The sequence below is a fragment of the Pseudofrankia coriaricola genome, from assembly GCF_032027725.1.
Taxonomy (GTDB): domain Bacteria; phylum Actinomycetota; class Actinomycetes; order Frankiales; family Frankiaceae; genus Pseudofrankia.
Genome location: NZ_JASNFO010000001.1, coordinates 173,014 through 403,699, shown reverse-complemented (window position 1 = coordinate 403,699; position 230,686 = coordinate 173,014). Strand labels below are relative to the sequence as shown.

The 230,686-nt window shown below is 72.6% G+C and carries 181 protein-coding genes, 1 tRNA gene and 2 pseudogenes (1 of these 184 cut by a window edge); 74 read left to right on the top strand and 110 right to left on the bottom strand.

What is annotated here, in order from left to right; translation table 11 throughout:
• Positions 1-131 carry the 5' end (the start) of a dephospho-CoA kinase gene (gene coaE / locus QOZ89_RS01640; RefSeq protein ID WP_071052365.1) on the bottom strand. The gene continues 463 nt to the left of window position 1, outside the view, so only the first 131 of its 594 coding nucleotides appear in the window; it begins with the start codon at positions 129-131; its stop codon lies off the left edge, out of view.
• Between the two features lie 84 nt (positions 132-215).
• Between coaE and QOZ89_RS01635 the strand changes: the two genes are divergently transcribed.
• Complete coding sequence (locus tag QOZ89_RS01635) at positions 216-932, top strand: hypothetical protein (RefSeq protein ID WP_083419575.1); 717 nt, start codon at positions 216-218, stop codon at positions 930-932.
• A 136-nt stretch (positions 933-1,068) separates the two neighbouring features.
• Here QOZ89_RS01635 and QOZ89_RS01630 read toward each other — a convergent pair whose 3' ends face one another.
• Entirely contained in the window at positions 1,069-2,136 is a 1,068-nt protein-coding gene (locus QOZ89_RS01630) for a TerC family protein (RefSeq protein ID WP_083419574.1), read from the bottom strand.
• A gap of 296 nt (positions 2,137-2,432) precedes the next feature.
• On the opposite strand from QOZ89_RS01630, the gene QOZ89_RS01625 reads away from it, so the two are divergent.
• Positions 2,433-3,836, top strand: coding sequence for a PucR family transcriptional regulator (locus QOZ89_RS01625; RefSeq protein WP_312622781.1), 1,404 nt, complete (start codon positions 2,433-2,435; stop codon positions 3,834-3,836).
• A 205-nt stretch (positions 3,837-4,041) separates the two neighbouring features.
• Here the strand turns inward: QOZ89_RS01625 and rpsA are convergent, their stop codons facing one another.
• The 4 genes from rpsA to QOZ89_RS01605 all read right to left on the bottom strand — a co-directional run bounded on the left by rpsA (position 4,042) and on the right by QOZ89_RS01605 (position 9,929).
• A complete protein-coding gene (gene rpsA, locus QOZ89_RS01620; protein ID WP_071052330.1) occupies positions 4,042-5,520 on the bottom strand; it encodes a 30S ribosomal protein S1 in 1,479 nt (492 codons plus the stop codon).
• A gap of 349 nt (positions 5,521-5,869) precedes the next feature.
• Positions 5,870-7,477 carry an acyltransferase family protein gene (locus tag QOZ89_RS01615; protein WP_071052329.1) on the bottom strand — a complete coding sequence of 536 codons (1,608 nt, stop codon included), beginning with the start codon at positions 7,475-7,477 and terminating at the stop codon, positions 5,870-5,872.
• A 136-nt stretch (positions 7,478-7,613) separates the two neighbouring features.
• Positions 7,614-9,068 (bottom strand): glycosyltransferase family 39 protein, encoded by a 1,455-nt coding sequence (locus QOZ89_RS01610; protein ID WP_241842191.1) that lies wholly within the window; start codon positions 9,066-9,068, stop codon positions 7,614-7,616.
• Between the two features lie 246 nt (positions 9,069-9,314).
• Positions 9,315-9,929, bottom strand: coding sequence for a hypothetical protein (locus tag QOZ89_RS01605; protein WP_312622780.1), 615 nt, complete (start codon positions 9,927-9,929; stop codon positions 9,315-9,317).
• 174 nt (positions 9,930-10,103) lie between these two features.
• On the opposite strand from QOZ89_RS01605, the gene QOZ89_RS01600 reads away from it, so the two are divergent.
• The 6 genes from QOZ89_RS01600 to QOZ89_RS01575 all read left to right on the top strand — a co-directional run bounded on the left by QOZ89_RS01600 (position 10,104) and on the right by QOZ89_RS01575 (position 25,463).
• Positions 10,104-12,377 carry a DUF459 domain-containing protein gene (locus QOZ89_RS01600; RefSeq protein WP_312622779.1) on the top strand — a complete coding sequence of 758 codons (2,274 nt, stop codon included), beginning with the start codon at positions 10,104-10,106 and terminating at the stop codon, positions 12,375-12,377.
• Positions 12,378-12,444: 67 nt separating this feature from the next.
• Positions 12,445-13,446, top strand: a complete 1,002-nt coding sequence (locus QOZ89_RS01595; protein WP_071052361.1) for a GDP-mannose 4,6-dehydratase — start codon at positions 12,445-12,447, stop codon at positions 13,444-13,446.
• Positions 13,447-13,592: 146 nt separating this feature from the next.
• Positions 13,593-15,218 (top strand): hypothetical protein, encoded by a 1,626-nt coding sequence (locus QOZ89_RS01590; RefSeq protein ID WP_241842186.1) that lies wholly within the window; start codon positions 13,593-13,595, stop codon positions 15,216-15,218.
• A complete protein-coding gene (locus QOZ89_RS01585; protein ID WP_312622778.1) occupies positions 15,215-16,627 on the top strand; it encodes a glycosyltransferase family 4 protein in 1,413 nt (470 codons plus the stop codon). Before QOZ89_RS01590 ends, QOZ89_RS01585 begins: the two co-directional genes overlap by 4 nt.
• A complete protein-coding gene (locus tag QOZ89_RS01580; RefSeq protein ID WP_312622777.1) occupies positions 16,624-21,507 on the top strand; it encodes an alpha-(1->3)-arabinofuranosyltransferase domain-containing protein in 4,884 nt (1,627 codons plus the stop codon). The genes QOZ89_RS01585 and QOZ89_RS01580 overlap by 4 nt, the downstream gene beginning before the upstream one ends.
• Positions 21,508-22,031: 524 nt before the next feature.
• The gene (locus tag QOZ89_RS01575; RefSeq protein WP_312622776.1) at positions 22,032-25,463 is read left to right on the top strand and encodes an EAL domain-containing protein; all 3,432 of its coding nucleotides are present in this window, start codon (positions 22,032-22,034) and stop codon (positions 25,461-25,463) included.
• Here the strand turns inward: QOZ89_RS01575 and QOZ89_RS01570 are convergent.
• Positions 25,460-25,975, bottom strand: a complete 516-nt coding sequence (locus QOZ89_RS01570; protein ID WP_312622775.1) for a PaaI family thioesterase — start codon at positions 25,973-25,975, stop codon at positions 25,460-25,462. The genes QOZ89_RS01575 and QOZ89_RS01570 overlap by 4 nt on opposite strands.
• Positions 25,976-26,316: 341 nt before the next feature.
• Between QOZ89_RS01570 and polA the strand changes: the two genes are divergently transcribed.
• Complete coding sequence (gene polA, locus QOZ89_RS01565; RefSeq protein ID WP_312622848.1) at positions 26,317-28,989, top strand: DNA polymerase I; 2,673 nt, start codon at positions 26,317-26,319, stop codon at positions 28,987-28,989.
• Positions 28,990-29,514: 525 nt separating this feature from the next.
• On the opposite strand, the gene QOZ89_RS01560 is transcribed toward polA, so the two are convergent.
• The 6 genes from QOZ89_RS01560 to QOZ89_RS01535 all read right to left on the bottom strand — a co-directional run bounded on the left by QOZ89_RS01560 (position 29,515) and on the right by QOZ89_RS01535 (position 37,464).
• Positions 29,515-30,597, bottom strand: a complete 1,083-nt coding sequence (locus QOZ89_RS01560; RefSeq protein WP_071052326.1) for an ABC transporter ATP-binding protein — start codon at positions 30,595-30,597, stop codon at positions 29,515-29,517.
• Positions 30,594-32,387 (bottom strand): branched-chain amino acid ABC transporter permease, encoded by a 1,794-nt coding sequence (locus tag QOZ89_RS01555; protein ID WP_312622773.1) that lies wholly within the window; start codon positions 32,385-32,387, stop codon positions 30,594-30,596. Before QOZ89_RS01555 ends, QOZ89_RS01560 begins: the two co-directional genes overlap by 4 nt.
• Positions 32,384-33,325: a branched-chain amino acid ABC transporter permease gene (locus QOZ89_RS01550; protein ID WP_071052324.1), complete on the bottom strand. Its 942-nt coding sequence runs from the start codon at positions 33,323-33,325 to the stop codon at positions 32,384-32,386. Before QOZ89_RS01550 ends, QOZ89_RS01555 begins: the two co-directional genes overlap by 4 nt.
• A gap of 243 nt (positions 33,326-33,568) precedes the next feature.
• Positions 33,569-34,747, bottom strand: a complete 1,179-nt coding sequence (locus tag QOZ89_RS01545; protein WP_312622772.1) for a branched-chain amino acid ABC transporter substrate-binding protein — start codon at positions 34,745-34,747, stop codon at positions 33,569-33,571.
• 309 nt (positions 34,748-35,056) lie between these two features.
• Positions 35,057-36,865: a branched-chain amino acid ABC transporter substrate-binding protein gene (locus QOZ89_RS01540; protein ID WP_312622771.1), complete on the bottom strand. Its 1,809-nt coding sequence runs from the start codon at positions 36,863-36,865 to the stop codon at positions 35,057-35,059.
• Complete coding sequence (locus tag QOZ89_RS01535) at positions 36,862-37,464, bottom strand: ANTAR domain-containing response regulator (protein ID WP_071052321.1); 603 nt, start codon at positions 37,462-37,464, stop codon at positions 36,862-36,864. The genes QOZ89_RS01540 and QOZ89_RS01535 overlap by 4 nt, the downstream gene beginning before the upstream one ends.
• A gap of 427 nt (positions 37,465-37,891) precedes the next feature.
• Between QOZ89_RS01535 and QOZ89_RS01530 the strand changes: the two genes are divergently transcribed.
• Positions 37,892-37,967, top strand: a tRNA-Leu gene (locus QOZ89_RS01530).
• Between the two features lie 55 nt (positions 37,968-38,022).
• On the top strand, positions 38,023-38,325 hold the full coding sequence (locus QOZ89_RS01525) for a hypothetical protein (RefSeq protein WP_312622769.1): 303 nt from the start codon (positions 38,023-38,025) through the stop codon (positions 38,323-38,325).
• A 282-nt stretch (positions 38,326-38,607) separates the two neighbouring features.
• On the opposite strand, the pseudogene QOZ89_RS47120 reads toward QOZ89_RS01525, so the two are convergent.
• The 10 genes and pseudogenes from QOZ89_RS47120 to QOZ89_RS01470 all read right to left on the bottom strand — a co-directional run.
• Positions 38,608-39,654 (bottom strand): annotated as a pseudogene (locus QOZ89_RS47120) (recombinase family protein); the annotation flags it as partial.
• On the bottom strand, positions 39,651-40,103 hold the full coding sequence (locus QOZ89_RS01510; protein ID WP_312622766.1) for a recombinase family protein: 453 nt from the start codon (positions 40,101-40,103) through the stop codon (positions 39,651-39,653). The gene QOZ89_RS01510 and the pseudogene QOZ89_RS47120, both read right to left, overlap by 4 nt.
• Positions 40,104-40,314: 211 nt before the next feature.
• The gene (locus QOZ89_RS01505; protein WP_312622765.1) at positions 40,315-40,659 is read right to left on the bottom strand and encodes a hypothetical protein; all 345 of its coding nucleotides are present in this window, start codon (positions 40,657-40,659) and stop codon (positions 40,315-40,317) included.
• Between the two features lie 41 nt (positions 40,660-40,700).
• Entirely contained in the window at positions 40,701-41,741 is a 1,041-nt protein-coding gene (locus QOZ89_RS01500) for a DNA-methyltransferase (RefSeq protein ID WP_312622764.1), read from the bottom strand.
• Complete coding sequence (locus QOZ89_RS01495) at positions 41,738-42,490, bottom strand: replication-relaxation family protein (RefSeq protein WP_312622763.1); 753 nt, start codon at positions 42,488-42,490, stop codon at positions 41,738-41,740. Before QOZ89_RS01495 ends, QOZ89_RS01500 begins: the two co-directional genes overlap by 4 nt.
• A gap of 151 nt (positions 42,491-42,641) precedes the next feature.
• The gene (locus tag QOZ89_RS01490; protein ID WP_312622762.1) at positions 42,642-44,927 is read right to left on the bottom strand and encodes a type IV secretion system DNA-binding domain-containing protein; all 2,286 of its coding nucleotides are present in this window, start codon (positions 44,925-44,927) and stop codon (positions 42,642-42,644) included.
• Positions 44,917-45,078 (bottom strand): hypothetical protein, encoded by a 162-nt coding sequence (locus QOZ89_RS01485; RefSeq protein WP_312622761.1) that lies wholly within the window; start codon positions 45,076-45,078, stop codon positions 44,917-44,919. Before QOZ89_RS01485 ends, QOZ89_RS01490 begins: the two co-directional genes overlap by 11 nt.
• 180 nt (positions 45,079-45,258) lie before the next feature.
• Positions 45,259-45,420, bottom strand: coding sequence for a hypothetical protein (locus tag QOZ89_RS01480; protein ID WP_312622760.1), 162 nt, complete (start codon positions 45,418-45,420; stop codon positions 45,259-45,261).
• 225 nt (positions 45,421-45,645) lie between these two features.
• The gene (locus QOZ89_RS01475) at positions 45,646-45,885 is read right to left on the bottom strand and encodes a hypothetical protein (protein ID WP_312622759.1); all 240 of its coding nucleotides are present in this window, start codon (positions 45,883-45,885) and stop codon (positions 45,646-45,648) included.
• A 305-nt stretch (positions 45,886-46,190) separates the two neighbouring features.
• On the bottom strand, positions 46,191-46,529 hold the full coding sequence (locus tag QOZ89_RS01470) for a hypothetical protein (RefSeq protein ID WP_312622758.1): 339 nt from the start codon (positions 46,527-46,529) through the stop codon (positions 46,191-46,193).
• 122 nt (positions 46,530-46,651) lie between these two features.
• Here QOZ89_RS01470 and QOZ89_RS01465 point away from each other — a divergent pair, with 122 nt between their 5' ends.
• The gene (locus QOZ89_RS01465; RefSeq protein WP_312622757.1) at positions 46,652-47,758 is read left to right on the top strand and encodes a hypothetical protein; all 1,107 of its coding nucleotides are present in this window, start codon (positions 46,652-46,654) and stop codon (positions 47,756-47,758) included.
• Between the two features lie 32 nt (positions 47,759-47,790).
• Here QOZ89_RS01465 and QOZ89_RS01460 read toward each other — a convergent pair whose 3' ends face one another.
• A complete protein-coding gene (locus tag QOZ89_RS01460) occupies positions 47,791-48,684 on the bottom strand; it encodes a helix-turn-helix domain-containing protein (protein WP_312622756.1) in 894 nt (297 codons plus the stop codon).
• A gap of 273 nt (positions 48,685-48,957) precedes the next feature.
• Here QOZ89_RS01460 and QOZ89_RS01455 point away from each other — a divergent pair, with 273 nt between their 5' ends.
• The gene (locus QOZ89_RS01455) at positions 48,958-50,166 is read left to right on the top strand and encodes a hypothetical protein (RefSeq protein ID WP_312622755.1); all 1,209 of its coding nucleotides are present in this window, start codon (positions 48,958-48,960) and stop codon (positions 50,164-50,166) included.
• A gap of 99 nt (positions 50,167-50,265) precedes the next feature.
• The gene (locus tag QOZ89_RS01450) at positions 50,266-51,033 is read left to right on the top strand and encodes an alanine--tRNA ligase-related protein (protein WP_312622754.1); all 768 of its coding nucleotides are present in this window, start codon (positions 50,266-50,268) and stop codon (positions 51,031-51,033) included.
• A gap of 3 nt (positions 51,034-51,036) precedes the next feature.
• Here QOZ89_RS01450 and QOZ89_RS01445 read toward each other — a convergent pair whose 3' ends face one another.
• Positions 51,037-52,170: a hypothetical protein gene (locus tag QOZ89_RS01445; protein ID WP_312622753.1), complete on the bottom strand. Its 1,134-nt coding sequence runs from the start codon at positions 52,168-52,170 to the stop codon at positions 51,037-51,039.
• 251 nt (positions 52,171-52,421) lie between these two features.
• Here QOZ89_RS01445 and QOZ89_RS01440 point away from each other — a divergent pair, with 251 nt between their 5' ends.
• Entirely contained in the window at positions 52,422-52,637 is a 216-nt protein-coding gene (locus tag QOZ89_RS01440; RefSeq protein WP_312622752.1) for a helix-turn-helix domain-containing protein, read from the top strand.
• A 17-nt stretch (positions 52,638-52,654) separates the two neighbouring features.
• On the opposite strand, the gene QOZ89_RS01435 is transcribed toward QOZ89_RS01440, so the two are convergent.
• Complete coding sequence (locus tag QOZ89_RS01435) at positions 52,655-53,176, bottom strand: hypothetical protein (protein WP_312622751.1); 522 nt, start codon at positions 53,174-53,176, stop codon at positions 52,655-52,657.
• Positions 53,160-53,516 carry a hypothetical protein gene (locus tag QOZ89_RS01430; RefSeq protein WP_312622750.1) on the bottom strand — a complete coding sequence of 119 codons (357 nt, stop codon included), beginning with the start codon at positions 53,514-53,516 and terminating at the stop codon, positions 53,160-53,162. The genes QOZ89_RS01435 and QOZ89_RS01430 overlap by 17 nt, the downstream gene beginning before the upstream one ends.
• Before the next feature lie 353 nt (positions 53,517-53,869).
• Here QOZ89_RS01430 and QOZ89_RS01425 point away from each other — a divergent pair, with 353 nt between their 5' ends.
• The 4 genes from QOZ89_RS01425 (at position 53,870) to QOZ89_RS01410 (ending at position 57,162) form a co-directional block, all read left to right on the top strand.
• Complete coding sequence (locus QOZ89_RS01425; protein ID WP_312622749.1) at positions 53,870-55,285, top strand: helix-turn-helix domain-containing protein; 1,416 nt, start codon at positions 53,870-53,872, stop codon at positions 55,283-55,285.
• A 10-nt stretch (positions 55,286-55,295) separates the two neighbouring features.
• Positions 55,296-55,760 carry a GNAT family N-acetyltransferase gene (locus QOZ89_RS01420; protein WP_312622748.1) on the top strand — a complete coding sequence of 155 codons (465 nt, stop codon included), beginning with the start codon at positions 55,296-55,298 and terminating at the stop codon, positions 55,758-55,760.
• Positions 55,761-55,765: 5 nt separating this feature from the next.
• Positions 55,766-56,611, top strand: coding sequence for a TIR domain-containing protein (locus QOZ89_RS01415; protein WP_312622747.1), 846 nt, complete (start codon positions 55,766-55,768; stop codon positions 56,609-56,611).
• Positions 56,612-56,862: 251 nt separating this feature from the next.
• Positions 56,863-57,162: a hypothetical protein gene (locus tag QOZ89_RS01410; RefSeq protein WP_312622746.1), complete on the top strand. Its 300-nt coding sequence runs from the start codon at positions 56,863-56,865 to the stop codon at positions 57,160-57,162.
• 121 nt (positions 57,163-57,283) lie between these two features.
• Here the strand turns inward: QOZ89_RS01410 and QOZ89_RS01405 are convergent, their stop codons facing one another.
• The 3 genes from QOZ89_RS01405 to QOZ89_RS01395 form a co-directional block, all read right to left on the bottom strand.
• Entirely contained in the window at positions 57,284-57,670 is a 387-nt protein-coding gene (locus QOZ89_RS01405; protein WP_312622745.1) for a hypothetical protein, read from the bottom strand.
• Between the two features lie 61 nt (positions 57,671-57,731).
• The gene (locus QOZ89_RS01400; RefSeq protein ID WP_312622744.1) at positions 57,732-58,277 is read right to left on the bottom strand and encodes an ImmA/IrrE family metallo-endopeptidase; all 546 of its coding nucleotides are present in this window, start codon (positions 58,275-58,277) and stop codon (positions 57,732-57,734) included.
• Complete coding sequence (locus QOZ89_RS01395) at positions 58,274-58,576, bottom strand: helix-turn-helix domain-containing protein (RefSeq protein ID WP_312622743.1); 303 nt, start codon at positions 58,574-58,576, stop codon at positions 58,274-58,276. Before QOZ89_RS01395 ends, QOZ89_RS01400 begins: the two co-directional genes overlap by 4 nt.
• Positions 58,577-58,783: 207 nt before the next feature.
• On the opposite strand from QOZ89_RS01395, the gene QOZ89_RS01390 reads away from it, so the two are divergent.
• The 3 genes from QOZ89_RS01390 to nhaA all read left to right on the top strand — a co-directional run bounded on the left by QOZ89_RS01390 (position 58,784) and on the right by nhaA (position 61,591).
• Positions 58,784-59,008 carry a DUF2188 domain-containing protein gene (locus tag QOZ89_RS01390; protein WP_312622742.1) on the top strand — a complete coding sequence of 75 codons (225 nt, stop codon included), beginning with the start codon at positions 58,784-58,786 and terminating at the stop codon, positions 59,006-59,008.
• Positions 59,009-59,041: 33 nt separating this feature from the next.
• Positions 59,042-59,314: a CRISPR-associated protein Cas2 gene (locus QOZ89_RS01385; protein ID WP_312622741.1), complete on the top strand. Its 273-nt coding sequence runs from the start codon at positions 59,042-59,044 to the stop codon at positions 59,312-59,314.
• A gap of 885 nt (positions 59,315-60,199) precedes the next feature.
• Entirely contained in the window at positions 60,200-61,591 is a 1,392-nt protein-coding gene (nhaA, locus tag QOZ89_RS01380) for a Na+/H+ antiporter NhaA (RefSeq protein WP_071052320.1), read from the top strand.
• A 44-nt stretch (positions 61,592-61,635) separates the two neighbouring features.
• On the opposite strand, the gene QOZ89_RS01375 is transcribed toward nhaA, so the two are convergent.
• Positions 61,636-62,526 (bottom strand): DsbA family protein, encoded by an 891-nt coding sequence (locus QOZ89_RS01375; RefSeq protein ID WP_312622740.1) that lies wholly within the window; start codon positions 62,524-62,526, stop codon positions 61,636-61,638.
• 172 nt (positions 62,527-62,698) lie between these two features.
• Here QOZ89_RS01375 and QOZ89_RS01370 point away from each other — a divergent pair, with 172 nt between their 5' ends.
• Both QOZ89_RS01370 and QOZ89_RS01365 read left to right on the top strand, forming a co-directional pair.
• A complete protein-coding gene (locus QOZ89_RS01370; protein WP_312622739.1) occupies positions 62,699-64,198 on the top strand; it encodes a PP2C family protein-serine/threonine phosphatase in 1,500 nt (499 codons plus the stop codon).
• A 636-nt stretch (positions 64,199-64,834) separates the two neighbouring features.
• Entirely contained in the window at positions 64,835-65,008 is a 174-nt protein-coding gene (locus QOZ89_RS01365; protein WP_157910596.1) for a hypothetical protein, read from the top strand.
• 131 nt (positions 65,009-65,139) lie between these two features.
• On the opposite strand, the gene QOZ89_RS01360 is transcribed toward QOZ89_RS01365, so the two are convergent.
• Positions 65,140-66,150 carry a hypothetical protein gene (locus QOZ89_RS01360; protein ID WP_071052357.1) on the bottom strand — a complete coding sequence of 337 codons (1,011 nt, stop codon included), beginning with the start codon at positions 66,148-66,150 and terminating at the stop codon, positions 65,140-65,142.
• A gap of 343 nt (positions 66,151-66,493) precedes the next feature.
• Between QOZ89_RS01360 and QOZ89_RS01355 the strand changes: the two genes are divergently transcribed.
• The 3 genes from QOZ89_RS01355 to QOZ89_RS01345 all read left to right on the top strand — a co-directional run bounded on the left by QOZ89_RS01355 (position 66,494) and on the right by QOZ89_RS01345 (position 69,826).
• The gene (locus QOZ89_RS01355) at positions 66,494-67,489 is read left to right on the top strand and encodes a hypothetical protein (RefSeq protein WP_071052318.1); all 996 of its coding nucleotides are present in this window, start codon (positions 66,494-66,496) and stop codon (positions 67,487-67,489) included.
• The gene (locus tag QOZ89_RS01350; RefSeq protein WP_312622738.1) at positions 67,486-68,688 is read left to right on the top strand and encodes a tetratricopeptide repeat-containing protein; all 1,203 of its coding nucleotides are present in this window, start codon (positions 67,486-67,488) and stop codon (positions 68,686-68,688) included. Before QOZ89_RS01355 ends, QOZ89_RS01350 begins: the two co-directional genes overlap by 4 nt.
• A 175-nt stretch (positions 68,689-68,863) precedes the next feature.
• Positions 68,864-69,826: an acyl-CoA thioesterase gene (locus QOZ89_RS01345; protein ID WP_071052316.1), complete on the top strand. Its 963-nt coding sequence runs from the start codon at positions 68,864-68,866 to the stop codon at positions 69,824-69,826.
• A 120-nt stretch (positions 69,827-69,946) separates the two neighbouring features.
• Here the strand turns inward: QOZ89_RS01345 and QOZ89_RS01340 are convergent, their stop codons facing one another.
• Positions 69,947-71,482, bottom strand: a complete 1,536-nt coding sequence (locus QOZ89_RS01340; RefSeq protein ID WP_071052315.1) for an NAD(P)/FAD-dependent oxidoreductase — start codon at positions 71,480-71,482, stop codon at positions 69,947-69,949.
• Positions 71,483-72,167: 685 nt separating this feature from the next.
• Positions 72,168-74,495, bottom strand: a complete 2,328-nt coding sequence (locus QOZ89_RS01335) for a glycosyltransferase (RefSeq protein WP_312622737.1) — start codon at positions 74,493-74,495, stop codon at positions 72,168-72,170.
• A gap of 555 nt (positions 74,496-75,050) precedes the next feature.
• Here QOZ89_RS01335 and QOZ89_RS01330 point away from each other — a divergent pair.
• From QOZ89_RS01330 to QOZ89_RS01310, 5 genes are all read left to right on the top strand, one after another.
• Positions 75,051-76,694, top strand: a complete 1,644-nt coding sequence (locus QOZ89_RS01330) for a CNNM domain-containing protein (protein ID WP_071052312.1) — start codon at positions 75,051-75,053, stop codon at positions 76,692-76,694.
• Positions 76,691-77,773 carry a hemolysin family protein gene (locus tag QOZ89_RS01325; RefSeq protein WP_071052311.1) on the top strand — a complete coding sequence of 361 codons (1,083 nt, stop codon included), beginning with the start codon at positions 76,691-76,693 and terminating at the stop codon, positions 77,771-77,773. The genes QOZ89_RS01330 and QOZ89_RS01325 overlap by 4 nt, the downstream gene beginning before the upstream one ends.
• A 280-nt stretch (positions 77,774-78,053) precedes the next feature.
• A complete protein-coding gene (locus QOZ89_RS01320) occupies positions 78,054-80,909 on the top strand; it encodes a WD40 repeat domain-containing serine/threonine protein kinase (protein ID WP_312622734.1) in 2,856 nt (951 codons plus the stop codon).
• A 250-nt stretch (positions 80,910-81,159) separates the two neighbouring features.
• The gene (locus QOZ89_RS01315) at positions 81,160-83,757 is read left to right on the top strand and encodes an Hsp70 family protein (RefSeq protein ID WP_312622733.1); all 2,598 of its coding nucleotides are present in this window, start codon (positions 81,160-81,162) and stop codon (positions 83,755-83,757) included.
• A 20-nt stretch (positions 83,758-83,777) separates the two neighbouring features.
• Positions 83,778-84,257: a DUF5990 family protein gene (locus QOZ89_RS01310; protein ID WP_312622731.1), complete on the top strand. Its 480-nt coding sequence runs from the start codon at positions 83,778-83,780 to the stop codon at positions 84,255-84,257.
• A gap of 126 nt (positions 84,258-84,383) precedes the next feature.
• Here QOZ89_RS01310 and QOZ89_RS01305 read toward each other — a convergent pair whose 3' ends face one another.
• The 6 genes from QOZ89_RS01305 to QOZ89_RS01280 form a co-directional block, all read right to left on the bottom strand.
• Positions 84,384-85,244, bottom strand: a complete 861-nt coding sequence (locus QOZ89_RS01305) for a class I SAM-dependent methyltransferase (protein WP_312622729.1) — start codon at positions 85,242-85,244, stop codon at positions 84,384-84,386.
• Positions 85,245-85,483: 239 nt separating this feature from the next.
• Positions 85,484-86,524, bottom strand: coding sequence for a methylmalonyl Co-A mutase-associated GTPase MeaB (gene meaB / locus QOZ89_RS01300; protein WP_071052309.1), 1,041 nt, complete (start codon positions 86,522-86,524; stop codon positions 85,484-85,486).
• Positions 86,525-86,549: 25 nt separating this feature from the next.
• Positions 86,550-88,862, bottom strand: a complete 2,313-nt coding sequence (gene scpA / locus QOZ89_RS01295; protein ID WP_071052299.1) for a methylmalonyl-CoA mutase — start codon at positions 88,860-88,862, stop codon at positions 86,550-86,552.
• Positions 88,862-90,796 carry a methylmalonyl-CoA mutase subunit beta gene (locus QOZ89_RS01290; RefSeq protein WP_071052298.1) on the bottom strand — a complete coding sequence of 645 codons (1,935 nt, stop codon included), beginning with the start codon at positions 90,794-90,796 and terminating at the stop codon, positions 88,862-88,864. The genes scpA and QOZ89_RS01290 overlap by 1 nt, the downstream gene beginning before the upstream one ends.
• Before the next feature lie 97 nt (positions 90,797-90,893).
• Complete coding sequence (locus QOZ89_RS01285; RefSeq protein WP_071052308.1) at positions 90,894-91,667, bottom strand: class I SAM-dependent DNA methyltransferase; 774 nt, start codon at positions 91,665-91,667, stop codon at positions 90,894-90,896.
• Positions 91,668-91,759: 92 nt separating this feature from the next.
• Entirely contained in the window at positions 91,760-93,283 is a 1,524-nt protein-coding gene (locus QOZ89_RS01280; protein WP_312622726.1) for a phytoene desaturase family protein, read from the bottom strand.
• Positions 93,284-93,472: 189 nt separating this feature from the next.
• On the opposite strand from QOZ89_RS01280, the gene QOZ89_RS01275 reads away from it, so the two are divergent.
• Together QOZ89_RS01275 and QOZ89_RS01270 are read left to right on the top strand one after the other, a co-directional pair.
• The gene (locus tag QOZ89_RS01275) at positions 93,473-94,162 is read left to right on the top strand and encodes a response regulator transcription factor (protein WP_071052297.1); all 690 of its coding nucleotides are present in this window, start codon (positions 93,473-93,475) and stop codon (positions 94,160-94,162) included.
• Positions 94,163-94,273: 111 nt separating this feature from the next.
• A complete protein-coding gene (locus tag QOZ89_RS01270; protein WP_071052296.1) occupies positions 94,274-94,696 on the top strand; it encodes a response regulator in 423 nt (140 codons plus the stop codon).
• Positions 94,697-94,707: 11 nt separating this feature from the next.
• Here QOZ89_RS01270 and QOZ89_RS01265 read toward each other — a convergent pair whose 3' ends face one another.
• The 5 genes from QOZ89_RS01265 to QOZ89_RS01245 all read right to left on the bottom strand — a co-directional run bounded on the left by QOZ89_RS01265 (position 94,708) and on the right by QOZ89_RS01245 (position 104,429).
• A complete protein-coding gene (locus QOZ89_RS01265; RefSeq protein ID WP_071052295.1) occupies positions 94,708-96,978 on the bottom strand; it encodes a sensor histidine kinase in 2,271 nt (756 codons plus the stop codon).
• Positions 96,979-96,985: 7 nt separating this feature from the next.
• Positions 96,986-99,460 carry an ABC transporter permease gene (locus QOZ89_RS01260; RefSeq protein ID WP_312622724.1) on the bottom strand — a complete coding sequence of 825 codons (2,475 nt, stop codon included), beginning with the start codon at positions 99,458-99,460 and terminating at the stop codon, positions 96,986-96,988.
• A 6-nt stretch (positions 99,461-99,466) separates the two neighbouring features.
• Positions 99,467-101,971, bottom strand: a complete 2,505-nt coding sequence (locus QOZ89_RS01255) for an ABC transporter permease (protein ID WP_312622723.1) — start codon at positions 101,969-101,971, stop codon at positions 99,467-99,469.
• Between the two features lie 7 nt (positions 101,972-101,978).
• Positions 101,979-102,743, bottom strand: a complete 765-nt coding sequence (locus tag QOZ89_RS01250) for an ABC transporter ATP-binding protein (protein WP_083419565.1) — start codon at positions 102,741-102,743, stop codon at positions 101,979-101,981.
• Positions 102,744-102,887: 144 nt separating this feature from the next.
• Positions 102,888-104,429: an adenylate/guanylate cyclase domain-containing protein gene (locus tag QOZ89_RS01245; RefSeq protein WP_241842179.1), complete on the bottom strand. Its 1,542-nt coding sequence runs from the start codon at positions 104,427-104,429 to the stop codon at positions 102,888-102,890.
• A gap of 337 nt (positions 104,430-104,766) precedes the next feature.
• On the opposite strand from QOZ89_RS01245, the gene QOZ89_RS01240 reads away from it, so the two are divergent.
• On the top strand, positions 104,767-105,855 hold the full coding sequence (locus QOZ89_RS01240) for a cyclic nucleotide-binding domain-containing protein (RefSeq protein ID WP_071052291.1): 1,089 nt from the start codon (positions 104,767-104,769) through the stop codon (positions 105,853-105,855).
• Positions 105,852-106,718, top strand: coding sequence for an MBL fold metallo-hydrolase (locus tag QOZ89_RS01235; protein ID WP_312622722.1), 867 nt, complete (start codon positions 105,852-105,854; stop codon positions 106,716-106,718). The genes QOZ89_RS01240 and QOZ89_RS01235 overlap by 4 nt, the downstream gene beginning before the upstream one ends.
• A 45-nt stretch (positions 106,719-106,763) precedes the next feature.
• On the opposite strand, the gene QOZ89_RS01230 is transcribed toward QOZ89_RS01235, so the two are convergent.
• The 5 genes from QOZ89_RS01230 to QOZ89_RS01210 form a co-directional block, all read right to left on the bottom strand.
• Positions 106,764-107,435 carry an O-methyltransferase gene (locus QOZ89_RS01230; protein WP_312622721.1) on the bottom strand — a complete coding sequence of 224 codons (672 nt, stop codon included), beginning with the start codon at positions 107,433-107,435 and terminating at the stop codon, positions 106,764-106,766.
• A gap of 139 nt (positions 107,436-107,574) precedes the next feature.
• Positions 107,575-107,778 (bottom strand): hypothetical protein, encoded by a 204-nt coding sequence (locus tag QOZ89_RS01225; protein WP_312622720.1) that lies wholly within the window; start codon positions 107,776-107,778, stop codon positions 107,575-107,577.
• A gap of 182 nt (positions 107,779-107,960) precedes the next feature.
• On the bottom strand, positions 107,961-108,722 hold the full coding sequence (locus QOZ89_RS01220) for a ferredoxin reductase (protein ID WP_491677189.1): 762 nt from the start codon (positions 108,720-108,722) through the stop codon (positions 107,961-107,963).
• A 12-nt stretch (positions 108,723-108,734) separates the two neighbouring features.
• Complete coding sequence (locus QOZ89_RS01215; RefSeq protein WP_071052287.1) at positions 108,735-109,331, bottom strand: sulfite oxidase-like oxidoreductase; 597 nt, start codon at positions 109,329-109,331, stop codon at positions 108,735-108,737.
• Positions 109,332-109,487: 156 nt separating this feature from the next.
• Positions 109,488-110,798: a sigma-54-dependent transcriptional regulator family protein gene (locus QOZ89_RS01210; protein ID WP_312622719.1), complete on the bottom strand. Its 1,311-nt coding sequence runs from the start codon at positions 110,796-110,798 to the stop codon at positions 109,488-109,490.
• A 192-nt stretch (positions 110,799-110,990) separates the two neighbouring features.
• Between QOZ89_RS01210 and adh the strand changes: the two genes are divergently transcribed.
• Positions 110,991-112,514: an aldehyde dehydrogenase gene (adh, locus tag QOZ89_RS01205; protein WP_071052285.1), complete on the top strand. Its 1,524-nt coding sequence runs from the start codon at positions 110,991-110,993 to the stop codon at positions 112,512-112,514.
• 123 nt (positions 112,515-112,637) lie between these two features.
• Entirely contained in the window at positions 112,638-113,153 is a 516-nt protein-coding gene (locus QOZ89_RS01200) for a DUF779 domain-containing protein (RefSeq protein WP_071052284.1), read from the top strand.
• 24 nt (positions 113,154-113,177) lie between these two features.
• Here the strand turns inward: QOZ89_RS01200 and QOZ89_RS01195 are convergent, their stop codons facing one another.
• The 4 genes from QOZ89_RS01195 to QOZ89_RS01180 form a co-directional block, all read right to left on the bottom strand.
• The gene (locus QOZ89_RS01195) at positions 113,178-114,125 is read right to left on the bottom strand and encodes a sulfite exporter TauE/SafE family protein (RefSeq protein WP_071052283.1); all 948 of its coding nucleotides are present in this window, start codon (positions 114,123-114,125) and stop codon (positions 113,178-113,180) included.
• 67 nt (positions 114,126-114,192) lie between these two features.
• Positions 114,193-115,347, bottom strand: coding sequence for a lysylphosphatidylglycerol synthase transmembrane domain-containing protein (locus QOZ89_RS01190; RefSeq protein WP_312622718.1), 1,155 nt, complete (start codon positions 115,345-115,347; stop codon positions 114,193-114,195).
• Positions 115,344-116,579, bottom strand: a complete 1,236-nt coding sequence (locus tag QOZ89_RS01185) for a glycosyltransferase family 4 protein (protein WP_071052304.1) — start codon at positions 116,577-116,579, stop codon at positions 115,344-115,346. The genes QOZ89_RS01190 and QOZ89_RS01185 overlap by 4 nt, the downstream gene beginning before the upstream one ends.
• A 270-nt stretch (positions 116,580-116,849) precedes the next feature.
• On the bottom strand, positions 116,850-117,491 hold the full coding sequence (locus QOZ89_RS01180; protein ID WP_071052281.1) for a GntR family transcriptional regulator: 642 nt from the start codon (positions 117,489-117,491) through the stop codon (positions 116,850-116,852).
• 460 nt (positions 117,492-117,951) lie between these two features.
• Between QOZ89_RS01180 and QOZ89_RS01175 the strand changes: the two genes are divergently transcribed.
• The 12 genes from QOZ89_RS01175 (at position 117,952) to QOZ89_RS01120 (ending at position 130,148) form a co-directional block, all read left to right on the top strand.
• Entirely contained in the window at positions 117,952-120,441 is a 2,490-nt protein-coding gene (locus QOZ89_RS01175; protein WP_312622717.1) for a xanthine dehydrogenase family protein molybdopterin-binding subunit, read from the top strand.
• Between the two features lies 1 nt (position 120,442).
• Positions 120,443-121,246 (top strand): FAD binding domain-containing protein, encoded by an 804-nt coding sequence (locus tag QOZ89_RS01170; protein WP_071052279.1) that lies wholly within the window; start codon positions 120,443-120,445, stop codon positions 121,244-121,246.
• Entirely contained in the window at positions 121,239-121,817 is a 579-nt protein-coding gene (locus QOZ89_RS01165) for a (2Fe-2S)-binding protein (RefSeq protein ID WP_157910594.1), read from the top strand. Before QOZ89_RS01170 ends, QOZ89_RS01165 begins: the two co-directional genes overlap by 8 nt.
• A gap of 159 nt (positions 121,818-121,976) precedes the next feature.
• Positions 121,977-122,459, top strand: coding sequence for a VOC family protein (locus tag QOZ89_RS01160; protein WP_312622716.1), 483 nt, complete (start codon positions 121,977-121,979; stop codon positions 122,457-122,459).
• Positions 122,456-123,976: a gamma-glutamyltransferase gene (locus QOZ89_RS01155; protein WP_312622715.1), complete on the top strand. Its 1,521-nt coding sequence runs from the start codon at positions 122,456-122,458 to the stop codon at positions 123,974-123,976. Before QOZ89_RS01160 ends, QOZ89_RS01155 begins: the two co-directional genes overlap by 4 nt.
• 1 nt (position 123,977) lies before the next feature.
• Positions 123,978-124,850 carry an aspartate dehydrogenase domain-containing protein gene (locus QOZ89_RS01150; protein ID WP_116271740.1) on the top strand — a complete coding sequence of 291 codons (873 nt, stop codon included), beginning with the start codon at positions 123,978-123,980 and terminating at the stop codon, positions 124,848-124,850.
• Between the two features lie 13 nt (positions 124,851-124,863).
• Positions 124,864-125,688 carry an ATP-binding cassette domain-containing protein gene (locus tag QOZ89_RS01145; RefSeq protein ID WP_312622714.1) on the top strand — a complete coding sequence of 275 codons (825 nt, stop codon included), beginning with the start codon at positions 124,864-124,866 and terminating at the stop codon, positions 125,686-125,688.
• Positions 125,685-126,617: an ABC transporter permease gene (locus tag QOZ89_RS01140; RefSeq protein ID WP_071052269.1), complete on the top strand. Its 933-nt coding sequence runs from the start codon at positions 125,685-125,687 to the stop codon at positions 126,615-126,617. Before QOZ89_RS01145 ends, QOZ89_RS01140 begins: the two co-directional genes overlap by 4 nt.
• Before the next feature lie 85 nt (positions 126,618-126,702).
• Positions 126,703-127,842 carry a substrate-binding domain-containing protein gene (locus QOZ89_RS01135; RefSeq protein ID WP_312622713.1) on the top strand — a complete coding sequence of 380 codons (1,140 nt, stop codon included), beginning with the start codon at positions 126,703-126,705 and terminating at the stop codon, positions 127,840-127,842.
• A 129-nt stretch (positions 127,843-127,971) separates the two neighbouring features.
• Positions 127,972-129,294 (top strand): aromatic ring-hydroxylating oxygenase subunit alpha, encoded by a 1,323-nt coding sequence (locus QOZ89_RS01130; protein ID WP_312622712.1) that lies wholly within the window; start codon positions 127,972-127,974, stop codon positions 129,292-129,294.
• Positions 129,287-129,793, top strand: coding sequence for a nuclear transport factor 2 family protein (locus tag QOZ89_RS01125; RefSeq protein WP_312622711.1), 507 nt, complete (start codon positions 129,287-129,289; stop codon positions 129,791-129,793). The genes QOZ89_RS01130 and QOZ89_RS01125 overlap by 8 nt, the downstream gene beginning before the upstream one ends.
• A 40-nt stretch (positions 129,794-129,833) precedes the next feature.
• Positions 129,834-130,148: a hypothetical protein gene (locus tag QOZ89_RS01120; protein WP_071052265.1), complete on the top strand. Its 315-nt coding sequence runs from the start codon at positions 129,834-129,836 to the stop codon at positions 130,146-130,148.
• A 564-nt stretch (positions 130,149-130,712) separates the two neighbouring features.
• Here the strand turns inward: QOZ89_RS01120 and QOZ89_RS01115 are convergent.
• Positions 130,713-131,447: a DUF7873 family protein gene (locus QOZ89_RS01115; protein ID WP_312622710.1), complete on the bottom strand. Its 735-nt coding sequence runs from the start codon at positions 131,445-131,447 to the stop codon at positions 130,713-130,715.
• 243 nt (positions 131,448-131,690) lie between these two features.
• Between QOZ89_RS01115 and QOZ89_RS01110 the strand changes: the two genes are divergently transcribed.
• On the top strand, positions 131,691-133,997 hold the full coding sequence (locus QOZ89_RS01110) for a phosphoinositide-specific phospholipase C-related protein (RefSeq protein ID WP_397428650.1): 2,307 nt from the start codon (positions 131,691-131,693) through the stop codon (positions 133,995-133,997).
• 164 nt (positions 133,998-134,161) lie between these two features.
• On the opposite strand, the gene QOZ89_RS01105 is transcribed toward QOZ89_RS01110, so the two are convergent.
• The 12 genes from QOZ89_RS01105 to QOZ89_RS01050 all read right to left on the bottom strand — a co-directional run bounded on the left by QOZ89_RS01105 (position 134,162) and on the right by QOZ89_RS01050 (position 146,488).
• Positions 134,162-135,562 carry a zinc metalloprotease gene (locus tag QOZ89_RS01105; RefSeq protein ID WP_312622709.1) on the bottom strand — a complete coding sequence of 467 codons (1,401 nt, stop codon included), beginning with the start codon at positions 135,560-135,562 and terminating at the stop codon, positions 134,162-134,164.
• A gap of 70 nt (positions 135,563-135,632) precedes the next feature.
• Positions 135,633-136,148 (bottom strand): hypothetical protein, encoded by a 516-nt coding sequence (locus QOZ89_RS01100; RefSeq protein WP_083419555.1) that lies wholly within the window; start codon positions 136,146-136,148, stop codon positions 135,633-135,635.
• 304 nt (positions 136,149-136,452) lie between these two features.
• Positions 136,453-136,731 (bottom strand): hypothetical protein, encoded by a 279-nt coding sequence (locus QOZ89_RS01095; RefSeq protein WP_083419554.1) that lies wholly within the window; start codon positions 136,729-136,731, stop codon positions 136,453-136,455.
• Positions 136,732-136,972: 241 nt separating this feature from the next.
• Positions 136,973-137,758 (bottom strand): glucosamine-6-phosphate deaminase, encoded by a 786-nt coding sequence (nagB, locus tag QOZ89_RS01090; RefSeq protein WP_312622708.1) that lies wholly within the window; start codon positions 137,756-137,758, stop codon positions 136,973-136,975.
• The gene (locus QOZ89_RS01085) at positions 137,758-138,960 is read right to left on the bottom strand and encodes an N-acetylglucosamine-6-phosphate deacetylase (protein ID WP_312622707.1); all 1,203 of its coding nucleotides are present in this window, start codon (positions 138,958-138,960) and stop codon (positions 137,758-137,760) included. The genes nagB and QOZ89_RS01085 overlap by 1 nt, the downstream gene beginning before the upstream one ends.
• A gap of 67 nt (positions 138,961-139,027) precedes the next feature.
• A complete protein-coding gene (locus QOZ89_RS01080; protein WP_241842176.1) occupies positions 139,028-139,957 on the bottom strand; it encodes an ROK family protein in 930 nt (309 codons plus the stop codon).
• A gap of 215 nt (positions 139,958-140,172) precedes the next feature.
• Positions 140,173-141,303, bottom strand: coding sequence for an ROK family transcriptional regulator (locus tag QOZ89_RS01075; protein ID WP_083419552.1), 1,131 nt, complete (start codon positions 141,301-141,303; stop codon positions 140,173-140,175).
• The gene (locus tag QOZ89_RS01070; RefSeq protein ID WP_071052257.1) at positions 141,300-142,127 is read right to left on the bottom strand and encodes a carbohydrate ABC transporter permease; all 828 of its coding nucleotides are present in this window, start codon (positions 142,125-142,127) and stop codon (positions 141,300-141,302) included. Before QOZ89_RS01070 ends, QOZ89_RS01075 begins: the two co-directional genes overlap by 4 nt.
• Positions 142,124-143,011 (bottom strand): carbohydrate ABC transporter permease, encoded by an 888-nt coding sequence (locus QOZ89_RS01065; protein WP_312622703.1) that lies wholly within the window; start codon positions 143,009-143,011, stop codon positions 142,124-142,126. Before QOZ89_RS01065 ends, QOZ89_RS01070 begins: the two co-directional genes overlap by 4 nt.
• A 225-nt stretch (positions 143,012-143,236) precedes the next feature.
• Positions 143,237-144,484, bottom strand: coding sequence for an extracellular solute-binding protein (locus tag QOZ89_RS01060; protein WP_071052256.1), 1,248 nt, complete (start codon positions 144,482-144,484; stop codon positions 143,237-143,239).
• 241 nt (positions 144,485-144,725) lie between these two features.
• Entirely contained in the window at positions 144,726-145,832 is a 1,107-nt protein-coding gene (locus tag QOZ89_RS01055) for an ABC transporter ATP-binding protein (RefSeq protein WP_312622702.1), read from the bottom strand.
• A gap of 176 nt (positions 145,833-146,008) precedes the next feature.
• Positions 146,009-146,488: a PPOX class F420-dependent oxidoreductase gene (locus QOZ89_RS01050; RefSeq protein ID WP_312622701.1), complete on the bottom strand. Its 480-nt coding sequence runs from the start codon at positions 146,486-146,488 to the stop codon at positions 146,009-146,011.
• Positions 146,489-146,689: 201 nt separating this feature from the next.
• Here QOZ89_RS01050 and QOZ89_RS01045 point away from each other — a divergent pair, with 201 nt between their 5' ends.
• Both QOZ89_RS01045 and QOZ89_RS01040 read left to right on the top strand, forming a co-directional pair.
• The gene (locus QOZ89_RS01045) at positions 146,690-147,145 is read left to right on the top strand and encodes a tellurite resistance TerB family protein (protein ID WP_071052253.1); all 456 of its coding nucleotides are present in this window, start codon (positions 146,690-146,692) and stop codon (positions 147,143-147,145) included.
• 254 nt (positions 147,146-147,399) lie between these two features.
• On the top strand, positions 147,400-148,533 hold the full coding sequence (locus QOZ89_RS01040; protein ID WP_071052252.1) for an epoxide hydrolase family protein: 1,134 nt from the start codon (positions 147,400-147,402) through the stop codon (positions 148,531-148,533).
• A gap of 169 nt (positions 148,534-148,702) precedes the next feature.
• Here the strand turns inward: QOZ89_RS01040 and QOZ89_RS01035 are convergent, their stop codons facing one another.
• Both QOZ89_RS01035 and QOZ89_RS01030 read right to left on the bottom strand, forming a co-directional pair.
• The gene (locus QOZ89_RS01035; RefSeq protein WP_312622700.1) at positions 148,703-150,253 is read right to left on the bottom strand and encodes an HNH endonuclease signature motif containing protein; all 1,551 of its coding nucleotides are present in this window, start codon (positions 150,251-150,253) and stop codon (positions 148,703-148,705) included.
• Positions 150,254-151,151: 898 nt separating this feature from the next.
• On the bottom strand, positions 151,152-151,397 hold the full coding sequence (locus QOZ89_RS01030; RefSeq protein WP_312622699.1) for a hypothetical protein: 246 nt from the start codon (positions 151,395-151,397) through the stop codon (positions 151,152-151,154).
• 230 nt (positions 151,398-151,627) lie between these two features.
• On the opposite strand from QOZ89_RS01030, the gene QOZ89_RS01025 reads away from it, so the two are divergent.
• Positions 151,628-151,828 (top strand): hypothetical protein, encoded by a 201-nt coding sequence (locus QOZ89_RS01025; protein WP_312622698.1) that lies wholly within the window; start codon positions 151,628-151,630, stop codon positions 151,826-151,828.
• Between the two features lie 196 nt (positions 151,829-152,024).
• Here QOZ89_RS01025 and QOZ89_RS01020 read toward each other — a convergent pair whose 3' ends face one another.
• From QOZ89_RS01020 to QOZ89_RS00935, 18 genes are all read right to left on the bottom strand, one after another.
• The gene (locus QOZ89_RS01020; protein ID WP_312622697.1) at positions 152,025-152,501 is read right to left on the bottom strand and encodes a hypothetical protein; all 477 of its coding nucleotides are present in this window, start codon (positions 152,499-152,501) and stop codon (positions 152,025-152,027) included.
• Complete coding sequence (locus QOZ89_RS01015) at positions 152,498-157,435, bottom strand: DUF6531 domain-containing protein (RefSeq protein ID WP_312622696.1); 4,938 nt, start codon at positions 157,433-157,435, stop codon at positions 152,498-152,500. Before QOZ89_RS01015 ends, QOZ89_RS01020 begins: the two co-directional genes overlap by 4 nt.
• A 389-nt stretch (positions 157,436-157,824) precedes the next feature.
• Entirely contained in the window at positions 157,825-159,024 is a 1,200-nt protein-coding gene (locus tag QOZ89_RS01010) for a cytochrome P450 (RefSeq protein ID WP_071049445.1), read from the bottom strand.
• Positions 159,025-159,267: 243 nt separating this feature from the next.
• A complete protein-coding gene (locus QOZ89_RS01005; protein WP_312622695.1) occupies positions 159,268-160,002 on the bottom strand; it encodes an adenylate kinase family protein in 735 nt (244 codons plus the stop codon).
• Between the two features lie 439 nt (positions 160,003-160,441).
• Positions 160,442-161,887, bottom strand: coding sequence for a glutamate synthase subunit beta (locus QOZ89_RS01000; protein ID WP_071049443.1), 1,446 nt, complete (start codon positions 161,885-161,887; stop codon positions 160,442-160,444).
• Between the two features lie 470 nt (positions 161,888-162,357).
• Positions 162,358-166,917: a glutamate synthase large subunit gene (gltB, locus tag QOZ89_RS00995; RefSeq protein WP_312622694.1), complete on the bottom strand. Its 4,560-nt coding sequence runs from the start codon at positions 166,915-166,917 to the stop codon at positions 162,358-162,360.
• Between the two features lie 405 nt (positions 166,918-167,322).
• The gene (locus tag QOZ89_RS00990) at positions 167,323-168,135 is read right to left on the bottom strand and encodes a VIT1/CCC1 transporter family protein (protein WP_312622693.1); all 813 of its coding nucleotides are present in this window, start codon (positions 168,133-168,135) and stop codon (positions 167,323-167,325) included.
• Positions 168,128-169,378: a prolipoprotein diacylglyceryl transferase gene (gene lgt, locus QOZ89_RS00985; RefSeq protein WP_312622692.1), complete on the bottom strand. Its 1,251-nt coding sequence runs from the start codon at positions 169,376-169,378 to the stop codon at positions 168,128-168,130. The genes QOZ89_RS00990 and lgt overlap by 8 nt, the downstream gene beginning before the upstream one ends.
• 200 nt (positions 169,379-169,578) lie before the next feature.
• Positions 169,579-170,409, bottom strand: a complete 831-nt coding sequence (trpA, locus tag QOZ89_RS00980) for a tryptophan synthase subunit alpha (RefSeq protein WP_312622846.1) — start codon at positions 170,407-170,409, stop codon at positions 169,579-169,581.
• Between the two features lie 267 nt (positions 170,410-170,676).
• A complete protein-coding gene (trpB, locus tag QOZ89_RS00975; RefSeq protein WP_071049441.1) occupies positions 170,677-171,975 on the bottom strand; it encodes a tryptophan synthase subunit beta in 1,299 nt (432 codons plus the stop codon).
• Positions 171,976-172,281: 306 nt separating this feature from the next.
• The gene (gene trpC / locus QOZ89_RS00970) at positions 172,282-173,088 is read right to left on the bottom strand and encodes an indole-3-glycerol phosphate synthase TrpC (RefSeq protein ID WP_071049440.1); all 807 of its coding nucleotides are present in this window, start codon (positions 173,086-173,088) and stop codon (positions 172,282-172,284) included.
• A 484-nt stretch (positions 173,089-173,572) separates the two neighbouring features.
• On the bottom strand, positions 173,573-174,301 hold the full coding sequence (locus QOZ89_RS00965) for a Trp biosynthesis-associated membrane protein (RefSeq protein WP_083418783.1): 729 nt from the start codon (positions 174,299-174,301) through the stop codon (positions 173,573-173,575).
• 61 nt (positions 174,302-174,362) lie between these two features.
• Positions 174,363-175,940 (bottom strand): anthranilate synthase component I, encoded by a 1,578-nt coding sequence (locus QOZ89_RS00960; protein WP_312622691.1) that lies wholly within the window; start codon positions 175,938-175,940, stop codon positions 174,363-174,365.
• Positions 175,927-176,346 (bottom strand): phosphoribosyl-AMP cyclohydrolase, encoded by a 420-nt coding sequence (hisI, locus tag QOZ89_RS00955; RefSeq protein ID WP_397428656.1) that lies wholly within the window; start codon positions 176,344-176,346, stop codon positions 175,927-175,929. The genes QOZ89_RS00960 and hisI overlap by 14 nt, the downstream gene beginning before the upstream one ends.
• Positions 176,347-176,569: 223 nt before the next feature.
• Entirely contained in the window at positions 176,570-177,469 is a 900-nt protein-coding gene (locus QOZ89_RS00950) for an MBL fold metallo-hydrolase (RefSeq protein ID WP_312622690.1), read from the bottom strand.
• The gene (locus QOZ89_RS00945) at positions 177,469-177,945 is read right to left on the bottom strand and encodes a cupin domain-containing protein (RefSeq protein ID WP_312622689.1); all 477 of its coding nucleotides are present in this window, start codon (positions 177,943-177,945) and stop codon (positions 177,469-177,471) included. The genes QOZ89_RS00950 and QOZ89_RS00945 overlap by 1 nt, the downstream gene beginning before the upstream one ends.
• Entirely contained in the window at positions 177,942-178,739 is a 798-nt protein-coding gene (locus QOZ89_RS00940) for a cysteine hydrolase family protein (protein ID WP_241841806.1), read from the bottom strand. Before QOZ89_RS00940 ends, QOZ89_RS00945 begins: the two co-directional genes overlap by 4 nt.
• A 100-nt stretch (positions 178,740-178,839) precedes the next feature.
• Positions 178,840-180,096, bottom strand: coding sequence for an LLM class flavin-dependent oxidoreductase (locus QOZ89_RS00935; RefSeq protein WP_071049436.1), 1,257 nt, complete (start codon positions 180,094-180,096; stop codon positions 178,840-178,842).
• A gap of 230 nt (positions 180,097-180,326) precedes the next feature.
• On the opposite strand from QOZ89_RS00935, the gene QOZ89_RS00930 reads away from it, so the two are divergent.
• Both QOZ89_RS00930 and QOZ89_RS00925 read left to right on the top strand, forming a co-directional pair.
• On the top strand, positions 180,327-182,057 hold the full coding sequence (locus QOZ89_RS00930; RefSeq protein WP_083418782.1) for an amidase: 1,731 nt from the start codon (positions 180,327-180,329) through the stop codon (positions 182,055-182,057).
• 126 nt (positions 182,058-182,183) lie between these two features.
• Complete coding sequence (locus tag QOZ89_RS00925; protein ID WP_071049435.1) at positions 182,184-182,825, top strand: helix-turn-helix domain-containing protein; 642 nt, start codon at positions 182,184-182,186, stop codon at positions 182,823-182,825.
• Positions 182,826-182,844: 19 nt separating this feature from the next.
• On the opposite strand, the gene QOZ89_RS00920 is transcribed toward QOZ89_RS00925, so the two are convergent.
• From QOZ89_RS00920 to priA, 4 genes and pseudogenes are all read right to left on the bottom strand, one after another.
• Positions 182,845-184,827 carry an ABC transporter ATP-binding protein gene (locus tag QOZ89_RS00920; protein WP_312622688.1) on the bottom strand — a complete coding sequence of 661 codons (1,983 nt, stop codon included), beginning with the start codon at positions 184,825-184,827 and terminating at the stop codon, positions 182,845-182,847.
• Positions 184,824-186,958 (bottom strand): annotated as a pseudogene (locus tag QOZ89_RS00915) (ABC transporter ATP-binding protein). The gene QOZ89_RS00920 and the pseudogene QOZ89_RS00915 overlap by 4 nt, the downstream one beginning before the upstream one ends.
• A gap of 110 nt (positions 186,959-187,068) precedes the next feature.
• Positions 187,069-187,833: an imidazole glycerol phosphate synthase subunit HisF gene (gene hisF / locus QOZ89_RS00910; RefSeq protein WP_312622687.1), complete on the bottom strand. Its 765-nt coding sequence runs from the start codon at positions 187,831-187,833 to the stop codon at positions 187,069-187,071.
• Positions 187,830-188,570 carry a bifunctional 1-(5-phosphoribosyl)-5-((5-phosphoribosylamino)methylideneamino)imidazole-4-carboxamide isomerase/phosphoribosylanthranilate isomerase PriA gene (gene priA, locus QOZ89_RS00905; protein ID WP_071049433.1) on the bottom strand — a complete coding sequence of 247 codons (741 nt, stop codon included), beginning with the start codon at positions 188,568-188,570 and terminating at the stop codon, positions 187,830-187,832. The genes hisF and priA overlap by 4 nt, the downstream gene beginning before the upstream one ends.
• 47 nt (positions 188,571-188,617) lie before the next feature.
• On the opposite strand from priA, the gene QOZ89_RS00900 reads away from it, so the two are divergent.
• Complete coding sequence (locus QOZ89_RS00900) at positions 188,618-188,773, top strand: hypothetical protein (RefSeq protein WP_312622686.1); 156 nt, start codon at positions 188,618-188,620, stop codon at positions 188,771-188,773.
• Here QOZ89_RS00900 and hisH read toward each other — a convergent pair.
• The 4 genes from hisH to hisD form a co-directional block, all read right to left on the bottom strand.
• Positions 188,745-189,365: an imidazole glycerol phosphate synthase subunit HisH gene (hisH, locus tag QOZ89_RS00895; RefSeq protein WP_071049432.1), complete on the bottom strand. Its 621-nt coding sequence runs from the start codon at positions 189,363-189,365 to the stop codon at positions 188,745-188,747. The two genes, QOZ89_RS00900 and hisH, sit on opposite strands and share 29 nt — an antisense overlap.
• Positions 189,366-189,959 carry an imidazoleglycerol-phosphate dehydratase HisB gene (gene hisB / locus QOZ89_RS00890; protein WP_071049431.1) on the bottom strand — a complete coding sequence of 198 codons (594 nt, stop codon included), beginning with the start codon at positions 189,957-189,959 and terminating at the stop codon, positions 189,366-189,368.
• Between the two features lie 51 nt (positions 189,960-190,010).
• The gene (locus tag QOZ89_RS00885; RefSeq protein WP_083418779.1) at positions 190,011-191,315 is read right to left on the bottom strand and encodes a histidinol-phosphate transaminase; all 1,305 of its coding nucleotides are present in this window, start codon (positions 191,313-191,315) and stop codon (positions 190,011-190,013) included.
• 97 nt (positions 191,316-191,412) lie between these two features.
• Entirely contained in the window at positions 191,413-192,774 is a 1,362-nt protein-coding gene (hisD, locus tag QOZ89_RS00880; protein ID WP_071049430.1) for a histidinol dehydrogenase, read from the bottom strand.
• A 341-nt stretch (positions 192,775-193,115) separates the two neighbouring features.
• Between hisD and QOZ89_RS00875 the strand changes: the two genes are divergently transcribed.
• Genes QOZ89_RS00875 through QOZ89_RS00865 form a run of 3 tightly spaced genes read left to right on the top strand, consistent with a single transcriptional unit; the run spans position 193,116 to position 197,835 of the window.
• Positions 193,116-195,209: a bis-aminopropyl spermidine synthase family protein gene (locus tag QOZ89_RS00875; RefSeq protein ID WP_071049429.1), complete on the top strand. Its 2,094-nt coding sequence runs from the start codon at positions 193,116-193,118 to the stop codon at positions 195,207-195,209.
• Positions 195,206-196,144 (top strand): response regulator transcription factor, encoded by a 939-nt coding sequence (locus QOZ89_RS00870; protein WP_083418778.1) that lies wholly within the window; start codon positions 195,206-195,208, stop codon positions 196,142-196,144. Before QOZ89_RS00875 ends, QOZ89_RS00870 begins: the two co-directional genes overlap by 4 nt.
• Positions 196,141-197,835 (top strand): sensor histidine kinase, encoded by a 1,695-nt coding sequence (locus tag QOZ89_RS00865; RefSeq protein ID WP_312622685.1) that lies wholly within the window; start codon positions 196,141-196,143, stop codon positions 197,833-197,835. The genes QOZ89_RS00870 and QOZ89_RS00865 overlap by 4 nt, the downstream gene beginning before the upstream one ends.
• Positions 197,836-197,967: 132 nt before the next feature.
• On the opposite strand, the gene QOZ89_RS00860 is transcribed toward QOZ89_RS00865, so the two are convergent.
• The 4 genes from QOZ89_RS00860 to QOZ89_RS00845 form a co-directional block, all read right to left on the bottom strand.
• Positions 197,968-198,822, bottom strand: a complete 855-nt coding sequence (locus QOZ89_RS00860) for a DUF5336 domain-containing protein (RefSeq protein WP_131804022.1) — start codon at positions 198,820-198,822, stop codon at positions 197,968-197,970.
• Between the two features lie 420 nt (positions 198,823-199,242).
• Entirely contained in the window at positions 199,243-200,691 is a 1,449-nt protein-coding gene (locus QOZ89_RS00855) for an MFS transporter (RefSeq protein ID WP_312622684.1), read from the bottom strand.
• Positions 200,684-201,226 carry a GNAT family N-acetyltransferase gene (locus QOZ89_RS00850; RefSeq protein WP_083418777.1) on the bottom strand — a complete coding sequence of 181 codons (543 nt, stop codon included), beginning with the start codon at positions 201,224-201,226 and terminating at the stop codon, positions 200,684-200,686. The genes QOZ89_RS00855 and QOZ89_RS00850 overlap by 8 nt, the downstream gene beginning before the upstream one ends.
• Positions 201,223-201,504 (bottom strand): type II toxin-antitoxin system TacA family antitoxin, encoded by a 282-nt coding sequence (locus tag QOZ89_RS00845; protein WP_241841804.1) that lies wholly within the window; start codon positions 201,502-201,504, stop codon positions 201,223-201,225. The genes QOZ89_RS00850 and QOZ89_RS00845 overlap by 4 nt, the downstream gene beginning before the upstream one ends.
• Positions 201,505-201,730: 226 nt before the next feature.
• Here QOZ89_RS00845 and QOZ89_RS00840 point away from each other — a divergent pair, with 226 nt between their 5' ends.
• Entirely contained in the window at positions 201,731-202,819 is a 1,089-nt protein-coding gene (locus QOZ89_RS00840) for a DUF3710 domain-containing protein (RefSeq protein WP_071049426.1), read from the top strand.
• Between the two features lie 44 nt (positions 202,820-202,863).
• Here QOZ89_RS00840 and QOZ89_RS00835 read toward each other — a convergent pair whose 3' ends face one another.
• Positions 202,864-204,351 carry an amidohydrolase family protein gene (locus QOZ89_RS00835; protein WP_312622683.1) on the bottom strand — a complete coding sequence of 496 codons (1,488 nt, stop codon included), beginning with the start codon at positions 204,349-204,351 and terminating at the stop codon, positions 202,864-202,866.
• A gap of 154 nt (positions 204,352-204,505) precedes the next feature.
• Here QOZ89_RS00835 and QOZ89_RS00830 point away from each other — a divergent pair, with 154 nt between their 5' ends.
• Together QOZ89_RS00830 and QOZ89_RS00825 are read left to right on the top strand one after the other, a co-directional pair.
• On the top strand, positions 204,506-204,715 hold the full coding sequence (locus QOZ89_RS00830; RefSeq protein WP_312622682.1) for a hypothetical protein: 210 nt from the start codon (positions 204,506-204,508) through the stop codon (positions 204,713-204,715).
• A 277-nt stretch (positions 204,716-204,992) separates the two neighbouring features.
• The gene (locus tag QOZ89_RS00825) at positions 204,993-207,071 is read left to right on the top strand and encodes a molybdopterin-containing oxidoreductase family protein (protein WP_083418774.1); all 2,079 of its coding nucleotides are present in this window, start codon (positions 204,993-204,995) and stop codon (positions 207,069-207,071) included.
• A 165-nt stretch (positions 207,072-207,236) separates the two neighbouring features.
• Here the strand turns inward: QOZ89_RS00825 and QOZ89_RS00820 are convergent, their stop codons facing one another.
• Both QOZ89_RS00820 and QOZ89_RS00815 read right to left on the bottom strand, forming a co-directional pair.
• Entirely contained in the window at positions 207,237-207,932 is a 696-nt protein-coding gene (locus tag QOZ89_RS00820; RefSeq protein WP_312622681.1) for a response regulator, read from the bottom strand.
• Complete coding sequence (locus QOZ89_RS00815; protein ID WP_198543282.1) at positions 207,929-209,230, bottom strand: sensor histidine kinase; 1,302 nt, start codon at positions 209,228-209,230, stop codon at positions 207,929-207,931. Before QOZ89_RS00815 ends, QOZ89_RS00820 begins: the two co-directional genes overlap by 4 nt.
• 142 nt (positions 209,231-209,372) lie before the next feature.
• Here QOZ89_RS00815 and QOZ89_RS00810 point away from each other — a divergent pair, with 142 nt between their 5' ends.
• The 4 genes from QOZ89_RS00810 to QOZ89_RS00795 all read left to right on the top strand — a co-directional run bounded on the left by QOZ89_RS00810 (position 209,373) and on the right by QOZ89_RS00795 (position 213,629).
• Complete coding sequence (locus QOZ89_RS00810) at positions 209,373-210,314, top strand: ABC transporter ATP-binding protein (RefSeq protein WP_071049423.1); 942 nt, start codon at positions 209,373-209,375, stop codon at positions 210,312-210,314.
• Positions 210,311-211,933, top strand: coding sequence for a DUF1349 domain-containing protein (locus QOZ89_RS00805; protein WP_071049422.1), 1,623 nt, complete (start codon positions 210,311-210,313; stop codon positions 211,931-211,933). Before QOZ89_RS00810 ends, QOZ89_RS00805 begins: the two co-directional genes overlap by 4 nt.
• On the top strand, positions 211,930-212,727 hold the full coding sequence (locus QOZ89_RS00800) for a hypothetical protein (protein WP_071049465.1): 798 nt from the start codon (positions 211,930-211,932) through the stop codon (positions 212,725-212,727). Before QOZ89_RS00805 ends, QOZ89_RS00800 begins: the two co-directional genes overlap by 4 nt.
• Before the next feature lie 131 nt (positions 212,728-212,858).
• Complete coding sequence (locus QOZ89_RS00795) at positions 212,859-213,629, top strand: 3-keto-5-aminohexanoate cleavage protein (protein ID WP_071049421.1); 771 nt, start codon at positions 212,859-212,861, stop codon at positions 213,627-213,629.
• Positions 213,630-213,907: 278 nt separating this feature from the next.
• Here the strand turns inward: QOZ89_RS00795 and QOZ89_RS00790 are convergent, their stop codons facing one another.
• Entirely contained in the window at positions 213,908-214,759 is an 852-nt protein-coding gene (locus tag QOZ89_RS00790; RefSeq protein WP_397428649.1) for an SDR family oxidoreductase, read from the bottom strand.
• Positions 214,760-214,972: 213 nt separating this feature from the next.
• Between QOZ89_RS00790 and QOZ89_RS00785 the strand changes: the two genes are divergently transcribed.
• From QOZ89_RS00785 to QOZ89_RS00770, 4 genes are all read left to right on the top strand, one after another.
• Entirely contained in the window at positions 214,973-216,325 is a 1,353-nt protein-coding gene (locus tag QOZ89_RS00785; protein ID WP_312622679.1) for a sensor domain-containing protein, read from the top strand.
• Positions 216,326-216,710: 385 nt separating this feature from the next.
• Positions 216,711-218,072, top strand: coding sequence for an MATE family efflux transporter (locus tag QOZ89_RS00780; RefSeq protein WP_312622678.1), 1,362 nt, complete (start codon positions 216,711-216,713; stop codon positions 218,070-218,072).
• Positions 218,073-218,483: 411 nt separating this feature from the next.
• Entirely contained in the window at positions 218,484-219,440 is a 957-nt protein-coding gene (locus QOZ89_RS00775; protein ID WP_312622677.1) for an esterase/lipase family protein, read from the top strand.
• Positions 219,441-219,677: 237 nt separating this feature from the next.
• Positions 219,678-220,130: a nuclear transport factor 2 family protein gene (locus QOZ89_RS00770; RefSeq protein ID WP_071049416.1), complete on the top strand. Its 453-nt coding sequence runs from the start codon at positions 219,678-219,680 to the stop codon at positions 220,128-220,130.
• Between the two features lie 92 nt (positions 220,131-220,222).
• On the opposite strand, the gene QOZ89_RS00765 is transcribed toward QOZ89_RS00770, so the two are convergent.
• Positions 220,223-221,020 (bottom strand): ArsR/SmtB family transcription factor, encoded by a 798-nt coding sequence (locus tag QOZ89_RS00765; protein ID WP_071049415.1) that lies wholly within the window; start codon positions 221,018-221,020, stop codon positions 220,223-220,225.
• A gap of 199 nt (positions 221,021-221,219) precedes the next feature.
• On the opposite strand from QOZ89_RS00765, the gene QOZ89_RS00760 reads away from it, so the two are divergent.
• Positions 221,220-222,467: an aminoglycoside phosphotransferase family protein gene (locus QOZ89_RS00760; RefSeq protein ID WP_312622676.1), complete on the top strand. Its 1,248-nt coding sequence runs from the start codon at positions 221,220-221,222 to the stop codon at positions 222,465-222,467.
• Positions 222,464-222,793: a hypothetical protein gene (locus QOZ89_RS00755; RefSeq protein ID WP_312622675.1), complete on the top strand. Its 330-nt coding sequence runs from the start codon at positions 222,464-222,466 to the stop codon at positions 222,791-222,793. The genes QOZ89_RS00760 and QOZ89_RS00755 overlap by 4 nt, the downstream gene beginning before the upstream one ends.
• Before the next feature lie 84 nt (positions 222,794-222,877).
• Here QOZ89_RS00755 and QOZ89_RS00750 read toward each other — a convergent pair whose 3' ends face one another.
• The 6 genes from QOZ89_RS00750 to QOZ89_RS00725 all read right to left on the bottom strand — a co-directional run bounded on the left by QOZ89_RS00750 (position 222,878) and on the right by QOZ89_RS00725 (position 229,731).
• Positions 222,878-224,008 carry a TFIIB-type zinc ribbon-containing protein gene (locus QOZ89_RS00750; protein ID WP_071049412.1) on the bottom strand — a complete coding sequence of 377 codons (1,131 nt, stop codon included), beginning with the start codon at positions 224,006-224,008 and terminating at the stop codon, positions 222,878-222,880.
• Positions 224,009-224,033: 25 nt separating this feature from the next.
• The gene (locus QOZ89_RS00745; protein ID WP_241841801.1) at positions 224,034-225,167 is read right to left on the bottom strand and encodes an SPFH domain-containing protein; all 1,134 of its coding nucleotides are present in this window, start codon (positions 225,165-225,167) and stop codon (positions 224,034-224,036) included.
• Positions 225,168-225,489: 322 nt separating this feature from the next.
• The gene (locus QOZ89_RS00740; RefSeq protein ID WP_071049410.1) at positions 225,490-226,002 is read right to left on the bottom strand and encodes an NADPH-dependent FMN reductase; all 513 of its coding nucleotides are present in this window, start codon (positions 226,000-226,002) and stop codon (positions 225,490-225,492) included.
• 128 nt (positions 226,003-226,130) lie between these two features.
• A complete protein-coding gene (gene helR, locus QOZ89_RS00735; protein ID WP_071049409.1) occupies positions 226,131-228,299 on the bottom strand; it encodes an RNA polymerase recycling motor ATPase HelR in 2,169 nt (722 codons plus the stop codon).
• 534 nt (positions 228,300-228,833) lie between these two features.
• Complete coding sequence (locus QOZ89_RS00730; RefSeq protein ID WP_071049408.1) at positions 228,834-229,265, bottom strand: VOC family protein; 432 nt, start codon at positions 229,263-229,265, stop codon at positions 228,834-228,836.
• 52 nt (positions 229,266-229,317) lie between these two features.
• Positions 229,318-229,731, bottom strand: a complete 414-nt coding sequence (locus QOZ89_RS00725; protein ID WP_241841800.1) for a helix-turn-helix transcriptional regulator — start codon at positions 229,729-229,731, stop codon at positions 229,318-229,320.
• Positions 229,732-230,011: 280 nt separating this feature from the next.
• Here QOZ89_RS00725 and QOZ89_RS00720 point away from each other — a divergent pair, with 280 nt between their 5' ends.
• Positions 230,012-230,650 (top strand): TetR/AcrR family transcriptional regulator, encoded by a 639-nt coding sequence (locus QOZ89_RS00720; protein WP_312622674.1) that lies wholly within the window; start codon positions 230,012-230,014, stop codon positions 230,648-230,650.
• Positions 230,651-230,686 lie beyond the last annotated feature (36 nt).

The window sequence follows — 230,686 nt, the reverse complement described above, 5'->3', positions numbered from 1 at the left end:
GTGAGCCCGGGGGTGCCGGGCGCGACCACATCCCTCGCGAGCTTGTCCGCGTCGACCACCACCGCGCCGTGCTCCGCCAGCCGGGCCGACACGGCGCTCTTGCCCGACCCGATTCCACCGGTAAGTCCCACCGTCAGCACGCCGCCGAGTCTGCCCTACCCACCAGCGGGGAGCACGGGGACGGGCGGAGGTCACCGGACGGGCATGCTGGACCGGTGGAGGAGCAGCCGGCACCGATCAGGACCCGGCCGGGCCCACCGCCGGCACCGGCGGCCCGGCCCGGTCCGCGGGCGGCCAGGGTGTGGGCGGCCAGGGTGTGGCCGGCCGTGCTGCTGGCCGTGCTCATCGGCGGCGGTGTGCTGGGGCTGGCGCTGTCCACCCGGCTGGCGTCGAGCGCGCCGCTGCTGCTCGTCGCGCTGCGTCCGACGCCGTCAATCCTGCTCCTGGTCGGTGGCTCCGCCCCGGTCCTGCCGACCCTGCTGATCGCGGTACCGCTGCGGGCGCTGGTCGACGTCGCCTACTTCGGCGTCGCCAGGGCGAACCTGCGCTCGCTGATGACGCTGCGTCCCGGCGGCCAGCGCCTCGCGAACGCCCTGTCGCGCCGCTCGACCGAGCGGGCCCTGCTGTACTTCTGCCTGGTCAACACCAATGCGGCCGTCGACGCGGCCCTAGGCGGCGGCGACGTCCCCTGGCGGCGCTTCCTGCGCTTCCTCATCCCGGGAACGGTCGTCTCGACGACGGCCTACCTGCTGGCGGCCCGCGCCGTCGCCCCCTGGGCCCGCGGCCTGGTCACCTGGCTGGACAGCCACGCCACCGAGGGCCTGCTGCTCCTGCTCGCCGTCGGCGCGCTGCGCCTGGCCGCCCAGGCCGTCCGGTCCCGGCTTCGCCGGCGTGCGGGCCGGCCCGGGGCGGCGCCCGGCGAGCCCGGATAACACGCGGCTCCGTCGGCACCGGCCCAGCGATTCGGGTGTCCGTACGCCTCGGTGCCCGGCACGTCGTGTGCCGGGCACCGGGGCGTTCCACGCCGGGGCGGGAGACCTCGTCGTCGTCTCGTCCCGGCGGCGTCTCCTAGCGGTCGGGCCGTGACGGGCCGCTCATGGCGTCGGCGTCCCGCGGCGCGGCGTGGTCCTCCGACGGAACCGAGGCGTCCTGGCCGCCCCCCGTGGCCGCACCCACCGCGGCCACGGGGGGCAGGTCCGCGGCGCCCGGGTCCTCCTCGTCGGAGTCGGCCGGCGGGGGCGTCACCAGCGACCAGATGACCGAGGCCACCAGCACCACGCCGATGACGCCGAGCGAGACGGCGATCGGGATGTGCACGAGGTCGGAAAGCAGCATCTTCGTCCCGATGAAGGCGAGGATGACCGCCAGGCCCGTGCCGAGGTGATGGAACCGGTCCAGCGCCCCGGAGAGCAGGAAGAACAGGGACCGCAGCCCGAGGATGGCCAGCGCGTTCGCCGTGTAGACGAGGAAGGTCTGATCGGTCACGCCCAGCGCCGCCGGCACCGAATCGAACGCGAACAGAACGTCAGCGGTCTCGACCGCGACCAGGACGGCGAGCAGCGGCGTCGCGACGAGCCGGCCGGCCCGGCGCAGCAGGAAGTGCTGGCCCTCGTACTGGTCGGTCACCGGGATGACGCGGCGCAGCAGCCGCACCGCTCGGCTCTGCCCCGGGTCGACGTTGACGCCGGAGTCCCGGACCATCTTCACCGCGGTGTAGACCAGGAACGCGCCGAACAGGTAGATCACGACGTGGAAGGCGTTCAGCAGCGCCATCCCGCCCGCGATGAAGGCGAACCGCAGCACCAGCGCGCCGAGCACCCCGTAGAACAGCACCCGGTGCTGGAACTCCCGCGGCACCCGGAAGTAACCGAAGATCAGGGCGAACACGAAGAGGTTGTCGACCGACAGGCTTTTCTCCAGCAGCCAGGCGGCGGTGTACTCGCCGGCCGCCTCCGGCCCCTGCCAGGCCCAGATGACGAAGGCGAACCCGATTCCCAGGCTCACCCAGAGGGCGCTCCACAGCGCCGCCTCGCGGAGCCTGATCACGTGAGCCCGCCGGTGCGCGAGCAGGTCGATGGCGAGAAGGGCGACAAGGGCGGCGACGAAGGCTGCCCAGGCCCAGAAGGGGACGTGCACGGTTGTGTCTCCTAGAGAGTCCGGGTAGTCGGCGGATGGATGCGGGTAGTGGACGGCGGATCCGGCCGTCGGGCCGGATCCGGCTCGCGATCCCGGTCCGCGCCGGGCTCCGTCGAGGCGTCAACCTGACCTGCTTCTAGTTGAACGTCTGGTTGCCTTCGAGGTCCCGGCAGCGCGTGACCGAAGAAGGTGGGGTTTGCTGGTTCCAGGTTGCCGAGAGTCGGCAAGAAGAAGAGCGGGCGGCGCTGGGCCTCACCCGCCCGCGTGGCCTTCGGGCCGGGAGCGGAGGACGACGGGTGTCGGTCGACGACGAGCTCATCGAGTCGGCGGGCCTGCCCGGGACCAGCCTGACCCGGCTGCCGCGCGCCGCGGTGCTCGCCGCCCAGGACGCCCGGCTGCCCGCCGGCCTGCTGGGCGACTACCTCCCGGCGCTCGCCTCGGCCGCCGAGACCGGCCGCCGGCTCACCCAGGCGGAACTGGACCGGTCCCGCGAGCTCGGCCAGGCCGCGGCCGAGTCAGGCGCGTCGCTGCGGGCGCTCGTCGACCTCTACCTGTCCGCGACCTGGCGGGCCTGGCCGTCGCTGCCCGCCGTCGGGGACACGACGCCGCGCCCGGGTGGGCCCGAGGCGCCGGGCGCGGCCGAGCGGACGCGCGCCGCCGCCGCGGCGGTGCTGCGGGCGAGCGACGACGCGGTCGCGGCGGTGTGCGAGGGCTACGAGGCGGCCCGCGCCGCCCGGGCCAGGGCCGAGGAGGCGCTGCGCCGGGAGCTCGTCGACGACCTGCTCACCGGCACCGCCACCGACCCGGGCCTCGTGCTCGAGCGGGCCGCGGCGTTCGGGCTGCGGCTGGAGGCTCCGCACCTCGTCCTGGTCGCCGCCGGGGAGCGCCGGTTCGTGGACGGGCGCGGGACCAGCCGCGCGGTCGACGCCGCGCTGGGGGTGATCTGCCCGACCCCGCCGCTCGTGGTGGCCAAGAGCGGGCAGTTGGTGTGCGTCGTCCCGCAGGAGGCCGAACCCGACGGCGCCGCCGGCGCCCTGGGGGAACCGGGCCAAGCCGGGCCGGGCCAAGCCGGGCCGGGCCGGGCCGCGATGCCCCAGCCGGACGGCCGGGGCGGCCCGGCGGGCGACGGAGGCGTCTCGGCGGCCGATCGGCGCGCCTCGGGCTTCACCCCGTTGCCCGCCGTCGCGGCCACCGCCGCCCCGGGCGCGCCGCGCGCGGTGGCGGCCGTCACGGCGGCGCTGGCCGGCGTGACGGGGTGGCGGGTGGGTGTGAGCAGGGCCCGCACCGGCGTGACGGGTGTTCGGATCGGGTTCGGCGAGGCGTCGGCGGCGGTCGAGCTCGCCGGCCGGCTGGGCCTGCACGGCCGCGCCCTCCACACCGACGACCTGCTCATCTACAAGGTGCTGCTGCGCGACCGGGAGCCGCTCACCGAACTGGTGGAGACCGTGCTCGGCCCCCTGCGGGGCGCCCGCGGCGGCGCCGGCCCGCTGCTGGACACCCTGGACGCCTACTTCGCCACCGGCGCGGTGGCGCTCGCCACCGCCCGCCGCCTGCACCTCTCGGTCCGCGCCCTCACCTACCGCCTGGCCCGCATCCACCAGCTCACCAGGCACGACCCAGCATCACCCGCGGACCGCTACGTCCTCCAGACAGCCCTAATCGGCGCCCGCCTCCTGGCCTGGGACCAGCCAGCGCCCTGAGGACGAAGACGAAAACGCCCCCGCCGGCAAAACCGGCGAGGGCGTTTTACGCCTAGCTAGACCCCAGAGTTACCCCTCGGGGGTGTCGGGGGGCGAAGCCCCCCGACCGTGGGGTCCGGGGCTCGGCCCCGGAGCAGCATCACGCGGGAGCCTGGGAGCACGCATCAGCGTGCGAACAGGCCACCCCCGATCGCGCCGCCCTCGATCAGCCTCTTCCGAACTGCTCGCGCAGGCGGCGCAGGGCTTCCTCGTCGATCGCCGAGGCCGGCTGCTGCGACTCGGAGGTGTAGGAGCTCGGCGCGACCGCGGCGGCCTCGGCCTCGCGGGCGGCGCGGATCTGCGCCTGGTGCGCCTCGAAGCGGGACTGGGCCTCGGCGTACTGCCGCTCCCACTCGGCCTGCTGCTCCTCGAAGCCCGGCAGCCACTCGCCCGTCTCGGGGTCGAAGCCCTCGGGGTAGACGTAGTTGCCCTGCTCGTCGTACTTGGCTTCCATGCCGTACTGGCTCGGGTCGAACGTCTCGCCGTCGCCCGCGAGCGCGGCGGCCTCGTTCGCCTGCTTGAGCGAGAGGCTGATCCGGCGCCGGTCGAGGTCGATGTCGATGACCTTGACCAGGATCTCGTCGCCGACGTTGACGACCTGCTCCGGGATCTCCACGTGGCGCTCGGCCAGCTCGGAGATGTGGACCAGGCCCTCGATGCCCTCGTCGACACGGACGAACGCGCCGAACGGCACGAGCTTGGTGACCTTGCCGGGGACGACCTGGCCGATGGCGTGCGTCCGGGCGAACTGGCGCCACGGGTCCTCCTGCGTCGCCTTCAGCGACAGCGAGACCCGCTCGCGGTCCAGGTCGACGTCGAGCACCTCGACGGTGACCTCCTGGCCGACCTCGACCACCTCGGACGGGTGGTCGATGTGCTTCCAGGACAGCTCGGAGACGTGCACCAGACCGTCGACCCCACCGAGGTCGACGAAGGCGCCGAAGTTGACGATGGAGCTGACGACACCCTTGCGGATCTGGCCCTTGGCCAGCTGCGACAGGAACTCCGAGCGGACCTCGCTCTGCGTCTGCTCCAGCCAGGCCCGGCGGGACAGGACCACGTTGTTGCGGTTCTTGTCCAGCTCGATGATCTTGGCTTCGAGCTCGCGGCCCACGTAGGGCTGGAGGTCGCGGACCCTGCGCATCTCCACCAGCGAGGCGGGGAGGAAGCCCCGCAGCCCGATGTCGAGGATCAGACCACCCTTGACGACCTCGATGACGGTGCCGGTGACGACGCCGTCCTCCTCCTTGAGCTTCTCGATCGTGCCCCAGGCGCGCTCGTACTGAGCGCGCTTCTTGGACAGGATCAGCCGGCCCTCCTTGTCCTCCTTCTGGAGGACGAGAGCCTCGACGTGGTCACCGACCGACACGACCTCGTGCGGGTCCACGTCGTGCTTGATCGATAGCTCACGGGACGGGATGACACCCTCGGTCTTGTAACCGATGTCCAGCAGCACCTCGTCGCGATCCACCTTGACGATGGTGCCGTCGACGATGTCACCGTCGTTGAAAAACTTGATCGTCTTGTCGACGGCGGCGAGGAAGTCCTCGGCCGAGCCGATGTCGTTGACCGCGACCTGTGGGGTGGTCGGGCTTTGCGGGCTGGTCACGGTCTCCACGGGTCGAACGTCGGTGGTGCTCGTCAAGGGGTCGGCTCCGACTAGGGGTTGACGTCAGCGCGAGAGCCGGGTCGAACCGCCGGGACGGAGGGACAGAGAACGCGCTACAACGACATTGCGCTGACAACGACACTGTCAGAACCGATAACGACTGCTCGAGTGGATCTGCTCGGTCCGAGACCCACAGACCCTCGCGCTGACTCCCAGTCTAGGGAAGCCTCTCCGGCGAGGTCAACGGGAGGCTGTCGCAGGCCCACGTCGGACGAACCCCGCGACTTCGCAGGCCGGGCGAAGCCCGACATCGGGGGCCCGGAGGACGACCCTCCGAGGCGGCATCACGGCCCTGGGAAACGCGGCCACAGGGCGGCGGCGACGGTCAGTCGCTCGAGGCGAAATGGCCGCCCGTGTCCTCCCGCCACCCGACTCTATCCGGTTGGTGCGGCTCGGGGAGGGGAGGGATGGTTGTCTCGTCCGGCACGCTCGCGACCGCGACATCACCCGCCGGCCCCACCACCGGGGCCACCGCGGGTGCCGGCGCCGCCGACGCCGGGAAGGCGGGCACCGGGAGAGCCGGCGCGGCCGTCCCCAGCGCGCCGGCCGCGGCCGGGCGGCCGGCCGCCGTGGGGCCGTGCCTGGCCGAGGAGCCGGCCGCGCTCAACGCGCGGCCGCGGCGGGGGCGGTTCTTCCAGCGCCGGGCCCAGTCGCGAGCGAGGTTCTGGCATGGCCGTTCGACCAGGTAGTAGGTCAGCGTCGCCAGCGCCACGGTGATCACCAGGACCACCGCGAAGAACGGGGCGAACGAGACCTGCCACATCTTCCAGCCGCCGCGCACCATCACCACGTCGATGACGGTCTGGTGCCACAGGTAGATGCCGTAGGAGATCGAGCCGAGGAAGGTCATCACCCGGCTGGACAGGAACCGGCGCACGAACCCGCGCCGCTGCGGGCCGAACACCGCCGGCAGCAGCAGGAAGAAGCCGAACAGCCCGTAGAACAGGTGCTTGCCCATGTCCGTCCGGGCGGTGACGTCGTAGATCGGCCACAGCGGCAGCCCGATCTTCCTGCTGGCCACCCAGTAGCAGACGGCCGCGAGCAGCCAGCAGACCGTGCCGGAGAACGGCAGCGTCGACCAGCGCGGATGACGCCCCTGCCGGCCGTACCAGGCCGAGACGACCGCGAGGAACATGCCCATGGAGAACAGGTCCCACCACACCGGCAGCCACACCGACCAGCCGTCGGCCGGCCCGATGTCGGTGCCGATCATCCGCCAGTGCACCAGGGTGCCCACCAGATAGAGCGCGGCGACGCCGGTCAGCTCGAGCCACAGCTGGGTACGCGGCGTGCGCACCCGCCGGCCGAGCAGCCACGCGTAGAGCGGGACGAACAGGTAGAACGCGACCTCGATGTCGAGCGTCCAGGCCTGGGTGAGGCCCTGCAGCGCCCATGACTGCCGGTAGCCCTGCACGAACAGCAGGCACTCGATCAGGCCCCAGATGTTCGCGACGATCATCTTGTCGGTGATGACGACCAGGCTGATCACGAACACCAGCCAGTACAGCGGGACGATCCGCATGAACCGGCGCAGCAGGAAGCCCCCGGCGTCGGGGACGTCCCGGCCGCCGCCCTGGTCGGCCAGCGCGAGGTGGCGCGCCACGAACGGCCGGTAGAGCAGGAAGCCGGAGATCAGGAAGAAGACCGCGACGCCGATCTCGGCCCGCGCGGCGTACGGCCCGAGCGAGGTCCGCAGCGTCAGGTTGGTCACGAAACCGGCGTGGACGACGATCACGAGCAGCGCCGCGATGGCCCGCAGCCCGTCGAACCCGGGAAAGATCGTCGCGTCCCGGCGCGGGGCGGCCGCCGCGGTGGCCGGGGCCGCGTCCGCGGGAGCCAGCGGCGCCTCGGACACGATGGTGGTGCCGGCGTCGACCGCGACCGTCGTCGGGTCGTCCGGGCGCCCGAGCTGGCGAAGCCCGGCCCCGGTCATGGCGCGGGCCGGGGGTGGCTGCGGTCCGGCACGGTCGCAAGGTACCAGCCGGCACCGTCCTTGCCTCGCGGGCGGCGGCGTGGATAACCACTCAGGACCACGGGTGGACCGACGGTGATCAGCGGATCGGCCGGGCTCACACGGCCGGGGTCTCGGCCCGTGGCCGGGTCGGAGCCTGGCCCGCCTGCCCGGCGCGCGCCGTCACCCGGGAGTCGCTGTGGCGGCCGCGGGGGACGAAGCGGGCGCGGATGGAGGCGAACGCGACGGCGGCGAGCAGCACCACCGCCGGCTCCGCGACGGCGCGGAAACGGCTGGTCCCGTAGACCATCGTCGAGGCGACGGTCAGCGCCCCCGGCAGCGCGAGCAGCGGCAGCAGCAACGCGCGGCGTCGGCGCAGCAGCACCGCGCCGACGGCGCCCGCGGCCAGCAGCACCCACAGCGAGAACAGCGCCGCCTTGCTGAGCCCCGCCGGCCGTGACTCGATCGTGTCGAACCGGACCTGCTGGAACGGCCGGAACACCCCCCAGGTCCGCCCGGCCCTGGCCAGCGCGACCTTCGGCAGTTCGGCCTTGTGGTCGCCGATGTACCGGTAGGCGGCGTCGCGATAGAAGACATCGCGCTCGGAGCGTTCGGTCGGCTCGTTCTGGATCTTCAGGATGCACTTGAAGTCCCACCAGCCGAGGAATGTGCCGTGGTAGGTCGTGTCGCAGTGCGTGACCGCGAGCGTCGTGCCGAGCCCCGTGGACAGGTACTCGGGCTCGTTGAACCGGCTCAGGTTGTAGCCGGCCCACGGCGCGATCGCCAGGACGCAGGCCGCCCCGGCGGCCGCGAGCATCCCCGCCCTGCGCGCCCATGACGCCCTGGCCGCCGGGAGCGCTTCGGTGTTCCGAGGATGAGGGGCCGCCGGAGGTGCGAAGGAGGCCCATTTTCGCACCTCCTTTGGCCCTCCAGGCGCGCGGGCCAGCAGAACCAGCGGCGTCACCAGGAAGACCGAGAGCAGGAGCAGTTCGGCCCGCGCCAGCGCCGCCGCGGCGGTGGCGAGCCCCAGCAGGGCGGCGTCCAGGTAGCCGCGCCGGTCCCAGAACCGGTAGGCGAGCCAGAGCACCGCCGAGCAGGCCAGGATCCCGGTCGTCTCCGACATCAGCAGCGGGTCATTGATCCACATGCCGGGGTAGACGGCGGCGAGCCCGGCCGCGACCAGCCCGGCCGTGGGCCCGGCGGCGCGCCTCCCGGTCAGCGCGACGACCAGGATGGTCAGCGTTCCGAGCAGGCAGTCGAACACCTGGTGCTCGAGGAACGTGGTGAGGCCGACGAGGGACGGCAGCGCGAGCAGCGCGCTGGTCAGCGGCGGGTGCTGCGCGTCCGGCACATACCGGTGGTTCAGTCTGAGCTCGTACGGGTCGGGCCAGCCTCGCCCGTCGGCGAACAGGTTGGCCGCATCGTGGTAGTAGAGCGGGTCGCCCTGCACAACCGCCGGGTGCATCCAGCCGAACAGATACCACAGCCGGACACCGAGACCGACAGCCATGATCAGGACCAACAGCAGCCACCAGCGCCGGTTCCGCGGCCCTGGGCCGCCGGTCTCGGGCATCTCCGCCGGAACCGGCGCGATAGCGGTCTTGGTCACGGCCGGAAAGTACCAAGGCGCCTCCAGTCATCTGAGCGCGATAGGTGTGACGATTGGCCTCGGGGCGAGGCCTCGCGCGGCCGGAGGTTCACCGTGCGGTACCAGCCAAAGGCCGCGCGACGATGGCGAAGCCTCGCGCGGCCGGCGGTTCACCGTGCGATACCAGCCAAAGGCCGCGCGACGATGGCGAAGCCTCGCGCGGCCGGCGGTTCACCGTGCGATATAGCCGAGGACGCGCGCGCGGGACCACGCCGGGGCTACCGCATACTTCGCAGAGCGGTCAGCTGGAGGCGGGCCGCCGATCACGACTGGCGGACGAGCGGGAGGAGGCCCCGGCTGAGCGGCAAAGACGCTGACACCGTCCGGATCTCCGACACCGCCCGCTTCCGCGATCATTCGCCCGCCCGAGCCGGCCGCCCCGACGACGACCAGCACGACGGTCGCGGACGCGAGGACGACAGCCGCGGCGGTGACGCCCACGGTGGCGACGAGCACCGGGACGACGGCTACGACGACGAACGCGGCGACGCGGGCGCCGGCCGCGGCGACGGCTCCCGCGCGGGAGCGGGCCGAGGGGACCACTGGCACCGGGTCGGCTCGTACGGCGACGGGCGCGAGGGCGGCCGACGCGATGGCCGCGGCCGCGATGCCGCCGGCCTGGACGGCTCCGGGCGCGACCACGGCGGGCGCGACGCGACGCGCGCGCCCGCAGGCCCATACCGCGGGGTCACCGGCGAGCGCGCCGCGCGAGGACGCGGCGCCGCGGGCGACCCGGACCCCCCGACAGAGCCCCCGACAGACCTCCCAGCAGATCGGCTTCGCCAATCGGGCAGGGACCCCGGATCCGACAGGGATCCCGGGCTTCGCCGACCCGACAGGAGCCCCCGCGGCGGCGACCGGCCCACGCGCGTCGGCGGCGGACGCCCCGGCGACGCGCGGCGCGATGACGCCGCGCGCGGGGACACGCGCCGTCAGGGGGCGCGTCCGGACGGCCGGCGCGTGCGCGATGATGAGGACGCCGGCCAGCACACCATCGCGCTCGCACGCGGCGCCATCGAGCGCGGCGCCCGCGGGCGCGGCCCAGCTCCCACGCGCGCGCCGGACCCGACCTACACCCGGCGCCCGCCGGGGCGGCGCGCTGACGATGGCGACGACGAGTTCGACCCGGAGGAGCCCAAGACCACAGGGCTGATGCTCCTGGACCCGACGGCCGCGCCGGCGAGCACCGCGATCGGCCCGGGGGACTCCGACACCACCGGGACCTTCCTCGCGCCGATCGTCCACTCCCCCGGGCTGGACGGGCTGCGCGCGCTCGCGGTACTCGCGGTGATCTGCTATCACGCGGGACTGTCCTGGGTTCCCGGCGGACTGCTGGGCGTGGACACGTTCTTCGTGCTTTCCGGGTTCCTGATCACTGGCCTGCTGATCGCCGAGTACCGGGCCACCCGGCGCATCGACCTCAAGGACTTCTGGACGCGGCGGGCCCGCCGGCTGCTACCCGCCTTCCTGCTCCTGCTGCTGGCGATCTCCGCCTATGCGCGGTTCTTCGCCGCGCCGGGTGACATCACGAAGATCCGCCTGGACATGCTGGCGTCGCTGTTCTACGTCGCCAACTGGCGGTTCGCGCTGTCGAACCAGAGCTACTTCGACCACTTCTCGGCGCCGTCGCCGCTGCTGCACACCTGGTCGCTGGCGGTCGAGGAGCAGTTCTACGTGCTCTGGCCGCTGATCGTGTTCCTGCTGATGCGGCACAGCGCGCGCACGGTCGACAAGTGGAAGGGCCAGCGGCGCAAGGCGCAGTCGGCGGCGCTGGCGGTCGCGGTGCTGGGCGCCGAGATGAGCGCACTGATCGGCATCGTGCTGCTGCTCGTCGGCGTCGACGCGTCGCGGATCTACTACGGCACCGAGGTTCGCGTCCAGGCGCTGCTGATCGGCGCGGCGCTGGCGGTGTGGCGGGCGCAGCGCCGGGCCGGCTTCACGGCACGTGGCAAGAAGGTGCTCGGGTACGCCGGCGGAGTGGCGTTGGTGGCACTGGTGGCGCTGTGGGCGACGGTCGACGGCCAGTCGCGCGGGCTGTACGCCGGCGGGTTCCTCGGCGTCGCGATCATCGTCGCGGTGCTGGTCGCGTCGATCGTCGAGGTGCCGGGCTCGGCCGTCGCGAAGGTGCTGTCGATCCCGCCGCTGACCTACATCGGAAAGATCTCCTACGGTCTGTACCTGTGGCACTGGCCGGTCCTGCTGACGCTCACCGCGGGGCGGACGGGCCTGCACGGCCCCGCCCTGCTGGGCGCCAGGATCGCCGCGACCATGGCCTGCACGCTCCTGTCGTTCTACCTGATCGAGAACCCGATCCGGCGCCGGTCGATCCGCATCCCGATGCCGGTGGTCACCACGCCGGCGGTGATGGCCGGCGTCGTCGCGGTGGCCGTGTTGGCGACGAGCACCCAGGCGTCCAGCGCCCGCAGCCCCGCGGACCTGGAGAAGCTCGCGGCGAGGGTCCAGGCGGGTGGGGCCCTGCCCACGGCGGCGCCGGACGCGCAGGGCAACCGGCCGCTGCGGATGCTCATCGCCGGGGACTCGCTGGCGACGACGCTGATCGGCAGCCAGTTCGGCGACGTGGCCGCGTCGATGAACGTGCAGCTCGCGGACGCCTCCATGCTCGGCTGCGGGGTGGCGCGGCTGCCGGCCAGGAAACTGGACGGCAAGCCCGGGCTGACGACGATCGGCTGCGACCAGTGGCCGGCGCGGTTCACCAAACGTGTGAACGAGGTCAATCCGGACATCGCGGCGCTGCTGGTCGGCCGCTGGGAGGTCACCGACCAGCTTATGGACGGCGAATGGACCCATGTCGGCGAGCCGAAGTTCGACACCTACCTCGCGTCCCAGCTGGACCTGGCGATCACGACGCTGTCCGCGCGCGGGGCGAAGGTAGTGTTGTTCACCACACCCGCGGTCGCCGCCCGCGAGGGGCCGGACGGGACGCAGTACCCGGAGACAAAGTCAGAGCGGGTGGCGCGGTTCAACCAGCTGCTGCGAGCGGCGGCCGGCCGGCACCGGGACGTGGCGACCATCGCGGATCTCAACGGGGTACTCACGCCGGGCAACCGGTACATGGACCACGTGAACGGCATCCTCACCCGGGACGACGGCGTGCATATTACTGCCCCTGGTGGGCGCATAGTTGGCCAGGCGTTGCTTCCCGCGATTGTTGGGCTGGTTCGTCCGACAGATGCGGATCGTCCCTCCGTGGGGACGACCACGTCCCCCGGCTGACCTGCGTGCTTTACCGAACGCTAACCTTTTCGACGGCAGCGTGCCGCACTCAGACAGGAGGGTGATCGTGCCTCGCGCGCTCATTACAGGGATCACCGGCCAGGATGGTCTGTACCTGGGAGAGCTGCTCACGGCCAAGGGCTACGAGGTGTTTGGACTGGTCAGGGGCCAGTCCAACCCCAAGGTGGCCACCGTCGAGCGGATCATCCCAGGCGTCCAGCTGCTGGAGGGCGACCTTACCGACCTGTCCTCACTGATCGGCGCTGTGGAGATCTCACAGCCGGACGAGGTGTACAACCTCGGCGCCATCTCCTTCGTCGGACTGTCCTGGAAACAGGCCGAGCTGACGGGCGAGACGACCGGGATGGGTGTGTTGCGTATCCTTGAGGCGCTGCGGATCACCGCCGGCAGCGATGTCTCCCGGATGCGCTTCTACCAGGCGAGCTCGTCCGAGATGTTCGGCAAGGTCCGAGAGACGCCGCAGCGGGAGACGACGCCGTTCCACCCGCGTTCGCCCTATGGTGTCGCGAAGACCTTCGGGCATTACCTCACGGTTAACTACCGCGAGTCGTACGACATGTTCGCCTGCTCCGGGATGCTGTTCAACCACGAGTCGCCGCGCCGCGGAATCGAGTTCGTCACCCGGAAGGTCACCCGCGCCGTCGCCCGGATCGCGCTCGGGCTGCAGGACTCGATCACCCTGGGTAACCTGGAGTCCCGCCGGGACTGGGGTTTCGCCGGCGACTACGTCGACGCGATGTGGCGGATGCTCCAGCAGGACGAGCCGGACGACTACGTCATCGCCACCGGGGAGACGCACTCCATCCGCGAGCTGCTGCAGGCCTCGTTCGCCCGGGTCGGCATCGATGACTGGGAGCCCTACGTCAAGCAGGACCCGCGGTTCTTCCGCCCGGCCGAGGTCGACCTGCTGGTCGGTGACCCGTCGAAGGCCATGGACAAGCTGGGCTGGAAGCCGACGGTCACCTTCACCGCCCTCATCGACATGATGGTGGACGCGGACCTCGCGCTGGAGCGGGAGGCCGCGGGACAGGCGCTGACGATTCGGTGACCGGTCCTCGGTTCGGCGCGACCACCCCGGCCCGCGGCAGTGCCTGGGTGGGACGCCGTGCACCGACGGCAGCATCGGCGGCAGCGCCGGCCACGCCACCGGCGACACCGGGAGCGCGGCCGGCTACACCGCGTGACAGTAACAGTATGTCACGGCGCCCCTACGTCCCCCCGCGCGCGACACCGGCGAACCGGGGCGGCAACCCCGGCGGCCTGTTCGCGGCCGTCCGGGCCGCGGGGGGCCCAGTGGACTGGGCCAAGCCGGCAACGGATGCGCCCGGCCCGGCCGGACCGGCCGAGGGCCCGGCCGTGCCGGGCGCCGAACCCAGGTGCGCCCCAGCCCCGGCCACCGCCCCTCTGGGCACCGCTCCCCCAGTCGTCGTGCCCGCGACCGCGACGCCCGCGGCCGCCAGGCCCGCGGCCGGTGGCGGCCGGCTGCGCGGCGCGGTGCGCGGGGCGACGCCGCTGGCGCTCGCCGGTCTGCTCGCCAACGTCGCGAACCTGGGCGTCACCCTCGTCATCGCTCGCGCGATGAGCACCCGCTCCTACGGAGCGACCGCCCAGCTGTTCGCCCTCTTCATGATCGTTTCCATGCCGGGCAGCGCGCTGCTGGTCGGCGTCGTCCGCCGGGTGACCACCTGGACCCGCACCGGCCGGGCCGACCTGGTCGCCGGCTGGGCGGCGCGGGTGCGGCGTGCGGGGCTGCGGGGCGTGGTCGCGGTCGCGGTGCTCGCGCTGGTGGCCCGCGGGCCACTCGCCCACGAGCTGTCGCTGCCGGGGCCGGGCGGGGTCGCCGAGACACTCACCGCCGGCGCGGCCTGGTGCCTGCTGTGCGTCGACCGCGGGCTGCTCCAGGCGGCCCACCGCTACCGCGAGCTCGCCGCGAACCTGCTGGTCGACGCGGCGGTGAAGGGCGCGGCGACGGCCGGCCTGGTGCTCGCGGGGCTGGCGCAGACGGGCGCCGCCACGGCGGTGCTCCTGGGCGTGCTGGCCGCGCTCGCACACGCCCGCCGCTCTCTCGGACCGACGGCCCGCGCCGGCTCGGCCCAGGCCGCCGAAGGAGCCGAGGCCGCCGAGACACTCCCCGCGCCGGCCTGGGGGGCCGCGGCCGCGGCCGGCGGGCGGGAGCGCCGGCTGGCGGCGGAGCTGGGCACCGCGCTTACGGCGCTGGCATTCCTCGCCCTGTTGCAGAACGTCGACGTCCTGATCCAGGGCCGGCTGTCCCCCGGCGAGTCGGGCCAGTACGCGGCCGTGTCCGTCACCTGCAAGGTGCTGATGTTCGGGGCCGTGGTGCTCGCCGGCTTCCTGCTGCCGGAGGCGGCCGACCGCCGCCACCTGGGCGAGCATGCCCTCCACCAGCTCGGCGCGACGCTGGCGATCCTCGCGCTGCCAGCCGCCGTACTCCTCGTGGCCGCGTCCGCCGCGCCCGCGGCCCTTCTGTCCCTGGCCTTCGGGCCACGTTTCACCGACGCCTCCGGCGCTCTCCTCCCCCTGGCCGCAGCGATGACCTGTCTCGGAGCAACTGTGCTGTTCACCCACTACCTGCTGGCCCTGGGCTCGCGCGCCGTGCTGGTCGCGCTCGGGCTCACGGCCGCGGCCGCCGCCGGGCTGATCGCCCTGGCCGGCGGCTCGCCGGTCACCACCGCCCGGATGGACCTCGCGGTCCAGGCCGTGCTGGCGGCGGTCACCGGGCTGCTCGTCGCCCGCGCGGCCCGCCGGACGATGTCCGCCCCTGGCGCGGGCCGCGCCGCCACGAAGGTGGCGCACGCATGAGCACGCTCGACGAGGGCGCTGGCCGTCCGAGCGCCGCCGCGCGGCCGGGTGGCGCTGAGAGGCTGAGCGGCGCTGAGAGGCTGAGCGGCGCTGAGAGGCTGGGCAGCCCCGCGGGCCTCGGCAGGGCCATCCCCGGTCAGCAGCCGGCGCGCGGCGGGCGGCCGGGCTCGGCCGTGCGGCTCGCCGAGCCGCGCCAGGCGCCGTGGATCGAGGCGCGCGAGCCCACCCTCGCGGAGCTGGTCGAGCGTTCGGGCGTGCGCCGCGTGCACATGCTCGCCTGGCGCGACCTGGACGACCCGGAGGCCGGCGGCTCCGAGCTGCACGCCGACCAGGTCGCCGCGGCCTGGGCCGCGGCCGGCGTCGACGTGAGCATGCGCACCGCGCACGCCCCTGGCCACCTGGAGACGGCGACCCGCAACGGCTACTCCGTCGTGCGCAAGGCCGGCCGGTACATGGTGTTCCCGCGCTCGGCGATCTCCGGCGCGCTCGGCCACGGCGGCCCCTGGGACGGCCTGGTGGAGATCTGGAACGGCATGCCGTTCTTCTCCCCGGTGTGGGCGCCCTGCCCCCGGGTCGTGTTCCTGCACCATGTCCATGGCGAGATGTGGCGGATGGTGCTGAAGCCGCCGCTGGCGAAGATCGGCGAGACGCTGGAGAGCACCATCGCGCCGCCGCTGTACCGGCGCACCCGGATGCTGACGCTGTCCGAGTCGTCCCGCCACGAGATCATCGAAATGCTCGGGCTGCCACCGGCGAACATCTCCGTCATCCCGCCGGGCATCGACGAGCGCTACGCCCCGCTCGGAGAACGCTCGCCGCACCCGCTGGTCCTGGCGGTCGGCCGGCTGGTGCCGGTGAAGCGGTTCGACATCCTCGTCGACGCGCTGGTCCGGCTGCGCCAGCAGCACCCGACGATGGAGGCGATCATCGTCGGCGAGGGCTACGAGCGCCCGGCGCTGGAGGCCCAGATCCGCGCCGCGCGCGCCGCCGACTGGCTGAAGCTGCCGGGCCGGGTCGACGACGACGGCCTGCTCGCGCTCTACCGGCGGGCCTGGGTGCTAACCAGCGCCTCGGCCCGCGAGGGCTGGGGCATGACGATCACCGAGGCGGCGGCCTGCGGGACCCCGTCCGTCGCGACCAACATCGCCGGCCACACCGACGCCGTCGCCGACGGGCTGTCCGGCCTGCTGGTCGAGCCGCGTGACCTCGCCGGCGCGCTCGGCCGGGTGCTGGGCGACCAGGGGCTGCGCGACCGGCTCGTCGCGGGCGCGCTGGCGCACGCCGCGACGTTCACCTGGGCCAACACCGCCCGCCAGACGTACGCGGCGCTCGTCCAGGAGGCCGCCAAGCACAGCCGCCGCGCGCCCCGACCCGGCGGTCTCGACCGGCTGCACGGGCCGCTGCGGTGACCTTGACAGCGCAGGACCCGGGCGGCCTCCCCGGGCCCAGCGGCCCCGGCGGTGACGCGGCCGGTGCCGGCGATAGCGCCGGTACCACGGCGACCGCTGGCACCGCGACCGTCACGGCCGATGACGCCGCCGAGCCGGCGGCGGAGCCGGCCGGCGCCGACGCGCCCGGTACGGACGACCGCCGCGGGTGGCGCGCCTGGCGGCCACCACGGCCGTCCTGGGCGACGCTGCTGCTCGCCGCCGTCGCCTACCTGCCGCTGCTGCGCACGTCGCCCGGCCGGATCGGCGCCGACACGAAGGCGTACCTCTACCTCGACCCGGGCCGGCTGCTGCGCCGCGCGGTGTCGATGTGGGACCCGGACGTCGGCATGGGCACCGTCACCCACCAGAACATCGGGTACCTGTTCCCGCAGGGCCTCTGGTACTACGTGCTGGACCTCGTCGGCCTGCCGGACTGGGTCGCCCAGCGGCTGTGGACCGGCACCATCCTGTTCGTCGCCGGCGCCGGCGTGCTGTTCCTGCTGCGCTCGTTCGGCTGGCCCGACCGGTACTCGGTCGTCGCCGCGTTCGGCTACATGCTCACGCCGTACTCGCTGGAGTACGAGGCGCGGATCTCGGCGATCCTGCTGCCCTACGCCGGTCTTGGCTGGTTCATCGGGATCACGGTGCGCGGCCTGCGCGAGGCCCGCGAGGGCAAGGGCAGCTGGCGCGGCGCGGACGCGTGGCGCTGGCCGGCCGCGTTCGCGCTGGTGGTCACCTCGGTCGGCAGCATCAACGCCTCCAGCCTGATCCTGATCATGCTCGCGCCGCTGCTCTGGCTGCCGTTCGCGGTGTGGGGCACCCGGGAGGCGACGCTCCGCGCCACCGGCGGCCTGATCAGCCGCGCCGTCATCATGACGATCCTGGCGAACGCCTGGTGGGTGGCCGGGCTCTACACGCAGGCCGGCTACGGCCTGAACGTGCTCGCGTTCACCGAGACGGTCAAGACGGTGGCCAGCAGCTCGCAGGCCTCCGAGGTGCTGCGGGGCCTGGGCAACTGGTTCTTCTACGGCGAGGACGCGCTCGGCCCCTGGGTCACCCCCGCGGTCGGCTACACCCAGGCGCTGTGGCTGCTGATGGTGAGCTTCGCCGTGCCGCTGCTGGGGCTCGCGGCCGCTTCGCTGATCCGCTGGGGCCACCGCGCCTACTTCGTCGGCCTGGTCGTGCTGGGCACGACGGTCGCCGTCGGCGTGTACCCGTACGACAACCCGTCGCCGCTCGGCCGGTTCTTCCGCGACTTCGCCGAGGGGTCGACGGCGGGGCTCGCGCTGCGCTCGCTGCCGCGCGCGGCGCCACTGGTCGTGCTGGGCCTGTCGGTGCTGCTGGCGGGCGCGATCGCCGCGTTCACCGAGCGGTCGATGGCACAGGCCGCCGCCCGCCGATCGTCGGCCGGCGGGGCGGGCCGCGCCGCGCGAGGCCGTCGGCGCCGGCGGCGGATGGTCTTCCGGGCGCGCCCCGGCTCCGTGCTGCCGACCGCCGTGACGGTGGTCGTGCTGGCGCTGCTCGCGCTGGACATGGCACCGCTGTTCCGCGGCCAGTTCCTGGAGCCGGGCCTGCAGCGGCCCGAGGACGTCCCGGACTACGAGCTGGCGCTCGCGGACGCGCTGAACGCCAAGGGCAACGCCACCCGGGTGCTGGAGCTGCCCGGCGCCGACTTCGCCCACTATCGGTGGGGCTCGACGCTCGACACCGTGACCTACGGTCTGATGGACCGCCCGACCGTCCAGCGCGAGCTCATCCCCTACGGCGAGGCCGGCAGCACCGACCTCGTCCGTTCCCTAGACCGCCGGCTGCAGGAGGGCGTCTTCGAGACGTCCTCGCTCTACGACGTCGCCCGGCTGATGGGCGTCGGCGACGTCGTGCTGCGCGGCAACAACCAGTATGAGCGCTTCCGCGGCCCGCGGCCGCGGGCCGACTGGGACCTGTTCACCTCGCGGCCGCCGAACGGCCTGGAGAAGCCGACGGTGTACGGCCCGCTGGTGAGCGAGACGACGACGATCCCCTACCTCGACGAGATCACTCTCGGCACCGACCCGGCCGTGCCCGACCCGCCGACGCTCGCCGACTTCGCGGTCAAGGACCCGACGCCGATCGTCCGCACCGCCACCACCGGCCGCCCGCTGCTCGTCAGCGGCAACGGCGAGGCGCTGGTCGACGCGGCGGCCTCCGGCCTGCTGACCGACGTCGTGGACAACAACCGGACCGTGCTCTACACGGGGGCGCTCGCGGGCGACCGGGACGGGATGCGCCAGGCCCTCGCCGACGGCGCCGAGCTGCTCCTGAGCGACTCGAACCGGCTGCGGGCGGAGCGCTGGACCGGCATCCGGGAGAACTTCGGCTACGTCGAGCAGCCCGGCGTCACGCCGCTGGCGAAGGACCCGGACGACAACCGGCTGCCGCTGTTCCCGGCGCAGGACACGTCGGACCAGACGGTCGCCGTGCTCGCCGCCCCGGGTGAGCAGGCTCAGGTCGCGGCGGTGACCGCGTCGAGCTATGGCAACACGTTCGCCTACGGCCCGGCCGACCGGCCGGTGCACGCCATCGACGCCGACCCGACGACGGCGTGGCGGGTCGGCGCGTTCACCGACCCGGCGGGCGAGCGCTGGCAGACGACGCTCGCCGCGCCCACCACCACCGACCACATCCGGCTGGTGCAGCCCCTCACCGGCCCGCGCAACCGGTGGATCACGAAGGTCACGCTGACGTTCGACGGCGGCTCGCCGGTGACGGCCGACCTCATCGACGGTTCCAGGACCGGCCAGGGCCAGGTCATCACCTTCCCGGAGCGGACCTTCAAGACCCTGACGATCCGCGTCGACGCGACCAACTACGGCAAGCAGAAGAGCTACGACGGCCTGTCCGCGGTGGGGCTGGCCGAGGTGGAGATCCCGAAGGCGGATGCCAAGCCGGCCGTCGCGCAGGACCTGCTGCGGATGCCGACCGACCTGCTCACCACCGCCGGCCAGGGCTCGCTCGACCACCCGCTGGTGCTGACGATGACGCGGGACCGGGCGAACCCGGCCGAGCCGTTCAAGGAGGACACCGAGTCGACGATCGCCCGTGTGTTCTCGCTGCCGACCGACCGCGCGTTCAGCCTGACCGGCACCGCGAGGCTCTCCTCCTACGCGTCGGACGACGTGATCGACAAGCTGCTCGGCCGGCCGGACGGCCCGCCGCTGGTGGTGTCCTCGGGCCGGCTGCCCGGTGACATCGACGCCCGCGGCTCGGCCGCCTTCGACGGCGACACCGCCACGGCATGGTCGCCCGGCTTCGGCGACCAGAGCGGCAACTGGCTGCAGCTGACGTCGCTGGACGACGTCACCCTGTCGACGGCGGAGCTCACCCTGGTGACCGACGGGCGGCACTCGGTGCCGACGAAGCTCGGCGTCGAGGTCGACGGCCAGCGGGCCGGCACGGTCGACGTGCCGCCGCTCGCCGACGCGGCGGGCAAGCGGGGAGCCACCACCACGGTGACGGTGCCGCTGCCGGTGGGCAGCGGACACCAGATCCGCTTCGTCGTCGACGCGGTCCGCCCGGTGACGACGAAGGACACGATCTCCGGCGCGATCATGACGACGCCGGTCGGCATCGCGGAGATCGAGCTGCCGGGCGTGAAGGGCACCGGCCAGACGGCGTCGACGGCGCAGCCGCCGGCCGACCTCTCCGTGGGCTGCCGGACCGACCTCCTGACCGTCGACGGCCAGCCGGTCGGCGTGCGGATCAACGGCACGACCAAGGACGCGTCCGGCCGGCTCGGCCTGGATGTGCGCACCTGCGGCACCCCGGTGCGGCTCTCGGCCGGTGACCACGTGGTACGCACCGCGAACGGGGCGAAGACCGGGATCGACCTGGACCGGCTGGTCTTCGCCTCGGACGCGGGCGGCACGACCTGGCCGGACGCGACGTCGATCAACGCCCTGGACACCTCCCGCGAGCAGCGGACGGCCGACCTCGCGGCCCAGTCCGGGAACGTGGCCGGCACCGCCGCCACCACGCCAGCCACGCCGACCGTCAAGGTGGACGTCGCGGGGCCGACGACGTTCGTCCTCACGGTCACCGGGGCCAAGCCGGGCACGCCGTTCTGGCTGGTGCTGGGGCAGAGCCTCTCCCCCGGCTGGCACGGCAAGATCGACGAGAACACCGACATCGGCTCGCCCCAGCTCGTCGACGGCTATGCCGACGGCTGGCGGATCGACCCGGAGTCGGAGACCTTCAAGGTCCAGCTCACCTGGACGCCGCAGCGGGTGGTCTTCGCCGCGTTGACCGTCTCCGTCGTGACGGTGGTGCTGTGCCTGGCCCTGCTCGGTGTGACGGGCCGGCGGCGGCGCAAGGCCGGCTGGCCGGCCGCGCCCGTCCGCGACCTGCCGAGACTGGACCGGCCGTTCGCCGCCACGCCGCGGCTGCCGCTGCGCCAAGTGGCGCCGCTGGTCCTGGGGACGGCGGCCATCGGGGCGTTCATCGTCAGTCCGGCCGCCGGCGCGGCCACGGCCGCGGTGACGCTGGTGGCGGCGTTGGCGCCTCGCGGGCGGGTGCTGCTGCGGGCCGGCTCGGTGGCCGCGCTCGCCGCGGCCGCGGCCTATGTCATCGAGGTGCAGGTCCGCTACAACCTGTCAGTCAACGGCTCGTGGGTGTCGGAGTTCGACAAGGTCGCGACCGTGTCGTGGCTCGCGGTGCTCTTCCTCGGCGCCGACGCCGCGCTCGCGCTCCTGCATGGCCACGCCAGCCGGCGAGCGGCCGAGGCCGAGGGCAGGGACGGGGCCCAGGACGAGGACGAGGCCGGCGGGACCGTGCCGCCACCGGACGCGGCGGCCGGCGCCGAGACTGAGCCCTCCGCCAGGTAGGCCAGCCGCCTCGGTGGGCCCGGCCCGCCGGGCCGCGCCCCCCCGCCGCGCCGGCCCGACCCACCCCCCCCCGCCCCGGGGGCGCCCCGCGCCGGGGGGGCGGGGCCCCCGGGCGCCGCCCCCCCGCGGCGGCTCGGCCCTGACGAGCCCGCCCGGGTCATGGCGGGCGATGCGGGCCATGCCATCACACTCCCGTGCTAACCGATGGCGACCGATGACGCCGGGTTTGCCCTTGAGTCAGCACGGAGCGTCATCACCCGCACACGATGCGTGGGCAGATCATGCTGCTCGCGGCCGGGAAAGGGAGCAGGCCGGGTTACCCTGTGCCGCGCGCTGGACATGGTGTGACTGACTGAGAACGGGCCGTGCTGCCGGGGGGCGGTCCCGCCCAGCCGACCCGGTCGGGCCGTTCGCTCCTGCCGTCGCACGGGCACGTCCTTAGGCCGGCACCACGCCGAAGGCGGCGCGCAGACACCCATCCTCCGCGCTGTCCGAGGCGTCCCGGGACGAGGAGGGCTAGTCGGATGCTTGGGAGTGGCCCGGTCCGGGAGCGCGGGTTCCTCGCCGTGCTCCCGCTGGTCGGCACGCTGTTCCTGCTGCTCATGCTCGTTCTGCCCATGTCGCAGTCGTACCTGCGCCCGGAGACCTTCGCGGCCTTCCTGATCTCCCTGGCCACACTCTGCTACATCCTGCGCGCCGGCCGCGGCCACCCCGGGCGCAGGGCACTGGTCGTCACGGTCGCGATGACCGCCGCGATGACGACGGCGGTGCTCGGCAGTCCGTCCCGCACGCCGCTCGCCTTCCTGGCCTGGTACCCATGGGCTGGCGGCTATGCCGGCCTGGTGTCGCGCCACGTCGGCCGGGTGGCCGCCCTGACCGGCGCGGTCTGCCTCACCTTCACGGGCGCGCTGATCGCGCGCGGCGACCTGGACGTCTTTCCGCTGACCTACGTGGCCGCCCTGCTCAGCATCGTCGCGTCGGCGATGCTCACCTACGGGTTCTTCAGCTGGGGCCGCGGCCGGGCGTTCGCCGACCCGCTGACCGGGTTGACCAACCGGGCGGGGCTCATGCACGCCGGCGAGCCGGCCATCACCGAGGCGCTGGTCGCCGGCCGCGCCCAGGCGGTGATGGTGCTGGACATCAGCCGGTTCCGGGAGATCAACTCGGCGCTCGGGCACCAGGCCGGCGACGAGGCGCTGCGCGAGTATGCCGACCTGCTGCGCGAGGTGCACCCGAGGCCGGCGTTCGCCGGCCGGCTCGGCGGCGACGAGTTCGTCCTCGTGCTGCCCGGTGAGGACCAGGTCAGCGACCGGGCCGACCCGCACGGCGAATGGCTCGCGCGGCTCGGCGAGAAGGTCCTCGAGCAGCTCGACGGGCCGGTGCGCATCCGCGGCATCAACATCGAGCTGGAGTCGACGGCGGGCATCGCCTCGGCGCCGCGCGACGGCGACCGGCTGTCAAGGGTGCTGCCGTGCGCGGACGCGGCGCTGGCGAACGCCAAGCGCGACGGCGCGCGCGTCGGGGTCTGGAACGCCGGGATGGCGGGGACGGTCGGGGTGCGCTCCTGGGAGCTGGCCCTGCATGCCCAGCTACGCACCGCGATCGCGAAGGGCGAGCTCGTGCTGTACTACCAGCCGGTGCAGGAGGCTGCGACGGGCCGGATCGCCGGCGCCGAGGCGTTGATGCGCTGGTGTCACCCCGAGCGCGGGCTGCTTCCGCCCAGCTCGTTCCTGCCGATGGCCGAGCGCTCCTCGCTGATCATCGGCCTGACCTGGTGGGAGCTGGAGGAGGTTCTCGCCCAGAGTGCCCGGTGGACCAGGGCCGGTCTGCACCTGCCGGTCTCGGCCAATCTGTCCGCGCGGATGCTCGTCATCGACGACCTGCCCGGCAAGGTCGCCCGCCGGCTGGAACACCACGGCCTGCCGCCGGAGATGCTCACTCTGGAGATCACCGAGAGCGCGTTGGTGTCCCAGCCGGCGCGCGCCGCCGCCATGCTCGGCGAGCTGCGGGCCGCCGGCGTGAAGCTCTCGCTCGACGACTTCGGCACCGGCTACAGCTCGATGGAGAACCTCAAGGCACTCCCGTTCGACGAGATGAAGATCGACAAAAGCTTCGTCGCGGACGCCCGCGGCAGCCTGCCGGACGTCGCGATCGTGCGGTCGGTGGTCGACCTCGGCCACCGGCTGGGCCTGCGGGTCGTCGGGGAGGGCGTCGAGGACGAGCAGTCGGCCAGGATGCTCACCGAGCTCGGGTGCGACCTCCTGCAGGGCAACGTGCTCTCGCCCCCGTTGCCGCCCGAGGAGCTGGAGGCGTTGCTGGCCGTCCGCCAGGCCTGCGTCGGCGCCTGGCGGACGAGCGGCTCGGGCCCGCAGTCCGCCGCCTCGGGCGAGCCCAGCCCGACCCGCCCGGACACGGCCAGGGCGGACACGGCCAGGGCGGACACGGGGCGGGCGGACACGGCACGCCTGGCGGGGCTCGCGAAGGCCGGCGTGACCCCGTCCAGCAACGGGCACCGGGCCGGCGAGCAGGCTTCGCCCGCGGGGGCCGCCCGGTCTTCCGACCCCGCCGGGCCCACGGGCCCCACGGGGCCCACCACGCCTTCCAGGCGCGGTGGGGCCGGCGAGGACCTCGGGCGCGCGGGCCGGGCACGGGAAGCGGGCACACACGGGCCGCGGCCGACGGTCCCGGAGGAGACGATCAGGACCTCGGAGCGGACCGGGGTGGTCGCGCCCGAGCCGCCCGACGAGTCGAGCCGGCTCGCCGCGCTGCGCCAGTACCGGATCCTCGACACCCCGCCCGAGCCGGAGTTCGACGCCCTTGCCACTCTCGCCGCCCAGATCACCGATTGCGACTTCAGCCACCTGGTGTTCATCAATAGTAACCGGGAGTGGCCTAAGGCCTGCCATGGCGTCCAGGCGTCGGAGCTTCGGGCCTGGGTCGGCCCCGGGTCGTTCATCGTCGCCGACGGCCACTATCTGGAGATCCAGGACTGCTCCCGCGACCTGCGCTACGCGCACCTGACCAGGGCGGAGCCGAAACATGTGATCTTCTTCGCCGGCGCGCCGCTGCGCACGGCCGAAGGCCACGTGCTCGGCGCGCTGTGTGTCTCCGACCGGGTGCCGCGGCGGCTCACCACCGGCCAACGGACCGCGCTCGACACCCTTGCCAGCCACGCCGTACGCCTGCTCGACGCCCGGCTGCACCGGCTGCTGCTCGCGGAGGCCACCGCCGGCCTGGAACGGCTCGAGACATTCTGGCACCGCCATGACCTGCCAGCCGCGGCCACACTGTGCGCGGACGTCGTGCGCGGGCTGGCCCATGCCGACGCCGTCGCCGTGATGCTGCCCGAGCTGCCCGGCTCGACCGTCTTCCGGGCCGCCGGCGTGTCCGTCGTCGAGGGGGTGCTACCGCTGACGGAGCTGGGAGTGCGCACGACCAGCGACGACCAGAAGGCGATCAGCGAGCTTGCGGCCGCGACCGGGCCGGTGTTCATCCCGGACGCGGCGGCGCACCCGCTGATCCCGAACGAGATGGTGCGCCGGCTGGGGATCGCGTCCGCGCTGATGATGCCGCTGCATGGCGAGGGAGGAGTCCAGGGAATGATCACCGTCCGCTGGACCCAGCACCTGGCCCGGCTCGACCCGGCGGTGCGGTGCGCGGTAACGCTGTTCTGCGGCCAGGCCCGCTTCACCCTCGCCAAGCTGCGCGCCGCGCAGGGCCAAGTGGCCGTCCCCGGCCTCGGTTCTCACGACGAGGCCGGGTGCGCCGCCGGCGATGTGCCCGGCAGGGCCTTGTCCGGCTGGGGCGCCCCCGGCGCGGGCGGCCGGGCCGGCGGGATCCCGAACAGCCCCCCGGCGGGCGGCGGCGCGCCAGGCGGCGGCCCGGAGGGCCAGGCGGCGGCCCAGGCCGACTCCTTGGGCCGGCGCCGGTCCCGCCCGGCGACCAGCCGCTACTAGCGACCGGGGTCATCCGTGGCCACGGGCTGCCCGCGGCCGGGGATGACCCCGCCAGCGGGCGGCTTGGACCGGAGCATGCAGGTCAGCCGGCAGGTGCAGACCGGCCGGCCCTCGTCATCCGCAATCCTGATCTCGAACGTCGCCACCGAGCGGCCGGCGTGCAGGCGGGTCGCGACCGCCGTGACCGAGCCGGAGGTGACCACCCGGTGGTGGGAGGCGCTGATCTCCAGGCCGACGGCCGCGTTCTCGGGGCCGGCGGTGAGCATCGCCGCCATCGAGCCGACCGTCTCCGCCAGCACCACCGACGCACCGCCGTGCAGCAGCCCGTACGGCTGCCGGTTGCCCTCCACCGGCATCCGGCCGACCACCCGCTCCGGCGTGGCCTCCAGCAGCTCGACGCCCATGCGCTCGTTCAGCTCACCGCGGTTCAGGTTGAGGGCGGCGACCAGCTCGGCCTCGTCGGCCGGCTGCCCGCCCCGGATGGCACCGTCCACGCCCGTCTCGGCAGTCACCAGCCGACAATATGGCGCCCGCCGGGCACCTACGGGACCACGGTGGCACCGGCCGGACGGCCGGCGCGGTCGGTGGACTGTCATACCGGCGGCCTAGACTTCGCCGGGTGCCCGGTTCGACGACGCAGCCCGACCTGAGTAGCCCGTCCGACGTCCCGGCGGACGCCGCCCCACCGGCCGCCCAGGACGCCCCCGGCGACGCTCCCGCGAAGGCGCCGGCCAGACGTGCCTCAAGATCCGCCGGCGGCGGGTCATCGACCAAGGCACCGGCCAAGGCGGCCGGGAGGTCCGCGGCGCCGGCCGCGGCGCGCGGCGCGCCCGCTCCCGGAACGGGGCGGCTGCTGCTGCTGGACGGGAACTCGCTGGCCTACCGGGCGTTCTTCGCGCTGCCGGTGGAGAACTTCTCCACCACCACCGGGCAGCCGACGAACGCCGTCTACGGCTTCACGTCCATGCTGATCAACGCACTGCGCGACGAGAAGCCTACGCACGTCGCCGTCGCCTGGGACCTGCCGGCGCCGACCTTCCGGCACGCCCAGTACGCCGAGTACAAGGCCGGCAGGTCCGAGACCCCGTCGGACTTCGTCGGCCAGATCAGCCTGATCCACCAGGTCTGCGACGCGCTCGCCGTGCCGAGCATGTCCGCCGCCAGCTACGAGGCGGACGACATCATCGCGACGCTGGCCACCCAGGGCGAGGCCGTCGGTATGGACGTCCTCATCGTCACCGGCGACCGCGACGCGCTGCAGCTCGTCACCGACCGGATCACCGTGCTGATGACCCGCAAGGGCATCAGCGACATGATCCGCTACACGCCGGCGGAGGTGGAGGCCAAGTACGGCCTCACCCCGACGCAGTACCCGGACTTCGCCGCGCTGCGCGGCGACCCGTCGGACAACCTGCCCTCGATCCCCGGCGTCGGCGAGAAGACCGCGACCAAGTGGATCCAGCAGTTCGGCGGCCTGGCGGACCTGGTCGACCGGGCCGACGAGGTCACCGGGAAGGCCGGCGCGGCGCTGCGGGAGAACCTGGCCAACGTGATCCGCAACCGGGCGCTCACCGAGCTCGCCCGCGACGTGCCGCTGGAGCGCGGCCCCGCCGACCTTCGCCTGGTCCCGTGGGACCGGGAGGCGGTGCACACCCTGTTCGACACCCTGCAGTTCCGGGTGCTGCGGGAGCGGCTCTACCAGGCGCTCGCGATCGTGGAGCCGGCGGCGGGCGACGGCGGCTTCGCGGTCGAGTACACGATCCTCGGCCCGGGTGACGTCACCGAGTGGCTCGGCGAGCACACGGTCGGCGGCGCCCGCACGGGCCTGCACCTGCGCGGCACCTGGGGCCGCGGCACCGGGACGGTCGCCGGGATCGCGCTGGCCGCCGCCGACGGCACCGCCGCCTGGATCGACCCGTCCCAGCTCGTCCCCGCCGACGAGAACGCGCTGGCCGCCTGGCTCGCCGACGAGACTCGGCCGAAGGCCGTACACGACGCCAAGGGCCCGATGCTCGCGCTCGCCGAGCTGGGTCTCACCCTGGACGGCGTCACCAGCGACACCGCGCTCGCCGCCTATCTCGCCCTGCCGGGCCAGCGCTCGTTCGACCTCGCCGACCTGGTGCTGCGCTACCTGCACCGAGAGCTGAAGGCCGAGGAGGGCCCGTCGGACGGCCAGTTGACCCTCGAGGTCGAGGTCGAGGGCATCGCCGAGGCGGACGAGGCCGAGGTGGACGCCGTGCGCGCCCGCGCGGTCGCCGAGCTCGCCGACGCCCTCGACGGCGATCTGGAGCGCCGCTCGGCCGCGCGCCTGCTGCACGAGATCGAGCTGCCGCTGCTGACCGTGCTCGCCGGGATGGAACGCGCCGGCATCGCCGCCGACGCCGACTACCTGACCGACCTGCAGTCCCAGTACGGCGCCGAGGTCACCAAGGTCGTCGAGGCCGCCCACCAGATCGTCGGCCGGCCGTTCAACCTCGGCTCGCCCAAGCAGCTGCAGCAGATCCTGTTCGACGAGCTGAACCTGCCGAAGACCAAGAAGATCAAGACGGGCTACACCACGGACGCGGACGCGCTCACGTGGCTGGCCGTCCAGACCGACCACCCGCTGATCCCGACGCTGCTGCGCCACCGCGACGTGGCCCGGCTCAAGACCGTCGTCGAGTCGCTGCTGCCGATGATCGACGATGCCGGCCGCATCCACACCACGTTCAACCAGATGATCGCCGCGACCGGCCGGCTGTCGTCGACCGACCCGAACCTGCAGAACATCCCGATCCGCACGGCCGAGGGCCGCCAGATCCGCCGCGCCTTCGTCGTCGGCCCGGGCTACGAGACGCTGCTGACCGCGGACTACTCGCAGATCGAGATGCGGATCATGGCGCATCTGTCCGGCGACGCGGGACTGATCGAGGCGTTCTCCTCCGGCGAGGACCTGCACTCGTTCGTCGCCGCGCAGGCGTTCAACCTCCCGGTCGCCGACGTCGACCCGGAGCTGCGGCGGCGGATCAAGGCGATGTCCTACGGCCTTGCCTACGGCCTGTCGGCCTACGGGCTGGCTTCCCAGCTCGGCATCGCCCCGGACGAGGCCCGCGAGCAGATGGAGGCCTACTTCGCCCGTTTCGGCGGGGTGCGGGACTTCCTGCGCGGCGTCGTCGACCGCGCCCGCACGGACGGCTACACCGAGACCATCCTCGGCCGCCGCCGCTACCTGCCCGACCTGACCAGCGACAACTCCCAGCGCCGGCAGATGGCGGAGCGGATGGCCCTCAACGCCCCGATCCAGGGCTCCGCCGCCGACATCATCAAGATCGCCATGCTGGGGGTGGAGCGCGGCCTGCGCGAGCGCGGCCTGCGCTCCCGCCTGCTCCTGCAGGTCCACGACGAACTCGTCCTCGAGATCGCCCCCGGCGAGCGCGAGGACGTCGAGGCACTCGTCCGCTCCGAGATGAGCGGCGCGTACACCATGTCCGTCCCGCTCGACGTCTCCGTCGGCGCGGGCCGCACCTGGGACGACGCGGGACACTAGGCCGTATCTGACGGCCTCCGGCCACGCGAGGCTCCGCCATCATCGCGTGGCCTTTGGCCTGGCCGTATCTGACGGCCTCCGGCCACGCGAGGCTCCGCCATCATCGCGTGGCCTTTGGCCTGGCCGTATCTGACGGCCTCCGGCCACGCGAGGCTCCGCCATCATCGCCGCAGGGGTCCCCGGAAGATCGGCGCCAGCCGATCTTCCGGGGGAGCGACTTTGGCCTAGCCGCGCGGTTCCCCGGCGCGCGCGGACGCGACGAGCGGCGATCCGGGGGCGAGCTTTGGCGCCGTCCGGGCCTTCCCCAAGCCAGGACGTTTTCTACTCGCCCGCCCCCGGTCCCCACACTGCGGGTGAGACGCTAGGAGCGTTCGGTAACCGCGTCAACGTGGCCCGCGCGGCGGCCGGCTGTTGTGCGTTCCCGGACGCGGGCACGCCGTATCCGCCAACTCATCTCCCTGTTTGCCACGCTCACCGCCTCCTCCACCGATTGGCCAGCTGACATCTCGGCGCCAATCAGTGGGTTCAGGTCTCCACCGTGCCTGGCGGGCGGTAGGCGCCCATGGCGGCGAGGCTGGCGCCGACCTCGGCGGGCGTGCCGGTCGCGACCACCGCGCCGGCCTCGAGGACGACGACCGCGTCGGCGACCGCCAGGGCCAGGCGCGGGTCGTGCTCGGCGAGCAGGACGCTCACGCCGCGGGCCTGGAGCCGGCCGACCAGCTCGGCGAACCAGGCCCGGTCGGCGGCGGTGACGCCGGCGGCCGGCTCGTCCAGCAGCAGCAGGGACGGGCGGGTGCCCAGCGCCCTGGCGACCTCCAGCCGCCGCCGTGCGCCGTGCGGCAGGCTGGCCGCCCGTTCGCCCGCCCGGTCGGCGAGCCCGACGAACTCCAGCAGGTCCCACGCCGCGGACCTGGCCGCGCGGATCTCCCGGCGCCCGCGCGACCTCGGGAGCAGCACCCGCCAGGTGTCGCCGCGGGCCTTCGCCTCGACGCCGACCCGGATGTTGTCCAGCGCGGTGAGCTGGTCGAACAGCCTGGTCTCCTGGAACGTACGGGCTATACCCAGCCGGGCCACCGCCGGCGCCGAGCGCCCGAACAGCTCGACCGGCCTGCGCGCCGCCTCGACGCCGGGGCCCTCCGCCCCGCCCGCTCCCGCGGACGCCCGCGCCCTGGCCGGCGGCTCGTGGGCCGGCGGCTCGTGGGCCGGCGGCTCGTGGGCCGGCGGCTCGGCGGGCTGCTGCCCGGGCGCCGGAGGGGCGGACCACGGCGTCCGGTCCAGCCCGTCGTCTCCGCGGGTCGGCCAGAAGTGGGCGCTGCCGCGGCTCGGCCGCCGGATTCCGGTCAGGCAGTCGAGCAGCGACGTCTTGCCCGCGCCGTTCGGGCCGACCACGGCCAGCACCGTGCCCCGCTGCTGCCGCAGCGAGACGTCCGCGAGGCTCGTCAGGCCGCCTAGGCGCAGCGTCAGCCCCGCGAGGTCCAGAATCGGCCGCGGCGGCGGCGCCGCGCTCGGCGCGGGCACCGTCGGCGCGTCCGGCTTCCAGCCGACGCGCGGGCCCGGGCGCGCCGGCACCACCGCCGGGGGCCGGCGGCGCGGCTCGGGTAGGATCATGGCCCTCCCTCGCTGGGGCCGCCGAGCCGGAGGCGCGCGGGCAGCAGGCGCCGCGGGCGAAGTGCCGTCATGATCATGACCAGGGCGCCGAAGTAGAGGAACCGGTCCGCGGCCGGCACGTGGTCGCGCAGGAGGAAGGCCAGGCCCTGCAGGACGACGGCGCCGAGGACGGCGCCGAGGCGTGAGCCCGCCCCACCGGCGACGACGACTGTGAGCACGAGCATCGAGGCCTGTGGGCTGAACGTCTGCGGGTTGAAGAACTGCTTGGTCGCGAGCACCGCGCCGGCGAGGCCGGCGACCGCCGCGCCGGCCGTGAAGGCCAGCAGCCTCATCCTCGCGGCGCGGACACCGAGGACCCCGGCGGCCACCTCGTCCTGGCGCAGCGCGGCGCAGGCCCGCGCGGCGCGTGACCGGTCCCAGCCGGCGAGCGCGGCCATGACCAGCACGACCAGGCCGAGCAGCAGGTAGTAGTACGGCAGCGGGTCCAGCCCGAAGGCGTAGTGGAAGCCACCGATCCGCACCGACGGCGGCGGCACCCCGAACACGCCGCCGGCGCCGCCGGTGATCCCGTCGGCGTTGTTCGCGACCAGTTGGACGACCCCTCCGAAGGCAAGGGTTACGATCGCCAGAAGGTCGGCGTGCCGTCGCAGGAGCGGCGCCCCCAGCGCGAGGCCGACGAGTGCCGCCGCGGCCATCGCCGCTGGCATCGCGACCAGCGGCGAGACGGTGACCGGCGCGTGCCAGGGCATCGCCCCCGGGGCGCACAGATATGCCGCTGTGTAGGCACCGATCGCGCAGAAGGCGACGCAGCCGAGATCGAGCATGCCGGCACGCCCGACGACGATGCTCAGCCCCAGCGAGAGCAGCGCGTACAGCCCGATGTCGTTGACCATCACCTGCCGCACCGTGGTCGAGACGACCAGCGGCGCGCCCGCCGCGGCCCCCAGCGCCAGCGCGTATCCCGCGCCCCGCGCCCAGGGGCGCCGGTACCAGCGCCGCCGGCCCGGCGTCCCCGTCTCTCCCGCCGCCGCGCCCATGGCAAGCCCGGCCGCGAGCCGGCCGGAGGTGGGCGCCGGCGGCTCGGTGGGCACCGACGGCTCGGTGGGCACCGGCGGTGCCGGCCAGATCACCCAGTTCGACCGGACCGCCCAGGTCCGGTCCGTGGGTGGCACGAGGTGGGCGCTTTCCCCGCGCTGGCCCGGCGGCCTCGGCCCGACGCGGGGCGGCGGCTGGGGCTGAGCCTCGGCGATCATCCGGCTGCGCCGCGAGGCCGCGTCATCCAGCGACGGGCGCCGCCGGCCGCGTGATCCCGACCGGTCCCGGACGTCCTCCGCCCATTCGGCGGCGACGCCCGTCAGGTACGCGGCCGGGCGCCCGAGCAGGCCGCGCAGCCGCGGCCAGCCGGTCAGCCCCGCCCAGGCCAGCAGCCCGGCGGCGAGGAAGAGGACGCCGCGCTCCCCCGCGAGCGACCCGCTGGCCCCGGCGAGCGGCCGGTCCGCGTTCCCGGACGGCCCGGTCACGAGCGCGGCGAGCGCCGCGAGCACCAGGCACCCGCCGAGCCGGCGCCACCACCGGCCCGGCCCGGCCTCGTCCCCGACACCCTCGGCATCCCCGCCATGTCCGGCGTTCCCGGTATCCGCGGCAGCCACGGCAGCCGCCGTGCCCGTCGTCGCCGCGGCGCCCGCCCAGCCGTCCGGCGGCCGGCCCGCGGCGCGCAGCTGGGCCATCCGCTCGGCGACAGACGGCATTCCCGCCGGCGGGCTCGCCGGCTCGTCCGGACCGCCGCTCATGCCGGGCGTCCGAGGCGGGCGCCGAGCAGGCCCGACGGGCGCAGGAGGAGGACAGCGATCAGCACGGCGAAGGCGATGACGTCCTGATAGCCCGCGTCGAGCAGGTAGTAGCCGCCGAAGCTCTCGACCAGGCCCAGCAGCAGGCCGCCGGCCAGCGCCCCACGCACATTGCCGAGGCCACCGAGGACGGCGGCCGTGAACGCCTTGATCCCGGGGACGTAGCCCATGGTGTAGGACGCGTGGAAGGTCATCGCGTAGAGGAAGCCGCCGGCGCCGGCGAGCACCCCGCCTAGCACGAACGTCGCGACGATCACCCGTTCCAGGCTGACTCCCAGCAGGACCGCGCATTCGGCGTCCTGCGCCACCGCCCGGATCGACCGGCCGAGCCTGGACCAGGCGACCAGGCGGTCGGCGGCGAGCAGCAGGCCGAGCGCGGCGGTGACGACCGCCAGCGTCTCCGCGGAGACGGGGGCGCCGGCGACGCGTAGCACGGTCTGGTCGGTGAACAGGCCCGGCACGGGAACGTCGCGCCGGCCGAACTCCTTGCCTGCGAGGCTCACGGCGAACATCGACGCGCCGACGGCGCTGACCAGGTACGCGAGCCGCGGCGCGCCCCGGCGTCGCAGCGGCCGGTAGGCGGCCCGCTCGAGGCCGAGCGCGGCCACCGCGCCGGCGAGGCCGCCGGCGACGGTCCCGGCCGCCACCAGCCCGATGCAGGCCAGGACGCCGGGGCCGGCGCCGGCAGCCCCGGCGGGCAGCGCGGCGCGAGCCGCGTAGAGGCCGCCGAACGCGCCGAGCATGAACACCTCGCCATGCGCGAGGCTGACCAGCCGCAGCACGCCGTAGACGAGGGTGTAGCCGAGCGCGATCAGCGCGTAGACCGCACCGGCCGCGAGCCCGTCGATGGCCAGCCGCGCGATCTGCCCCCCGCTAGCCACGCGCGGATCGCGCTCCCCATTTCGCCGTGCGCACCCGGCGGTCCCAGGTGCCCGCAAGATCGGTCAGGCGGGTGCCGTCCCCCGCGGCGGCCGTCGACCCGGCAGGCGACCCGGCGGGTGGCGGCGCGGCGGGCTCTGACGCGGACTCAGCCTCGACCGCGGACGCGGCTGGCGCCCCCAGCGATGCGGGGGCGCCAGCGGCGTCGCCAGCCGGCCTGACCGGCGCGGCGTCGTCGGCAGGGGTCACGGCTTGAGCAGCGCGGTCGTCGGGCCGAGGACGACCCGCTTGCCGCCCCGGACCTCGTACACGTACACCGTCGAGCCCTGGACCTCGCCGTGGCCGTCGAACTTGATCTGCTTGGTGACGCCAGGCATGTCGACGGCGCGGAAGCCGCTGAGGACCGAGGCGCGGGTGGCGCCCGTGCCCTCCTTGGTGAGCACCGAGATGATCGCCTGGGTGGCGTCGTAGGCCTCGCCGGAGTAGGTACCGGGCTTGGTGCCGCTGTTCACCCGCTTGAACTCGGCGACGAAGGACGCCGCCTTCGGGTCGGAGTTCGCGTCGCCGCAGGCGCAGGTGAGCAGCGCGCCCTCGGCCGTGTCGGCGCCGGCCTGCTCGATGAGCTGGTCGTCGTTGGAGCCGTCGCCCGCGAGGATCCTGCCCTCGTAGCCCTTGCCGCGCAGCGCCTTCACCAGCAGCGCGAACTCGGCGTAGTACCCCGAGTAGTAGACCGCGTCGGGACCGGCCGCGGTGATCTTCGTCGCCTCGGAGGTGTAGTCCTTGGTCGGGTTGACGCTGTCATGGGTGACGGTGACGTTGTGGGCCTTCAGCGCCTTCTCGAGCGCGGTGGAGAGGCCGGCGCCGTAGTCGCTGCGGTCATCGAGCGAGAACACCCGCTTGGCCTTCAGCGCCTTGGCGATGTAGTCCGCGGCGGCGGCACCCTGGATGGTGTCCGGCGCGATCACCCGGAAGAAGCTGCCGAACCCGAGGCTGGTGAGCTGGGGGTTGGTCGCGGACGGGCTCACCGACAGCAGGTCGGCCTGGCTGTACAGCGGCTCGCTGGACTTTGTCGCGCCGGAGAAGATCGGGCCGACGACGGCGATGACCCGCGAGTTGTCGACGAGCTTCTGCGCGGCGGTCGGGCCCTGCTCGGGGGAGCCCTGGTCGTCGGAGGCGACGATACGCAGCGTGAACGGCAGCGTACCGCTCCGGTTGGCCGAGTCGACGGCCGTCAGCATGCCGTTGTACGCGTTGATGCCCAGCTGCTGGTTCTCGCCGGACAGGGGACCCTGGAAGCCGATCGCGAACTCCTTCTTCGCCTCGGCCTTGTCGCCGCCCCCGCCGCATCCGGCCGCCGCCACCGCTACCGCGGCCACCGCCGCGACAGCTCCCAGCAGCCGAAGCCGCCGACCCAGACCATCCATGGTCTGTCCCTTCGCCCAGCCATGCCGACCGTGTGGGCGTTGCATCCCCACCGACCCGCTCGCGCGGACCGGTGGGGGCCCGGCACCCGGGAGGCGCCCACGCGGGCCCGACGATCGCCGGACGGCCGGCAAACTAACGGCCGATCAGGCCAAACCAAAAGCTAAATGTAAGCGTGTCGTCACTTTTTGTAGTCTCGCCGGGCCAGCACCGTGTCCGGCCAGACAGAAGATCACCAATCGGGCGCGCGCAGCCGAGGTCGCGGCGGCCGCTGCGGCCGGCGCGGCCGGCGAGGATCCAGGAGCGGCGGACTACCTGGCCGGAATGACCGTGGGGACAAAGCGGCCGTTGACGATGGCGTAGATCACGGCGGCTGGGTCTCGACGGTCACCGAAGGCGTCGAACGCGACCTGGCCGGTGACGCCGGCGAACGAGCCCCGGGCGATCTGGGCGGCGATCGCCGCCCTGGTCGCGTCGTCGACCGCCACCCGGCCGGGGAGCACGACGGCGGCGGCGCGCAGCAGGGCCCGAGCGGAGTCATAGGCGTAGGCGGCCAGCGCGGGGATCATGTCCGCCTCCTGCCCAGTCACCGCCAGCGGCTCGTCGCCGCGGCCCGAGCCATCCTCACCCGAGACCCTCGCGCCCGGCGCACTCGATCCGGACCCGCCGGGCGTGTTCATGCCCTGCCCGTCCCGGTCCTGGCCGTCGCTCCCGCCCGGGCGAGCGGAACCGGCGCCCGGCGGGGCCGCCGAACCAGCCGCGCCGGCCGACGGCGTCGGCGTCGGCGAGCCGGTCTTCTTGTCGGGAACGGCGGGCTGCTCCGGGCCGCCGACGACCGGTCCCCAGCGCTTCAGGTACTCGTCGGCAAAGGCGCCGGCGGCGGGCAGGCGGGACAGCGGCACGGCGAGGTCGGTGGCCAGGTCACCCTCGGCCGCCTCGCCGGCGGAGTCGAGGTAGCGGGCGCTGAGCATGGCGTCGGTTCCGAGAATCTGGACCGAGATCGCCTCGTCGGCCATCCGCTGGCGCAGCGCGCTGGCGAACAGGTAGCCGGTGGAGGTGTACACGAGGTCCGGGTTGAACTCCTGGATGCCCTCGGCGACCTCCTGGACCTCTTTCCCGTCGGCGCCGTCGCCCTTCACCTGGTAGGTGGTCAGCACCTCGGCGCCGGCCGCGATGGCGTAGCTGGCGAAGCGCCCGGCGAGCGTGTCTCCGTAGAAGGGCCCGCCGTCGACGACGATGATCTTCGTCCGGTGCCGGACGTGCACGGCATAGTCGGCGCCCGCCTTGGCCTGCACCGCGTCGCTGCCGCTGAGCCGGAAGTAGCGGTCGTAGGGGCGCTTGCGGACGTAGGGCGGCTCATCCTGCGCGGTGAGCTCTGGCTCGCCGTTGGACGGCGAGACGACCGGGATGCCGCCGGCGTCCAGCACCGGCACCGCGATCCGGGCGACGTTGGAGCTGAGCGGCCCGACGACCCCCACCAGCGCCGAGTCCTCGGCGAACGCCTCGGCGGCGGCGGCTCCCCCGTCGGGCCGGGAAAGGTCGTCCTTGGCGACCAGCTCGGCCTTCCAGCCGGGAATCGCCTCGGACTTGTTGGACTCGTCGACGGCGAGCGCCACCGCGTCGCGCACCGACCCGCCGATGTTGCCGAGGTCGCCGGACAGCGGAGCCATCACCCCGATCCGCATCACCTGCGGCCCTCGCGAGCCACCCGGCCCGCCGCCGGCCCGCCCGTCGCGCAGCGTGAGCAGGCCGAGCGTCAGGCCCGTCGGGAGCGCGACCAGCAGGGCGAGCAGCCCCGCCAGCAGCGCCCGCCCGCGCCGCGTCCGGCGCCGCCGCCCCGCCCAGGCCGCCGTCGTCCGGGCCGAGTGCCGTATCCACCGGGCCGCCACCACGAGCCACACCTTGGCGACCTGCCAGCCCGGTACCAGCGGCCCGTCCGGATCGACCCCGCCGCCGACCACCGGGTCGGTGGCGACTATCTCGCTCCCCCGCGCGCTCCCGGCTAGCCACCGCACCAGCCGTCGCAGCGGCGACCCGGCCCCGCCCGCGCGCGCGGCGTCCCGGCCATCGCCGTCGCGGTCGCCGTCGTCCGCGTCGCCAGGCCTGTCTTCGCGGGTCACTGGCCGGGAAGGGCCTCCCCGGAAAGGACCGCCTCGGCGACCGCGCGCATCGTGCGGCGCTGGTTCATCGAGGTCCGCTGAATCCAGCGGAACGCGTCCGGCTCGGTCATCTTGTGCTCGGTCTGCAGCACACCCTTGGCCCGCTCGATGATCTTCCGGGCCTCCAGCCGGCCCTGCAGGTCCTCGACCTCGGCCTCCAGGCTCACGATCTCCGTGAACCGGCTCATCGCCATCTCGATCGTCGGCAGCAGGTCCTTCTTCTGGAACGGCTTCACGACGTACGCCATCGCGCCAGCCTCCCGCGCCCGTTCGACCAGCTCCCGCTGGCTGAACGCGGTGAGGATGACAACCGGGGCGATCCGCTCCTTGGCGATCTTCGCGCCGGCCTCGATGCCGTCCATCTTCGGCATCTTCACATCGAGGATGCACAGGTCCGGGCGCAGCTTGCCGGCCAGGGCGACGGCCATCTCGCCGTCACCGGCCTCGCCGACGACCTCGTAGCCCTCCTCCTGCAGCATCTCGCGCAGGTCGAGACGAATCAGCGCCTCGTCTTCGGCGATCAGCACCCGGCGCGGCGTCGAGGATGGCTGGCTGCTCATCGAGACGTTCTCCTGAGGTCGGCGTCGATGGGGATCGGTCGGCGTCGTCACCATTCTGCCGGCACCGGGCGCACGTGGATGCACCCAGCGTCCGGTTGGCGGCAGCTCACCGTCATGGTTTGGCGGCGACGCCCCGGGAACCGGGTAGGTCCCACCGGGCGCCAGCCACCGCCTGGCACGCGGCGACGTCACGCTCCACCCGACGTGGCGACGGCGGAGCCGGGAGCACATCCACCGCGGCCAGTGCCTGACACCGACACCGCGGCCCGATCCCGGGATACCGCCCGAGCCCCGACGGGCGGGGCGAGAGGTCGAAACGCACCCTACCCGGCTAGAGTCATCAAGGGGAGCACCTCCCGAGGCACATCAACGCACGACCGGCACGCCGCGTTCACCCCGGCGACCTCCCACGTACCTCCCCCAGCCAGGCCCGGTACTCCAACGGCAGAGAGACGGTGCTCAAACCACCGACAGTGTGGGTTCGAATCCCACCCGGGCTACCAAATTGATCTCTTTCGAACCTCGCCCACGCTCAAGATCCCTTCCGGGAACAAGATCGTGGCCGAGGTTCGCTGCGTTTGGGGCCGGTGTGCGGTCGATGGTCGCACGCTGGAAGGCAGTGCCGGCCAGGCTGGTGTAGGGCTCCCTGAGGACGACACCCGTGACCACGGGGCCATCGTCGTCTGGCTCCACGAGGAGCTTCTTGAAGATCGCCTGGTTGCTCAGGCGGCGGATGCGGGCGTCGGCTGCCTGGTAGACGTCGCCGCAGCGGCCAACCCAGGACAGGGCCAGCTGCAGGGTCTCCTCGACGCTTTCGTAGACCGTCTCGGCGGCAACGAGGAGGTTCTGGGCACCCCGTAGCTCCCTGGCGATCCGCGCTTGCTCTTCGTGTGCCAGATCCTCCGGGATGCTGCCAGTCACGACACCCCGGGCGAGTCGCCGCCGCTCTTCGGTCAACTCCGCGACCCGACGCTTGGCCCACTGAAGCTCCGGGTCGGACTGGGCGTGCTGACGATCAAGTTCGGCGCGGAGCTGGGCGCGGATCTGGTCCTGCTCGGCTTCGGTGAAGCGGACGCTGGCGTAGTAGCGCTCCACAGCCTGCTCGACGGCCTCCAGGCTGAGGTAGGGCATGGTGCAGTCGGTGCGGCGCTGGTGACGGCCCAGACAGAAGAGGTAGAAGTACTGCTTGGCCCTCGTGATGCACAGGCGGCTGCCGCACTGGGCGCAGACGACGGTGCCCTTGAGGTAGTGGTTGTGGACGCGCTGCTTCTCACCGGCCACGTCGTGGGCCTTGAGGACCTCCTGGACACGCTCGAAGAGGCTGTCGAGGATGAGAGGCTCGTGGCGGCCCTCGTACTCGGCTCCGTTGAAGAGGACTTTGCCGATGTAGTAGCGGTTACGTAGGACTCGGGAGACGTGGGAGGGAGCCAGCGGCCCCGGGATCTTTGGCCCGTGGGGCAGTGTCTTTAGGCCCTTCTCGGCCAAGGCTTCGGTGATGGTGCGGATGGTCCACTCCCCGGTGGCGTAGGCCTCGAAGGCCCAGCGCACGAGGGGCGCCCGTTCCGGGTCGATGATGACGATGGCGACTTCTCGACCCTCGATGCGCTGGCGGGTATTCAGGTAGCCAACCGGCGCCCGCCCTGGCGTCCCGCCAAATTTTGCCTTCTGGGTCATGCCTTTGAGCGCCTCGGTCGCCAGGTTGCGCGAGTAGAACTCGGCGATCCCGGCCATGATCGCGTGCAACAACTGGCCGCCGGGGGTCTCGTCGATGTTTTCTTTGACGCTCACGAGCGTTGTACCCGCGGACTTCAGCTCGAACATGATGTTGGCGTCGTCCCGCCGGTTGCGGGCGAAGCGGTCCACCTTGTCCAGGATCACGTAGTCGATGTTGCCCTGCTGCTTGACGAAGGCCAGCATCTTTTGAAACTCGTGCCGGTCCGCCGTCTTGGCCGATTCGCCCCGGTCGACGAACTCGGCAACCACCTCGGCATCGAGGCTTTCGGCTTTATGCTCACAGGCGTCACGCTGGGCGGGTAGCGAGTAGCCCTCCGGATCATCATCTTTGCTGGCCTGCTTGACGGTGGATACGCGCAGGTAGATCACAGCCCGCTTGCTGCGCTGCGGCTCAGCTGGTGCCAGGGCGGCCAGTGGTGGCGGAGGCAGTGCAGCTCCGGCTGCTGCCGCCTTCATCGGGTGCTCCGGCGGTGGTACAGCTCGGCCACGGTGCTGTGAACCTGCGCCGTGAAGCGGTCCGCCGCAGTTGGTCCATTACTTGGCATGCCTTCGGCGGTGCTCACCAGCCGCACCCCGAGTCCGTCCAGCGCGAGACGGACGCCCCGGTTGTCGGCAGCGTTCCGGCCCAGCTTGTCGCGGGAGGACACGAGGAGCCAGGACACGTCGCGGCTTCGCCCAAGGTCGCCCAGCAGCTTCCGCAGGCCTGGTCGGTCCTGGAACCTGCCGGAGCCTCCGTGGTCGGCGTAGACGCCGGTGACACGGGCTCCCAGCTGGCGGGCGAGTTCCTCGCACTCTTGGCGCTGGCGGTCGATGGCAGCCTCCCACCCCGGCGTGCGTCCCACCCGCAGGTAGATGATGACCTTCTTATTCGAGGCCTGTTCGATATCCGATGATTGCTCTTCCATAAGAGACCTCCATTTCTTCGCGTTATTTTGCGACCCGACCCATTCTATTGCATTTCCGGCCCAAAATACCCGTCATTCTTCCAGGAATTTGAACCCACATGAACGCCCGTTTTTCAGCTTTGCACAGCCAAAAACATGCAAGGTGGTGGGCCGGAGGGATGCGAATCTTCGCATCCCTCCGGCCATGTGACGATGGAGCCGTATGGCTACATCACTTCGTGCCCCGGGTTCCGGGCTTGGCCGGGCTGTCGGCTCCGGAGACCGGTCGCAGCAGCGCCTCAACGGCCTGGCGGGCTGCAGCGGCCTGGGCTTCGGCTTCGGCAATCACGCCCTGCGCCTTCTCGGCGAAGTCCGGCGCGGCGCGCTTGGCCTCGACGTAGAACTCCACAGCCCAGAGCAGTTCCGAACCCAGGGTGGACTCATCCACTCTGGCGATCAGCTCCAGCTGGGCGTGCAGGGCGGCGGGCAACTTCACGGCCAGGGTCTTGTGACCCCCGACAGACTTTGCAGGTTCCGTCATGACGGAGACCTCCTCGGTGCGGGTGCGGCCGCTCATCCCTGCTGGATGAGGACTTCGGCCGCACGACACCGGCGAGGTCAGGCCGCGCAGGCTGCAACTTCTTCCGGCGGGCCGCAGGCGGTCCGGAGGCGATCTTCGGCCAGCTTCACGTACTCCGGGTTCAGCTCCACCCCAAGCCAGTCCCGGCGGTTCTCGCAGGCCACCGCACCCACAGTCCCGGTGCCGAAGAAGGGGTCCGCCACAATTCCCGGCACGGTTGGGGCCTCGCAGCCGCAGCGGATGAAGTCCCCCGGCTCCCGAACCGTCCTCATCTCCTGATCTTTGGCGGACCACATCTGCCGCACGGTGTAGCGCCGTTTCCAGCTCTGGCCGCAGGCCGTACAGACCGCCTCTGGACAGGTTGCGAGGAGCGGACGGCGGACCAGACCCGGCGGGAACGTTGCGAAGTGCGATCCCCGGAAGTTGGCCGCTGCCAGCTGCCAAACGTCCCCAGGGTTCTTTCCGAGCGGATGGCCCGGTTGCCCCGGCGGACGCTCCCGTCGCAGGCCCTCGTTGGAGGCGGCCAGCGGCCCCCGGTACGTCGGCCGGGCGTAGTCCGCCTTCGCGGCCGCCTTGCCACCGCCGGAGCGGTGCGGCTCCCGGATGGCGTCCAGGTCGAAGAAGTACCGAGGACTGCGGGCTAGGAAGTAGACCACCTCATACGTCAACGTCAGGCGATCTTGGATGGAGCTGGGCATCGGGTTGGTCTTGGCCCAGATGACCTTGTTTCGCACGATCCACCCGTCAGCGGACAGAGCCAAGATCAGGCGCTCCGGCGCCAGGAGCAGGCTCTTGGGCGGCGCGCCGTACTTGGCGTGCCTGCTGAAGCTGTCCCCGAGGTTGAGCCACACGGAGCCGGTGGGCTTGATGACCGGGGACAGCTCCCGGAAGACCGGCAGCAGGCCTGTGACCCAGTCGTCCACGGTGGCCTCAAGGCCAAGTTGGTCATCGTGGCCGTAGTTCCTGAGGGCGTAGTACGGGGGCGAGGTGATCACGCAGTCCACGGAAGCCCTTGGCAGCTCCCGCAGCCGGGTGGCGGCGTCGCCCACCAAGATGATGTTGCGCGGTAGCTCCGTCATTCGGCTGCCCCCTGGATCAGGCGGGGCACGGCGTCGCCGAAGAGGGCGACGGTAAACAGGGGCCAGGCGTCTTCGGGCAGGCGTGCCAGGAGATCAACAAGCTGGTCATACCGCCGCTGATCAGGCACCAGCCACAGCACCCGGGGGAAGACCTCGCCTTCCCGTCCGGACTGCCAGTAGCGGATGTAGGTCTCGCACTTGCGCCGGATTGTGGGGAGCGACTCCGTGGCCCGGTCCACCTCCACCATCCAGGTGTCTTCGTACCGGCCCAGCCGCAGACGCACTCTGGCGTCGGGCTTGAGCACCATCCGGCCGCCGCCGACGCCGGGGAAGCCGCGCCAGCTGGCCGGTTCCGCCTGGAAGCCCGCCACCACCATGAGCCCGGCGGCCTCGGCTTCGCGCAAGGAGATGTACAACTCCGTCACGGCCAGGGAGTGCGCCAGGAAGGGCGTACCCACCGGCCAGGGCCGCTGCCAGCGCTGCCGCTCCGGGTCCAAGATGCGCAGGCCCGCCACATCGAGGGTGTAGACGAAGCCCGCCGACCCGGCCCGCACACCGCCGATCCGCCGGGGCAGCCGTCCAAGGAGCCGCTGGGCCACCATCGAGGCCAGGACCCCACGGGCCCGCCGCGCCGAGACGTCACCCAGATGTAGCCGCACCAGCTGCGCCCCGGTGGCCACGCGCACGCTTGCCACGGTGGAGAGGATCTCCCGCTCCCGAGGCGTGATGGTCGCGGCCAGGGCCGCCACCTGCCGGGAGGTGACATACGCCCGGCTCATGAGTGCGCCTCACGGAAGAGCTGGGGAGTCGTCTGCACTTTTGCCGCAGATACCGCGTCCAGCCACCGCAAACGTGGGAGCCAGCTCGACGCGACCGGCACAGCGGCCGGAAGTCCCCGGCTCATTCGGAGACCTCCCGGCGGCCGACTCGTCCGGCAGGGCGACGGCCTTCATGCCGAGCCCGGATGGCCGCCTCAACCTCGCCCCGGTCCTGGCCCCAGCGCTGCCGCGAGGCTGCCCGCACCAGGGCGGCTTGGCCTATAGCAGGAGGCGGCGGCAACGTCACGCCCGTAGCGGGCGGAGCCACCCGGGAACCTGCGGACAGGCTCACGACCACCTCATACGCACCCAGCCCTTGCAGGTCCGAAGCCCCCAGGTGCGGCGCAAGCTCCTTGGCCAGCCGCCCAGCATCCGTCGCCGAGGTCTGGAAGATCACGCGAGAGCGGGCATTGGCCAGCACCGCTTCTCGGAGATCGGATGGAAGCTGTCCCAGATGTTGGTGGGCCAGGGTCATACCCAGTCCCAGGCCGCGAGCCTGCGCCAGGACGTCGCCGAAGTTCTGCGGCATGTTCACGAAGTCCTGGAACTCGTCGGCGTACAGGAAGGTGGTGGGCCGCTCTCCTACCGCAATCGCGCTCCGGCCGAGCGTGGCCTGCCAGACGCGGGCGACCACCAAGGATCCGACGAGGGCCGCCGCCTCCTCTCCGAGGACGCCCTTGGTCAGGGGCACAAGCACGATGCGGCGGTGGGCCAGGGCTTCGGCTAGATCCAGTCGAGGCGCGGCCTGGCCCAGGACGTTGCGCACCCGGCGGCGTAGGAGGAAGGCCCGCAACTTGTTCATGACGGGGCCAATGGCTTGGGCACGCTCCGCGTCGCTCATCCCCTCGTACCAGGCCCAGAACGGGCCGAGGGCTACGGGGTCATCAACCTTCGCCACGAGCCGCCGCCGGAAGCCCGCATCCGTGAGGATCAGCGGCACCTCGGTCAGCGTCATGCCGGGTTCGGTGGCCAAGGTGAGTAAGGCGGCCCGGAGGATGTCATCGGTCCTGGGTCCCCAAAACGCCTTGTACAGCTGGTGGAAGATCCCCACCACTTGATCCGCTACCAACTCCGGGGCATGGTGGCTACCTGAGAGCAGGTTCAGCCCCACCGGCCGCGCCTCGTCGGCCGGGTCCAAGATCACCACCTCATTCCGGCGATTCTGGGGCACCCGGTCGAGGACATCGGCCACAAGGTCGCCCTTGGGATCGAGGACGACGACGCCACGCCCGGCCGCTATGTCCTGCGTGATGAGCCCAAGCAACAAGGTGGACTTGCCGACGCCCGTGGGCCCGATGACGTGGAGATGCCGGAGGCTGTCTGTGACCGACAATCCCAAGGGCCGCTCCGCGCCGGGGAAGGTGGACCGGGCCACCGTCCGCGGCCCCATGGGAATGTCGGCGGACGGAGCCAGCTGTCGGGTTCCACCGAGCCTGAGGCCCGGCAGCATGACGGAGCCCAAGGGGAAGGCTGCGAGCGCCGCCAGTTCCGAGGTGTTCAGTACCAGCGGGAACGTCACCACCGGCAAGCGGCGGGCGGCTAGATCTGCGGCTACCCGACTCCGGCCGATCCGGCGGCGGTAGAAGCTGACCCCCGGGGCGTGGGCGGTGTGCATGGCCGCGTTCATGCGTCCAACGAGCTGCCCCGCCCGCTCCCGTGTCCGGGCCGTAGCCCCGATCCGCCCGGCGGCCACAAACATGGCGCCGGACTGCTTAGCCCGCAGGTCCTTGGCGGCGGCCGCTTCGAGCCGGGGCCCGAAGACAAGGCGTTCCACCATCTGCCCGATGAACCCGGCGGACCCCGGCCCCGCGCTCTCGACCACCGGGCGTGTGGGGCGGGCAGGCATCAGGGCCCACTGCATAACCAGCCGCTCTCCGGCGGCCAGCGGCTGAAGGCTGGCCAGCATCGCCGTCGAGACGACTTCGGGGCGGCCTGTGTCCAGGGGGCGACGCAGCGTGGACAGGCCCAGGCTCACCGCTGAGGTTGGACGCGGCGGCTCGTACCCGCCATCTGGCGTCACCGCCACATCCGGCATCGCAGCCCGGATCGCGGCCAGCACTACCGCTGCATCCACCCGCCGCACGAGCAGGTGGTGGGCGATGCCTGCCGCCGTGGCCGATACCTCGATCACCACGCCCCGCACTGTCCAGGCCCGCCGCCACCAGGGCGCGGCCAACCCTGACAGGCCGGTGAGCATGGCGACCACCGCCAACGGCTCCACGCCTCGGGGGAAACGCAAGGCGTAGATCGCCAGGTCCCGATGCCAGCGGGCCTCTTCCCGCATCCGCAGGGCGAGGATGCCCGCCATGGCCGAGGTCATGAGGCCGCAGATGATGACGCTGATCCAGAAGAGAAGATCACCGCTCATCGGGCACCGCCTTCCTGGTCGCAGCTGTGGACTCCTGGCGGTCCTTCGCCTGCTCCTGCTGTTGCCGGGCCAGTTCTATGAGCGCCAGCACGTACAGTCCGATATTTGGTTTCTCGCGGGGCACCCCCGTGATGCGGATTCGACGACTCATACACACCCTCCTTGCATGATTACTTGCTCACTGACCCAAATTTTGGCCGCACGAAAGACACCTCCCGACAATTTGGGTTGCGGCTGCGCTACGCAAATAGTTATAGCCTGAAACGGCCAGCACTTTACTAGGTAAAGCGCTGAAAATTGGAGCGAACGAAATGCGAACACCTGGAACAACTCACAGGTGAGAGCGCCAACGCATGATCACGATGGCGACCAAGACCATGATGAAGACGGGGATGAGGGCGGGCAGGGCGGCCGAGACAAGCCCGGCCGCTACCTTCACCCCGACGCAGACCACGAAGAGCAGGATCAGCGTCTCGCTCAGCTTCTTGCTCATAGGTCCGGCTCCGCCGGTGGGCGCTTCCGGCGACGGCCGGAGCGCGCTCCGCACGAGGGGCACCGTGACGGCGAAACATGCAGGCAGAAGCCTCCCCCACAGTTCCGACAGCACCAGCCCGCCCGTACGGCGTGGGCCAGGGCCGAGCCCACGAACCGCGGGGCTTCCGGCTCCTCCATGGCGCTCGCGGCGGGATGATCTTCGGCCTCATGCGGACGGGGAGCCTCAGCCACGATGCCCCCGCCTGGCCTCCGTCTGCGCATGAAGCACCCGGGCCCGGGCCTTGGCCACGGCGGTGTAGAGCTTCACCACGGCGTGGCCGATGACGAAGGCGAGCAGCACCGGCTGCATGGGCGAAAGCACCCACCAGGCCAGCTTGATGACCAGGAGCACCCCAGCGGCTCCGGCCAGGCCAGCCGCCACCCCCTTAGCGGCTATGCCGCCGGGAATCTTTACGGATTTCATGGGCCACCTCCAGTTTCAGGAGTCGGGAAAGAGCGAGGATGAGGAGGAGATGAAGGCGGTACGACACCGCCTCACGTACGCGAATCCGCAGCCGGGGTAGCTCCTCCACGAGCAGGAGCCACGCCAGCGTAAGGATGAAAGCGGCGCCGAAACTCGCGAGCGTGAGGATGAGATAGCCGGGCCAGGAATCGAGAAGATAGTGGATCACGGCTTGCGCCGCCGGATCTCGCGCCAGGCCTTGGGAGCCATCCAGGCCGCCAAGCCGAGGAAGTAGCCAAGGGCCAGGATGTCTGCGATGGTCTCGGTCACTGGCGAGTGACGTGGTTGACGGCGACGTCACCAGTTGCCAGCTGGATGCGGCGCTCTATCTCGCGGGCCGCGAGTTCCAAGGCCGGGTTGTCCCGCGTGCGGACGTGGATGAAGGCGTCGTTCTGCGCGAACTCGTCAACCGCCGCACGCAGCAGTCGACCACCGTCCCGTATCCGCAGCTGCGCCTCAAGCATGTCCAGTTGTTCCCGCCGGAGCACAGCCCTGGCGCGGACGACGGCCTCGCCTTCGACCTCGCGCAGGCGACGGGCGACGGTGCGGCCCTGGGCGGTGATGCGGTCCAGGCCGGTGGGGCGGTAGGGCTCTAGATCTGTCATCGGCGGCTCCTCGGTCTGCGAGGCGGCTCCTTGCCGCTTGCTTGATCCGAGATTCCGTCCATCGGGCTGCGCTGAGGAGGGCGTCAGGTGGCAGCCGGGTGGCAACGCGCACCATAGGCGCTATGCCGCAGTCAGATCAGCTCGACCAGCTCACCGCCGAGCTGGCGCTTGTCCGCGAGGCTGGGGACTCGGCGCTCGACGTCGAAGCCCTCCTGAACGGGGAGACGAACCAGCTCCCGGCCTTCACCGGCTTGTCCGTAGTGGCCGCCCGCACGCGCGTGGACAACACCCTGGGCACCGCCGAGGCCATCGTGGAACTCGTACGGGAGGCCGCCGAACGCCTCGGTGACGCCGCTGAAGAGGTCCAGGCCCAGCTGCTCTTTCGCGTGCACTACCGCACGGCGAAGCTTGATCCGGCGGAGGCCCGGCGCAAGGCCCAGGAGGAAAGCGGCGTCGAGATGCGGCAGTTCCGCGGCCGCCGCGAGGAACGCCTGCGGCGACTCGTTGCCCAGCAGATCCTGGAACTTGCACGGGAGCAGGACCTACGGGCCGATGTCCAGCGGATGATGGTCGGGGCGGAGGTACCCCAGAGCGTCGCCCTGTACTGGCTGGGCCTCTTCCGTGACCACTACTTCCGGATGGAGACGGCCGGGTACGCCCTCCAGGCAGACCTCACCACGGCCCTGGTGCAGCGCCGAGACGGCCTGGCGAGCTGGACGAAGTACCTCGATCTCGTCCTCTGGTGGACCGTCGAGTTCTCCTATGAGCGCGACCGCTTCTTCCGGCTCCACGGGCCACTGTGGTTCGCCCCCACCGACCCTGGCTGCGAAGCCCTCAACGACGCTGCGCAGCGGATCGAGTACCACGATGCCTTCCCGGAGGAGTACATCTCGCGGCTGCGTCTCATCCGCAGTCGCCTCGAAGCTCCCGAGCCTCACGTCTTCGAGGAGGCCGTGCGGGCCGCAGGAGAGTGGGACTTTGCCCAGGACAAGCTTCGGCAGTGGCTGTCGCTCTGCGCGTGCGACCTCGACGCGCCCACTGACCGGTGCGAGATCCACCTGGTCATGAGCAACGCCGACACTTTCGGGCAGACCGTCGAGACCGAGTTCGAGCTGATTCAGAACTGGTACCGGACGGAGCGGTACGCGGCAGATCCGGCCATCCGGGATTTGGTGATGAGCTTCAGGCGGCCAGGTGGGGAGCGGCCGTATGTGGCAGAGGAGGCCTAAGCGCCCCTTGCAAAATTACACCCAGCCTTTTGCTAGACCCTGACGCAAGTCGTGCTGAACGACGCAGAAGACGTCGCTCCGCGAGTAAGTTTCACGGTCGCGTAGACACACACGTGGTCTGCGTGAAGCATGCCGCCATAGGCTGGCTGTCCATCATTTGTAACATGAAATAGGGCGGCGCCATTATCGGCTGGTCTATGAACGTCAACCTCGATTGTCACGGGTGGTGACGTGCCCAAGGCTGCAGTAGGAACAAAGCGCCCCCAGGCCGTTCCGCATTTCGTCGACGTCCGAAGCTGCAAGGTGCCGGCCAAGTGCTGAGCAGGAAAGAACACGTCCATCGAAGTTGATTGATCAAGATCGTCTGCCTTCTTGGCGCAACCTGTTACCACTGGGTCGCTGCCGTCGGGAACCGCCACGGTGCTCTTTCCGCGGCCGAGCGTCAGCCCAAGGCTGAGTCCTGCGGCAGCTATGAGCACAAGAGCGACCGCACACACTGTGAGGAGGCGACGGCTTGGGCGCCTTCGATCCGGCTTCGCTTCGTCGAAAGGTGCGGCCGCCGGGCCATCAGTACTAGCTGGATCCGCGCTTTCACCTTCCGACTGCACCGCCTGAAGCGGTACATGGACACGTCGTTTTGGCCATGCGTCTCCGTGACGTTCAATCCGTGCCTCTTCGAGCACAGACACGAGAGAGCCGGACGGAAGTTTCAGAACTCGCTCGTAGGCCTCGACCACCTCGTCCGTCGGCATCGTGGCACCGCGCTCGAAGCCTGACAGCGTGGTGTGGGAGTTGTAGCCAAGCTCTTTGGCCATCATGCGGAGCGAGACACCGGCATCTTCACGCGCCTGGCGCAGAGCCGCACCTACCCGCTGTTCCGGCAGTACCGGGCCAGGCATCTCTGCCGGAGCGTCATCCAAGGTCACGGCTTCCCCCGTCGTAGGCCTGCCACCAAGTGTGACCGACCTTGGTCGTCTTGGGAAGGGTGGCTGGTCGGTGGTCGGTCGGTTGAGAGTGGTGGTCGGTCGTCGGGCAGACCACCGCAAGTGAATCCTACTTTTCTGCATGCCAGACGCTCACAAGCACCCGCGACAAGGCGGCCTGTTGCTTGAGCGTGACAAATCGTCTGCCGCTCGGGCTTGAAGAGCGGCGCCAGCCATTTCGTCATTTTCCACCCGCGCCTGGAGGCGAGGTTTTCAATGAATGATGACCCGCGAGCCGCTGTCCTTGATGGGCTCAGCATCCTTGTCAAAGAGAAGCTTCCGCTATGCAATACCGACTGCCGCGACGGCAAGATTTCCTTGGAGAAGTGGATTTCCGAGATTCGCCCTATTATTACTCAAATAGCCACACTAATTCATCGCAAGCCAGAGCCCGACATGCAAATCCTTCAAATTCTTGGATTGATTTTGACGTCCGGAGAACGAAATGCTCAGACGTCCGGGAAGCAGCCAGGTTGGATCGTTACACAGCTGCCCAGGATCGAAGAGGCGCTAATAATTTCGGCGGCTGGACAGCGTGCCCCTGTTTTGACCGCAGATCTCTACTGGGAGGAGAACATTGGCCAGCCACCGTTGAGCTTCACCGCGGAACCCTACGAATTCTTTTTCATCTCCGCAGTGCGCCGTCAAACCGAACTTCGGCGTCAGGTTAACCGGGATATTCGAGCTCTGCTGCGAGGGCATGTTAGCCTCGCCACAGCGGAGGGTGCCAGTGTCTTGCGCGCAGCAACGCACGCAATGAGTCTGGCTCGTACAGAGTATATCGGATTCCACAACGGAAACTCGGTCGGAGGCGAGCGGAGGCCGCTGATGTCCCCCGCCGAATTTAACACCATGCGTTCTTGGCTAGTCCCGACGGTCATCAACGGCGAGGAATACTCTGGCCCTAACGCCGCCTACATAGGAGAAATGGCGGTAACCGACTACCTAATTGGAACGGCCGATGAAGAGTACGATCAATACGTGAGAGGGTTCGAACGCTACCAATCCCAGCCAGAAATAAGCCAGACCGGCAAGGATCGGGACTGTACCCCACTAGTCACGATTTTCATCGAAAGTCTCGGCCTTGATCCCGCTGTGCCAGAGAAGTTTGAAGTCGACGAGCTCGCCAGGAGGCTTGCGCTTGCACCACCAAGCCTTATTTCATCAGCGAAAGAATTTGCAAACTTTCTAGGCCAATTTGTGGGATCATCTGGCGCTCATATTGGATTGATCCGAGTGTACCTGGAAAGATATGTGGAGGAAGCTCCGTCAAACTGTGCCGAGCAGGCCCCAATTAAAGCAAGCACTGGGGTCGGAGGCCATTCACACGCACATACTCGCCGGCTACACGAAATGCGCCGAGCGTCTCCGCTGATAAGAAACTTCGTGGCGGCCACTAAGAAACTGCAGGCCAGAGGTTTCTGACGTCAGAAGCGTACCCTATCGTCCTGCAAGCAGACTTTTAAAATAGGCACCAGGGTGATACACTGGAAATCCTAATACCGAATGGGACGGTCTAGCTTCATGCACACGAGTGGTTCAACAGGTGGATCCGACCTAGACAAACAGCTACTTTACCTTGATAATCAGTTTCAGCTTCAAGCCAACTGCCTCATTCTCGGCTATGCAGAAGACGATGGTAGGCAATTTCTTGTTCTTGACAGGACCCCTTATTACCCGAAACGTGGAGGGCAGCCTTCAGATACCGGCAAGCTCGAAGGTGAAGGGTTTATTTTTGATATTGAAAGTGTAGTTATAAAAGACGCTCAGGTGCTCCATTTCGGGCGACTAGAGGGTAGGTTGCCAAATGTCGGCGAAACGGTGAAAGCGGTGGTCGATCGGCGAGTTCGAGAGTTGCATTCCCGCTGGCACTCCGCTGGTGAGGCTGTAATCGTAGCCGCAAAGATGGCCGGCTTCGACGAGGAGATTATCGCCGCTATTCACTACGGTCCGAACCAGAACAGGATAGAGTACCGGAAGAGGCTCACGACAGATGAAGCCGCGAACCTTCAACTCGCCATCCAAGAAAACCTAGATACTATCGGGCGAGACGATACCAGTGTTGAGATTCTCAATCTGTCTCGCGTTGAGGACGTCGAGAGGAATTGCGGATTCATCCCCGACTATATTCCGAGTGGAGCCTCGGTTAGAGTCGTCAAGATCCGTCCAGACTTCACAGGGCGACCTTGCACAGGTACTCATCTTGCAAAGACTTCCTCCTTGGGAACTGTCGCGATAGAAAAGGTACGAAACAAGGGCGACAGGTTGATTATCAGTTATGACTGCAGATAGCAGTTACTTGTTATTATGCACATGCTGCGCCAGCTCCCAGGCTAGTACAACCCCCGACCTCGGCAACACCCACCCATCAAACTCCGCCCGGATCATCCGCTCCGGCAGCGTTTCCGGCGCCTCGCTGATGCGGGCACGGTTGCTGCTGGCGAAGAAGTCGAGGAGCCGCACGTCCCGGACGTGCGCGTCGCGGTAGTCAAGCTGGACCGTCAACCCTCGGGTCGGCTGTTCCACGTCGATCTTGATGAGCCGGCCCTCCTGCCTCACGAGCGTCCGGTAGGTGTACGAGATCACCACCGGCTGGCCGGCCTCGACGGCCGCCTTGCCCACGGAGACGCTGTACGTCTGGCTGCCGTCACGCGCGCTGCGCCGGATGCGCCGCTCCTGGCCATCCACCGTGAACTGGACTAGCTCGAAGGCTTCCGGGGAGCCGCCGTCCAGATCGTCCACGGCTCGAAACCACCATGCCGACGTTGGTCCCGCCTCTTGGCTGAGATCCCGGTACTCCTGGCGGTCTGAGACGCAGACGAAGCGGCGGACGGGCTCGGCCGGGATGGTGGTGTACTCCCACCGGGCCGTCAGGGCGAACATTGGGGTACGGCTAGCGGACGAGGCACTTCCGGCGGAAGTGCCTCTAACCATGGTTAGAGGCGACAGCGTCAGTTCCACCCGGGCGTCACGCCACCGCTCCGTCGAGGCAATGGCCTGGTCCCGGATGTCGTCGTACAGCTCGCGGGCCAAGGTCGCGTCTCCCACGCGCAGCGCCAGGGTGTTGCGCAAGACCTCGTCCAGCATCTCCGGCGTTGCCACCCGCGCCAGATCGGCGTGGTCAAAGGCGAACCCGCTGATGACGGCATCCCGCAGGGCAGGCGCTTCCTCGGTGATGACCTGGCGCAGCTGCTCTGATTGGAGGCGGCTGGCGCTGCGCCGCTGGATGTAGTCGAGGCCGATGCCCAAGAGTCCGAAGGAAAAGAGCAAGCCGCCGATCTCGCTCACGGGGAAGAACGACATCCAAGCTAGCTGCGGAAACAGATGCAGGTTTTTGGCGAGCACGAGCAACCCGAGCCCGGCCACGGCAACCACGAGCCCGATGAAGGCGGTTTGGAGCTTGTCGTAGTCTTCGTGAAGATTTGCCATGGCGTTTCGTCATTATTGTATCACTTTATGATCATGTTGGCCCGACACCACACAGCACAAAGCTCCGGCACCGTTGGCCTGTAGCCCTGGTGTCCGGAGCTTTGTGGGGCACTCATGCCCTCGTACTTCAGCTACCCTCGCCGCCGGTCATCTGCCACCTCCAGCCTGTAAATCGCTTTCGCCTGGCCGCTCCGATGCTACTCATAAGTCTGTAGACCTACAAGTAGCAGACCGGCAGCGTCGGGTCTGTCATGGAGGGAGACCTGCAGCGCATCGTGGGGCGCAACCTGCGCCGTTACCGCGAGGGGCGCGGTCTCAGCCAAGAAGCCTTCGCCGATGTCGTTGGCGTCCACCGCACCTACATGGGCGGCCTGGAGCGGGGCGAACGCAACCTGACGTTGCGGTCCTTGGAGCGGCTCGCGGCCACCCTCCGCCTCGACCCGTTGGAGCTGCTCACGGAGTCCTGATCTTGGGGCGGGCCCGGTCAAAGGCCGGTCATGGATGGCCTCGGCGCCAGGCTGGCGTGCCAGTCCGGGAGCCGCCGCTCATTGGAGACCTCCCAGACAACCCGGTACTGGGCACTCCCCCGGGTGAAGACTGTGACCGGATGCGGCACGATCACCCCGCTGCCCTCCCAGCCGCAGCGTGGCCGGACACCGCAGGTGACCACAGGTCTGGGGCCCGCACCCCGCGCCTCCCGCTGATCAGCCAGGACACGCCCGACGGCCAGCGCCAGCCTGGTCTGCGCAGGGGAGACCAGGGACGGGCAGGCCACTAGCACCCGGGCCGGGTTGTCCTTCGCAAGCCAGGTGGCCACGCAGTCCGGCGGATCTTGGCGGGCCAGGACGAACTCGGGCTCCGGCCAGGTATCTACCAGGACTCCCGGTCGGCGGGAGAGCCGCACCGGAGGAACCGGCACCGCTACGGGGAAGCTCCCGTCCCCGTCGAGTTCGATCATCAGGCTCGCGGCCCCGGTTGGCCCGCAGGAGTCAACGACTGGCGTCATGCGGCCCGTGATCTTCCGGCCCGAGGGACGCGACGACGGCCCGCAGGGCAGACAGGCGGCCTGTTTCAACATCCGCGGGGCCGAATATCAGTACGGAGCTGACGTCGCCGAAGGCTTCCACGAAGGCGGCCGTCGACGGAACCTTCACCAGTTGATCGATAAGGTCCTCCGGCGCCTGGCCCGGCCAGACGGTGACGGTGTGGACGTCTCCGCCGACCGTTTCCGCAAGGCGGCAGGGCTCCGGCTCCGTCGGGACGGCCACCCCCTCGGGACGGAGGAAGGTTCGGACTTCGCGCGAGAAGACCGGGCCATAGCCATGATCGACGAGAGCTACCGTCACCGGCCCGAGCCTCCGCCGCTTACGGCGGGTTACAGGCAGCCTGTTTTCGTACGTCGGCAAGCTCCGCGAGCGCACGCCGCGCGTCCATCTGCCCACAGTGACCTCCTCCTGCAACGGCTTGTGGTGGTGGGCACCCGGAGCCGGGCGGATATGCCAGGCGACGGTTTTTCGCACCCGGCCCCGGGGCCACCGGGACCATGGCGCGACGGCCCAGAACGGGCCAAGGGGCCGAAAGAATACGGATCATGCACCGGATGTATGGGGCCTCGCCACCACGCACCGTGACGAATACACTCCGGGGTCAGGATGATCCACCTGGGATGATCATCTGGTGCCGATGGAACGGGGGTCCCATGGACGCGGGCGAACCCTCCCGTCGCTACTGCCGCTGCGGCACCCGCCTGGCCCGCGACAACGCCGGTTCTCAGTGCGCCGCCTGCACCCGCCGGGCCCGGGCCCTCGTGGCTGCCGCCCCCGAAGTGCCCGCGGACTTCTGGCAGACCGACCAACTCCGGGACGCCCTCGAGGCCTGGCACATGGGCCGGGTCATCACCGCTTACCGCGTTCACGCGTTCCACAGCCCACCGCTTTCCCAGGCCGTCATCGCCGGGTGGATGGGTCTCACCCAGGCCCAGCTATCCCGCATCGAGGCCGGGGAGCCCATCACCGACCTAACGAAGCTGATCCGGTGGGCCAGGGCCCTGCGCATCCCCGAAGAGCTCTTGTGGTTCCGGCTCCCTCCACGATCCGGCGAGGTCATGCCAAATCGTCCTGACAGCTTCGGACCCGCCGATCCCCTCCTGCATCTGGAGAGTTTGCGCCGCCGAGCCGAAGGCCACCTCACGACCGGGGCTCCCACCGCGGCCACCATCGAGGACTGGCAGCGTGTCGTTTCAGATCATGGCCGGGCGACGCGCTACCTGCCCGCTTCCGTGCAGCTGGAGGACCTGGCGGCCGACTTCTCCGCCGTCCAGCACGCCTTGGCGACCCGCCAGCCGTCCAGCACCACGAGGCAGCTGACCCACATCACCGCGCAGTTGGCTGGCCTCATCAGCCTGTCGCTCATCAAGATGGGACACCGAAGCCCGGCCCGGGCCTGGGGTCGGACCGCCCGTCTGGCCGCCGATGAATCCGGGGACGCGGCCCTGTCTTCGTGGGTGCGCGCCCAGGACGCCTACACCTATTACTACGGCGGCGCTGTGCGCGAGGCCGTCGCGGCTGCCCAGGAAGCCCAGGCCATCGCCGGACGCACGCCGTGCGTGGGCGCGGTCTTGGCCGCCGCCCTCCAGGCCCGCGCGCATGCAGTGCTCGGGCAGAAAGTCGAGACTGATGCGGCCCTGCGGAAGGCCGAAGCCATCCTGGCCGCCCTTCAGCCCGATGACGTGACGGAGTCGGCCTTCGGCTACAACGAAGCCCAGCTGCGCTTCCACGAAGGCAACGCCCTCACGCACCTTCATGACCGCCGCCGGGTCTGGGAGGCCACCGACCGGGCGCTGACCCTGTATCCGTCCAGCAACTACCTCGACCGCACCCTCATCGAGCTGGACAGGGCCGACTGCCTCATCCACGACGGCGAGGTCGCCGAGGGCGTAGCCCACGTGGCCCGGACGCTGATGGAGCTCCCGCCCCAGCGCCGTGACGGCCTCATCCTCCAGCGGGCGCGAGGGCTAGCCAAGGCCACCAGCCCCGGGCACCACGCGCTGCCCACCGTCCGGCAGCTCTACGACGTGCTGGAACTGCCGGCGCGGAATGTCGGAGGCGGGGCCTAGACTTTCGCGGGTGACGATCTCGGTACAGGCGGCCACACCCGGCAACGCCGAAGACCTCGCCGACCTCATGGTGGAGCTGGACACCTTCTACGGCGCGCCGCCTGCCGAGAACCCGGCGGATCGTCTGGCCCAGATCCGGCGGCTGCTCTTCGGGCCGGTGCCCGCGGCCCAGGTCCTGTTGGCCCGGGACGGCGAGCGGCTCGTGGGGATGGCGTCGTACTCCTACCTGTGGCCCGCCGCCGGCGTCACCCACTCCCTATTTCTCAAGGAGTTGTACGTCCGTGAGGACGCCCGGCGGCACGGCGTCGGGCGGCTCCTCATGGAGCACCTTCAGGCTGTCGCCGCCGAGCAAGGCTGTAGCCGGGTGGAGTGGATGACCGAGGCGGACAACATCCGGGCGCGGGCCTTCTATGAGGCCATTGGCGGACCGATCCATGAGGGCAAGGTGTTTTATCGAATGGAAGGCATAGCGTAGTTCACATGGCGGACGCGAGCAGCCAGTCGGAGACAGATCGACCCCGCATCTTCCTGAGCTATGCGCATCAGGACCACGATTGGGCGTTGCATGTCGCTGGCGCATTGGCAAAATGCGGCGAGAACGTGTGGCTCGACAATCTCAGCGCCGCGCACGGGAGAAACTGGCAAGAACAGATACTCGATGCGATTAGTGTTCGTGATGCGGTTGTCATCCTACTCACGAATCACACAGTGCAAACCTCGTGGGTCGAGGCCCTTGATCGGCGAGAGGTCGATGTTATTCCGGCCCTGCTTGCGCCCGTCGAAATTCCGGCACGACTTGCTGGCCGTACCGCCGTAGACATGACGGTAGGTATTGAGCCAACCGTTCAAGAGCTCGTGGACCGTGTTGAACGGGGCGCGTCCCTCGATCTCCGAAATCTTGGACCCGAAGTCTTTGAGCGGTTGGTCGCCGATCTGCTTCAACGGTATGGGTATGCAGTGGCTGATACTTCAACCGGGCCAGACCGTGGCTACGATTTTCGCATCAACTACGACGACCGGCTCGGCCTTTTGGAGCCGGTCACGTATATTGTCGAAGTAAAAGCCTACCGAAAAGGTCGTCCGTCCGTCGAGGTAGTTCACCGTCTAGCGGCCAAGCTGGACAGCTTTCCCGACGATGTTCGGGGCCTTCTCGTTGCCAATACCCAGCTCACATCTGTCGCCCGTGACCGCCTCGAAGTGGAAAGCGCTCGCCGCGGTGGAAGGATCCGGCTTCTAGATGGCCCAAGGATCCGGTCTCTCCTGCTCGAACACCCGGACCTTATGGCGAAGTACCGAAATGCTCCCGAAGAGGCGGGCCCGCAGTGATGGCAGCTTCAGCTGACGGTAATGATCTGCGAAGGCGGCTGACAGGTTGCCCTCCAGGATTCACTGGATGGCGGGACTTTGAGCAGGCGGCGCTCAATATGCTGACTTACCTATTCGTGCCGCCCCTCCGGCCACCGGCAATTCAGCCACGGACCTATTCGGGAGTCGAACGACGCGACGCCGTCTTCCCCAACCGAAACCACAACCCTGATACCGCATGGGGGCTGCTACAGAAAGAGCACGACGCACGCATGGTCGCTGTCGAGTTCAAGAACTACGACGACACCGAGATCGGGCGGGAAGAGGTTGACCAGACCAGCAATTACCTGCGCCCGACCTGGGGGCGCCTGGCTATTCTCTGCACCAACAAGCCCCCGAACGAATCGGCGCATCGCCGCCGCAACACCATCTATTCGACCGAAGACAAGAAATTGATCTTGTTCATCACTACGGCCGACCTGTTGGAGATGCTGGATATCAAAGAGCGTGGCGAGGATCCAGCGGACTTCATCCTCGACAGCATCGAGGACTTTTATCTCCAGCATGAGTAGTCGTTTCAGGGTTGAAGTGAGGCTCGTTTCTACTGCCGGTTCTACCTCGATGAATACCTGCGCATGCTTGGATCATCCGCCTCGCCGTGAGCTGATTTAGCCGGTCGACTTGGGCACGGGCTCATAACTGCATCTGATCCGGAGAATCGTCGGCGACGTCGCCTGGCCAATTTGGATTCTTTGAAGGAGTGGCCTCCTCGCGTTGATCCTCATGCCCCACCCAGGCGGGGCAGTTCTCCTTGCTGCCATCACAAATCTCCAGATGCAGATCCTTCAGCATGGCGTGAAGCTCGCCGAGCGCCGCCCGCTGCGTGTCCTTCAAACGCCAACCGCCTTCGTGCCAAATCACTGCTAGCTGTGTATGACCCCAGCCAATCAGCCAGTGCGGTACGTCGAAGGCGTATACCCCGTCGCGGCCATGCTGGGGCCAGCTTTTCGCTTCGCGGCTGAGTGGTCGGCGTTTTGCTTCCATGCAAATAGTATCGAGCACCGGCTTGGTCGCCGCCAAGCCTTGTAATTTCAATTTTTTGGCTTGCGGTAGCCATTTTCACAGTATGGGAATCGCACGGCTAGCCAGGCGTCAAGAACCCTAGGTTCATCAGACGATACTCCATCGCCTGACGGGAAACGTCGAAGGTTCTCGCCAGATTCTGAACAATGGCGGTGTCGGAGCGTTCCCGTCCTTGCGCAAGCTTGGACAGACTGCCTGCCACCGCCTCGTCGGGCATCAACAAAGCCGCGGCAAAGGCATTCGCTTCGCGCTCCTGCCTATCTGTGGCAGTCGATGATACTGCGTCTCGGAAGTTGACCCGCACCAGGCGATCCAGTATCAACCGTTTTCCCTCATGTAGCTTCAGGTGTCCGACCTCGTGGGCGATAGTGAACCGCTGGCGTACACGCGCGTTCGCACTATTTACCCCGATGACGGCAGGGGCATCCTCTTCGCGAAGGAGAAGTCCTGAAACGTCATCAGCTTCGAAGGGCTGATAGCGGATTACCGCTCCCGAGAAACCTGCTACGTCTTCGACAGGGACGGGAATGCGACCCGACCATCCTGACTGGATCAAAAGATTGACTGCTTGAGTCTCTATCGATGACCTGCGAACTGATGTCATGTCGATACTCCGGTGGCGGAGGAACTCGGCGCGTTAGCGTCTGTGTCTGACGTGATTGCAAGAGAGTCCACCCATTGTTGGTACTTGCCTAGCTCGCCGCCCGATTCCTCTTGTCCGGACAGGACTTCCCGCAACAGTTCGGCGGCATCGACGTCCAACTGTTCGGCGAGCTGCACGAAGGTCAACAGCGTCACGCCTTGGGTGCAGTGCTCGATGTTGGTGATCGTGGTCCGGCTCACGCCCAGACAATCCGCCAGCGCGGCCTGGCTGAGCCCCTGCTGGCGGCGGTACTTCCTCACCGCTCGCGCTAGCCCCTGTTGCAGCTCGGTGTCCCTCACCCCAGGGAGTCTGCCGGCTCGGCCTCGGAGTGTCAAGCTGACTGACATGTCAGTCAGCTTGACATTTTTGGTCTCCAGTCGAGCTTGACAGACGGCTCGTCCGAGGAGCAGGCTCTGGCCTGTCGGCCGGGACGGTCCCGGCCGACAGGCCAGAGGAGATCGATCTTCATGAGCGCGAAGGCCGTACGGGTTGTCCCCCACGGGGACGGCTGGGCCGTCCGTCGGGACGGCAACCAGCGCGTCACGAGCACCCACGCGACCCAGGCCGAGGCCGCCCGCGCCGGTCGGGAGACAGCGCGCCGCGTCGAGGCGGAGTTCTTCCTGCAGGGCCGCGACGGCCGGATTCGGGAGCGCAGCAGCTACGGCAGCGACCCGTTCCCGCCCCGCGGTTAGTCAACGATCTTCTAGGAAGGAGATCCCGAGGCAGTGTCGACGATGATGATCGGCTACGACCTCACCATGCCGGGCCAGAACTACGATGGCTTGATCACCGCCATCAAGGGCTATGGCGCCTGGTGGCACCACCTCGACAGCACCTGGCTGGTGAAGTCCGACAAGACCCCCACTCAGATCCGGGATGACCTCGCCAAGCACATCGACGAGGGCGACGAACTGCTGGTGGTCGACGTGTCCGGCGACGCCAGGGCCTGGCACGGGTTCAACCAGTCAGGCAGCGACTGGCTAAGGAAGCACGTCTAGCTCGGCAGCAAGGCTGTGAGGGTGCGGCCCCCTCCTCGCACCCGCATCCGACAGTTCACGACGTGCCCGGTGCATCCCACCGGGCACGTCGGGGCGTCGCATCCTTGGCACCATCACCCGCTGGCCCCCAGAGCTGCCTAGACTCTTGATCTTCGGAAGTTCCGGCCCTCCTGGGCTTGGAGCCATACCGTCTGATGGGTCTGATTCACGAACTGGCGCGGGGCGATGGCCGCACGACCGCAACCACAGCGGCAGGTCTGCACCCCGAGCCGCTCCGCCCGTGGATCGTGAGACTGGCCACATGCCCCTGCCGTCAGGTTCACCAAACGATCTAGCTCCTCGCGGAAACGATCACTGGAAAGGCGCTCCACGAGGTCTACCGCCGATCCTGCTCGCCGCCTTTGGGCGGCTTCGCCGATGTCGCGATATTGCCCCGGGGGGCGACCCCCGGACCCCCGGTGTCGCGCTACGCGCGACCTCCTTTCGGGGCGGACGCATGGTCCAACACAGCGGACACCTACAGCCGGCCACCACCCCATGGAGCAGCCTCGCCGCTGTGACGATGTTGCCTGGGGGTCGACGGTCTTCTCCGCCCTCCTGGCCGCCGCCTAAGCCCCGCCTCCTATTCCATCTCGCGTGGATCCTCGCCAGCCAGGCAGAGAAGCCCGATCCGCACACCTGATCGGCGATCCTCGCCGAGGTGCTCGGCGGCTGGGCTCGCGCTGATGACCTGCGGTGGACGTGTCTACCCGGTTGGGGTGGAGTCGATACGCTCAGGGCGGGAGTGGACGACAGCGAGCGGGCGGTTCGCGGTGTGAGGTGCTTTGCCGGTGGGAGGGCAGTGATCCTCGGGCAGCGGTGGGTGCGGCTTACGGACGGTGGGCGGTGACGTCGCCGCCGCGGCCGGGGCCGGCGCTGCGGGTGAGCATTCCTGGGCCGGCGCCAGCGGTGCGGGAGTTCCTCGCGACCGAGGCGGGCAGCGCGGTGCTGCTGCTCGGCACCACCGTCCTCGCGCTGCTCTGGGCGAACTCTCCCTGGTCGTCGAGCTACGAGCACTTCTGGGAGACGTCGACGGCGCTGACCGTCGGCGGCGCCTCGTTGCGGCTCACCGTGCACGACTGGGTGAACGACGGCGCGATGGCGATCTTCTTCATGGTCGTCGGCCTGGAGATCAGCCGGGAGGCGACGACCGGGGAGCTGCGCGACCGACGGTCGGTGGCGGTGCCGGCGCTGGGCGCGGTCGGCGGGCTCGCCGCCCCGGCGCTGGTGTATTGGCTGTTCAACCGGTCCGGCGCCGGCGGCCCCGGATGGGGCATCGCGATGTCGACCGACACGGCGTTCGTCCTCGGGATCCTCGCGCTGTTCGGGCCGCGCTGCCCGGACCGGCTGCGGCTGTTCATGCTGACCCTGGCCGTCGTCGACGACATCGGCGCGATCACCGTCGTCGCCGTCTTCTACTCCAAGCATGTCAATGTCATGGCGTTGATGCTGGCCGCCGCCGCGGTCGCGGCGATTCTCGCGCTGCGCTGGATGGGGGTCTGGCAGCTCTCGCCCTACCTGATCGCCGCGGCGCTGCTGTGGCTCGCCGTGCACGCCTCGGGGGTGCACGCGACCCTGGCCGGGGTGCTCATCGGGCTGCTGGTCCCGGCGTTCCCGCCCCGGCGGGAGCAGATCGAGAACGTGCCGGTGTTCGTGCGGGCGCTGCAGGAGGACTCGACGGCGTCGCGTTCGGCGCTGGCGGTGTCGGCGGCGCGGGCGGCGGTCGCGCCGAACGAGCGGCTGCAGCACCTGCTGCACCCGGTCAGCGCGTTCGTCGTCGTCCCGCTGTTCGGGCTGGCGAACGCGGGGGTGCACCTGAACGGTGAGACGCTGCGGACGGCGGCGAGCTCACCGGTGACGCACGGCGTCGTGGTGGCGCTGCTGCTCGGCAACGCGGTCGGCATCACGCTCGCCGCGACCTGCGCTGTGCGCACCGGCCTGGGCGTTCTGCCAGGCCAGGTCCGCTATGGGCATGTGCTGGGCGCGTCGGTGCTCGCCGGGATCGGCTTCACGATCTCGCTGTTCATCACCCAGCTCGCGTTCGACGACGAGGCGCTGCGCGACCAGGCCAAGATCGGCATCCTGGTCGGCTCGCTGGTCGCCGCGACCCTCGGCAGCGTCCTGCTGCGCTTCCTCGGCGAGCGCATGCCGCTCTGCTCCCCGAACAGCGAAGGCCTCCCGCCGCCGCTCCCGCCCCGCCCCTGGCGCCCGCCCGCGGTCCCCGCGCGCTGGAGCTGACGCCCCGGAAAGGCTGGCCAAGGGCCCCAGCCGCCGCGGCGCGGTCAGCGGCGGGCGGCCCAGGGCGCCCGCCAGCGGACCCGGTGAGGAGCAGGCGGCGCGGCCGGGCCCGCGGGATCCCCGGAATCCCCCAACTCCGCCGGGTCGGCGTCGGCCGCGAACAGCGCCCCGGCGGGGCCCGCGAGCGCGGGTACCGGCGAGAGCACGGGCCGCGGTGCCGTCACCAGGGCGGACGTCGCGGCCACCCGGACGGCGCGGCGCAGCGCCGGCAGCTCCGGGCGGCCGCGGAACAGCTGGCCGTTGACGAACAGTGTCGGGGTGCCGCGCACGCCCTCGGCTACGCCCCGCTCGTAGTCCGCCTCGACGGCGTCGCCGTAGGGCTGGGCCGCGTCGCCGACGACGAGGTCGGGGTCGAGCCCGAGGCGCTCGGCGCGGATCCGCAGGTCGATGTCCTTGAGCCGGTCCTGGTGGGCGAACAGCAGGTCGTGCATCTGCCAGAACTGGCCATACGCGTGCGCCGCCTCGGCGGCGAGCGCCGCCGTCAGCGCGTACGGATGGATCTCGAACACCGGGAAGTGCCGGAACTCGTGCCGTACCAGCGTCCCGTCCGACTCCACCAGCTCGTGCAGCACCGGCGCCGCCTGCGCGCAGTACGGGCACTGGAAGTCCCCGTACTCGACCAGCACCACCGGCGCGTCCGGGTCGCCCCGCGACGGCCGTTCGTCCGCCCGGACCGGCGCGGCCGGCAGCACCAGCCCGCCATCCGGCGCCCGCGGACCCGCCGACGTGGCCGTCCCGGGCACGGTGCCCTTGCCCGTGGGCACGGCACAGGTCTCGGGCGTGACGGCCGGGCGCAGCGCCGTCGCGAAGTCCGCCGCCCCGTTCGAGCGAGAGGCCGACGAGCTGTCCGACCGGTCCGCCGACACGCGTTCCATGCCTGAAGTATCGCGCCCGTGCCCCGAACTAGTCCCGTCGCCGCGAGAGACCGGGGCGGAGCTCACGATCACGCCGCCGGCGCGGGGCGCCCCGGTCTGGGCGGCGCGGTTTTCTCCGGACGGGCCGGGTATCCCGGCAGTCGGCGGGAAACCGACTTAACCGGAGTGGGCAGTGGGACGAGCAGCGACCAAGAACGCCCATAAGGCCGGCCATGGAGGCCCGAACGCGGACCTGGACTGGCCGGCGGCGACGCCGCCCGGCCCGGCGAAGAAGCCGCGCGGCGCCAGGCACGGCGGCAAGCACGCCGGCAAGATCGGCAAGAAGGCCGGCAAGCGGGCGGCCGGCGCGGCGGCGGGCGCCACCACCGCCCCGGGCGGGGGCGGGGGGGGCCGGGCCCCCCCCCCCCCCCCGACCGATCCCGCCACGGCGAGCGGCAGCGGCATGGCGGGCGGAACCGGCGCGGCGGTCGGAGCCTCCGGCGCCGTGGTGGACGCGATCATCGCGGCGGCGCTGGGTGAGGCGGTGGCGGAGTCGCTCACGGACACGCTCACCGAGTCGATCAACGAGTCGTTCACCGAGATGATGGCGGGCGGGCTGGCCTCCGCGCTGGAGCAGGCCCTCGCCCAGACCGTCTCGGCGGCGGTGGCACACGAGCTGCCCGGCGCGCTCGCCGCCGCCGCCGCCGACGCCCGCGCCCACCACCCGGACGGCGCGCCTGGCTCGGCCGCGCCGTCTCCGCCCAGGACGGCCGCGGCCACGCCTGGCGATGCCGACTTGTCGGCAGTCTTCCCGGCGCCGTCCGCCGCGGGTGAGCACACGGTGGCGCTGGCCGCGGCGCGGTCGGTGTGGGAGTCCCTGCCGCCCAGGCGGCTCCCGGTCCTGCCTGGCCTGGACTTGGCCGCCCGGCGGGCGGCGGCGAGCGATCCCGAACGCGTCGGCGGGGACTGGTACGACGTCACGGCGTTCTCGGCGGACACCGCCGTCCTCGACGTCGGCGACGTCGGCGGGCATGGCCCCGGCGCCGCCGCGCTCATGGCCGAGCTGTGCCACGCGACCCGCGCCTATGCCCTGCTCGACCTGCCGCCGTCCGAGATCACCACCCGGCTGGCGGACGTGCTGTTCGCGGGCGGCCACCGCGCGATCACCTCGGCCCTGACGGCCCGGCTCGACGTCCCGACCGGGCACCTGACCTGGTGCAACGCCGGCCATCCGCCGCCGGTGCTCGTCGGCCCCGACGGCGCGGTGTCGTTCCTCGGCGACATGCACGGCCCGCTGCTCGGCGCCGTGCCGGGCGCCGGCCCCGGTGTCAGCGTCGGCGGGGGCCTGGATACGCGGGCCGGCACCGAATACGCGCAGAGCACTGTCACCATGCCGGTCGGCGCGACCGTCCTCTTCTACTCGGCCGGCCTGGTCGACGGGTCGGGTACGCCGCTGGCCGAGCGCCTCGACGCTCTCGCGGCCGCCGTTTCCAGGGCGTTCGCCACCCGCCTGGCGGATGCCGGCGCGAACGGTGCCGGGCACCTGGGGGGTGCCAGCGGCCCGCCGCTCACAGCCGCCTGCGACGCGCTGCTCGCCGAGCTGTCCGGCGGCCGTCCGCCCCAGGGCCGGGAGCCCGCGGCGGGCTCCCGGCAAGACGGCGACGCCTGCCTCCTGGCCGCCCGGATCTGCTGACCGGACGCGTACTGGCTCAGGCGCGCTGACCGGCCGCCGGCCGGGGCCGACGGCCCGGGACGAATCTGACCGCTCCCCGTATTTCGACCATTTCCGCGGCATGCGGGACTGGTCTACTGGCGTCGCCGGAGACGGCGGAGATGGCGCCAACCGATCGGGGGATGCGATGGAACCGAGCAACCGGTAGAGCGAGCCGGCCGGCCCGCCGCGACGGGCGGGCATGGCGGCTTGTCTAATCCGGTCCACCCAGGACACACCTTGTCCGAAATGTGGCCGGCTTTTGTCCAGTCGAGATGAGTCGCCGTCATCCGGGCGACCCGCCGAGGCAAGTTGTCAACTTCCGTGGCGAGTTGTCCAACTTCTGTCTCACGCATCTCGATGCCAAGGGCGCATTCTGGTCACCACGACCAGTCAGCCGGGTGCCCCGGCCGCACGGCTTCGCCGTCGCCGCCGGGGTCTCCGGATCCCTTCCGGCAGATCCGCCGGTGGGGCGAGATCCATACCGACGGATCTTCGGAGAACGCCGCGGCGCGGGGCGGTCGACGCCTGGTACGGGGAGGCGTCGGCCGTGGTCCGTCGCTCGCGGCGGGCCGGCCGGCGCGACAGCCGGCCGGGCACGCGAACGGGGGAGATGAGATGGGCAGCAGCATGCGCGGAGCAGGGAGAACCGCCGAGACCGCCAGCATCGGCACGGCCAGCGTCAGCACCGCCGGCGGCGGGGCCGGCTGTGACGGCAGCGGCAGCGGCGGCGAGAACGAGGAGCCGAAGAACGCGAACCAGACCGGCGTGGGACGGGCGCGGGCCTCCTGACGTCGGCCCGCGGACACGGCCCGCGCGGAACGACACGTCGGCGCTGCCGGTCACCGCGCGGGCCGTCTGGCGAGCCCACCCGGGCTCGCCGGGCGGCGGCGGGGGGCGGGGGGCACCTGGGTGGACGGCGTTCAGGTCCAGCGCAGGCCGTAGCTCAGGCCGAGGCCGAGGTGGCCGAAGCGCGCCGACACCTCCCCCGCCCCGTCCAGCGGCACGACCGGAAGATCGATGGCGAGATCCTCGACCGCGCGCAGCGGCAGGCCGTCCAGGCGATGCACCTTGGGCTCGGCGCCTTCGGGGAACCGTACCCGCAGGTCCAGCGCGTCGCAGCGGATCGTCGGGTTCATCGCGTAGTGCGGCACCATCGGCTGCCCCGGCGGCACCCGCCACACGCACCCGAACTCGTGCCGCTCCTCGGCGCCCAGTGGGTGAGGCAGCCGCAGCACCGGGGAGAAGAGCGTGTCGCCCCGCCGGTCGACCCGGACGATCCGGCCGCCGAACATCACGTCCACGCCGAGGTCGCGAGGGCTCGGAGGCGCGTCGGGCGGGCGAGGCAGGCTCATCGACAGGGCCACCTCTCTCAGCCCGTCCTCGACGGCGACGATCCGCCTCGACTCCAGCAGCTCGGGCGTGGGCGCGTCGAGCCGCATCAGCGCCCACACCCGCTCCACGTACCAGCCGGCCGTCCCGCCGGCCGGGTCCGGCGCCGCGGCCGCCTCCCGGCGGCGCGCCTCCTGCCCGCCGCGCACCTGGCCGCCACCGTTCTGGCCGCCGCCGGCGATAATCATCTCCGCCAGCAGCCGGAAGGCCTCCTGGCCGCGGCGGCGCAAGGTACGCGGATCCCGCTCGAACTCGACGGCGAGCCAGCTGAGCCGCTCCGTCAGCAGCCGGTGGCCGGCTCGCGGGTCCACCCCGAGGGACACGCCGGCGACCAGGCGCAGATCCTCCGGAAGTGCCCCCAGCCACTCACCGAGCCAGCTCACCATCCGGGACCGCAACGGGCCGCCGGACAGGTCACCGAGGGCGGCATAGCGGCGCAGCAATGGCCCGGTCCTGGCGTCGAGGTTCGCGGACCGCAGGCCACGCCCGCGAGCGAGCGAGCGCAGCTCAGCGTGCATGGCCGCGAGATCAGTACCGTTCATGGTCATCTCTGACGGACGCACGGCCGGACCCGCCGTGTGGGCCAGGCCCGGGGGCCTGCGGGAAGGCGGCCGCCGACGGCCACGGCGTGCGTCCGCCGACGTCGCGCCCGCCATTGGCCGGGTTTCATTATGCTGACTTTCCGCCCGTCACCGCGCACGTACGGCGGGCGGCCTGCGCGGCTGTCCGTCATCGCACGTCCGTCCGTCCAGGTTTTGGCATATATGCGCATTATCTGGGGCATGACAAACATTGCGTGCCCGGTTGCGCCGACGACCGCGGGCGTCATTGTCCGCACGCTGACCGGTGACATGGGGCCATGGTGGGACTGACGGGGGAACCATCGTGCGACTGACGGCGGAACTTGAGGGCACCGCGGTGGCCCGGTGGTATAGGGCCGCGCGTTTCCGGCCCGATCCCGCGCGGCGGGAGACCGGCGGGACGCTGCAGCGGCTGAACTGGCAGACGAGGATCAGGTACTACGAGACGCTGGTGGAGTTTCTCGACGCCAGCGACGGGTCGATCGACGGCCTGGCGCGCGACGCGCTGGCCGCCGCGGCGGGGCAGCGCCGGCCTTCGACCCTGTACTACCTGGTGAGCCCGAGAAGCCCGGGGTCGCTCGCGGGCACGCTGCGAGCGACGGCGGCGGCGCGCCTGTACGAACGGCGCCACGGGGAGCGCGTGCTCGACCTGCTGGTGACGGAGACGAAGGTGTGGAGCTACTGGCCCCACCGCGAAGGCTGGCTGGAGGCGCTCGACGACCTGGCGGTCGTCGACCGCTGGCTCGCCGCGGCGAGCCTCGTGCGGGTCGTGGCGGACTGGGCGGTGTACTCGCGCCCGCTGGCGATCGTGTCCGGGTTCGCCCCACCGCTGGCCGCGGTCGAGGATCTGCTCACGCTCGCCGGCCCCGGGGGTGAGCGCCCCACCGGGCCGGACGGTGACGGTTCGGGCGGCGACGCACGGCTCGCCGAGGTCACCTGCCTGCTGACGACCGTGGCGCGCACCGCGCTCGGCGCGAGCGGAATAGGACCCGGCTTCGTGCTCGGCGCGGTGCACCGCCGCCTCGCGGCGCTGGTCACCCGGGCCCCGGCCCACTCCGAGAAGATCACCACCGACGCCGTCGACCTGCTGACCCAGCTGGAGCACCTGCTGCCGGGGCTGCCCGCCGAGGAGCGGCACCGGATGTCCGACGAGCTCGCCCCCCGGCTGCGCGCGGTCCTCGACCAGCTGGCACGGCCAGGCCCGCCCGACCCGCCAGGGCCCGAGGGCCTACCGCCAGGACCACCGGGCGATGACGAACAGGATGGTCCGGGCGAGCGGGCCGACGGGGAGGGGCGATGACGCCGTCCCCGCCGCCGGCCGGTGAGCCGGAGCGCGACGACGAGCTGGAGCGCCGGCTGCGCGGCCGAACCCAGACGGTGCTGACATACACCGACGCGACCGCCGACCCGCGGCCGCTCGTCGGGCTGTACGAGGAGGTCCGCCGCGTGCTCGGTGCCACGAGCACGCTCGCGCTGCTGGTCGAGTACCACGCCGAGGAGCTGTACAGCCGCACCCGGTCGGTGGCCGAGTCCGCGCGGGTCTGGGCGCAGCTGCACGCCCGCGCCGAACTCGCGCTCGACCGGCACGACACCACGCTGATGGGCATCAAGGCGCTGCACGCCCGGTACGCCCGGCTGTCCGGCGGCCCGGCCGACCTGGACACGGCCGCGCAGACCTACGAGGTCGAGTGGCGGCGTCGCCTGGCGATCCTCGGCGCGAAGGCGGACCGCACCAGCACGGCGCACGCCAACCTCGCCATTGCGCTGCGTGACCGTGGCGGGCGCGACGACCTGCGCCGCGCCTGCCAGATCGCGCGCGAGGAGGTGACGGTCCGCCACGCCGTCTGGGGAGCGGATCACTCGTTCACCTGGATCGCGCAGCTGATCCTCGCCCAGACGCTCCTCAAGGTCGCCGAGCGGGCGGACCCACCCGGGCACGACGCGGGCCCTCCAGCCCTTGGCCCCGCTGACGGCTCCGCCGCGATCCCCGGACCCGGCTCCGAGCCGGTCGACCCGGACGCCTGGAGGTCCGAGCACGACCGCTATCCCCCGGTGTCCGAGGACGACCTGGCGCGCCCGCGCGACGAGCTCATCGAGGAGGGGCGCGTGGTGGCCGCGGCGGTGCTGACGGCGCGCCAGGAGCGGTTCGGCGCGACGTCGGACGCGACGCTGCGCACCCAGCTGGTGCACGCGCACGCGCTGCTGCTCGCCGGCGAGCCGTCCCGGGCGGCCGCGGAGATCCGCTATGTGCTGGCGACCAACCGCCGCGTCGGCGCGAACCTCGACCCCGGCTGGCCCGAGCTGCTGCTGGCGAGGGCGCTGCTGGCGGCCGTCCTCAGCGAGGAGGGCGACAGCCTCGACGACGCCCTGCGTCAGGCCAGGGCCGCCGTCGAGGCGCGGCGGGCCCGCTATCCGGCGGGCGCCCAGCGCGTCGCCGAGGCCGAGCACTTCGAGCGCGAGGCCAGACGGCTCGCGGCCGAGCAGCCACCCGACGAGTGAGAGCGGCCGTCCGGCCCGGCGAGCACGAGGCCGGACGCGGGCGGCTATGACCATGACCATAGGCCGGCGCGCCGGGCGGGCGGGTACCGTCGGGGAGCGGTCACCGGATCACGGCCGCGGCGCTGAGCGGCGCCGCACGGCCGGAGGCCGTGGGACAGACAGCGCGGAGGTCGATGTGGGCACGGCGGTTACCGACGGGGCCGGCTCCTTCCTGGACCTGCTGACGCTCGAGCAGCCCGAGCCGGACCTGTTCCGCGGGCTCAGCCACGAGGGCGCGCCGCTGCGGGCGTTCGGCGGCCAGGTCGCGGCGCATGCTCTGGTGGCGGCGACGTCGACCGTCGACCCGGACCGGCCGGTGCACTCGCTGCACAGCTACTTCATCCGCGGCGGCGACACCACCCGCCCGATCGACTACCACGTCGAGCGGATCCGCGACGGGAAGTCGTTCACCACCCGGCGGATCACCGCCGTCCAGCACGACGAGGCGATCTTCGTCCTTTCCGCGTCGTTCCACCGCCACGAGGACAGCCCGGTCGACCATCAGCGCCCGGCGCCGCGCGTCCCGCCGCCCCCGGACGGCCACCCGCTGTTCGACGGCCGGGCGCCGAGCAGCTCCGAGCAGGCAGATGCCTACGCCCCGCCGGACGACACCAAGGAGTGGGCCGACGAGCGGCGCAACGCCTGGGCTCGGCGCGGCTTCGAGGTGCGGGTCGTCTCACCGGCGGACCAGCCCGCGGCGACTGGCGAGGCAGGCGAGCGGGCCGTTACGCCCATCGGCGGCTCACAGCCGGCGCCGGCCCGGATGCGCGCCTGGCTGCGGGTGACCGAGAAGCTGCCGGACGACCAGCACACGCACGCCTGCGCACTGGTCTACATGTCGGACCTGACGCTGTCGCACTCCATCCTGAGCCCGCACGGCGGGGTGGGCCATGGCATGCAGCTGACCTCGCTCGACCACGCGGTCTGGTTCCACCGCCCGTTCCGGGCCGACGAGTGGCTGCTGTTCGACCAGGAGAGCCCGACCGCGGCGAGCGCCAGGGGGCTGGCCGTCGGTGAGTTCTTCGACGCGGCCGGCACCCTCGTCGCCACCGTCGTCCAGGAGGCCCTGGTCCGCCCCGCCCGCCGCCACTCCGGCTGACGACAGCTGGCTCCGGCTGACGGCCACCCCGACCCCGGCTGACTGCCCTGGGCCAGAACGGCGACGGCCCCGGCACGCGGTGCGTGCCGGGGCCGAGGCGTACTGCCTGCTGGCTACCTGCTAACGCGAGCCGCTGACACGGGAACGGGCGGCGTCGAGGACCTTGCGGGACAGGACCGGGGCGTCGCGCCCGGTGCCGTGCGAGCCCGCCGGCTTCGGAGCATCGGACGAGGAGGCCTTCTGCTCGTGGTACTCCTCCTCGACGTTGACCGACCAGACGTCGTGGTCCGTGCCCTTCGCGATGTTCTCCACCGTCAGCATGGCGGTGTACATCGAGTGGTCGGCGTTGTTGTAGCGGAACATGCCGTTGCGGCCGACCGGGTGCACGTTGCTGGCGTAGTCGGTCAGCCAGCCGCGGATCACGTCGACGTTCGCCTGGTAGTGCTCGTCGTAGATCGGGTACGCCTTCGGCTGGCGCACGACGTAGCCCGCCTCGACGTCGCGGTACTTGACCAGGCCGAGCCGGTCGAGCTCCTGCTTGCCCTGCTCGATCAGCTTCTCGTCGCTGGCCGTCCAGTCGGCGTCGTTCTCGAACACCGTGTACTCGAGGCCGAGGACGTTGCGGCCGTCCTTCACCAGGTACGGCGACCAGGACGCGAAGTTCTGGATCCGCATGGTGCGGACGCTCGAGTCGTGGATGTAGATCCAGTTGTCCGTCCAGGAGACGGCGCTGGACGGCACGACGAGGGCGACCGTGAGGAAGTCGCGGAAGCGCAGGTCCTGCGCGGCCTTGAGCACTCGCGGCGGCACCGGCGGATCCATGATCTCGATCAGCTGGGAGATCGGCATCGAGGAGATGAGCTCGGTCGCCGGGAGGACCTCCGCGCCACCGTCGACGTGCTCGGCGACGACCTCGTAGGCCTTGCCGTTCTCATGCCGGATCTTGGTCACCTTGGTCTCCAGGACGACCTTGGAGCCCTGGGCGACGACCTTCTCGCGGCAGACCTCCCACATCATCCCGGGGCCGTACTTCGGGTACTCGAACTCCTCGATGAGGGAGGTGATCTCTTTCTGGTTCGTCTTCGGCTTGACCGCGTTGAGGATCGCGTTGCCGAGGTTGAGGCTCTTGATGCGCTGCGCGGCCCAGTCGGCCGGCATCTCGCTGACCGGGACGCCCCAGACCTTCTCGGTGTAGGTCTTGAAGAACGTCCGGTAGAGCCGCCAGCCGAAGCGGGCGACCAGCCAGCTCTCGTAGTCCGTCTGGTCCTTCGGCGGGCTGACCCGGGCACGCAGGTAGGACGCGATGCAGATCGCGGCCTCCTTGGGGCCGAGGTTCTGCAGCGCGTTCACGGCCTTGATCGGGTAGTCGTAGTACTTGCCCTGGTAGAAGATCCGGCTCTTGCGCGGCCGCAGCAGGAAATCCTCCTGCGGCAGGATCTCGTGCCAGAAGTCCTCGACTCGTTGGACCTTCGAGAAGAACCGGTGGCCACCGATGTCGAACCGCCAGCCGTCACGCTCAACGGTGCGGGAGATGCCACCCACCTGGGTGTCGGCCTCGAGGATGGTCGAGGGGATCCCGTACCGGTGCAGCTCGTAGGAGGCGGTGAGGCCCGCCGGTCCGGCGCCGATGACGACGACGTCTACGTTTTCCGACATCAAGACTCAGCCGTTCCTTGGGGTGTATGACGAGGGCGACGACGCAGGTCGCGCCGCCGGTGCACCCGCGCGCGCCGGAGAGACCCACCAATGGTCACTCAGCGTATCGGAACCGACGGCAGTGTCCCTCGCGGCGTGCGCAGCATGCCAGCGGTGGGGGCGTATCGCCCCGGAGAGGGCGAGCCGCTCACGCATCGTTGACTCCGCTTCGAGTTCCAGGGATCGCGGGGACTGGGGGAGAGAAGCGGATGGGGTTATCCGCTTCGCGCACACTGTAACCGGCCGACAGAACGGCGAAACGCACGGGCCCCCCCCCCCCCCCCCTCCCCACCACCCCCGCCCGCCGCCCCCCGGGCCCGGCCCCGCGGCCGGCGCCGCCCGCGCAGCAGGTCAGCCGCCGGCGGCTGACCTGGATCACCCGCTGAACACGGTCACGGAATGTGATGAATTCCGTTCCGAGCGGAGGTGTTCCCGGTCACGCCGCGCGCCAAAACCGCCGTGTTCGTCGAAGACGACGCGCCCGGGCCTGGCGTTGAAGGCCATCACCCGAGTACCGAGATACCTGGCCTCCCCGGCGCTGTGGGTGACGAAGGCCACTGTCGTCCGGTCGCCGCCCACCGTGGCGAAAGCATCCCCCTGGGGCCCGGCCGACGACTCACACCGGCCTGTCCCGCCGCGGTGCGCCTCAGCCGAAGACGAGGGTGACGAACACCGCGAGGAGCGCCACCGCCGCGATGGTGGCGTGCAGGCGGCGGCGGTCGTTCGGGGTGGCCCAGGGGATCCCGCAGCCCGCGGCCACGGGCTTCGCGATGGCGAGCAGGACCGCGGCCGCCCACATGACCACGCCCAGCACAGCGCGTTCCGGCCGCACCCCGGCGGTGACGACCACGACGGCGAGCACGGCGGCGGCGCATGGCACGGGCAGCAGCGGCGTCCATGCCTCCGAGGCCAGCCGCGCCACCGCCTCACGCCACTCGGCCCACCGCAACCGGGAGACCCACCCGAACGGGCGCGGCGCGGGGATCCGGCCCTTCCCCGCGCCCGTCGGCCCGGTCGAGGGGACCCTGGTGGCGATCGCCGCGCGCCCGGCCGCGGGCACGGGCACCGTCGCCGCGCTGGTCGAGGACACCGACACCGACGCCTTCGACGACGCTGATGCTGTCGTTGACGCGGGCGACGCGGGCGACGCGGGCGACGCGGGCGACGCGGGCGACGCGGGAGCGCGGCGCAGGACGGACGGCGCTACGTCCGGGGCGGTGCCGGCGCCCGTCCGGCCGCCGAGGAGGGCGACTCGGGCCACGGCCAGCAGCGAAAGAGGAATCGAGGCCAGCCAGCCCGCGAGCGCCACCGCGGTGCCCTTCGCGCCGGTGCCGCCGGTGCTGGTCACCGCGAGGCCGAACAGCGCGGCGGCGGCCAGGTAGGGCAGCCCGAAGCCGAGCCAGCCAACCGCGCCGGCGCCGGCCGCGAGCCGGCCGCCGCCGAGGACCACCAGCGCCGGGCAGAGCCATACCCCGGCCTGCGCGGCGGCCAGCAGCGGCGCCGCTGCGTCCCACAGGTGGTGCGCCCGCTGCCGGCGATCGAGGCCGGGTTTGCGCAGCGGGTTGTCGAACAGCAGGATGCGCAGCCGGTCGACGGCCCGGACGACCAGGAGCCGGGCGGCCGTCGCCGGCGGCCGGGTGGCGCGGGCGACCAGGACGGCCGGATCGTGGACGCTCGCCCAGCCGGCCGCGTGCAGCTCGTAGGAGGTGCGGGGCTCCTCCGTGCCGCCGCGCTCACTGAACCCGTCGACGGTCTCGAGCGCGGCCCGGCGGTAGAGAGTGCCGCTGCCGGCGCCGGCGGCGGCGCCGTCGCGGTCCCTCGCGGCGGCGAGCAGGCGCGCCAGCGCCGGCTCGGACCTGTCCGGCAGAGGGCCGGGGTGGGCGGCGGCCCGCCACCCTGGGACGACCAGCCCGACGTGCGGGTCGCGCAGGTAGCCAAGCATCTGGTGGGCGGCGTTCGGGGTGAGGACGTCGCCCGCGTCGAGCAGCAGGACCGCGTCACCGCCGGTGCGGGCGAGTGCCATGTTGAGCAGTCCTGGCCGGCCCGTCGGCCCGTCGGCGCGCCACAGGCAGGTGACGTCGAGCCGCTCGGCGAGTGCCTCGAGCGGCGCGGCGCCGTCGACCCGGGAGTCGGCGACCAGGTAGGTCCGGTGCGGGTAGGCGAGGTCGCGGGCCGAGCGCAGGGCGTGGTCGACCTCGGCGAGCGGCTCCCCCCGCGCCACGACGAGCACGTCCAGCGATCCGGCCGGTCCGGGCGCGCGGCGGACGAAGCGCCGGTTCACCCGGGCGGCATGCACGGCCAGCACGGCCAGCGCCAGGTAGACAGCCACCTCCGCGACGAAGCACACCGCGCCCGTGAGCCCGGTGCCGCCGAGGTGGCCGGCCCGCCACCCCAGGTAGGCCACGCCGGCGAGGACGACCACGCCGCCCGCGGCCGCGGGCACCGCCGCCGCGAGGTCCAGCCCGCCCGGTGCCAGGTGCCAGCCCGCCCGCACGGCCGACGCCGGCGACCGGTCGACCGGCAGGGTCGAGTCCGGCGGCTCGCCTTGCCCGCGTCGCTCGCCGGTCGTCCGTGTCCCGGGGCCCGACCGCCTGTCGCTCCTGCCAGGCACGGCGGCCCGCGCCGCGGGTGCGGCCGGCACCGCCGGCCGCGCCACCTCGATCCCGGCGGGAACCGTCGGCGGCGCGGCCGCCGAGGGCCCGGCCGCCTTGGCTGGCCCGGCGGCATTCCTGGGCTTGACGGACTTGGGCTCGACAGGCCCGGCGGGACCGCCGGACTCGACATCCTCGGCGAGTTCCGTGAGCTTGGCTGGCTTGAGGTATTTGAGGGTCCTGGTGGCCTTGGCGGTCGACGGGGCGGCTCCGCCGGCCGCGTCCGGCTCCCCGTCGCGCGGTGTGGGAATGGCGGCCTGGGCCCTCGCGCGGCGGGCGGCAGCGCGGCGAGCGGCATCGCGATCTGCACCTTGGCCAGCCATGCCCACCTCTTCCGAACAATCAGTTACACCTCAGTTGCAGACAGTAACATTCCGCGAGATCGACGTGCCCTACCCGGGCGGTGGACCTCGTGCCTTGGCGACAAAGGACAGCGACAAAGGACAGCGGAAGACGGCACGGGCCGCCAGGACGACACGAGGGATCCCCAAGAGTCGCCGGACCACTTACGATCGGGTATGGACCCGCGAGGCGCGCCCGGGCCGGGCGCCGCATCGCACCACGTCAGCTGGGTACCTAGAGCAGGTACCGACGGCCAGGCCCGGAAACACCCGGTAACGGAGACATCCGTACGGGCGGCCGGGTGCCTGGCCGCCGGCCGGCGTGGCACACGTGGGCCTTCCCGCGCCGGCGCCGGCCGCCCGCTTCGGCGGGCCGGCTGGGGAACCACCTACGGGTGCCGTCCTGGAGGCCCACGAGGTCCGTCCGGGAGACGTTTCCGGACCCCCGACGACGGAAGGGATCATGAGCGGCTCCGGCGATACCGGCTGTAGTCCGAACCGACCCTCGCGTATGGGAGCGCCCGCGGAGGTCGAGCCTTGATCCAGGCGCTCCTTCTCGCTCTCGGCGTTCTGCTGCTCGCTGGCTGCGGGCTGTTCGTGGCCGCCGAGTTCGCGCTCGTCACGGTCGACCGGTCGAGCGTCGAGCGCGCCGCGCAGCGCGGCGACCGCACCGCCCGCGGCACCCTGACCGCGCTGCGCACCCTGTCGACCCAGCTCTCCGGCGCCCAGCTCGGCATCACGCTGACCAACCTCGGCATCGGCTACCTCGCCCAGCCGGCCATCGCGGAGCTCCTCGACAGCCCGCTCGCCACGCTCGGCGCGTCCGAGAAGCTGGCGGGCACGCTGTCGGTGACGCTGGCGCTGGTCATCGCCACCGCGCTGACGATGGTCTTCGGCGAGCTGGTGCCGAAAAACGTGGCGCTCGCGCGCCCGCTGGGCACGGCGAAGGCGACCCAGCGCTTCCAACGCGGCTTCACCAGGGCCACCCACCCGGTGATCAGGTTTCTCAACGGGGCGGCGAACCTGCTGCTGAGCCGGCTCGGGATCACCCCTCGCGAAGAGCTCGCCTCGGCCCGCTCGGCCCAGGAGCTGTTCTCGCTGGTCGGCCGGTCGGCCGAGCACGGCGCGCTGCCGAGGGAGACCGCGACGCTCGTGCAGCGCTCGCTGCTGTTCGGCGACCGCACGGCGCAGGACGTGATGACCCCACGGGTGCGGATGCGCTCGATCAGCGCCGACGAGCCGGTCTCCGCGGTGATCGCGCTGACCAGGCGCACCGGGCACTCCCGCTTCCCCGTGCTGGGCGAGGACAGCGACGACGTCGTCGGCCTGGTCCACATCAAGCACGCGGTGGCCGTGCCGGAGGACGCCCGGACGATCACGCCCGTCCGGTCCGTGATGGCCCCCGCCGTCACCGTCACATCGGGCATGCCGCTGGAGCCGCTGCTGGAGCAGCTGCGCGCCGGCGGCCTGCAGATGGCGATCGTCGTCGACGAGTTCGGCGGCACCGACGGCCTGGTCACCGCCGAGGACCTGATCGAGGAGATCGTCGGCGACGTCGTCGACGAGCACGACCGGGTGAGCCCACGAGCGGTCCGTCACCGCGACGGCAGCTGGGCGCTGTCCGGCCTGCTGCGCCCGGAGGAGGCCGAGGAGCTGACCGGAGTGCCGGTGCCGACGGACGACGCCTACCAGACGCTCGGCGGGCTGATGGCGGCCGCGCTCGGGCGCATCCCGGCTGCCGGGGACACGGTCGAGACCGCCGGCGTCCGCTACACCGTGGAGCGGATGGACGGCCGCCGCGTCGACCGCGTCCGCCTCGAGCCACCGGCCGGCGGCCACTCCCACCGGGACCACGCGGACCGCGCTTTCCGCGCGGACCGCGAGGGCGAGACGGCCGACCCGGGCCGCGCGGAACGCAGGCGAGGCGGCGCCCGTCCGGCCGGCGAGCCGCGCCCGGACGACGGCGACGACGGCCGTCCCGGTTCCGCCGATCCTGTCGATCCCGCCGATCCGGCGGGCCAGGCCGGCTCCAGGGAACAGGCCAGGCCGGGTGACGGCGACGGCGACGGCCTCACCGAGGGTGACACGGTGGTGGACCCGCGCCGGGCGCTGCCACCCACGCACCCGCCGCGCGCCCACAGCCGGCGCGGCCACACCGCGACGGCGGAGGGGCGTCGATGAACGACCTGCTCAAGCTGGCGCTGACCGTGCTTCTCCTGCTCGGCAACGCGCTGTTCGTCGGGTCGGAGTTCGCCCTCATCTCGGCGCGGCGGACCACGATCGAGCCGCGCGCGGCCGCCGGGTCGTGGTCCGCCAGGATCACGCTGCGGGCGATGGAGCGTGTCTCGATCATGCTCGCCGGCTCCCAGCTCGGTGTCACGGTCTGCACCCTCGGCCTCGGCGCGCTCGCCGAGCCGACGATCGCGCACCTGATCGCGCACCCGTTCGACGCGGTGGGGATCCCAGGCGCGGCCGTCCACCCGGTCGCGTTCGTGTTCGCGCTCGCGCTGGTCACCTTCCTGCACGTGGTGATCGGCGAGATGGTGCCGAAGAACATCGCGCTCGCCGGGCCGGACCGGGCGGCGCTCGTGCTCACCCCCCCGCTCGCCGGCTTCGTCTGGCTGCTGCGCCCGGTGATCTACGCCCTGAACTGGGTCGCGAACGCCAGCCTGCGGCTTGCCGGGATCGAGCCGAAGGACGAGATCGCGAGCGTGTTCACCCGCGACGAGGTGGCCGGGCTCGTCGACGAGTCGCACCGGGAGGGGCTGCTCCAGGAGGACGAGCACGACCTGGTCAGCGGCGCGCTGGCGTTCGACGAGCGGACCGCCCGCGACGTGCTGCTCCCCCGGGAGGGCCTGGTCACGGTGCCGATGACCGTCACGCCACGGGAGATCGAGGACCTCGCGGCGAGCACCGGCTACACCCGGTTCCCGGTGCTCGACTTCACCGGCCGCCTCATCGGCTACCTGCATCTGAAGGACATTCTCGAGACCAGGCCGGACCGGCGGGCCTCACCGGTCGCGGCCAAATGGCTGCGCCCGCTCGTCCACGTGCCGGCGGACGCGACGCTGCGCCACGCCCTGGCGACCATGCAGCGCTCGGGCGCGCACCTGGGCCAGGTGACCGACGAGCACGGCGAGTCACTCGGCCTGGTCGCGCTGGAGGACATCCTGGAGGAGCTCGTCGGCGAGATCCGCGACGAGGCCGCCGGACGGCCGGTCCGATCGATGGCGGCGCCGGCGTCTCAGCGCACGGCGTGACGGCCCTCGACCACCGGTAGCCGCTGACCAGAACCGCCGCGTCACCTCGGCCGGGCGGGGCCGCCCACCCGCCACCACGGAGGTGTCGGATGGCCGTCAACCGGCCGGTTCCCAGTGCGATCGCGGTACTCGCCAGGTTCGACACAGCGTAGCGTGTCGACCAGTGCCGGGAAGGTCGGCGGCACAACCACCGAGGTCGGACACCCCAATCCAGGGGCTGCCTTTCCAGGCTGGGGGGGAGCGTCGTCGCACGTCGGCGTCGTCACCGACGACACGACTAGTGCGACGCTGCGTCCAGGCGGGAGGCAATCCGGTGGCGGGATCGACTCCACCCCCGGTGTCCGGGAACGCCCCAACCCCTCTAAGCGCCGCCGACCCTCGGCGACTGGGCCCGTACGAGATCATCGGCCGCCTGGGCCAGGGAGGCATGGGAACCGTCTTCCTCGGCCGGTCCCCCGAGGGTACTCCCGTCGCCATCAAGGTCATCAAACCAGAGCTGGCCGAGGCGCCGGAGTTCCGCGGCCGGTTTCGGCGCGAGGCGGAAAGCGCCCGCCGGGTCCGACGGTTCACCACCGCCGCCGTGCTGGACGCCGACCCCGACGGGCCGAATCCCTACCTGGTGACGGAGTACGTCGAAGGCCCGACGCTGTCGAAGATGGTCGCCCGGCGGGGCCCGATGCGCCCGGCCGACCTGGAACAGCTGGCGCTGTCGGTCGCGACCGCGCTCTCGGCCATCCATGCCGCCGGCATCGTGCACCGCGATCTCACGCCGGCGAACGTGCTGCTCTCCCCGGTCGGGCCAAAGGTGATCGACTTCGGCCTGGCGCGTGACTTCGAGGGGTCCGGCGAGTTCAGCCGCACCGCGCGGCACGCGATCGGCACTCCTGGCTACATGGCGCCCGAGCAGATCCTGGACTCCCCGGTGACCTCCGCGGCGGACATCTTCGCCTGGGGCGCCATCACAATCTTCGCCGCGACCGGCCGGGCGCCGTTCGGCGAGGGCCGGATCGAGGCGTTGCTCTACCGGATCCTCTACGAGCCCGCGAACATCGACGGTGTTCCCGCCGAGCTCGCGCCGCTAGTCGACGCCGCCCTGCAGAAGGAGCCGGAACGGCGCCCGACGGCCGAGGCGCTGCGCGCCGCGCTGATGAGCGGCGGCGATCTTGTGCCGGGCACCGCCGCCTCGGCTGCCGGCCAGGCGGGGGCGCCGGCCTCGGGCCGGGAAGCGGGCGGCGACGCGGGCGAAGGCTCGCGGCGGCGCCGCGGGCACCTGTTCAGCCGCGGGGGCCGGGGGCCGGGAGCCGAGGAGCCGCCCGTGACCGCCACGCCGGGAGCGACGCCGCAGTCGGGATCGGCCGGCGCCGCGACCGGCCTGCTCACCCCTCCGCCGCCGGCGACGACGTCCAGGCCGCCCGCGACCACGTCCCGGGCATCGTCGGCGCCTGCTCCGACAGCTACGCCTGGCCCGACGGCTACGCCTGGCCGGACAGCGACACCCGCCTCGCCGCTGCCCGGGCCGCCAGGAGCGGCCCGCCCGGGAGCGGCCGGCCCGGCCGCCCGGTCGGGCGGTCCGGTGAGCCCGCCGTCGCGCGGCCCCGGTGCTCCGCGATCCCAGCCGCCCGCCGCGCCCACGTCGGGTGGCCCGCCGCGTACGCCCCGGTCGCCGGCGCCCGTCGCCAGCCGGGGCCCGGAAGTCGGCTCGGGCGACCGGCCCGGCTCGGGCGACGGGCCCGCGCCGACGGTCAGCCGCCAGGCGCCGCCGACCTCGCTGACCGGTGGCGCGGGAGTGGCCGGCGGCCAGCCCGACGAGGGTCACGACTACGCCAGCCGGCGTCCGGGCCGGCGCAAGGCGCTTCTTGTCATCGCGGGGCTCGCGGTACTAGCGGTCGCGGCCGTCACCATCCCGCTGGCGATCGCGAACGGCGGCGGCTCCGCGGCGAACCGAGCCGAGCTTTCCACCAGTCTTGCCCAACAGGCCGCCGCCGCCCGGGCAGGCGACCCGGCCAGGGCGAAACGGCTCAGCCTTGCCGCCTACCGGATCGCGCCGACCGAGGCCGCCTCGGCGGCGATGGTCGCCTCGTTCACCGCGGACTCCTGGGCCACCTTGCCGGGATCCGCCGCGGCCTACACCGGCGACACGCTCTCCGACGACGGCAGGCTCGCCGCCGCGACCGATGACGCCGGTCACCTGCGGCTGTGGGACCTGTCGAACCCGGGCAGCCCGACGCAGGTCGCCGACGTCACAACGTCCAGCGTCGGCGCCGGGCCGACCGCCCTCGGCCCGCGATTCCTGCCCGCCGGCGGCCTGGTGACAGGTGGCGAGGCCGGCCACCTCTGGGAGCTGACCGACCCGCGCGCGCCCAGGCCTCTCGCCCAGGTCCCCCCTGACGAGGTGGGCCAGGTGGCGCGGCTGGCGCTCTCGGGCGACGGCAAGCTACTCGCGACGACAGACCTGAGCCAGGTGACCGGCCTGTGGGACGTCAGCGACCCGGCCAACCCGCGTTTCCTGCGGTCGTGGCGAAGCACCGGGCTGACGACCGACATCGCGCTCAGCCCCGACGGGCGCACCCTGGCGATCGCGGGGGCGGGCGGCACGGTCAGCCTCCTGGACATCAGGGATCCGAAGAACCCGGCCGAGCGTGGCCAGACGTCGGGAGTGGCGGGCCAGGTCAACGCGGTCGCGTTCCTGCCTGATGGCAAGCACCTGGTCACCGGAAACGATGACGCGACCGTACGGCTGTGGGACATCACGGACCTGGCGAACCCGAAGTCTGTGGGCCAGGAATGGCGCGGGCACCAGTCCCGCGTCCTCGACGTCGTACCGGTTGGGAGGACCCTGGTCGCGAGCACGGACTCGGGTGGCGCGTTGCTCGGCTGGGATCTCGGCGCCGGGTCGCCCAGCCCGACACCCGTGTCGCTCGACAGCCATGCGGTACTCCGCGACGTGGCCGCCGACGGCGGCGGGAAGTGGCTGCTCAGCGCGCCGGCCGCCTCGGCCGGCGAGGTGACCCTCGGCTCGACCGACCCGGCCCGGCTCGTGACGGTCGCCTGCGGAAACCCGGCGAACCGGATCAGCGCCACCGAGTGGGCCAGCCTCATCAAGGGCCTGGCCTACCAGGATCCCTGCACCGGCTGATGGCTGATGGCTGAACGACGGACAGGGCGGAAACGGCGGAACGGCGGGCCTGACGCCGAAGGGCGGCGGGCACGCGGTAGGGGGAAATCTCCAGGACAGCAGACGGCGGCCAGCCGTCGGAAACGGCCGGCCACCGCCGAAAGCACTCGATCGTGTTGACTCACCATCAGAACAGCCAACCGGGGAACACTGCCGGGGCCGCCATGACCGCGGCCTCGGCGTGAGGCGGCAGGAAGCACAGGGGATAGCCATGGGCTACCAGCTCGGCATCGACATCGGCACAGCCAACACCGTCGTCGCCATTTCGGACGGAGACTGGCCACAGGTCCTCACGGTCGCGGGCGGCCCGTCCATACCGACGGTGCTCTATTTCCCGCCGACCGGAACGCTCTCGTTCGGCCGCGCCGCCTCACGGCGCGCACTGACCGATCCGGCGCGCGCGACAGAAGGATTCGCGCGCCGCGTCGGCGACTCCTCCCCCATCATGATCGGTGGCGGCGCATATGCGCCGGAGGGGCTGGTCACCCGTTTCCTGGAACGGGTCATCACGGTGGCGGCGGAGACACGCGGGTCGGATCCCGACCAGGTTGTCGTCACGTTTCCGACGAGCTGGAACGCGCGGCGCCGGGAGTTGTTCAGCGAGGCGCTGGAACGGCTCAACGTGCGCGACATCCGGGTGTCCGCGGCGCCGGCGGCGGAGGCTCGCGGCGCCGTGCTGGCGCGACGCGCCGCGAGCAGGACGCCTGGCCGGTCCACCGACCTGGTCGCCGTCTACGACTTCGGCGCGGGCACGTGCGAGACGGCGGTGCTGTCCGTCACCGACTACGGCGCCGAGGTCGTCGGCTCGCCGACCGGGCTCGCCCACACCGGCGGCGTCGACCTGGACACGCTCCTGCTCGAGCACGTGCTGTCCGCCGCCGGCCCGGCCGCGGCGGGGCTGGACCGGTCCGACCCGGCGACGGTCACCGCTCTCGGCCGGCTGCGCCACGAGGTCGTCGCCGCCAAGGAGACGCTGGCCGCCGACGACGAGGCCTCCGTCCCGGTGACCCTGCCCGGCGTGTTCGCCTGGGTGACGCTGCGCCGCGAGGAGGTGGAGCGCCTCGTCACGCCCGCGGTCGAGGACAGCGTGCGGGCGCTGGTCCGCACGGTGCGCTCGGTGCCGGCGTCCGCCGAGTCGCTGTCGGCGGTGCTGCTCTACGGCGGCGTGGCGCGGATGCCGCTGGTCGACCGGCTGGTGCGGGCCGCGCTGCCCGGCGCGAGGCGCTTCGAGCACCGGCCGGCCGAGGACCTCGCGGTCGGGGCCGCGTTGCTGGCCGCCGGGCTCGCGGAGCAGGCGGAGCCGGTCGCCGGCGGCGCGACGGCGCTGATCGGCCCGTCGACGATGGAGCCGCCGGAGCTGTCGTCCTTCCCCGGGCTGTCGATGCCGCCGGCCGGCACGACCTACGTTGCGCCTGGGGCCGCCGCGGCGGCCGCCGGCGCCGGGTGGGACCCGGACTCGACGGCGCGCCTCACCGCCGCCTACGACGCCTACCCGGCGACCACCGCGAGCACCGCGAGCACCGCCACCGCCACCGCCACGGGTGCGGGCGCGGGTGCGGGCGCGGGCGCGGCCGGCGCGGCGGCCTCCGGCGCCAGCCAGCCGGACCAGCAGGGCCTCGTCTCCTGGGGCACCGGGCCGGGCTCGGGGGCGCGCACTGTCGTGCACGGTGGGGCCAGCGGCGTAGGCGGGGCCGGTCGGCCCCCAGGCGGGCACGCCTCGCAACGGCCGGGGGGCCGGTCGCCACGCCGCTCGGGCGTGCTGGCCTCGCTGCGCACCAAGGGCGGAATCGCGGCCATCATCGCGGCGGTGCTGTTCATCGCCGGTGGTACCGCGCTCGGGCTCACGCTGACCAGCTCGGACAGCTCCGGCCCGACCATCACCGCGCAGCCGTCCAGCCAGCCGTCGTCGCAGCCGGCCACGGCGGCCGCGTCGACACCGCCGGTCGTGACCCGCAACCTGGTCCGGGTGGCCGACTCGAACGAGGTCGCGCCGATCAGTGAGCGCGCGTTCCAGGAGTTCCGCCAGACCGAGTCCAAGGTGACGGTCGCCTTCGACCCGCAGGTCACCGACACGACCCAGGCGTTCACCAAGCTGTGCAACGGCCAGGTCGCCATCGCCGGCACGTCCTACGAGCTGGACCCGAAGTTCGCGCCGAATCCAAGCTGTAAGGACGAGGTGGTCGGGTTCGAGATCGCGCACCACACCCTGCCGATCGTGGTGAACCCGGCCAACACCTGGCTGGGCTGCATGAACCTCGACCAGCTCAAGCAGATCTGGGGAGCCGGCTCGACCGTCACCCGCTGGAACCAGATCGACAAGTCGTACCCGGACGAGCCGATCAACTTCGTCGGCCCGAAGCCCGACAGTGTGCAGGCCCAGGTGTTCAACGCCAGCATCAGCGGCGAGAGCTCCAAGTCCCGGCCCTACACGACGACCGACCTGGCCGGCGTCGCGCAGGCCGTGCAGAACGACCGGGACGCCATCGGCTACCTCGACTTCCCGACGTACAACCAGCTGGGCTCCAAGCTGCGCGGCGTGCTCGTCAACGGCGGGGAGGGCTGCCAGCCGCCGAACGCCATCACCGCGGGCAGCGGCGCCTACGTGCCGCTGTGCAAGCCGCTGTTCGTCTACGCCCGCGTCGACGCGCTGAAGGACCCGGCCACCGTCGCCTACCTGCGCTACTACCTGGAGCACGCGCAGACCATCACGACCGAGACCGGCTACGTCGGGCGCTCCAACGCCACCACCAAGTCCAACATCGAACGCCTGGGCCAGCTATCCCAGGGAGTAGGCCCGGTAACCGCCTGAGGCGGGGGAAGGACGCGCCGGTGCTGATCCGCGTCGAGGGGTCGGACCTGCCGGGCCGGGCGTGCGCGGGCGCGCCCGGCTTCCCGGGGTACGCGGACATCCACGTCGCCGTCCAGCGGCGGGGCCGGCCCGCCGAGCTGCTCGGCCTCGTCCCGGGCGACGCCGCGGCGGCGGTGTGGACGCTCGAGTGCACCGCCACCGCCACCGCCACCGCCACGCCCGGCGGGATCGATCTCCGGGGGCAGCACATCCAGGGCCGGCCCGGCGAGCGCTTCATCTACCTGAGCTGGGGTGTGGTCGACCCGGCCGAGGGTGGCTTCGCGATGTTCCGGCGGGCCAAGCTGTGGCTGAACGCGGTGCCCACCGAGATCCTCGCCGAGGCCGTCGCCTGGGGCCTGCTCGTCGGCCGCCTCGGCCTCACCGATCCGAAGGGGCACCCCCTCTGCGCCTCCGTGCGCCCACCGGTCATCACCTGGACGGCCGAGGCCCACGGAGGCTGACCGCGGCCGGTCAGCGGCGGTCATGCCGCCTCGGGGGCCGGGCGCGAACCTCGGCCGACCCCGCTGGACATCAACATCAACGTGCCCGGCCAGCCGCCCGTATGCGGAGCCCAGGCGCCCGGAGCGTCAGCGGCGGGGATCGGTGGCGACGATGACGGCCATGGACGGGGCCCACCAGTAGGTGCAGTCCGCGGGCGGGGTGAGGCCGTCGACGACGCGGACACCGAACGCGCCGAAGTGGCGCAGCAGCGCGCGCTGGTGGCGGCGGGACACCGAGTCGATCTCGTTCGAGTAGTAGGTGAACGCGCCGTCGTCGGCGAGGTGCTCGGCGGCGGCCGCGAAGAAGTGCTCGGCGAACGTCGCGCCGCGCAGGTAGTACTCGTCGACCTCGGCCTCGGTCAACGGGTACGTGTCGAACAGGATCCCGTCGTAGTGGCCGAGGCCGCCGATGACGTCCTGCCAGCGGCCCTCGACGATCTCCACACCGGGCCGCCCGGCGGCCCAGCTCCTGGCCGCGTCCGCGACCTGGGGGTTCGCCTCGATGATGGTGTGCCGCGCCGCGCCGGCGTCCCGCACATAGCCGGCGGAGATCGCCATGCCGAAGCCCACCTCCAGCACCGAGCCGCCCGGCCGGGCGACCGCGCGGGCGAGCGCTCGCATCAGCGGGCGCTCCCAGGCCTGCATCACCTCCTGGCCGGAGACGACCAGCTCGTCGTCGGTCAGCCGGGGCACGGCCACGTCGACGGCCGCGTCGATGAGTGGCCGGGCGCTGCCCGCGACCATGGCGCCCGACGTGGCGTCGAGCGCGGCGACGTCGGCGACGAACTCGTCGAGCGCGCGACGCAGCAACAGCTCCCGCGGCTCCGCCGACATCGACCCGAGTAGCCCGTCGGAGGCGGCGAAGGTGACGTCGAACTTGTCGGCATGCCGGCGGAGCAACAAGGACCTCCCGGGCAGTCGGAGCAAGGGCCGCGGGAACGCCCACATGGTCGCACGCTGTCAACCCCCGCGGGCGGATCGTAGGACCAGCCTAGGCCTCGGTCACCGATTTCAACCGAAAGGTCCGACCTGCCGGGCCGAAAGGCCCTTGGCTGGCAGTCAGTCGACATCGGCGACGGTCCGCACCGGGACCCAGCCCTCATGGCCGGACGCGTCACGGCACCACAGCCAGCCGCTTTCCAGGTCCTCGGCGAGGACGTCGGCGGCGCGGGCCTGTCCGCCGCGCCTCAGGCGACCGGGTCGGCGTCTGCCTCGGGACCAGCGGGACCGGCGGTGGGCTGGGCGTAGGCGGCGAGGATCGCGTCGGCGGCGAGGCTGGGCGTGAGCGTGCCGTCGCGGACGCGGCGTTCCAGGTCGGGCCCGAGCGCGCGGACGGCCGGGTGGGCGTGCAGGTCGGCGAGCAGCCGATCATGCACCATCGCCCACGTCCAGTCAACCTGCTGGCGGCGGCGTTTCGCCGCCAGCAGCCCGCCGGCGTCGAGCAGGTCCTGGTGGGCGACGACCTGGTCCCACACCTCGTCCAGGCCCTTGTTCTCGATCGCGGAACAGGTCAGGACCGGGGCGCGCCAGCCGTCGTCGGGGGCGCGCAGCATCCGCAGCGCGCCGGCGAGCTCGCGGGCCGCCCGCTGGGCGTCGATCTCGTGCGGCCCGTCGGCCTTGTTCACGGCGATGACGTCGGCGATCTCGAGGACGCCCTTCTTGATGCCCTGCAGCTGGTCGCCGGTGCGGGCGAGCGTCAGGAACAGGAAGGTGTCGACCATGTCGGCGACGGTCGTCTCCGACTGGCCGACGCCGACCGTCTCGACGAGCACGACGTCGTAGCCGGCGGCCTCCATGATGACGATCGCCTCGCGGGTGGCCTTCGCGACGCCGCCGAGCGTGCCCGCCGTCGGCGACGGCCGGATGAACGCGTTCGGGTCGGCGGACAGCGTCGCCATCCGCGTCTTGTCGCCGAGAATGCTGCCGCCGGTGCGGGTCGACGACGGGTCGACGGCGAGCACCGCGACCCGGTGGCCGGCGCCGGTCAGCGTCGTGCCGAGCGTGTCGATGAACGTCGACTTGCCCACGCCCGGCACGCCCGTGATCCCGACCCGGCGGGCCTTGCCCGTGTGCGGAAGCAGCTTCACCAGCAGCCGCTGCGCCGCCTCCCGGTGGTCGGCCCGGCTCGACTCGACCAGGGTGATCGCCCGCGCGACCATCGTCCGGTTGTTCGCGAGCACCCCGTCGGCGTAGGCGTCGACCTCGATGGGTGGGCGGGACGAGGGCACGCGGGCGAGGACCTCCGTCACCGCGTCAGGCCGCGCCGGCGGTGGGCTCGGCGCCGTCGGTGCCGTCGTTGGGGGCGCCGAGGTCGTGGCCGAGCTGGGCGGCGAGGATGCCGAGGACCTCGACGGCGGACTCGGCGACGCTCGTGCCCGGTGGGAAGATCGCCGCGGCGCCGGCGGCGCGCAGCGCGTCGTAGTCCTGCGGCGGGATGACGCCGCCGAAGGTCACCAGGATGTCGGCCCGGTCGAGCTTGGCCAGCTCCGCGCGCAGCTCCGGCGCCAGCGTCAGGTGGCCGGCGGCCAGCGACGACACGCCGACGATCTGCACGTCCGCCTCGACGGCCTGGCGGGCGACCTCGGCCGGCGTCTGGAACAGCGGGCCCACGTCCACGTCGAAGCCGAGGTCGGCGTAGCCGGAGGCGACGACCTTCTGGCCGCGGTCGTGGCCGTCCTGGCCCATCTTGGCGATCAGGATGCGGGGGCGGCGGCCCTCGGCCTGCTCGAACGCGGTGGCCAGCGCGCGCGCCCGGCTGATCTCGGGCGAAGGCCCGGCCTCGTCGCGGTACACGCCGGAAATCGTACGGATCTGCGCGGCGTGCCGCCCGTAGACCTTCTCCAACGCGTCGGAGATCTCCCCGACGGTCGCCTTCGCGCGGGCGGCGTCGACGCCGAGCTTGAGCAGGTTGCCGTCGAGGCCCACGGCCCGGGTGCCCGCCTGGGCCTCCTCGGCGGCGCGGGTGAGGGCGGCGAGGGCGGCCTCGACGGCGTGCGGGTCGCGGTCTGCCCGCAGCTGGCGCAGCTTGGCGAGCTGCTCGGTGCGCACCGCCGAGTTGTCGACCTTGAGGACCTCGATGTCCTCCCCGCCGGTGAGGCGGTACTTGTTGACGCCGACGAGCGGCTGGCGGCCGGAGTCGATGCGGGCCTGGGTGCGAGCCGCGACCTCCTCGATCCGCAGCTTCGGGATGCCGGCGTCGATCGCCGCCGCCATGCCGCCGCGCTCCTCGACCTCGGTGATGTGGCCCCAGGCCTTGCGGGCGAGGTCGTAGGTGAGCCGCTCGACGTAGTAGCTCCCGCCCCAGGGGTCGATGACCTGGGTGGTGCCGGACTCCTGCTGCAGGAACAGCTGGGTGTTGCGGGCGATCCGGGCGGAGAAGTCGGTCGGCAGCGCCAGCGCCTCGTCGAGGGCGTTGGTGTGCAGCGACTGGGTGTGGCCCTGGGTGGCGGCCATCGCCTCGATGCAGGTGCGGGCGACGTTGTTGAAGACGTCCTGGGCGGTCAGCGACCAGCCGGAGGTCTGCGAGTGCGTCCGCAGCGACAGCGACTTGGTGCTCTTCGGGCCGAACTCCTTCACCAGCCGCGCCCAGATCAGCCGCGCGGCCCGCATCTTGGCGACCTCCATGAAGAAGTTCATGCCGATCGCCCAGAAGAATGACAGCCGCGGCGCGAACGCGTCGATGTCGAGGCCCGCGGCAAGGCCCGCGCGGATGTACTCGACGCCGTCGGCGAGCGTGTAGGCGAGCTCCAGGTCCGCGCTAGCGCCCGCCTCCTGCATGTGGTAACCCGAGATGGAGATCGAGTTGAACTTCGGCATCTTCTGCGAGGAGTACGCAAAGATGTCCGAGATGATCTGCATCGACGGCTTCGGCGGGTAGATGTAGGTGTTGCGGACCATGAACTCCTTGAGGATGTCGTTCTGGATGGTCCCGGCCAGCTGCTCCGGGGCGACACCCTGCTCCTCGGCCGCGACGATGTAGAGCGACAGGATCGGCAGCACGGCGCCGTTCATCGTCATCGACACGCTCATCTTGTCCAGCGGGATGCCGTCGAACAGCTGGCGCATGTCGTAGATCGAGTCGATCGCCACGCCCGCCATGCCGACGTCGCCGGTCACCCGCGGGTGGTCGGAGTCGTAGCCCCGGTGGGTCGGCAGGTCGAAGGCGACCGAGAGGCCCTTCTGGCCCGCGGCCAGGTTGCGGCGGTAGAAGGCGTTCGAATCGGCGGCCGTCGAGAAGCCGGCGTACTGGCGGATCGTCCACGGCTGGGTGACGTACATCGGCGCGTACGGCCCGCGCAGGAACGGCGCGATCCCCGGGTAGGTGTCGAGGAAGTCGAGACCCGCCGTGTCAGCGGCGGTGTAGAGCGGCTTGACCTCGATGCCCTCCGGGGTGTCCCAGGCCAGCGCGTCGATGTTCTTGCCGGTCGCCGCCTCGACGGCGGCGCGCCACTGGCCTTCCTGATGCGCGAGAGCGGCGCTGTCCGGACCAGCCGCCGACGCCGCCGACGCGGCGGCGAGGCCGAGCTCGACGCCGGCGAAGTCGGGAATCAGGTCCTTGCTGTTCATCAGGCGACCTCGGCCTTCGCTAGAGCGGAGCGCAGGACGTCGACCGCGTCGCAGCCGGTGAAGACGTAGCCGCCGATCCCGGCCGCCTCATCCGACGCTGCCCGCTCCCCCGCCTTGCCTGCGAGCCAGATGTGGGTGGCGCCCGCGGCCTTGAGCGCGGCGGCGACGGGCGCGGCGCTGGCCGCGTACACCTTGTCCGACGCGCACAGGCAGGCGATCTTCGCGCCGGACGCGGTGAACGCCGCGGCGATCGCCACCGGGTCGTCGCCGGGGCCCGCGTTCGGGGTGTCGAACCCGCCGGCCTGGAACAGGTTCGCGGCGAACGTCGCGCGCGGGGTGAAGGCCGCGAGCGACCCGATCGTGGCGAGGAACGCCACCGGCCGGGCACCGCTCGCCGCCAGCTCGGCGTCCGCGCGGGCGCGCAGGTCCTCGTAGTCCTCATCGTAGTGCCGGACCGGCAGCCCGCCGGTCAGCGTCCGCACCGGTGCCGGGGCGCGCGCCGGCAACGTCTCGGCGACGTTCGGGAACTCGCTGACGCCCGTCAGCGGCGCGCGGCGCAGCGCGAGGTCCTCCCGGCGGCGCGCCCAGGTGGCGTCGATCCGCTCGCCGACGAGGCCGACGGCGAGCGCCGCCGCCATCCCGCCGGCCCGCTCGATCTCGGTGAAGAACGCCCAGGCCGCCTCGGCGAGCTCGGCCGTCAGCGTCTCGACGTACCAGGAACCGCCCGCCGGGTCGATCACCCGGGTCAGGCTCGACTCCTCCTGCAGCAGCACCTGGATGTTGCGGGCCAGCCGGCGGGACATGTCGTCCGGGAGGCCCAGGCGCCCGTCGAACGGCAGCACGGTGATCGCGTCGGCGCCGCCGACGCCGGCGGCGAACGCGGCGATCGTCGTGCGCAGCAGGTTCACGTACGGGTCGCGCCGGCTCATCATCGCCGACGACGTGACGGCGTGCTGGCGCTGCCCCCGGTCGGCCTCGGCGGCGCCGCAGACCTCGGCGACGCGGGCCCACAGCAGCCGGGCCGCGCGCAGCTTCGCGATCGTCGAGAACTGGCCCGCGGTCGCGGCATAGCGGAACTCCAGCTGGCCGAGCGCGCCGGCGACGTCGAAGCCGGCCGCTGCGCCGCTAGTGGCCAAGTGCGGGCCAGTGAGAGCCCGCAGGTAGGCAACCCCGGTGGCCAGCGACGCGCCGAGCTCCTGCGCGTCACTGCCGCCCGCGTCGTGGTACGGCGTCGCGTCGACGACGAACGTCCGGATCCCCGGATAGCTCGCGGCGACCCGCTCGGCGAGCCGCGACGCCTCGTCCAGGTGGGCTGTCACCGCCTCGCCGGCGAGGCCGGTGCGGGCCGCGTAGCCGAGCGGGTCGGCGCCGAGAGTCCCCGCCAGCACCGACGGCGCGACCCCACGGGCAGCCGCGAGCGCGAGCAGCACGTCGGCCGCGGCGGTCGTCGTCACTGCGTCGCCGCCGGTGTCGAGCACGACCGGCGCGAGGTCGAGGTAGACGTCGCGCAGCACGTCCGGCAGGGCCTCGACGGCGATGCCACCGGCCGGTGCGAGCCGCAGCCACAGCGACGTGACACCGCCCTCCAGGTCGGCGAGCACGGCCTCCGCGGTCGTCTTCGCGTCCGGGTGGGTGTGCGCGGCACGCACGTCCCAGCCCTCGACCGCGCCCTCGGCGCGTCGCCCGCGGACGAACGGAGCGAGGCCGGGCACGCCGACATCGACGGGCGCGCCGTCACCCGCTGTATAAAGCGGCTTGATCGCGAAACCGTCGTAGGTGGCGGTCGCGAGCAGCGACTCCGCGTCGGCCGGGACGGCCTGCTCACCGGCTATTCCCGACTTGCGCAGAACCGCGAGCACCAGCTTCTGCCAGGCTTCTCGCGACGCTTCCGGGAACAGCGCGGCGAGCTCCAACTCGGCCGTGGGAACGCTCATGACCGGATCGTAGAGTCCCTCGCCCCAGGGAGCCTGGAATGTACTCTCAGTCACACCCGCTTGCGAGAAACGACCTTCCCCGATCAGCGCCGCGGCGTCAGGCCGGCTTGTGCCAGACCGAGACGTGGGCGGTGCTGGCGTTGGTGAAGGGGGCCGCGGACCAGTCGGCGTGGCGGGACGTGAGGGTCAGTCCCGCCAGGGCGGCCATCAGGTCGAGCTCGGCGGGCCACGCATAGCGGAGGTTGACCGGGTACGTCTCGACACCCCGCCGGCTGATGACGATGTGGTTGCCACGGACCGTCTGGGAGTTGCGGTCGTGCACGGCGGCGACCAGTTTGGACTCGTCACCAACGATCGCCTCGACGTTGAACCGCGAGCCGTTCGTGTAGAGACCCTGGTCGGGGACGAAGGCGCGGATGACGAAGGCGCCGCCGGGCGCGAGGGCGCCGGCGACCGCGGCGAAGCACCTGACCTGCTCCGCCTGCGAGGGCAGCGCGAAGAACGTGTTGAAGACGACGTAAATGACCCGGAAACCGCCGAAGGGAACGGCGGCCTCCGCCAGGACCGCGGCGTCGCCGAAGTCGCCGATCGTGACCGGGATGTCCGCGCCGCCCGGTTTCGACCACAGGCGGGCCACCATCCGCTCGGACGCGTCGATGCCGGCCACCTTCACTCCGGCGGCGGCCAGCGGAAGGGCCGCACGTCCTGTGCCGATGCCCAGCTCCAGCGCCGGGCCGTCCCCGGCCAGCTCGGCGAGCATCCCGACAGCCGCGGGCATCGCCGGCTCCATGCTGTCGTACCAGTCGTCGTAGACGTCCGCGACCCGGTCCCCGTACTCGGCGGGATCCCATCCATCGGGCGATTCGACCATGCCGGGAAGCCTGCCAGCGGCCCCGGCCGCCCGCACCCCATTTTCTCCGGGGCCAGGGCCGCTTCTCCCGGATCAGGACCGCTTCTCCCGAGTCAGGACCGGGCCGCGGCGCGGCGCAGGGCGAGGCGGGCGGCGTGGTAGCCGGACATGCCGTGGGTGCCGGCGCCGGGCGGGGTGGACGCGGAACAGAGGTAGACGCCCGGCAGCGGGGTGGCCCAGGGGTGGCGGGACAGGACGGGGCGAGCGAACAGCTGGCGCAGGTCGGCGGTGCCGCCGCCGATGTCGCCGCCGATCTCGTTGGCGTTGTGCGCCTCCAGCGCCGCGGGGCCCATGACGTGCCGGGCAAGAATCCGATCGCGGAAGCCCGGGGCGAAGCGCTCGACCTGGGCCTCGATCGCGGCGGTCATGTCGACGGTCGAGCCGAGCGGGACGTGGCAGTACGCCCAGCCGGTGTGCCTGCCTGCCGGCGCCCGGGTCGGGTCGGCGACCGTGGCCTGGACGAACAGGACGAACGGGCGCTCCGGGTGCCGGCCGCGGGCGACGGCGCGCTCGGCGGCGGCGACCTCGGCGAGCGTGCCGCCCAGGTGCACCGTCCCGGCGCCTGCAAGGTCCCTGTCCCGCCACGGCACCGGCCCGTCGAGCGCCCAGTCGACCTTGAAGACGCCGGGGCCGTACCGGTACCGCGCCAGCGCGGCCCGGTAGCGCGCGGGCAGCTCGTCGCCCGCGATCCGCAGCACCTGCCGGGGGGTCAGGTCGAGCAGGACCGCCCGCGCCGGCGGCAGCGCGCGCAGGCTCGTCACCGGCTGTCCCGTGACGAGCTCGCCACCCAGCGCCCGCAGCCGGGCGACGAGCGCGTCGGCGAGCGACTGGGAGCCGCCGACGGCGACCGGCCAGCCGACCTGGTGGGCGCTCACCGCCAGCAGCAGGCCGTAGGCGGCGGTCATCGGCTGGCCCAGGTCGAGCATCGAGTGCGCCGCCAGCCCGCCGAGCAGCGCGCGCGCCGCGTCGCCGCGCAGCGCGGCCCGGGCGAGCGCGGTCGCCGGCCACACTCCGACCGCCCCGAACCGGGCCAGCGCGACCGGCGCCGCCGGTGGCAGGTCCAGCAGTGACAGCACCCCGTCGGTCAGCCGCGGCCCGGCCGCGACCAGCGGCCCGACGAGCCTGCGCCACCCGGCCGGGTCGGTGGCCTTTCCCCCGCCGGTCCCCCCCAGCGCGGCGGCCAGCGTGGTGGCCGTCGCGGCGACGTCGCGCCGCAGCAGCGCGGCCGCCCCGCCGTCGAGCGGGTGAGCGAGCGGCACCGGCGGGTGCGCCCACCGAACCGGCGGCGCGTCCGCCCCCGGGCCCGGCGCGTCCGCGCCGTAAGCACGCAGCGCCGGGGACACCGCCGCCAGCGCCAGGACCGTGGCGCAGACGTCGTGGCGGAAGCCGGGAAGGGTGAGCTCCTCGGTGCGCAGCCCACCACCCGGCTGCCCGGCGGCCTCCAGGACGAGCACCCGCCATCCGGCCTCGGCGAGGGTGACCGCGCCCGCCAGTCCGTTGGGCCCGGAACCGACCACGACGGCGTCGAAGCCGTCCGGCCGGGCCTGCGCCCGTGTTCCGCCACTCTGGGCCACCACACCCGTCACCTCCCCCGCTCCCGCGGCACACTCTCCCACGCTTCGGCCCGCTTCCCTCCCGATGCCCGGTGAGGACGGCCCGCGGGAAACCCGACCAGGTCGCCCCCGCCCCGCCCCGCCCCGAGGCCGGCCGCGTCACCGAGCGGACAGCGCGGCCGGAGCGTGATCGTCTTTCGGTAGTCTGCTGGTGTGTCCCTGCGCATCGTGCTGGCCGACGACTCCCTGATCGTGCGCGAGGGTGTGCGCGGCATGCTGGACAGCCAGCCCGGTCTCGAGGTCGTCGGAACCTGCGCGGACCTGGACTCCCTGCTGACCGCGGTGGCGGAGCTGGAGCCGGACGTGGTGGTGACCGACGTGCGGATGCCGCCGACGAGCACCGACGAGGGGATCCGCGCCGCCGCGCAGCTGCGGGCCAGCAATCCAGGGGTCGGCGTCGTCGTGCTGTCCCAGTACGCCGACCCCGAGTACGCCCTGAAACTCCTCGAGCACGGCAGCGGCGGACGGGCGTACCTGGTGAAGGACGCGGTCGGGGATCCGAAGCAGCTGGCCGGCGCGGTGCACGCCGTCGCGATCGGGAGCTCGGTGGTGGACCCCGTGGTCGTGGAGGCGCTGGTGGCCGCCAGGACCGCGCCCAGGGCCTCGCCGCTGGCGATGCTCACCGACCGGGAGCGCACCGTGCTCGCGCAGATCGCGCAGGGCAAGAGCAACGCCGCCGCCGGGGCGGCGCTGTACCTCAGCGAGCGCGCGGTCGAGAAGCACATCAACACCCTGTTCGCCAAGCTGGGCCTCGCCGCGGAACCGGACACGAACCGCCGGGTCAAGGCGGTACTGATCTATCTGGCCGAGCAGCGCGGCCCGAACGGGCAGGCCGCGCACTAGAAATCCCGCGCCGGATCCCGCACCGGATCCCGCACCAGGGGGTGCTGGCACCCGCCCTGGCCAGCGGCTGGCTTCCTTGTCCCTGGTCAGAGCGGCGCGGACGATGGTCGTATGTGGACATCCGACGCCGACCTCGCCCCGGCGGCCAGCGCCGGCGCCAGCGCCGCCAACCCCCTCTTCGGGGTGCTCGTCGTCGACGATCAGGCGCTGTTCCGCGATGTGGCTCGCTTCCTGGTCGAGGCCCTGCCCGGCTGGTCCGTGGTCGCTGAGGCGGCCTCCGGCGAGGAGGGCGTCGAGCTCGCCGGGCGACTCCGCCCGGCCCTCGTGCTGATGGATGTGCACCTCCCCGGCATCGACGGGGTCGAGGCGACCCGCAGGATCGTCGCCGGCGACCCGTCGGCCGTCGTGCTGCTGATGTCGTCCTACGGTGCCGAGGACCTCCCGCCCGGTGCCGCCACGTGCGGCGCTGTCGGCTACGTGCGCAAGGACGACCTGACCCCGGCCGCGCTGAGCGGCGCCGTCGCGGGCCGCTGATGCGCGGGCCGCTAGCGGCCACCGGCCGGCAGCGGCAGGCTGCCGCGCACGCGGGTGCCCCCGCCGGGCGAAGACTCGACCTCGACGGTCCCGCCGAAGGCGCCCACCCGGTCGCGCATGTTCTCGAACCCGTGGCCGGCGGTCGCGGCCGGGTCGAAGCCGGCGCCGTCGTCGGCGACCTCGAACCGGAGCGCGCCGTCCCCGGCGGTCACCGTGATCGTCACCTCCGCGTCGGCGCCGGCGTACTTGCCCGCGTTCTGCAGCGCCTCGAGGCAGCAGAAGTAGACCGCGGCCTCCAGGTCGGGCGGGTAACGGCCGGCGTCCGCCTCGACGAAGCAGTCCACCGCGCCCCGGCCCGCCGCCGCGCGCAGCGCCGGGGCGAGGCCGTGGTCGCGCAGCAGCGGCGGGTAGATCCCGTGCGCCAGCTCCCGCAGCGCCGCCGCCGCGGACCGGACGTCGGCGTGCAGGCCGGTCAGCAGCTGGCCGAGGGCCGCCGGGTTGGATTCGACGAGCTGCGCCGCGAGGCCGACCTTGACCGACAGCCCGACGAGGTGCTGCTGCGCGCCGTCGTGTAGGTCACGCTCCAGGCGGCGGCGGGCGGCGTCGGCGGCCGCCACGATGCGCGCCCGGGAGGCGACCAGCTCGGCGTTGCGCTCCCGCAGCTGCTCCAGCGACGCCTGCAGGGCGCTGTCCAGCGACAGGTTGTGCAGCGCGAGGCCCACCTGCCGGGCGAGCTCCACGAGCACCCGGTCCTCGGCTGGGGTGAACGGCGCCGCCCTGGCCGGCCGGCGCACCACCAGCAGCCCGAGCAGCTCGCCCAGGTGGGTGACCGGCGCCACCCGGACCTGGCCGCCGTCGAGCAGCCCGGGCAGCCACATCCCGATCCAGGCGTTCCCGCCGGTCCTGGCCCGGCTGACCACGGTCCGCTCGCGCGCGCCGAGCGTCAGCCGGGCCGCCGGCCGCTCGGGCAGGCTGACCATCCGGGCGAGCGTCCCCTCGCCGCCCGTCCAGATCTCGGCGCCCGCCGGCCCGAGCGTCGCGCGCAGCAGCTCGGTGAGCTGGAGGAACAGCTCGTCCATCGGCACGGCTCTGGTCATCCGGGTGCCGAAGGTGGCGAGCAGCCTGTCTGGCGGCACCTCGGCGCCGCGCACCGCCCGGTCCGCGAGGCCGGCGAGCCAGTACCGGACCGGCAGCGCCGAGGCCGCGCACACGACCGCCGCCAGCACCGAGAGGGTGAGGACCTCCCGCTCACCCTCGCCGGGCCGCCTGCCCAGGCCAAGCACGGCGCCCAGGTAGACCGTCGCCACGAAGACGGCGAGCCCGGCGACGGTGACGCCCTCGACGAAGGCGCGCGGGCCGAACCGCGCCAGCCGGGGATGGGTGCCGGCGGCCATGGCGAGCGGCACCGGCACCCAGGCGGCGAGCGCCCACGGCGCGGGGTCGTCCGGAATGTGGAGCAACAGACTGCCCGCGCCGACGACCACCGAGCCCGCGACGGCGAGGACGGCGCCCGCACCCGTCCACAGCAGCGCCCACCTGGTCCGGTCACCCGCCCCCCCGCCGGGCACGCCGCCTGGAGCGCCCGCAACGCTGATCAGCACCAGGTGGCAGGCCGCCACATACAGGGCGCAAAGTGCGGCCAGGCCCGCCAGCGCCGGGCCGTACGCCCCCGAGCCGGGCGCGGCGGCGACGGCGGTCGCCGCGGCCCCGGCGCACAGCAGTCCGGCGAACGCCAGCCGGCCGACGCCCCAGGGCGGGCCGACGGGCGGGACCACCAGGGCGAGCGCCCAGGCGACGACGGCGGCGGCCGCGAGCCGCGGCTCCAGCAGCGCCCCCGCCTCGACGACCGCCACGGCGGCGGCGACCCAGACGAGCCGGGGCGACCAGCCGGGCGGGACGGACCGCGCGGCGACGGCGGGCACTGCCCAGCTGGCGATGGAGACAAGGCCGACCACCCACACTGCCCCGTCGAGCGGCTGGCCACCGGCGCTGGGCGTGGCTCCCGCGCCGCGGACCAGGCCAGGGCCGACCGCCGCGACCGCAAACGCTCCCAGGACTACGACGAGGGGCAGCCAGGCGGGCGCCCGCCTGGGCAACCGCGCGACCACCGCCGTGGTGTCGGCGCCCTCGCCGCCCGCGGCCCGCGGTGCCGCTGGGCGGCCGGCGCCCGACGCCTCGCCGTGGCCGTAGCCGTGGCCGGGCGCCAGGTCGCGCCGGGTGGCACCGTCGGGCCCGGCGGCGCCGCCGTGGTCCGCGGAGTCGTCGAGGGCGGGCCTCATCATGGGTAGCTCACTCCGCTCGGAGGACGTCCGGTACGCGCAGACGGGCCGCGCGCCGGGCCGGGACGGTAGACAGCAGGCCCGCCGCCACGGCCACGGCCGGCCCGACGAGCGCCAGCGCTAGCGCCGCGACCGGCGGGGCGTAGATCAGCGGGGTACTCATCGCGACCGCCCGCCACAGGGCACGACCGAGCACGACGCCGACCGGCACGCCGGCCGCCAGGCCGACGCCCGCGATGACCGCGGCCTGGGTGAGCACGATCGCCCGCGCCTGCCAGCGGGTGGTCCCCAGCGCACGCAGTACCGCGACCTCGTGCCGGCGGCGGCGCACCCCGACGAACAGGGCATGACCGACCGCACCGACCGCGAGCACCCCCAGGAAGGCCCCCAGGAGCCGGGGCAGGACCGCGATGCCGCGGAATCGCTGCTGCTCGTCGACCGGGATGTCGTCGAGCAGGAGGATGAAGGCGTCATCGGCGCCGACGGCCGCGTTGAGCCGGTCGCGCACGGCGGAGGCGCTGGCGCCCGCCCGCACTTCGACCCGGATCTCGTGGAACTTGAAAAGACGGTCCGTGAACAGCGCACGGTAGCCGCCCGCGCTCACCCAGCCGCCCTCGTCGTAGGTGGTGTGCGGGTCCTGGGGAGCGAAGGCCAGCCCGGTCAGCCGCATCGGCGTGCCCGCTGCCGGGTCACGCCCGGCGACGGTGAGGACGTCGCCCACCGAGACGCCGGTACGGCTGGCGACGCCGGGCGCCAGGACGATCTCGCCCGGCGTGGCCGGCAGTCGGCCCGACAGCACCTGAATCGACGGCGGGTGCCCGGCCACGGGGTCGAGGCTGAACAACGTCACCGGCCGGCGCTCGACGGTCGCGACGTCGACCCGGGTGTCGTTGACCGCGAGCACGTCGGGGTCGGCGGCCGCGGCGCGCAGGAGGTCGTCGGCCGGCGCGACGTCGTGACCGCCGAAGCCCACGTAGCTCCCGACCGCGAAGACCTGCCCGAACCGGGCGGGGTTGGCCACCGCGTCGGCGACGCCGGCCTGGAAGGTCAGCGAGCCCAGCACGCCGAGGACGCCGACGACCGCGCCGACCAGCGCCGGCCGCACGGCGGCGCCGGCTCTTCCCGTTTCGAGCGCGAAACGCACGCCCGTCTGCACCGGGACCGGGAGGCCGAGTCGGTAGGCCAGGCGCGCGACCGCGGACCCGCGCGGCCGGGCCGGCCGGACGCCGCGCACGGACGCGGCGAACGCCGTCGTGGTTGCCGCCACCGCCACCAGCAGCAGCGTCACCCCAGCGACGGCGACGATCACCAGGAGATCGGTGTGGACGCCCGGATCGGGCTCGACCAGCGCCGCGGACCCGATTGGGAACAGCGGCGAGGCGGCGACCGCCGCGCCGGCCCCGGCGAGGACCCCGGCGGCCGAGGCCAGGACCGGCCCCGCGGCGGCCGCGACGGTGGCCTGCCGAGTGCTCAGGCCGAGCGTGCGCAGCACGTCGAGGTCGGCGGTCGCGCCTATCACGAACCGGATCACGGCCTGCCCGACCAGGACCAATGCGGCGAGGTAGGCCGCCAGCGCGAAGGCGGCCAGACCGACGGCTTCGAACGTCGTGGTCTCGCGGTAGCTGCGCTCGTCCGCGACGACGTTGAGGGTTTCGACGGGGTGGCGCGCCACCCGGTCGAGCGCCTGCTGGAACGCCGGTATCCCGGCGGCGCCGTCGCGCAGCCGGACCATGGCGTTCACGATGGCCGCGTCGCCGGTGGCGCCGACCAGGTTCTCCCGGTACGCCTCGGTGAACGCGAAGGTGGCCGCGATGCCGCCAGGACTGTCCTGGGGTTCCCGGAGCCACCAGCCGGACCGGACGACACCGACGATCGTGAGCCGCTGGCGCGGGCCCGAGTAGGAGATCGGCTCCTCGTTCAGCGCCGCTGCGTCGGTCTCTGCTGGCGTCGGCAGGAGCGCCGTCACCGTGTCCCCGACCGACAGCCCTGTCGTCTCGACGAAGTGTGGGCTGACGACCGCCTCATCCACCCGAGCCGGGTCGGGAAGCCGGCCGGCCAGCACCGCGGGGCGCTCGACCGTACGCATGCCCTCGTCGTCCATGGCGGGGGACGAGACCTCCACCTCCGGGTGGCCCTCGATGGCGAAGTTGCCGGTGAGCAGGAACGTGCCCAGCGCCTCCACGCCGGGCAGGCGCCGCACCGCGTCCCAGTTGAAGCGGGGCTCGTTCGGCGCCGCGGCCACCGTGGCCGGCGATGTGACGGCGAGGATCCGGTCGAGGGCCGAGGCGCCGCGGCGGGCACCCGCCGTGGCGGTCATCACGACGCCGGTGGCCAGCGTGACCAGCAGTGCGAGCGTGAGCAGCGACAGCCAGCGGCGCCGCAGGTCGAGCCGCAGCCACGCCCAGACCGGCCGCCAGACGCGCGCCGTGCCACCGCCAGCCCGGATAGGTCGGTCCAGGGCCGTCTGCGAGGTTGTACTTGTCACGGTCGCTCACTCGGCTCGCAGGACGTCCGGCACGCGCAGGCGGGCCGCGCGCCGGGCAGGGACAGAGGCCAGGGCGCCCGCGGTGACGATCACGGCCGGGACGACGAGTGCGAGCGGCAACACCGCGACCGGCGGCGCGTAGATCAGCGGCGTGCTCGTCGCGACCGCCCGCCACAGCGCGCGGCCGAGCAGCACGCCGACCGGCAGGCCGACGACCAGGCCGACGACCACGATGACGGCGGCCTGGGTCAGCACGATCGCCCGCGCCTGCCACCGGGTCGTGCCCAGGGCCCGTAGTACCGCGACCTCATGCCGGCGCCGCCGTACCCCGACGAACAGCGCGTGGCCGACCGCGCCCACGGCGAGCAGGCCCAGGAAGACCCCCAGGAAACGCGGCAGGTCGGCGATGCCCCGGAACCGGGCCTGCGCCTTGATCGGCGCCGCGTCGGACATCAGCTGGACGGCGTCGGAAGCGCCGATCGCCGCGTTGAGCCGGTCACGCACGGCGGCCGCGCGGCCTGGCCGCGTCTCGAGGTGCAGCTCGTGGTACTTGAAGTCCTTCTCGAACAGCGTGTGGTAACCGGCCGCGGTCACCCAGCCGCCCTGGTCGTAGTCGGTGTGCGAGTCCTGGGGGACGAACGCCAGACCGGTCACCCGCATCGGCGTGCCGGCCGCAGGGTCACGCCCGGCGACGGTGACGACGTCACCCACCGAGACGCCGGCCCGCTGGGCCGCTCCCGGCGCCAGCACGATCTCGCCCGCCGTGGTCGGCAGGTGGCCGGACAGCGGCGGGATCGACAGCGGGCGGTCGCCGAGGGGGTCGAGGCTGTACAGCGTCACCGACCGCCCCGCCGCCTGCGCCACGCCGACCAGGCTGTTGTTGACCGCCACCACGTCGGGATCGCTGGTCATGGTGCGCACGAACTCGGCGTAGTCGGCGCCCTGCACGTAATCCACGCTCTGGTCCCCTGTCCACGCGACGAGTTCGAAGGTCTGGCCGAACCGCGCGGGGTTGGCCGCCGCGTCGGCGACCCCGGCCTGGAAGGTCAGCGAGCCCAGCACCCCGAGCACACCGGCGACCGCGCCGACCAGCGCCGGGCGCACCGCCGCGCCCGCCCGTCCCGGCTCGAGCGCGAACCGCGTGCCCACCACCGCCGGGACCGGAAGGCCGAGACGGTAGGCCAGTCGCGCGGCGGCGGACCGGCGCGGCCGCGCCGCGCGGGTGCCGCTCACCAGCGCGGTGAACGCCGTCGTCGTCGCCACCACCGTGGCCAGCAGTACCGTCACCCCGGCCACCGCGCCGATCACGACGAGGTCAAGGTGGAAGCCCGGCGCTGGCTCGACCCAGGCCGCGGCGCCGATCGGGAACAGCGGCGAGACCGCCGCCGCCCCGCCAGCCCCGGCCAGCACGCCCGCGACGGTGGCCAGCACCGGCCCGGCGGCCGCGGCCATGGTCGCCTGCCGCGTCGTCAGGCCGAGCACGCGCATCACATCAAGATCCGCCGCCGCGCCGATCACGAACCGCACCACCGCCTGCCCGACCAGCACCGCGGCCGCCAGGAACGCCGCCAGGGCGAACGCCGCCAGCGCGAGCGCCTCGAACGAGGTGGTGGCGCGGTAGTCCGCGGTGAGCTTGCCGGCGTCGAAGGCGTCGACCGGTTGGCCCGCCAACTTGTTGATCTCGGTCTGGAAGGCCGGCACCCCGGCGGCGCCGTCGCGCAGCCGGACCATGGCGGCCACCATGGGCTCGGGGCTCGGGTCGGGGACGTCGTCCCAGTGAGCCCGCGTGAACGCGTAGGTCGACACGATGCCGCCCGGGTCATCCGGCGTGCCGTAGCAGAAGCACTTCCCGACGCCGACGATCGTGAGCTTCGGGCGCAGGTCTGAGTACGACAGCGCGGCCGGGTCCCGGGAGCCGGCATAGACCTCGAACGAGGCGCGGGTCGCGAACCGCACGGTCACCGAGTCCCCCACCGTCAGCCCGGTCGCCGCGACGAAACGTTCGTCGACGACGGCCTCGTCCACCCGGTCCGGGTTCGCGAGCCGGCCGTGCAGGGCCACCGGGCGTTCGACCGTCTGGAAGTACTCACGGTCCGCGGGCAGGGTGAGATCGACCTCAGGGTGACCTTCAATAATGACAGCAGGGCCGTCATACAGCCGGAACGCGCCCATCGCCGCCACGTCGGGCAGGCGCCGCGCCGCCTCCCAAGGGAAGCCCGGGAAGTTGGTCGTCGGCAGCAGGTCGCTGGGCAGGGTGACGGCCAGCAGCCGGTCGAGGGCCGAGCCGCCGCGGCGGGCGCCCGCCGCCGCGGCCATGACCGTGCCCGCGGCGAGCGCGACCAGCAGCGCCAGGATGACCAGCGACAGCCAGCGGCGCCGCAGGTCCAGCCGCAGCCACGCTCCAACCGGCTGCCACGCGCCGGCCGCCGGGCCGGAGCCCCCCTGTGGCCCCGGCCTCGGCGGCCGGCGCGTGGTAGCGGCCGCGATACCGGGCCGCGGTGTCGTGGTCATGGCGGCCCTACCCCGCGATCCGGCCGTCGCGCATCGGCACAACCCGCCGCGCGCCGGCCGCGACGTCGGCGGAGTGGGTGATCACGATGATCGTCTGGCCGTCGGCGTGCAGCCGGCGGAACAGTTCGAGGATCTCCAGCCCGCCCTCGCTGTCGAGCGCGCCGGTCGGCTCGTCCGCCAGCAGCAGCGTCGGGGAGTTGACGAGCGCCCGCGCGATCGCGAGCCGCTGGCGCTGGCCACCGGACAGCGTGGACGGCAGTTGGTCGGCCCGGTCGGCGAGGCCGAGCAGGTCAAGCAGGTCCCGGGCCCTGGACTCGGCGGCGCGCCGGCGCATCCCGCCGATCGACGCCGGCAGGACGATGTTCTGCAGCGCGGACACGCCGTCGATGAGGTTGAAGAACTGGAAGACGATGCCGACGTGGTGGCGCCGGAACCGGGCGAGCCAGTCGGCGTCGCGTTCGCTGATCCGGTCGCCGGCGACGTCGACCGTGCCGTCGTCGACGGTCTCCAGGCCCGCGATCACGTTCAGCAGGGTCGACTTGCCGCATCCGGACGGGCCGGTGACGGCGACGAAGTCGCCGGCCGCGACGTCCAGGTCGACGCCGCGCAGCGCCCGCACCGGCGCGAGATCCGCGTCGAAGGTGCGCCGGACGCCTCGCAGCCGCACGACCGGCGCCGCGTCCGTGCCGCCGGCCGTAACCGCCGCGGGATCCGTGGCGGTGCCCGCGGCGGGCTCCGGCCCGCCGCCGCCGAGCAGGTCTGTGGTCGTCACGTCAGTTCCTTCCCCCCAGCCGGCACGCGCCGGCGTTTCTCTCCCTGGCCGGCATGCGCGGCCGTTTCTCTGCCCGCCGACGACGCGCCGGCGGTTTCCGACGAGCCCGGCCCGCCCCCGCGGTACGGGAAACGGCCGCGCCGGTTACGCGTCGCGCACCGGGAAATCACCCCGGCCACGGCCGGGCCACCACCGGCGGCCGCGGCCGGAAACGCTCGCTCTCCCCCCGGCGGCCGGCCTGGCGGCGAGCCCGCCCGGTGCACTGGCTGCCCCCACTGGCAGGGAATCTGCCATGGGAGCGCCAACCGGCGTGGTGCATTCCACCAAGCGCGGGAAATCGGCCACGTCGGGGCCTGGAGAACTCGTTCTAGGGCGAGGCGGGTGCAGCTGGAATGGGCGTACCGGGGTGGTGCGGCCTTTGACCGTGCGCGCCGGCATCTCCCAGACGTCGAACTCCGCGTGGCCCCGCAGCGCGGCGGCGGTCGCGTCGCTGATCACCGTCGTCCCGGCGGGCCGGGCGAGGTCTTCCAACCGCTGGGCGAGGTTCACGGTGTCGCCGACCAGGGTGTACTCCAGCCGTTCCTCGCTGCCGAGCAGCGCCGCGGCCACCGGGCCGCTGCACACGCCGATGCCGAGCCCGAACGGTTCGAGGCCGTCCCCGGCCCAGGCCTGGTCGAGGCCGGCCTGCCGGGTGTGCATCGCGCCTGCCGCGCGGCAGGCCGCCAGTGCGTGGTCGGGACGGGCGAACGGGGCGCCGAACACGGCCATCACCGCGTCGCCGACGTACTGCATCACCGTCCCGCCGTGGCCGAGGATCGCCGCGTTCATCTCGCGGCGGTGGGCGTTGAGCTGGCCGGCCAGCACCGCCGGGTCGGTGTACTCCGCGATGGTCGAATAGCCGCGGACGTCCGACATGAGCACCGTGACCTCGAGCCGCTCGGTGCGCCCGGTGGCGGCGCCCGCGTCGGTGCGCAGCTTCTCGGCGAGCCCCGACGGGAGCAGCCGCGACAGCGTCTCCCCCTGCTCCTCGCGGCGCAGCAGCGCGGTGTGCAGCAGCCGCAGCCGGCGCAGCGCGCCGCGCCGCCCGGCGCTCGCGCCCTCGGCCAGCCGCAGGAAGATCTCCTCGATCTCGCCGTTCACCGCCTCCGGGGTGCGCCGGCGCGCCGCCGCGATCGCCTTCACCGGCCGGCCGGCGGCCATGTCGGCGAGCAGGTTCTCCTGCTCGGCCGTCAGCTCCCCGCGCCGGGCCACCGGCGAGAGCATCGCGGCGACGATCTGCGGGTCGAGCATCGAGCCCCCGGTCGCGACCTCCCGGATGGCCCTCGACAGCCGGTCCGAGTCGCCCACCTGGTCCTTGAGCAGGTACGCGAACCCGGCGGCACCGTCGGCCAGCAGGGCGATCGCGTACTCGGGGTCGTCGAACTGCGACAGCACCACCACCCCGGTGCCCGGGTGCCGGCGGCGGACCTCCTTGGCGCCGGCGATCCCCTCGTCCTGGAAGGTGGGCGGCATCCGGATGTCGGTCACGACGACCTGCGGGCGCAGTTCGAACGCCGCCCGGACCAGCTCGTCGCCATCGGCCGCGACCGCCACGACGCGCACGGCCGGGTCGGTGCCGAGCAGCGCACGAATACCTTCCCGCGCGATGAGGTTGTCATCGGCGAGCAGTACCGTGATCGGTTCCATGGCGACCATTCAGCCTTATCCGGCCCGGCACGCCAAGGAGATCAGCACGGCATTTCTGGCGTGCTAGCACCCGGCGGCCCGGGTGCCGGCCACACAGAAAGCCGGCGGCCGGCCGCCAGCCGCCGCGAATCCGCCCACGTCCCGCCCAGTTCGCCCTGGTCAGAGCGTCGCGCGTGGTCGGCCCGCGCCGGCAGCACCCGGCCCGCGGGGTGCTGCCACGCGCGGAACAAGCGGCTGACGCCCTCGGCGACGCATGGACCCGTCCGTAACGTCTGACCGCATCAACGGGACGGCGGGATTTCAGAAAAGGCCTGCCACACATTTTCATTCGGAGGGCATGATGGGAACACGGGTGGTCGAGTCGAGCGTGATGTCGTTGTCCTGGATTCCGTCGGAGGCTATCCGGGGATTCGGGAAGGTCCCCTTCTCGCTGGGGGTCAGCCACTATGACGAGCCGCTGCCGGCCCAGATCGACGACTTCGAGGCGCTGCGCGGCGCGGACCGGTTCCGGTTCGCCAACCGCCTCTCGGCGGCCGCGACGTTCGGGGACGACGGCGAGTTGCTGGCATTCCGTTACACGGGCGGCGCGGTGACCGGATCGACGACGGTCCGCCTCGGCGGGCTCGGCGCGACGTTCGCCGGTGTGGCCATGCCGGACATCCAGGCCGAGCCCGTCGTGGGCGACGGCTGGGTGCGGTTCACCCAGACGGGCGGCGGCCGCACGGCGCTCCCGCTGCCGCGCCAGACCGCGCGGCCGCCCTACTTCCGGCTGCAGAGCCCGGTCACCTGGTCGACGTTGTCGCTGACGCTGTTCGCCGACGGGCGGGCCGAGTACGACCTGGTCGGCGCGAGCACCTTCCCCCGGCACTGGGTCTACGACGCCGCCGGCCACCTGGTGCTCAAGTCGGGGATCACCGACTGGTCGAGCTGGACCTCGCAGCCCTCGTGGCGGCACACGCCGTGGGGCGACGAGGACTCGCCGGCGCTGGTGGTCGCCGCCGAGACGGCCCTCGAACGGGAGCTGTCCCACCACATCATGCGGGCCGGCAGGCGGCCCCAGGTCGACAACCTGGCGGCCGGCACCGAGCTGGTCCGGCAGGGCACGCCGGGCGACGCGCTGTTCCTGCTCCTCGACGGGGTGCTCGGTGTCGACGTCGACGGCACGCGGATCGCCGAGGTCGGCCCCGGCGCGATCGTCGGCGAGCGCTCGCTGCTGGAGGGCGGCCTGCGGACCGCCACGCTGACCGCGCTGACCGCGGTGCGCGTCGCCAGGGCCGGCAGGGACGCCGTCGACCTCGCGGCCCTCGCGCAGCTGGCCCGCGGGCACCGCCGCGAGGAGGGGGACGGCGCGCCGGGCGAGACCGGTCCACGGGGGGCGGTCTCGGCGGCGACCCCGGCGGCGCGCCGCGAATCGGTGACCGCGTGAACGTGCACCTGCTCGGGGTCCGCGGGTCGACGCCGGCACCCGGCGAGTCCTTCGCCCGCTACGGCGGCCACACCTCCTGCGTGGCGGTCACCGCGGCGGGCGAACCGGGGCCGACGCTGCTACTCGACGCGGGCACAGGGGCCCGCAACCTCGACGCGCTGCTCGGGCCGGCGCCGTTCCGGGGCACGGTCCTGCTGACCCACCTGCACTGGGACCACACGCAGGGACTGCCGTTCACCCGGTGCCTCGACCGGCCGGACGCGCGGGTCGACCTGCGGGTGCCGGCCCAGCGGGGCCGCGGCGCGGCCAGCCTGCTCGCCCGGTCGATGTCGCCGCCGAGCTTCCCGATCGGGATCTCCGGCCTGCGCGGGCAGTGGCACGCCCGGCTCGTGCGCCCGGGCCGGCTCACCGTGCCGCCGCGGTTCGCGGTCACGGCGGCCGAGGTCCCGCACAAGGGCGGCCGCACTTTCGGGTACCGGGTCAGCGCGGACGGGGCAAGCCTTGCCTACCTGCCCGACCACGCGCTGGCGGGCCGGCCCACGGCGGCGGCGCTGGCGCTGGCGGCGGGCGTGGACCTGCTGCTGCACGACGCCTCGAACGGCTTCGGGGACCGGGCCGCGGCAGACGCCTACGGCCACTCGACGATCGATGACGCGATCCGCTTCGCGCGGGACTGCCGGGTACGGTCGCTGGTCCTGATCCACCACTCCCCCGGCCGGACCGACGCCGACCTCGACGCGCTCGCGGCCAGGCTCGCCGCCGACGGCTCCAACTGCGGCGACGGCCCGGCGGTGAGCCTCGGCAGGGAGGGCGAGGTGATCTGGTGCGGCCAGCCGGCCGCGGCGCCCGTCCACGCCGGCTGACCGTGCGGGGATGGGGACGCCGCGGCCGCCGGCCCGACGGGCGGGCTACTCGCCCGTGACGAAGGCCAGGGTGAAGCCGTCGTAGCCCTTGGTGCCCACGGTCTGGACGGCGGTAGCGCTGACGCGCGGCTCGGCGGCGATCAGGTCGTGGACGCGGCGCGTCCCCACGACCGAGGCCGAGGTGTTGTCGGGATCCGCGACGGCGCCGCCGCGGACGACGTTGTCGATGATGATCAGGCTTCCGGGCCTGGCGAGCTTCAGCGCCCACTCGAAATAGCCAGGATTGTTCGGCTTGTCCGCGTCGATGAAGACCAGGTCGAACGGGTCACCACCCTCGGCGGCGAGCTTCGGCAGGGTCTCCAGCGCCGCCCCGACCCGCACGTCGACCACGTCCGAGAGGCCCGCGCGCTCGGCGTTGGCGCGGGCGACGGCCGCGTGTGCCGGGTCCACCTCGAGCGTGACGAGCCGGCCGCCGGCCAGCAGCGCCCGCGCCAGCCAGATCGTGCTGTAGCCGCCCAGCGTGCCGACCTCGAGGATCGAGCGTGCCCCGACGGTCCGCGCCAGCAGCTGCAGCAGCTTGCCCTGGCTCGCCGACACCTGGATCGCCGGGAGCCCGGCGGCGTCGCTCGCCCGCAGCGCCTCCGCCAGCACCGGGTCCGCCGGCACCAACAGCCCCTCGAAGTAGTCGTCGACGGCGTTCCACAGCTCCTGCGTCATCCGGCCCTGCCTTCCCGAGTCGCCTCGCCGGTCCCCGTCACGGCCCTCGCGTCCCACTCTCCCCCGGCGCCTCGGACATCTCCAGCGTGATTACCGCCGCCGTCCACCGCGTGGCCCGACGAGCCGCTGGATGCATCGCTCAGGGGCGTGCCCGGCGACGGCCGAAGGCCAGCCATGTCACGCCGCGCGCGATCACCGCGACGACAGCGGCGGCCACGACGTCCTGCCAGAGGCTTTCGCTGTCCTCGACGAACAGGATCGCGATCGTCTGCAACCCGATAAAGACGACGAGAAAGCACGCCGTCTCGGCGCGCCAAATCTCGGATCGTCCGGTCTTTGCCATGTGGCCGCCCGTCCTCCCAGTTGACTGCCGGGGGCGTGCACAGTCCCGTTCGCGGCAAGGTGGCTGGAGCGTAGGCACGGCCGGGCCGGGCGATCGAGAAAGGACCGGTAAAGAACCTTCCAGGTAAGAAATCCGACGGCAGGCCCTCTCGCCAGCCCCGCCGGCCGGCGCCCCGGGCGACGTCAGCGGCCGGTAGGGCCAAAGCGTTCCGTGCGGACGCGGGCGGGGTCGTGTCCCTGGGCGACGAGGAGGTCGGCCACGGTCTCGACGAAGCCGGTGGGGCCGCAGACGTAACAGGTGGGGGCGAACTCGGCGGGCCAGCCGGCGGAGGCCAGGTCCGCGTCGGTGATCCGGTGGGGTGGCGTCCGCCAGCCTTCCGGGACGGACCGGCTGTAGACATAGGCGACGTCGAGGCCGCCGTCCTCGGGGCCGCGGCCGCGCAGCTCGGCCGCGTAGTACGTCTCGCCGGGGCCGCGCAGCGAGTAGACCAGCCGGAACGGGACCCGGCTACGCGCCGCGCGGCGAGCACGGATCATCGCCATCAGCGGGACGATCCCTGAGCCGCCGGCGACGAGCAGGACCGGGTCGGGCGGGCTGGCCGGGTCCCAGACGAACCAGCCACCGACCGGGCCGCGCAGCTCGACCGGGTCCCCCACCGCGAGGACCTCGGTCAGGTAGGGCGACACCTCACCGTCCGGCACCCGCTGGACGGTGACCTCCACCCGGTCGCCGTCGGCCGGGGCGGCGAGCGAGTAGGCGCGCGAGGCGCGGTAGCCGTCCTCGGAGGTCAGCCGGATGTCGACCCGCTGGCCGGCGAGGTGCCCCGGCCAGCCGGGCACGTCTAGGACGAGCGTGCGGGCGGTCGGCGTCTCGTCGACGACCTCGGCGAGCCGACCAACCCGCCAGGCCATCCGGGTCGCGACCCGGGTCGGGCCGACAGTCACAGGGCCTTCCCCTCAGTCGCCCTGGTAGCGCTGCTCGAGCCACGGATCGCCGCGGTCGTGGTAGCCCGCGGCCTCCCAGAAGCCCGGCGAGTCCTCGACCAGGAGCTGGATGCCGCGAACCCACTTCGCCGACTTCCAGAAGTACAGGTGCGGGACGAGGAGCCGGGCCGGGCCGCCGTGTTCCGGGTCCAGGTCCTCGCCATCGAACGTGTGGACGATCCACGCCTGGCCGTCGAGCAGGTCCTCCAGCGGCAGGTTCGTGGTGTAACCGCCGTAGGAGTGGATCATCGTGTAGTCGGCGGCCGTCTCGACGTCGGCGAACAGGACGTCGAGCGAGACGCCCTTCCATTCGGTACCCAGCTTCGACCAGCGGGTGACGCAGTGGATGTCGACCGTCGGCGTCTCCTGAGGCAGGGCCTGGAGCTCGTCCCAGGTCCACGCGTACTCCTCACCGGTCTCGGTCGTGATGGTGAACCGCCACCGGTCCAGCGGGACGCGCGGCGTCGGCCCGGCCGACAGGACCGGGAAGTCCTCTTCGAGGTACTGGCCGGGGGGCAGCGTCGGACTGGAACGACGCCGGCCCTGGAAGCCGGGCGAGATGATCCCCATACGCCTACAGGTACCACGGCACCGACGGCGCCAGGCGCGCAACCGCGCCCGAGAGGCCGACCGGCGATGTGATCCGACCCACGACCGCCCAGCCCACGGCTGAGGCGCGAGATCCGGCGGGCCGGGCCGGAGCTCACGAGGCGTCGTCCGCGCGTGTCAGCGGGCGGCGAGGTCGCGGTCGAGGATGGTCAGGCGGGCGACGGCGCGGTCGCGGTCGGGGCCGGGCGGGAGGAGGTGCCAGCAGGCCGCCCACAGGCCGACGTCGTCCTCGCCGGCCGGGCCCTCGGCCCACCGCAGCAGCAGAGCCGGGTCGCGGCGGCGCAGCAGCCCGGCGCGGACCTCGGCGCGCAGCCGGTCGCGCAGCACGGCGACGCCGGGCGACGTCGAACGAGGCAGCAGTTGGCCCCGCCAGCGGTCGAGCACGCCGGCGTGGTCCCCGGCCGCCAGGAGACGGCGCAGGTCGGCGACGTCGGTCTCCAGCGGGCCGGCGAGGCGGTAGGGCCTGGAGTCGACCAGGCCCGGCCCGATGACGCGGCGCAGCCGGGACATCTCGGCGCGCACGGTCACCGGGTCGAGCACGCGCTCGTCGACCGCCGCGGCCAGCTCGTCGGCCCTCAGCCCGTCCGGATGTTCGGCGAGCAGGAGGAGCAGCTCCGCGTGCCGCGGTGTCACCGCCATCCGACGCCCCGCGACGACGAGCGCGGGCGCGTCCGGGCAGACCACCTCGAGCCTCGTCCGACCGGCAGGGGCCCGGCCGGCCGGGCCGCCCGTGCCCCGAGGGTCGCCGTACCTGGGCTCGGCATCCGCGGCCCCGCGGTTCGGGTGCCTCAGGCGCTGGATGAGCAGCTCGCGCTCGGCGGCGGCGACCGTCGCGGAGATCAGCGCGAGCACGGCCGGCTCGGCCGCGCGGCTGTCGCCGGTGACGTCGACGGCGCCGATCAGCCGCCCGTCGACCGGGTCGTGGACCGGACTGGCCGAGCAGCTCCACGACCGCACCGTGCTCACCCAGTGCTCGGCCGCCGCCACCTGGGCACGTCCGTCGATCGCGAGCGCGAGCCCCGGCGCGTTCGTGCCGGCATGCGCCTCGTCCCAGCCCGCACCGGCCGTGAACCCCATGTCCTCGGCACGCCCGCGCACCGCGTGGTCACCCTCGACCCACAGCAGGGTGCCCTGGGCGTCGCTGACGGCGACGATCAGCTCCTCGGCGCCGGCCTCATCACCGAGCAGGCCGCGGATCAGCGGCAGCACACCGGCGAGCGGGTGCGCGGCACGCGCGGCGGCCAGCTCGTCGCCGGCGAGCCGGATGGGTGGGATGTTGCGCTCCGGGTCGACGCCGAACGAGCACGACCGGCGCCACGAGTCGACGACGGCACGCCGGACCGAGCGCCCGAGCGCCCGGACGGCGCCCGCGGGCAGGGCGTCGCCGGCGGCCAGCGACTCCCGCGCCCGCCGGGCGACACACCCCATGTCTTCCGCCACGCCGACCCCGCCACCCAGAGCACTATGACGGAGGTCACACTACGCCGCGCACACCGGCGCGCCAGCGCCCTCTGGCACCGAGGTGTGCCCGCCGGCGGGCACACCTGCGGCAACGGGTTTGCAACGTTGCCGCGGCTAGCGTCCTCACCGTTCGATGATCTCCACCCAGGAGGGCGCGCGATGACCGTCTTTGCCCGTCCAGGCCAACCCGGATCCGCCGTCAGCTACGCGTCGCGGTACGACAATGTCATCGGTGGCGATTACACGCCGCCGGTCCGCGGCCAGTACTTCGAGAACCCGACCCCGGTCACGGGCGAGACCTTCTGCGAGGTCGCCCGCTCGACCGCCGAGGACGTCGAGCTCGCGCTGGACGCCGCGCACGCCGCCGCACCCGCCTGGGGCCGCACCTCGGTCGCCGAGCGCGCGCTCGTCCTGCACCGGATCGCCGACCGGATGGAGCAGAACCTCGAGCGGCTGGCGGTCGCGGAGACCTGGGACAACGGCAAGCCGGTCCGCGAGACGCTCGCCGCCGACATCCCGCTGGCGATCGACCACTTCCGTTATTTCGCGGGCGCGATCCGCGCGCAGGAGGGCACGCTGTCCGAGCTCGACGCGGACACCGTCGCCTATCACTTCCACGAGCCGCTCGGCGTCGTCGGGCAGATCATCCCGTGGAACTTCCCGATCCTGATGGCCGTCTGGAAGCTCGCGCCCGCCATCGCGGCCGGCAACGCCGTCGTCCTCAAGCCCGCCGAGCAGACACCCGCGTCCATCAACGTGCTCTGGGACCTGATCAAGGACCTGGTGCCACCGGGCGTCCTCAACATCGTGCAGGGCTTCGGCGTCGAGGCCGGCAAGCCGCTCGCCTCGTCGTCGCGGATCGCGAAGATCGCTTTCACCGGCGAGACGACCACCGGCCGGCTGATCATGCAGTACGCCAGCCAGAACCTCATCCCGGTCACCCTGGAACTCGGCGGCAAGAGCCCGAACATCTTCTTCGCCGACGTCGCCGCCGCCGACGACGACTTCCACGACAAGGCGCTCGAGGGCTTCACGATGTTCGCCCTCAACCAGGGTGAGGTGTGCACCTGCCCGAGCCGGGCGCTGATCCAGCGCTCGATGTACGACGACTTCCTCGACGCGGCCGCGATTCGGACCAAGGCCGTCCGTCAGGGCGACCCGCTGGACACCGACACCATGATCGGCGCACAGGCGAGCACCGACCAGCTGGAGAAGATCCTCTCCTACATCGACATCGGCAGGAAGGAGGGCGCCCGCGTGGTGCTCGGCGGCGAGCGCGCCGAGCTCGGCGGCGACCTGTCGGGCGGCTACTACATCCAGCCGACGATCTTCTCCGGCGACAACGGGATGCGGATCTTCCAGGAGGAGATCTTCGGCCCGGTCGTCGCCGTGACGGCGTTCGACGACTTCGCGGACGCCATCACGATCGCCAACGACACGCTCTACGGCCTGGGCGCCGGCGTGTGGACGCGCGACCAGAACACGGCCTACCGCGCCGGCCGGGAGATCAGGGCCGGACGCGTCTGGACGAACTGTTACCACCTTTACCCGGCACACGCCGCGTTCGGCGGATACAAGCAGTCCGGGATCGGCCGGGAGAACCACCGCGCGATGCTCGACCACTACCAGCAGACGAAGAACCTGCTCGTCTCCTACTCACCGAAGGCGATGGGCTTCTTCTAGTTCCGCCACCACCGGCACCCGGAGCCGGCCGGTGCGCAAGGACCCGGCCGGCTCCGGGCAATGACCGCGGGGCGGGGCCGACGGGGACCGGAACACGGAGCCGGCGAGGCATGGGAGGTCGCCATGGGTCAGGTACTGCGGGTGGACGCGACGCCGGCGGCGGCGGCGATGCTGCGGTCGCTGACCTCCGCGCACGGGCCACTGATGATCCACCAGTCGGGCGGGTGCTGCGACGGGTCGTCGCCGATGTGCTACCTCCTTGGGGAGTTCCTCGTCGGCGCCGACGACGTCCTGCTCGGCGTCCTCGACCTCGACGACCCCGCGTGCCTCGCCGACCCGGCTGCCTGGGGCGGCTCCACCGACCCGCCCGGCGTCGCCGCCGCCTCGGCGCCTTCCGGCACCACCGTGCCGGTTTACATCGGCGGCGCCCAGTTCGCGTACTGGGCGCACACCCGGCTGACGATCGACCTGGTACGCGGCCGCGGAGGCGGGTTCAGCCTCGAGGCGCCCGAGGGCTACCGCTTCCTGACCAGGTCCCGGCTGTTCACCGACGAGGAGGCCGAGGCCCTCGAGGCCAGCGGGCCACCTCAGCGCGGCCCGCTGGCGGAGCCTGAACCCGCGCGCCGGCCCCGCTCGTGATCCGGCCAGGGACGGCCGTCAGAGTCAGAAGCCGCGGACGAACAGGACGACCGCGACGACGACGCCGAGGGTGATGACGCCGGCGCGCAGGACCATGGCGGGCAGGAGGCGCGCGACCCGGGCGCCGAGCACGCCGCCGACGGCCGAGGCGACGACGAGGATGCCGGCGAAGGCCCAGGCGACCTGGGCGCTCGCGAGGAAGATCAGTACCCCGACGATGTTGACGATGAACGACAGCAGCGTCTTGAGCGCGTTCGTGCGCTGTAGGTCGTCGACCAGCAGGATCCCGAGCACGCCGAGCAGCAGCACGCCCAGACCGGCCCCGAAGTACGACCCGTAGGCGCCGGCAAGGAAGATCCCGACCCGCGTGGGCCAGGTGACCGGATGCGCGGCGGGCGCGCCCGCCGCCGACGTGGTGGCCTCGGCGGCGGCGGCCTCCACAGTGGCGGTGGTCTCCACAGTGGCGGTGGTCTCCACGGTGGCCGTCGCCGCGCCGGCCGTGGGGCCACCTGGCGGGGTGCTCGGAGCCGCCGCGTCGGCCGTGGCAGGCGCCCCTACCGTCGCCGGAACGGTGGTCCTGGCCGCACGGCGGCGGGCGACGACGCCGGCGAGCTTCGTCTGGCTGGCCAGCAGCGCGCACGAGAGCAGGACGAGGAACGGGACGGCCGCCTTGAACGCGCCCTTGGGCGTTACCAGCAGGATCACGGCGCCGACGGCGCCACCGAGGATCGCGGCCGGGCCGAGCGCACGCAGCCGCGCCGTCTGGCCGGCGAGCTCGCGCCGGTAGCCCAGCGCGCCGCCCGCATAGCCGGTGACCAGCCCGACCGATGAGGTGATGTTGGCGGTGACGGCCGGCACCCCGGCGGCCAGCAGCGCGGGGAAGGCGATCAGCGTACCGCCGCCCGCGATCGCGTTGACGCCACCGGCCAGCAGGCCGGCCCCGGCCGTCAGCAGCGCGTCGATCCCGTTCACGCCCCAGACCCTCCGGCCCCGCGCGCGGACCCGCCTTGTGCCCGGCTCACAAACTCGTCAGATCTCGTCAGATGACGCGGGTGCGGATGAGGACGCCGCAGACGGCCGCGGAGGGGGCCAGCGGGAGCCAGGCGGTGAGCAGGCGGTAGCCGAGGACGGCGGCGATCGCCGTCGCGGTGGGCACGCCGGCGCCGGTGAGCAGCGCGGTCAGGGCGGCGTCGAGCCCGCCGAAGCCACCGGGCGACGGGATGACGGCCGACAGCGCGCTCGCCACCAGGTAGACCACGATGATCTTCCCAGGGCCGAGCGGTGCGTGCAGCGCGGCCGCGATCGCGCACAGCGTCGCGGCGTGCAGCATCGGGATCGCGATCGAGCCTCCCCACAGCAGCACGGCCCGCCTGGTGCTGCCCGAGCCGGCCAGCAGGTCACGGTGCTCGACGAGCCGGCGTACCCCCAGGCCGACGGCCCGACGGACCTTGGGCACGCACGCCGCCACGAACGCCGCCGCCACGGTGGCGACCACGAAGTAGCGAGTACTCCCGCCGAACGCGAGGTGCGGCAGCGGGACCGCCCCGGCGAACAGGAGCACGACGAACATCAGGGCATGCGGGATCGCGCCGGCCGTCGCGTTCGCGGCGGTCGAGGCGACGGCTTCGGCCATCGTCAGGCCGCGCCGGAGCAGGTAACGGGTCTGCAGGGCGGCGACGCCCATGCCGGCGGGCACCAGCACGTTCGGCAGGATCGCGGCGATCTGGATGGCGAGCAGCTGGCCGAACGGGAGCTTGCGCGTCACCGCGCCCTTCATGCTCGCCGCCGCGGCGAAGTAGGTCGCGCACGCGGCCACCACCGCGACCAGCAGCCACTCGCCGTCGGCCCGCTTGCAGGCCAGGAAGGCCGCCCGCAGTTCCTCGTGGTGGGTCCCGAGCCACGTCGCGCCCACGGCGGGCGCGACGATGCTGAGCGCAGCCATGATCCGCCGAGACCGGCGGGACCTCGCCGCCGACGGCGAGCTCGCGGGCGTCGTCTCGGGCAGCTCCGTCCCGGACGGCGGGGTTTCCGGCAGCTGGACTTCTGACAGCTGGACTTCCAGCAGCTGGACCTCCAGCAGCTGGACTTCTGAAGACGGGGATTCTGGAGGCTGGGTTTCGGGCGACGAGGACTCGAGCAGAATCGTCGCCGACGCAGGCGCCGGCGCGTCCTCTCGCTCAGCTGGTTCGCTCATCGCGCCGTCGCGCCGTCCGTGCGGCGCGGCGAGGACGGAGCGGTCGGCAGGGGAGCCGGGGATGGCCGGGTGGGCCCCGGTGCTGGGCCGCCCGCGAGGACGGAGGCATACGACGGGCCGGTCAGCAGCGCGGCGAGCCGGCCGCCGAGGTACTCCCAGGTCCAGGCCGACGTCATGAACTCGCGGCCGGCTGCGCCCATGCGGCGGGCGCGGTCCGGGTCGGCGAGCAGCTCGCCGACGGCGCGGGCGACCGCGGACACATCGGTACCGTCGACGACCAGCCCGGTCTCACCGGGGATCACGACCTCGGGTGCGCCCCCAGCGGCGCCGGTGATCACCGGCTTGCCCGCCGCGGCGGCTTCCAGCGACGACAGTCCGAGTCCCTCCAGGTCCAGTCCAAGCTTGGCGGGCCGCGACGGCATCGCGAACACATCCGCCGCGTCCAGGTACGCGGGCAGGTCCCCTTCGGGGACGGCGCCCGCGAAGACCACATTTTCCCTGACCCCGGCGCTCGCCGCCAGTCGTCGCAGCCGGCCCGCGTTGCGCCCCCGGCCGATGACGACCAGGAGCGTGTCCGGATGGTCACGCAACACCGACGGCAGCCCCCTGATCAAGACGTCCTGGCCCTTGCGCGGCACCAGGCGGGCGACAGAGGTCACAACAGGCCGGTCGCCCCAGCCATTCCGGCGGCGGATGTCCTCGCCGCCCGCGCCGGGCTGGAACCGTTCGACGTCGACGCCGCCGGTCAGCCGCTCGAAGCGGGTCCCGGCGGGCGCGACCTTGCGCAGGCGGCGCAGGGTCACGTCGGTCAGGTGGGTGACGACGTCCGCCCGCGAGGCGATCGCCCGTACCAGGGACCAGCCGTACGGAAGCTGCGACCATCCGTACTCATGCCCGTGCGTGGACGACACCACCCATTCCACGCCTGCTCGGCGCAGCGCGGGGGCGATCATCCCGCGGGGTGTGCCGGCCGGGAACCAGGCGGCGGTGCAGCCCTCGGCACGCGCGATCCGGCCGATGACGGGCCCCACCCCGGGCAGGCGCAGCCGGGCCGCCGGATGCCGGATGATCTCGAAGGGCGCGTCCGCGTCCAGTTTGGGCGCGTCGGGGTGCGGCGGCGCGACGACGAGGACCTTGTCCGCGGGCAGCGTCGCGGCAAAGGCGTAGGCGAAGGTCTGGATCCCGCCCAGCACCGGCGGGAACTTGTCCGCGACGATCAGAGTGCGATGCATCGACCGGTGCGTGGACATCGGCTGTCGGCCGCCTTTCGGGCGGACGACGCGACCTGTCCGCGTTGACTGGAGGACGGCTGGCGGACGGGCCCAGGTACCGCCAGGTCGGACATACCGGAAGATACCCCGTACCTCAAGTACCACCTTGTGGCATGTCTCGCGATGTACTGGTCGTGGTACTGGCCGTGCGGCCACCCGCCACCCGCCACCCGCCAGCCGGCCGCCGGCACGGCCGCTCGGCGGGTCTACCAGGCGGTTGACCAGACCGCGTCAGCTTACGGCGGCGGCCTGGACGGCGTGGCGCGCCTCCAGGTGGCGGCGCATGAGCAGCGACGCCATCTCGGCGTCCTCGGCGAGCACCGCCCGCACGATCGAGGCGTGCTCCTCCCAGGACAGGTCGGCCGGGCTGACCCAGCCGCCGGCCAGGTGGTGCGACTGGTTGCGCACCCAGCGGAGCACGTCGGCGAGGACCCGGGACCCGGAGCCGCGCGCGAGCACATCGTGGAACTCGCCGTTGAGTCGTTCGAGCGCCGCCCTGTCGCCGTCGGCGGCCGCGGCGGCACCGTCGGCCAGCAGCCGTTCGAGCGCGGCCACCGTCTCGGCGTCGTGGCGGGCGGCGGCGCGCCGCACGGCCATGAGCTCCAGGTTCACCCGGATCTCGTGGATGGTCGCCAGCTCGTGCACGGGCCGCTCGACGACGCGCACTCCACGGCGCGGCAGCGCCTCGACCAGCCCCTCCGACTCCAGCCGGCGAAACGCCTCACGGACCGGTAGCCGGGACACCCCTAGCAGCTCGGACGTGAACGTCTCGGTCAGCCGTGTGCCGGGCGGGAGCCTGCGGTCCAGAATTCGCCCGCGCAGCTCGTCGAGCACCGTGTCCCGCAGCGGACGGTGGCTCTCCCCGATCGACAACGTGTCCTCCCCACGACCGCCGAAGGCTGAGCGACGACGGCGAAGCCTCGCGCAGCCGGAGACGACTCCGTTGACGCGGCCGGCCAGCACCCGGTGCCGACCAGCCGGCCAGGCGAGTATGCCATTTGGATACAAGTACGTGGGCCAGCCCCGGCCGCCCACTCTCCTGGGCACGGCCAGGCAAGTGGGCGGGACGAGACCCGGCTTCCCCTGGCCCGCACCATCGTTGACACGTATCCGTAATCTTTCGCGGCTACGGTCAGGCCCGCGCCAGTCGCCCCCGCACGGTAGTCCGACGCGACCGTGACGGATACAGTATCCCGAACAATCACCCAAGGTGACACATCTCTGGCGGGGGCCGGCGGGACCTCCGCACAGCGGCCCCGCGTGCCGTCCCCAAGGACCTCCGCGGCGACGCGAGCGGCGGCGACGCAACGGGACGAGCGAAGGAGGCGGAACCGTGCCACCCGGACCCACGGGTCGCGCCGGACAGGGCCCAGAGACGGCGACCGGTGAGGCGGCGACCGGTGAGGCGGCGCCTGCCCACGCCGCCCGGGCCACTTTTGGAATCGGAGCACCGGACACCAGGGCGGACGCGGTGGCGAAGCTCACCGGCCGGTTCCGATACGCGACCGACCTGCGCGCACGCGACGTCCTTGGGCGCCGGGCGCCCTCTCGCCTCGGTGACCAGGCGCGACACGCCGGAGCCACCGCCGACAGCCCCGGCGAGAACGCCGCCGTGACGGCGCCGGCCGAGCTGTACGGCGTCACCGTCCGCTCCCCGGTCGCCAGAGCCGAGCTGCTCGGGGTCGACGCCGCGGCGGCGCTGGCGGTGCCCGGCGCCATGCGGGTGATCATCGCGGCCGACGTGCCCGGCGCCCGGCTGGTCGGGGTGAAGGTGCGCGACCAGCCGGTGTTCGCCGAGGGCGAGGTCCGCCACCACGGCGAGCCGATCGCGTTCGCGGTCGCGACCACTCCCTGGGCGGCGCGGCGGATGGCCGCGCTGGTGCGCCCGCTGCTGCGCCCGCTGCCGCCGCTCGTCGACCCCCTGGCCGCGCTCGCCCCAGGCGCGCCGGCCGTCGTGCCCGCGGGCCACCCGCACGCGGCGCCCGGCGGCGACGTCCACGGCGCGCACGCGGCCGACGGCGCCGTCAGCCCCAACGTCATCTTCCGGCGCCGGCTGCGCCACGGCGACGGCGCGCGCGGCCCGGTGGCCGTGCGCGCCCGCTGGCGGACCGGCCGGCAGGACCCCGCGTTCCTGGCGCCCGAGGCGGGGCTCGCCGTGCCGGACGGGCGCGGCGGCGTCCGGCTGTGGGTCGCGACCCAGGACCTGCACCACGACCGGGACCAGATCGCCGCCGCCTTGGGCGTCCCGCCCGAGGCGGTCCGGGTCGAGCTCGCCGGGGTCGGCGGCGCGTTCGGCGGCCGGGAGGACATGACCCTGCACATCCATCTCTGCCTGGCCGCGGTGCTCACCGGCGCGCCCGTCCGGGCCGTCTACGGGCGCGCCGAGTCGTTCCAGGCGCATCCGAGCCGACACCCAGCGATCATGGACTACGAGCTGACGGCACGCCCGGACGGCACGTTCGTCTCGCTGCGGGCCGGCATTGTGCTCGACGGCGGCCCGTACGCGAGCACGTCCACCCCGGTCGTCGGGATCGTGCACTTCTTCGCCGCCGGCCCGTACCAGGTCCCGAACGTGGACGTCACGACCACCGCTGTCCGGACGAACAATCCGGTCGCGGGCGCCATGCGCGGCTTCGGCGCGACCCAGGCCTCGTTCGGGATCGAGTTGACGGTCGACCTGCTGGCCCGCGAGCTGGGCGTCGACCCGGTAGATCTGCGCCGACGCAACCTGCTCGTGCCCGGGGAGCCGCTCGCGACGTCGGGGCAGCCGCTCGTCGGGACAGCCGGTCCCGCCGAGGTGTTGGCTGCCTGTCTCGCGACCCCGATGCCGGCGAGGCCGGTGGCGCCGGGGCGGCGCCGCGGGGTCGGGGTCGCGCTCGGGATCAAGAGCGCGGGGCTCGGCGACGGCCGGCCGGACAGCGCCGGGATCGTCCTGCGGGCCGACCGGGACGGTGTGACGATCGTCAGCGCGGCGCCGGAGGTCGGCCAGGGCATCGGCACCGCGCTGCGCCAGATCGTCCAGGAGCAGCTCGGCCCCGTCCCGCTGCGCGCCGAGGCTCCCAGCACCGACGCGCCCGTGAGCGGCGGCAGCAAGGCGAGCCGCCAGACCATGGCCTCCGGCGGCGCGGCCGCCGCGGCCGCGAGCAGGCTACTGGCGGAGCTCACGACCCGTGCCCACGCGCACGGCCTGCCCTGCTGGCCGGCCGCGGGCGGACCGGACGGCCGGTGGCCGGCGACTGGCCCGCTGACCGATCTGCTCGCCGCCGTGCTCGGCGACGAGACCGTGGAGGTCCGGGAGTCGTACACCCTGCCGGCGACCGAGCCGGTCAACCCGGCGACCGGCCGCGGCGACATCCACATCACGTTCCAGCTGACCGCGCACCGTGCCGTCGTCGACGTGGATCCCGAGCTCGGCACGGCCGAGCTCGTCCAGCTCGTGGGTGCCCAGGACGTCGGCCGGGCCGTGAACCCCACGCAGCTGGCCGGCCAGCTCGTCGGCGGCGCGGCACAGGGCGCCGGCCTCGCCCTCACCGAGGAGATACGCGTCGACGCCGACGGCGTCGCCACAGCCGCCGGGTTCGCCGACTATCTGGTCCCGACCGCGCTCGACGTTCCCGAGATCGTCCCGGTGGTCATCGAGCACCCCGACGACCGGCTGCCGCATGGGATCCGCGGTGTCGGCGAGGGCTCGCTCGCCTCGTCGCCGGCCGCGGTGGCGGCGGCGCTGCGCGCGGCGAGCGGCCGTCCAGTCGCGGCCGTGCCCGCCGCCCCGGCCGACCTGCTCGCCGAGCCCGTCGCCGTGCCGCACGCGGTGGGGGTCTGACGTGTATCTGCGTCCCGCCACGCTCACCGAGGCGTTGTCGGCGCGCGCCGAGCACCCGGGGGCCCTCGTCCTCGCCGGCGCCACGGCGGCCACACCGGCGCTGGCCACCGGCGGGCGGCCGCCGGCCGCGCTGCTCGACCTGGCCGGCGTCCGGGACGTTGCGGCGCTCGACGAGGCGGCCGGCCGGATCCGGCTCGGGCCGCTGGTCACCGCCGAACGCCTGGCCGCGCAACCGACGCTTGGCCCGGACCGCCTGCCACTGCGCGGCTTCGCGACACCGGCGGTGCGCGCGAGGGCGACGGCGCTGGGGAATCTCTTCCAGCGCCCGCACGACCTCGCGGCGCCGCTCGCGGCGCTCGCCGGCGAGGTGGAGGTCGCGCACGCGGACGGCGCGCGCCGGACGGTCGACGTCCCGGCGCTGGTCACCGTGCCGGGGAGGCTCGCCGAGGCCGCGGAGCTCGCCGTGGCGCTCACGGTCGCCGTGCCACACCGGTTCGCCTACGCGCGGGTGGCCGTGCGGCCCGCCGCCGCGCCGACGCTGGCGGCCGTCGCCGTCGCACTGCTCGACGACGGGCCCCGGGTCTACATCGTCACCGTGACGGCGCCGGTGCCGGCCCGCCGCGCGGCGGCCGAGCGCCTGCTGCTCGACGCGGGGGCGGGCGAGGAGTTCGCCGCGGCGGCCGCCGCCGGACTGCCGGCGGACGCACCCGCGGGCCAGGCGGACCCGGCGTACCTGGCCACCGCCGTACGCGCGCTGGCCCGCCGCTGCCACCGACGCTGCCATGGGAGGCCCGACCATGACTGACGCGATCATGACTGACGCGACCATGACCACCGCGACGACGGCCGTGGCGGAGCCCGGGGTCACCGTGCGCCTGGAGATCGACGGCACCGGCCACGCTCTCGAAGCGCCGCTGTGTGCCTCGCTGCTGGACGTGCTCGACGAGGCGGGCGCGCCGGTGCCCGCCGGCTGCCGGGCGGGAAACTGTGGCAGCTGCGTCGTGCTGCTCGACGCCTCACCGGTCCCGGCCTGCCTCGTGCCGGCCGGGCGGGCGGACGGAGCGGCGGTCGCGACCGCGCGCACCGCCGCCGACCCGGCGCTGGTCGCCCGGCTGGCGGCGGCTGGCGCCACCCAATGCGGGTACTGCTCTCCCGGCCTGGTCGTCGCGCTGTCCCACGCCCTGCGGGTGGCCCCGGCCGCGCTCGCCCACCCGGACGCCGTGCGTGAGCGGTTGGTCGGCCATCTGTGCCGTTGCACCGGGTACGCCGCGATCGTCTCCGCCGTCGTCGCGACGGCGGCCGCCATGGCGGACGCGGAGGCCGAGGCGGGCCGGCCGCCGCTCGCGGGCACCGACACCACCCTGGACCGGCCGTGACCACCCGACCGACCCGTCAGTTTGTATCCATTGGACATGCCCCGAGGCCGACCCAGCCGTACCCAAGCCACCGAGGCCCGGCCCACAAATGCCCGAAAACAGGCGTGAACTGGGGATTCGTCACAGACGCTTAACAAAGCCCATCACAATCGGTAACAAATGTACGGATACAGTATCCGTATGGTCAGCGCTCCTACCAGCACGAACGCATCGCGCGTCATATCGGTCCTCGGCCTTGATCACATCGTGCTGTATGTCGCCGATGTCTGGCGGTCGCTCGACTGGTACACCGGCAGGCTCGGACTCCGACCGCTGCGGGTGGACGAGTACCGCGCGGGCAAAGTCCCCTTCCCGTCGGTCGAGGTGCGACCGGGCGTCGTCATCGACCTCGACGGCCGCGCCGAGCGAACCGGCGAGAACCTCGCGCACTTCTGCCTCGAGGTCGAGCCCTTCGACGCGTACACGCTGGTCGAGTCCGGGGAGTTCGGGAAGATCGCCGGTCCCTTCCGGCGCTGGGGCGCGCGCGGCGAGGCTGACCTGGTCTACGTCACCGACCCGGATGGCAACGTCATCGAACTCCGTCACTACGGGCCCACTCAGGGGATCTCCTACGGCCCGAACCAGGCGATCAGGCCGTCATGACCATCGCCGCCGCGCCCACGACGCCTGTCGCGGTGTTCGGCGCCCGCGGCGTCGTGGGTGCCGGCGCCCGCACCGCGGCGGTCCTCGGCTGCCAGGCCCTGCTCGACGGCGGCACCGCCGTCGACGCCGCGGTGACCGCGGCGCTGGCCGAGACCGTCCTCATGCCGCCGAAATGCGGCCTCGCCGGCGACCTGGTGGCGCTCGCCTGGCTGCCCGGCTGGGACCGGCCACGTGCCCTGCTCGCGATCGGCCCGGCCGCGGCCGGGCTCGCGGGCCAGGCGACGACCGGCGGGCCCTCCGTCGGCGTCCCCGGCGCGCCCGCCGGATACGCGGCGCTTGCCGGTCTCGGCCGCCTCGGCCTCGAGCGACTGACCACTCCGGCCATCCAGCTCGCCGAGCGCGGGGTCGCCTGGTCGACGCTGTGCGCGGCGCTTGCCGCCGAGGCGGACGACCTGCTGCGGGCCCATGCCCCCGACGGCTGCCGCTACCGGCCGGCGGACGGGCCGCTCGCGCCGGGGACGCGGCTGCGGCTGCCGGGCCTCGCCCGGCTGCTCACCGAGTTCGCCGAGCGCGGCGGCGCGCTGTTCGCGGGCGAGCCGGGCAAGCACCTGGTCACCCGGGTGCGGCGCGCCGGCGGAGTCCTCACGCTCGCGGACCTCGCCGCCGCCCGTGCCGAGTGGGCCGACGCCGTCACCGGGACGGCAGGCGAGCGCACCGTGTGGGCCACCCCCGCGCCGACCTACGGCCCCGCCCTGCTCGGCGCGCTCCGCGAGGCCGATCGCGGCGGCGACCTCGCCGCCGCGGCGCGGTCGGCGGTCCGCCGCCTGCGCGGCACCGCCACGCCGGCGGCGCCTGGTGGCGCGACCGCCCAACCCGCGGCCGGCCGGGCCCCGGCGCGCGCGACCGCCACCGGATCCGCCGGTTCGGTCGAGGGCACGTCGGTGATCGAGGGCACGTCGGTGGTCGGCGCCACCGACGACGAGGGCGCCATCGTGGTGATCGTCCACTCGAACTCATTCCCGCAGTTCGGCAGCGGCCTGATCGTGGACGAGTACGACCTCGTGCTGTCCAACCGGGCGGGGCGCGGCTTCGGCCGGCCCGGCGCGCCGGACGGACCGGCCCCCGGCCGCCGCCCGCCGACCACCCTGCACGCCTGGGCGCTGGGTGCCGGCGGCGACGGCGACGGGCGACCGACGCTGTTCGGCGCGACCCCCGGCGGCGAGCAGCAGGTCGCCTGGAACGCGCAGGTGATCACCGGCCTGCTCGACCGTATCGATGCCGATGACGCCCACGAGTCGGGCGCCGGGCGGGGGCTGCCGACGGCCGCCGTCCTCGGGCACGCGCTCGACCGGGTGCTCACCACCCGCCGCTGGAGCACGACCGCCACCGGGACGGTGTGGGCCGACGAGACCGCGACCGCGGTCCGGCCGGCGCACGTCGTCGTCGGCCGGGCGGGTGGCGACGCGCTCGTCGGCGCGGCCGACCCGGGCATCGGCGCGACCGCGGTGGGGGTGTGACATGACGAGACCTCCGCGAGGCCAGGGGCCGCTGCGGGTGTCGCTGCTCGGCGCCGGCGGCATCGGGGCGCCGCTGCGCGGCCTACTGGCCGCCGGAGACGTGCGCGGGTGCGCGCTCGCCGCGGTCGTCACCTCCCGGGACGCGCCAGCCGGCGCCGCCGCACTGCTGACCGAAGGCGCCGACGTCGTCGTCGAGGCGGCGGGCGTGGCGGCGCTCGGCGCGTACGGCCCGGCGGTGCTCGCCGCCGGGGTCGACCTGGTGATGTGCAGCCCGGCAGCGCTCGCCGACGACGCCGTGGCCGCGGGCCTGGCCGCGGCCGCCGAGACCGGTGGGAGCCGCTGGCTGGTGCCGGCGGGCGCGGTCGGCGGGCTGGACACGCTGCGCGCCGCGGTCCGCGCGGGCGGCCCGGCGGCCGTCCGGCTCACCACGACCAAGCGCCCCGAGGCGCTCGCCAGCGCGAGCGACGGCGACGGCGACCGGGAGCCCATGGTGGTCTTCGACGGCACCGCTCGGGCCGCGGCGCTGCGCTTCCCAAGGACGGCGAACGTCGCGGTCACGCTCGCGAGCGCCACCTGCGGCCTGGACGACGTGCGGGTGGTGGTCGTCGCGGACCCGGCGGCGACCCGCACCCGTCACGAGATCACCGCTGACACCGCGGTCGGCAGCTACCGGTTCGAGTTCGTCAACGAGACCGTCGCGGGCTCGGGCGGGCGCACGTCGACGCTGACCATGTGGTCGGTCGTCGCCGTCCTCGAGCAGCTGGGCTCGCGGCCGGCCCCCGGCCCGCCCGGTGGCGCCCCGCCGTGGCCGCCGGGGGCCCACGGGCCACGGCCGACGCCCTGGCCGCCGCACCCGACACCGCCCGCGTCCTGAGAGGGAGCGTCGCATGACCATGCAGGCCCACGAACGGTCCCCGGGGGAGCCGCCCGCGACCGGCCAGGTCACCATCCCGCGCCAGCCAACCGGCTGGCCCGCCGAGCCGCCGGTACTGAGCTTCCACGACGTGGACATGGTGTTTCGCGGCGGGGTGCACGCCGTCGACCAGGTAAGCCTGGACGTCGCGCCGGGCGAGCTCGTCTCGATCGTCGGCCCGTCCGGCTGCGGGAAGAGCACGCTGCTGCGGATCGCGTCCGGCCTGCAGGCCCCGACGCACGGCTCCGTCACCGCGCCGGACGACCACATCGCCTACGTCTTCCAGGACCCGACGCTGCTGCCCTGGCGCAACGTGCTCGACAACGTGGCGCTGTGCTCCCAGCTGCGTCGCGAGCCCAAGAGCGAGCGGCTGCGCAAGGCGCAGGCGGCGATCGACATGGTCGGGCTCACCGGATTCGAGAAGCGCTACCCGAACCAGCTGTCCGGCGGCATGCGGATGCGTACGAGCCTCGCCCGCGCCCTCACCCTCGACCCTCGGCTGTTCCTGTTCGACGAGCCCTTCGGCGCGATCGACGAGATCACCCGGGAGCGGCTGAACGGCGAGCTGCTGCGGATCTTCAGCGGGTCGCGGTTCGCCGGCCTGTTCGTGACGCACTCGATCGCCGAGGCGGTGTTCCTGTCGTCCCGCGTGGTGGTGATGTCCGCCCGCCCCGGCCGGATCATCGGCGAGTTCGCGGTCCCGTTCCCCTACCCGCGGACTCCCCGGCTGCGGGCCGAGGCCGAGTTCGCGGCGCTCACCGGACAGATCGGCGAATGCCTGCGAGGAGGAGCCGAATGACCATCACAACCCCCTCGGCCACGACGCCCTCTGCCGCCCAGGCGGCCGCGGTGAGCCCGCGCGCCGAGGCGGCCGCCGGGGCCGCGAGGCCCGCCGTGGGTGAGCCCGCGCTGGCGGGCGGGCAGACGTCCTGGCCGCGCCGCACAGCCGCGACGGCCGGGCCGCCGGTCGCCGTGTTCGCCGCGTTCTGCGGCCTGTGGTATCTCGTCTCCTACGTCGCGCTCACGCCGCGGCGGCGGTTCCTGCTACCGCCGCTGCACGAGGTGATCCGGGTCGGGTTCCTCGACTGGGGCAACTTCTCCGACATTCTGCGCGGCCTGGGCAACACCACCCAGGTGGCGCTGTCCGGGTTCGCGATCGCGTCGGCGGTCGGGTTCACGGTAGCGGTGCTGATGGCGCAGACCCGCTGGGTGGAACGCTCGATCTACCCGTACGCGGTGGCGCTGCAGACGCTGCCGGTGCTCGCGATGACGCCGCTGGTCGGGCTGTGGTTCGGGTTCGGGCTGACCAGCCGGATCCTGATCTGCTCGGTGCTCTCGCTCTTCCCGATCATCACCAACACGCTGTTCGGGCTGCAGTCCGTGGAGCCGTCGCAGCGCGACCTGTTCGCGCTGATGAAGGCCGGCCGGCTCGCCCGGCTGTGGCGCCTGGAGCTGCCCGCGGCGCTGCCAGGGATCCTGACCGGCCTGCGCACCTCCGGCGGCCTGGCCGTGATCGGCGCGATCGTGGCCGACTTCTTCTTCCGCCAGGGCCAGCCGGGCATCGGCCGGCTGCTCGACATCTACCGCAACGCGCTGGAGACCGAGCGCCTCTACGCGGCGATCTTCTGCTCCTCGTTGCTCGGCCTCGCGCTGTTCCTGCTGAACACCGCCGTCACGAAGTACGTGCTGCGCAACTGGCACGCCTCCGCCCAGCGCAAGCCGAGCTAGCTCCCGATCTCCCCGGCGCAGCGCGGCGCCGCACCGCACCGCACCACCGCCTCATTCCCCCGCACTGCTCGGAAACAGGAGAACGATGAGATCACGACGCCTCATGCCAGCGGCGGCGGCCACCGCGCTGGCCCTCACCCTGGCGGCCTGTGGCGGGGACGACTCGGACACGGCCGCGGCGCCCGCCGCCGCTGGCTCGCTGTCCGGGATCTGCCCGAGCACGATCGCGATCCAGACCAGCTGGTTCCCGGAGGCAGAGTACGGCGGTATCTACAACCTGATCGGCCCGAACGGAAAGATGGACGCCACCAAGGGCGTCTACTCCGGCCCGCTCGGCGACACTGGCATCACGGTCGAGGTCCGCGCCGGCGGCCCGCTCACGGGCAATGACCAGGTGACGGCGCAGCTGTACAAGGACGACTCGCTGTTCGCCGGCCTGCTGGCGACCGACGAGGCGATCCAGAACTCCGAGAAGCAGCCGACGGTCGCGGTCCTGAGCTACTTCGACAAGGACCCGCAGATCCTCATGTACGACCCGGGCCACTACGACTTCAAGACCATCGCCGACATCGGCAGGACCGACACAAAGGTCCTCTACTTCGAGGGCTCGACCTACATGGACTACCTGGTCGGCTCCGGCCAGCTGAAGTCCAGCCAGGTCGACAGCTCCTACCAGGGCGGCGCGGACCGCTGGGTGAGTGCCGACGGGGCCATCGTCCAGTCCGGCCTGGCCAGCAGCGAGCCGTACAAGTACCAGTTCGACACCAAGAACTGGAACAAGCCGGTGAAGGACCTGCTGGTCTACGACTCGGGTTACGTGAACTACGCGAGCTCCTTCTCGATGCGCCCGGACGTGGCGAAGAAGTACAGCGAGTGCCTGAAGAAGTTCATCCCGATGGTCCAGCAGTCCACCGTCGACTACCTGGCCAACCCCAAGCCGATGACCGACCGCATCGACAAGATGAACGCGGAGATCGGCGAGTTCTGGCAGACCAGCGCCGGCCTCGACGCCTACGCCGTCAAGACCATGGTCGACCGCAAGCTCGTCACGAACGACTCGACGGGCACCCTCGGCCGGTTCGACACGACCCGGGTCCAGAAGATGATCGACATCCTGACGCCGATCTTCGACAAGCAGGGCAAGCCGATCAAGTCCGGCCTCACCCCCGCGGACCTCTTCACCAACGAGTACGTCCAGGCGGGCATCGGCCTCAAGGCGTCCTGAACCCGCACTTTCTGCCCTGACCATCCCGAGGGGTCCCCGCCGATTGGCCGCCGACCACCCGGAGCGCCGAACGTCTCGACGCACGCCGGGTGCCGGCCCGCCAGTCGGTGGGGAAGGAGGCACCGGACCATGACCATCTCGCTCGACGAGCGCGTGCTCGACCGCGCCGCGGAGATCCTCGGCGACATCGAGCACTGCGCGGACCCGATCGCGACCGCCCGGCTGCTGCCCAGGGAGGTCTACACCAGCCAGGAGTTCTGGCAGTTCGAGAAGGAGGCGATCTTCGCCAGGGAGTGGCTGTGCGTCGGCCACGTGGGCGAGGTGCCGGAGCCCGGCAACCACCTGCCGCTCAAGGTCCTGGACGAACCGCTGATCATGGTCCGTGGCGGCGCGAAAATGGCGGAGCCTCGCGCCGCCGCGGACCCCTCAGCCGATATGGTCCGCGGCGCCGCCGGTGACGTCTACGTCCTCTCGGCGATCTGCCAGCACCGCGGCCACGCGATCTTCGACGGGCTGGGCGCGCGGGAGGCGGCCGCCCCGTGCCTGCCCGGCGGCCGGCTCGTCTGCCCGTACCACAACTGGCAGTACGAGCTGGACGGCTCGCTGGTCGCCGCGCCGTCGATGCGCGAGACGGTGCCGCTGGAGCGGCTGCGCGCCGAGATCCGGCTGCCACGGATACGCACCGAGGTCTTCCACGGCCTGGTGTTCGTCACCTTCGACCCGGACGCGGCGCCGCTCGCGCCGACGCTCGCGAAGCTGGACGAGGAGCTGTCCACGTTCGGCCTGGACGAGCTGGTCCCCATGCCGGCCACGCTGCGCGAGGGCCTCACCTGGAACTGGAAGCTGCACCACGACAACGCCCTGGAGCCCTACCACACCGGCTACGTCCACAAGGACGCCCACGACGCGGCGCCGTCCCGGCTCGCCCGGTTCGGCGTGTTCGACCCCGGGGACGGCCAGGTGATGCACCCGACGTACCTGAAGTCCGAGGAGCTCAGCCTCGGCAACGACGGCGAGCGGATGACCACCTTCATCCCGGGACTGACCGACGAGCAGCGCCGCCGGGTGATGTTCGCCTCCGTGCCGCCGCTGCTGTTCGGCATCTTCCAGCCGACCTTCGCGTCGATGTCGTTCCTGCTCCCGACCGGCCCCGGCACGATCGACCTGCGCCGCGTCGACCTGTACCCGAAGGCCGCCGTCGAGCAGCCCGGCTTCGCCGACGCCTACGCGGCCCAGGTCGCCCGCAAGGCGGTCGCGATCCACCAGGACGAGGAGACGACGCGGGCGCTGCACCGCGGCTACGCCTCCCGCCATGCGCCACGCGGCCCGCTGTCCTGGCTGGAGTCGACGATCCCGCAGCTCAACCAGTGGCTGCTGGAGCGCTACCTGCGCGTCCTCGACAAGGCACGGCCCGCGGGCGGCGGCCCGGTGGGGATGGACGCCGGTGCCTGAGCAGGCGTCCCCCGACGTGGCAAGGCTGCTCGAACGGCTCGACGTGCTCGAGTCGAAGCTCGCGGTCGAGGAGCTCATGGCCGCCTACATGGAGGCGGCCGACCTGCCCACCGGCAAGGGCGAGGCCGTCGCCAGCCTGTTCGCCGAGGACGGCAGGTGGGAGAGCGTCGGCCCGCATGGCAACCGCGGCTGGGCCGCCGTCGGCCGCGCGGCGCTCGTACCGAAGTTCGACCGCAACGTCGCGCGGATGCCCTTCGCCGCGCACTTCCTCGCCAAGGGGAAGGTCCAGGTCAGCGGCGACACCGCGCGCGGGCGGTGGACGTACTTCCAGGCCTGCACCTACCGGGACAACACCCCGCTCTGGATCGCCGGCTCCTACGACAACGACTTCACCCGGGTCGACGGGCAGTGGCTGATCGCGCATCTGCGGGTCCGCAACTTCTTCACCACACCGTTCGACAAGGGCTGGGTCGCCGTCGAGCACATGGACACCCCCTGACGGCCGCGCGCCGCCCGGAGATCTCAGGAGAAAGACGACCATGGGTTCCTACCGTCACCAGGTCTTCCGGCAGCTGCGCTACGGCCACCTGCCGGCGTTTCTCGCGCTGCAGCGGGAGAAGAACGAGCTCTACGCGGCGGGCGGGCTGACCCCGTACCGGATGTGGGCTCCCGCGTTCGGCGGGCTGCACCACATGGTCCTGGAGGCCGAGTTCGACTCGATGGCCGACTTCGAGAAGCAGCACCTCGCCGCCAAGGCGATCGGCCGGGTCGGCGAGATCAACGCGGCCCAGCTGGAGCACGTCATCGAGGGCTCCGCCTCCGACGCGCTCGCGCGGATCGCGCTGGAGGCGTGACCCGGCTGCTCGCCGTCACCGGCGGGCGGGCGCTCACGATGGACGACCGGCACCGGGTCCTCGAGAATTGGTGGAGCCCGGAGACTACCCTTCTCCGGGCCCCGAGGGATGGCCATGTTGCGCACGCCAGTCCGTTTTGTTGGCGGCCGGTCAGCATCACACGGGTCGCGCTCTTCCAATTGAGCTAGCGGCGCAGGTGGAGCACCGCGCGGGGCTTGAACCCGCAACCTCGACCTTAATTGTCCGGACGTCGGCCGGCCTGGCGATATGGCCTGTCTTCAGTTGTGGAGCGAGAGACTAAGATTCATTGACGGCTGCCTCTGCCACTGGGCTACCCCGGCAAGCCTGAGCCGGGGAGGGGAATCGAACCCCCGCTGTCACCATCCTTTATGATCTTGAGTATGAGTCTCAGCGTTCGCGCCCGTCGCCGGGCGCGTCCCGCCGCTCCAGGCGGGAGACTGTGGGTTGGTTTACCGCGGGGGTCGGTTTACCGCGGGCCGGTCTGCTCCAGACCGGTCTCCGGCCCGCCCGCGACCTTATCCACTGACGGGCCGAATGCGGCGCCTATTGGGCAAACAGGTAGTCGAGCACCTGCCGGCCGACGGTCTGGTCGGTCACCTCGAACTGGTTCGCGGCCTCGCGGGCGACCTTCACGGCCTCCGCGAGGGCGACGACCCGGTCAACCAGCTGCTTGCGCCGGTCCGCGGGCAGGGCGCCGGAGAACTTCACCGTCGACCACTCGCCGACCGGCTCATCGACCGTGAACACCTCGGTCTGCGCCGGGTGGTGCTCCGTCGCCTCGTACTTGACGAGCACCTTGGGCACCTTGCGGGAGCGCACGGTCTTCGTCGTCGGCGTGCGGTAGACACCGGCGGCCGGGTCCCAGGCCCAGTCCTCGGCCGGGTCCAGCACCGGCAGCTTGCCGAGAAACGCCTGCAGGTCGGCCAGCTGCTTCTCCAGGAAAAGCAGGTAGGTGACCGGCACATCACGCAGCAGCGTCGTGCCGTCGACGGCGACATCGGCCGTCGCCGTGCGGTTCGCGATGTCCTTGGTGGCGACGACGTCGAACAGCCGGGTCAGAACCGCGGAAAGCTGCGTCAGCACCTCTTCCACGCGCACCTGGACCTTGGTGCCCTCGGCCGGCAGCTGGTCACCGTCCTCGTCGCGCGGCTGGTAGGTCCGGGAGATACCGGCGAGCAGGGCGTCCTTCTGCGTGGAACCCTGCAGATCGGCGAACTCGCGCGCGGCGCGCGCCTTCACGCCCTTCTCGATCGCGATGATCTGGTTCAGCTTGGTCACGGCACCTCCCTGGGCTGACTAAAGCGGCCGATGAACCGGGACGGTTCTCCCAGGCCCGGTGAGCCAGTTGATCTCAGGACTCGCTAACAGTACCGAAACCAGCCGAAATGTCCGAACAGTTTTCCCGGCGCCGGCCGTCGGCAACGCGACACCACGTGACACCACGCGGCCCGTCGGTGCCCGAGACCAAGGCCTCCACCGGGGCGTCGGTCGGACTGTCCGGATCTCGGTAGGTTGGGGCCCGTGCGGCGGCTCGGGGAGCAGGACGGGACGACGGCGCCACAACCGGCGACGGCGGGGATGGAGGGCGCCCGGAAACGGCCGGGGCTGGCCGCCCGCCTGAGCGGGCGCGGCCCCGCGGGCGAGCGGGCGGGCAGTCGGGTGGACACCGGCCGGCGGCGGCTCGCGCAGGTCGCGCTGACGGCGCTGGTCGTGCTCTGCTGGCTGCCGCTGGTCGTGATCCTCACCGCGCGGTCCACCGTGCTCAGCCCGAACTTCTACACCGAGGGCCTGAGCCACGTGCACGCCTACGACCGGGTCTACACCGAGGTCCTGCCCGACCCCGCCGTCGATGACCTGCTCGCCGGCCTTCCGGTCGACCGGACGCTGATCACCGCCAACCTGCGCACGGTGCTGCCGCCGTCGACGGTCGAGGGGATGACCGACGAGCAGATCCGCCGGGTGGTCGCCTACCTGCGCGGCGACGCGGACGACATCACGCTCACCGTCGACATGCGCCCGCTGTTCGCCAACATCTCGGGCCTGGCGAACCGCTATCTCGCCGGCGAGCTCGGCGCCGGCACCACCTACCAGGTGTCGAACGTCTCCGCGTTCACCGACGGCGTGATCGCCACGCTGAACGACGTCGCCGCCGGCCGCCCGCCCACGTCGCTGCCGACGATGAAACTGCGCCCGCAGGACGCCGACCTGGTACTCGGCACGGTGCTCGCCCGGTTCGACCCGGTGACCAGGGCGCAGCTGCAGGAGCCGGCGCGGGCGCTGCTGCTGTCCGGCGACATCGCCGGGGCGCTGGCCCTGCTCGGCCCGCCGCTGTTCCAGGGGGACGACCAGGCGATCCAGCAGTTGCGCGGCAGGCTCGTGGACGGCACCGTCCTCAACCTCGGCGTCTCACTGTCGGACCTGCGCGACCAACCGACGATCCGGGCCATCGACCGGCTGCACGACATCGCCGGGCTGCTGCTCCCGGTCGGCGCCGCGTGCGTGGTGGCGATCTTCGGCGGTCTCGTCGGCGTCGCCGCGGTGGCGACCTCCCGCGGCCGCTCGCCGATGCGGGCGCTGGGCTACGCGGGGCTGGCTGCGGGCGTGGGATCGCTGCTGCTGGGGGTGGCGATGCGGCTGGCCCTGCCGAACCCGTTGACCTCCCTCGACGCCCCCGGTTCGAAGCTGCCCAAGGGCGCCGCCGCCGTGCTGACCGACTTCGGCGCCACCGCCTACCGCGGCATCGAGAGCGACTTCCTGCGCCTGGCCATCTGGATGCTGATACTCGGCGCGGTCCTCGCCGGGCTGTCGCTGCTGGCCGCCGCGGCGGCGCGGCTCGAGCGGCACACCCGGCGGCGCCGGCTGGCAGCCATCGGGGTCGTCGTCATCCCGGCCATCGTCGCCGTCACGTGGGCGGCGTTCCCCGGCGCGGCGGCGGACGCGCGCGTGGTGTGCGAGGGGTCGGCGCGGCTGTGTGACCGGCACTACGACGAGGTCAGCTACGCGGCGAGCCACAACGCCATGGCCAACAGCGAGGACCGTTTCCTCGGCCCGTCGCAGGACCCGTCGATCATTCACCAGCTCGACCTCGGCGTGCGCGGCCTGCTGCTCGACGTCCATCACTGGACGACGCCCGAGGAGGTGAGCAGGGCCCTCGACGCGCTCGACCCCACGACCAGAGCGGCGCTGGAGCCGCTGACCCGCGGCGCCGTCTCAGCCCGGCCCGGGTTGTGGCTCTGCCATGACATGTGCCAGCTCGGCGCGCTCGACTTCACCACCGAGCTGCGCGCGATCGGCGACTGGATGGACCGCAATCCCACCGAGGTCGTCACCCTGATCCTGCAGGACCAGGTCCCGGCCAGCGAGATCATCGGCGCGGTCGAGCAGGCCGGGCTCGGGAGCAAGGTGTTCACTCCGCCGGCCGACCCGGGCGGCGAGTGGCCGACGCTGCGGGAGATGATCACCTCCGGGCACCGCCTGGTGGTCTTCACCGAGAGCCAGGACACTCCGGGCAGTTTCCTGCGCTCGTTCTACCGCTACGCCTCGGACACCCCGTTCGACGCGCGCACGCCGGACGACCTCGCCAGCTGCACGGTCAAGCGCGGCTCCGCGGACGCCAAGCTCCTGCTGGTCAACCACTGGCTGACCGCGGCCGCCCCCAGCCGCCGCGCGGCACTGGACGACAACGCGACCGGCATCCTCCTAGCCCGGGCGGGCCTCTGCGAACGCGAACGGGACCGCCGCCCCACCTTCGTCGCCGTCGACTTCGCCAATATCGGCGCCCTCCCCCATGCCATAGCCACCCTCAACGGCCTGTCCGCAACCAGGTAGCGCCGGGCGCGGGCCGGTGACGGTGACGCGTCGTCCTGAGCCTGACCGCGGACCGCATCCGCGCGATGACGCGCTTCGAGAACGGCGCGCTGCCCTGGTTCGGTCTCCCGCGATCGCTCCCCCGCCGATGGACGGCCGGCGGCTCCAGCCCGATGACCTGAAGATCAACCGCCGACTGACCGCGCCGCAGCCCGGCTGCCGCACCCGGAGCGCCGCCGGCTCATCCGGAGCGTCCACGCCACCCGCACCAGCCGCACCAGCCGCCGGCCGACCCGGACGAGCACGTAGACCATCCCGGCCGCCGGCAACGCGACAAGCACCATGCCTACGGCCCCGGCGAGCGCCGCGACCAGTTCTCCGCCGGCCAGGGCCTGGCTCGCCCGGCCGAACTCGTCGCGCACCGCCAAGGCCGTCCGGGGCAGCACGAAGGGCGCGTAGACCGCCAGCATGACGATGTTCACGGCGATCATCGGCGCGGCGTACAGCGCCCAGGCGGTCACCAGGAGACGGGCCCGCCGGGTCAGCCCGGCCAGCCCCGGGTCCGGCGCCGATCCCACATCCGCCCGGGCACGCCGCCTGGACGGGATCGCGAGCGTCGCCGTCCGCCAGGCCGAGCGCACAGCCGGACCCATACGGTTGAACAGGTCTGGCACCCCGACGAGGTCGCTGACGATGTAGTAGCCGTCCAGCCGGACGAACGGCGCGAGCTGCCGCAGCGCGTCCATGTGGACGAGGACCGCGGCCATCACCAGCACCTCGGCCCGGGTGAGGGCGAACGCGCCGACCACGACCAGCGCGAAGAGCCCGTTGAAGTAGATCCCACCCAGGTCGGTACGCAGCCGCCCCCAGCGGCTCAACCGGTAGGAGTCGGTGACATCGGTGAAGAAGGCCGGCCAGACGAGGTACATGCCGACACCGATCACGCCCGGCCGCATGCCACCGTAGCGGCAGGCCGCAGCGTGGCCGCACTCATGAACCAGCGCGCAGACGAGCGTGAGGCCGACCAGTACCAGGATCATCGACGGGGTGGCCAGCACCATGGCGGCGCTGTCCCGCACGCTGTGCCGACCGAACAGCCAGACATCGGCGACCACCAGCAGGGCCAGCAGTACGGAGACGACCGCCGGCCGGAAGAACACCGCGAGCACCCCACTGATCCGGTGCACCGCCGGCGCGGGCAGCAGGACGCGCCGGGCGGTGAGCGCGAGCAGGGCCTTCGCCCGCGGCGTCGGCGTCACACCGGTCGGGGCGGCGATCAGACCGAGCGGCATGAGCCGGTGGGTCAGCAGGTATGCGACGTCGGCGCCGCTCACCGCGCGGGCGCAGCGCCGCCCGGCATGGTCGGCGATCGCGGCGACATCGCGGGTACCGTCCGCGGCCTCGATGATCCGCGCGAGCAGCTCGGTGAGCGTCGCGACCTGACCGTCGGCACGGCGCGCCAGAAAGACGGGACGCGCGAGGCCCGACCCGGCGAACAAGCCGAGCAGCGCCAGTCCGTCGGCCCGGCGGGGCCGGACGGGGGCCTCGGGGGCCAGAGTCTGCGCGGGCCACGCGGGCTCGATCATCGCGCATCCTCTCCCCTGGCTCCCGTTCGGCACTTCCCCTCGGCGCCACATCGATCATGGGAAATATCCGCTATCCACCGAACAGCTTCCGCAAGAAGTCCATCCATCCACCACCGCCCGCATACGGGTCATCCGTGTGGCCGTCACCGACGGGAGAGTCATTCATATTCTTGTCGTCGGCAGGCGGGTCCGTGTGCCCCTCGTTGACAGGAGCGTCATCCACGTGCCCATCGTTGACAGGAGCGTCATCCACGTGCCCATCGCCGGAGTCGTGCCCGACGCCGAGACTGTCGAGGTCCGACTTCTGGACTATGAAGTTGATACTCGGCATCAGCGTGATCAGGACCGGCATGAAGCCGCCCGTGACTTCCGGCGCCGAGGTGGTGTTGACAATCGAGTTGTTCGACGAGGGAGAGCCGATCGGGAAGTTGCTCGACGTGGGAGAGCCGACCGGGACGCTGGCCGGGGCAAGCTCCCTCCCACCGATCCCGATCGCGGCGAGGGTGGTTCGATCGGGAAGCAGCTCCGCCCGCTCCTCGGACAGTTCCACTCGCTCGTCCCATTGCTTCGCGCCGGCCTCACTCATTTTCCGTCTCCCGGTCCGGTGCCTCCACGACTACTTTCAGCGAGAGGCTAGCCGCGCCGGGAAGCGGCTCAAAACATTTTCGCGGGCGTGTCGCCGCCGCCAGAAAAGATGTCAGGCCCGTTCGATCCGCGCCCAGGGCACGAAGAATCCGGCCGGCCGGCGGACGGACTCGGCCGGCGTGGCCCACGGCTCGGGGAGCCCTCGAAGAATGTCGGAAAACGCGGCCGACGGCAGCCGGGAAAGCGGCTCGGACGGGCGGACCGACGGACGCCCGCGCCCGCGGCGGTTTCCGCCCGCCCGGCGGTCACCACTGGTTTATGAAGGTATCGCCGCTGACGATGGACTCGGTGAACGGACCAGCGTTGCCGACCGTCTGCACAAACGAACTGTACCCGGAAACGACGTTGTTGCTGCCCGGCGAGTTGACCGGGGCGTTGTTCCCGGTGCCATCGGACCGACCGTTGTCGAGCGCCGCCAGCGTCATGCGTTCAGGTAGCAGCTCGGCGCGCTCCGCCGCCAGGTCGGCGATATCCATTCCCGGGCGAGGTGTTCCCATCGGATCCATTCCCACGCCATCCCGCATGGCTCGCTCCCGTTTCGGTCTTCCGGCTCGGCGCCCGCCATGACGTATCTTGGGGCACATTGCCGGTGGTTTGCGACGGCTTGACGCGCGAACACCGCCCAGCGGCGCGGGCGCCATGGCCAAAGTAGGGTCAGTGCCAGGCCGGGTGTTCATCACCCGCTGTATCCGGCTGGCACATCCGAACCATAGGACCTTCCCGATGGAGCCGCAATGCGATGTTGACCGGCGGGCGATCGGCTGGCTAAAGCCCCTGCCAGGCCGGCTTACCGGCGTATACCTCGCGGTAGTAGGCCTCCCGCTCGAGGCCCGACGCGGCGGCCTCGTCGAGCAGCACGGTGGCGTGCGGGTGCAGCTGCAGCACCGACGCGGGGCAGGACGCCGAGACCGGTCCCTCGACGGCGGCCGCGATCGCCTCCGCCTTGCCTGCGCCGGTGGCGACCAGCAGCAGGTGGCGGGCCCGCAGGATCGTGCCGAGCCCCTGGGTCAGCACGTGCCGCGGAACCTGGTCGAGCGAGCCGAAGAAGCGCGCGTTGTCCGCGCGTGTCCGGGCCGTGAGCGTCTTCATCCGGGTTCGGCTGGCCAGTGACGAGCCCGGCTCATTGAAGGCCAGGTGGCCGTCCGAGCCGATCCCGAGCAGCTGGACGTCGACACCGCCAACCTTGAGGATGAGTTCCTCGTACCGCTCCCCCGCCGTCGCCAGGCCGTCCTCGCCCGGGTCGGGGCCGTGCACCCGGGCGGGATCGATGCCGAGCCCGTCGGTGAGCTCGCGGGCGATGGTGGCGCGGTAGCTCTGCTCGTGGTCGGGCGGCAGGCCGACGTACTCGTCGAGGTTGAAGCAGGTCACCTCGCCGTACGACGGGCCCGCGCCGGCGCGGCGGCGCCGGATCAGCTCCTGGTAGGCCGGCAGCGGGCTCGAGCCCGTGGCGAGCCCCAGCACCGCGGCCGGCCTGCGGCGCACCAGCGCCTCGACGACGTCGGCCGCCAACGCCGCGACCCCCCCGGCCGTCGTGAGCGGCACGACCTCCATCAGGACCTTCCGTTCGTGTCGTGGACGGTGCGGCTCGCGTCGCGAACTACGCGCTTCGTGTCGAAGACGACGCGGCCGGCCACGATGGTGGCGACCACGTCGAGGTTCCGGCCGAGGATCGTCACGTCGCCGCGGGCTCCCGTCCGAAGCCAGCCCCGGGACGGGTCGCCGACGAGCGCGGCGGGCGTCGACGTGCAGCACGCGACGGCGTCGGCGAGGCCGCAGCCGGCGGTCGCCACCAGCGTGCGCAGGCACCGTGGCAGCGAGGCGGCCGAGCCGGCCAGCGTCCCGTCGGCGAGGCGGACGGTGCCACCCGAGACGATCACGTCCTGGTCCCCGAGCCTGGCCGGCCCGTCGGGCATGCCGAGCGCGGCGGTGGTGTCGGTGACCGCGAGGAACCGATCGGGCTCCAGCGCGCGCCACGCGAGCCGCAGCGTGAGCGGGTCGAGGTGATGGCCGTCCGCGATCACACCGGCGACCAGCTCCGAGCCCCCGAGCGCGGCGCCGATCGGTCCCGGCTCGCGGGCGGACAGCGGCGGCATGGCGTTGCCGAGGTGGGTGACGAGCCTGGCGCCGGCCGCCACCGACGCCGCGACCTGAGCCGCCGTGGCCTCGGTGTGCCCGACCGACACGAGCACGCCGCGGGCGACCAGCTCGCGGATGATTCGCAACGCGCCGGGCAGCTCGGGCGCCACTGTCGCCATGAGGACGCCTCCCTCCCGTGACCAGCCCTCGATCACGGCCGCCGACGGCGCCACCAGCCGGTGCTCGGGATGCGCGCCCTTGCGGCCGGGGGCGATCATCGGCCCCTCGAAGTGCAGCCCCAGCGGCACGGCGCCGGCCCAGCCGGCGGGCGGGCCGGCGCGCAGGGCTTCCAGCGCCGCCACGCGGGCCCGGGGCGAGGAGCTGATCACGGTCGGCGCGAAGGCGGTCACGCCGAAGCGGGCGAGCGTCGCCGCGACGTCCCACAGCCGGTCCGGCCGGTCGGTCAGGTCGCACCCGCCGGCGCCGTTGACCTGCAGGTCGATGAGGCCGGGCAGCACGTGGCAGCCGGTGGCGTCGAACTCCGCCGCGCCGGCCGCGGGGTCGGCCAGTGGGTCGGCGACCAGGCCGCCCGCGATCGCTACGTCGACCGGCCGGCCGGCGGCGTCGAGGCCGCCGACGACGCGCAGGTCGCCGGCCATCTGAGCTCTGTCGGCCACCTGAGCTTTGTCGGCCACCTGAGCTTTGCCCGTCACCTGAGCTTTGCCCGTCACCTGGGCTGCCCGGTCACCCGGCATCCCCGATCATCGCGGCGCCCAGGGCGCCGACGGGCATGCCCTGGGGCACCAGCCGCAGCCGGCTCGCCAGGTCGAGCGACGCGAGGAACGGCGAGGCCACCGCCTGCGTGCGCAGCGTCGCGGCAACCGCGTCGCGCAGCGGGGCGCCGAGGTTCGCGACGCCACCGCCGAGGATGATCACGGCCGGGTCCACGGTCAGGCCGAGCATCCGGACCGCGTCGGCGACCCCGTGCACGAAGCGGTCGCGCACCGCGACCGCCGCCGGGTCGCCGGCCGACGCGGCCGCGAACAGCGCCTGGGCGGCGGGCAGGTCCGGCGACGGCCACGCGGCCGTCACGGCCGAGCCGGACGCGACCAGTTCGAGGCAGCCCTTCTGTCCGCACGAGCACAGCTCGCCGGCCGGGTCGGCGGGCACGTGCCCGATCTCGCCGGCCGCGCCGTGCGCTCCGCGCCGCAGCACGCCGTCGAGGACGAAGCCCGCCGCGAGCCCGGTGCCGAGGCTCACGTAGGCGAGGTCGTCGGCCCCGCTGAGCACGTGGGCGCCCCAGGTCGCGGCGTTGAGGTCGTTCTCGAGCGTCACCCGGGCCTCACCCGCCTCCGGATGGCGCAGGTCAACGGCCCGCGCGCCGATCCGCGCGGCGAGCGGGAACCAGTCACCGCCCAGGCCGACGTTGACCGCGTGTTTCACCGCGCCGGCGCCGCGGTCGACGATGCCGGGCACGCCGACCCCGATGACCTCCGGCAGCGAGCCGCCGGCCGCCGCGGCGAGCCGTTCGAGCACGGCTCCGGCGGAGGCCAGCACCCCGTCAGGCCCGGCGACGGTCATCTCCCGGGCCTGGGCCAGCACGGTCCCGTCCTCGGCGACGACCACCCCAAGGATCTTGGTCGCGCCGATGTCGAGCCCCACCCGCGCGCTCACGGTGTCTCGGGTTCGCTCCGTCGCCGCACTCACCGCCCCCCCGCGCCGGGGTTCCTGCCGGATCGGCGGAGCTTGCGTAGCCGAACTGGGAGGTCCGGCATCCGCGCCGCGCGGGGACCCCGGCTCGCGGCCTTCCTCCGGGGTTCCTGCCGGATCGACGGAGTCGATCCGGGAGGTCCGCCTCGGAAGTCCACTCCGCGAGCTTGCTCCTGCGCTCACGAGACCCCCAGCTCTCCGGACAGCACCAGCACCGCGGCGCCGGCCAGGACGACATCGTCGCCCAGCGGGGAGGTGCGTACCACGAAATCCGCCGTGGTCACCGCCATGGTGCGCTCCCGGACGGTCCGGTCGACGGCGTCGCGCAGCGCGCCGTCGAGCAGGTCCCGCGGGCCGGCGAGGACGAGCTGGTGCAGGTTGAGAAGGCCGACGACCGGCGCCAGCACCTCGCCGAGCACCTCGCCGACCTGGGCGAGCGCGGCCGGGTCCCGCTCCCGCAGCCGGGGCACGGCGAGCACGGTCTCCAGGCAGCCGACCCGCCCGCAGGCGCACGGCTTGCCGCCTGGGTCGACGATCACATGACCGATCTCGCCCGCGGCGGACCCGTGGCCCTGGACGAGGACGCCGCCGACGACGAGGCCGGCGCCGACGCCCGTCGCGATGCGCAGCAGCAGGAAGTCGCCATCGCCGGCCTCGCCGAACGTGTGCTCGCCGAGCACGGCGGTGTTCGCGTCGTTCGCCACGTGGACGGGGACCCCGAACTCGCGGTGCAGCATGCCCGCGAGGTCGACGTCGCGCCAGCTCAGGTTGGGCGCGTCGAGCACGACGCCGCGGGCGTCGACGATGCCCGGGCTGCCGACGCCGATCCCGAGCACCGTCCGGTCCGTCGCCCGCAGCAGCTCCGCGGCCAGGCGCACCGCGAGGCGGACCGCCTGGGCGCCGGACCGCCCCTCGCGCGGGAGCTCGACGCGCGCCTTGACCACGCCGAGGAGGTCCTGGACCGTACCGATCATGCGGTCGTCGGGTGAGAGGTCGAGGGCCACGATGTGCCGCGCGTCGGCGGCGATGCCGACGAGGGTGGGCGGCTTCCCGACCCGCGTCGCGGCCGGCGAGCCGAGCTCGACGATCAGGCCGTCGTCGATCAGGCCGCCCACCAGGTCGGACACCGTCACGCGGGTGAGGCCCGTGGCGCGGGCGAGGTCGGCGCGGCTGACCGGGCCCTCGCTGAAGAGCCGCTGCAGCATCAGGGCGCGGTGGTGGCGCCTGGCGTCCTCGGCGAGCAGCTTGCCGGTCGGCCGGAGCTGGCGGCGGCGCGGGGCGCCGGACCGCTCGTTTGCTCCCAGGCTCACTTGACCGCTCCGGCCGTCAGGCCGGTCACCACGCGGCGCTCGATCAGCGCGAAGAGGATGATCACCGGCACGGTCGCGACGAGCCCGCCCGCGAAGAGGTGGCCCCAGTCGGTGGAGTACTGCCCGACGTACCCGTCGATCGCCACGGTCAGCGGCCGGTCGCCCGGTGGCGAGCCGAGGCTGAGGGTGAGCGCGACCAGGAACTCGTTCCAGGCGGTGATGAAGGTGAAGATCAGCGCGGTCACGATGCCCGGCGCCGCCAGCGGCAGGGTGATCCGCACGAGCGCGCCGATCCGGCTGAGGCCGTCGACCTGCGCGGCCTCCTCCAGTTCCACCGGGATCGAGGAGAAGAACGCGTTGAGGATCCAGATCGCGAAGGCGAGGTTGAACCCGGCGTTCACGATGATCAGGGAGACCGTCGCCGAGGGCAGGTTGAAGTTCACGAACTCGCGTTGCAGGCCGACCAGCATCGCGGCCGGCTGGAACATCTGGGTCGCCAGCACCACGAGCAGGAACGCCGTGCGGCCGCGGAAACGGTGCCGCGCCGTGTAGTACCCGGCCGGAATGGCGACCAGCAGCGCCAAGAGGGTGGCGCCGCCGGCGACCCGCAGGCTGACCCAGATGTTGCCACCGAGCCCGTCCGCGGACCACAGCGACGTGAAGTTCGAGAACGTGAAGTGCTTCGGGAAGTAGTTCGCGTCCAGCAGCTCGCTCTTCGTCCGACCGGCCGTGATGACCATCTCGACGTAGGGCAGCAGGAAGACGATCGCGACCAGGTACGCCCCCGCGGCGAGCGCCACGGTGCGGGCACGGGAGGTCCTCACCGGTCCACCTGCTCCTTCCAGCGCGTCGTCGACAGGTAGACCACGACGATCACGATCACCAGGGCGAAGTTGATGACCGACATCGCGGCCGCCTCGCCGACATTGCCCTGCTTGAGATCGACCATGTAGATGGTCGAGGTGCTCGTCTGGTAGCCCGGGCCTCCCCGCGTCATCTCCCAGATGATCGGGAACGAGTTGAAGACGTTGATGACGTTGATGAGCGTGGCGACCACGATCGCCGGCCGCAGCAGCGGCAGCGTGATGTCGCGGTAGGTGCGCAGCCCGGCCGCCCCGTCGAGCGACGCCGCCTCGTACACGTCCTCGGGAATGCCCTGCAGCCCGGAGAGGATCGCGTACGTCGTGAACGGCAGCGACACGAAGACCGCCACGGCCATCATCCAGGGCAGCGCGCGGTGCGGGTCGCCCAGCCAGTGCGCCTGGTTCGAGCCCAGCTTGTCGACGACGCCTATCTGGTGCAGGAACAGGTTGATGACGCCGCTGCTGGGGTCGAGCGCCCACCTGAAGATGAGCGCCGTCATCATCACCGACGCGGCCCAGGGGACGATCAGCGCCCACCGCGCCACCCGGCGGCCGGGAAAGCGCTGGTGGAAGAGCTGCGCGAGGCCGAGCGACAGCAGCATCGTCACGGCGACGACCACGACCACCCACACGAGCGTGCGCAGCAGCACCGCGGCGAAGTCGGGCTCGTGGAAGAGGTGGTCGTAGTTGTCGGTGCCGTTGTACCCGGCGACGAAGCCCTCGCCGCCGATGTGCTGGAACGACGACTCCACCATGACCACGACGGGCCACAGGACGACGACGCCGATGAGCACGAGCGCCGGGCCGAGCCACGCCAGGGGCGTCAGGCGACGCAGGGCGGCCATCTGATCCTCACGTTCTGGTTCGGCTGCTGGGACAGCGGTACTGGCATTCCGGTACCGGCGTTCCGGTACCGGAATTCCGGTATTGGGACTTCGGTACCGGAATCGGTGGGGTGAGCATGCCTCGGGCTGGGTCCGGCCCGGGACCGGACCCAGCCCGAGGGGCTAGGGCTAGCTCGGATGGCCTCCGGTCACGCGAGGCTCCGCCATCGTCGCGTGCCCTTTGACCTAGCTGCCGGCTGTGGCCGACTTCTGCAGGTCACCGAGAACCGATGCCGGGTCGCCGGTCACGGCCGTGCCGATGGTCTGCTGGATCTTCGTCTTCAGGTTCGCCCACGACGTGTCGCTGGGGTACTGGATCGACTTGGGCAGGGCGGTGAGGAACGGCGCGAACACCGGGTCGGACGCGAGCGCCGCGGTCGCCGTGCTGGTGGCCGGCAGCAGCTTGTACTCCTTGTCGAACTGGAGCTGGTACTTGTCCTGGTAGGCGAAGTCCAGGAATTGCTTGATCTGCGTCTGGTGGCCGTTCGGCTTGAACGCCGCGACGTTGTCGCAGACACCGAGCGTGGTCGCGAGCGGGCCGCTCTTGCCCGCGATCGGGACCGAGGTCCAGTCGCTGTCCTGCAGCACGCCGGCCTCCTGGATGATCGGGATGAGCGCCGGCGAGCCGTTGATCATCCCCACCTGGCCCTGCGCGAACTTCTGCCACAGGTCGGTGCGGTTGACGGTGCCGGGGTTCGGCTCGGTGTCACCCGCGGCAACCAGGCCCTTGAGGAAGGTGAAGGCCTCGACGTTGGCCGCGCTGTCGATGGTGTACTTGCCGTCCGCCTGGTAGCCGCCGCCGGCACCGAGCATCCACAGCAGCGACTCGGCCTGCGCCTCCTCGGCGCCGAGCGGCAGGCCGAAGCCTGTCTGGCCGAGGCCCTTGACCTTCTCGGCGTCCGCCTGGACGTCGGCCCAGGTCTTCGGCGCGCTGGTGATGCCGGCCTGCGTGAAGAGCTTCTTGTTGTAGAACAGCGTGCGGCTCGACGTCGTGAACGGCAGGCCGTACTGCTGGCCCTCGAACGTGCCCTGGTCCTTGAAGGCGGGCAGCAGGTTGCCAGGGTTCGACAGCACGTCGGAGGCGGTGTAGAGCAGGCCGTCCTCGGCGTAGTTCGAGAAGTAGTCACCCTCGGTGATGTCCGGGTACTGCTTGTTCTGGATCATCGTCTGGACCTGCTGGTCGAACTGGGTCCACGGGATCGACGTGATCTTGACGGTGATGTCGGCGTGCTCCGCATGGAAGGCGTCGGCGATGCCCTGCCAGTACTTGGAGCTGGCGTTGTCCGGTCCGGTGCCGTAGTCGGCGACGACGAGCTTGAGCGTGGTCGAGCCGTCGCCGGACGAGCCGCCACCGCCACACGCGGTCAGCGCGAGCGTGGTCGCCGCCACGAGCGCGACGCCGCCCGCGACCCGACCGGTGAGCTTCTTCTTCATCGGACTCCCGTCTCCTGGCTGTCACTGGCTGTCACGGAGCTGTCTGGGCTGTCCGGCCGATCGACCGCCCAGCGATGGTTTGTTAGTTGACCAGCCTTACTTATTCCAGTCAAGAGGAATCTTCCGGTTTCACCGGAACGTAACGACACTCCGTGCTGCCCTGCCCTGTCCTGCACCGCCCTGCCCTGCACCGCCCCGCACCGGGCTCGCCCCGGCGCGGACCGCCGGGGCGAGCCCGCGGTCAGGCGTCCAGACGCAGACCGGTGACGGTGTCGAAGAGGTGGATGTCCCCGCCGTCCACGGCCACCCGGAGCCGGTCGCCCTTGGCGACCTCCTGCCGGGACGGGACCCGGACCACCAGGTTGCGGGTCCCCTCGCCCAGCGTCCCTTCCCCTGCCGTCCCGTCGCCCAGCGTCACGGTGCCGTGGGCGTACGAGTCCGAGCCGAGGTGCTCGACGACCACGACGTCCAGCAGGAGGCCGCCGTCAGGCACGACCTGGAAAGCCTCCGGGCGCAGGCCGACGGTCAGGTCCCTGGGCAGCTTCGCCAGCGCCGGGGCCGTGAGCGGCAGGGCGTACTCGCCGAGCCGGACGGAGCCTCCGGTCACCGTCGCCGGCAGGAGGTTCATCTGCGGGCTGCCGATGAAGCCGGCGACGAAGAGGTTGGCCGGACGGCGGTAGAGCTCCATGGGCGCGGCGACCTGCTGCAGCTCGCCCTCGTTCATCACCGCGACCCGGTCGCCCATCGTCATCGCCTCGACCTGGTCATGGGTGACGTACACCGTCGTGGCACCGAGGTCGGCCTGCAGCTTCGCTATGTCGGTCCTGGTCTGCACCCGCATCTTGGCGTCGAGGTTCGACAGCGGCTCGTCCATGCAGAAGACCTGGGGCTCCCGGACGATTGCCCGGCCCATCGCCACCCGCTGGCGCTGGCCACCGGACAGCGCCTTCGGCTTGCGGTCGAGGTAGTCCGCCAGGCCGAGGAGCGCCGCCGCGGCCTTGACCCGGCGCTCACGCTCCTCCTTGGACACCTTGGCGATCTTGAGCGAGTACTCCATGTTCTCGAAGACCGACATGTGCGGGTACAGCGCGTAGCTCTGGAAGACCATCGCGATGTCGCGGTCCCTCGGCGGGGCGTTGGTGACGTCGCGGTCGCCGATCAGGATGCGGCCCGAGGTCACCTCCTCGAGCCCGGCGAGCATGCGCAGGGTCGTCGACTTGCCACACCCCGAGGGACCGACGAGCACCATGAACTCGCCGTCCTCGATCGTGAGATCGATGCCCCTGACCGCCGCGGTGGGCGCTCCGGGATACCGCCGTTCGGCCTTCTCGAAGGTCACGGTCGCCATCTTGTTTCCCCTCCACCGGCAGGTACGTGCCGGACGATCCGTTGTGAAGAGACACCCGCGCCTTGTCATGGCGCGTGGCGAGACGACACCGTACACGCCCGTTCGGGCGTTGTACCGCCCCGCCGAGCGGCCGCCGCGGTCCCGGCCGCCCGACGGTCCGGCGGGCTCCGCGCCGCTCAGGCGGTCTCGACGCCGCCCGCGGGAGGCCAGGACCAGTCCTTGCGAGCGGTCGTGCCGGCAGCGGCCGAGACGGCGCGAGTGGTGTAACCCGGCCCGTCCAGGTTCCAGGAAATGATCTTGTGTGGACGGACGCGGAGCACGTCGTTGCCGAACCCCGCCAGCAGCGGCCGCGCGGCGACGAGGATCTCGACGCCGCCGCGGATCTCCAGGCCCCGACCCGTCTGGCCGCCCGGCCCGACCGACTCCTCGGGACTCACCTGATCGTCGACGATCAGGGAGATCCGCGGGTCGGCCTGGACGTTGCGGAACTTCTGGCTGCGGCGCAGCGCCGGACCGCCGATGTCGATCGTCTCGGTGTCGACGTCCACCCATAGGGCGACCGGGTGGATGTGCGGAGCCCCCTGGGGCCCGATGCTGGCGAGACGCCCCAGCGGATGCGTGGCGAGATACCGACGCTCAACCTCGGTGAAGATCATGGCGACACTCTGCGAGCTCAACCATGGTTGAGGTCAACACCGGTTGCTGACGTTGAGCACGCGACGGCCGGGAGCGCGCCGCGATCGTCGGACGTTGACTGAGCAGAATCGGCGACGCCGGACGGGCCGTGATCCGGCGGGCGGCTGACGAGGGACCGGCCCGGCAGGCCCGCCGGGCCGGCCGCGCGCAAAGGAGCAGCGGTGGCAATCTGGAATCAGTTGCGGCAGTCGGCGCAGGGCATGCAGACCCAGCTGGTCGCGAAGAAGAACGACCTGAAGAGCGGGGCGTTCCGCGACGCGAGCATGGCGATGTGCGCGCTGGTCGCCGCCGCCGACGGCAGTGTCGACCCGGCGGAGCGCCAGCGAGTGGCCGGCCTGATCGCGACCAACGAGGTCCTCAACAACTTCCCGGCCGACGACCTGCAGCGGCGCTTCAATGACTACCTGAACAAGCTGATGGCCGACTTCGCCTTCGGCAAGGTGTCGGTGCTCCAGGAGATCGGCAAGACGAAGAAGAAGCCGGCCGAGGCCCGCGCCGTGATCCAGATCGGCATCATCATCGGCGGCGCGGACGGCACCTTCGACAAGACCGAGCAGGCCGTCGTCCGCGAGGCCTGCTTCGCCGTCGGCCTCTCCCCCGAGGAGTTCGACCTCTAGCTCTTCGACCTCGGACGTTCGACTTGGGACGTTCGACTTGGGACGTTTCGGCCTCTGACGTTTCGGCCTCTGACGTTTCGGCCCTGGCGTCAGGCCCGCCGGGATGGTGACCGCTGGTGGTCGCCATCCCGGCGCGGCTACGTACCCGGGAGGGTTTTTGCGCGGCCGCGCGTTCCCGGCCGCTCATTTAGGACAGGTTTCGGCCTAAAGAGCTTCTACCGTTGATCCCATCGCCTCGACGAGCCGGGAGAGACATGAACGCCGAGACCCGCCCGTTTCAGATCGAGATCGACACGGCGGACCTGAACGACCTGAACGACCGGCTGGACCGCGCCCGGTGGCCGCGGCGGCTGCCCGGCGATGGCTGGAGCCGCGGCGTCCCCGCCGCCTACCTCCGTGAACTGGCCGACTACTGGCGCGACAGCTACGACTGGCGCCGGCACGAGGCTCTCCTGAACGAGTTCCCGCAGTTCATGACGGAGATCGACGGTCAGGACATCCATTTCCTGCACGTACGCTCGCCCGAGCCCGGCGCGCTGCCGATCGTCCTCACGCACGGCTGGCCGAACTCGTTCGTGGAGTTCGCCGGTCTCATCGACCACCTCACCAATCCCCGCGTCAATGGGAGTGACCCGGCCCAGGCATTCCACGTCGTCGTGCCCTCCGTGCCGGGGTTCGGATTCTCCGCGCCGCCGCGGGAGACCGGCTGGACCGCGGCTCGGGTGGCCCGGATGTGGGTGGAGCTGATGCGCCGCCTCGGCTACGAGCGGTACGGCGCGCAGGGCGGGGATTTCGGGGCCTACGTCGCCCCGGAGATGGCCAGGGCGGCACCGGACCGGGTGGTGGGCGTCTACGTCGTCAGCGGTCTCGGCTTCCCCACCGAGAAGGACCTTCCGGAGATGACCGAGGACGAGCGGGCGGCGTACGCCAGCATGATGTCGCAGGACTGGGCGAGCGGCGTCGACCATCACGCGCTGTTGCGGGCGGCACCCCAGACCTTCGCGTACGGGTGGCACGACTCCCCGCTCGCCGCGCTGGCCTGGATGACCCAGAAGTTCCACGAGTTCAACGCGTCAGGCCGGCCGCTGGACCAGGTGATCGACCGGGATCTGTTCCTGACGAACGTGAGCCTGTACTGGTTCACCGGAACGTTCGGGACGTCGGCCTGGCCGTACTACGACAGCACCGGCTCCAGCTGGCCGGAAGGACAGACCGCGGTGCCGACCGGCGTCTACAGCGGACCGCCGGGAATCCGCCGGCTCGCCGAACGCCACAACACCATCCTCCACTGGCAGGACGACAACCCCGCCGGCCACCACTTCATCGCCATGGACCAGCCGGGTCCTTTCGCCGCCGACCTCCGCGCGTTCTTCGCCAAGGTCCGCTGACCGGCCTGGGCCGAGGCGGCTCGCGCCAGGTTGGGGCACAGCTCCGCGTACGCGACCGGCGCCGCCGACGGCAGCTGGTGGCTTACCTTTCCGGGCCTGCACCGGCGAGAGCCCGCGGCCTGACCGGCTGCCCGGCAGCGCTATCCACCTTCCACTGGCGCTGCCGAGGTCAGTTCGGTGGTGGTTCCGACCAGCCGAGCCATGGTTGAGATGCGGGTTCGCTGGCTAGCCGGTCGTCTTCGTGGCCCTCGTCGCTCTCATCTGGCAGAGGGCTGGCGGAAGGCGGCCGAGGGCTGGCGAAGGGCGGAGGGCCGACGAACAAAGTGCCATCCGGACCGTCGTGGACACCGGACTCGTGCCAGTCGCCGGCGGCTTCGCTGACGCCGCAGTCATGAGTGGGCTGCCGAACGGGCTCGTCGTGACGAGCGCCCGGGGGCTGGGCTGGAGGTTCCCAGATTCCGGTGTAGAGGTGGTCGATGGTGCGGTGGAGTGGATTTCGCCGGGGCCTCTGCTGGGTGTCGACCGAATAGGGCGGGATAAAGTATGGATGGCCATCTTCTCCCATGATCACCTTCCATTCATCGCGATGGATCACGCGGTGATGGTGGGGACAGAGCAGCACGGTGTTACCGACATTCGTCTCGCCGCCGGAAAGCCAGTGGACGAGGTGGTGGGCGTCTGCCCAGGCGGCCGGTTTTCGGCAGTTCGGGAAAGCGCAACCACCGTCTCTGGCCGCCAGGGCTCGGCGTAGCCAGGGCGGGACGATTCTGCGGGTGCGGCCGAGTTCCAGGGGCATTCCCTCCCGAGAGAGAAGGATGTGGGTGAGGTCGGCGTCGCAGCAGATTCTTTCCAATGTGGCGTGGGACAGCGACAGGCCGTAGCCGGTCGTGGCCGGGGTCGTCCCGTCCCTGCCCAGTAGTTCGTCGACGGTGGTGGTGACCGTGACGTGGGGTCGGGTGCCGCGGGAGAGTGGCAGAGTGCGGCTGCCCAGGACACGCTCGGTGATCTCGATGAGGGCGTCGGCACGTAGCTGGGCGACCGTGCGGTGGTCTTCCGGGTTCTCGCCGAGGGGCCTGGGCCGGGAGAGCGGTTCGAGGGCGGCGCGCAACGCGGCGGCGCCCTCGGCGTCCAGCGTGCCGTGAATCCTGGTGGTGCCATCGGGCTGGTCGGTGAGGTGCAGCTCGCGGCGGCGGGCCTGGTCACCGTCGTCGGTCGGGTCGCTGCCGGGCGGGTGGAGCTGGTCCTGGAGGCGGCCGCGGATGGTCTTGCCGAGCTGGGCCAGGTCGCCGGCGTCTAGGTGCTGGGCCTGGTCAAGCAGGAAGGACTCGGCCCAGTCCCGCTGCTCGGTGGGCGTGTCGCCGGGTAGGGAATTGAGCGCGCCGGCGATGACGGTGGCCTGCTCGTGGCTGATGTCGGCGGCGGCGAGCGCCTGGCCGGTGCGGCGGTAGGGACCGTCGAGATCGCGGGCGAGGGTCACCGTCCGCCGCGCATCGGCGGGGCGCGACTTCAGATGCCAGCGCAGCAGGTCGGCGGTGGAGGGCAGGTCCTCCTCGCCGAACATGCCACGCAGATCCCGGCCGTTCAGATCCCGCACCACCGCCAGCAGCAGAGCCGCCAACAGCCGGCGGGCACGCTCGACCCGGTCCAGCAGCTCCAACGCCTCAGCCTCCGACAGCGCCCACAGGTTCGCCCCACCAAGCTCCTCGAGCCCCTCAACCACCCCGTCTGCCACCTCCAGCGCGTGATGCCGCCGCCCAGTCCAATCCTCACCCCCGCCGACCAGACCCCCGCCGTCATCCACGACCAACCCGTCACCACCCGCCCCCGCGCTGTTCACACCCGCACCGTTCGCGCCCACGCCACCAGCGCCGTTCACACCCACGCCGCGACCGCTCACACCGGAAGGAGCCTCATCCGTGCTTTCTACTTCAATTTCCCGGACGCAGCTGTAGTCGTCCAGGAACCCGGGCCGGTCCGATTCCACCGGCATACCGGCCACCGAACCGGCCGTGATTATCGACGGACGGTCAGTCTGACCCCCAGGAAGAGGGGTATCAGGGACAGGCACGTCAGGCATGTCTCAACGAAACCACACATTCGAACACCTGTCCAGCTTGCGCCCTTCGGGGGGTGCACCCCCCGAATTTTCGCGGCCCGAAGAACACGCATCCACGGTCTCGCGCAGAAACCGAAGATAGTCCGCCTTGACGCCGCGAGCCTGCCGACAGAGGGCGAAGACTACATTACTAACCGCGTACCGGCCGGTGACACTACGATGAAAGGCCTTAGCCGGCGGCGACAGGCCCGGCCCCGTTCGACCACGAGAAACTCCGCGGCCAAAGTAAGATCGACATCCTCATCGGCCGATCAACCATCTTCTTGGACGCGCCCGCCCGAAGCCTGGTGTGACTGGACACAGACCCAGGGCCAGCAGTTGATCAAGATGTATCGATTCAATCACAAGATCGACGCCGGATCCAAATCCTCCCGCAGGCCACCCCGCCCCCGCCAGCCGCGGCTACCTCATCCGCCAGGGCACCGCCGTTCTGCTCCAATTCCTATGGTTGACCCAGCTGGACCTTTGCGCGATACCCGCTTGATTTGTGCGCTGAGCCCGCTCATTTTAGAAGCGCGACCACAGCCTCTACGAGGCCCAGAAGAGTGACTTCCCGGCCATCCTCTGGTCCAACCGGATCGGAACCACTGCCGAATTCGACGACTCCGGAGTTCCGGGATACAGTACCGTCCGGCTCGCCCAGATGCCCGCCAACAAGGAGATAGAGGAATGTCGTCTCGGCAACCTCTTCGGAACTGCCTTTTCTGATGAGGTACTCCTGGAGCCAGCGCGAAACCCAGGTCGACAAACCTACATCCGCTCGCTGGCCTGCCGTGATCTGAAGAGAAGTTCCCTCACTTGTACTGGTGGCCAGGAACTTGAACTTGACAAGCTGCTCATGGCGCCACGGTGGCGGCCAATGCTGTGACCCACCGTTAGCCGCCCGGCACATATCCGTGGTACCTCTCCACTATGTGATCGTCGAACTCTTGGACAAGGTGGCGTCGCAGTTCGACCGGCAGGCCGGTCCCGGCTTCAATGGCCAGCGCCGCTCCCCCGCTCAAGGTCACCAACGAGATCAGAACCAGTGGCGGCATCCTCCTGCTGACCCCCACCAGCCCCCGCATCGCCCGCGACCACGGCCTACGCCTCGAACCCGACCAGTTCTTCCCCGCCCCCGCCGGCCGCGGCTACCTCATCCTCCAGGGCACCACCACCCTGCTCCAACTCGCACGTTAACCGCGGTTGACGAGAACCGGCAATCAGGACGAGATATTCGCGCTTCTCTCCGGACTGGGCCTGCGTTCGGCCTTGTCTAAGCGTCGCCCGAATCTGGCCGGTTCCTCTCTTGCTCTGACCGCCGCGGCGACCGAAATTGCCGAGGCGTGGCCACCCTTTCCCAAATTCGACAAAAGATCCTCGACGCCCATCCCGATCAGTCGAAATGGCGACTTCCTGGGGTGGCCGACTCGAACTCTTGGATTAATTTTCTCGAAAATCCGGATCCCTCGTCTGGCAGTACGAGGGTAATGAGGGAGATGTTTCTCCCCAGTAGGGTCGCCTCATAGGGAGTAAACTTGTAGTCCGAGGGTCCATATGGATCCTGTAGCAAGGTGGTCTTTATTTGCGCGGTCCCCATCGGCTCATATAGGACAGAAAAAGGCCCCTCGCCGCGATGAAGGTGGTAGCCGTCCTTATCCCAGCGTCGGATCATCTCCTTGTCTCGCGCAACCAGAATATCCCCCTTGGATTCCGGTAGTGCCGGTAGGATTCGCAAAGCGGGCTCGAAGTCGCCTGGCGCGATAGCAAGAAGCATGTCTGCCCAGTGTTTCTGCACACGCTCCAGGAACGCTTTGACGTGCGCCATTCCGGAGCCTGCTACCAGTTCGACGTGGTCATATCCGGTGATCATCGCGGCATCCAGTCGGATACTTTGCCAATGAACCTCACTGCAGATCTCTCAATCTCGATCCCTCCGGGAATCTGAAATACGTGCCCCCTTCGACCACCGCGAATTGGTTCTAGCGCGGATTTCTCGACCTGGAACTCGATGACGTACTTGGACTTGGCTGCAGTAAGTCCAAGATATCGCTTGTAGGCGCCCGACTCCGTAAGATCGGCCGGGCTTTTATTTGTAAAGAATGGTCCTGGTCCATTCTTTGATTTTCCCGGAATTATTGAATATGGATTTCCTGATCGAATTCCGTTAAACCCTTTGCGGTCGGTGTAGTGGTATGCGGTGACCTTGCAAGGAGCCAGACCTAGGGGGTCCACCCATTCGGTTGGATTGACGACATACCCGTAGTGGTTGTCCGCCGGGACTAGACCAAGGGGATCCGCGGTGTCGTAGCGAGCGGTGGTGGGATTGTAGTAGCGGTGGTAGTTGTAGTTGAGGCCGGATTCGGGGTCGTGGTATTGGCCGGGGAAGCGTAGCGGGCAGGTGAGCTCGTCGGAGTTGGGTGGGGTGGTGACACCCCAGAGGGTGGTGCGAGCGTGCCAGGCGAGGGAGCCGTCGGGGGCAACGAGTTCGGTGGGGGTGCCGACGAGGTCGGTGACGATGGCGTGGAAGCGGGTGTCGTACCAGGTCTGGTCGGCGCCGTCGGATGGGCGGTGGTCCGGTGGACGGCGGTCTGAGGGGCGGCGGTCTGAGGGGCGGCGGTTGGTCTGGGTGAGGGGGCGGAAGGAGTCCGGTTCCCAGTCCCAGGTGATGGTCTCCTGTTCGCCGCCGCCGTCGGCGCCATCGGAGCTGGCACCGCCACGAGTGTCGTTGCTGCCAGCGGTGTCGATAGCCGTGTGGTGCTGTTCGGCGAGGAGTGTGCCGTCCCAGGTGAAGGTAGTTCGTTCGGCGATCGTTCCGTTTGTGGTGAGGCGGTGTTTGGCGGTGCGGCGGCCGAAGGGGTCGTAGAGGTAGTGCCAGATGGTGCCGTCGGGGGTGGTGACGGTGGTCAGGCGGTCGTCGGCGTCCCAGGTGTAGCGCCAGGTGCGGGGTTTGGCGGAGAGGCGTTTGCGTTGGCGGAGGGTGATGCGGCCCTGGGCGTCGTGTTCGTAGCGGACCGCGCCGGCGCGGCGGATCAGGGTGCCGTTGTATTCGCGTTCGCCCCGCTCGTCGTCCTCGCGATCGCCACGGCCATCGCCGCCGCTGACGGCTGGCCCGGCCGTCAGCGGGTCGGCTGTCGGGCTGGGTGTTGGCCAGGTGGCGTTGGTGATGTTGCCGACGGTGTCGTAGGCGTAGCGCTCCTGCCAGTCGGTGCCGGTGATGGTGGTGATGCGGCGCATCGGGTCGAGGTCGAAGTAGCGCAGGCCGCTGGTGAGGTCGTCGATTTCGGTGACATAGCCGTCGGGGCTGTAGCTGAAGTCCCGTCGTTGCAGCAACTGGGTCACCGCCGCGCCGGCCGGGCGGGCGAGGCTCGCGGATACCGTTCCGAACGATTCCAGTGGGCCGGCGATGATGGTTTGGGATAGCAGTTGGTGGTTGGTGTCCCAGGTCTGGGTGAGTGCGACGGCCGTGCCCGAACCACCCGATCCCGAACCACCCGGTCCCGAACTACCCGGTCCCGAGCCAGTGGGTCTCAACGTGTCCCGTGCCGAATTGCCGGTGCCCAGACTGCCCGGCCTCGAGCTGCCAGGTCCAAGACCTGTGGCGCTGCCGGGTAGTAGGAGTCGTTCGGTTTCGCGGCCGGCGGCGTCGTGGGTGAAGCGCAGGGTCTGTCCGGCGGTGTGTAGGGCGAGGGGTCGGCCTGTGGGGTCGTATTCCCAGTGGCTGACCGCTCCCGACGGGGTGGTGCGGCGGATCCGTCGGCCCAGCGAGTCGTACTCGGAGACGACGCGACGGCCATCGATAGTCTCGGTGACGACGCGTCCGGCTGGGTCGCGTTCGAAGGTGACCTCGGCGTCGGGGCCGGTCGCCCGCACCATCTGGCCGGCGGGGTCGTAGGCGAATGCCGTCACGCCGGTCGGGCCGTGTTTCTCGAGGACGTTGCCGAGCAGGTCGCGGGTGAAGGTGACGGTCTGGTCGGCGCCGTTGGTCCGGGTGGTGAGCTGACCGGCCGGGTCGTAGCCGTAGCGCAGGGTCCGGCCGTTGTAGTCGGTTTCGGTGACGAGCTGCCCGGCCGGGTCGTAGCCGTAGCGCCAGACCAAACCCTGCGGGTTGGTGACGGCGATCAGGCGTAGCTCGGTGTCGTAGTCGAAGGTCAGCCGGGCGCCGTCGGGGCTGGTACGGGTGGCGGGCAGGTCGAAGTGGGTGACCTCGGTTGTGGTGGTCAGGCTGGCCGGGTCGGTGTGTTCGACGAGGTTGCCCTCGGCGTCGTAGCGGTAGGTGTCGGCGGCGCCGTCGGGCAGGGTGCGGGCGGTGAGCCGGCCCTCTGGTGTCCAGGTGAAGCGAGTGATCCCGCCGATCGGGTCAGTCACGGTGATGATCCGGCCGAGGGCGTCGCGCTCGTAGGAAGTGGCCGCGCCGGCCGGGTCGATCACAGCGATGGGCATGCCAGCGGGGTCGGTCTCGATCTGGGTGACCCGGCCGAGCGCATCGGTGACGGCCATCAGCCGGCCGCGGCCGTCATAGAGGAAACTGGTGCGGGCGCCGATGGGGTCGACGATGGCCGTCAGGTTGCCGGCGGCGTCGTACTCCCGCTCGACGCGGGCACCATCGGCGTCGACGGTCGTGACCGGGCGACGCTGCTCGTTCCAGGTGGTGGTGACGGCCGTGCCGTCGGGGCGTTCGAGTTCGGTGAGGTTGCCGGCCTCGTCGTAGCGGTAGCGCACTGTGCGCCCGAGTGGGTCGGTCTCGGCGGTGCGGTTGTCGAACCGGTCCCAGGCGAACGTGGTCGTCCGGCCGAGTGGGTCGATCTGGCGCAGCGGGCGCAGCCGGCCGGTGAAGTGGTATTCGGTGACGTGGCCGAGGGAGTTCGTCTCCCGGGTGATCCGGGCCGTCTCGTCGTAGGTGATCGTGCCGTCGAGGTAACCGTCGGAGCCCTCGGTGCGGACCACCCGGCCGGACGCGTCGTAGGTGTAGCGGTATTCGGTGCCGTTGCGGTCGGCCCAGCGGATGATCCGGCTGTCGGTGTCGTAGTCGAACCGCAGCGCCTCGCCGGAGGAGTTGACGATGTGGGTGAGCCGACCCGCGCCGTCGTAGCGGTAACCGACCAGCTCGCGGGCCGGCTCACCACCGGCCGCAACAATGTGCACGGCGGTGACCAGGTGATCGCGGGTCTCGATGTCGAGCCGGTAGCCGCCGGAGTGCGAGACCTGCGCCAGATCACCGTCGAGGTCGTAGCCGAACTCGACCGTGTTCCCGCCCCGGTCGACGACCGCCGCCAGCGGCAGCGCGACGCCACGCTGCCCGGCGGCGGGGATCGCGAACCGCAACACCTGCCCAGCGGCCGCGTCGAGAATGCTGTAGCACCCGGTCTCGTCGAGGACTAGCTCCACCCGCGGGCCCGCGGCCGCCAGCACCGCCGGGCCGCCGGGCTCCGGGTGCGGGAAGGCCAGCAGCACACCGTCCGGGGCGGTGTAGCAGACGCCCTGCTCGTCGACCTCGAGACGCAGATCCAGCGACGAACTCCAGCCCGGGCCGAACCAGCGCCCGCAGGTATAGCCGGACTGGTAGGTGCGCCGCAACGCCCAGTCCAGCACGCCGGGCAGCTCGACGTCGGTCTGGGTCAGGACCATCTGCCCGCTGGCCATGTCGATCGGATCCCGACCGACCAGCCGGCACCACGCCGACCTCGCGAACGTGTCGGCCCTGCCCAGCAGCGGGCCACGGGCCGCCCCAGCCCGCCCGATGCCGAACGGAACCGCTGAGGTGACGGTGCGCCCCACCCGGGTGAGCGCCCCACCCGCGCGGCCGAGCGTGCCGGTGACGAGCCTGGATCCACGCCCGCCAACGCGAACAGCGGCACTGGCCCCCCGAAGACCCTTCAGCGCCGGCCCGAGCGCCTTGCCACCCGGGATCACACCGACAGCGTTCAGCAGCACGGCCCCGAAAGAGGCCCTGCCTTGTCGCCACTTGACGACGCTGTCACCCAGGACGACCAGGCCGGCGCCGAGCGCGACCGCCCCGAGGATCGCCGCCGCCGCACCCCCGGTGAACACGACCGCGGCGAGGATCCCGGCCACGAGCGCCACCGTCGCGCAGAAATCGACGAACTTGTTCCACGACGTGAACGGCGCCTTCGCGAAGTCCCACGCCTTCTTCCACCACGGCCGGTTCTTGATACCGCCGTCCTTGAGCGCCTCGTCGATACCGTCGGCGCAGGTCTTGGCCGCCCCGTCGCGCAGGGTCCTCGCGTCCTGCGCGAGCCGCGCGGCCAATGTCTGATCAGCGCGGGCGTCCTGGCCCTGGCGGGCGATGACCTGGACCTGTCCGGCAAGTCCCGGCGTCTCGAGGTTGGCGGTCGCGGCCGCGACCGACTGCGGACTGAGCTCATCATTCGGCCACAACAACACGGCACGCTCAGGCGGCAACATCGCCTCGACACTGGCCAGAGCGCCCTGATAACGGACCTGCGCATCCAGACCCTGACGCAACGCGGCACCAGACTGAGTCTTCGCATCGGTCAGCGTCGTCGCATACGCCGCAAGCGCCACACCCGCACCCCGATAGGCCCGCGCAAGCCTGACGAGCTGATCCGGCAGATCACGCAACGCCTCGGCATAACCCGCCGCATACTCACCCCGCATCGCCAGATCACCACCACCACCACCGGCCGCGATCGTCCGCAACCGCGCCGTACCACCATCAGCGGTCGTCGCATGCAAATCCAGCTTGGTAGCCAGCGCCCGCACCGCCTCCGGGTCACCCGGAGTGGGATCCGCGGCCAGACCGACGGCCTGCCACTCGCTGCTCATCCCAGCGTCCTCCCACCCCGAACGCATCGTCCGGCGACCTGGCCGGTGACCGCGGTGACCGGGTCGGGAACCACTTCGGGACCGCGGGCGGGCAATCCGCACCGAGCGACTCGCACCTGGCGAGCTGACGCACCGTCGCGCCGACCGTCGGCGGATCCGATCCGGATCAGAATCCGCCCAACCGGGCATGAAGTGCGCCGTCCCGATGATCAGGACCTGGCTTCCCGGGCAGCGAGATCCCCGACGCGACAGCCACCGTTCGTCACTCGATGAGCGCGAACGGTATCGCACATCCGACGCCTATATCCCGCGGTTATGAGAGTTTTCGCCCGCGGCACCGTGACGCGGGAGGCACCCAGAAGCTAACGCCGCCAACGCCGCGCTGGACGCTACACGGGTGAGACGGCGGCCCCCGCTGTCACGAAAGGCAGGTTGGCGGCGCCGCGGACGTTCGACGAGACCTTCATGACGGCCCGGCCCGGATCAGCCACGAAGTCGGGGAAACGCTTCAGGACCTCCTCCAACGCGATCTTGATCTCCAGTCGAGCGAGGTGGGCGCCGAGGCAGCGGTGGATGCCGAAGCCGAAGAACACCGTCGACGGCTCGTCGTGGCGGTTCAGGTCGAACGCGTTGGGGTTCTCGTAGACCCGTTCGTCGCGCAGGGCCGAGCCGGTGATCAGCATGACCCGCTGGCCGGCGGGGATCGTGACGCCGTGCAGCTCGACGTCGCGGGTGGTGGTCCGGCCCTGCAGCTGCGAGGGGGCGTCGAAACGCAGGGTCTCGCCGGCGGCCCGGTCGTAGAGGGAGGGATCGGACAGCAGCAGCCGGCGCTGGTCGGGGAACCGGGTGAGGGCCATCAGGCCGTTCGGGATGGCCTTGGCGACGGTCTCGTGGCCGGCGGTGCCCAGCTCCAGGAACCGGAACGCGATCTCGTCGTCCGGCAGGGTCCGGGTCGAGCCGTCCTCGTCGTCCTCCACCTCGGTGGTGATCAGCAGGCTGATCGGGTCATCCGTCGGGTTCCGGCGTCGTTCGGCCGCCAGCGAGAGGTAGATGTTGATGATCTCCATGTTGGCGGCCACGAACTCCGCCTCGGAATCGACGCCTTCGCCACGGGCGAGCATGCGGTCGCTGCACTCGTTGATGGTCTGCCGGTACTCCTCGGGGATCCCGAGCAGCTCGCTGATCACGTCCAGCGGCAGCTGGACAGAGAAGTCGCGGACGGCGTCGAACTCGTCGGCGTCGAGGAACCGGTCGAGCAGCTCGCCGGCGCGGCGGCGGATGTAGGGCTCGAGGGCCAGCATCCGGCGCGGCGAGAACACCTTGCTGACGATCTTGCGGTGCCAGCGGTGTTCCGGCGGGTCCCTCAAGATGATCATCGGGGCGCCGGCCTCGCGGCCTTCGATCGTGACGCCGCCGGTGCTGGAATAGGTCTGCCAGTCGTTGTGAGCCGCCAGGACGTCGGCGTGCCGCGACAACGCCCAGAAGCCAAGCTCGGCGTTGTGGTGGACAGGCGCCTCATCTCGCAACGCCCGGTAGACCGGGTACGGGTCGCGATAGGTCGCGAGGTCGTACGGGTTGAACTCGACCATCCGCACTCCTGAGCAGACACCGGGACGTGCGAGGAGGGTACCAATCCGTCCCGGAAGAGGGTGGAGAACGCGTGCCGCCCAGGCGGCGACGGGCGCACACCGGACGCCAGCCAGGCGTCAGCGCCGTAGCAGGCATAAAGTATCCAATCCGCAAGGCGGATACAACCTCTACAAACCCCAGACACGGCGACGCGCCCCCGGCCGAGGAAGGACCGGAGGCGCGTGGCGGATGATCGGGTCGGGCTACCCGCGGGTGACGTCGGCGAGGACGGCCTCGAGGCGGGCGGCGACCTCGTCGGGGGTGCCGGAGCCGTCGACGGTGCGCAGGATGCCGCTGGCCGCGTAGTAGGCGCGCAGCGGGGCCGTGCGTTCGGCGAAGACCTTCAGGCGCCGCCGGGCGGTCTCCTCGTCGTCGTCCAGCCGGTCCTCGGAACGGGCGCGGTGCCTGATCCGCTCCAGCACGGTGGACTCGTCGACGTCAAGGTCGAGCACGACGTCCAGCGCGCAGCCCCCGGCCGCGAACCTCGCGTCGAACGCCTCGGCCTGCGCGAGCGTGCGCGGGAAGCCGTCCAGCAGGAAGCCCTGGCAGACGTCCGCGGCCGGGGTGGCCGGCCGCGCCGCGGTCAGGGTGTCGCCGGAGAGCGTGGACGCACCAGCGCCAGCGGCCGCACCGGCGTCAGACGACGCGCCGAGAGCCGCGTCCATCGAGGCGCGCGCGGTCGCGGGCACGTGGTCGACCACCGCGGCGGCGGTGGAGCCGTAGAGGCGGTCGGCGACCAGGTCGAGTACCAGTTCGTCGGGGACGAGCTCGCCCGCACGAACGAACGCCTCGGCGCGGCGGCCGAGCGGGGAACCAGCGGCGATCTCGGCATCGAGCAGCCGACCGGTAGAGATCGCCGGGACGCGGTAACGGGAGCCGATCCGGGCGGCCTGCGTCCCCTTGCCTGAGCCCGGCGGTCCGAGCAGCACGACTCTCACCGAATGGACCCTACCCCGCACCAAACCCCCATAAACATGGATGACCTGTAAGCAACCTGACCCGGCACATTCGGAACGTTGCGGGAATCACTGGCGATCCCGGAGGCCGTCAGCCCCGCCGGGGCCCGGGCAGCGTATCCGTCAGCGTCGCGATACGTCCACCCGGCCGTGGCCCATGGCCCGCCGCATGTCTTCCGGCGCCCTGGGCCGTCTGGCTCCATCCGCTTCCATGCCGCCCATGGCGGCGGAGATCCGACCGCGAGCCGCCCGGCCATAGCCCCCGGGACTACGAAGAAAATCCCATTCTCAGAGAAGCAAATCACATTCTACGAATGCCGATGGCCGGTTGCCGTGTCACTCGACACGGCAACCGGCCACGGGAATTTCCACAGGAATGTAGAAGCAATGGAACCGCGGGACGCCGAGCCTGGCGACCGCCCTATCGGCGGGTTGGGGTGATCGGGTCGGGCAGGTCGGTGGTGCCGACCAGGTAGCGGTCGACGGCGGCCGCGGCCGAGCGGCCCTCGGCGATCGCCCAGACGATGAGCGACTGGCCACGGCCCATGTCGCCGGCGACGAACACGCCGGGCACCGAGGTCTGCCAGCCGGCGTCGCGGGCCACGTTGCCGCGCCCGTCCAGCTCGACGCCCAGGTCGCCCAGCAGGCCCTCGCGCTGCGGGCCGACGAAACCCATCGCCATCAGCACCAGCTCGCAGGGCAGCTCGGTGTCGGTGCCCTCGACCTTCTGGAACCTCCCGTCGACCATCTGGACCTCGTGCATCCGCAGCGCGCGCAGCCGGCCCTCGTCGTCGCCGAGGAAGGACTCGGTCGAGACGGCGTAGACCCGCTCGCCGCCCTCCTCGTGCGCCGACGACACCCGGTAGACCAGCGGGTAGCTCGGCCACGGGTTCGCCGGCGGCCGGGACTCCGGCGGGCGGGGCATGATCTCCAGCTGGTGCACGGAGACCGCGCCCTGGCGGTGGGCGGTGCCCAGGCAGTCGGCGCCGGTGTCGCCACCGCCGATCACGACGACCCGCTTGCCCGCCGCGGTGATCGGCGGCTCGGCGAGGTCGCCCTCCTGCACCTTGTTGGCCAGCGGCAGGAACTCCATCGCCTGGTGGACGCCGGAGAACTCCCGCCCGGGCACCGGCAGGTCGCGCCCGATGGTCGAGCCGCCGGCCAGTACCACCGCGTCGTGCGACGCGCGCAGCTCGTCCGCGCTGATGTCGACGCCGACATTGCAGGAGGCGACGAACCTCGTCCCCTCGGCCGCCATCTGCTCGAGACGGCGGTTGAGGACGGCCTTCTCCATCTTGAACTCGGGAATGCCGTACCGGAGCAGGCCGCCGATCCGGTCGGCGCGCTCGTAGACGGTGACGTCGTGCCCGGCCCGGGTGAGCTGCTGGGCGGCGGCGAGCCCGGCGGGGCCAGAGCCGACGACGGCGACCTTCTTCCCGGTGCGCGTCGACGGCGGCACCGGGTCGACGCCCCGGCCGTCGGCGAACGCCCGGTCGATGATCGAGACCTCGATCTGCTTGATCGCCACCGGGTCGTCGGAGATCCCGAGGACGCAGGCCGCCTCGCACGGCGCCGGGCACAACCGCCCGGTGAACTCCGGGAAGTTGTTCGTCGCGTGCAGCCGGTCGATCGCCTCCCCCCACTCCCCCCGGCGGGCGAGGTCGTTCCACTCGGGGATGAGGTTGCCGAGCGGGCAGCCGTTGTGGCAGAAGGGGATGCCGCAGTCCATGCACCGCGCCGCCTGCGCGGTCAGCGCGGGCGAGGGGAACTCCTCGTACACCTCACGCCAGTCCTGGATCCGCACGTCCACGGGCCGGCGCGCCGGCAGCTCCCGGTGGTGCCGGAGAAACCCAGTCGGGTCAGCCATGCCGCTCCTTATTTCTGGTTCGCTTCGTCCGGGCAGCGCGCTCCGGCCTCGTACTCGCTTCGCTCCTACGAGACCTCCGCGCGCTGTCCTCCTACGCTCACGGGCGCTGCGGCGACCTCCGCTGCGGCCCAACCACTTCGCTTCGCTCGTGGCCGGGCCTCCGCGGAGGCGCGCCTTCGCGCCAGCTCGGTTGCGTCCCGCTTGAGCGTTGCTAGACCACAGCACACCGCCGCGGGGGCACATCGCTTCGCTCGTGGGCGCGCCTCCGCGCCCAGCTCAGTCGCGGGATCCTGAGCGTTCCCTGCCAGGGTTGCCCCTGGCAGCTCTCTGCGTCGCCTTACTCCGGGATCCTGACCGTTCCCCACCTGGGTTACCCCTGGCGGGTCCCCGGCTCGCCTCACTCGTGGAAGGGCTGCGGGCTTCCGCCGAGTCTGGCGGCGAACACGGTCGCCCAACCCAGCCCCCCCGCCTCAGCTGCGCGCGGAGGCCATGATCAGGTCCTCGGCGGAGATCCCCTGCTCCTTGGCCTGCTTTATCGCGGTCAGTACCCGCTTGTAGTCGCGGGGCATGATCTTGACGAACTTCTCCTGCTCGTCCTCCCAGCCGGCCAGCAGCCGGGCGGCGACCGTCGAGCCGGTCTCCCGGCGGTGGCGGGTGAGCAGGCCGACCAGCTGCGACCGGTCCTCGGCGTCAAGCGGCTCCACGTCGACCATCTCGGTGTTGATCCGCGTGACCACCGGGGCGTACAGGTAGGCGACGCCGCCGCTCATGCCGGCCGCGAAGTTGCGCCCGATCGGTCCGAGCACCGCGACCGTGCCGCCGGTCATGTACTCGCAGCCGTGGTCGCCCACGCCCTCGACGACCGCGGTCGCGCCCGAGTTGCGGACGCAGAACCGCTCGCCGACGACGCCGCGGAAGTACGCCTCGCCCGCGGTCGCGCCGTAGAGCAGCACGTTGCCGGCGATGGTGTTCTCCTCGGCGCGCAACGGCGTCTCCTTCGGCGGGAAGACGATGATCCGCCCGCCGGACAGGCCCTTGCCGGTGTAGTCGTTGGCGTCGCCCTCCAGGGTGAGGGTGATGCCGCGCGGGACGAACGCGCCGAAGCTCTGGCCGGCCGAGCCGGTGAAACGCAGCGAGATCGTGTCGTCCGGCAGGCCGACCGCGCCATAACGGCGGGTGACCTCGTAGCCGAGCATGGTGCCGACGGTCCGGTTCACGTTGCGGATCGGCATCTCCAGCCACACGGGCCGGCCGTCCTCGAGCGCGCCCTCGCACAGCTGGATGAGCGAGTTGTCGAGCGCCTTGTCGAGGCCGTGGTCCTGGCTCGCCGAGTTGCGCAGCGACCCGCCGAAGGGCGTCTCCGGGGTGTGTAGCAGCGGGCTGATGTCCAGGCCCTCGGCCTTCCAGTGCTCGACGGCGGCCGTCGCGTCGAGCAGGTCCACCCGGCCGACGGCCTCCTCGAGCGTCCGGAAGCCCAGGTGCGCGAGGTACCCGCGCACCTCCTCGGCGATGAACGTGAAGAAGTTCTCGACGAACTCCGGCTTGCCGGTGAACCGGGCGCGCAGCGCCGGGTTCTGGGTCGCCACGCCCACGGGACAGGTGTCGAGGTGGCAGACCCGCATCATCACGCAGCCGGCGACGACCAGCGGCGCGGTCGCGAAGCCGAACTCCTCGGCGCCCAGCAGCGCGCCGATGACGACGTCGCGGCCGGTCTTGAGCTGGCCGTCGACCTGCACCACGATCCGGTCGCGCAGGCCGTTGAGCAGCAGCGTCTGCTGCGTCTCGGCCAGGCCCAGCTCCCACGGGGCGCCGGCGTGCTTGAGCGACGTCAGCGGCGAGGCGCCGGTGCCGCCGTCGTGGCCGGAGATGAGCACGACGTCGGCATGCGCCTTGGACACGCCGGCGGCGACGGTGCCGACGCCGACCTCGGCGACCAGCTTGACGTGCACCCGCGCCTTCGGGTTCGAGTTCTTCAGGTCGTGGATGAGCTGGGCGAGGTCCTCGATCGAGTAGATGTCGTGGTGCGGCGGCGGCGAGATCAGGCCGACCCCCGGCGTCGAGTGGCGGGTCTTCGCGATCCATGGGTAGACCTTGTGGCCGGGCAGCTGGCCGCCCTCGCCGGGCTTGGCGCCCTGCGCCATCTTGATCTGCAGGTCGTCGGCGTTGACGAGGTACTCACTGGTCACGCCGAACCGGCCGCTGGCGACCTGCTTGACCGCCGAGCGGCGCAGGTCGCCGTTCTCGTCCGGGACGAACCGCTCGGCGTCCTCGCCGCCCTCGCCGGTGTTCGACTTGCCGCCGAGGCGGTTCATCGCGATCGCGAGCGTCTCGTGCGCCTCGGCGCTGATCGAGCCGTAGGACATCGCGCCGGTGGCGAACCGCTTGACGATCTCGGAGACCGGCTCGACCTGCTCGATCGGGATGGGCCGGCGCAGGCCGGGCCGCAGCTCGAACAGGCCGCGCAGGGTGGCGTTGCGCCTGGAGAGCTCGTCGACCTTGGACGTGTACTGCTTGAACACCTCGTACTGGCGGGTACGGGTGGCGTGCTGCAGCAGGAACACCGTCTCCGGGTTGAACAGGTGCAGCTCGCCCTCGCGGCGCCACTGGTACTCGCCGCCGACCTCGAGGCTGCGGTGCGCGAGCTCGGTGGCCACCCGCGGGTAGGCGCGGGTGTGCCGGGCGGCGACCTCGGCGGCGAGCACGTCGATGCCGACGCCCTCGAGGCGCGAGGCGGTGCCGGTGAAGTACCGGTCGATGACGTCGGAGCGCAGGCCGATCGCCTCGAAGACCTGGGCGCCGGTGTAGCTGGCGATGGTGGAGATGCCCATCTTGGACATCACCTTCAGGACGCCCTTGCCGAGCGCCTTGATGAGGTTCTTCTCGGCCTGCTCCGGGGTGACGCCCTCGATCTCGCCGTGGCTGATGAGGTCCTCGACGCTCTCGAACGCCAGGTACGGGTTGACCGCGGCGGCGCCGTAGCTGGCGAGCAGCGCGATGTGGTGCACCTCACGCGCGTCGCCGCTCTCGACGATCAGGCCGACCTTGGTGCGGGTCTTCTCCCGGATCAGGTGGTGGTGCACGGCGGCGGTGAGCAGCAGCGACGGGATCGGGGCGAGCCGCTCGTCGGAGTCGCGGTCGGACAGCACGATGACGCGGGCGCCGTCGGCGATGGCCGCGCTCACCCCGGCGCAGATCTCCTCGATCCGCGCCGCGAGCGAGGCGCCCCCGCCGGCGACCTCGTAGAGGCCGCGGACGGTTACCGCGGCGAAGCCGGGCATGTCACCGTCGTCGTTGATGCCGATGATCTTCCCCAGCTCGGTGTTGCTGATCACCGGATAGGGGATGTGGATCACCCGGCAGGTCGCGGGGCTGGCCTCGAGCAGGTTGCCCTCGGGCCCCAGGTAGTTGCCGAGGCTGGTGACCAGCTCCTCGCGGATGGCGTCCAGCGGCGGGTTGGTGACCTGCGCGAACAGCTGCTGGAAGTAGTCGAACAGCAGCCGCGGCCGCTCGGAGAGCACGGCGATCGGGGTGTCCGTGCCCATCGAGCCGATCGGCTCCGCGCCGGCGCGCGCCATCGGCGCGACGAGGATCCGCAGCTCCTCCTCGGTGTAGCCGAAGACCTGCTGGCGGCGGGTGACCGAGGCGTGGCTGTAGACGACCCGCTCGCGGGCGGGCAGGTCGGCGAGCTCGATGACGCCGGCGTGCAGCCACTCCCCGTAGGGCGACGCCGAGGCGAGCTCCGACTTGATCTCGTCGTCGCTGACGATCCGGCCCTTGGCGGTGTCGATGAGGAACATCCGGCCGGGCTGCAGCCGGCCCTTCTGGATCACCCGGTGCGGCGGGATGTCGAGCACGCCGACCTCGGAGGCCATGACGACCAGGCCGTCGTCGGTGACCCAGTAGCGCGACGGGCGCAGGCCGTTGCGGTCCAGCACCGCGCCGATCATCGTGCCGTCGGTGAAGGCGATCGACGCCGGGCCGTCCCACGGCTCCATGAGCGTGGCGTGGAACTTGTAGAAGGCCCGCCGCTTCGGGTCCATCTCCGCGTGGTTCTCCCACGCCTCCGGGATCATCATGAGGACGGCGTGCGGCAGGCTGCGCCCGCCCAGGTGCAGCAGCTCGAGGACCTCGTCGAAGCTGGCCGAGTCGCTGGCGCCGTTCGCGCAGATCGGGAACAGCCGGGAGAACTCACCGGGGATCAGGTCGCTGGCCAGCAGGGCCTCGCGGGCGCGCATCCAGTTGCGGTTGCCGCGGACGGTGTTGATCTCGCCGTTGTGCGCGATCAGCCGGTAGGGATGCGCCAGCGGCCAGCTCGGGAAGGTGTTCGTCGAGAACCGGCTGTGTACCAGGGCGATGGCGCTGGCGAACCGCGGGTCGTCGAGGTCGGGGAAGTAGGCCGACAGCTGATGGGTGGTCAGCATCCCCTTGTAGGTCAGCGTGCGCGCCGACAGCGACGGGAGGTAGACGCCGGTCGCCCGCTCGATCCGCTTGCGCAGGCAGAACGCCCGCCGCTCCAGCTCCATGACGTCGAACGGCGTGTCGTCCTCGACCGGCGCCCCGACGGCCGGCGCGACCGCGACACCGGGCAGGGTGACAAACAGCTGACGCATCCGGGGCTCGACCTCGCGCGCGGCGTGGCCCACGATGTGGCTGACGACCGGCACCTCGCGCCAGCCGAGCAGCCGCAGGCCCTCCTGCCGGGTCAGCCGGCCGATGGTGCGCACGGCCTCGTCACGGTCACCGGCCACCTGCGGGAGGAACGCGATGCCGACGGCGTACCGGCCAGCGGCCGGCAGCGGGAAACCCGCCACGTCCCGCAGGAACACGTCCGGGACCTGGACGAGAATGCCGGCTCCGTCGCCCGTGTCCGGGTCGCTACCCGAGGCTCCCCGATGGTCGAGGTTGCGCAGTACCGTGAGGCCCTGGTCGACCAGCTCGTGACTACGCCGGCCGTGCACATCGACGACGAAACCGACGCCGCAGGCGTCGTGCTCGAGGGAGGGATCGTAGAGACCTTGCTTAGTCGGCATCCGGAGGTGTCCTGTCCGTCTTCAGGGCCTGAAGGGGTGCGGACGACGCTGTCCGGGTGACGCGACGACGGCCTGGTGGCACCGGGCGCGAGGCACGGTGCCCTGGGCACAACGCGCCTCGGAGTCTTCCGGGGGCACGGAAGACCCATCCCGAGCAGCTAGGACCCGAGCAGGTGGGACCAGGTCGGCTGGGGCAGGGCGCGGTGAGCCAGTCGCGTCATACGCTGCAACGAGTGTGCCACGTGGCCGCCCGTTTCGCTGAGATCGTCAGTGTCCGCCAGGTCACATGAATGTGACAGTTGTGTTCCACACAATGCCGTCTTACTCTGGGCCGCCCGGTTCGTCCCCCTCTTTCGGGCTGTATGTACCCGCCGTCCCGGCCGTCCCGGCCGACCCGCGGCCCGGCTAGCTGACACCGCCGACAAGAACGCCGACCAGGTAGGTGGCGCCGGCCGCGAGCGCGCCGAGGGCGAGCTGGCGGGCGCCGGACAGCAGCGGCGGACGGCCGGTGAACCGGCTGACGGCCGCCCCGACGGCGACCAGCGCGACGGCGGCCAGCACGGCGCTCGCCAGGAACGTGTCGGCGCCGAGCAGGTACGGCAGGACGGGTATCAGGGCTCCGACGGCGAACGCCGCGAACGACGCCCCCGCGGCGACCAGCGCGCTCGGCAACCGGCCGGGTGTCACGCCCAGCTCCTCCTGGCTGTGGATCGCGAGCGCGACCTCCGGGTCGACGTGCAGCTGGCGGGCCACCGCCTCGGCGAGCGTCGGGTCGACGCCCTTCCTCGCGTAGGTGGCGGCGAGCTCGGCGCGCTCGTCCGCCGGGAAGTCCGACAGCGCGCGGCGCTCCACCTCGATCTCGGCGGCCATCGCCTCGTTCTGTGACATGACCGACGTGTACTCACCGGTGGCCATCGAGAACGCGCCGGCCGCCAGCCCCGCGAGCCCGGCGAGCACCGCCGTCGACCGCGACGAGTCGCCACCCGCGAAGCCGGAGAGCAGCGCGACGTTGCTGACCAGCCCGTCCATCACGCCGAACACCGCCGGGCGCAGCCAGCCACCGGAGATGTCGCGATGCGTGTCCCGGTGCTGGTGGCCCCACCGGGCCCCCTCCCGCGCGGGAGGGCCCTCCCCTCTGCCTCTGGCAGCGTCCCCTCTGCCTCGGGCGGCGTCCGGCCCGGAGCCGCCCGAGGGCGGCCCCGGGTGGGGGTCAGGCATCGCGCGGGCCACCGCCAGCGGGGCTGCCGTCGCCGTCGCCGGCCGCCGCGACGCCGCTCGCCTTGTCCAGGCCGACCCGCGCGGCGACGGCGCCGGCCGTGACGACCTCGCCCTTCTGCGCGGAGTCCGCGCTGGCCGGGGCGGGGACAGTGGCCGGCGCGGGGACGGCCGCCGGCGCGGCGGTGTCCACGGGCGTCGTCTCCACCGGCTTCGGCTCCGATGGCGTCCCGTCCGCCGATGCCGCGTCCGCTGGCGTCAGGTCCGCCGATGCCGCGTCCGCTGGCGTCAGGTCCGCGGGCTCCGCCGCGGCGCCCGCCGCCGTCTCCGTCGGCTTGGCGTCCGTCGTCGAGTTCTGCTCGGCCGGGGCCGCGGCGCCGCCGGTCTCGCTGGTCTCACCCGTCTCGGCCGTCTCGCCGGCGGTGGCCCCCGCGGGCTGCTCGCCGGCGCGGTCCGCCGGCTTGCGCAGGAGGATGAACATCACGAGGGCGCCGACGAAGACGACGGCGCTGACCCAGTCGTTGAGCCGCAGGCCGGCGATGTGTTTCGCATCGTCGATGCGCAGCGCCTCGATCCAGGACCGGCCGACGGTGTACAGCATGATGTAGAGCGCGAGCAGGCGGCCGCGGCCGAGGCGGTGAAGCCGGTCGACGAGGAGCAGGACGAGGGCGACGCCCAGGCACCACAGCGACTCGTACAGGAATGTCGGGTGGAACGTCGCGAACTGCTCATACCCGGACGGCCGGTGCGCGGCGTCGATCTTCAGCGCCCACGGCAGGGTGCTGGGCCGGCCGAACAGCTCCTGGTTGAAGTAGTTGCCCCACCGGCCGATCGCCTGGGCGAGGACGATGCCGGGCACGGCCGCGTCGGCGAACAGCAGGAACGAGACGCCCGAACGCCTCGTCTTGAGCCAGACCCCGAGCGCGCCGCCGGCGACCGCACCCCAGATCCCCAGGCCGCCGTTCCACACCTTCAGGACGTCGGCGACGTGCCCGTCCGCCCCGAAGTACGCGTCGGGGCTGGTGATGACGTGGTAGAGCCTGGCGCCGATGATGCCGAACAGCACCGCCCACACACCGGCGTCACCCGCGAGGTTCGGGTCGGCACCGCGGGCGCGCAGCCGCCGCCCCGTCAGCCAGACCGCGACGACGACGCCAATGATGATCATAAAGGCGTAGGCGCGCAGCGGCAGCGGCCCGAGGTGGATGACGCCTCGGGATGGGCTGGGAATCGCGGCTAGTACCACGGCGCAAGGCTACCCAGCGACACCGCGCCGCCCTACTCCCCCACCAATTGGCTTCCGTAGGTTCGGCCCCCGTCCGCATGCCCGGCAGCCAATCGGCGGGGACCCCGCGGGCAACTTTGGCCCAAGAAAATCTACGCAGAGTAAAAGTGGCTAAACTCTACGGCACAACCGACCAGAAATTGTGACAGGCGTCACTTCTGCTACGCGGGGCGGCGGACGCCGGCGGCGAGCTCGGCGGTGAGCGTCCGGATGCCGTCCAGGCCGGCCGAGAGCCCGCTGCCCGAGCGCTCGGCGGCGAGCAGGGCGCCGACGAGGGCCGAGCCGACGATCACGCCGTCCGCGAAGGCGGCGACGGTCGCCGCCTGACCGCCGTCACGCACGCCCAGTCCAACCGACACCGGCAGGTCGGTCACCGCACGGACCCGCTTGACCAGGCCCTCGGCCGCGGCGCCGACCGACTGGCGGGCACCCGTCACGCCCATGAGCGACGCGGCGTAGACGAAGCCGCCCGTGATCTCGGTCACCATCCGGATCCGCTCGTCGGTCGAGCTCGGCGCGACCAGGAACACCGAGTCAAGATCGCGCGCACCGGCGGCGGCGAGCCATGGACCGGCCTCCTCCGGCGGCAGGTCGGGGGTGATGGTCCCGGCGCCGCCCGCGGCGGCGAGATCGGCGGCGAAGCGCTCGACGCCGTAGCGCTCCACCGGATTCCAGTAGGTCATGACGAGGGCGGGCGCGCCGGTCTCGGCGACCGCCTCGACGGTGCGCAGCACGTCGGCGGTGGTGACCCCGCCGCGCAGCGCGGCGTCGACGGCCTCCTGGATGACCGGGCCGTCGATCGTCGGGTCCGAGTACGGCAGGCCGACCTCGACCACGTCCACGCCGGCCTCGACCATGGCGCGCATCGCCGCGATGCCGCCGTCCACCGTCGGGTAGCCGGCCGGCAGGTAGCCGACCAGGACCGAGCGGCCCTCCTTGCGCGCCGCCGCGAACGTGTCCGCGAGCCGCCCGCGCGTGCCCTGTGCCTGCACCTGCTGTCCGTCTCCCGGCCGGCTCGGGCCGTCCGTGTCCGCATGCTTGTCGGGGTGCTTGTCGGGGTGCTTGTCGGGGTGTCTGTCGGGGTGTCTGTCGGAGCTGTCTGTCAGGGCGCCCGTCGCCGGTCGCTCGCCGGCACCGGCCTGGCGAGCCCCGGGTTCGTTCTGTCGTGTCACCGTGATTTCCCGCACGTATCGCCGGAGCGGCGCCGTCATCTGACGGTTACCCGCCCGTGCCGCCGCCCCGCTGGCGCCAGCCCCGGGTCAGCCGTGGGCGGGCTCGCCGCCGTCGGCGGGGAGCACGCCGAACCAGCGCGCCGCCGTGTCGACGTCCTTGTCGCCCCGCCCCGAGCAGCTGATCAGCACCGTCGCGTCCGGGCCGAGCTCGCGGGCGACGTCGAACGCGCCGGCGAACGCGTGCGCGCTCTCGATCGCGACCAGGATCCCCTCCGTCTTCGCGACCAGGGCGAGCGCGTCCATCGCCGCCGCGTCGTCGACGACGCGGTAGGAGGCCCGGCCGGTGTCGTGCAGCCAGGAGTGTTCCGGCCCGATGCCCGGGTAGTCGAGGCCGGCGGAGATCGAGTGCGAGACCTTCGTCTGGCCGTCGTCATCCTGCAGGAAGTACGACCGCATGCCGTGCAGCACGCCGGAAGAGCCGCCGGCGATCGCGGCCGCGTGCCGGCCGGTGGCGAGGCCGTCGCCGCCGGCCTCGCAGCCGATCAGCCGGACGGAGGCGTCCGGGATGAAGCGGTGGAAGATCCCCATGGCGTTCGAGCCGCCGCCGACGCAGGCGACGACCGCGTCCGGGAGCTTCCCGGTGAGCGCCAGCACCTGCTCGCGGGCCTCGACGCCGATGATCCGCTGGAAGTCGCGCACCAGCATCGGGAACGGGTGCGGGCCCATCACCGAACCGATGCAGTAGTGGGTGCGCTCGACGGTGGCGACCCAGTCGCGCAGGGCCTCGTTGATGGCGTCCTTGAGCGTCCGGCTGCCGGAGGTGACCGGGATGACCTCGGCGCCGAGCAGGCGCATCCGGGCGACGTTGAGCGCCTGGCGGCGAGTGTCCTCCTCGCCCATGTAGACGACGCACTCCAGGCCGAGCAGCGCGCAGGCGGTCGCGGTCGCGACGCCGTGCTGGCCCGCGCCGGTCTCGGCGATCACTCGGGTCTTGCCCATGCGCCTCGTCAGCAGGCACTGGCCGAGAACATTGTTGATCTTATGGGACCCGGTGTGCGCGAGGTCCTCGCGCTTGAGCAGCAGCCGGGCGCCGCCGATGTGCTCGGCGAGCCGGAGCGCCTCGGTGACCGGGGTCGGCCGGCCGGCGTAGCTGGCGAGCAGGCCGTCGAGCTCGGCGACGAAGGCCGGGTCCGCGCGCGCCTGCTCGTAGGCGGCGGACAGCTCGTCGAGGGCGGCCATCAGCGCCTCGGGCACGAACCGCCCGCCGAACGGCCCGAAGTGCCCCAGCGCGTCCGGCACGCTCTCCCACGCGCCGGGCTCCGCGTCCAGGGACGGCGGGACAGGCGGGACGGTGGTACCGGTAGCCCCGGCACTGCTAGCGCTCACGCCCCGACTCTATCGGGGCGGGTGACTGGACGTCCCCGCCCCGTGTCGGGCGTCAGGGCGCCCTCCGGCGCTGGTACCGGGCCTGTGTACAGGACGGTGGCCAGGCCGGTCTCGGGTCGGGATGGCGGTTGCGTTGACGCTGCGCTAAAGGCGCCGTCACCCCTCAGGGTTACGTCACGCTGACCCCATCCCAGGGTGGGTGGCCGGGTTGGGTTCGAGGGCCATAGCAGTTTCGAGGGCCATAGCAGTTCAGCGGTGCGCGGGTGGCTCGGGGCGGGAAACGGTGGTGGGCGGTTGGGGCACGTCCTAGCGGCCGACTTTGGTTGCCGGGTGGGCGCCCGCGGCGACGAGGTCGGCCACGGTCTGGCGCGGGTCCGAGCCGCTGACCGCCGCCTCCCCGACCAGCACCGCGTCGGCGCCGGCCTCGGCATAGGCGAGCAGGTCGTGCGGGCCCCGGATGCCGGACTCGGCGACCTTCAGGACGCCGGGCGGCACCAGCGGGGCCAGCCGGGCGAACGTGTCGCGCCTGATCTCCAGCGTCTTGAGGTCACGGGCGTTGACGCCGACGAGCCTGGCGCCGGCGTCGAGCGCGCGCACCGTCTCGGCCTCGTCGTGGACCTCGACCAGCGCGGTCATGCCGAGCGACTCGATCCGCTCGAGCAGGCCCACGAGCCGGGGCTGGTCGAGCGCCGCGACGATCAGCAGCACGATGTCCGCGCCGTGCGCCCGCGCCTCCCAGACCTGGTACGGCGAAACGATGAAGTCCTTGCGCAGGACGGGCACGTCGACAGCTACGCGGACGGCGTCCAGGTCGGCCAGCGACCCGCCGAAGCGGCGCCGCTCGGTGAGCACGCTGACGGCGGCGGCGCCGGCCGACTCGTAGACGCCGGCAAGCGCACCGGGGTCGGGAATGCCGGCGAGCTCGCCCTTCGACGGGCTGCGCCGCTTCACCTCCGCGATCACGGCGACGCGGCGGGCGCGCAGCACCGCCAAGGCGTCGCGCGGGTCGGGAACCTTCTCGACCCGCTGCTTGAGCAGGTCGAGCGGGGTGCGCGCCTCGCGCTCGGCCAAGTCGGCACGGACACCGGCGATGATCTCGTCGAGGACGGTCACAGCCGGGCTCCTCTGGCTCTCGCTGCCATGGCGCCGATGGTAGGCCCACCCACCGGGAACGCACATGGCCCCCCATCGCCGCGTCGAAGCCTTGACCGTCCGTAGTTGCTCGGCGATTGTCAGGACTGGACATTCGCTGACAATCAGTGGATGACCAGGCCATATCCAGTATGGGCGGTCGTCTCGGCAGACACGCAGCGTCGTTGTCTCGTTGTTGCTCTTCCTTCCCCACCGAGGGATCCCACACGTTCGGGGCTCGCCGACGGGCCCGGGCCCATCCGCCGGGAGCCCACAGGGTCGTTGACGGCAAAGTCACAGCGACCGGACAGCGTCCGGCCGTGGGACGAGACCGGGGAGCGGCCTGCCCGGCCGCGGGCCCGGCGCATCGTCGGACACGCCATCCCGCGCATCATTCGTTGTTCCGGGCCGATCCCGCACGCAGGGTCCAACGCGACGATCCGGGCGTCAGAGCGTGTTCCAGGACCTAGCCCGACGAGGCTGTCGGATCGTGGCCGCGTTCGATCGCCTCCCAGTCGTCCAGCGGGCGGCGCGTCCTCGTCTGGTAGCGGCCGCCCATGCCCGGCCAGCGGGGACCGAGCGCGGCGGCCAGCACGCCCGCGCCGGTGAACGCGAGGCCCCCGAGCACCGCCGCCCACGGCGCGGCCGTGAGCCGGACCCGGTCGATCCCTGGATGCCCGCTGGGGGCGAGGTCCACGACGTGGCGCGCCGCGCGCACGGCCGGCTCGGGGGCGAAGCCGATCCGCGCCGCGACCACCATCACGCCGACGCCCGCCAGGGCGACCAGCACCCCGACGACCCGCCGGCCGACGCCCCTGGTCGCCACCAGCGCGACCGCCGCGGCCAGGCCCACCAGGCCGAGCGCGCTCACCGCGGGCGCGAGGTCGCCACCACCGAGGGCGACCGGGAGCGGCGTGCTCATCGCACCGCCGCCGGCGGCCGACGCCGCGTCGCGCACCTCGGTACGCGCCCACGTCGCGGAGCTGGCGAACAGCGTGAGCGCCGCGCCGACGAGACAGGCGATCATGGCGGCGGCCAGACCCCCACGGCCAGTCAGCCCCGCCCGGCGGCCGGCGGGACGGCCGGTGGGGTGGCCGCCGCCGACGTCGTGCACGTGCATCTGCGCGTCCGCGTGCACGGTCGCCGCCGCGCCGACCGTCGCCTCATCCCCGTCGACACTGGTTTTCTGCTTCATCTGACTGGACTCCCGATCACGTACGGAGGGCGCGAAGCGCCCCGGCGCCCAGCGCCCCGCCTCAGCCGGGGGAATGCAGGGACTCGGCGATCTCGATCGCGCGCAGCACAACCGCGGCCTTCGTGCGGCTCTCGCGATCCTCCATGTCCGGGTCCGAGTCCGCGACGATGCCGGCCCCGGCCTGAACGTACGCCCAGCCGTCGCGGACGAGCGCGGTGCGGATCGCGATCGCGGTGTCCAGGTCGCCGCCGAAGTCGAGGTAGCCGACGACGCCGCCGTACAGGCCGCGCCGGGTCGGCTCGAGCTCGTCGATGACCTCCATCGCCCGTACCTTCGGCGCCCCGGACAGGGTGCCCGCCGGGAACGTCGCCGCGAGCACGTCGACGGCGCTGTGCTCGGGCGCGACCTGGCCGATGACGGTCGAGACGATGTGCATGATGTGCGAGTAGCGCTCGATCGTGGCGAACTCGACGACCCGCACCGTCCCCGGCACGCAGACCCGGCCCAGGTCGTTGCGGACCAGGTCGACGAGCATGACGTGCTCGGCCCGTTCCTTCGGGTCGGCGAGCAGCTCGGCGGCGAGCTCCGCGTCGGCCTCGGGCGTGTGGCCACGCGGGCGGCTGCCCGCGATCGGGTGCAGCAGCGCCCGGTCGCCGGTCACCTTGACGTGCGCCTCGGGGGACGTGCCGACGACGTCGAAGTCGCCGAAGCGCAGCAGGTACATGTACGGGCTCGGGTTCGACGCCCGCAGCACCCGGTAGATGTCGAGCGCGCCGGCGGAGGTCGCCCGCTCGAACCGCTGCGAGACCACGATCTGGAAGCATTCGCCGGCGCGGATCTCCTCGATCGAGCGCTCCACCGCCTGCTGGAACTGGCCGGGGGCCATCGCGGAGGTGAACCGCGCGATGTCGAGGGCGGCGAGCGCGCCGGTCGCGGCGACGGTCGGCTCGGTCCACTTGTGCAGCTCGGCGGTCATCACGTCCAGGCGCGCGACCGCGTCGTCGTACGCGGAGTCCAGCGCCGCCTCGTCGAGCGGCACCGTGGGGTGGGTTCCGTCCGCGGCGGGCGCGTCGCCCGGCGCGCCGTCCGCGCCGGGCGCGCGGGTGAAGACGTTGGCGACGAGCAGGCACGAGCCGTCGGCGTGGTCGAGCACGGCGAGGTCGGTACACAGCAGCAGGCGCAGCTCGGGTGTGCGCAGGTCGTCGACGGCGTGGTCGGGCAGGCGCTCGATGCGGCGCACGAAGTCGTAGGAGAGATAGCCGACGAGCCCGCCCATCAGCGGCGGCGTGCCGGGCAGCCGCGGCGCGCGCAGCGCCCGCTCCACGGCGCGCAGCACAGCCAGCGGGTCGCCGCCGGTCGGCACCCCCGGCGGCGGCGTGCCGCCGGTCCAGCGGGCCTCGCCGTCCACCTCCGTCAGGGTCGCCGCCGCGCGCACGCCGATGATCGAGTAACGGGACCGCATGCCGCCGTGCTCGGCGGACTCCAGCAGGAAGGTGCCCGGCCCGCCGCCGAGCTTGCGGTAGACCCCGACGGGCGTCTCACCGTCGGCGAGCAGCCGGCGGGTGACCGGCACGACCGCGTAACTGGCGGCCAGCGCGCGGAACTCGGCACGGTCGGGTGAGATCTCACCGGTCGTCATCGGGGTCTCCCGTCGGCTGCGTCGGGCCATCCGGTGAGCCGTGCGCCGCCGGCAGCGCGCGGCCGTCGAAGCAGCTGAGCGAGCCGGTGTGACAGGCGGGGCCGACCTGGTCGACCTGGACGAGCACCGTGTCACCGTCGCAGTCGAGCGCGACCGAGCGCACCCACTGGACATGGCCGGAGGTGTCGCCCTTGACCCAGTATTCCCGGCGGCTGCGGCTCCAGTAGGTGGCCCGGCCAGTGGTCAGCGTACGGTGCAGCGCCTCGTCATCCATCCAGCCGACCATCAGCACGGTGCCGGTGTCGTACTGCTGGACGACGGCGGGGAACAGTCCGGCGGCGTCCCGCTTCAGCCGCCCGGCCAGCGCGGGATCGAGCCCGGACGAGGTCACGCTCACCGTGCCCATTCTGCCGTGTTTCTGGTTCGCTCCGTGCGGGCGGCGCACTCCGGCCCCGTACTCGCTTCGCTCCCACGGGACCTCCGCGCGCCGTCCTCCTCCGCTCACGTGCCCTCCGGCGACCTCCGCTGCGGCCCAACCACGTCGCTTCGCTCGTGGCCGGGCCTCCGCGGAGGCGCGCCTCCGGGCCAGCCCGGTTGCGTGACGATTGACCGTTACGAACCGAACTTCTTTATGCGACAGGGCGGAGGATGTTGAACTCGGCGAAGCGGTGGCGTAGCACGGGGCGGCCGTAGAGGTCGAGGCCCGGCTCGCCGGTGCTGCGGCCGGTGTGCACGGCCTCGATCGCGTCGGCGGCGTCGCGCAGCAGGTGCGGCCCGGCCTCGCAGGAGCGGGTGTGCGCGGGCATGACCCGGCTGACCTGGCCGGCGAGCTCGCCATCGAGGCGGCGCAGGCTGGTGACGAACGCCTCCAGGTCGGTGTCGTCGGTGTGCGCCCAGAAGTCGCCGGTGATCAGCGTGTCGCCGACGAAGAGCAGGCCGTCGCGCTCGTCCAGCAGGCACAGCGAGTCCGGCGAGTGCCCGGGGCTGTGCAGGACGCGCAGCGTCCGGCCGCCCAGATCGATCACCTCGCCGTCGGCGAGCGGGCGCGCCGCCGGGCCCGTCCCGATCGGGGCGGCCGCGGCGGCGGCCGTGCCGGGCGGCAGCGGGCGGGGCCGGTTGTCGGCGGTGAACAGGTGGAAGTAGCGGTCGTCGAGTGCAAGCGCCGTCTCGTAGGCGGCGAGCTGCTCGGCGGCGACCGTCAGATAGGCGCCGACGCGGTCGGCGGGGACGGGACGCGCCAGCCGTTCGACGGCGACCGGGTGGGCGGCGACCTCGTCGAAGAAGACGTTTCCGCCGCGGTGGTCGTCGTGCGCGTGGGAGTTGACGACGAGCACCGGCATGCCGGTGACCCGGCGGACCGGGGCGGAGATGTCCGCGATGCCGGTGCCCGTGTCGACCAGCACGGCCCGTTCGGCGCCGGTGATGAGGAAGCAGTAGACGTGCCACGGCTCGGCGACCAGCCACACGCCGTCGCGCAGCTTCCGCGTGACGAACCAGGGGTCCTGGCCCGCCGTCGGCTCCCCGGCCATCAGCTGCTCCCCTCCGGCCCCGCCTGCCGGCCGGCCGCGTTCTCCCGCAGGACGGCCAGATCCTCGGGGTCCAGGCCGGCCACCGGGCCGCGCTCGATGAGCGCGGCGAAACCGTCGTCGGGCGCCATGACGGTGATCGTGTAGAGGCGCTCGGTGCCGGACGTGTTGACGATGCGGTGGACGGAGCCCGGCGGCAGGACGAGCACGTCGCCGGGGCCGATCGGGCGGGTGTGCCCGTCGCTGTGGGCGAGGCCGGTGCCGACGAGCACGACGAAGGTCTCCGTCGAGACGGGGTGCGAGTTCGGCGGCTGCGAGCCGCCCGGCTCCCAGATCTCGAACACCACGGTGGCCGGCGAGCCCTGCGCCGGGCCGCTGAGCACGGCGAGCCGGACGGTGTCGGTGGGCGAGATCCGGTGCGCCGTCACCTCGGCCAGCGGCTGGACCACGGGCGGTGGGACGGCCGCGGCGGCGCTCACGCGAGCACCTTCAGGGCGTCGGCCAGGTCGCTGGCCGTGACGGTGAAACCGAAGCACTGGCGGACGTTGTAGACGGTCGCCCGCATGCAGAACTCCGGTGACGTCGTCGCGACCGCGTCCTCGACCATGACGACGTCGTAGCCGGCGCAGGCCGCGTCGGTCAGCGTCGCGAGCACGCACTGGTCGGCGTTGACGCCGGCGAACAGCAGCGTGTCGACCCGCAGGTTGCGCAGCACCGTGTCCAGCGGGGTGTCCCAGAAGCCGCTCATCCGGTACTTCGAGACCTTGACGTCGCCCGGTTCGATCGGCAGCTCGTCAACGACGGCCGCGGCCCAGGCGCCGTCGGTGAGGACCGGGGAGCCGTTCGGCAGCGGGTCGCCGATGCCGGTGCCCGCACCGTCGCCGTTGTAGACGTGCAGGACGCCCGGCGGCAGGTTGGCCCGGTCGGGACGGTTGCCCCAGTTGAGCCAGACGACCGGGACGCCCGCGGCGCGCAGCGCTGGCAGCAGCTCGGCGAGCACCGGGATCGGCGCGCGCGCCGGGGTGACGTCGACGCCGATGCCAGCGAGCCAGCCATCGGGGTGGCAGAAGTCGTTCTGCATGTCGATCACGACGATGGCGGTGCGGGCGAGGTCGAGGGTGAGCCGCTGGGGCACGGCCGCCACGGTGAGAGCCCGCTCGGGCTGGGCCGGGCGGCGCAGGTCCACCGCGCCCGGGCCGACCCGCCAGCTGTTGACGGCGGTCGGGCCGAGCGGCACCGCCGGGTTGTCCACGGTCATCGGGTCAGGGGTCATGGGGTCAGGCACCTCCGGCCGGTCTCCATGATCGCCAGTTGTGTATCGAGATCCGAGCCCCGGCGCGGGCGCGGCTCGGATTTGGCTACAGATCCACTGATCATGATCGGGTGCGGGGAGCCTGGTGAAACGGGGCCGGTGCCGGGGCGGCCTGGGCCGCGACGGAGCCGGCAGGGACGGGCTCGGAGGCGTCGAGGAGCGGGCGGACATCCCGCGCGAAGCGGCGCAGCTGCTCGTCGGTGGCGTCGTAGCTCTCGCCGGGGCCGGTCGGGAAGATCGTCAGGTCGGCCAGGCCGCCCAGGTCGGCGCGCAGCCGCAGGATCGCCTCGGCGACGTCCTCGGCGGTACCGACCGCCCACACGCCCTGCTCGACGGAGTCCTCCAGCGTCGGCACCCAGCCGGCCGGCGGCATGCCGCCGTCAGGACCGAGGTAGGCCCGGTTCCAGCCATAGGGGCCGAGGAAGCGCCAGAACTCGTCGTGGCCGGGGCGCGCGAGCTCCATCGCCCGCTCGCGGGTGTCGGCCAGGCAGGTGTTCAGCACGATCATCCGCTTCTCGCCGGGGGCGAGCGCCGCGCCGCCGTGCGTGTCGGCGTAGACCTCGGCGTAGCGGTCCCAGCGGGCACGCAGCAACGAGCGGCTGGCCAGCCAGAACACGCCGCCGAAGCCGCGCGCGGGCACCGCCGCCAGCGAGCCGGGGCTGCTGATCGCCTGCCACACCTCGTACGGGTAGGCCGGGCGCGGGATGAGGGTGAGCGACTCCACCTCGCCGCCGCGGTCGGGGATGCCCGGCGGGGGCGCCTGGAAGTAGCTGCCGCGGTGGCGGAACGTCTCGTTGTCCAGCGCGGTCAGCAGCAGGTCGAGCGCCTCGTTCGTGACGTCGCGGTTCACGGTGTCGGCGGCCAGCGCGTCCGGGTTGTCGCTGGAGCCGACCGACATCCGGCCGAGCGAGAGCGGCTCCATCTCGCGCGGCACGGTGCCCCGGCCGACACCGAGGATGCCTCGGCCGCCGGAGAGGTTGTGCAGCATCGCGAAGTCCTCGGCCAGGCGCAGCGGGTGCCACTGGCCGACGACGTTGAACATCGTGCCGATGCGGATCTGGCGGGTCCGCTCGGCGAGGAACGCGCCGAACAGCAGGCCGTTGGGCACGACCTCGTAGCCCTCGTGCTGGAAGTGGTGCTCGGTCAGCCAGAACGCGTCGTAGCCGAGCTCGTCGGCGAGCACCCCGGTGTCCAGGATGCGGCGCGTCGCCGACAGGAAGTCGGCCTGGGTGTGGCGGCGCGCGGTCGGCTCCGTGCCGCCGGCGCCGATGGTGTCACCCATCTCGACTGCCCCGAAGAGAAACACGCCGACGCGCATCGCACTCCCTTCGCCACGGTGTTGATGCCACGAACACTGCCGCGCGGGTGTTTCGACGTCATCACCCACCCGTTACGCCCCGCTCGCGGCCCGGTCGCGCCCCGCCTCGCGCCACGCCAGGTGGTCTACTGAGGCGGTTTGTCGCCTGCCACAGTCTGCCGCAGCCACCGCTGTCGCCGGCCGCCGTTGTGGCCTGCCGCCGCTTGTCGCCGTGGCCGAAGGAGCTGCCCGTGTCCCGCGACGTCCGCTTCTACGCGGTCAGCCAGTCCCCTGACGCATCCCACGGCACCGGGGTGCCCGTCGACGACCCGGCCTGGCGGGCGGGGCTGGAGGAGGCGTTCTGGCGGTACGAGCGGGCGCTGCTCGGCAACGACCTGGACGCGCTGGACGAGCTGTTCCTCGGCGGGCCGGCGACGCTGCGGGCCGACGCCGCCGGTGTGCTCGTCGGGCACGCCGAGATCAGCGAGTTCCGCCGGGCCAGAGGCACCCGGGGCGGGCCGCCCGGGCCGCGCACGGTCGAGCGGCTGCACGTCCAAGCGCACGGCCCGGCCTGCGTGGTGCTCGTCGCGGAGATCGCCCGCGCCGACGGCGGCCGCGGCCTGCAGACCCAGGTCTGGGTGGCCGTTCCCGACGAGTCCCGGCCCGACGGTTCCCAGCCCGGTGAGGGTGGCCAGCCGCGCTGGCGGGTCGCCGCGGCGCACGTCAGCGGCTCGCCGCCACCCGCGCCACCCGCCCCAGCCACCCCGGCCGCCGCGGAGGGCACGACCGGGGCCGAGACCGACATGGCGGCGGTCTGGCGGGTACGCGGGAGACCGCTCGTCGCGGGGGCGGACGAGGGGCCGCTGCGGCGCCTGACGGTCGCCGTGAAGGACCTGTTCGCGGTCGCCGGACACCGGACCGGGGCGGGCAACCCGGCCTGGCTCGCCGAGGCCGCACCCGCGGCCGAGCACGCGCCCGCGGTGGCCGCGCTGCTCGCGGCCGGCGCCGACGTCGCCGGCATCGCGCAGACCGACGAGCTCGCGTACAGCCTGTCCGGGACAAACGTCCACTACGGCACGCCGCCAAACCCGACCGCGCCCGGCGTCATCCCCGGCGGCTCCAGCAGCGGCCCGGCGAGCGCCGTCGCGCTCGGCCTGGCCGACATCGGCCTCGGCACCGACACCGGTGGCTCGGTGCGGGTGCCCGCGTCCTACTGCGGCCTGTTCGGCATCCGGCCGACACACGGCGCGGTCCTGGCCACCGGGGTCATTCCGCTCGCGCCGAGCTTCGACACCGTCGGGTGGCTCACCCGCGACGCGGCCACGCTCGCCCAGGTCGGCGCGGTACTGCTGCCGCCCGCCGATCCGGCGCTGCCCCCGCCGGCCGCGCTGCTCGTCGCCGACGACCTCGTGGCCCTCGCGGAGCCCGCGACCGCCGCGGCGCTGGCCGGCGCGGTCCCGTCGCTCGCCACGGCCCTCGACCTACCGGTCCGCCAGGTCCCGGCGATCGCGGACGGCCGGCTCCACGACTGGTTCCTCGCCTTCCGCCACGGCCAGGGCTTCGAGGCGAACCAGGCCCACGGCGCGTGGGTCGCCGCCCACCCCGGCGTCCTCGGCCCCGGCATCGCCGCGCGGTTCGCCGGGGCGGCGGCCGTCACCGGCGAGGAGCTGGCAACGGCCCGCGCGGTCCGCGCCCAGGTCCGCGCGACGTTCGGCGCCGCCCTGGGCGGCGGTACGGTGCTGGTCATTCCCGCGGCCAGCGGCCCGGCGCCCGCGATCGACCTCGCCGTCGACGCCAAGGACCGCCTGCGGGCCGCCACCCTGACGCTGACCTGCGCCGCCGGCCTCGCCGGCCTCCCGGTCGTCGTCCTGCCGTTCCCGCGGGTACGCGGTCGCGCCGTGGGCCTGGCCCTCGTCGGCGCGCCCGGTACCGACCACGCGCTGCTCGCGCTCGCCGCCCGCGCCGCGGCCGCCTGGGTCTGACCAGCGGGGCATGGGCCGACACGATCCGCCAGCATGGGCCATCCGGATCCCCCCGATGGACGGCGCACCGCCGCCCGGCGGCTTGTCGCGAACCGAAGCGTCGACACAAATGGGACGATGACGCCCATGTGTACGGAAGAGGTCGGCCGGCAGGCGCGGGCCGGAGCGAGCGAGCTGGAGGTGCGCGAGCAGATCGGGCGGTCGATCCGGGCGCTGCGGCGGCGCAGGGGGCTCACGCTCGTGCGGCTCGCGGTGCTCGCGGAGCTGTCGCACCCGTTCCTCAGCCAGCTGGAACGGGGCCTCGCCCGGCCGAGCATGGCCTCGCTGCACAGGATCGCCGAGGCCCTCGGCACGACGCAGCTCGAGCTGATGTCGATGGACACCGAGGGTGACGCCAACGATGCCGACGGCGCGGCGGCGACGTCCGTCGGACGCCAGGTGAGCCTGGTGCGGGCCGGCGGCGGCGTCCTGGCGCAGAACCCGGTCGGCATCGCGCGCTCGCTGGTGTCCGGCGCACGCGCGATGTACCCGGTGCTCTTCGAGGGCGCGCCGACCGAGTTCGGCGACACGTTCACCCACGCCGGCGACGAGTTCGTCTTCGTGATGGCCGGCCGGATCGAGGTGGACGTCGCCGCCGCGGGCCTGTTCGCCCTCGGCCCCGGCGACACCCTTTACTACCCCGGCGTCCTCCCCCACCGCTGGCGCCAGCTCCCCGGGCCCACCAGCCACGTCCTGCTCGTCCAGGAAAGCCGCGCCCCCACCCACTGAGCGGGTTCGCGCGGTCGCGTCACAGGGCGGCGATGCCGGCGGACCAGGAGGAGTGCAGGCGCTGGTAGACGCCGGGCTGGGCGACGAGGTCGGCGTGGGTGCCGCGCTGGACGACGCGGCCTGCGTCGACGACGAGGACCAGGTCGGCCGTCTCGGCGGTGGACAGGCGGTGGGCGATCGTCACAGAGGTGCGGCCGTGGGTGAGCTCAAGCAGCGCCTGGCCGATGCGGACCTCCGTCGCCGGGTCGACGGCGGAAGTCGCCTCGTCGAGGACGAGCAGGTCGGGGCCGGCGAGCTCGGCGCGGGCCAGGGCGACGAGCTGGCGCTCGCCGGCCGACAGCAGCCCGCCGGACTCGCCCACCGCCGTGCGGACCCCGGCCGGCAGGCCCGCGAGCCAGTCGGCGAGGCCGATCCGCCCGAAGGCGGCGGTGATCTCCGCGTCCGTGGCACTGGGCCGGCCATAGCGGACGTTGTCGGCGATCGTCGCGTCGAAGAGGAAGCCGTCCTGCGGCACCATGACCACCCGGCCGCGCAGGGACGAGAAGCGCACCTCGGTCAGTGGCACACCGCCGATGCGGACCTCGCCCTCAGTGGGGTCCATCAGCCGGGTCAGCAGCTTGGCGATCGTCGTCTTGCCCGACCCGGTCTCGCCGACGACGGCGACCCGGGCGCGGGGCGGGACCCGCAGGTCGATGCCGTGCAGGACCGGCGGGCCAGTCCGGTAGCGAAACATGACCTGGTCGAAGGTCACGTCGAGCGAGCCGGGCGGCAGGTCCCGGCCGCCAGACCCGGACCCGGAGCCGCCAGCGTCACCGTCGACGTCGAGCTCGGCCGGGTCGCGGACGTCGCTCGGGGTGTCCAGGATGTCCAGGACGCGGCGCAGGCCGGCCAGCGCGTTCGCGCCGTCGTTGAGCACCTCGGTGAGCATCTGCACCGGCATGACGAACAGCGTCATCAGGAACAGGAACGCCACCAGCCGGCCGGTGGACAGGTGGCCGCCGACGCCGAGGCTCACGCCGAGCAGTACCACACCGCCGAGCGCGACCGCGCTGACCAGCTCGCCCGCCGAGAACACGACGGCGACCAGCACCTGCGCCCGGCTCTGCGCCGAGCGGTAGGCCTCGACGGTGTCGTCGACCCGGGTGGCGGTGCGCCGCTGGGCGCCGTAGGCGCGCACCACGTGGGCCCCGACCACCGACTCGGACACGGCGCCGAGCATGTCCCCGACCCGCCGGCGCACCAGGGCGTAGCGGGTGGACAGCCGGCGCTGGAAGCCACGGGTCGCGAACACCATCGGGACGAAGCAGACGTAGACCAGCAGCGTCAGCGGCCATGAGTAGACCAGCATCAGCACGGTCGCGACGATCATCTGGCCGACGGAGACGACCAGCATCACGCCGCCGAACTGCAGGAACTGCGACATCTGATCGACGTCGGTGGTGACCCTGGCGGTCAGGCCGCCGCGAGCCTGGGTCGCCTGGGTGAGCATCGACAGGTCGTGGATGTGCCGGAACGCGCGCACCCGCAGCGTCGCGAGCGCTCCTTCGGAGACCTTGTAGAGCCGCACATTCATCACGTACGTGGCGGCCGCCGTCACCACGATCGCGACCGCCGCGATCGTGACGGCGGTGCGCACGAGGCCCAGGTCGACGCCGTCCGGGCCGGTGACGCCGCGGTCGAGCGTCTGCTGCACGGTCAGCGGGATGACAATCTTGCCGACGGTGGCGATCAGGGCGAGCAGCAGCGTCACGCCGATCCCGTTCGTCGCCTGCGGAGCGAGCCGGCGCAGCCGTCGGGCGGTGCTCCACAGCCCCTCCCTCGCCGAGGGCACGTCAGGCGCGTCGCCGCCGGCCGCGGCATCACCGCCGGGCGGAGCGGTCGCCGCCGCGCCGCGCTGTGGCGGAATCGGGCCGGCCGGCGCGGGAAGGGCCGACGTGCTCACGGGTCGTCCGTCCGCCGCCGGCCGCTCGTCGCCACTGACGGGCGGGGTGGCGGCTGTCATGACAGAACCTCCTCGTCGAACGCATCGCCGTGGCGGGGGTCGTCCGTGTCCAGGCCGAGGTCTCTGGGCGCGTCCAGCCCGGCCGGCGCCTCGAGGTCGGCGGCGGCGCGCTCGTAGGCCGTGAGCAGCTCGGCGTAGCCGGGCGAGCCGACGAGCAGCTCGTCGTGTCGGCCGTGCGCCGCGACCCGGCCGCTCTCCAGGTAGACGACCTCGTCGGCGAGCGCGATCGTCGCCCGCCGGTGGGCGACGACGACCACGGTCGATGACCCCGCCGAGCCGAGCGCACGCAGGCCGGCGAGGATCGACGCCTCGACCCGAGGGTCGACGCTGGAGGTCGCGTCATCGAGGACGAGCAGCCGGGGGCGGCGGACCAGCGCGCGGGCGAGCGCGATCCGCTGGCGCTGGCCGCCGGACAGGGTCGTGCCGCGCTCCCCCACCTCGGTGTCCAGGCCGCCCGGCAGTGCCTCGACGAACCGGTCCGCCTGCGCGAGGCGCAGCGCGTCCCACACGGTGTCGTCGGGCAGGTCCAGGCCGAGGGTGATGTTCGCGCGGACCGTGTCGTCGAACAGGAACGCCTGCTGGGCGACGAGGGCGACCGCGGAGGTCACCCCGCCCGCGGCGAGGTCGCGCAGATCGGCGCCGTGGCCCCCCCCCGGTGCCCCCGGCCCCGAGGCAGTGCCGGGGAGGCGGCGCCCCCCCCACCCGCGGCGAGGTCGCGCAGATCGGCGCCGTCGACCCGGACGGTGCCCTCGTCCGGGTCGACGAGGCGGGCGAGCAGGCTCACCAGCGTCGACTTCCCGGCGCCCGTGCGCCCGGTGACCGCGAGCACCTTGCCTGGGCGCGCCTCGAAGGCGACATCCGCGAGTGCCGCGGCCGGCACCGCCTCCTCGTCGCCCTCGGGCCGTTCCGCACCGCCCGCGGCGCCATCGGGGCCGGGGTACCGGTAGCCGACGCCGTCGAGGCGCAGCGTGGCCGGGCCGGTGCCGGCCAGGTGCTCCGTGCCGAACTGCTGCTCGCCCTCGGCGGTCAGCACCGCGGACACCCGGCCCCAGCCGACCACCGAGCGGGGCATCTCACTGATCACCCATCCGATCGCCCGGATCGGGAAGGCGAGCAGCGTGAACAGGTAGGCCACCCGGACCAGGTCACCGACCGACAGGTCGCCGGAGCCGATCCGGTGCGCGCCGACCACGAGCACGGCGAGCACGCCGAGGTTGGGCAGCGCCTCCATCAGCGGATCGAAGACCCCGCGGACCCGGCCCGCGCGGATCATCGCGTCTCGCAGCTGTTCGGCGGACCGGCGGAAGCGGGCGGTCTCGTCGGCCTCCCTGCCGAGGGTCTTGACGACGAGCGCGCCGTCGAACGACTCGTGCGCGACCGTGCTCACCTCGGCACGCAGTTCCTGCACCCGGGCGAACAGCGGCGAGACCAGCCGCGAGTAGGTGAGGTTGAGGACGCCGACGAGCGGGAAGACGACGAAACCGACGGCGGCGAGCAGCGGGTCGGTCGCGACCAGCAGGCCCACGGCGGCGGCGAGCATCACGACCACGCCGACCGCGAACGGGAACGGCGCGATCGGCGCCCACAGCGCCTCGACGTCGGCGTTCGCGTTCGACAGCAGCGCGCCGGTGGAGTGCCGCTGGTGCCAGGCCAGCGGCAGCCGCAGGTACTGGCGGGTGACGCGGCGCCGGTAGTGGGCCTGCATCCGGTACTGCAGCACACCGGCCGCAAACCGGCGGAAGAACATCCCGACAGCGCGGGTCGCGCCGACCGCGAACACCAGCAACGCGGCGGACACGACGCTCCCCCAGGCGGCGTGCCCGTCGCGCAGCGAAGGGACGATGACCCGCTGGGTCACCTCGCCGAGGACGTAGGAGCTGGCCACCGTCGCGAGGCCGAACAGCGCGCTGCCGAACACCGACAGCGCGAACAGCCGCCGCTCCTCGCGCACCGCGAGCCACAGGATCCGCAGCCCGCGCCAGATGACCGAGCGGGTCCCGTCGATCGCGCGCGCCGACTGGGCGAACCCGGGAGGGTTGAGGTGGTCGACGTGGCCGCCGGGGCTCGGCGGTCCGTCCGGGGCGTCACCAGGTGCGGGCACCTCACTCCTCTCGACAGCGCGCGTGCGCATGTGCTCGCGCCCGGCCGCTGTTCGCTACAGCCCTGTGACAGGCGCGTGACATCCACCCTGCAACACCTGAAACAGGCCGAGTACTCCCGTGGCCGTCAAGTGGCCGGGGCTTAACGAACGGGGACGGCGGCGGTGCGCAGGGCTTCCTTGACGTCGGCGATCCGGAGGTGGCCGAAGTGGAAGACGCTGGCGGCCAGTACGGCGTCGGCGCCGGCCGAGACGGCGGGGGCGAAGTCGGCGAGCTCGCCGGCGCCGCCGCTGGCGATCACCGGGACGTCCACCTCCGCGCGGACGGCGGCGATCATCTCGAGGTCATAGCCGTCGCGGGTGCCGTCGGCGTCCATCGAGTTGAGCAGGATCTCGCCGGCACCGAGCTCGACCGCGCGCGCCGCCCAGGCGACGGCGTCGATGCCGGTGCCCTGCCTGCCGCCGTGGGTGGTCACCTCGAAGCGCGGCCCGTCCTGGCCGGGCGAGCGCCGCGCGTCCACGGACAGGACGACGCACTGGCTGCCGAACCGCAGCGCGCACTCGCGCAGCAGCTCGGGGCGGGCGACAGCGGCCGTGTTGATACCGACCTTGTCCGCCCCGGCGCGCAGCAGCCGGTCCACGTCGGCGGCCGCGCGCACCCCGCCGCCCACCGTGAGCGGGATGAAGACCTGCTCGGCGGTGCGCCGGACGATGTCGTAGGTCGTCTCCCGGTTGCCGCTGGAGGCGGTGATGTCGAGGAAGGTCAGCTCGTCCGCGCCCTCGGCGTCGTAGAGGCGGGCCATCTCGACCGGGTCGCCGGCATCGCGTAGGCCGGTGAAGTTGACGCCCTTGACCACCCGGCCGGCGTCGACATCCAGGCAGGGAATGACGCGGACCGCGACGCTCATCGCCGGGCGCCCGCCGCGGTCTCGCCGCCGGCGACGGCGAGCGCCTCCGGGAGGGTGAACGCGCCGGCGTAGAGCGCCTTGCCGATGATCGCGCCCTCGACGCCGGGGACGGTGGCGATCGCCCCCAGGTCGGCGAGCGACGACACCCCGCCGCTGGCGACGACCGGCCGGTCGGTGACGGCGGTGACCGCGGCGAGGAGCTCCAGGTTCGGGCCGGTGAGCGTGCCGTCGCGGCGGACGTCGGTGAGCACGTAACGGGCGCACCCGTCGGCGTCGAGCCGGGCGAGCACGTCGAACAACTCGCCGCCGTCGCGCGTCCAGCCGCGGGCGGCGAGCGTCGTGCCGCGCACGTCCAGCCCGACGGCGATCCGGTCGCCGACCCGGTCGATCGCCCGCCGCACCCAGTCCGGGTTCTCCAGCGCGGCGGTACCGACGTTCACCCGGGCCGCGCCGGTGGCGAGCGCCGCGTCCAGCGAGTCGTCGTCGCGGATCCCGCCGGACAGCTCGACCGCGACGTCGAGGGAGCGGACCACCTCGGCGATCAGCTCCCGGTTGGAGCCGCGGCCGAAGGCGGCGTCCAGGTCGACGAGATGGATCCACTCGGCGCCGTCGCGCTGCCAGGCGAGCGCCGCGTCGCGCGGGTCGCCGTACGAGGTCTCCGATCCGGCCGCGCCCTGGACCAGCCGAACGGCCACCCCGTCCGCCACGTCCACCGCGGGCAACAACGTCAACGTCACTCGCCCACCCTACGGGCCCGCGGGCGCGACAGCGGCGGGTGCGGCGGGTGCGGCCGGTCAGGCGCGGACCGCTCGCCGCCGCGGCGCTGCTCGTCGCCGCCGGCTCCGCGGCCGCCACGGTGTTGGCGGCCCGGGTGACCACCGGCGTCGGCGCGGCGGTGCTCACCGCGGGCGTCAGCCGAGAGACCGCAGCCAGTTGGTGAGGACCTCGGCGCCGGCGTCGCCGGACTTCTCCGGGTGGAACTGGGTCGCGCACAGAGGACCCCGTTCGACGGCGGCGGCGAACGGCTCGCCGTGCTCGGTGACCGTGTCGCCGGCGCCCGGGTCGGCCTTGGCGGCGTAGGAATGGACGAAGTAGAACCGGGTCCCCGCCGGCAGGCCGGCGAACAGCGTCGAGCCGGCCGGCGGCGCGACGGTGTTCCAGCCCATGTGCGGCAGGATCGGCGCGGCGAGCCGGCGGACCTCGCCCGGCAGCAGCCCGAGCCCCTGGGTGCGCACGCCGTGCTCGTCGCCGAGCTCGTAGAGGATCTGCATGCCGACGCAGATCCCCAGCACGGGCCGGCCGGCGGCGACCCGGTCCCGGATCGCCGGGCCGGCGCCGATCCGCTCGACCCCGGCCATGCAGGCGGCGTACGCGCCGACGCCGGGCACGACCAGCCCGTCCGCCGACGCCGCGGCGGCGAGGTCCGCGGTCACGGTGACGTCCGCGCCGACCCGCTCGACGGCCCGCTGCGCCGAGCGCAGGTTGCCCGACCCGTAGTCGAGCACGACCACCTTCGGCCGGCTCCCGGCCATCTAAAGGACGCCCTTGGTCGATGGGACGCCGGACACCCGGGCGTCGAACGCGACCGCGTCCCGCATCGCCCGCGCGACCGCCTTGAACTGCGCCTCGACGACGTGGTGGGCGTTGCGGCCGGACAACACCCGCACGTGCAGCGCGATCCGGGCCGCCGAGGTGATCGACTCGAAGATGTGCCGGGTGAGCGTCGTGTCGTAGGTCCCGATCATCGGGGCGAGGTCCGGCTCGACGTGCACGCAGTACGGGCGGCCGGACAGATCGACGGCGGCCTGGACGAGCGCCTCGTCGAGCGGCACCATCGCGTCGCCGAACCGGCGGATGCCGACCTTGTCGCCGAGCGCCGCCCGTAGCGCCTCCCCGAACGCGATAGAGGTGTCCTCGACGGTGTGATGGGCGTCGATGTGCAGGTCGCCCCGGGTGCGCACGGTGAGGTCGAAGCCGCCGTGCTTGCCCAGCTGGGCGAGCATGTGGTCGAAGAACCCCACCCCGGTCTCCACGGTGGACACGCCCGCGCCGTCGAGGTCCAGCTCGACGAGCACGTCCGACTCCAGCGTCTTGCGTTCGATCCGGGCGGTCCGCGCCGGTGCCATATCCCCTGGTTTCCTGTGTCTGTCTAGGTACGTTGCGTTCTTGGTTGCGTTTCAGGCGTCCTGGGTCGGGCCTTGCCCGTCCAGGCCACCGCCCGTCCGGGCTCTGCCTGCCGGCCGGCGGTCTGTCTCGAGCGCCGACGGGCTGTCGGCCAGCACGGAGCGCAGCGCGCCGATGAAGGCGTCGATCTCGCTCGGCAGGCCGGCGGTGACCCGCAGCCAGCCGGGCAGGCTCAGGTCGCGGACCAGCACCCCGTGATCGAGCAGGCACTGCCAGACCGCGTGCTGGTCACGGAACAGGCCGAACAGCACGAAGTTCGCGTCCGACGGCACCACCCGCACGCCGAACGCCGGCAGTTCGTCGACGATCCGGTCGCGCTGCGCCTTGACCGCCTCGACCGTTCCGAGCAGCTCGTCGGCGTGCGCCAGGGCGGTGCGCGCCACCGCCTGGGTGAACGACGACAGGTGATAGGGCAGCCGGACCAGTTGCAGCGCGTCGACGACCGCCGGGTGGGCCGCCAGGTAGCCGACCCGGGCGCCGGCGAGCGCGAACGCCTTGCTCATCGTCCGGGTGACGACCAGCTTCGGCTGCTCGGGCAGCAGGGTGAGCGCGCTCGGCACCCCGGCACGGCGGAACTCGGCGTACGCCTCGTCGACGATGACCATGCAGCCGCCGATCTCCTCGGCCGCCGCGCACACCGCCTTGACGACGTCGAGCGGCAGCGCGGTCGCGCTCGGATTGTTCGGCGAGCACAGGAACACCACCGACGGCTGGTGGCGGCGCACCGCGTCGGCCGCGGCGACGGGGTCGAGGGTGTAGTCGTCGGCCCGGTCCTCGGCGACCCACTCGGTCGCGGTGGCGAGCGAGATCAGCCGGTGCATCGAGTACGACGGCTCGAAGCCCAGCGCGCGCCGGCCCGGGCCGCCGAACGCCTGCAGGAGCTGCTGGAGCACCTCGTTGGAGCCGTTCGCCGCCCACACCTGGCTGGTGTGCACACCGAAACCGGCGTCCGGGGTGAGGTAGTAGGCGAGGTCCGCGCGCAGCGCCTCGGCCTCGCGCTCCGGGTAGCGGTTGGCCTCGGTGGCGGCAAGGGTGGCGGCCTTACCGAGTGCGTCCACCAGCTCGGCGGACGGCCGGTGCGGGTTCTCGTTGGTGTTCAGCCGCACCGCGACGTCGAGCTGCGGCGCGCCGTACGGCGAACGGCCGCGCAGGTCGTGGCGCAGCGGCAGGTCGTCGAGCGTCACCGGCCGCCAGGGCCGGGCCGACGTCATCGCCTCGTCGGGGCGCCGCGCGCTCACCCGGACCACGGGCCGGCCGGACGCGCCGTTCCCGAAGACTCCGGTGCCCTGTTCGCTCATCTGGTCACCGCCGCGGCGGGCCGGGAACCGGCGGCGGGCCGGGAACCGCCGGCCCCTCTGGCATCGTCAGCGTCTCTGAATCTGACCGAGCGCCTCATCATCGAGAGCGCACCTCCACCGCGTCGACGTGGGCAAGCAGGTCCTCGGCCGCGCCGAGCGCGGCGATGTGAGGCGCGACGTCCGCGAGCGCTTCCTGCGTGCACGCCACGACGTGCACCTGGCGCTGGAACGCGGCGACCGACAGACCGCTCGAATGGCGGGCGGTCCCGCCGGTGGGCAGTACGTGGTTCGAGCCGGCCAGGTAGTCGCCGAGCGGCACGGGCGCGTACGGGCCGACGAACACGGCGCCGGCGTGGCGGACCCGGGCCGCGACGGCGGCCGGGTCGGCGGTCTGGATCTGCAGGTGCTCGGCGGCCCAGGCGTCCACCACCCGCAGCCCCGCGTCGACGTCGTCGACGAGCGCGACCGCGCCCTGGCCCGACAGCGCCTCCTCGACCCGCTCGCGGTGGCGGGTGACCGGCACCTGCTTGCCGAGCTCGATCTCGACGGCGTCGGCGAGGTCGACGGACGGGGTGACCAGCAGGCAGGCCGCCATCGGGTCGTGCTCGGCCTGGGCAATCAGGTCGGCGGCGACGAACGCCGGGTCGGCGGTGTGGTCGGCGAGGACGGCGATCTCGGTCGGGCCGGCCTCGGCGTCGATGCCGACGACCCCCCGCAGCAGGCGCTTGGCCGCGGCGACGTAGACGTTGCCCGGGCCGGTGACGACATCGACGGCGGGGCAGCTCTCGGTGCCGTACGCGAGCATCGCGACCGCCTGCGCGCCGCCGGCCGCGTACACCTCGTCGACGCCGAGCAGCTGGCAGGCGGCGAGCACCACCGGGTGCGGCAGGCCGTCCCACGGCCCTGGGGTGCCACCGGGGCCGGAAAGGTCACCCGCGCCGTCGTTGCGCCCCCGGTGACGTTGCGGCGGGGAGACAACCGCGAGCGAGCCGACGCCGGCCTCCTGGGCCGGGACGACGTTCATCACCACGCTGCTCGGGTAGGCGACCCGCCCGCCCGGCACGTACAGCCCGACCCGGTCTACCGGGACCCACCGCTCGGTGACCGTCGTGCCTGGCGCGACCTCGATCGTCACCGGCTCGCGCAGCTGCGCCCGGTGGACCAGCCGGGTGCGCCGGATCGCCTCGGTGAGCGCCGCGCGCACCGCCGGGCCCAGCTCGTCCGCCGCCCGCGCGAGCGCGTCGGCGGGTACGCGCGGCGTGGCCGGGCGGACGCCGTCGAAGCGCTCGGTGGCGTCCAGCACGGCGGCGTCGCCGCGGTCGCGGACGTCGTCGCAGATCGGCCGGACCGCCTCGAGCGCCACGTCGACGTCGGTCGCGGCGCGCGGCAGCCGCCGACGGATCTCGGCCGAGGACAGCGCTGTCAGTGCCTCACCGCGGAGGTCCAGCCTTCTCCACACGCCATGAGAGTATCGGCCGTCGCGCGCGAATCGTCCTCCCCGCGCGCCGCAATATCACACAGTTGCCCCGTTCGCCGGCCTCCTCCAGTCATTTCGGCTACCCCGCCGGCCCGGGCATGACGGACAAGGCGGATATCGGAGGACAGTCGCGCGGCCCTGTCCGGTACCCGACTCACGCCGGGACGGCCCGGTGGCCATCGTGCCGGTTCACCCCATCTGTCCTGAGGGTTCACGGCTCTCACCGGGAGCGGCGCCCGCCCGCGAGGCGGACGAGAAGCCGGCGCCCAGGAGCCGCGGGGCGGCCCACGGTCCTTCTTGTGACGGCGAGGTGGCAGGCTGGGATGGTGACTTCCGGCGACGGCCCGTGGCCGACCGACGAGCCGGCCAGTCCCCGCGCCGCCGATGTGACCGGGCGGAACGGGCAGGCGGGCCGGCCCGGGACGGACGGCCAGGCGCGGCTCGCGGCACTGCTTGAGGCCTATGGGGCGTTTGGGCGGCCCCTGCGGGCGCTGGTCGCCCGGCTGGCGGCCGAGTACGCGGCGCCGCGCGGGGGCGGCCCCGCCGGCGGCGGCTCGAGGGGTGCCGATGCGGCCGGGCGGCTGGTCCGGGCGGCCGGGCTGCCGCGGCGCACCGTCGAGGAGGTGCTCGCGGCGCTCGGCGGCGACGTCGACGACGACCCGGTGGCCGGGCCTCGAATACGCCCCGAGCTGGCGGCGGGCTACCGCGAGCTGGTCGACGCGGCGGGACTCGCCGAGACGGGACTCGCCGCGGCGAGGCCGGCTGACCCGCTGGCCGGGCCACTTGGCGCGCATGCGGACCTGGTGGCCACGATGGGCGAGCTGATCGCCGCGGCACCCCGGCCCCGCGCTGACCTGGACCATGTCGCCGCGACGGCCGAGACCGTGGTCCGCCGGGCGCTGTGGCTCGCGGCCACCTATGACCTCGCCGGCCGGCATCTGCTCTGCGTCGGCGACCACGACCTGACCTCGCTCGCCGCGGCCGCGGTCATCCCCGGGCTGCGGGTCACCGTCGTCGATGTCGACGACGAGCTGCTCTCCTTCCTGTACGGCCAGGAGCGTTCGCGCGGCCTCAACGTGCGGCCCTACTTCGCCGACCTGCGGTTCGGCCTGCCACCGTCGGTGGCCGGGTCCGCCGACCTGGCCTTCACCGACCCGCCCTACACCCCCGAGGGGGTGGCGCTGTTCTGCGCCCGCGGCGCCGAGGGGCTGCGCGACCGCGACCACGGCCGGGTGCTGCTCGCCTACGGCTTCTCCGACCGGACGCCGACGCTCGGCTGGAAGACCCAGCGGGCACTCTCCGACGCCGGGTTCGCCCTAGAGGCCATGCTGCCCGCCTTCCACGCCTACGACGGTGCCGAGGCGGTCGGCGCCCGCGCCGATCTCTACGTGTGCCGCCCCACCAGCCACACCTGGCGCCACGTCAACCGCGCCATCGGCCCCCTGACCGCCGGCACCGCCATCTACAGCCGCGGCCGGGCGTCGCTGGAAAGTGCCCCGCGGGACCTGCTCCCCGAGCCGGCGGCGCGCGCCCTGGTCACCGCGGCTCTAGAGGGCCAAAGGAGGTGCGAAAATGCTCTTCGTTCGCACCTCCGGAGGCCCCTGTCACCGGAGGCACTGGAGGCGGTCACGCCTCGTCACCGTCAGCCCGAGGGCGCGCTCCCGGCGGAGCCCCCTGGCCAGCTGGTGTTCGTCGGGGAGGCGCCGCTCCCGGCGGAGACCGGCGGGGACCGGCCGGTGGCGCACGTCCGCCTCGCGACGGTGCTCGCGCAGGGCCTGCCGCCGGCGGCCAGGGCGCGCCGGCCGGTCACGGTCGCCGCCGATCTCACGGAGGACCCCGGCGGCTGGCTGCCCCGGCTGCTGCTGGCCGTCAACGCGGACGCGGTGGCCATGGTCGTCCACTCCGACCACCCAGCCGTCGCCGCCGCCGTCCGGGCCACCATGCCGCTGCCCGGCGGCCGCGCGCCAGACGCGTCGCCGCTGGGGCCGTTGGGCTTTCTCGTGCTCGGGCAGGCGGCCCCCAAGTGGCGCCTCCTGCCGCCGACGCGCGTCGGCGGCACCCCGGACGCCCACCGGCTCTGGGTGCTCTCCTTCGCGGCGGTCGCCTCGACCGAGCTCGACGGGCCCACGGACACCTGGCTGCGCTTCCTGCTCGATCGGGCACACGGCCGGATCGGCAACGTCTGGCGGGAGGCCCTGGTCGGCCACGTCCGCGACGCGCACGGCACGACGCTGTCGAAACGGGACGCGCGGGCCGTCATCGAGTCCGTCCTGCCCCTGCGGGTGCATGAGCTTCTCCAGGCCCGTCTGCTCGACCTGCCGCTGCGCGAGATCGCCGACGTACTCGACTCCGTGGAGTGGTCATGGAGTCCGGAAGGCCTCGCGAAGCTCGATCTCGCGACCGGGCCGCGGGCATGACGGCGGGCAGCGTGCCGCGCCTCGACAGGCCGGGGAACGGGTCAGCAGCGCCGGAGGCGGACGGGGCCCTGGTACTGGTCGTCGAGGACGACGACGCTGTCGGGACGCAGCTGGTACGCGGGCTGCGGCGGGCCGGTTACGCGGCGCGACGGGTGGCGACGGCGACGGCGGCGCTCATGGCCGTCGGTGGCGACGAGCCGCCGGACGTCGTACTGCTCGACCTCGGGCTGCCAGACCTGGACGGCACCGAGGTCTGCCGACGGATCCGGGAGCTCGGCGATATCCCGGTGATCGTGGTGACCGCGCGCGCCGACGAGTCGGACCGCGTGGAGGCGCTCGACCTGGGCGGCGACGACTACCTCGTCAAGCCGTTCGGTTTCGAGGAGCTGCTGGCGCGGATCCGCGCCGTGCGGCGCCGCTTCGCCCGCGTCGCCGCGCTCGCGGACGCCGCCCGTGCCGACGCCGTCCGCGCCGCGGGTGCCGCCGGCGCGGCGAACGGCCATGCCGGTACGGCGCACGGCGCCTCGAACAGGACCGGTGGCCACGCCACCGAGGCTGCGGTAGCCGGCGAGGGTGCCAGGGGGGCCGCCGGAGCCGAGTCCCGCGGCGCGGGGGACGTGGTCCGGCACGGCGGGCTGCTGGTGGACCGGCGGACACGGCGGATTGAGCTGGACGGGCGGCGCCTCGCCATCACCGCGCGCGAGTTCGACCTGCTCGCCTTCCTCGCGGCGGATCCGGGCCGGGTGCGCACCCGGCGGGAGATCTTCCAGGCCGTGTGGGGGCCGTGGTTCGGCTCGACGAAGGTGCTCGACGTCCACGTGGGGTCGCTGCGGCGCAAGCTCGGCCGGCCGGAGCTGATCGAGACGGTCTACGGTGTCGGCTTCCGCCTCGCCGACCCGGCCGTCGAGCCGGGGAGGGCGGGCGGCGCGCGGTGAGCAAGCGGATCCTGGCCATACAGCTGCTGCTGACGGCGTTGCTGATGATCTGTGTGTGCATCCCGCTCGGGATGGACGCCGCCCAGCACGACCGGACCCTGCTCGCCCTGCGAACCGCGGCCAGCGCCGATGCCTACGCGGCCGAGGTCAAGTGGCGCCGGCTGGGCACGGACGCGCCCCGGCTGCCCGACCAGTCCGCGGACGCCGGCTCCGGCGCCTACTCCGAGTACGGCGAGCCCGGCGACGGCCAGTCCGAGGTCGTCCGACCGGACGACGACCTCGCCCTCTACAGCCCGGACGGCCGCCTCACCGCGTCCTCGGGCCAGCCGATTCCGCTGACGGCCGCCCAGATCGCCGCCGCCCGCGAGAGACGGGTCGAGCTCGCGCCATCTGGCGCGAACGGGCACCGTCAGGTCGTCGTGACGCCGGTGAACAACTCGGGCGGCCTGCTCACGATCCTCGTGGTGGCCAGGTCCGACAACGCTACCAGGGCCCAGATCCAGCACCGCTGGGTCCGGCTGATCGTCGGCTTCGGCGTGGCGCACCTGGTGGCGCTGGCGCTGTCGGTGCTGCTCGCCCGCTGGGTGAACCGGCCGCTGCGCCGGCTGGAACGGGCGGCGGCGAGGCTCGGCGACGGCGAGCTGTCGGCCCGGGTCCGGGCCGTCGGCGGGCCCGCCGAGGTACGCCAGCTCGCGACGAGCTTCGACGCCATGGCCGGGCAGATCGAGGAGCTGGTCGACGGGCAGCGCGCCTTCCTCGCCGACGTCTCCCACCAGATCCGCACCCCGCTGACCGCGATGCGGCTTCGCCTGGAGCTGCTCGGCCAGGACCTGGCCGACGACCCGGCCGCCGCCGGCGAGGTGGGCGGGACGATCGCCGAGGTGCACCGGCTGTCCCGGATGGTCGACGGCCTGCTCGCCATGGCGCGCACCCAGGCCCGCGGCGGGACGTCGGTCCGGGTTTCGGTGCGCGTCGACCGGGTGGTCCGCGAGCGTGTCGCGACCTGGTGCGCGGTCGCCGCGGCGGCGCACGTCGAGCTGCTCGACGAGACGACGGCCAGCGATCGCGCGCTGCTCACCCCTGGTCATCTGGAGCAGGTCCTCGACAACCTGCTGTCCAACGCGCTGGAGGCGACCGCCTCGGGCGGGCGGGTCGTCGTCCGCGCGGCGCTGGCCAGCCCGGACACCGTCACCACCAGCGGCAGTGGCAACGGCGGTAGCAGTGGTGGCAACGGCGGCAGCGGCCGGCGCGGAGGCGTTCTCGGGGCCGTCCGGGCTCATGAGGCGGGCGGCCAGGCGCGGGCGAGCGGCGCCGCGCCGACGATCCGGCTGACGGTCGCGGACGATGGCCCGGGGATGACCGCCGCCGCCCGCGCCGGCGCCTTCGAGCGGTTCCGCGCCGAGCGCCCGGCCGAGCGCGCGATGCGCGCGGACCGGCGCGGGCACGGTCTCGGCCTCGCCGTCGTCCACGCCCTGGTCGTGGCCGACGGCGGCCGGGTCAGGCTCGACGAGGCAGAGTCGGGCGGCCTGCTGGTGGTACTCGACCTGCCGGCCGCGCCCGCCGGCCCGCGGCCAGGCCTCGCCGGCGGGCCCGACCGAGCCGAGGTCGCCGGCGCGGGGGGCGACGGGACGGCCAGACTCGCAGGAGTGACCAGCGCCGGGAACCGCGGCGAGGTCGACGGAGCCGGCTGAGGCAGGGCGGGGGTCCGCCTTGCCCGCCGACCGCCGAGCGGCCGGGCAGGCGGCTGGCCCCCGCCCAAGGCCAGCGGGCGCGCGCAGTGGCCAGGCCATGCGCGCGCCCGAAGGCTCGTTCGACGTGCCGGGTCAGCGCTCCCAGCGGTCATCGGTGAACCGGTCACCCTGGTCGCGGTCGACACCACGATCAACACCGCGATCGACACCGCGATCGACACCGCGCTCCGGATAGGGCTGGTCCACGCCTCGCTCGGTGTAGCCACCCTCCTGGCGCCCGCGGTCGACCCCGCGGTCAACCGGCTGGCCGGCGTCCTGGCCGCCCACGCGCCGGCCACCCGGGTACTCGCCGCCCGAGTACTCGCGCTCACGGTCGACGGCACGGCCACGCTCGGCGCCACGGCCCGTGTAGCCGCCCATGGCCGGTCCGCGCTCGCGACCCGCCACCCGGCCGTGGCCGGCCTCGCCGCTCGCCTTGACGCGACGCAGGGCGAGCAGCGTCATCAGGATCGATGTGATCAGGCCGAGGATCAGGCCGTAGCGCGCGCCCGACGAGATGCCGGGGTAGCCGAGGTAGCTGCCGTGCACGCGCGGCAGGCTGATCCACCGCACGACGATCAGCACCAGCGCCACGATGCTGGCCGTCGCGATCGCCGTCGACAGCGGGACCGAGCCGAGCCCCGTCATCTTGCCACGGCTCAGTAGGTACGCCGCGGCGAGCGCCGCGGCGATGAGCATCAACACGATCGGCACCCAGGCGAGGGCGCCGGACTGCCACGCGTTCAGGTTGGAGCGCCAGATCTGTGCCTGGCCATACGCGTTGTATCCGGAGTACCGGACACCGAACCACGGCAGAAAGCTGAAAATAAGGCCGAGAATCCCCAGTCCGATGATTCCGAGATCAGCGCCCTTCATGCCGCGGCCCTCGCGGGCCGCGAATCCTGGGCTGTCCTGGGCCGCGCGACCGCGGCCGGCCATACTCGCCATTGGCGACACCCTCGTTTCTCCCGAGCCACGGGCCGGCCACATTCACACGCGCACTCGCCGCGTGCCGCGGCAAACCCGCGCGTAGAGGATCTGAGTCCCGCGGCCGCCGCCTCGATACGTGTACGAACGTCAGGCGCAGAGACGTCGTGACGCCACGACGAAGCGGTAGCGGTGGTGAGTCAGAACCTCCCCCGTTTCCTCGGGCCGGAAACTAAGGCGGCCTATTTGGACAACGACATCCCGTGACGCCCGTGTTCGCGCGGCTCCCCGCCAGGCGAGGTTTACACCGAGCTGGAGCCGACGTCCGAGCTCGCGCTCGCGACGCGTACAAGATGTCCCGCACTACCTATTACGAGCAGCTGCCGCCAGGCAATGGCACCCGATGGGCCGATATCGGTAAAGAGGATCTTTTATAAGACGCTAAGGAGCCTGCCTGTCGGGGCGAGCGCCCTCCGCCGGGACCAGTTCCGACGGAACTGCCGGTCCCGCCGGGACCGCCGATTCCGCCGGGACCGCCGGGACCGCCGGGACCGCCGGGACCGCCGGGACCGCCGCCAGACCGTCATAGCGGATGAACGACGGCACGGCCACGATCAGCACGACCAGGCCCACGAGGCACGCGGCGCCGCCGACGAACGCCGCCAGTCCCGGCGAGGTGAAGCCGGCGAACGTGCCGTGGCCGAGGTCGCCGAGGCTCGGCCCGGCGGCCACCGACACCATGAACAGCCCGGCCATCCGGCCACGCACCGAGTCGGGCGCGGCGACCTGCTGAATGGTGATCCGCAGCACCGCGGACACCGTGTCGGCGGCGCCGGCGATGACCAGCAGGCCGATCGCCACCGGCAGCGACCCGGCCAGCCCGAACAGCGCGACCGCGACGCCCCACACCGCGATCGCCACGGCGACCACCAGGCCCTGGCGGCGTATCCGGGACAGCCAGCCGCCGGTCGCCGCGACAAGGGTGCCGCCGACGGACATCGCCGCGTAGAGCACGCCCGTGGTGCGCGGGCCGCCATGGAACTGGGCGACGGCCATCGAGGCGAACAGCACCCGCGGCATGCCGAAGATCATGGCGTCCAGGTCCACGAGGAACGTCATCAGCAGCACCGGCCGTTGCCATAGCAGCCGGAACCCGTCGACGACGCTGGCGAACCCCGCCCGCGTGCCGCCGCCCTCGGGCCGCATCGACGGCAGCCGCCAGGTCGCCCACAGCAGGCCCAGGTAGGACACGACGTCGACGGCGTAGGCGGCCCGGAAGCCGACCGTCGAGACCAGCAGGCCGGCCAGCAGCGGGCCGCCGGTGAGCGCGAGCGTCATCGAGAAGCCCTCGAGCGCGCCGACCGCCGGCATCATGTCCGGGGTGAGCAGCCGGGCGGCGAAGGTCCGCCGGATCGGCGAGTCCAGCGCGGACAGCGACGCCTGCAGGCCGATCAGGATGAAGAGCACCCACACCGGTGCGCCGAACAGCGCCTGCAGGGTGAGTGCCAACGAGGCCAGCATCATCCCGGAGGAGGTCAGCAGCGCGAGCACCCGCCGGTCGGCGGCGTCCGCGATCGTGCCGCCGGCGAGCCCGAAGACCACCAGCGAGACGAAGGTGACGGCGCCGACGGCACCGACGGCGAAGTTCGACCCGGTGTCGGCGTAGATCTGCAGCAGCACCGTGGTGACGACGACCTGGGTGCCGGTCGCGCTGACCAGCTCGCCAAGCCAGAACCGGCGAAACGACGGCGATTCCCGCAGCGGGCGCAGGTCGGCGGTGAACAGCCGGCCGAGCCGGCGCAGCCGGGAGCCTTCAGGGCCCTTGGAGCTGGCTGGGCTGGCTGGGCTGGTTCTGCCGGCCGCGGCGGGCGCCGCGGCCGGCTCAGTCACGGAACGGCATCCCCGGCCCCGGCCCCGGCCCCGCGGTGGCATGCCGCAGCGCCAGCGCGACGACATAGTGGTCGAGCCGCATGGGGGTGAAGCCGAAGTGCCGGTAGAAGGCCTTGGCCGGAGCCGAGACGGCGTGCGCGAGCAGCAGCGGCGTCCCGGCCGTCCGGTAGACGGTCGCCGCCCGCATGACCGCGTCGCGCAGCAGCCGCGCGCCGACGCCGCGGCCCTGGACCGTCTCGTCGACCGCGAGCCGGCCGATCAGGAGCGCCGGCACCGGGTCCGCCGGGCCGGCGGCGCGCCGCCCCCACCGGCGGGGCGCGGCGGCGCGGACGTGCTCGACCGCGCCGCGGGTGAGGCAGTAGTAGCCGACGGCCCGGCCGCCGTCGGCCACGACGAACGTCGTCACGCCCTCCTCTTGCTGCTCCAGGGCATGGTGGCGCAGCCAGCTGTCGAGGACGTCGTGCCCGCTGCGGAAGCCTCGGACATCGTGCTGCGCCGTGAGCCTGATCGGCGGCCCCGCGGAGCGAGGACTCACCGGCTCTCCTCGTCCGGGCCGTCCTCGAGCAGGTCACGCAGCCGCGGCGCCTCGTCCGGTGCCGGCCCGCCGAGCAGCGCGGCCAGTTCCTCCCACGCCGCGTCGGTGGCGCCGAACACCCGGCGGTCCGCCATCGCGTCGGCGGCATAGCGCCGCATCGCCTCGACGGCGAAGTCCTCCAGCGTCGCTCCAAGACTCTCCGCGGCCGAGCGGACCAGTTCCGCCGTCTCGCCCGTCAGCCGCACCGCGATCTGCTCGTCCTTGTCGGTTCCACCCACGTCCGTCAGTCTGCCTGTTCCTTGTCCCAGACCCACACCCACCCGGACATCTCCGCCATCCCGAGGCCAACGGGAGATGACGCACAACCCGGTTGTCCGGCCGGGTGGGGGCACGTAGCGTCGGTGGAGACGCCGCGGCGACGGGCACGTTCCGTGCGTGTGGCGGGTGGCCGGCCGGCCTGTTCCGCGGGGTGACCGGGTGGCTGCCAGGGCAGGGGGCGGTCGGGTGTTGAGATGGGTACGGTCCCTGTGGTCCCGGCGCGCCGGACCGGGCGCGGGCGCCTTCCGAGCCGGCCTCGGCCCGCACGACGGCGGGCTGGTCGAGGTCGAGGTGGACGACCTCACGCCCGGCGGCCCGTACGACCTCGGCCTGGCACCGAGCGACGGTGTCCGCCGCCTCGATCTGGGTGCGCTGCTGGTGCCGCTGCTCGACGGGGTCGACTACCGGCTGCGCCTCGACGGCGAGCGGGTGAGCGCGGTGGTCGCGCTCGCCGGCCGGTCGATGATGGAGCTCACGGCGCTGGCGGCGCCGAAGAGCCGCGGGGTCTGGGACGAGATCCGCGCCGAGATCTGGCTGGCGGCCGCGCTGCCCGGCCCGGCAGGCGGCCCGCGTCCACCCCGCGCGCCCGCCATGCCCGCCTCGCCGGTGCCTGTTCTCACGGGTCCGGTGTGGGTGGGCGGCCCCGTCGAGGTCGCCGCCGGGTACGGCCGGTTCGGCCCCGAGCTGCTGCTCGTGCCGACGGCTCCGGCCGTGCTGCCCGACGCACCGCCGGCGGAGTCTCCTGGTGAGCTCGACGTGGCGTTCCCCGTCCCTGGTCCGTTCCCCGCCCTCGGCGCCGCCTCCGGCCAGGCGGCCCTCTCCGGCCTGGCCGGCCCTGTCCGGCTGGTCGGCATCGACGGGCCGCGCTGGTTTCTCCAGGCCGCGGTCACCGGCCCGGCCTCCACCCCACGCGACGAGTCGCTCATGGACGACGTGCTGCGCGGCACGATCGTGATCCGCGGCGGCCGCGCGATGCCGGTGCGGGCGCCGCTCCCCCTGCGGCTGCCGACCGACACCGAGGACCCGGTCGGCCCCGACGACCTCGTCGATCCGATGGCCGCCGCCGACCCGGACGGCCCGCCGCTCCTGGGACGCCACGCCGACCAGTCCGCGGCCTGGCGAGCCGCCGCGCGGGGCCCCGCGTCGCCGACCGACCTGGAGTCGCTGCGCCCGAAGCCCACCGGTGCGAGCAGCGCCGACCCGCGCCGGATCAGCTACGGGCTGGTCCCGCCGCCGAGCGGCGGCCTCGGCCGCAACCTCATGACCTGGGGCTAAGCACGCGGCCCGCGGCCCGCGGTTTTGGGCGGGCTGAGCCGGGCTCACTCGTCCGGCTCGGCCTGGTCCTCCCACGAACGGCGTCGGTCCGGGGTGCGCGGTGCCCAGTCCGGCGGGCCGGCGAGGCGGGAGATACCAGCGGCGGCGAGGCCGGAGGCGAGGGCGAGGCGGCGCGCGAGCGGGCGGGCGCGCTCGATCTGGTCGCGCTCGTCGACCACGGCGCAGGTGTGGTCGACGACGAGGCGGCGCCCGTCGACCCACACGTCGCGCACGGCCCGCGGGGAGGCGCCGTAGACGAGCTGGCCGCACGGGTCGTGCAGCATCGAGACGCAGACCGAGTCCTGCAGCAGCACCAGGTCGGCCCGCTTCCCGGGCTCCAGGCTGCCGACCAGGTCGCCCTGGCCCAGCGCCCTGGCGCCGTCGAGGGTCGCCATCCGCAGCACGGTCGGCGCGTCGAGGACCGCCGGGTCGACGGCGTGGACCTTGGCCAGCAGCGCCGCCATCTTGACCGCCTGCAGCATGTCCTGGCTGTCGTTGGAGGCGGCGCCGTCGGTGCCGATCCCGACGGTGACGCCGGCGGCGCGCAGCCGGGGAACCGGGCACACCCCGGAGCCGAGGATCATGTTCGCGACCGGGTTGTGGGCGATCGCGGCCCCGTTGCCGGCGAGGATCTCGACGTCGGCCTCGGTGACCCACACCCCGTGGCCGGCGATGAGCGGCCGCTCGAACATGCCGAGGCGCAGCGCGTGCGGGATCGTCCGCCGGCCCCAGCGGGCGCTGGCCGCCACCAGCTCCTCGCGCACTTCGGCGAGATGGGTGTGCACCGCCCAGTTCCTGGCGCGGCAGGCGTCGACGCCCGCCTCCAGCAGCTCGTCGCTCTGCCCGAGCAGGGTGCCGACGCCGTAGCGGAAGCCGACCGGCGCGCCGTGGGCCGCGGCGAGGGCGACGGCCGCCGCCAGGTCGTCCTGCTCGTCCATGATCCGCTTGACGTCCGCCCAGGGCGCACCCGGGTCGTAGGCGTCCTCCGCGCCGAAGGAGACCACGCCGCGCAGGCCGGCACGAACCAGCCCGTCGACGACGCCGAGGCTCGCGAACTCGTCGCGGTTGCTGTGCACGAACATGTCGTTGACGGTCGTGACGCCGGTCAGCAGCAGCTCCACGGCGCGCAGCAGGGTGCCCTCCCGGGCGTCCTCCTCCGTCAGGACCGTGCCGAGCGGCCCGACGATCCGCTCCCCCCATTCGAACAGCGTCAGCTCCGAGCCCATCCCGGTCGTCAGCGCCTCGGACAGGTGGGTGTGCGCGTTGACGAGACCCGGGATCAGCAGCCCCGTCCCGTCGCCGACGACCGGGACGTCGGCGAGCCCGGCCCGCAGCTCGTCGTACCCACCGACCGCGACGATCTCGCCGCCGCGGATGTGGACGGCGCCGTCGGCGATGTCGCCCTCGGGGCCGACGGTGAGCACCCACGCCGCCCTGACCAGCGTCTCCACGCGTTCCGGCAGGCCGTCCGGACGCGGCACCGTGTCGGCCACAGCGCGATTCTCACATCCGGCACCGCATCCGACGTGGCCCGGCTACGCCCGCGACCACACCCACGCCCATGCCACGCCCACGTAGACATCAACGTCGACACGCGCGATCGGTCCGGGTGACCGCCCGCGCCGGGCCGTGTGGTCAGCTGTGGGCGTGGAGGCGCTCCCGGACCGGCAGGAGATCGTCCGGTACTGCCAGGAGTGCGCCCGGCACAGCGTCCTGCTCGCGACCGGCCACGGCCCGCTGTGGGAGTGCGCCGGCTGCGGCACCTGGCTGCGGTGGCCGCATCAGCCCGCCGTCCCCGACCTGTCCACCGTCGCGGTCCTCGACCACCACCGGGCCAGGCGGCGCAAGGCGTCCTGAGCCGGGTCACCTGGGCGTGCTCGCGCCATGCCCGAGCCGCGCCGGTACCGCCACTCAAACGGCGGCTGGCGGGCCGGCCGGCGCGGCCGAATGCCCTTGTCAGCGCCCAAGGTGGATTGTGCGTCTCGCCTCGCGAGAGTACGGTTTCCGGCACGAGGCAAGGCCGTTTCGACATCGAGTCGGCGGGCCGCGCGGATTGCGGGGCCGCTGTGCGCCTCCGCCGACGACGGCCCGGCCAAGAGCGGGGCGTGAGCCCCTGACGCCGGTGGGAGACCGTATGGCCGTGGCAGGTACCGACGTGACGGGCACGGACACGGCGGTCACGGACGCGGCAGGCGCTCGGGCGGCGGGCACCGGCGCGGCGGCCACCAGGACGGTTCGCAGCTTCTGCCGGGTGTGCACCTCGGTCTGCGGGATCCTCGTCGAGACCTCCGGGGACCAGGTCTTACGGGTGCGCGGCGACCGGGACCACCCGATGTCCGCCGGCTACACCTGCCCGAAGGGCCGGGCGCTTCCCGGCGTGCACCACCACCCCGACCGGCTCGAACACCCGCTCCTGCGCGACGGCGACGGCCTCCGCCCGACCACCTGGGAGGAATGCCTCGACGACCTCGGCTCCCGGGTACGGGCGATCATCGACGAGCACGGGCCGTCGGCCGTCGGGATCTTCTTCGGCAGCGGGGTCGGGATGGACGCCGCCGGCTACAAGGTGGCGCAGTCCCTGCACCGGGCCATCGGGACGCCGGCGAAGTTCAGCCCGCTGACCATCGACGGCACGGCGAAGGTGCTCATCTCCGACCTCGTCGGCGGCACGCCGGCGCTCGCCGGCCGGCCCGACTACGAGACGGCGACGTTCGTCCTGTTCGTCGGCAGCAACCCGGTCGTGTCCCACGGACACACCGTCGCCATGCCCAACCCGATCGGGACGCTGAGGGCGCTGCGCGACCGCGGCGAGATCTGGGTCGTCGACCCCCGGCACACCGAGACCGCGAAACTGGCCACCGGCCATCTCGCGCCGCGTCCCGGGATGGACCACGCCGTACTCGCCTACCTGGTCCGCGAAGTGCTGCGCGACGGGGCACGCCAGGACGTCCTGGACAGCCGCTGCGTCGACGCCGACACGCTCGCCGCCGCGGTCGAGCCCTTCACGCTGGAGCACACGGCCGCGGTGTGCGACGTCCCGGCGGACGAACTGGCCGCCCTGCTCGCCGCGGTCCGCCGAGCGGAGCGGGTCGCCGTCGAGACGGGCACCGGCGTGACCATGTCGGCGAGCGCGAACGTCACCCAGTGGCTCGGATGGGCCCTGATGATCATCACAGGGTCGATGAACCAGCCGGGCGGCGCCTGGTTCCACCCGGGGTTCGCCAGCCGGCTCGAGAACGTGCAGCTGCCGGTCTCGCCGGCGGACGGCTCGTTCGGCCCCGGGCCGCGCAGCCGCCCCGAGACGCACTCCTTCCTCGGCGAGTGGCCGTGCGCGGTGCTCGCCGACGAGATCGAGGCCGGCAACATCCGGGCCGTGCTGAACCTCGGCGGCCACCTCGTGACCGCCTTCCCGGACACCGAGACGCTGGTGCCGGCGCTGCGCAAGCTCGACGTGTTCGCGACGATCGAGATCATCGCGAACGAGACGACCGCGCTGTCGACGCACGTCCTGCCGACGAAGGACCAGCTCGAGCGCGCCGACATCACGCTCTGGGACAACCTGATGCCGCGGGTGGCGACCCAGTACACGCCCGCGGTCGTCGGGCCGGTCGGCGACCGGCGCTCCACCTGGTGGGTGCTCGCCGAGCTGGGCCGCCGCCTCGGCCATGACCTCGCGGCCACGTCAGGCGAGGCGGCCACGGACGGAGCCAGGCTGGCGAAGGTCGTCCCCCGGGGCACGTTCGGCGAGGACCTGACGACCCGGCAGTGGGCCGAGACGGACCGGCAGCTGCCCGCGCCGTGGGTCGAGCGCCACCTCGACCGGCTCGGCGGCTGGCGCCTCGCGCCCCGGCTGCTCGTCGACCAGCTGGCCACCCTGACCGAGCCCGCGCCGCTCGTCTTCGTGCCGCGGCGGCAGAAGCGGCACCTGAACTCCCAGTTCGACTTCCTCGGCGACCAGGCCGAGATCCTCGTCCACCCCGACGACGCCGCCACCGCCGGCGTGCGCGACGGCGAGCCGGTGGTCATCCGCGCCACCCACGGCGAGATCACCGGCATCGCCCGCGTCGACCCAGCCGTCCGGCGCGGCGCCGTCTCCATCCCCCACGGCCACCAGTCCGCGAACGTCAACCGCCTCACCGACAAGAACGACCTCGATCCCATCACCGGCATGGCCCACTACTCCGGCATCCCCGTCACCCTCCGCCCGGCCTAGACCCGCCCGGCCTAGACCCGCACAGCCCAGACCCGCACGGCGGGACCGGCGCACGGTTCGTCAGGAATCTGACGAATTGTTCGGATTCGGCGTGGTCGCCGACGGCCGAACCCAGATGATCAGCCTGCGCACCGGCCGGCCGCCCGCGGCCTGAGGAAGGGCCGGTCAGCGGGCCGCGCGCGGGACGACCAGGCCGGACTCATAGGCCGCGACGACGGCCTGGGCCCGGTCGCGCAGGCCGAGCTTGGCCAGGACGCGGCTGACGTGGCTCTTGACGGTCTCCCCGGACAGCGACAGACGCGCGGCGATCTCGGCGTTGGACAGACCTTCGGCGACGAGCCGCAGGATCTCCGTCTCCCGCGGAGTGAGAGCGGCGAGCGCGGGTGACGGCACAGGCGGGTGGGGCCGCAGGCGGACGAACTCGCCGATGAGCCTGCGGGTGACAGCTGGAGCGAGCAGCGCGTCCCCGGCGGCCACCACCCGCACCGCGTCGAAAAGACGTTCCGCGGTCACTTCCTTGAGCAGGAAGCCGCTGGCACCGGCGGCAAGCGCCTCGTAGATGTACTCGTCGACGTCGAATGTCGTCAGGATGATGATGCACGGCCCGCCGTCGCCCGGGGTCTCGGCGACGATCCGCCTGGTCGCGGCGAGCCCGTCCTCGACCGGCATGCGAATGTCCATGAGCACCACGTCCGGGCGGCGCTCCCGGCAGAGCCAGACCGCCTGCGCGCCATCGGCGGCGCCGCCGACGACCTCGAAGTCCGGCTGGGTGGCCAGCAGCGCGCCGAAGCCCGCCCGGACGACCTCCTGGTCATCGGCGACGACGATGCGGATCGCCCCCGTGCCCCGGATGGCCGTCATCCGAACCGCGCCGGCTGTAGGCGGTCGGCGGCGGTCGGCAGCTCCGCTTCAATGAGGAAGCCCTCGGTCGAAGACTGGCCGGCGCGTAGCCGTCCGCCGACCATGGCGACCCGCTCCCGCATCCCCGCGAGCCCGTGCCCGGCTGTCACCGGGGCACTGGAGGGCCGCCCCGGGCCCGCGTCGCGGACTCGCACGAGCAGCGCGCCGTCGTTGTAGCGCAGTTCGACATCGACCGGGGCGCCGGCGGCGTGCCGCCGGGAGTTGGTCAACGCCTCCTGGACGATCCGGTACGCGGTGAGCTCGACGCCGGGGTCGAGCGGCTCGACCCGGCCCGCCACGATCAGCCGGGTGCTGACGCCGGTGGCGGCCCGCGCCTCATCGATGAGGTCGATGAGCTGCTCCAGCCCCGGTTGTGGCTCCCTGGTGGGCCGGTGGCCCGGGCCCTCGCCCCCGCCGCGCGCCGCGCCGTCCGGGTGCGCCGTCTGGTGCTCGGCCCGCTCGGCGTCCTGGGCGTCGTCGCGCAGCACGCCCAGCAGCCGGCGCATCTCGGCGAGCGCCTGACGCGCCGTGTCCCCGATCGCGCTCAGCTGCCGCGCTCCGTCCGCCGGCAGGCCGGCTGTGGTGAGCCGGGCGGTCTCCGCCTGCACCGCGATCAGGGAGATGTGGTGCGCGACGACGTCGTGCAGCTCGCGGGCGATGCGGGCGCGCTCACTCCGGGCGACGTGCGCGAGCAGGCTGTCCCGGGCCGCCCTGTCGGCCGCGGCGCGGCTGCGCGTCTCGGCGCGCTCGCGACGCGCGGCGCCGCCGCCCAGCGCCACCGCGGCGAGCGCGAGCAGCGTCACCCCGAGGTAGCGGCCACCAACCGGCGCGTCGCCGAACGGGACGACCGCGTCGAGCGCGAACGGGACGAGCATCGGCAGTGCCACCCCGCGCCGCCGGCGCAGCCCGACCAGGAAAAGCGCCGTGAGCAGCCCGAGTGTCCCGGCGATCGTCGGCGCCTCGCCGCTGGCCAGGGTCAACGCGGTCGCCGCCGTGATGACGGCGGCCGCCGTGGCGGGGCGGCTTCGCGCCATCGCCAGGGGCGCCGTCGCGCCCAGGCCCAGCAGCATCGCGGTCGACAGGTCCGCGGTGGTGCGGTCTGAGTACGAGCCCGCCCGTACCACGACCTCCAGCAGCGCGACCAGGCCGAGGAACCCGGCGGCGACGAGCGGCGTGTCCGGCGCGCCGACGACCCGCCGCGTGGCCATGGCCACCCGGTAGACGGCTTCCCGGTCGGCCCGCGGGCGTTGCCGGCTCACCCGACCCAGTGTGCCCGTGACCGGCCGCGGCGCGTATCCCTCCGTGGAGGGACACCCGCTGTGGCTCTCACCCCGGCGGGGGTGTTGGAAGGAGCCGTTGGGCGTGACGACAGGCCGTTCCCGATCTCCTAGCGTCCCAGCCATGAACGGGACGATCGAAGTTCGCGGGCTGCGCAAGCGATACGGGCGGGTGACCGCCGTCGACGACCTGTCGTTCACGGTCCGCCCCGGCCTGGTCACCGGTTTCGTCGGGCCGAACGGCGCAGGCAAGTCGACCACCATGCGTGTCATCCTCGGCCTGGACGCGCCGGACGCCGGGCACGCGCTCGTGGGCGGCCGGCCCTACCGCTCGCTGCGCGCCCCGCTGCGCCACGTGGGCGCCCTGCTCGACGCCGGCGCCGCCCATCCGGGCAGGTCCGCTCGCCACCACCTGCTCTGGATGGTCCGCTACAACGGCCTGCCTGCCCAGCGGGTCGACGAGGTGCTCGAGACCGTCGGGCTCGGCGCGGTCGCCCGGCGGCGGGTGGGCGGGTTCTCCCTGGGGATGCGCCAGCGGCTCGGGATCGCCGGCGCGCTGCTCGGCGACCCGCCGTCGCTGCTGTTCGACGAGCCGGTCAACGGCCTGGACCCCGAGGGCGTTCGCTGGATCCGCGGCCTGCTGCGGACGATGGCGGCCGAGGGGCGCGCCGTGCTGGTGTCCAGCCACCTGATGGGCGAGCTGCAGGACACCGCGGACCACCTGGTCGTCATCGGCCGCGGCCGGCTGCTCGCCGACACGAGCGTCGCCGACCTGGTGGCCGCCGCGTCCGGCGGCCGCGTGCTGCTGCGCACCGGGCAGCGGTCCGAGGCGATGACGGTGCTCGCGAACGCCGGCGCGACGGTGGCGGCGGTCGACCGCGACGCCGTCACGGTCACCGGCCTCGCCGCCGAGCACGTCATCGGCCTGCTCACCGAGAACCAGCTGCGGTTCTCCGAGATCACCCAGCACCGGGCGTCGTTGGAGGAGGCCTACATGGAGCTCACCCGGGACGCCGCCCCCTACCAGACCACCGAGTACCACGCGGGCGCGGCGGCAAGGCCATGACCACGACCCAGCCGGCCGGAGACGAGCGCGTCACCTTCCGGCAGGCCGCCTTGCCCGCGCGGGACGGATTCGGCCAGGCGCTGCGCGCCGAATGGACGAAGCTGCGGTCGGTGCGGGCCACCGTCGTCACGGCCGTCGCCGCCGTCGCGCTGACGGTCGGCCTCTCCCTGCTCGCCGCGGCCGGAGGCAGAACCGACGCCAATGACGGGCCGCACTTCGTCGACCAGCTCCATCTCGTGCACCAGCCGCTGACCGGCGACGGGACGATCACCGCCCGGGTGCGCGGCCAGCAGCCGAGCCACGAGTGGGCCAAGGCCGGCCTCCTCATCACGCGGGACACCGCCAGCGGCGCTCCCTACGCCGCCCTGATGGTCACCCCTGGGCACGGTGTCCGTCTTCAGGCCGAGTTCGACACCGAGCTGGCCGGCTCCCACGGCGGCGCGCCGCGATGGCTGCGGCTCGCCCGCGCCGGCACGGCGGTCACCGGGTACGAGTCGGCCGACGGCGTCACCTGGGACAAGGTCGGCACGGTCACCGTCGCCGGCCTGCCCGCGACCGCCCGGGTGGGCCTCTTCGTCACCTCACCGGCGAGCCAGGAGGCCGAGGCTTCCCCCGGCAGTACCCACATCGTCCTGACGGCCACACCCGGCGAGGCGACCTTCGACCAGGTCAGCGTGACGCCGGCGGGGGCGGCGAGCCGCACGGGCCCCGCGGGCTGGAGCGACACGGACGTCGGCGCCGAGCAGGCCGCCGCCGAGGACCAGGACCAGCAGCCCAACGCCGGCGCCGCCAGCCCGCCCGGCGGCTCCCGCTGGGCGGGTGGCACCGTCACGGTGACCGGGAACGGCGACCTCGGCGGGATCGGCATCGGCGGGATCGAGTCCGGGGACGACGACGTCGTCAGCAACGCCCTCGTCGGCGCGCAGATCGGCCTGATCGCCGTCGTCGCGCTCGGGGTGCTGGCCGCGACCGCCGAGTACAGGACCGGCACCCTGCACACGACGTTCCTCGTCAGCCCCCGGCGCGGGCGGGTGCTCGCGGCGAAGGCGGTCGTGGTCGGCGGCCTGGTGCTCGCCGTCGGGCTGGTCGCCAGCGTCGGCGCGTTCCTGCTCGCCCAGCCAATCCAGCACGCCCGCGGCTTCGGCCCCCCGTCCTACCCGGACCGGTCGCTGGCCGACGGCCCGGTGGCGCGGGCGGTGGTCGGCACGGCGTTGTTCCTGGCGGTGCTCGCCGTGTTCAGCGTCGCGGTCGGCGTCCTGCTGCGCCGCGCCGCCGGCGCGATCACGCTCGTGATCGCTCTGGTAACCGTCCCGCAGTTGGTCACCTCGGCACTGTCCGTCGACGCCACCCGATGGGTTCAGCGTGTCACCCCGATCGCCGGGCTCGCGATTCAGCAGACCCGCCACCGCTTCGACACCGCAATCGCCCCGTGGGCCGGTTTCGGCGTGCTGTGCGGGTACGCTGCGCTTGCCCTGGGGCTGGCGCTGTGGGCGCTGCGTCGCACCGGCGGTTCGGGGCCCCGCCGCGAGGCCGCCGCGGCCGCGCGCGCCGCGGCGGCGCCGCGGGCGGACGGGCCGGGGACGGACGGTCGTCGTCGGGTGACGAACGGTGCCGGGTGAGAGACGCACTGCGCGCCGAGTGGACCAAGATACGCACGGTCAGGACCACCGGTGCCTGGGCGGCCGCGACGGTCGTGGCGGCCGTCGCGCTGAGCTGCCTGGTCGCCGCGGCGGTCGAGGCTGGCGGCTGCGCGCCGGAGGCGACCGGGTGCGCCGACGACCCGACCGCGCTCAGCCTGTCCGGCGTCTACCTGGCCCAGGCGGCGGTCGTCGTGTTCGCCGTGACGGCGGTGACCGCCGAGTACGAGACCGGGCTCGCGCGCGTGACGCTCGCGGCCTGCCCGCGCCGGTCGACGGTCTACCTGGCGCGGGCGGCGGTCGTCACGGCGGCTGTGTCGGCTGTCGGCCTGGTGGCCATGGCCGGCGCGTGTCTCGCCGGCCGGGCCGTCCTGGCCGGCGGCGGCATGGCCGCGCCGCTCGAGGTCACCCCGCCGGGGCCGGCGGACCTGGCGACGTCGCGGGCGGTCGTAGGCACCGCGCTGTATCTCTGCCTGCTCGCGCTGCTCTGCCTGGGCGTCGGCACCGCGCTGCGGCACAGCGGCGCGACGGTCGCGGCGGTCCTCGCGTTGCTGCTCGTCCCCGCGGCCGTCGCCGCGATCGTCCCGTTCCCGCCGCGCGTTCTGGAGGCGATCCAGAGGTCGGCGCCGATGACCGCCGGTCTCGCCGTCCGCGCCACCGTGGAGCCCGCGGGCGGGGCCCCGATCGGCCCGTGGGCCGGGCTCGGTGTGTTCGCGGGCTACGCGGGCACGGCGTCCCTGCTCGGCTGGTGGACGTTTCGGCACCGCGATGCCTGAGCCGCGCACGGCGACGAGCGGCCTGGGAGCCGGGCAGTGCGCGGCCGGCTTCCAGCCAGGGCGCGAGAAGGACAAGATCCGATCTTCGAGTTCAGACGCGAACGGTCGGCCGCGCGCAGCCGGGCTGGACAATGGCGCCTGTGCGAATCCGGCGGATCAAGGCGTGTCTCAACGGGAGCCGTCGGCGCTCCGAGCATCCGGCGGTGCCGCTGACCCCGGGCGAGCTGGCGGCCGCGGCGGCGGGAGCGGCCACGGCCGGAGCCGACGCGGTGCACCTGCACCCACGTGACCGCTCCGGCGCCGAGTCGCTTGCCGCGGCGCACGTGGGGGCGGCGGTGCGCGCCGTGCGCGGGCACTGCCCGGGGACACCGGTCGGCGTCAGCACCGGACTGTGGATCGCCGGCGGTGACCCGGGGGCTCGGCTGGCGGCCGTCGAGACCTGGGCGGGGCTGCCAGTCTCCGAGCGGCCGGGATTCGCGTCCGTGAACGTGAGCGAACCCGGTTTCGAAGCGGTCGCCGGGTCGCTGCTGGCGTGCGGCATCGATGTCGAGGCGGGCGTCTGGTCGGTCGCCGACGCCGACGCGCTGGCCGTGTCGGGGCTCGCCGGCCGGTGCGCCCGGCTACTGGTGGAGATCATCAACGTGCCGATGGCCGACGCCGAGAACGTGGCGACGGCTGTCCTGGCCCGGCTCGACGCCCTGGACGTACCCGGCCCCCGGCTGCTGCACGGCGAGGGCCAGGCCACCTGGCCGATGATCGCCCTGGCCGGGCGTCTCGGCCTTCCGACCCGCATCGGGCTGGAGGACACCGTCACAGACCCCGCCGGCCGCCCCGCCACCGACAACGCCGGCCTTGTCCGCGCCGCCCTCGCGCTCTGGACGTCGCCAGACCCACGCGCATAGAGGGAACCTCGTGACCGTCGTTCGGAACGGTGCCGACGATCCCACCAGATCACGGCTCGGCTCATGATCCGGTGGGATCTTCGACGCCAGGGCGCCGAAAATCCCACCGGAGCATGGGGTCGCTGGTCGCGGAGCGCGATCTCGGCTGTGCGTGGCCGCGGGTGGATGTCCGCGAGGAGGGCCTCGGCGCCGGGCACGGCCGCGGCGTGGCGATGCGCCGGTTTCACCTCTACTGGCCACGCCGTCCGAACCAATCGCGGCCTCATGGCGCGTGCGGTTCAGGAGCGCTGGGTCGGCCAGACGGTGAGTTCGGTGACCTGGGCGCGGGCGGGTAGCGCGAGGGTGTGGGCGACGATATCGGCGAGGTCGTCGGGCCGCAGGAGACAGTCCGGCCGCCAGGCTCTGTATTCGGCCTGGAAGATCTTCTCCTGCATCGGGGTCGCGGTGCGGCCGGGGTAGATGCTGCATACCCGGACCCCGCTGCTGGACATCTCTGCCCGCAGGCTGTCCGCCATGGCGCGCAGGGCGTGCTTGGTGGCGGCGTACTGGCCGACGCCAGCGCTCGCGGCGAGGCCCTGGGTCGAGTTGACGAAGACGACGTCGCCGCTGGTGCACACCAGGTCGGGGATCAGCCGCTGGGTGAGTGCGTAGGGAGCTTGGACGTTCACCGCGAACTGTAGGTCCAGATCGGTGACCCGTGCCTGCGCCACCTGGCCGCGCCGGTAGGCACCCGCCGAGTGCACGAGCACCGACACCGCGCCGAGGCTGCCGTGGACCGCGTCGAGCAGGCCGGTCTGCTCGTCCGCGTCCGTCAGGTCGGCGGGAAAGTGGTCCAGCGTGAGGCCGGCGCCGTCCGCCTCCTTGGCCAGGCTCTCCAACGCCTGCTCGTTGCGGCCGGTCGCCAGCACCCGGACGCCGTCCCGGGCCAGCCGCAGCGAGATCGCCCGCCCGATCCCGCTGGAGGCCCCGGTCACCAGCGCCCCGCGCCCCGCGAGGCCGGGCACGAGTGGTGGAGGCCCGCCGGTCATCTGCCCGCGCTCCACGTCGCCGTCCGTGCGGCTGGTCATGGTGCGTGCCCGGTCACCCGCCGGCCCGGCTGCCTTGCCAGCACCGCGCCGATCTCCAGCCATCCTGGTCGCACCTCCCGCCCGCACTCCTCGGGCTTTCGTCGAGCCCGGTGCAGGCAAATCTACCCTTACGTAAGAGTCGATTTTCGGGTGGGGTCGGTCGTCGGGGCGGCGGGATTTCGACTGGAGGTGGGCCTAGGCCCCGTTCGGGTTCGGGGGGCGGCTGGATGGGATGGCGGTCGCCTCCCGCCTAGCGTGATCGTTGTGGACGCGCACGTGGCACCGACTGGCCTCGCCGGCCCCGCGGAGACGACGGAATGGGACGGCTGGCCGCGGGAGGATGATGATCGGCCATGGGGGAGCGGCCTACTGCGGCTGGGGCTGCGAGTCGTGCTGCCGCCGGTCGACCTGGTGGTGGGCCTCGTCGGGTTTGTCGTGACGGTGCCGTTGCTGGCGCTGTCGGTCGGCCTGGTGCCGCTGATCTGGCTCGCGCTGCCGTTCTTCCTGCTGCTCGGCGTCGTCGCTCGTGGCCTGGCCGGGTTCGAGCGGCACAGACTGGGGCTCTTCCTCGGGGTCGAGCTCGGGCCGTCGCCGGCGGCGCCGCGCGGGTTCAGGGCGCGGCTGCGGGACGCCACCACCTGGCGGGCTGTCGCCTACCTACTGGTCCGGTGGGTGGTCGCGACGCTGTCGTTCGCGCTGACGATGTCCGCGTGGGGGGTGTCGCTCGCACTGCTGTCGATGCCCGCCTGGCTGCACCGCGTTCCTGGCCAGCGGGCGAACCTCTTCCTGCTGCACGTCACCGACACACCGACGGCCTGGCTGCTGTGCGTCGCCGGGCTCGTCGTGGGCATCGTCGGCCTGGCACTTGCGTACGGCTTCGGCGCGGCGGCCGCGGCGATGAGCCGGGGCCTCCTGTCCGGGCAGGGCAGGCGGGACGGGCGGGGCGAGGCGCTCGCCGGCGCCGGCCACCCGGGCGGCGCGCCGATGCGGCTGACCGCCGGTAGGGCGGCGGTACTCGCCGTCGGCCTCCCGGTCGTGCTCGCGGTCGCGTCCTTCAACGCGGCTGACTTCGTCGGGCTGATGGCCCAGACCAGCGCGCACCACACCGCGCGCTACTCCTGGAACGGCGGGCCGATCACGCTGACCACGAGCGCCGGCGATATCCACGTCGTAACCGGCGACGACACGCAGGTAGGTGTCGCCTACACCGAGCACTACGCGCTGCGCACCCCGGCTGTCGCCGGCGAGGCGACCGCGGACGGCGGCGTGGCGCTCACCGCCCATTGCCGAGGCGGAATCTTCGACCAGTGCGCGGTGAACTACGCCCTGACGGTTCCGCGTGGCGCCCGGCTGACGCTGCGCACCGGGGACGGGTCCGTCGACGTCTCCGGCGTGGCTGGCCCTGTCTCGCTCCGGACCGGCGGCGGCTCTGTCCGCGTCACCGACACCACCGGCCCCGTCACGGCGCGGACCGGCGACGGAGGGATCGACGTCTCGCGGTCCAGCGGCTCGCTCGACCTGCGCACCCGCACCCAGGCGGCGAACGCCTCGATCCCGTCGACGACGGCCTCGAAGCGGGGCGAGTGGAACAGGTCGAGGGCGTGCTGGCCGCCGGGCAGCTCGGCGTAGACGACAGGGCTCGACGACACGGCGCGCAGCTGCGCCACGAACTCAGATAGGTCACCTTGCCAGGCCCGGCGGCCGGCGCGGCGGAGCGAGCGCGACCAGCACCGCGCCCCCGATCAGAACGACGGCCACCAGATATCCCAACGGCATCGCGCGGTTCCTTCCATCAGGCGTATGGCCAGATCCCTGCCCGTACCGCACCCACTAAGTGATATCACTTTTTGTCACCCGTGGCGATCTCGTCCTCCGCGGCCGGCTGTCGCTTGGGTGACGGACATTACGGGCAGCGGCCCGGCGGGCGGAGCTACGTTTGCGGGCGGCGTGCCCGACGGACGCGGCGGCGGTCACCGCTGCGGCTGGACGCTCGCCGGCCCTCGGAGGTGCGCTGGTGACGTCGGAAGGCTCCGTTGGCTCCCTTGAGGGGCGGGGGGACCGGAGCCTCGACCGCGCGATCGTCGCGCTCGCCGCCCCGGCGCTCGGCGCGCTGATAGCCGAACCCCTGTTCCTGCTCGCCGACACCGCGATGGTCGGCCATCTCGGCGCGTCCGCCCTCGGCGGCCTGAGCCTCGCGGCGTCGGTGCTGCAGACTGCCGTAGGGCTCATGGTCTTCCTCGCCTACGCGACCACACCGACGGTCGCCCGGCTGCGCGGCGCCGGCGATCTGCGCGGCGCGGTGTCCGCGGGCATCGACGGGCTGTGGCTGGCCACGGCGCTGGGGGTGGCCCTGGCCGCCGTCGGCTGGTGGGTGACCCCGGCGCTGCTGCGCGCCTTCGGGGCAGGCGCCTCGGTGGCGCATGAGGCGTCCGTCTACCTGCGGATCTCGATGGCCGGCCTGCCGGCGATGCTGCTGGTCTACGCCGCGGCCGGGTTGCTGCGCGGCCTGCAGGACACCCGCACCCCGCTCGTCGTCGCGGGGGCGGGCTTCGCGGCCAACGCGGTACTCAACGGCACCCTCATCTACGGCGCGGGCTGGGGCATAGCCGGCTCGGCCGTGGGCACGGTCCTCGCCCAGTGGGGCATGGTCGCCGCCTACCTGGTGATGGTCGCCCGCCATGCGCGCCGCGTCGGGGCGAGCGGCGCTCCCCGTCTCGTCGGCGTGCTGCGCGGCGCGCATACCGGGTTCTGGCTGCTCCTGCGCACGGCGAGCCTGCGCGCCGCCCTGCTGCTCGTCACCTATGTCGCGGCCGCGCTCGGCTCGAACGAGCTCGCCGCGTTCCAGATCGCGATGACGCTGTACTTCACCGCGGTCTTCGCCCTCGACGCCCTCGCCGTCGCCGCCCAGGTGCTCGTCGGCGACCGGCTCGGTGCCGGCGATGTGGGCGCCGCGCGCGTCGTGCTGCGTCGCTGTGTCGCCTGGGGGATCGGCGGCGGCCTCGCGCTGGGGGCCGTGTTCGCGGCCCTGGCCTGGGTGATCGGCCCGGCCTTCACCAACGCGGCCGACGTCGCCGAACTGGTCGTTCCCGCGGTACTGGTGCTCGCCGCCACCGCGCCGCTGAGCGGGCTGGTCTTCGTGCTCGACGGCGTCCTCATCGGCGCGGGCGACAACCGCTACCTCGCCTGGACCGGTCTGCTCAACCTGGCCGTGTTCGCCGTGCTGGCGGGAGCGGTCCTGCTGTGGCGGCCGAGCGGCGCGACGGGCGTCGGCTGCCTCATGGGCGCGTTCGCGGGCGGCTACCTCGCCGCCCGCGCCGCCACCCTCGGCCTGCGCGTCCGCGGCAGTCGCTGGCTCGTCGCCGGTGCCACCCGCTGACGGATCGGCCCGATCCGCCCCGGCCTTCCCGCCGCGGACGGACGGCCTCGGGGGTGAGGAAACCTCGTCCGCGCCATTCCGGCGAGATCCGGCACGGTCGCCACCCCCGGACACGGGCAATGGCGATGGCCGGTCGACACCTCAGTGCCAGAACTGAAGTGCCATCCATTGATGATCGTTGCGCGACGAGAGGCCCGCGGATGGCCGACCAGCGGGTTTCCCTGCCTGCTCACGACCGTCCATAGCGCGCACAGCCGCCACATTCAAGATTCGAGCCGTAACGGCGACGTTTCTGTCGCATTGCCTACCTACCAGTAGGTAACTATCTCCACCCGCCCTCTCCGATCTCAGCCGGCCCGGGCCCGGCAGGCACACGGAGCAGACCGGCGGCGGCACCAAGGAGGTAGTCCCGTGCAGCTCACCCGTCTCCGCAACCGATTAACCCGCGGCACCGCGCTCGCCGCGCTGCCAGCCCTGCTGACGGCCGGCCTGGTGACCGGCGCCGTCGCCACGGCCGCGCCCGCGTCGGCCGCGGCACCCCTCCCGGTCATTTACAACTTCCCGGCGGCGGTCGTCATCTCGCTGGCGCACCCGAACGCCGACCCGCCCGGCGCGAACGACTTCTCCTGCCGGCCCAGCGCCGCGCACCCGCGGCCCGTCGTCCTCGTCCACGGAACGCTGGCGGACAAGACCAACGAGTGGCAGGCACTGTCGCCGCTGCTGAAGAACGACGGCTACTGCGTGTTCGCCCCGAACATCGGCGGCGCCTCGCCGACCGACTACCTCCAGGGGACCAGGCCCATCGAGGAAAGCTCCGCGCAGCTCGCCACCTTCGTCGACCAGGTACTCGCCGCCACCGGCGCGTCCAAGGTCGACATCGTCGGCCACTCCCAGGGCGGGATGCTGCCCCGCTACTACATCAACAACCTGGGCGGAGAGGCGAAGGTCAACGCCCTGATCGGGCTCGCGCCGTCCAACCACGGCACGACGCTCCTGGGCCTGACGAAACTCGCCGACGTCTTCGGCCTCACCGGGCCGATAGAGTCGATCTGCCAGTCGTGCACCCAGCAGATCGCCGGCTCGCCGTTCCTCACCGCCCTCAACGCCGGCGGCGGCACCCGGCCCGGCGTGCGCTACACCGTGATCGAGACTCGCTACGACGAGATCGTCACCCCCTACACCTCGGCATTCCTGCCCGGCCCGAACGTCCGGAACATCACCCTCCAGGACAGCTGCATCCTCGACGGCTCCGACCACATCTCGGTCGCCTATGACCGGGTGGCGCTGCGCCACGTCCAGAACGCGCTGGACCCCCAGCACCCGAGGCCGCTGATCTGCGTCCCGGTCCTCCCCGCCATCGGCGGCTGACCACGCCCTGACTGTGCGCCCCCGCCGTCCCGGCCACGCCGTGCCCAGACGGCCATGGCCGGGACGGCCGGTTCTTGCGGTTCTCGCGGTTTTGGCGCTTCCCGCGGTTCTCGCGGTTCTCGCGCCGCGGGCACCGATATCGCTTGCGACCGGCGCGGTGTCACGTGGAGTGTGGTGGGCCGACGAGGTGGACGACCTGGCCGGGCGAGCGGGCCACGAACCGAAGGAGAGCGGGCGGTGGACGGGTTACGGGAGGATCATGCGCAGATCAGCGAGGTGCTGATCCGGTACGCGACCGGGATCGACCAGCGGGACTGGACGCTGTTCCGGACCTGCTGGACCGACGACGTGGAGGCGGACTACGGGCTGCGCCTCTCCGGCGCCGACGCGATCACGGACTACATGACCGCGGCCCACCGGGACATGGGCGACACGCGTCACCAGCTGTCGAACCTGGTCATCGACGTGGCCGGCGACCGGGCGACCGCCCGTTCCTATGTGCACGCCGTCCTCATGATCCGCCCGGACGACCCGAACGCCTTCATCGACGTCATCGGCAGCTACGACGACGTCCTCGTCCGCACCGCCGACGGCTGGCGCATCAGCAGGCGTGCCTTCCACCTCGTCCGCATGCTCACCACCGGAGGCAGCCCCGACTGGGAGGCTCCGCTGAGGTCCCTCCGCTCCTGACGCCGGCGGCCCTCCACACCGGCCCCTTCCTCGCGGTCGGCGGTCACCGCTTCCCCGGCCTCGCCAGGTGACGATGACCGGCCGGCAGGGACTCAGTTGCCCTGCATGGTCCTCTCGCGGTCAGGGGCGTGCATCGTCCAGGGGTCCTGTGGGAGGACGTCGCCTGTCTCCAGCAGGGTCTTGAGGTTCGCGAAGACGGCCGGCCAGCCGAGGGAGATCGACTCACGCCCGGCGGCGTCGGGCAGGTTCGTGTGGGTGACGGTCAGGCGCACGATCTCCGCGTACGGCTCGATCGTGAAGGTGACGACGGACGGCTCGAAGGTCGGGTCGTCGAAGCGCGTGGGCGTGTCGAAACCGAACACGAGCCGCAACGGCGGGGCGACCTCCAGCACCCTGCCGACGGCGTCGACGACATCCGAGCCGTCCACCCGCACGTGCTCGACACGACTGCCCACCGCCCAGTCGGAGACCTGGGCGTGGCCCCAGAACCGGCCGGTGAGATCCGGGCTCGTCAGCGCCCGCCACACATCGTCGGGCGTGCTGTGGATGTATGTCGTGTACACGTAGGCGGGAACCGGTTCGATCATCGTGATCTCCTGAGCTCGGGCTTTGACCTGGTCGAGAAAGCCCAGGCTGGACTCCTCGAACTTCCAGATCCATCGGGTCCGGATGTCGTGGATGGGCACGGGGTTCAGGTAGTGGAGCCTGCGCCGGCCGCTGCGCACGACCGTGACGAGACCGGCCGCCTCCAGCAGGCCCAGATGCTCACTGACCGACTGGCGGCGCATCTCCAGTCCGTCGCAGAGCTCGCCGAGAGTCAGGCCAGCCCGCTCGTGCAGGACGTCGAGCAGGCGACGCCGCGTCGGGTCCGCGAGGGCCTTGAACACCATGTCCGCATCCACACCGCAATTATGCAGGTATCTGCCTGCATAACGTCAAGCGACGACCGGCCACGTCCTGCCGGGCGAACGGCTGCGCGAGCGGCATCGGCGACACCGGCCGTGCCGGACGGTCACGGCATGGGCCGGAGGATGGCACCGCGCCGAAAATGCTTTGCCCGGATGATCGGGAAGCCGTGACACTGGGCCGGTGACACGGGGGCGGACGTTCAGCGCGGTGGTGACCGCGGGCGGCGACTGCCTCGGGACCTGCGGGCCCTACCCGGCAGCGACGCCGTGGTGGGCCGACGTCGAGCCGGTCGTCGCCCGGCTGCGCCGGGAGCTCGGCGTGCCGGTGATGGTGCTGCGCCTGCTGGGCGTCGACGGAAGTGACGGCGCCCGGGACGGGCATGTGCGCTACCACGTCGAGGCCTTCGGCCGGCCCGCGGCCCGGCGGCTCGCGCCCTGGCCGGGCGACCCAGACGAGCTGGTCCGCCCGGTCCCGCTGCGGGCGAACTGGGCGACGTCGGTCGGCCTCGCCGAGATCCTGGACTGGGCGCGGGCGGCGCTGCGCGCCGCGGGCCGGCCGGCAAGCGGGCCGGCGGAACAGGTCAGAACCTGGAACCTGGCGGGGCTGTTCCGGTTCCCGACCGCGCGCGGGCCGGTCTGGCTGAAGGCCACTCCCCCGTTCGCCGCTCCCGAGGCCGCCGTGATCGACGCCTTTGGGCGGGTGGACGCGGAGCTGGTACCGGATGTGATCGCGGCGGACTCCGTCGGCGGCCGCCTGTTGCTGGATCACGCGCCCGGCGCCGACACGTGGGAGAAGTCGCCGGTCGCCATCCACGCGGCGGTGAGCCGGCTGGTGAACGCCCAGGCGGTGCTGGCCCGCGACCCGGCGGCGATACCCCGCAGCCTGCCGGACCGGACGATGCCGGCGCTGATCGGCCAGGCCGCCGAACTGCTCGACGGCGAGGCGGCCGACGAGCTCACTCCCGACGAGCTGGCCACCGCCCGGGAACTCACCGGGCACCTGCCAGACCTGGTCGCCCAGCTGGCCGCCTGCGGGCTGCCGGACACCGTCGTGCACGGCGACCTGCACCCGCGAAACTGGAGATCGGACGGGCGGCGCACGACCATCCTCGACTTCGCCGACAGCCACCTGGGCAACCCGGTCCTGGACGGCCTGCGCGTCCGCGACTTCCTGGCCGACCGCCAGCTACGGGCGCACGCCACCGACACGTGGGTGACGGCCTGGCGGACGGCGCTGCCCGGCAGCGACCCGGCCCGCGCGCTGGCCGTCGCCGAGCCCCTCGGCCACCTCTCCTACGCGGTCCGGTACCAGGAGTTCCTGGACAACATCGAGCCCAGCGAGCGCGTGTACCACGCCGGTGACCCGGCCGTGACCGTTCGCGCGGCGCTCCGCCACGCCACCGCCGTGGCCACCACGGCCGAAGCATGACCGGCGGCCGAAACGGGCGGGCGACTCGCCCGGGGCCGCTGAACCACTGGTGTCTCGGCGACGACCTGCTGACGCTCAGCGCCGTTCCCGCGGCGCATCCGGACGAGGGTGTCGTGACCAGCTGGCTGCGCTATGAGCGCTCGCGCGACGGCCGGCTGGTCGAGACCGAGCTACAGAACCTCAGCCTCCAGCGGTACGACCTGGATGGGTTCGCCGCCCTGCTTCGGGAGGCCGGCTTCACCGCCGTCACCGTGCACGCCGACTACCGGGCCGGGCTGTCTCCCACACCGGATTCCCAGGTCTGGACGTTCGTCGCGGCCGCCTGATCATCCACGCGCCCCGGTCACCTACGCACCGAGCGTGGCTCGACGCCGCGCGCGAGCGGGCGGCGTCGAGCCGTTCGAGTGCCGCTAACCGGACGTCGTCCCGGCGCTGCCGGAACCGTGACCGTGGCCGGCCACGAAGTAGACGACGACCGCGACGACGACCAGCACGGCGATCACGGCGAGGGCGATCTTCAGCCTGCTCCACGGGCGCTCGCCGTGGACCTCGCCGGTCAGGCCGTTGACGAGGATCTGCCAGTTCTTGCCCGCGTAGATGAAAGTCGCGATCCACACCGGCAGCAGCATCAGCTTGAAGGTGACGTCGTTGTGTCGGGTGTTGACCGAGGTGACCCGCTGCTCGTCACCGCCGATGTCGTGGCGGCAGTCCTGTTCGATGACGGGCGCCATCCTGCCCCGCGCCTCGGTGAAGCCGTTCTCCGGCTCGACGTCGTAGCGCAGCGCGAAATGCCCGGCGAGGAACTCCGGCTGGTAGGGCTGTGCCTGCTGGACCGGCCACGGCGCGAGGTCGTCGACCTTCTTGGGCGGCAGCACGGCGCTGGCCGGCACCAGCACGTCGTCGAACGCCCGGTTGACCGTGCCACCCGCCGGGTGCCAACGGGTCCGCTGTACACGGCGCGTCTGGGTCTTGCCCTCGCTGTCCGTGTATGTCTCGGTCACCCAGTAGTGCTCGCCACGCTGGCCGCTGTAGTCGGAGACCGTCTGGGAGTCGAACGTCCAGTGCGGGACGTACGTGCTCTTCATCGACTCGGTCTCGCTGACCTTCTTCAGGCCGGAGGGGGCGAACCACCGCGACTTCACCCAGGAACGCATCGCATCCCGGACCTTGGCCCGGTCGAGGGCGAACGGCAGCACGCCCTCGGGCACGATCTGCCCGGACGCCGCCGCGTCGATCACCAGTGGCGCCCCGCAGAACTGGCAGACGCTGGCGGTCTCGTTCGTCTCGGTTCTCGCGGCGCAGCGCTGGCAGACGAAGACATACGCCCCGATGCTGCCGACGGGTTTGCGGGGAAGCGTCGCCAGCTCCCCGTACGCGATCTCATGGATCTCCCGGCCGCCCGCGGCGATCTCCTGGCGGAACCCGCAGTACGGGCACTGCATGCCGGTCGAACCGGGCGCGAACTCCAGGCGCGCCCCGCAGCCACCGCACGGGTAGGTCGTCGCGGCGACCGGAGCCTGCTGGTACGTCGGTTCAGTCATCGTGTTGGCTCCCGGGCCGGCGCCGTCAGGCCTGCGGCGGCAGCGGCGGCGGGACGTTGGCGAACAGCGGCGCGACCTCGGGCACCTGGCCGGCGGCCGTCCAGGCGGCCATGCCGGCCTTCCACACCAGCGTGTCGTGGCGCAGCTCGCCCGCCGCGACCCGCTGAGCCAGGCCGGCCGCGTCGAACGGGCCCTGCTGCTGGCCGCCGACACCGATGAACCACTGCGCGGCCTGCGGCAGGGGCGGTGGCGTCGGCGCGCCCGGCGGCTGCTGGTAGCCGGGCGGCGGGTATCCCTGCTGGGGCTGGTAGCCGGGCTGCGGCATGCCACCCGCGGCGCGCTGACCGAGCGCCATGCCGAGGCCGATACCCAGGCCCTCGCCCGCTCCGCCCTGGTTGTTCGCGGCCGCCTCGATCGCCTGCGCGGTCTGGAACTGGGTGTACTGGTTGAGGTTCCCGAGAATGCCCATCTGGCTGCGCTTGTCGATGGCCTCCTCGACCTCGGGTGGCAGCGAGATGTTCTCGATGACGAACTTCGGGATCGCGATGCCGACCGCGGCGAGTTCCTTGGTCAGCGCCTCGCCGAGCGTCGCGCCGATCACGTCCTGGCGGGTGGCGATGTCCAGAACCGGCACCCCGGAGGTCGCCAGCGCGTTGCCGAGCCGGCCGACGATGAGCTGGCGCAGGAACTCGGAGACCTCCTCGGTGCGGAACTGCGGGTCGGTGCCGGCGAGCTCGCGCAGCAGCGCCGGCGGGTCGACCACCCGGATCGAGTAGGCGCCGAACGCCCGCAGCCGGACCATGCCGAACTCCGCGTCCCGGACGATGACCGGGTTCTGCGTGCCCCACTTGAGATCGGTGAACTGCCGGGTGTTGACGAAGTACACCTCGGCCTTGAACGGTGAGTGGAACCCGTACTTCCAGCCCTTGAGGGTGGACAGGATGGGCATGTTCTGCGTCTCGAGGGTGTACATGCCCGGCCCGAAGGCGTCGGCGACCTGCCCCTCGTTGACGAACACCGCCGCCTGCGACTCGCGGACGGTGAGCTTGGCGCCCATCTTGATCTCGTTCTCGTAGCGCGGGAAGCGCCACACGATGGTGTCCCGGCTGTCATCGGTCCATTCGATGATGTCGATGAACTCGCCGCGGACCCGGTCCATCAGCCCCACGTCTGCCGCCGCCCTTAGCTCTGGCCGACCGGCGGCGCTGTCCCGCCGACGGCGCTGTCGCACCAGTCGCCACGCCTGATGCGTACACGTTCGTGGCGGTACCCTAGCGGCCCCGAGCCGGGCCGGTCGCGACGTGTCCTGCTCCGGACAGCGCGCCCGACCCAGCCCACCCGCGTCAGCCACCCGCGTCATCGTCCCTGGCCAGCGCCCGGCCGGCCGCGATTGTGGCGCGCGCGTCAGCTCGTCAGTGATCCTGGGGACAACGGCCGCCGGGTGTGCGAAGGAAGATCATTTTCGCACACCCTTTGGCCCTCTAGCGGCTGGGTGAGCCGACCGCGGGCAGCGCGGGCCGGTTGCGCTCCAGCCACCCGTCGAGGATCTCGTCGAGCCGGGGCAGCTCGTCCGTCGGGAAGCTCAGCCCCTGGGTGGGGACGCTCGCGCCGAGCTCGACCAGCAGCGGCCGCAGGGTGAACTCGACCGCGAGCGTGTGCGCCGGCGAGCCGATGGTGAACACGGGGAACGCGGTGACCCCCCGCAGCCCGGCGGTGGGGTACCGGTCCAGGAACGCCTTGAGCAGCCCCGTGTAGGCGGCCTTGTAGGTGGGGCTCGCGACGACGAGGAAGCGGCTTGCGGCCACCTGCTCGGTCAGGGCGTCGAGCCCGGGGTGCGGCCAGGTGAAGACGTCGCCGGCGTGCTCGGCGAGGTCCAGCCGCAGCCCCTTCTCGGCACCGAGCAGCGGGCGGAGCCGGTCGGCGAGCGCCTCGGCGACCGCAAGCGTCCGCGACTCGGCCTTCGGGTTGCCCACCACGACACTCAGCGTCGTCATCTCGGTAGTCCTCTCTGGTCGTCAGCTCTGGTCGTCCGCCGGCCGCGAGCATCATCCTGGTACCTCGTGCCGCCGGCCGTCGCCGAGGCGGCGCGCGCTCTGCTGCCCCCGCGAGCTCCCAGCTGATGTCAGGAACTCGTGAGGATGACGAGCTGCTGGGTCGCCCTGGTCATCGCGACGTAGCGGTCGACCGCTCCTTCGATGCCCTCGCCGAACTCCTGCGGGTCGATGAGGACGACCAGGTCGAACTCGAGCCCCTTCGACAGCTCCGGGGGCAGGTACCGGACGCGGGACGTCGCCCGGACGGTTGCGTCCTCGATGTCACCAGTGCCGATGACGCAGGCGATCCCGTCGGCATGCGCGGCGAGCCAGGCGTCGAGGATCGAGCCCAGATCAGACGTGGATCCGTGGGCGACAGGGATGCCGCCGGCGCGGATGGAGGTCGGCACGTTGGCGTCCGGGAGCACGGCCCGGATGACCGGCTCGGCTTCCGCCATGACCTCCTCCGGCGTCCGGTAGTTGATGCTCAGGGAGGCCAGCCTCACCTGGTCGAGCCCGACCCGCCTGAGCCGCTCCTGCCACGACTCCGTGAACCCGTGCCGGGCCTGGGCACGGTCCCCCACGATGGTGAAGCTCCGGGACGGGCAGCGCAGCAGCAGCATCTGCCACTCCGCGTCGGTCAGTTCCTGGGCCTCGTCCACGACGATGTGCGCGAACGGGCCGGCGAGCAGGTCCGGGTCGGTGCTGGGTAGCGCCGTCTCGTCGACCAGGGCGTCCTGGAAGTCCTCGCCGCGAAGCATCGTCACCAGGCCCACGCCGTATTCGTCGCCGGTGACGTCGATCAGGTTGTCGACGACCCTGGCCCTGCCCTCGCGTTCGGCGGCGGCGGCGGCGTGCTGCCGACGCCTGCGTCGGGACGCCTCCGGGTCGCCGAGCCGCTGGCGGGCCGCGTCCAGGAGCGGCAGGTCGGACACCGTCCAGGCCTGGGCATCCGGGCGCTGCAGGGCCCGCACCTCGTCGGGGGTGAGCCAGGGAGCGCACTTGCGCAGGTAGGCAGGTACCGACCACAGGTCCCCGACGAGGTCGGCCGCCTCGAGCAGCGGCCACGCGTTGTTGAGGGTCGTGAGCAGCTCCCTGTTGCGCAGCAGCGACCTGCGCAGCAGGTGCGCCGGGGTGTCGCCGTCGTACTTGTCCGTCAGGATCGTGAGCAGCTCCGCCAGGATCAGGTCGCGCGCGTCGTTGTGCGCCGTACCGGGATCGGGTGCCTCGAACGCCTCGGCCCAGTCACCGGCGCTCAGCGAGATCTCGGACCCGTCGGCCGTGACCGTCATCCCTTTGGCGGGTGGCTCCTCGTAGAACCTGACGGCCGTCTCGATCGCCTTCACCAGGTCCGCGGACGACTTCAGGCGGGCCACGGCCGGGTCGGTCTCGATCGCCGCCGCGGATCCCTCGGCGACGAGGTCCCGCAGGGTGCAGGTCTGCGCACCCTCCTCGCCGAGGCTGGGCAGGACGTCGGCGACGTAGGCCAGGTAGGGCTGGTGCGGGCCGACGAACAGCACGCCGCCCCGGTGGTGGCCGAGGCGGGGGTCGGAGTAGAGCAGGTAGGCGGAGCGGTGCAGCGCGACGACGGTCTTCCCCGTGCCCGGGCCGCCGTCGACGACGAGCGCGCCGCGGGATCCCGCGCGGATGATGGCGTCCTGGTCGGCCTGGATGGTGCCGAGCACGTCGCGCATCCGGTCCGTCCGGTTGCTGCCCAGGCTGGCGATGAAGGCGGACTGGTCGTCGAGCGCGGCGTGCCCCTCGAACCCGTCGGAGGTGAACACCTCGTCCCAGTAGTCCCTGATCCGGCCGCGGATCCAGCGATACCTGCGGCGGCTCGCCAGACCCATCGGGTTGGCGTGAGTCGCTCCGAAGAACGGCTCGGCGGCTGGGGACCGCCAGTCGAGCAGCAGCCGACGACCCGCGCTGTCCGTGAGGCCAAGCCGCCCGATGTACACGGGCTCGGGACTGTCCGCGCTGACGATGCGTCCGAGGCACAGGTCGAGACCGAAGCGACGCAGGACGCGCAGGCGAGCGGTCAGCCGGTGGATCTCCAGGTCTCGGTCCATCGCCGCCTGGCCCAGGCCGCCGGGCGCCTGACGCTCGGCATCGAGACGGTCGGACAGGTCGGCGATCGACTGTTCGAGGCTTTCCGCGATGGCCGCGAAGTGCTGCTCGTCGCCGGCGATCAGCGCCGGCTCGGCCTTCGCGGCGAGGCGGTCGGGCAGGTCGAACGCGCTGGTAGCGAGGGGATTCACGCCATCAGCTCCGGTCGAAGGCCGCCCGCGACAAGTGCCCGCGACCGCACCGCGGCTCGCCCCAGCGGTTCGACGTCCCTGCGCGACCCATACTTCGACAACAACACACGCACCTAGCGACTCCCATTTCCGCTGGTCCTGGCCTCGGCCAGCGATTCTGCGGCATGACCCGGGTCTTGCCGCAAGCCCCCCGGTGCGCTATACGTTAGGAGTGGCGAGGAGTACGTACTCTCCTTCCGCGGGCCGCGGGCCGTCTCCGACCTTCTGGGTCTTCAGAACTTCAGGGTCTTCGACCTTCTGAGTCTCAGGACTCCCGGGGCTCAGCACTTCTGAGTCTCAGGACTCCTGATCTAGGCCCTGAAGAGGGTCGCCGACCAGGCGAGGGTTCGGGAGCTTCCGGCCGCTGAGCACCAGGGCGAGCTCCTCGGCCGGCCCTCGCAGCGGCCGGCCGGCACCGGACGACCAGTCGAGGTCGGAGGCGCTCAGGAAGCGGCCGGTGGCATGGATGCCGCACTCGCTCCCCCGTGCGGCGTCTCAGTGTCGGTCCGGGGAGAACTCGAGGACCTGGGTGAGGCGGACGTTGTTGCCCGACGGGTCACGGAAGGACGTGTCGATGCCGTAGGGCTGCGGTGTCGGCGGGTCGTTGAAGACGACGCCCCTGGCGGACAGCTCGTCGTAGGCGGCCTGGCAGTCGTCGGTCTCCAGGAACAGGGTGCCGCCGGCGCCCTTGGCGACCAGCTCCGCGAGCGCCTCACTGCTGCCCGCGTCGATCATCGGCGGCCCGGGGACGGGCATCAGAACCAGCCCGACGTCGGGCTGGTCGCGCGGCCCGACGAGGAGCCAGCGGAACGACCATTCCGCCATGCTGACGTCCGCGCGCACCTCCCAGCCGAGCTTCTTCGTATAGAAGGCGGCCGCCTCGTCCTGGTCGTGCACCCAGAACTGCGCGTTGGCTATCTTGATCACTGCGGACTCCCCTGGTCGACGCGTCGGCTGGGCGCGACGCTATGCGCCGGGGTCAGGTGCCGGCTTCTCCAAACGTGCGGTGTTCGGGCCGGCCGTAGGCCCGGGCGACACAGTCCGGAATCCGGATGTGGCGGCGCGCGGGCGGGAAGCTCGCGCGGTACGCCGTCGGCGTGGCGCCGTACACCCGGCGGAAGCTGGTCGTGAACGAGCCGACGCTGGTGAGCCCGACGTCGAAGCAGACGTCGGTCACGGGACGGTCCGTGTTGCGCAACAGCGCCGCCGCCCGCTCCAGGCGGCGGGTCAGCAGGTACTGGTGCGGCGACTCGCCGAACACCCGCCGGAACTCCCGGCTGAAGTACGCGGGCGACAGCCCCGCGGCACGCGCCAGATCCGCCACGGTGAGCGCTTCGAAATACCGGCCGTCGGCGAGGTCCCTGGCCCGCAGCAGGTGACGAGAACGGGGCACCACATCGGAAGTATCACCCGGACCGGTGCCCGGCGACGCGTGCGATCGAGCTGCAGGTGGGGCATGCCATCCCAGCGGAGCAGTGGGCGGCCAGGGAATCACCGAGCTGGGATACCAGCCGCGGCCATACGAGACTCACCAGTCCATCTAGTTAGACGCTGATGTCTAACTTTCTAGCCGCATGAGTCCATGAGGGTAGCGTGTGCTCGTGGCCACCGACACAGCGGGTACGAGCGCCGCCGTGCCGGCCCGTGGCCGGCTGGCCAAACGCGAAGCGATCATGAGGACCGCATTCGAGGTCTTCGCGCGGCAGGGCTATGCGGCGACAAGCCTCGACGACATCGCCTCCGCCACCCCGGTCTCCCGCCAGACCGTCTACAACCACTTCGGCGACAAGGAGAAGCTCTTCCTGGCCGTCGTCGACGAGCGGATCTCGGCGAACCTCGACGCGCTGCGCGACGCGACGGACGCTTTCCCCAACCGGATAGACGGTGTCGACGACGCGGCCGCCTACCTCCTCGACCTCGCCCGCCGGCTCACCAGGGTCTACGCCAGTCCGAGCACCACGTCCCTACGCCTGCTCGTCCAGACCGAGGCACCCCGCCACCCACAGCTTCTGGCTCTGTGGCGTTCTCGCGTCGCCACACCCGTATGGCCAGCCCTTATCGGCAGCCTCGCCCGCATCGCCCACGCCGGCGCGCTGTCCATCGACGACCCGGCCCGCGCCGCTGGCCAGTTCGTCACCCTGGTCACCGGAGCCTCCTGGCAGATGACCGAACTCGGCACCTTCGCCCTCTCCGCGCCCCCGGACCTCGACGCCCCGGGCCTGGACGCCGCCATCCGCGCCAACGTCGCCCTCTTCGTCCGCGCCTACGCACCCCTCACCGCCAAGCCCTCCGGGCCCAGCTACGGCGAATAGCACCACCGGTGCGGGGGTCGTCGAAACGGCGAGGCA

What these genes read in the sequence shown, in the direction of transcription:
- QOZ89_RS01615 (WP_071052329.1), bottom strand. Translation starts at nt 7,477, where the DNA reads ATGACCGGGGCCGGGCTTCGCCAGCTCGGGCGCCCGGACGACCCGACG.
- QOZ89_RS01610 (WP_241842191.1), bottom strand. Translation starts at nt 9,068, where the DNA reads ATGCCCGAGACCGGCGGCCCAGGGCCGCGGAACCGGCGCTGGTGGCTG.
- QOZ89_RS01590 (WP_241842186.1), top strand. Translation starts at nt 13,593, where the DNA reads ATGTCACGGCGCCCCTACGTCCCCCCGCGCGCGACACCGGCGAACCGG.
- QOZ89_RS01585 (WP_312622778.1), top strand. Translation starts at nt 15,215, where the DNA reads ATGAGCACGCTCGACGAGGGCGCTGGCCGTCCGAGCGCCGCCGCGCGG.
- QOZ89_RS01575 (WP_312622776.1), top strand. Translation starts at nt 22,032, where the DNA reads ATGCTTGGGAGTGGCCCGGTCCGGGAGCGCGGGTTCCTCGCCGTGCTC.
- QOZ89_RS01560 (WP_071052326.1), bottom strand. Translation starts at nt 30,597, where the DNA reads ATGATCCTACCCGAGCCGCGCCGCCGGCCCCCGGCGGTGGTGCCGGCG.
- QOZ89_RS01555 (WP_312622773.1), bottom strand. Translation starts at nt 32,387, where the DNA reads ATGAGCGGCGGTCCGGACGAGCCGGCGAGCCCGCCGGCGGGAATGCCG.
- QOZ89_RS01545 (WP_312622772.1), bottom strand. Translation starts at nt 34,747, where the DNA reads ATGGATGGTCTGGGTCGGCGGCTTCGGCTGCTGGGAGCTGTCGCGGCG.
- QOZ89_RS01535 (WP_071052321.1), bottom strand. Translation starts at nt 37,464, where the DNA reads ATGAGCAGCCAGCCATCCTCGACGCCGCGCCGGGTGCTGATCGCCGAA.
- QOZ89_RS01510 (WP_312622766.1), bottom strand. Translation starts at nt 40,103, where the DNA reads ATGGAAGAGCAATCATCGGATATCGAACAGGCCTCGAATAAGAAGGTC.
- QOZ89_RS01505 (WP_312622765.1), bottom strand. Translation starts at nt 40,659, where the DNA reads ATGAGCGGCCGCACCCGCACCGAGGAGGTCTCCGTCATGACGGAACCT.
- QOZ89_RS01500 (WP_312622764.1), bottom strand. Translation starts at nt 41,741, where the DNA reads ATGACGGAGCTACCGCGCAACATCATCTTGGTGGGCGACGCCGCCACC.
- QOZ89_RS01490 (WP_312622762.1), bottom strand. Translation starts at nt 44,927, where the DNA reads ATGAGCGGTGATCTTCTCTTCTGGATCAGCGTCATCATCTGCGGCCTC.
- QOZ89_RS01485 (WP_312622761.1), bottom strand. Translation starts at nt 45,078, where the DNA reads ATGAGTCGTCGAATCCGCATCACGGGGGTGCCCCGCGAGAAACCAAAT.
- QOZ89_RS01480 (WP_312622760.1), bottom strand. Translation starts at nt 45,420, where the DNA reads ATGAGCAAGAAGCTGAGCGAGACGCTGATCCTGCTCTTCGTGGTCTGC.
- QOZ89_RS01475 (WP_312622759.1), bottom strand. Translation starts at nt 45,885, where the DNA reads ATGAAATCCGTAAAGATTCCCGGCGGCATAGCCGCTAAGGGGGTGGCG.
- QOZ89_RS01470 (WP_312622758.1), bottom strand. Translation starts at nt 46,529, where the DNA reads ATGACAGATCTAGAGCCCTACCGCCCCACCGGCCTGGACCGCATCACC.
- QOZ89_RS01465 (WP_312622757.1), top strand. Translation starts at nt 46,652, where the DNA reads ATGCCGCAGTCAGATCAGCTCGACCAGCTCACCGCCGAGCTGGCGCTT.
- QOZ89_RS01455 (WP_312622755.1), top strand. Translation starts at nt 48,958, where the DNA reads ATGAATGATGACCCGCGAGCCGCTGTCCTTGATGGGCTCAGCATCCTT.
- QOZ89_RS01450 (WP_312622754.1), top strand. Translation starts at nt 50,266, where the DNA reads ATGCACACGAGTGGTTCAACAGGTGGATCCGACCTAGACAAACAGCTA.
- QOZ89_RS01445 (WP_312622753.1), bottom strand. Translation starts at nt 52,170, where the DNA reads ATGGCAAATCTTCACGAAGACTACGACAAGCTCCAAACCGCCTTCATC.
- QOZ89_RS01440 (WP_312622752.1), top strand. Translation starts at nt 52,422, where the DNA reads ATGGAGGGAGACCTGCAGCGCATCGTGGGGCGCAACCTGCGCCGTTAC.
- QOZ89_RS01435 (WP_312622751.1), bottom strand. Translation starts at nt 53,176, where the DNA reads ATGACGCCAGTCGTTGACTCCTGCGGGCCAACCGGGGCCGCGAGCCTG.
- QOZ89_RS01425 (WP_312622749.1), top strand. Translation starts at nt 53,870, where the DNA reads ATGGACGCGGGCGAACCCTCCCGTCGCTACTGCCGCTGCGGCACCCGC.
- QOZ89_RS01415 (WP_312622747.1), top strand. Translation starts at nt 55,766, where the DNA reads ATGGCGGACGCGAGCAGCCAGTCGGAGACAGATCGACCCCGCATCTTC.
- QOZ89_RS01410 (WP_312622746.1), top strand. Translation starts at nt 56,863, where the DNA reads ATGGTCGCTGTCGAGTTCAAGAACTACGACGACACCGAGATCGGGCGG.
- QOZ89_RS01400 (WP_312622744.1), bottom strand. Translation starts at nt 58,277, where the DNA reads ATGACATCAGTTCGCAGGTCATCGATAGAGACTCAAGCAGTCAATCTT.
- QOZ89_RS01390 (WP_312622742.1), top strand. Translation starts at nt 58,784, where the DNA reads ATGAGCGCGAAGGCCGTACGGGTTGTCCCCCACGGGGACGGCTGGGCC.
- QOZ89_RS01375 (WP_312622740.1), bottom strand. Translation starts at nt 62,526, where the DNA reads ATGGAACGCGTGTCGGCGGACCGGTCGGACAGCTCGTCGGCCTCTCGC.
- QOZ89_RS01365 (WP_157910596.1), top strand. Translation starts at nt 64,835, where the DNA reads ATGGGCAGCAGCATGCGCGGAGCAGGGAGAACCGCCGAGACCGCCAGC.
- QOZ89_RS01360 (WP_071052357.1), bottom strand. Translation starts at nt 66,150, where the DNA reads ATGAACGGTACTGATCTCGCGGCCATGCACGCTGAGCTGCGCTCGCTC.
- QOZ89_RS01350 (WP_312622738.1), top strand. Translation starts at nt 67,486, where the DNA reads ATGACGCCGTCCCCGCCGCCGGCCGGTGAGCCGGAGCGCGACGACGAG.
- QOZ89_RS01340 (WP_071052315.1), bottom strand. Translation starts at nt 71,482, where the DNA reads ATGTCGGAAAACGTAGACGTCGTCGTCATCGGCGCCGGACCGGCGGGC.
- QOZ89_RS01335 (WP_312622737.1), bottom strand. Translation starts at nt 74,495, where the DNA reads ATGGCTGGCCAAGGTGCAGATCGCGATGCCGCTCGCCGCGCTGCCGCC.
- QOZ89_RS01325 (WP_071052311.1), top strand. Translation starts at nt 76,691, where the DNA reads ATGAACGACCTGCTCAAGCTGGCGCTGACCGTGCTTCTCCTGCTCGGC.
- QOZ89_RS01315 (WP_312622733.1), top strand. Translation starts at nt 81,160, where the DNA reads ATGGGCTACCAGCTCGGCATCGACATCGGCACAGCCAACACCGTCGTC.
- QOZ89_RS01305 (WP_312622729.1), bottom strand. Translation starts at nt 85,244, where the DNA reads ATGTGGGCGTTCCCGCGGCCCTTGCTCCGACTGCCCGGGAGGTCCTTG.
- scpA (WP_071052299.1), bottom strand. Translation starts at nt 88,862, where the DNA reads ATGAACAGCAAGGACCTGATTCCCGACTTCGCCGGCGTCGAGCTCGGC.
- QOZ89_RS01290 (WP_071052298.1), bottom strand. Translation starts at nt 90,796, where the DNA reads ATGAGCGTTCCCACGGCCGAGTTGGAGCTCGCCGCGCTGTTCCCGGAA.
- QOZ89_RS01285 (WP_071052308.1), bottom strand. Translation starts at nt 91,667, where the DNA reads ATGGTCGAATCGCCCGATGGATGGGATCCCGCCGAGTACGGGGACCGG.
- QOZ89_RS01270 (WP_071052296.1), top strand. Translation starts at nt 94,274, where the DNA reads ATGTGGACATCCGACGCCGACCTCGCCCCGGCGGCCAGCGCCGGCGCC.
- QOZ89_RS01265 (WP_071052295.1), bottom strand. Translation starts at nt 96,978, where the DNA reads ATGATGAGGCCCGCCCTCGACGACTCCGCGGACCACGGCGGCGCCGCC.
- QOZ89_RS01255 (WP_312622723.1), bottom strand. Translation starts at nt 101,971, where the DNA reads ATGACCACGACACCGCGGCCCGGTATCGCGGCCGCTACCACGCGCCGG.
- QOZ89_RS01245 (WP_241842179.1), bottom strand. Translation starts at nt 104,429, where the DNA reads ATGGAACCGATCACGGTACTGCTCGCCGATGACAACCTCATCGCGCGG.
- QOZ89_RS01240 (WP_071052291.1), top strand. Translation starts at nt 104,767, where the DNA reads ATGATGGGAACACGGGTGGTCGAGTCGAGCGTGATGTCGTTGTCCTGG.
- QOZ89_RS01230 (WP_312622721.1), bottom strand. Translation starts at nt 107,435, where the DNA reads ATGACGCAGGAGCTGTGGAACGCCGTCGACGACTACTTCGAGGGGCTG.
- QOZ89_RS01225 (WP_312622720.1), bottom strand. Translation starts at nt 107,778, where the DNA reads ATGGCAAAGACCGGACGATCCGAGATTTGGCGCGCCGAGACGGCGTGC.
- QOZ89_RS01215 (WP_071052287.1), bottom strand. Translation starts at nt 109,331, where the DNA reads ATGGGGATCATCTCGCCCGGCTTCCAGGGCCGGCGTCGTTCCAGTCCG.
- QOZ89_RS01210 (WP_312622719.1), bottom strand. Translation starts at nt 110,798, where the DNA reads ATGGGGTGTGTCGCCCGGCGGGCGCGGGAGTCGCTGGCCGCCGGCGAC.
- adh (WP_071052285.1), top strand. Translation starts at nt 110,991, where the DNA reads ATGACCGTCTTTGCCCGTCCAGGCCAACCCGGATCCGCCGTCAGCTAC.
- QOZ89_RS01200 (WP_071052284.1), top strand. Translation starts at nt 112,638, where the DNA reads ATGGGTCAGGTACTGCGGGTGGACGCGACGCCGGCGGCGGCGGCGATG.
- QOZ89_RS01190 (WP_312622718.1), bottom strand. Translation starts at nt 115,347, where the DNA reads ATGAGCGAACCAGCTGAGCGAGAGGACGCGCCGGCGCCTGCGTCGGCG.
- QOZ89_RS01185 (WP_071052304.1), bottom strand. Translation starts at nt 116,579, where the DNA reads ATGCATCGCACTCTGATCGTCGCGGACAAGTTCCCGCCGGTGCTGGGC.
- QOZ89_RS01165 (WP_157910594.1), top strand. Translation starts at nt 121,239, where the DNA reads ATGACTGACGCGATCATGACTGACGCGACCATGACCACCGCGACGACG.
- QOZ89_RS01160 (WP_312622716.1), top strand. Translation starts at nt 121,977, where the DNA reads ATGTACGGATACAGTATCCGTATGGTCAGCGCTCCTACCAGCACGAAC.
- QOZ89_RS01155 (WP_312622715.1), top strand. Translation starts at nt 122,456, where the DNA reads ATGACCATCGCCGCCGCGCCCACGACGCCTGTCGCGGTGTTCGGCGCC.
- QOZ89_RS01150 (WP_116271740.1), top strand. Translation starts at nt 123,978, where the DNA reads ATGACGAGACCTCCGCGAGGCCAGGGGCCGCTGCGGGTGTCGCTGCTC.
- QOZ89_RS01145 (WP_312622714.1), top strand. Translation starts at nt 124,864, where the DNA reads ATGACCATGCAGGCCCACGAACGGTCCCCGGGGGAGCCGCCCGCGACC.
- QOZ89_RS01140 (WP_071052269.1), top strand. Translation starts at nt 125,685, where the DNA reads ATGACCATCACAACCCCCTCGGCCACGACGCCCTCTGCCGCCCAGGCG.
- QOZ89_RS01135 (WP_312622713.1), top strand. Translation starts at nt 126,703, where the DNA reads ATGAGATCACGACGCCTCATGCCAGCGGCGGCGGCCACCGCGCTGGCC.
- QOZ89_RS01130 (WP_312622712.1), top strand. Translation starts at nt 127,972, where the DNA reads ATGACCATCTCGCTCGACGAGCGCGTGCTCGACCGCGCCGCGGAGATC.
- QOZ89_RS01120 (WP_071052265.1), top strand. Translation starts at nt 129,834, where the DNA reads ATGGGTTCCTACCGTCACCAGGTCTTCCGGCAGCTGCGCTACGGCCAC.
- QOZ89_RS01105 (WP_312622709.1), bottom strand. Translation starts at nt 135,562, where the DNA reads ATGATCGAGCCCGCGTGGCCCGCGCAGACTCTGGCCCCCGAGGCCCCC.
- QOZ89_RS01100 (WP_083419555.1), bottom strand. Translation starts at nt 136,148, where the DNA reads ATGAGTGAGGCCGGCGCGAAGCAATGGGACGAGCGAGTGGAACTGTCC.
- QOZ89_RS01095 (WP_083419554.1), bottom strand. Translation starts at nt 136,731, where the DNA reads ATGCGGGATGGCGTGGGAATGGATCCGATGGGAACACCTCGCCCGGGA.
- nagB (WP_312622708.1), bottom strand. Translation starts at nt 137,758, where the DNA reads ATGGAGGTCGTGCCGCTCACGACGGCCGGGGGGGTCGCGGCGTTGGCG.
- QOZ89_RS01065 (WP_312622703.1), bottom strand. Translation starts at nt 143,011, where the DNA reads ATGGCCGCCCTGCGTCGCCTGACGCCCCTGGCGTGGCTCGGCCCGGCG.
- QOZ89_RS01060 (WP_071052256.1), bottom strand. Translation starts at nt 144,484, where the DNA reads ATGAAGAAGAAGCTCACCGGTCGGGTCGCGGGCGGCGTCGCGCTCGTG.
- QOZ89_RS01055 (WP_312622702.1), bottom strand. Translation starts at nt 145,832, where the DNA reads ATGGCGACCGTGACCTTCGAGAAGGCCGAACGGCGGTATCCCGGAGCG.
- QOZ89_RS01050 (WP_312622701.1), bottom strand. Translation starts at nt 146,488, where the DNA reads ATGATCTTCACCGAGGTTGAGCGTCGGTATCTCGCCACGCATCCGCTG.
- QOZ89_RS01040 (WP_071052252.1), top strand. Translation starts at nt 147,400, where the DNA reads ATGAACGCCGAGACCCGCCCGTTTCAGATCGAGATCGACACGGCGGAC.
- QOZ89_RS01025 (WP_312622698.1), top strand. Translation starts at nt 151,628, where the DNA reads ATGGCCAGCGCCGCTCCCCCGCTCAAGGTCACCAACGAGATCAGAACC.
- QOZ89_RS01020 (WP_312622697.1), bottom strand. Translation starts at nt 152,501, where the DNA reads ATGATCACCGGATATGACCACGTCGAACTGGTAGCAGGCTCCGGAATG.
- QOZ89_RS01015 (WP_312622696.1), bottom strand. Translation starts at nt 157,435, where the DNA reads ATGAGCAGCGAGTGGCAGGCCGTCGGTCTGGCCGCGGATCCCACTCCG.
- QOZ89_RS01010 (WP_071049445.1), bottom strand. Translation starts at nt 159,024, where the DNA reads ATGGTCGAGTTCAACCCGTACGACCTCGCGACCTATCGCGACCCGTAC.
- QOZ89_RS01000 (WP_071049443.1), bottom strand. Translation starts at nt 161,887, where the DNA reads ATGGCTGACCCGACTGGGTTTCTCCGGCACCACCGGGAGCTGCCGGCG.
- gltB (WP_312622694.1), bottom strand. Translation starts at nt 166,917, where the DNA reads ATGCCGACTAAGCAAGGTCTCTACGATCCCTCCCTCGAGCACGACGCC.
- QOZ89_RS00990 (WP_312622693.1), bottom strand. Translation starts at nt 168,135, where the DNA reads ATGCCTGACCCCCACCCGGGGCCGCCCTCGGGCGGCTCCGGGCCGGAC.
- QOZ89_RS00965 (WP_083418783.1), bottom strand. Translation starts at nt 174,301, where the DNA reads ATGAAGCAGAAAACCAGTGTCGACGGGGATGAGGCGACGGTCGGCGCG.
- QOZ89_RS00960 (WP_312622691.1), bottom strand. Translation starts at nt 175,940, where the DNA reads ATGACGACCGGTGAGATCTCACCCGACCGTGCCGAGTTCCGCGCGCTG.
- hisI (WP_397428656.1), bottom strand. Translation starts at nt 176,346, where the DNA reads ATGGGCACGGTGAGCGTGACCTCGTCCGGGCTCGATCCCGCGCTGGCC.
- QOZ89_RS00950 (WP_312622690.1), bottom strand. Translation starts at nt 177,469, where the DNA reads ATGGCCGGGGAGCCGACGGCGGGCCAGGACCCCTGGTTCGTCACGCGG.
- QOZ89_RS00940 (WP_241841806.1), bottom strand. Translation starts at nt 178,739, where the DNA reads ATGACCCCTGACCCGATGACCGTGGACAACCCGGCGGTGCCGCTCGGC.
- QOZ89_RS00935 (WP_071049436.1), bottom strand. Translation starts at nt 180,096, where the DNA reads ATGCGCGTCGGCGTGTTTCTCTTCGGGGCAGTCGAGATGGGTGACACC.
- QOZ89_RS00925 (WP_071049435.1), top strand. Translation starts at nt 182,184, where the DNA reads ATGTGTACGGAAGAGGTCGGCCGGCAGGCGCGGGCCGGAGCGAGCGAG.
- QOZ89_RS00920 (WP_312622688.1), bottom strand. Translation starts at nt 184,827, where the DNA reads ATGACAGCCGCCACCCCGCCCGTCAGTGGCGACGAGCGGCCGGCGGCG.
- hisF (WP_312622687.1), bottom strand. Translation starts at nt 187,833, where the DNA reads ATGAGCGTCGCGGTCCGCGTCATTCCCTGCCTGGATGTCGACGCCGGC.
- hisH (WP_071049432.1), bottom strand. Translation starts at nt 189,365, where the DNA reads ATGGCCGGGAGCCGGCCGAAGGTGGTCGTGCTCGACTACGGGTCGGGC.
- hisB (WP_071049431.1), bottom strand. Translation starts at nt 189,959, where the DNA reads ATGGCACCGGCGCGGACCGCCCGGATCGAACGCAAGACGCTGGAGTCG.
- QOZ89_RS00885 (WP_083418779.1), bottom strand. Translation starts at nt 191,315, where the DNA reads ATGAGCGAACAGGGCACCGGAGTCTTCGGGAACGGCGCGTCCGGCCGG.
- QOZ89_RS00875 (WP_071049429.1), top strand. Translation starts at nt 193,116, where the DNA reads ATGGTGACTTCCGGCGACGGCCCGTGGCCGACCGACGAGCCGGCCAGT.
- QOZ89_RS00870 (WP_083418778.1), top strand. Translation starts at nt 195,206, where the DNA reads ATGACGGCGGGCAGCGTGCCGCGCCTCGACAGGCCGGGGAACGGGTCA.
- QOZ89_RS00860 (WP_131804022.1), bottom strand. Translation starts at nt 198,822, where the DNA reads ATGGCGAGTATGGCCGGCCGCGGTCGCGCGGCCCAGGACAGCCCAGGA.
- QOZ89_RS00825 (WP_083418774.1), top strand. Translation starts at nt 204,993, where the DNA reads ATGGCCGTGGCAGGTACCGACGTGACGGGCACGGACACGGCGGTCACG.
- QOZ89_RS00820 (WP_312622681.1), bottom strand. Translation starts at nt 207,932, where the DNA reads ATGACGGCCATCCGGGGCACGGGGGCGATCCGCATCGTCGTCGCCGAT.
- QOZ89_RS00810 (WP_071049423.1), top strand. Translation starts at nt 209,373, where the DNA reads ATGAACGGGACGATCGAAGTTCGCGGGCTGCGCAAGCGATACGGGCGG.
- QOZ89_RS00805 (WP_071049422.1), top strand. Translation starts at nt 210,311, where the DNA reads ATGACCACGACCCAGCCGGCCGGAGACGAGCGCGTCACCTTCCGGCAG.
- QOZ89_RS00795 (WP_071049421.1), top strand. Translation starts at nt 212,859, where the DNA reads ATGGCGCCTGTGCGAATCCGGCGGATCAAGGCGTGTCTCAACGGGAGC.
- QOZ89_RS00790 (WP_397428649.1), bottom strand. Translation starts at nt 214,759, where the DNA reads ATGGCTGGAGATCGGCGCGGTGCTGGCAAGGCAGCCGGGCCGGCGGGT.
- QOZ89_RS00765 (WP_071049415.1), bottom strand. Translation starts at nt 221,020, where the DNA reads ATGGTGTTCAAGGCCCTCGCGGACCCGACGCGGCGTCGCCTGCTCGAC.
- QOZ89_RS00755 (WP_312622675.1), top strand. Translation starts at nt 222,464, where the DNA reads ATGACCGGCGGCCGAAACGGGCGGGCGACTCGCCCGGGGCCGCTGAAC.
- QOZ89_RS00750 (WP_071049412.1), bottom strand. Translation starts at nt 224,008, where the DNA reads ATGACTGAACCGACGTACCAGCAGGCTCCGGTCGCCGCGACGACCTAC.
- QOZ89_RS00745 (WP_241841801.1), bottom strand. Translation starts at nt 225,167, where the DNA reads ATGGACCGGGTCCGCGGCGAGTTCATCGACATCATCGAATGGACCGAT.
- QOZ89_RS00740 (WP_071049410.1), bottom strand. Translation starts at nt 226,002, where the DNA reads ATGACGACGCTGAGTGTCGTGGTGGGCAACCCGAAGGCCGAGTCGCGG.
- QOZ89_RS00720 (WP_312622674.1), top strand. Translation starts at nt 230,012, where the DNA reads ATGAGGACCGCATTCGAGGTCTTCGCGCGGCAGGGCTATGCGGCGACA.